Annotated in this window: 164 protein-coding genes, 2 tRNA genes, 1 pseudogene and 1 riboswitch (1 of these 168 cut by a window edge); of the genes and pseudogenes, 72 read left to right on the forward strand and 95 right to left on the reverse strand. The window is 66.4% G+C overall.

What is annotated here, in order from left to right:
* The 10 genes from IEW24_RS07710 to IEW24_RS07755 all read left to right on the forward strand — a co-directional run.
* A protein-coding gene (locus tag IEW24_RS07710; RefSeq protein ID WP_188576892.1) for a glycine-rich domain-containing protein crosses the window boundary here: on the forward strand, positions 1-109 show its 3' end. Its footprint begins 995 nt before the window's first position; the window shows 109 of its 1,104 coding nt (coding positions 996-1,104); the start codon falls outside the window, past its left edge; it ends in the stop codon at positions 107-109.
* A 10-nt stretch (positions 110-119) separates the two neighbouring features.
* Complete coding sequence (locus tag IEW24_RS07715; protein WP_188576894.1) at positions 120-692, forward strand: DUF4376 domain-containing protein; 573 nt, start codon at positions 120-122, stop codon at positions 690-692.
* Positions 693-695: 3 nt separating this feature from the next.
* Entirely contained in the window at positions 696-1,607 is a 912-nt protein-coding gene (locus IEW24_RS07720) for a hypothetical protein (protein WP_188576896.1), read from the forward strand.
* A 2-nt stretch (positions 1,608-1,609) separates the two neighbouring features.
* Positions 1,610-1,837, forward strand: coding sequence for a hypothetical protein (locus IEW24_RS07725; RefSeq protein ID WP_188576898.1), 228 nt, complete (start codon positions 1,610-1,612; stop codon positions 1,835-1,837).
* Positions 1,838-1,944: 107 nt separating this feature from the next.
* A complete protein-coding gene (locus IEW24_RS07730; protein ID WP_188576900.1) occupies positions 1,945-2,658 on the forward strand; it encodes a hypothetical protein in 714 nt (237 codons plus the stop codon).
* A 3-nt stretch (positions 2,659-2,661) separates the two neighbouring features.
* Positions 2,662-2,865: a Pam3-gp28 family putative phage holin gene (locus tag IEW24_RS07735; RefSeq protein ID WP_188576902.1), complete on the forward strand. Its 204-nt coding sequence runs from the start codon at positions 2,662-2,664 to the stop codon at positions 2,863-2,865.
* A gap of 13 nt (positions 2,866-2,878) precedes the next feature.
* Positions 2,879-3,286, forward strand: a complete 408-nt coding sequence (locus IEW24_RS07740; RefSeq protein ID WP_188576903.1) for a hypothetical protein — start codon at positions 2,879-2,881, stop codon at positions 3,284-3,286.
* 9 nt (positions 3,287-3,295) lie between these two features.
* Positions 3,296-3,571: a hypothetical protein gene (locus IEW24_RS07745; protein ID WP_188576905.1), complete on the forward strand. Its 276-nt coding sequence runs from the start codon at positions 3,296-3,298 to the stop codon at positions 3,569-3,571.
* Positions 3,568-3,813, forward strand: coding sequence for a hypothetical protein (locus IEW24_RS07750; RefSeq protein ID WP_188576907.1), 246 nt, complete (start codon positions 3,568-3,570; stop codon positions 3,811-3,813). Before IEW24_RS07745 ends, IEW24_RS07750 begins: the two co-directional genes overlap by 4 nt.
* Positions 3,797-4,303 (forward strand): hypothetical protein, encoded by a 507-nt coding sequence (locus tag IEW24_RS07755; protein WP_188576908.1) that lies wholly within the window; start codon positions 3,797-3,799, stop codon positions 4,301-4,303. Before IEW24_RS07750 ends, IEW24_RS07755 begins: the two co-directional genes overlap by 17 nt.
* Positions 4,304-4,667: 364 nt before the next feature.
* On the opposite strand, the gene IEW24_RS07760 is transcribed toward IEW24_RS07755, so the two are convergent.
* Positions 4,668-5,426, reverse strand: coding sequence for an SOS response-associated peptidase (locus IEW24_RS07760; protein ID WP_188576910.1), 759 nt, complete (start codon positions 5,424-5,426; stop codon positions 4,668-4,670).
* Between the two features lie 340 nt (positions 5,427-5,766).
* Here IEW24_RS07760 and IEW24_RS07765 point away from each other — a divergent pair, with 340 nt between their 5' ends.
* The 3 genes from IEW24_RS07765 to IEW24_RS07775 are packed head-to-tail and all read left to right on the forward strand — an operon-like array spanning position 5,767 to position 6,636.
* Positions 5,767-5,976 carry a hypothetical protein gene (locus tag IEW24_RS07765; protein WP_188576912.1) on the forward strand — a complete coding sequence of 70 codons (210 nt, stop codon included), beginning with the start codon at positions 5,767-5,769 and terminating at the stop codon, positions 5,974-5,976.
* Positions 5,977-5,979: 3 nt separating this feature from the next.
* Positions 5,980-6,297, forward strand: coding sequence for a hypothetical protein (locus IEW24_RS07770; RefSeq protein WP_188576913.1), 318 nt, complete (start codon positions 5,980-5,982; stop codon positions 6,295-6,297).
* Positions 6,298-6,300: 3 nt separating this feature from the next.
* A complete protein-coding gene (locus IEW24_RS07775) occupies positions 6,301-6,636 on the forward strand; it encodes a hypothetical protein (protein ID WP_188576915.1) in 336 nt (111 codons plus the stop codon).
* Positions 6,637-6,661: 25 nt separating this feature from the next.
* Here the strand turns inward: IEW24_RS07775 and IEW24_RS07780 are convergent, their stop codons facing one another.
* The 5 genes from IEW24_RS07780 to IEW24_RS07800 all read right to left on the reverse strand — a co-directional run bounded on the left by IEW24_RS07780 (position 6,662) and on the right by IEW24_RS07800 (position 9,780).
* A complete protein-coding gene (locus tag IEW24_RS07780) occupies positions 6,662-7,273 on the reverse strand; it encodes a hypothetical protein (RefSeq protein WP_188576917.1) in 612 nt (203 codons plus the stop codon).
* Positions 7,255-8,322 carry a hypothetical protein gene (locus tag IEW24_RS07785; RefSeq protein WP_188576919.1) on the reverse strand — a complete coding sequence of 356 codons (1,068 nt, stop codon included), beginning with the start codon at positions 8,320-8,322 and terminating at the stop codon, positions 7,255-7,257. The genes IEW24_RS07780 and IEW24_RS07785 overlap by 19 nt, the downstream gene beginning before the upstream one ends.
* Positions 8,323-8,700: 378 nt before the next feature.
* Entirely contained in the window at positions 8,701-9,078 is a 378-nt protein-coding gene (locus IEW24_RS07790) for a hypothetical protein (RefSeq protein WP_188576921.1), read from the reverse strand.
* A 123-nt stretch (positions 9,079-9,201) separates the two neighbouring features.
* On the reverse strand, positions 9,202-9,423 hold the full coding sequence (locus tag IEW24_RS07795; protein ID WP_188576923.1) for a hypothetical protein: 222 nt from the start codon (positions 9,421-9,423) through the stop codon (positions 9,202-9,204).
* A 117-nt stretch (positions 9,424-9,540) separates the two neighbouring features.
* Entirely contained in the window at positions 9,541-9,780 is a 240-nt protein-coding gene (locus IEW24_RS07800) for a hypothetical protein (RefSeq protein WP_188576925.1), read from the reverse strand.
* A 219-nt stretch (positions 9,781-9,999) separates the two neighbouring features.
* On the opposite strand from IEW24_RS07800, the gene IEW24_RS07805 reads away from it, so the two are divergent.
* A complete protein-coding gene (locus IEW24_RS07805) occupies positions 10,000-10,791 on the forward strand; it encodes a hypothetical protein (protein WP_188576926.1) in 792 nt (263 codons plus the stop codon).
* Between the two features lie 31 nt (positions 10,792-10,822).
* On the opposite strand, the gene IEW24_RS28980 is transcribed toward IEW24_RS07805, so the two are convergent.
* Complete coding sequence (locus tag IEW24_RS28980) at positions 10,823-10,954, reverse strand: hypothetical protein (RefSeq protein ID WP_280514964.1); 132 nt, start codon at positions 10,952-10,954, stop codon at positions 10,823-10,825.
* Between the two features lie 484 nt (positions 10,955-11,438).
* Positions 11,439-12,371, reverse strand: coding sequence for a LysR family transcriptional regulator (locus IEW24_RS07810; protein ID WP_188576929.1), 933 nt, complete (start codon positions 12,369-12,371; stop codon positions 11,439-11,441).
* A 212-nt stretch (positions 12,372-12,583) separates the two neighbouring features.
* Between IEW24_RS07810 and IEW24_RS07815 the strand changes: the two genes are divergently transcribed.
* From IEW24_RS07815 to IEW24_RS07830, 4 genes are all read left to right on the forward strand, one after another.
* Positions 12,584-13,471, forward strand: a complete 888-nt coding sequence (locus IEW24_RS07815) for an NAD(P)-dependent oxidoreductase (protein WP_188576931.1) — start codon at positions 12,584-12,586, stop codon at positions 13,469-13,471.
* A 4-nt stretch (positions 13,472-13,475) separates the two neighbouring features.
* Positions 13,476-15,005 (forward strand): aldehyde dehydrogenase family protein, encoded by a 1,530-nt coding sequence (locus IEW24_RS07820; RefSeq protein ID WP_188576933.1) that lies wholly within the window; start codon positions 13,476-13,478, stop codon positions 15,003-15,005.
* A gap of 91 nt (positions 15,006-15,096) precedes the next feature.
* A complete protein-coding gene (locus IEW24_RS07825; protein WP_188576935.1) occupies positions 15,097-16,446 on the forward strand; it encodes a DUF3100 domain-containing protein in 1,350 nt (449 codons plus the stop codon).
* A gap of 109 nt (positions 16,447-16,555) precedes the next feature.
* Positions 16,556-17,392 (forward strand): aldo/keto reductase, encoded by an 837-nt coding sequence (locus IEW24_RS07830; protein ID WP_188576937.1) that lies wholly within the window; start codon positions 16,556-16,558, stop codon positions 17,390-17,392.
* Positions 17,393-17,401: 9 nt separating this feature from the next.
* Here IEW24_RS07830 and IEW24_RS07835 read toward each other — a convergent pair whose 3' ends face one another.
* The 4 genes from IEW24_RS07835 to cobS are packed head-to-tail and all read right to left on the reverse strand — an operon-like array spanning position 17,402 to position 20,122.
* Positions 17,402-18,361 (reverse strand): cation diffusion facilitator family transporter, encoded by a 960-nt coding sequence (locus tag IEW24_RS07835; RefSeq protein ID WP_188576939.1) that lies wholly within the window; start codon positions 18,359-18,361, stop codon positions 17,402-17,404.
* Complete coding sequence (locus IEW24_RS07840) at positions 18,358-19,083, reverse strand: TIGR02281 family clan AA aspartic protease (RefSeq protein ID WP_188576941.1); 726 nt, start codon at positions 19,081-19,083, stop codon at positions 18,358-18,360. The genes IEW24_RS07835 and IEW24_RS07840 overlap by 4 nt, the downstream gene beginning before the upstream one ends.
* A gap of 4 nt (positions 19,084-19,087) precedes the next feature.
* Positions 19,088-19,300 carry a DUF1289 domain-containing protein gene (locus IEW24_RS07845; protein ID WP_373870016.1) on the reverse strand — a complete coding sequence of 71 codons (213 nt, stop codon included), beginning with the start codon at positions 19,298-19,300 and terminating at the stop codon, positions 19,088-19,090.
* Positions 19,301-19,324: 24 nt separating this feature from the next.
* Positions 19,325-20,122 carry an adenosylcobinamide-GDP ribazoletransferase gene (gene cobS / locus IEW24_RS07850; RefSeq protein WP_244644211.1) on the reverse strand — a complete coding sequence of 266 codons (798 nt, stop codon included), beginning with the start codon at positions 20,120-20,122 and terminating at the stop codon, positions 19,325-19,327.
* Between the two features lie 216 nt (positions 20,123-20,338).
* On the opposite strand from cobS, the gene yajC reads away from it, so the two are divergent.
* From yajC to IEW24_RS07880, 6 genes are all read left to right on the forward strand, one after another.
* A complete protein-coding gene (yajC, locus tag IEW24_RS07855; RefSeq protein WP_188576945.1) occupies positions 20,339-20,683 on the forward strand; it encodes a preprotein translocase subunit YajC in 345 nt (114 codons plus the stop codon).
* A 29-nt stretch (positions 20,684-20,712) separates the two neighbouring features.
* Entirely contained in the window at positions 20,713-22,320 is a 1,608-nt protein-coding gene (gene secD / locus IEW24_RS07860; RefSeq protein WP_188576947.1) for a protein translocase subunit SecD, read from the forward strand.
* Between the two features lie 9 nt (positions 22,321-22,329).
* Positions 22,330-23,310 carry a protein translocase subunit SecF gene (secF, locus tag IEW24_RS07865; RefSeq protein WP_188576949.1) on the forward strand — a complete coding sequence of 327 codons (981 nt, stop codon included), beginning with the start codon at positions 22,330-22,332 and terminating at the stop codon, positions 23,308-23,310.
* Positions 23,311-23,322: 12 nt separating this feature from the next.
* Entirely contained in the window at positions 23,323-23,703 is a 381-nt protein-coding gene (locus IEW24_RS07870; protein ID WP_244644212.1) for an Mth938-like domain-containing protein, read from the forward strand.
* Positions 23,704-23,787: 84 nt separating this feature from the next.
* A complete protein-coding gene (locus tag IEW24_RS07875) occupies positions 23,788-24,696 on the forward strand; it encodes a phytoene/squalene synthase family protein (RefSeq protein WP_188576951.1) in 909 nt (302 codons plus the stop codon).
* 148 nt (positions 24,697-24,844) lie between these two features.
* Positions 24,845-26,194 (forward strand): globin-coupled sensor protein, encoded by a 1,350-nt coding sequence (locus IEW24_RS07880; RefSeq protein WP_188576952.1) that lies wholly within the window; start codon positions 24,845-24,847, stop codon positions 26,192-26,194.
* 12 nt (positions 26,195-26,206) lie between these two features.
* Here the strand turns inward: IEW24_RS07880 and IEW24_RS07885 are convergent, their stop codons facing one another.
* The 4 genes from IEW24_RS07885 to uvrA form a co-directional block, all read right to left on the reverse strand.
* Positions 26,207-27,310, reverse strand: coding sequence for a serine/threonine protein kinase (locus tag IEW24_RS07885; protein ID WP_188576954.1), 1,104 nt, complete (start codon positions 27,308-27,310; stop codon positions 26,207-26,209).
* An 8-nt stretch (positions 27,311-27,318) separates the two neighbouring features.
* On the reverse strand, positions 27,319-28,761 hold the full coding sequence (gene trmFO / locus IEW24_RS07890) for a methylenetetrahydrofolate--tRNA-(uracil(54)-C(5))-methyltransferase (FADH(2)-oxidizing) TrmFO (protein ID WP_188576956.1): 1,443 nt from the start codon (positions 28,759-28,761) through the stop codon (positions 27,319-27,321).
* Between the two features lie 212 nt (positions 28,762-28,973).
* Positions 28,974-29,138: a DUF1127 domain-containing protein gene (locus IEW24_RS07895; protein ID WP_188576959.1), complete on the reverse strand. Its 165-nt coding sequence runs from the start codon at positions 29,136-29,138 to the stop codon at positions 28,974-28,976.
* 788 nt (positions 29,139-29,926) lie between these two features.
* Positions 29,927-32,875, reverse strand: a complete 2,949-nt coding sequence (gene uvrA, locus IEW24_RS07900) for an excinuclease ABC subunit UvrA (RefSeq protein WP_188576961.1) — start codon at positions 32,873-32,875, stop codon at positions 29,927-29,929.
* Between the two features lie 629 nt (positions 32,876-33,504).
* Between uvrA and ssb the strand changes: the two genes are divergently transcribed.
* Positions 33,505-34,119, forward strand: a complete 615-nt coding sequence (ssb, locus tag IEW24_RS07905; RefSeq protein WP_188576963.1) for a single-stranded DNA-binding protein — start codon at positions 33,505-33,507, stop codon at positions 34,117-34,119.
* Between the two features lie 570 nt (positions 34,120-34,689).
* Positions 34,690-35,661 carry a Bug family tripartite tricarboxylate transporter substrate binding protein gene (locus IEW24_RS07910; protein WP_188576965.1) on the forward strand — a complete coding sequence of 324 codons (972 nt, stop codon included), beginning with the start codon at positions 34,690-34,692 and terminating at the stop codon, positions 35,659-35,661.
* 118 nt (positions 35,662-35,779) lie between these two features.
* On the opposite strand, the gene IEW24_RS07915 is transcribed toward IEW24_RS07910, so the two are convergent.
* The 7 genes from IEW24_RS07915 to IEW24_RS07945 all read right to left on the reverse strand — a co-directional run bounded on the left by IEW24_RS07915 (position 35,780) and on the right by IEW24_RS07945 (position 42,474).
* Positions 35,780-37,807 carry a methyl-accepting chemotaxis protein gene (locus IEW24_RS07915; RefSeq protein WP_188576966.1) on the reverse strand — a complete coding sequence of 676 codons (2,028 nt, stop codon included), beginning with the start codon at positions 37,805-37,807 and terminating at the stop codon, positions 35,780-35,782.
* A 165-nt stretch (positions 37,808-37,972) separates the two neighbouring features.
* Positions 37,973-38,875 carry an amidohydrolase family protein gene (locus IEW24_RS07920; protein ID WP_188576968.1) on the reverse strand — a complete coding sequence of 301 codons (903 nt, stop codon included), beginning with the start codon at positions 38,873-38,875 and terminating at the stop codon, positions 37,973-37,975.
* A gap of 1 nt (position 38,876) precedes the next feature.
* Complete coding sequence (locus IEW24_RS07925; protein ID WP_188576969.1) at positions 38,877-39,677, reverse strand: SDR family NAD(P)-dependent oxidoreductase; 801 nt, start codon at positions 39,675-39,677, stop codon at positions 38,877-38,879.
* 16 nt (positions 39,678-39,693) lie between these two features.
* Complete coding sequence (locus IEW24_RS07930; protein ID WP_188576970.1) at positions 39,694-40,236, reverse strand: carboxymuconolactone decarboxylase family protein; 543 nt, start codon at positions 40,234-40,236, stop codon at positions 39,694-39,696.
* Complete coding sequence (locus IEW24_RS07935) at positions 40,233-41,045, reverse strand: alpha/beta fold hydrolase (RefSeq protein ID WP_188576971.1); 813 nt, start codon at positions 41,043-41,045, stop codon at positions 40,233-40,235. Before IEW24_RS07935 ends, IEW24_RS07930 begins: the two co-directional genes overlap by 4 nt.
* Before the next feature lies 1 nt (position 41,046).
* A complete protein-coding gene (locus IEW24_RS07940; protein ID WP_188576972.1) occupies positions 41,047-41,652 on the reverse strand; it encodes a DUF4286 family protein in 606 nt (201 codons plus the stop codon).
* Positions 41,653-41,664: 12 nt separating this feature from the next.
* Complete coding sequence (locus IEW24_RS07945; RefSeq protein ID WP_188576973.1) at positions 41,665-42,474, reverse strand: alpha/beta fold hydrolase; 810 nt, start codon at positions 42,472-42,474, stop codon at positions 41,665-41,667.
* 110 nt (positions 42,475-42,584) lie between these two features.
* On the opposite strand from IEW24_RS07945, the gene IEW24_RS07950 reads away from it, so the two are divergent.
* Positions 42,585-43,520: a LysR family transcriptional regulator gene (locus tag IEW24_RS07950; protein ID WP_280514968.1), complete on the forward strand. Its 936-nt coding sequence runs from the start codon at positions 42,585-42,587 to the stop codon at positions 43,518-43,520.
* A 326-nt stretch (positions 43,521-43,846) separates the two neighbouring features.
* Here the strand turns inward: IEW24_RS07950 and IEW24_RS07955 are convergent, their stop codons facing one another.
* Positions 43,847-44,602, reverse strand: a complete 756-nt coding sequence (locus tag IEW24_RS07955; RefSeq protein WP_188576974.1) for an IclR family transcriptional regulator — start codon at positions 44,600-44,602, stop codon at positions 43,847-43,849.
* A 136-nt stretch (positions 44,603-44,738) separates the two neighbouring features.
* Here IEW24_RS07955 and IEW24_RS07960 point away from each other — a divergent pair, with 136 nt between their 5' ends.
* From IEW24_RS07960 to pcaF, 3 genes are read left to right on the forward strand one after another with little or no spacing between them, the layout of a single operon-like run.
* Entirely contained in the window at positions 44,739-45,446 is a 708-nt protein-coding gene (locus tag IEW24_RS07960) for a 3-oxoacid CoA-transferase subunit A (RefSeq protein ID WP_188576975.1), read from the forward strand.
* Entirely contained in the window at positions 45,443-46,138 is a 696-nt protein-coding gene (locus tag IEW24_RS07965; protein WP_188576976.1) for a 3-oxoacid CoA-transferase subunit B, read from the forward strand. The genes IEW24_RS07960 and IEW24_RS07965 overlap by 4 nt, the downstream gene beginning before the upstream one ends.
* An 11-nt stretch (positions 46,139-46,149) precedes the next feature.
* Positions 46,150-47,355, forward strand: coding sequence for a 3-oxoadipyl-CoA thiolase (gene pcaF, locus IEW24_RS07970; RefSeq protein ID WP_188576977.1), 1,206 nt, complete (start codon positions 46,150-46,152; stop codon positions 47,353-47,355).
* A gap of 62 nt (positions 47,356-47,417) precedes the next feature.
* Here pcaF and IEW24_RS07975 read toward each other — a convergent pair whose 3' ends face one another.
* The 3 genes from IEW24_RS07975 to IEW24_RS07985 are packed head-to-tail and all read right to left on the reverse strand — an operon-like array spanning position 47,418 to position 51,124.
* Positions 47,418-49,136 carry a GMC family oxidoreductase gene (locus IEW24_RS07975; RefSeq protein WP_373870018.1) on the reverse strand — a complete coding sequence of 573 codons (1,719 nt, stop codon included), beginning with the start codon at positions 49,134-49,136 and terminating at the stop codon, positions 47,418-47,420.
* Positions 49,087-49,608 carry a sugar dehydrogenase complex small subunit gene (locus tag IEW24_RS07980; protein WP_188576979.1) on the reverse strand — a complete coding sequence of 174 codons (522 nt, stop codon included), beginning with the start codon at positions 49,606-49,608 and terminating at the stop codon, positions 49,087-49,089. The genes IEW24_RS07975 and IEW24_RS07980 overlap by 50 nt, the downstream gene beginning before the upstream one ends.
* Before the next feature lie 22 nt (positions 49,609-49,630).
* Positions 49,631-51,124 (reverse strand): c-type cytochrome, encoded by a 1,494-nt coding sequence (locus IEW24_RS07985; RefSeq protein ID WP_244644214.1) that lies wholly within the window; start codon positions 51,122-51,124, stop codon positions 49,631-49,633.
* 324 nt (positions 51,125-51,448) lie between these two features.
* Here IEW24_RS07985 and IEW24_RS07990 point away from each other — a divergent pair, with 324 nt between their 5' ends.
* Entirely contained in the window at positions 51,449-52,372 is a 924-nt protein-coding gene (locus tag IEW24_RS07990; protein WP_188576980.1) for a LysR family transcriptional regulator, read from the forward strand.
* Positions 52,365-52,802: a YqaA family protein gene (locus IEW24_RS07995; protein WP_188576981.1), complete on the forward strand. Its 438-nt coding sequence runs from the start codon at positions 52,365-52,367 to the stop codon at positions 52,800-52,802. The genes IEW24_RS07990 and IEW24_RS07995 overlap by 8 nt, the downstream gene beginning before the upstream one ends.
* Before the next feature lie 6 nt (positions 52,803-52,808).
* Here the strand turns inward: IEW24_RS07995 and IEW24_RS08000 are convergent, their stop codons facing one another.
* The 9 genes and pseudogenes from IEW24_RS08000 to IEW24_RS08035 form a co-directional block, all read right to left on the reverse strand.
* Entirely contained in the window at positions 52,809-53,792 is a 984-nt protein-coding gene (locus tag IEW24_RS08000) for an MBL fold metallo-hydrolase (RefSeq protein ID WP_188576983.1), read from the reverse strand.
* A 61-nt stretch (positions 53,793-53,853) separates the two neighbouring features.
* Positions 53,854-57,168, reverse strand: coding sequence for a molybdopterin-dependent oxidoreductase (locus IEW24_RS08005; RefSeq protein ID WP_188576985.1), 3,315 nt, complete (start codon positions 57,166-57,168; stop codon positions 53,854-53,856).
* 30 nt (positions 57,169-57,198) lie between these two features.
* Positions 57,199-58,158 (reverse strand): bifunctional Delta(1)-pyrroline-2-carboxylate/Delta(1)-piperideine-2-carboxylate reductase, encoded by a 960-nt coding sequence (lhpI, locus tag IEW24_RS08010; protein WP_308468508.1) that lies wholly within the window; start codon positions 58,156-58,158, stop codon positions 57,199-57,201.
* A 29-nt stretch (positions 58,159-58,187) separates the two neighbouring features.
* Entirely contained in the window at positions 58,188-59,003 is an 816-nt protein-coding gene (locus tag IEW24_RS08015) for a helix-turn-helix domain-containing protein (protein WP_188576987.1), read from the reverse strand.
* 50 nt (positions 59,004-59,053) lie between these two features.
* Positions 59,054-60,283: an ABC transporter substrate-binding protein gene (locus IEW24_RS08020; protein WP_188576989.1), complete on the reverse strand. Its 1,230-nt coding sequence runs from the start codon at positions 60,281-60,283 to the stop codon at positions 59,054-59,056.
* Positions 60,284-60,382: 99 nt separating this feature from the next.
* Positions 60,383-61,321 carry a branched-chain amino acid ABC transporter permease gene (locus tag IEW24_RS29065; protein WP_308468546.1) on the reverse strand — a complete coding sequence of 313 codons (939 nt, stop codon included), beginning with the start codon at positions 61,319-61,321 and terminating at the stop codon, positions 60,383-60,385.
* Positions 61,322-61,408: 87 nt separating this feature from the next.
* Positions 61,409-62,284 (reverse strand): annotated as a pseudogene (locus IEW24_RS29070) (branched-chain amino acid ABC transporter permease); the annotation flags it as partial.
* A gap of 13 nt (positions 62,285-62,297) precedes the next feature.
* Positions 62,298-62,999, reverse strand: coding sequence for an ABC transporter ATP-binding protein (locus IEW24_RS08030; protein WP_188576992.1), 702 nt, complete (start codon positions 62,997-62,999; stop codon positions 62,298-62,300).
* Complete coding sequence (locus IEW24_RS08035; protein WP_188576994.1) at positions 62,992-63,744, reverse strand: ABC transporter ATP-binding protein; 753 nt, start codon at positions 63,742-63,744, stop codon at positions 62,992-62,994. The genes IEW24_RS08030 and IEW24_RS08035 overlap by 8 nt, the downstream gene beginning before the upstream one ends.
* A gap of 349 nt (positions 63,745-64,093) precedes the next feature.
* On the opposite strand from IEW24_RS08035, the gene IEW24_RS08040 reads away from it, so the two are divergent.
* The 3 genes from IEW24_RS08040 to IEW24_RS08050 all read left to right on the forward strand — a co-directional run bounded on the left by IEW24_RS08040 (position 64,094) and on the right by IEW24_RS08050 (position 68,091).
* Positions 64,094-64,609 carry a MarR family winged helix-turn-helix transcriptional regulator gene (locus tag IEW24_RS08040; RefSeq protein WP_188577483.1) on the forward strand — a complete coding sequence of 172 codons (516 nt, stop codon included), beginning with the start codon at positions 64,094-64,096 and terminating at the stop codon, positions 64,607-64,609.
* Positions 64,606-66,714 (forward strand): FUSC family protein, encoded by a 2,109-nt coding sequence (locus IEW24_RS08045; protein WP_188576996.1) that lies wholly within the window; start codon positions 64,606-64,608, stop codon positions 66,712-66,714. The genes IEW24_RS08040 and IEW24_RS08045 overlap by 4 nt, the downstream gene beginning before the upstream one ends.
* Positions 66,715-66,876: 162 nt before the next feature.
* Entirely contained in the window at positions 66,877-68,091 is a 1,215-nt protein-coding gene (locus IEW24_RS08050) for an MFS transporter (RefSeq protein ID WP_188576998.1), read from the forward strand.
* 24 nt (positions 68,092-68,115) lie between these two features.
* On the opposite strand, the gene IEW24_RS08055 is transcribed toward IEW24_RS08050, so the two are convergent.
* The 4 genes from IEW24_RS08055 to IEW24_RS08070 all read right to left on the reverse strand — a co-directional run bounded on the left by IEW24_RS08055 (position 68,116) and on the right by IEW24_RS08070 (position 76,114).
* On the reverse strand, positions 68,116-70,437 hold the full coding sequence (locus IEW24_RS08055) for an MHYT domain-containing protein (protein WP_188577001.1): 2,322 nt from the start codon (positions 70,435-70,437) through the stop codon (positions 68,116-68,118).
* Between the two features lie 209 nt (positions 70,438-70,646).
* The gene (locus IEW24_RS08060; RefSeq protein ID WP_188577003.1) at positions 70,647-73,874 is read right to left on the reverse strand and encodes an efflux RND transporter permease subunit; all 3,228 of its coding nucleotides are present in this window, start codon (positions 73,872-73,874) and stop codon (positions 70,647-70,649) included.
* Between the two features lie 30 nt (positions 73,875-73,904).
* A complete protein-coding gene (locus IEW24_RS08065) occupies positions 73,905-75,122 on the reverse strand; it encodes an efflux RND transporter periplasmic adaptor subunit (RefSeq protein WP_188577005.1) in 1,218 nt (405 codons plus the stop codon).
* A 149-nt stretch (positions 75,123-75,271) separates the two neighbouring features.
* The gene (locus IEW24_RS08070; protein WP_188577007.1) at positions 75,272-76,114 is read right to left on the reverse strand and encodes an alpha/beta hydrolase; all 843 of its coding nucleotides are present in this window, start codon (positions 76,112-76,114) and stop codon (positions 75,272-75,274) included.
* Between the two features lie 180 nt (positions 76,115-76,294).
* Here IEW24_RS08070 and IEW24_RS08075 point away from each other — a divergent pair, with 180 nt between their 5' ends.
* Complete coding sequence (locus IEW24_RS08075) at positions 76,295-77,212, forward strand: LysR family transcriptional regulator (RefSeq protein WP_188577009.1); 918 nt, start codon at positions 76,295-76,297, stop codon at positions 77,210-77,212.
* 261 nt (positions 77,213-77,473) lie between these two features.
* Here IEW24_RS08075 and IEW24_RS08080 read toward each other — a convergent pair whose 3' ends face one another.
* Positions 77,474-78,397: a LysR substrate-binding domain-containing protein gene (locus IEW24_RS08080; RefSeq protein WP_188577011.1), complete on the reverse strand. Its 924-nt coding sequence runs from the start codon at positions 78,395-78,397 to the stop codon at positions 77,474-77,476.
* 192 nt (positions 78,398-78,589) lie between these two features.
* Between IEW24_RS08080 and IEW24_RS08085 the strand changes: the two genes are divergently transcribed.
* The 10 genes from IEW24_RS08085 (at position 78,590) to IEW24_RS08130 (ending at position 87,917) form a co-directional block, all read left to right on the forward strand.
* The gene (locus tag IEW24_RS08085; protein WP_373870034.1) at positions 78,590-79,621 is read left to right on the forward strand and encodes an ABC transporter substrate-binding protein; all 1,032 of its coding nucleotides are present in this window, start codon (positions 78,590-78,592) and stop codon (positions 79,619-79,621) included.
* Complete coding sequence (locus IEW24_RS08090) at positions 79,621-80,718, forward strand: ABC transporter ATP-binding protein (protein WP_244644254.1); 1,098 nt, start codon at positions 79,621-79,623, stop codon at positions 80,716-80,718. The genes IEW24_RS08085 and IEW24_RS08090 overlap by 1 nt, the downstream gene beginning before the upstream one ends.
* Positions 80,715-81,611, forward strand: coding sequence for an ABC transporter permease (locus tag IEW24_RS08095; RefSeq protein WP_373870019.1), 897 nt, complete (start codon positions 80,715-80,717; stop codon positions 81,609-81,611). Before IEW24_RS08090 ends, IEW24_RS08095 begins: the two co-directional genes overlap by 4 nt.
* Complete coding sequence (locus IEW24_RS08100; protein WP_188577017.1) at positions 81,608-82,414, forward strand: ABC transporter permease; 807 nt, start codon at positions 81,608-81,610, stop codon at positions 82,412-82,414. The genes IEW24_RS08095 and IEW24_RS08100 overlap by 4 nt, the downstream gene beginning before the upstream one ends.
* Positions 82,411-83,541, forward strand: a complete 1,131-nt coding sequence (locus IEW24_RS08105) for an NAD(P)/FAD-dependent oxidoreductase (RefSeq protein WP_188577019.1) — start codon at positions 82,411-82,413, stop codon at positions 83,539-83,541. Before IEW24_RS08100 ends, IEW24_RS08105 begins: the two co-directional genes overlap by 4 nt.
* On the forward strand, positions 83,522-83,818 hold the full coding sequence (locus IEW24_RS08110) for a (2Fe-2S)-binding protein (RefSeq protein WP_188577021.1): 297 nt from the start codon (positions 83,522-83,524) through the stop codon (positions 83,816-83,818). The genes IEW24_RS08105 and IEW24_RS08110 overlap by 20 nt, the downstream gene beginning before the upstream one ends.
* The gene (locus IEW24_RS08115) at positions 83,815-85,257 is read left to right on the forward strand and encodes an NAD(P)/FAD-dependent oxidoreductase (RefSeq protein WP_244644218.1); all 1,443 of its coding nucleotides are present in this window, start codon (positions 83,815-83,817) and stop codon (positions 85,255-85,257) included. The genes IEW24_RS08110 and IEW24_RS08115 overlap by 4 nt, the downstream gene beginning before the upstream one ends.
* A gap of 108 nt (positions 85,258-85,365) precedes the next feature.
* Positions 85,366-86,508, forward strand: a complete 1,143-nt coding sequence (locus IEW24_RS08120) for an NAD(P)/FAD-dependent oxidoreductase (protein WP_188577488.1) — start codon at positions 85,366-85,368, stop codon at positions 86,506-86,508.
* 89 nt (positions 86,509-86,597) lie between these two features.
* Positions 86,598-87,584, forward strand: coding sequence for a serine hydrolase (locus tag IEW24_RS08125; RefSeq protein ID WP_188577022.1), 987 nt, complete (start codon positions 86,598-86,600; stop codon positions 87,582-87,584).
* A 93-nt stretch (positions 87,585-87,677) separates the two neighbouring features.
* On the forward strand, positions 87,678-87,917 hold the full coding sequence (locus IEW24_RS08130) for an FAD-dependent oxidoreductase (RefSeq protein ID WP_188577025.1): 240 nt from the start codon (positions 87,678-87,680) through the stop codon (positions 87,915-87,917).
* A 296-nt stretch (positions 87,918-88,213) separates the two neighbouring features.
* On the opposite strand, the gene IEW24_RS08135 is transcribed toward IEW24_RS08130, so the two are convergent.
* Complete coding sequence (locus IEW24_RS08135; protein ID WP_188577027.1) at positions 88,214-88,882, reverse strand: hypothetical protein; 669 nt, start codon at positions 88,880-88,882, stop codon at positions 88,214-88,216.
* 386 nt (positions 88,883-89,268) lie between these two features.
* Here IEW24_RS08135 and IEW24_RS08140 point away from each other — a divergent pair, with 386 nt between their 5' ends.
* Positions 89,269-90,414 carry a DSD1 family PLP-dependent enzyme gene (locus tag IEW24_RS08140; protein ID WP_188577029.1) on the forward strand — a complete coding sequence of 382 codons (1,146 nt, stop codon included), beginning with the start codon at positions 89,269-89,271 and terminating at the stop codon, positions 90,412-90,414.
* Between the two features lie 369 nt (positions 90,415-90,783).
* Here the strand turns inward: IEW24_RS08140 and IEW24_RS08145 are convergent, their stop codons facing one another.
* Both IEW24_RS08145 and IEW24_RS08150 read right to left on the reverse strand, forming a co-directional pair.
* The gene (locus tag IEW24_RS08145) at positions 90,784-91,569 is read right to left on the reverse strand and encodes a PhzF family phenazine biosynthesis protein (protein WP_188577031.1); all 786 of its coding nucleotides are present in this window, start codon (positions 91,567-91,569) and stop codon (positions 90,784-90,786) included.
* Positions 91,570-91,689: 120 nt separating this feature from the next.
* Positions 91,690-92,340, reverse strand: coding sequence for a glutathione S-transferase family protein (locus tag IEW24_RS08150; protein ID WP_188577033.1), 651 nt, complete (start codon positions 92,338-92,340; stop codon positions 91,690-91,692).
* Positions 92,341-92,659: 319 nt separating this feature from the next.
* On the opposite strand from IEW24_RS08150, the gene IEW24_RS08155 reads away from it, so the two are divergent.
* From IEW24_RS08155 to IEW24_RS08175, 5 genes are all read left to right on the forward strand, one after another.
* Positions 92,660-93,565 carry a LysR family transcriptional regulator gene (locus IEW24_RS08155; RefSeq protein ID WP_188577034.1) on the forward strand — a complete coding sequence of 302 codons (906 nt, stop codon included), beginning with the start codon at positions 92,660-92,662 and terminating at the stop codon, positions 93,563-93,565.
* 104 nt (positions 93,566-93,669) lie between these two features.
* On the forward strand, positions 93,670-94,680 hold the full coding sequence (locus tag IEW24_RS08160) for a threonine ammonia-lyase (RefSeq protein WP_373870035.1): 1,011 nt from the start codon (positions 93,670-93,672) through the stop codon (positions 94,678-94,680).
* A 21-nt stretch (positions 94,681-94,701) separates the two neighbouring features.
* Positions 94,702-95,769 (forward strand): glutamate cyclase domain-containing protein, encoded by a 1,068-nt coding sequence (locus IEW24_RS08165; protein WP_188577038.1) that lies wholly within the window; start codon positions 94,702-94,704, stop codon positions 95,767-95,769.
* Between the two features lie 30 nt (positions 95,770-95,799).
* The gene (locus IEW24_RS08170; RefSeq protein WP_188577039.1) at positions 95,800-96,273 is read left to right on the forward strand and encodes a RidA family protein; all 474 of its coding nucleotides are present in this window, start codon (positions 95,800-95,802) and stop codon (positions 96,271-96,273) included.
* A 159-nt stretch (positions 96,274-96,432) separates the two neighbouring features.
* Positions 96,433-97,686, forward strand: coding sequence for an ABC transporter substrate-binding protein (locus tag IEW24_RS08175; protein WP_188577042.1), 1,254 nt, complete (start codon positions 96,433-96,435; stop codon positions 97,684-97,686).
* Positions 97,687-98,170: 484 nt separating this feature from the next.
* Here the strand turns inward: IEW24_RS08175 and IEW24_RS08180 are convergent, their stop codons facing one another.
* From IEW24_RS08180 to IEW24_RS08220, 9 genes are all read right to left on the reverse strand, one after another.
* On the reverse strand, positions 98,171-99,184 hold the full coding sequence (locus IEW24_RS08180) for an ABC transporter ATP-binding protein (protein ID WP_188577044.1): 1,014 nt from the start codon (positions 99,182-99,184) through the stop codon (positions 98,171-98,173).
* Complete coding sequence (locus tag IEW24_RS08185) at positions 99,181-100,170, reverse strand: ABC transporter ATP-binding protein (RefSeq protein ID WP_188577045.1); 990 nt, start codon at positions 100,168-100,170, stop codon at positions 99,181-99,183. Before IEW24_RS08185 ends, IEW24_RS08180 begins: the two co-directional genes overlap by 4 nt.
* A gap of 2 nt (positions 100,171-100,172) precedes the next feature.
* Complete coding sequence (locus tag IEW24_RS08190; protein WP_210324137.1) at positions 100,173-101,093, reverse strand: ABC transporter permease; 921 nt, start codon at positions 101,091-101,093, stop codon at positions 100,173-100,175.
* Entirely contained in the window at positions 101,090-102,031 is a 942-nt protein-coding gene (locus IEW24_RS08195) for an ABC transporter permease (RefSeq protein ID WP_188577048.1), read from the reverse strand. Before IEW24_RS08195 ends, IEW24_RS08190 begins: the two co-directional genes overlap by 4 nt.
* Before the next feature lie 115 nt (positions 102,032-102,146).
* On the reverse strand, positions 102,147-103,751 hold the full coding sequence (locus IEW24_RS08200; protein ID WP_188577050.1) for an ABC transporter substrate-binding protein: 1,605 nt from the start codon (positions 103,749-103,751) through the stop codon (positions 102,147-102,149).
* Positions 103,752-104,012: 261 nt separating this feature from the next.
* Positions 104,013-105,182 carry an amidohydrolase/deacetylase family metallohydrolase gene (locus IEW24_RS08205; RefSeq protein ID WP_188577052.1) on the reverse strand — a complete coding sequence of 390 codons (1,170 nt, stop codon included), beginning with the start codon at positions 105,180-105,182 and terminating at the stop codon, positions 104,013-104,015.
* A 101-nt stretch (positions 105,183-105,283) separates the two neighbouring features.
* Positions 105,284-106,219 (reverse strand): N-carbamoyl-D-amino-acid hydrolase, encoded by a 936-nt coding sequence (locus IEW24_RS08210; protein WP_188577054.1) that lies wholly within the window; start codon positions 106,217-106,219, stop codon positions 105,284-105,286.
* A 294-nt stretch (positions 106,220-106,513) separates the two neighbouring features.
* Complete coding sequence (locus tag IEW24_RS08215) at positions 106,514-107,251, reverse strand: type 1 glutamine amidotransferase (RefSeq protein ID WP_188577056.1); 738 nt, start codon at positions 107,249-107,251, stop codon at positions 106,514-106,516.
* A gap of 78 nt (positions 107,252-107,329) precedes the next feature.
* The gene (locus IEW24_RS08220) at positions 107,330-107,758 is read right to left on the reverse strand and encodes a VOC family protein (protein WP_188577058.1); all 429 of its coding nucleotides are present in this window, start codon (positions 107,756-107,758) and stop codon (positions 107,330-107,332) included.
* 231 nt (positions 107,759-107,989) lie between these two features.
* Between IEW24_RS08220 and IEW24_RS08225 the strand changes: the two genes are divergently transcribed.
* The 4 genes from IEW24_RS08225 to IEW24_RS08240 all read left to right on the forward strand — a co-directional run bounded on the left by IEW24_RS08225 (position 107,990) and on the right by IEW24_RS08240 (position 114,780).
* Entirely contained in the window at positions 107,990-109,255 is a 1,266-nt protein-coding gene (locus IEW24_RS08225; RefSeq protein ID WP_188577060.1) for an NHLP bacteriocin system secretion protein, read from the forward strand.
* A complete protein-coding gene (locus tag IEW24_RS08230; protein ID WP_210324138.1) occupies positions 109,252-111,465 on the forward strand; it encodes an NHLP family bacteriocin export ABC transporter peptidase/permease/ATPase subunit in 2,214 nt (737 codons plus the stop codon). Before IEW24_RS08225 ends, IEW24_RS08230 begins: the two co-directional genes overlap by 4 nt.
* Complete coding sequence (locus IEW24_RS08235) at positions 111,462-114,350, forward strand: NHLP bacteriocin export ABC transporter permease/ATPase subunit (RefSeq protein ID WP_188577061.1); 2,889 nt, start codon at positions 111,462-111,464, stop codon at positions 114,348-114,350. Before IEW24_RS08230 ends, IEW24_RS08235 begins: the two co-directional genes overlap by 4 nt.
* 121 nt (positions 114,351-114,471) lie before the next feature.
* The gene (locus IEW24_RS08240) at positions 114,472-114,780 is read left to right on the forward strand and encodes a cupin domain-containing protein (protein WP_188577063.1); all 309 of its coding nucleotides are present in this window, start codon (positions 114,472-114,474) and stop codon (positions 114,778-114,780) included.
* Positions 114,781-114,796: 16 nt separating this feature from the next.
* On the opposite strand, the gene gst is transcribed toward IEW24_RS08240, so the two are convergent.
* Positions 114,797-115,498 (reverse strand): glutathione transferase, Atu5508 family, encoded by a 702-nt coding sequence (gene gst / locus IEW24_RS08245; RefSeq protein WP_188577065.1) that lies wholly within the window; start codon positions 115,496-115,498, stop codon positions 114,797-114,799.
* A gap of 92 nt (positions 115,499-115,590) precedes the next feature.
* On the reverse strand, positions 115,591-115,803 hold the full coding sequence (locus IEW24_RS08250) for a hypothetical protein (RefSeq protein ID WP_188577067.1): 213 nt from the start codon (positions 115,801-115,803) through the stop codon (positions 115,591-115,593).
* Between the two features lie 151 nt (positions 115,804-115,954).
* Between IEW24_RS08250 and IEW24_RS08255 the strand changes: the two genes are divergently transcribed.
* Positions 115,955-116,125, forward strand: a complete 171-nt coding sequence (locus IEW24_RS08255) for a DUF3309 domain-containing protein (protein WP_188577069.1) — start codon at positions 115,955-115,957, stop codon at positions 116,123-116,125.
* 74 nt (positions 116,126-116,199) lie between these two features.
* Here IEW24_RS08255 and IEW24_RS08260 read toward each other — a convergent pair whose 3' ends face one another.
* From IEW24_RS08260 to tssH, 25 genes are all read right to left on the reverse strand, one after another.
* Positions 116,200-116,412 carry a hypothetical protein gene (locus tag IEW24_RS08260; protein WP_188577071.1) on the reverse strand — a complete coding sequence of 71 codons (213 nt, stop codon included), beginning with the start codon at positions 116,410-116,412 and terminating at the stop codon, positions 116,200-116,202.
* A 104-nt stretch (positions 116,413-116,516) separates the two neighbouring features.
* Complete coding sequence (locus tag IEW24_RS08265) at positions 116,517-117,560, reverse strand: 3'-5' exonuclease (protein WP_188577073.1); 1,044 nt, start codon at positions 117,558-117,560, stop codon at positions 116,517-116,519.
* Between the two features lie 160 nt (positions 117,561-117,720).
* Positions 117,721-117,797 (reverse strand) — tRNA-His (locus tag IEW24_RS08270).
* A 184-nt stretch (positions 117,798-117,981) separates the two neighbouring features.
* Positions 117,982-119,823 (reverse strand): phosphomethylpyrimidine synthase ThiC, encoded by a 1,842-nt coding sequence (thiC, locus tag IEW24_RS08275; protein ID WP_188577075.1) that lies wholly within the window; start codon positions 119,821-119,823, stop codon positions 117,982-117,984.
* 99 nt (positions 119,824-119,922) lie between these two features.
* A riboswitch (TPP riboswitch) is annotated at positions 119,923-120,058 on the reverse strand.
* A 326-nt stretch (positions 120,059-120,384) separates the two neighbouring features.
* On the reverse strand, positions 120,385-121,941 hold the full coding sequence (locus IEW24_RS08280) for a class I SAM-dependent methyltransferase (protein WP_188577076.1): 1,557 nt from the start codon (positions 121,939-121,941) through the stop codon (positions 120,385-120,387).
* 42 nt (positions 121,942-121,983) lie between these two features.
* Positions 121,984-123,108, reverse strand: a complete 1,125-nt coding sequence (gene tssG / locus IEW24_RS08285; RefSeq protein WP_188577078.1) for a type VI secretion system baseplate subunit TssG — start codon at positions 123,106-123,108, stop codon at positions 121,984-121,986.
* Positions 123,072-124,895 (reverse strand): type VI secretion system baseplate subunit TssF, encoded by a 1,824-nt coding sequence (tssF, locus tag IEW24_RS08290; RefSeq protein ID WP_188577079.1) that lies wholly within the window; start codon positions 124,893-124,895, stop codon positions 123,072-123,074. Before tssF ends, tssG begins: the two co-directional genes overlap by 37 nt.
* Complete coding sequence (gene tssE, locus IEW24_RS08295; protein WP_188577081.1) at positions 124,892-125,344, reverse strand: type VI secretion system baseplate subunit TssE; 453 nt, start codon at positions 125,342-125,344, stop codon at positions 124,892-124,894. Before tssE ends, tssF begins: the two co-directional genes overlap by 4 nt.
* On the reverse strand, positions 125,341-126,144 hold the full coding sequence (locus tag IEW24_RS08300; RefSeq protein ID WP_188577083.1) for a type VI secretion system accessory protein TagJ: 804 nt from the start codon (positions 126,142-126,144) through the stop codon (positions 125,341-125,343). The genes tssE and IEW24_RS08300 overlap by 4 nt, the downstream gene beginning before the upstream one ends.
* 20 nt (positions 126,145-126,164) lie before the next feature.
* Positions 126,165-127,739 carry a type VI secretion system contractile sheath large subunit gene (gene tssC / locus IEW24_RS08305; RefSeq protein WP_188577085.1) on the reverse strand — a complete coding sequence of 525 codons (1,575 nt, stop codon included), beginning with the start codon at positions 127,737-127,739 and terminating at the stop codon, positions 126,165-126,167.
* Between the two features lie 121 nt (positions 127,740-127,860).
* On the reverse strand, positions 127,861-129,348 hold the full coding sequence (tssC, locus tag IEW24_RS08310; protein WP_188577088.1) for a type VI secretion system contractile sheath large subunit: 1,488 nt from the start codon (positions 129,346-129,348) through the stop codon (positions 127,861-127,863).
* A gap of 3 nt (positions 129,349-129,351) precedes the next feature.
* Positions 129,352-129,864 carry a type VI secretion system contractile sheath small subunit gene (gene tssB, locus IEW24_RS08315; protein ID WP_188577090.1) on the reverse strand — a complete coding sequence of 171 codons (513 nt, stop codon included), beginning with the start codon at positions 129,862-129,864 and terminating at the stop codon, positions 129,352-129,354.
* Between the two features lie 75 nt (positions 129,865-129,939).
* The gene (gene tssA, locus IEW24_RS08320) at positions 129,940-131,091 is read right to left on the reverse strand and encodes a type VI secretion system protein TssA (protein ID WP_188577093.1); all 1,152 of its coding nucleotides are present in this window, start codon (positions 131,089-131,091) and stop codon (positions 129,940-129,942) included.
* 165 nt (positions 131,092-131,256) lie between these two features.
* Positions 131,257-134,805: a type VI secretion system membrane subunit TssM gene (gene tssM / locus IEW24_RS08325; protein ID WP_188577095.1), complete on the reverse strand. Its 3,549-nt coding sequence runs from the start codon at positions 134,803-134,805 to the stop codon at positions 131,257-131,259.
* Positions 134,806-134,829: 24 nt separating this feature from the next.
* A complete protein-coding gene (gene icmH / locus IEW24_RS08330) occupies positions 134,830-136,314 on the reverse strand; it encodes a type IVB secretion system protein IcmH/DotU (protein ID WP_188577098.1) in 1,485 nt (494 codons plus the stop codon).
* 261 nt (positions 136,315-136,575) lie between these two features.
* On the reverse strand, positions 136,576-137,910 hold the full coding sequence (tssK, locus tag IEW24_RS08335) for a type VI secretion system baseplate subunit TssK (RefSeq protein ID WP_188577099.1): 1,335 nt from the start codon (positions 137,908-137,910) through the stop codon (positions 136,576-136,578).
* Positions 137,907-139,166: an FHA domain-containing protein gene (locus IEW24_RS08340; RefSeq protein ID WP_188577101.1), complete on the reverse strand. Its 1,260-nt coding sequence runs from the start codon at positions 139,164-139,166 to the stop codon at positions 137,907-137,909. Before IEW24_RS08340 ends, tssK begins: the two co-directional genes overlap by 4 nt.
* Positions 139,163-139,765, reverse strand: a complete 603-nt coding sequence (locus tag IEW24_RS08345; RefSeq protein WP_188577103.1) for a DUF6931 family protein — start codon at positions 139,763-139,765, stop codon at positions 139,163-139,165. The genes IEW24_RS08340 and IEW24_RS08345 overlap by 4 nt, the downstream gene beginning before the upstream one ends.
* An 11-nt stretch (positions 139,766-139,776) precedes the next feature.
* Positions 139,777-141,846, reverse strand: a complete 2,070-nt coding sequence (locus IEW24_RS08350) for a type VI secretion system Vgr family protein (RefSeq protein ID WP_188577105.1) — start codon at positions 141,844-141,846, stop codon at positions 139,777-139,779.
* A 242-nt stretch (positions 141,847-142,088) separates the two neighbouring features.
* Positions 142,089-142,565, reverse strand: coding sequence for an Hcp family type VI secretion system effector (locus IEW24_RS08355; RefSeq protein ID WP_188577107.1), 477 nt, complete (start codon positions 142,563-142,565; stop codon positions 142,089-142,091).
* A gap of 59 nt (positions 142,566-142,624) precedes the next feature.
* Positions 142,625-144,613 (reverse strand): hypothetical protein, encoded by a 1,989-nt coding sequence (locus tag IEW24_RS08360; RefSeq protein WP_188577109.1) that lies wholly within the window; start codon positions 144,611-144,613, stop codon positions 142,625-142,627.
* 74 nt (positions 144,614-144,687) lie between these two features.
* On the reverse strand, positions 144,688-145,164 hold the full coding sequence (locus IEW24_RS08365) for an Hcp family type VI secretion system effector (RefSeq protein WP_188577111.1): 477 nt from the start codon (positions 145,162-145,164) through the stop codon (positions 144,688-144,690).
* A gap of 102 nt (positions 145,165-145,266) precedes the next feature.
* Complete coding sequence (locus IEW24_RS08370; protein ID WP_188577113.1) at positions 145,267-146,310, reverse strand: methyltransferase domain-containing protein; 1,044 nt, start codon at positions 146,308-146,310, stop codon at positions 145,267-145,269.
* 3 nt (positions 146,311-146,313) lie between these two features.
* Positions 146,314-146,634, reverse strand: a complete 321-nt coding sequence (locus tag IEW24_RS08375) for a PAAR domain-containing protein (protein ID WP_244644256.1) — start codon at positions 146,632-146,634, stop codon at positions 146,314-146,316.
* Between the two features lie 77 nt (positions 146,635-146,711).
* Complete coding sequence (tssH, locus tag IEW24_RS08380) at positions 146,712-149,339, reverse strand: type VI secretion system ATPase TssH (RefSeq protein ID WP_188577116.1); 2,628 nt, start codon at positions 149,337-149,339, stop codon at positions 146,712-146,714.
* 243 nt (positions 149,340-149,582) lie between these two features.
* Here tssH and tssJ point away from each other — a divergent pair, with 243 nt between their 5' ends.
* Positions 149,583-150,152 (forward strand): type VI secretion system lipoprotein TssJ, encoded by a 570-nt coding sequence (gene tssJ / locus IEW24_RS08385; protein ID WP_188577118.1) that lies wholly within the window; start codon positions 149,583-149,585, stop codon positions 150,150-150,152.
* A 12-nt stretch (positions 150,153-150,164) separates the two neighbouring features.
* Here tssJ and IEW24_RS08390 read toward each other — a convergent pair whose 3' ends face one another.
* The 4 genes from IEW24_RS08390 to IEW24_RS08405 are packed head-to-tail and all read right to left on the reverse strand — an operon-like array spanning position 150,165 to position 153,543.
* The gene (locus IEW24_RS08390) at positions 150,165-150,947 is read right to left on the reverse strand and encodes a MinD/ParA family ATP-binding protein (protein WP_188577120.1); all 783 of its coding nucleotides are present in this window, start codon (positions 150,945-150,947) and stop codon (positions 150,165-150,167) included.
* Positions 150,944-151,501 carry a hypothetical protein gene (locus IEW24_RS08395; protein WP_188577122.1) on the reverse strand — a complete coding sequence of 186 codons (558 nt, stop codon included), beginning with the start codon at positions 151,499-151,501 and terminating at the stop codon, positions 150,944-150,946. The genes IEW24_RS08390 and IEW24_RS08395 overlap by 4 nt, the downstream gene beginning before the upstream one ends.
* Positions 151,498-152,184 (reverse strand): PP2C family protein-serine/threonine phosphatase, encoded by a 687-nt coding sequence (locus IEW24_RS08400; RefSeq protein WP_188577125.1) that lies wholly within the window; start codon positions 152,182-152,184, stop codon positions 151,498-151,500. The genes IEW24_RS08395 and IEW24_RS08400 overlap by 4 nt, the downstream gene beginning before the upstream one ends.
* 27 nt (positions 152,185-152,211) lie before the next feature.
* The gene (locus tag IEW24_RS08405) at positions 152,212-153,543 is read right to left on the reverse strand and encodes a serine/threonine-protein kinase (protein ID WP_188577126.1); all 1,332 of its coding nucleotides are present in this window, start codon (positions 153,541-153,543) and stop codon (positions 152,212-152,214) included.
* Between the two features lie 225 nt (positions 153,544-153,768).
* Here IEW24_RS08405 and IEW24_RS08410 point away from each other — a divergent pair, with 225 nt between their 5' ends.
* Positions 153,769-154,563 carry a thymidylate synthase gene (locus IEW24_RS08410; RefSeq protein WP_188577128.1) on the forward strand — a complete coding sequence of 265 codons (795 nt, stop codon included), beginning with the start codon at positions 153,769-153,771 and terminating at the stop codon, positions 154,561-154,563.
* Between the two features lie 97 nt (positions 154,564-154,660).
* Positions 154,661-155,551, forward strand: coding sequence for a protein-methionine-sulfoxide reductase heme-binding subunit MsrQ (locus IEW24_RS08415; protein ID WP_188577130.1), 891 nt, complete (start codon positions 154,661-154,663; stop codon positions 155,549-155,551).
* A gap of 3 nt (positions 155,552-155,554) precedes the next feature.
* Here the strand turns inward: IEW24_RS08415 and miaA are convergent, their stop codons facing one another.
* Complete coding sequence (gene miaA, locus IEW24_RS08420; RefSeq protein WP_188577132.1) at positions 155,555-156,493, reverse strand: tRNA (adenosine(37)-N6)-dimethylallyltransferase MiaA; 939 nt, start codon at positions 156,491-156,493, stop codon at positions 155,555-155,557.
* Between miaA and serB the strand changes: the two genes are divergently transcribed.
* Positions 156,492-157,391, forward strand: a complete 900-nt coding sequence (gene serB / locus IEW24_RS08425) for a phosphoserine phosphatase SerB (protein ID WP_188577133.1) — start codon at positions 156,492-156,494, stop codon at positions 157,389-157,391. The genes miaA and serB overlap by 2 nt on opposite strands.
* Positions 157,392-157,468: 77 nt before the next feature.
* Here the strand turns inward: serB and IEW24_RS08430 are convergent, their stop codons facing one another.
* From IEW24_RS08430 to IEW24_RS08455, 6 genes are all read right to left on the reverse strand, one after another.
* Positions 157,469-158,950, reverse strand: a complete 1,482-nt coding sequence (locus IEW24_RS08430; protein ID WP_188577136.1) for a DegQ family serine endoprotease — start codon at positions 158,948-158,950, stop codon at positions 157,469-157,471.
* Positions 158,951-159,264: 314 nt separating this feature from the next.
* On the reverse strand, positions 159,265-159,450 hold the full coding sequence (locus IEW24_RS08435) for a DUF2065 domain-containing protein (RefSeq protein WP_188577138.1): 186 nt from the start codon (positions 159,448-159,450) through the stop codon (positions 159,265-159,267).
* An 11-nt stretch (positions 159,451-159,461) separates the two neighbouring features.
* Positions 159,462-160,385: a protease modulator HflC gene (hflC, locus tag IEW24_RS08440; protein WP_188577140.1), complete on the reverse strand. Its 924-nt coding sequence runs from the start codon at positions 160,383-160,385 to the stop codon at positions 159,462-159,464.
* Complete coding sequence (hflK, locus tag IEW24_RS08445) at positions 160,382-161,512, reverse strand: FtsH protease activity modulator HflK (protein WP_188577142.1); 1,131 nt, start codon at positions 161,510-161,512, stop codon at positions 160,382-160,384. Before hflK ends, hflC begins: the two co-directional genes overlap by 4 nt.
* A gap of 194 nt (positions 161,513-161,706) precedes the next feature.
* Entirely contained in the window at positions 161,707-161,985 is a 279-nt protein-coding gene (locus IEW24_RS08450) for a ribbon-helix-helix domain-containing protein (RefSeq protein ID WP_188577144.1), read from the reverse strand.
* Positions 161,985-162,170, reverse strand: coding sequence for a DUF4169 family protein (locus IEW24_RS08455; RefSeq protein ID WP_188577146.1), 186 nt, complete (start codon positions 162,168-162,170; stop codon positions 161,985-161,987). The genes IEW24_RS08450 and IEW24_RS08455 overlap by 1 nt, the downstream gene beginning before the upstream one ends.
* A 273-nt stretch (positions 162,171-162,443) precedes the next feature.
* Between IEW24_RS08455 and fumC the strand changes: the two genes are divergently transcribed.
* Positions 162,444-163,835 carry a class II fumarate hydratase gene (gene fumC / locus IEW24_RS08460; protein ID WP_188577170.1) on the forward strand — a complete coding sequence of 464 codons (1,392 nt, stop codon included), beginning with the start codon at positions 162,444-162,446 and terminating at the stop codon, positions 163,833-163,835.
* A gap of 147 nt (positions 163,836-163,982) precedes the next feature.
* Entirely contained in the window at positions 163,983-164,609 is a 627-nt protein-coding gene (locus IEW24_RS08465) for a ParB-like protein (RefSeq protein ID WP_188577172.1), read from the forward strand.
* A 10-nt stretch (positions 164,610-164,619) separates the two neighbouring features.
* Here the strand turns inward: IEW24_RS08465 and IEW24_RS08470 are convergent, their stop codons facing one another.
* The 4 genes from IEW24_RS08470 to IEW24_RS08485 form a co-directional block, all read right to left on the reverse strand.
* A complete protein-coding gene (locus tag IEW24_RS08470; RefSeq protein ID WP_188577174.1) occupies positions 164,620-164,949 on the reverse strand; it encodes a GlpM family protein in 330 nt (109 codons plus the stop codon).
* A 114-nt stretch (positions 164,950-165,063) separates the two neighbouring features.
* Entirely contained in the window at positions 165,064-165,315 is a 252-nt protein-coding gene (locus IEW24_RS08475) for a hypothetical protein (protein WP_188577176.1), read from the reverse strand.
* A 94-nt stretch (positions 165,316-165,409) separates the two neighbouring features.
* A tRNA-Glu gene (locus IEW24_RS08480) sits at positions 165,410-165,482 on the reverse strand.
* Between the two features lie 34 nt (positions 165,483-165,516).
* The gene (locus tag IEW24_RS08485) at positions 165,517-166,914 is read right to left on the reverse strand and encodes a hypothetical protein (RefSeq protein WP_188577178.1); all 1,398 of its coding nucleotides are present in this window, start codon (positions 166,912-166,914) and stop codon (positions 165,517-165,519) included.
* A 202-nt stretch (positions 166,915-167,116) separates the two neighbouring features.
* Here IEW24_RS08485 and IEW24_RS08490 point away from each other — a divergent pair, with 202 nt between their 5' ends.
* The 9 genes from IEW24_RS08490 to IEW24_RS08530 form a co-directional block, all read left to right on the forward strand.
* Positions 167,117-167,722 (forward strand): cupin, encoded by a 606-nt coding sequence (locus IEW24_RS08490; RefSeq protein WP_188577180.1) that lies wholly within the window; start codon positions 167,117-167,119, stop codon positions 167,720-167,722.
* Positions 167,723-167,879: 157 nt separating this feature from the next.
* Positions 167,880-168,665 carry a tellurite resistance TerB family protein gene (locus tag IEW24_RS08495; protein ID WP_188577182.1) on the forward strand — a complete coding sequence of 262 codons (786 nt, stop codon included), beginning with the start codon at positions 167,880-167,882 and terminating at the stop codon, positions 168,663-168,665.
* 156 nt (positions 168,666-168,821) lie between these two features.
* Positions 168,822-169,427, forward strand: a complete 606-nt coding sequence (locus tag IEW24_RS08500; RefSeq protein WP_373870036.1) for a LemA family protein — start codon at positions 168,822-168,824, stop codon at positions 169,425-169,427.
* 14 nt (positions 169,428-169,441) lie between these two features.
* Entirely contained in the window at positions 169,442-170,287 is an 846-nt protein-coding gene (locus tag IEW24_RS08505; protein ID WP_188577184.1) for a TPM domain-containing protein, read from the forward strand.
* Entirely contained in the window at positions 170,287-170,913 is a 627-nt protein-coding gene (locus IEW24_RS08510; RefSeq protein WP_188577186.1) for a hypothetical protein, read from the forward strand. Before IEW24_RS08505 ends, IEW24_RS08510 begins: the two co-directional genes overlap by 1 nt.
* 458 nt (positions 170,914-171,371) lie before the next feature.
* Positions 171,372-171,743, forward strand: coding sequence for a 30S ribosomal protein S12 (gene rpsL, locus IEW24_RS08515; RefSeq protein WP_012171083.1), 372 nt, complete (start codon positions 171,372-171,374; stop codon positions 171,741-171,743).
* A gap of 18 nt (positions 171,744-171,761) precedes the next feature.
* Positions 171,762-172,232: a 30S ribosomal protein S7 gene (gene rpsG / locus IEW24_RS08520; RefSeq protein ID WP_188577188.1), complete on the forward strand. Its 471-nt coding sequence runs from the start codon at positions 171,762-171,764 to the stop codon at positions 172,230-172,232.
* Between the two features lie 18 nt (positions 172,233-172,250).
* On the forward strand, positions 172,251-174,326 hold the full coding sequence (gene fusA, locus IEW24_RS08525) for an elongation factor G (protein WP_188577191.1): 2,076 nt from the start codon (positions 172,251-172,253) through the stop codon (positions 174,324-174,326).
* A 64-nt stretch (positions 174,327-174,390) separates the two neighbouring features.
* The coding region (locus IEW24_RS08530; RefSeq protein ID WP_244644220.1) for a GTP-binding protein at positions 174,391-174,686 on the forward strand (296 nt) is incomplete at its 3' end.

Consider the following 174,686-nt stretch of genomic DNA (forward strand, 5'->3'; position numbering starts at 1 on the left):
CGGCGCGGCTGGAAACAACGCGGTGTCGCTCGGCCAAGGCGGCAGCGGAGCTGTGGGAAATGCGGCCGGTGGCCAAGGTGCGGCCGGCTATGTCGATGTGACCTGGTGAGGCAGCTTCCATGACGAACTATGCAGCCCGAATCTCCGGGGGACTTGTGGTCGAAGTTGTGGCGCTTCCCGCCGGTGTGGCGCTGGCTGACGCCTTTCATGCCGATGCCGGCTTCGTGCCCGCCACGGCCGATGTTGCGGCTGGGCAGTCCTACGAGGACGGGGCGTTCGGACCACCGCCGGCAATTCCTCTTTCGGTTGCCAAGGCCCAGCGTCTCGCCGCTCTGTCGGCAGAATGCGCCGCGGCTATCGTCAGTGGCTACTCCAGCGCGGCGCTCGGTACGGAACATCGCTATCCGTCCCAGGAGATTGATCAGCAGAACATGTTGGGGAGCGTGTCCGGCGCCATGGCCGCCATGATGCTCATCGGCGGGGATGAACTGGCCGCCTGGACAACGCCGTTCTGGTGCGCAGACGAAGCCGGCGCGTGGGACATGCGCCCGCATTCGGCAGCGCAGATCATCAAGGCTGGGCAAGACGGGATGGGGTGGATCGTCGCCTGCCAGATGCGCAACGCCGAGTGCGCAAAAGCAGTGATGGCTGCCCCCGATGCCGAGACCCTAGCCGCCATCGTGCGGGAGTGAGGCATGCCGGAAAGTCGTGAAATCCTCGACGCGGATCTGGTTGCCTTCGACCCGGCGGGCGATCAGCTCATGGTACTGCGCAATGGTGATCAGCTGTACCGGGTGAACGGCTGGGACATCATCGCCACGGCGGCCACCGCCGCCATGGCGCTCTCCGATCTGATCGGACGCATGACGGTGGCGCCGTCGAGCGACGTGAAGGCGATGATGTCGCGCCTCATCGCCGAACTGATGGCGGCCGGCATCTGGGCGCGCCTTGATGCTCTCTGGATCCTGGCGTCGCATGATGCGCAGGCGGCGCGGCTCAACTGGAAGAGCAGCGCCTACAATCTGACCGCCATCAACTCGCCGCCCTTCACGGTGAACAAGGGCTACAAGAATGCCCCCGGCACCAACGTGAGTTACCTGACCACGGGGTTCACAGGCGGCACGGCTGGAGATAACTGGCAGCTCAACAGTGCCACGGCCGGCGTCTACTCGCCGGTCAATGGCATCAACGACGAGGGGGTGCTGTTGGGTGCATCGGATATGTACGTGGAGTCGGGGCTCACTGATCCAGGCGTCCGCCTGATTCCTCGATATCATGGAAGTGGAGGCGGCGGCGTCAACACCACCAGCAATTCGTCGGTCATGTCCCTGTCGCCCTGGACCGCGCCCGGCAGCTACATTGCCACTCGAAACCGGGCAGAAGACACGCTGCTCTATGAGAACGGTACGCTGCGGAACACTTTCCCGACGCCATCTCGCGCCAATAGCTTGCCTGTCTATCTCTTGGCTGAGAACTTCGGCGGCGGGTCCAGCTTCCACTCGGACGACATGCTGAATGTCGCCTTCGTCGGCGGCGGCCTGACGCAGCCGCAGATCGCGACGCTGCATGCTGCGCTCTCGCGCTATCTCACGAGCATTGGAGCCTGACCATGTTTCTCATTCTGGACCAGGACCAGGCTGATGCTTTGCGGGGCGAAAGCTCGCCCGGCGCGGCCCTCGATCCGATCGCCCTCGCTGACGGCGTGCGGTGGGTGCTGCCTCTCGCGGTGCTCGACGATCCCGGCCATGCGTCCCGGCTGGACGCGCTGCTGACCTTGCCGGCGGAGCCGGTGGGGCCGGGCGAATTCGTCCGCGTGGAATTGCCCATCGAGGGCTGACGCTCCCGATATCGCTCCTTCAACGCGCCGCCTCCGGGCGGCTTTTTCATGCCCGGTCGCCGGGCGTGCGTCCCTTACCTGCAATCCCCCACATTGGAGACTGGCCCATGGCCGCCCCCACCTTCGCCTCCCTGCGGAGTGAATACGCACGTCTGCTCGCCACCATGACCATCACCAGCGGCAAGCTGGCGACGGTCGACGCCACGGCGAAGAAGGTGCTTGCGAACAAGGCCCGCTACATGACGGTGCAGAACGCCACCGGCGTGCCGTGGCTGCTGGTTGGCCTCATCCACTCGATGGAGGCCTCCCTCAGCTTCACCAAGCATCTGCATAACGGCGACCCGCTGACGGCGCGCACAGTGCAGGTGCCGAAGGCGCGCCCCGTCGCCGGAAAGCCGCCCTTCACCTGGGAGGAGAGCGCCATCGACGCCGTCCGCTACGACGGGCTCGACAAGGTCACGGACTGGTGCGACGAGCGCATCGCCTATCAGCTCGAGGGCTACAACGGTTGGGGCTACCGGCTCTATCACTCGGACGTGCTCTCGCCCTACCTCTGGTCCTTCACCAGTCACTATCGGGCGGGCAAGTACGCGGCCGATGGCAAGTGGAGCCAGACGCTGGTGTCGCAGCAGGTGGGCGCCATGGCGCTCCTGCAGCGCGTCCGGGCGCTGGACGCCGGCGCGTCTCCCACGCCTTCCGTCTCGAAGGGCACGCAGGTGGTGGTGGCCGTCGGCGCCACCGCGGCCACCACCGCGGCCGTGACCTGGTGGGACCAGATCACCGCCTTCTTCGCGCCTGTTCTCACTTTCTTTGGAGCCTGAGCCATGAGCGGCGCAATTCTCCGCGTTCTGCTGCGCTATCTGGCCGGCATCCTTGTCGCACGCGGGCTGGTCAGCGCAGCCGATGCCGACACGCTCACCACCGATCCCGACGTCATGATCATCGTCGAGACCGGCGCCGGCATCCTGATCGGCGGCGCCACCGAGGCCTGGTATTATCTCGCCAAGCGCTTCGGCTGGCCGACCTGAGGGGCCCGGCGCGATGATCGGGCTGCTCACCACCATCCTGTCCTGGCTTTCGGGCGGACTGGTCGACAGGGTGCTCGACACGCTGAACAAGCGGGTCGACGCCCAGACGGAGCAGGAGAAGCTCCGGACGCAGATCACCGTCGAGGCGATCAAGGCCGAAGTTGCTTCCCGGCAGTCGGACCGTGACGTTCTCGTCGCCGAGCAGGGCCGCTGGTACACGGCCATGGTCCGCCCGCTGCTCGCGGCCCCTGTGATCATCTTCCTCTGGAAGGTGATCGTCTGGGACAAGGTGCTCGGTCTCGGCACCACCGACGCGCTCAACGGTACCGTCGCGGACTGGGCAGGGGCGATCGTCACCACCTATGTGGGCGGGCGATCGGTCGAGAAGGTCGCCGCCCTGCTCACCCGCAAGAGCAGGTGAGGGCGGCCGGTGGAAATCCTGCTCCAGCGGCTCATCGAATGGGGGCCGCCCGGCCTCGTTGCGGCGCTGTTCGGCTATCTCTTCCTGCGCGAGGCGCAGAAGCGTGACGACATCCAGCAGCGCTTCAACGATCTGCAGGACCGGCGCGTCCAGGAGGCGCGCGACGACATCGCCAAGATGACCACGGCCATCTCTGCGTCCACCGATGCGGTGGACACCAACACCTCTTCCATCACGGCGCTGACCCGTGTGGTGGAGGCCACCACGCGCGGAGGTGGGCGATGACCTCGCTGCTCAAATCCATCCGCAAACTGCTCGGGCTCGCGCCGCATCGCCCGGTGCCGGCCCCTCAGGCCCAGAACGATGAGGAGGTGGAGGCCATCCGGTCTCGCATCACGGACGCGGTGCAGCAGCTCGACGTGGCTGTGGAAGCATCGCGCACGGCGGGGAGTGAAGCGCGCGAGGCGGCCCTGGCGGCGCTTCGCTTCTTTGAGCAGAAGGGGGGCGAGCGTGGCCGCCGTCACTGAATTTCTGAAAGCGAATGGATTGCTGGCGGGCGCCCTGTTCTACATGGCGAGCGTCACCGCTGGGCTCGCGATCCTGCCGGCTGACATCACCTTCCCGATCCTCCACGCTATGCGCCTGGTGGTCTCGGTGGTGCTGATCATCACCTTCGCGCGGGCACTGCCGCTGATCGTCCGCGAGCCCCGGGACCAGGGCTCGCAGTTGATCATCGGCATCCTCTTCGCCTGGTCGGCCGAGGTGATGATCAGCGCCTGGGGGCTGGCGTGGCGGATCTCCGACCAGTCGTGGATGCTGGACAGTCCCGTGCTCGGCGCCCTGCTGGCGTTGAAGATCATGGGCGGGACCTTCCACGTCACCTCGCCACGCGCCCTCGATGGGCGCGTGCCGCGCCGCAGCTGGCTGCTTCTGGTGGCCGGCGCGCTCATCGCCGCTCTGATGGCGGGCATCGTGATCGGTGCCCGCTGGAGCACGTTCTTCGTCGAAGTGATGTAGGGGGCTGCGGGTGGTGATGTGCGACCCGTGGCCGGATTAGGGTTCGAAATGGTGGAGCCGCGATGAAGGTCTATCTGTCAGTGGTGGATGGCCCAGACGGCGCCTTCCTTTCACTCGGACGCCCAGACCAGCCGGCGGAACTCATCCCGCTGGATGCGATGGATTTGGCTGCTCTATCGGCGGGCGCTTCGGCGGCGTTGAGATGTCGCCTTCAGGAGCAGAAGTGGCCGCGATCCCACCAGTCTGGCATTGCCGCTCCGAATAACCCTCCTCGTCGGCGTTTCTGGTGGTGGCGACCTCGATCCGCCGCCTTTTGAACCTCCCACCTCGCCCCGCCTCCTCCGGGAGGCGGGGCTTCTTTCGTTCAGCCGGTCCCGATCTCGCGGGCGCCCATGGTCTCGGCTGGCCCGTCCTTCCTGTCCCCTCGCGCAACGATGGTGAGCGCGTTCGCCGGTAGGGCTCGCTGCAGCGCCTTCGCATCCTCCCATAGCCCATTCATCCAGATCTCCAGTTCCTCGGGCTCAGTGAGGATCACCGGCATAGCCTTTGGGTGGACGCTGGCCACGGGCTCGCTCGGTTGGGTGGTGAGGAACCCGAACAAGTCCGTGGTGACCTCCCCTTCCCTCACTTTCCGCACACTGGTCCAGTCCCTGACGAAGATGCCTGCGAAAAAGCCAAGCGGCCGTTCCTCGCCAAAGGCGAACCACACATCTCCGCCGGCCGCTTTGTTGAATTCGCTGAAGCTGGTGAAGGGCACCAAGCAACGGTTCGCCGGCCCGAGCCACCGCTGCCAGTGCTTCGAGCTGGTGTTGCGGACGTTCGTGGTGCCGCCGTCCGGCTCCATGCGTACGAGGGCCTTGAAATCCTCCACCGGCTTGCCCTTGGCTGCCCGCTTCTCGGCCCGCTTCGTGGCAGCGTCCAGCAGCGCCTTCTGGGAAGATGGCATTCCCCAGCGCGCAAGCGCCAGTTCGCGCACGCCGTCCGCCCCGGTGCGCACGATAGGTGCCTCGTAGTCGGGGAAGATGCCCGGCATCGGCGGCAGGTTGCCCGTCGTGTCACGGAGCGCCTTCGCGATCTCGCGGATGGCCTGCTGACCTTTTGTCATAGAATATAGGTTGCACATAGGCGTCACCCCCGCCTGAGAGTGAGCCCGACTTGGTCAGGCCCTCGGCGCACTTCAATCATGCTCATTTGTGTCAAACCGAAGTTTGCGCTTTTGACTTTGAATTCCGGGCTCGTCTGACGTTCTTGCGGCAAGCCATAGCGCCGCCCCTGCGCAACTGCCAGAAAGGATTGTCAGAGCGATGAAGAGATACTCCTCCATTGCGGTGCTCCTCTATCAACGCGCGCAATTTAGGGACAGGCTCTCGGAACTCAAGACCCATCGTGTGAGGTGTTTGAATAGGGTTGTTCTCATTTTGTTCTCGTGGAATCCATATGGCCAACCAGCCATGGAGATGACCATGCCGAGCGATCCCCTGCGCGTGGACGAACCCCTTTTTTCCGCTTCCGAGACTGATGTCGATGAAGTTCTGGCCGCCCATGACGGCGACGCCCGAGCGGCGGTTAGGGGCTGTCTGGACCACATCGCCAAGTTGGAGATGCAGGTTTCCCGCGGCTTCATCCGCCTGCCGTTCACCACCATGGCGGCGCTGAACGGTGACGAGGGCTGATCAGTGGGCGAGTGGTGGGAGCTTCCTGATGGGCCGGAGCCGCCCTATCTGGAGCGGCGGCTGAGCGAGCTTGGCCAGTCGGGTGACTGGGTGCTGGAACTCGGCTGCCTCTGCCACGAGCAGATCCTTCCAATCGACAATCTGGCTCGACGGATTTGCGGCGACCCGACGCTGGGTGATGTGCTGGGCCGTCTGATCTGCCCGCGCTGCCTTCAGCGGCCGACCTTCGCCGTACTGGTGGACATGCCTGGGCTTTGGGCCCGCAGCATGAGCGGTGGCGGGCTTCGTTCCATCCATCTGCTACCCAAACGCGGCGGGTGAGGTATGCCCAAGCGCTATGTCCGCCGCCTGCTGGACTATCCATTCGTGGTGGTGCGGATCGAATGCCGGTTCTGCTCGCGCTACCGGCGCAGCTACAGGCTCGTGCGGCTCGCCCATCGCTGCGGCCCGGATCTCCCCATGGAGAGTCTGCTCGACCTGCTGGCCTGTCCTTATGGGCGGCCGGCGCGGCTCCGAAAGCATCAGGCCTTCTGCGGGGTGAAGTTCGCCGATCTGCAGGTCGAGCCGATCTATCTGCTCACCTCGAGGGAGGTGGTGGGGCACGTCTATTTTGTAGGCAACGACAACCCTTGCGCGGTGCCGCCCCGCCTGTCTCGGTAGGTGGGCTCTAGTCAATGTGAATAAGCTACGGAATATCCGGCGGCTCTCGATTGACAATATCGGTTAAGAAATAAAGTGCCCATAATATGGTCGTCAAAAAAGCTGACATTACCATGAAAAAAGCGGCCGGGCCGAGGAGTAGTGCGGAAAGTCGCAGTGTTTGATGTTCGGCTAACACGGATGAGAGCCAAGGTCTTCCGATCTCTGCGCCGATATTCATGACGAGTGCAAAAATTCCAACAAACGAAAGATATCCTAATAGATAGCAGACGAATTGGCGAAGAGTGAGGACTTTACCGTCTAGATATAGCTCTGCGCCCCTCGCGCGCTTGTCCAGGCTACCCATTGACGAAGCCATCGCGACCGTTGCGAGCGCGCCCACGAGGAACGGCACGGCCATCACGAGGATGTCGCGCGAGAATTTGAGGAGACCGCTCTCGCCAAAGAAGGCGATCTTGGGGGAGGCCACCACATAGAAAGCCCACAGCGTCGCCGCCAAAACGATTGGCGCGACGACGTCATATTTCCACTTCTCCGGGTGATAGATCACCAGGTAGCGAAGGGGGGCCAGAATGCGTTTGCGCGAAGCTGGCTTCCCCTGGTGAACGTCGGTCAGCCCTACGCGTTGGGTTCCCATAGTTCATCCCGATCGAGAAGCTTCCGCAGGGCATCCATCATATTCTGGTCGCCTGCGGAGTGCCATGGTTTTGGGTCACCTTCGATAACGATGTGTTCCCTTGGGCATAGGAGGAAATCAGCGGCTGCAGCCTCATCATGCCGGACCTTGCCGGCAAGGCCCTTGGCACCTGCCGGAGCTCGGTAAAAGAGCTTCGATGAGTAGCCCCTTGTCTGATACCAGTCGCGAACCTTCTCGATCCACCGGCCTCGTTCCTCCGGATCGTCCGGGGCCTGCTTGGCAGATATGCGGATTTCGACGTCCGCAAGCAGGTCGTCGTGCGTGATATCGGTAGCCGCCGCCGCCTGCTGCTTTTCATTCCGCTTGGTGAAGACCATTTGTGAAAGCTTAAGGCCCTGTGAGCGTGCGGAAATGGATGTCGAAATGTCAGCCATAAGCTCCAGGCGAGGCCAGTATTTATAGTTCTTGGGCTTGGGACGACGGCCCAGCTTTGATGTTTCTACAGTATATTCAAAATGGCCGCATGACCTTCGCAGTTGCTTGCAAAGAAAGCGCTCTATCACCGCCCGTGAGAAGCGGGGGGAAACTTCCAAACAGCAGCGATACGCGCCGTCGTCGTAAGCCCCCTCGTTCGGCAGCCGTATTGCCAAATGAACAGACCCAACGCCTCGTTCGCTCTCGTTACCTTTCAGCTCACGCCCGCTATGAGTACTCACATCAAATACAGGAAATTCACGCGCGGATGCATCAATGTACTCAAGAAGCATAAATACGTATCGCGCTGGGCCGTCGTTCAGATGTTGGATGTCTGTAAGTCGCAAACAGTCATGCGTGGCCATATGAAGGAGGCGTTTGTCCTCGTCGTTCTCATCGATGGCGTCAATGAACTCGACAGCTCTGCCGTCAATGCGCCGGGCATTAAGTATAGCAATTAGCTCTTCGGCAGAGTGAGTTGGCACCTTGATCTCTGCACGCGCTCTGCACACAGATCGCGAGACAAGTCGGTTCAGCAAAATCGCCCGTTCGTACGTGGGACGCGTAACGTCCATTTTTCCCCCCACCGCAACCGATTCTTCTCGATTATGGCGATTGCTAGCGGGCTTGCAAAATCAACGTCAGAGACGGCGGTACAGCAATTCGTACAGCATCCGCAAGTGAGGATTTTTCAAGCTTTTGATATATAGACAGAAATTGTCTCGATCCGTCCATTCCATCATGGGCGCGATGGAGAAGCGGAAGTCGTCCGGCTTGTGGTGCGTGATGTCTTGGGTCGTGTTCGGAGCCATCTGGAACGGGTCGGGTCTGTTGGTGTCAGGGCGCGCGCCGGATTGGCGCCGTCGCCGGATTATTGGCGTGTTTCATAGCACGGGTGTTCGGTGCTGGCTTCCCGCGCGACACGCATGGGTTGGCATGGCGTGCCGCTTGGCTCACTCGGAGGCTGCGCTCATATCGATAGACGTTGCCAGGGTTTCGAAGCGGCCGTCGTGGAATTCGGTTTCCTCACGCGCCCATGCCTGCCCGTCCACGCCCTCATAGATCACCAGCCGGGCGCCTTCGGTGATTGCGCCGGCGGATGACTGCAACGTCACATCCTCATGCAGCACGCGATAGCTTGAGCCGCGCTTCATATGGCGGTGGGTCGGTTCCCAGGCCGCTCCGGTGTTGGCCGGCAGGGGCGTTTCCTGGGCCTGAAGACGCGCCCGCAACATCGTGATCTCGGCGGCTGCATCGGCGCGCTCCGCGAGCAGGGCCTCGTGCGAGAGCCACATGGCAGGTTTTGCCAGTCGTTCCAGAATATCGGTCATACGCGCCACCTTTCCGGGATCGCGTACCCGGTTGGCGGATGCTTTGCACGTCCCGGCACGCAAAAGCCCCGCCCGGAAGGGGGGCGGGGCCGTATAAATGTGCTGCCAGAAGGCAGCCTGGCGTCAGCGCTGGTTCTGATCCTTGTCACGCCGCTGCTGATCTTTCGCCTTGGAATGCTGGCCACCCTGCTGGGCGCCCGGCTGTCCTTTGGCGCTTCCCTGCTGCCCCATGATGCCGCCGCTCTGGGACTGCTGTGTGTGGCGGGCCTGATCGCCCTTGGGATCGGCCTGGCGATTTTGTGGGTTCTGCCCGCCTTGCTGATTGCGATCGTTGGGATTGGCCATTTGCTTGGTCCTTAATCCTCGTTGATCCAGCCCATGACCACAAAGCTTCACCACATCTGCGCGTTCCAGCTCGGCCGCAGATTTAATGTTCGTGCCGCAGGGGCATCCGGGTGCCAATCATCCATAGGCGCGAATGGGTTCCGTCAGCTGGTGAGCCGTCAGAAAGGCCCGCAACTGTAACGTGGCCACAGAGATGTCGGAGAGGCTGCCGCTGGCAGCCGCCATCGACAGGCGCTCCAGTGTATAGGCCTGCGCCCCCGTGGCGTGATGGCGGCCGAACTGAGACAGCAGAAAGTCCGCACCATCGCGCAGGGTGATGAGCGATGCGCTGGCGCTGATGGGGATCGGCCGGGACAAAGGCCTCTGCCAATTCAATTCCATGGTCCAGCAACATCGCTCAGCATGTTTTTGTTTCTTTCCGGCGGAGCGTGAATCGCGCTCCTCACGGATTGGTGATGCACTTCAGACCAAACGGCCCAATCTGGCCAGCATTCCGGCGTGTCCTGCTACGCCTCAGGCTGCATTTGCCGAGTCGGGCACTAAAGTAATGCCAGACCGATCAAGGAGAGGGATGCCATGAGCCGCTACGGAGCGCCGGTCGGCCAACCCGACAATTTCTCGCTCGCATTCAAGCAGGGTGTGAATCTCGATCAGGCGGGCATCACACAGGGAGCGGGCGAGGCGGTTCGCATCTGCAAGCAGATCGTAACCCGTGCCAAGAGCCGCCTGTCCGGCGATACGGTGCCCAATGACGTGATCGGCTTCGCGCAGACCTATTTCCAGATGGATCGGGATGCTTTCCTGATCAAGAAGGACTGGTTCGTCCGCAAGATCGGTATTCTGGAAACCGGCATCAACACCGCATTCCTGCTGAAGATCACCGATGTGGTGGATACCAACGGAGAGCCCAATCCGGCTGCCAACGGCAAGGTGCCGCTTCGCTTCAAGCCGCCGCAGAATCCGAACAAGCCGTTTCCGCGCCAGCCCGTCACCTATTGGGGCACGACGGACTATGGAGAGAAGGGCATGGTCAGCCGCAGGACGTTTCCCCATGCCGGAAACATGCATTTGAAGGCCGCTCTCTTCAACGAGCCGCCGACGGCAGCCTTCGTGATGCTTCACGAATTCTGCCACAAGTTCCTGGGCTTTCACGACGGTCGTGGCGAGGACGGCTGGTATTTTGATCGCGAGGGTAACGGTGTGATCGATGTCGGCCCCTACAGCCGCTACGATTCGTCTCGCGAATTGCGTCACACGGCAGATGCCATGGCCTGGTTCATCACCAAGGTGGCGGGGAAAATGGATGCCATGGATGGCATTGCCAACAATCCGGGCGCGCAGAAAAATAAGGGCTGCGTGTTGTTGTAGGTCGCGCCCGATCACGGGCGCGCGGGGTAGGTCAGGAACGCGGAAGGGTGCCCAGCACGAACAGCCCGATCAGGGCCATGCCGAACAGCAGATACAGCAGGCCTTCCATGCCGCCGCCGAGCTGATGCTGTTCACCGATGTCTTGCCGGGTACGCTGAGGCATTGCTTTCTCCCACCTTATTGAGCGCGCACGGGGGCGTTTGGCGAAAGGCATGGCCACGGCCAGTCCTTGCCCCCGACGGCACTATTCGTTGTCAGCAATCTTTGCCCGTAGGCGTTCTATGCCCTTGGCAAAGTCCGGTGCCTTGGGCTCCGTGATCCACGGGATCAGGGGAGCGAGGCGGGCTCCGGAAGAATCGCCGCTTGCCCGGCGAGACGGTTGTACATGACCTGTTTCACCCTCCTGCGTAAACGCGAGTTGTTTCCAGATTGGTGAAGCTTGTCGCGAAAGCGTGATCGATAACCTTCCGTCGCAGAGGGGTTACGGCAGATCAAATAACAACATTGCGAGATATATTGTTCCATACGTTCTAAAAGCGCTGAAAATATAAGCGTTTAGTTGTCGCCTCAGGGTGCGAAATGTCGGGCTTATTGTAAGGTAAGCATTGAGAATAACGCTCCAAAGACGGAGCAGCCATGCGGCGGCATCACGCCTCGGCGGGGGCGCCGGCATGGAAGGCCTTCATCTGGGCGATAAGCACGCGCAGCAGCTGTGCGGCGGCGCTCGGCAACTGGCGGCCAAGCCGGGTGATGACCTTGGCCTCCACCTTGGTCAGAAGAGGACTGTCGAGCGGCATGGTCACGAGCGTGCCCGCGGCCACATCGGCTGCGGCTGCGAAGGCGGGCAGGAAGGTGATGCCGCGGCCGGTCTTGGCAAACTCACGCACCACCTGGATGGAGCCGGTGGTGAGGGCGGCGGGCAGGCTCACCCGATCGGCCATTTCGGCCATGGCCACGATCTGCCGCACTCCATAGCGCGCATGCAGATGCGCCACCGGATGGGCGGCGGCCTCCCGCAGCGGCACCGGGCCGCCCCGCAAGGCGAGGGGATGATCTGGCGCGGCCACGAGGCAGATGGGCTGGCGGCTCGCAGCAGCGGTGCGCAGGCGCGGGTCCGGCGGGGCGTTGTAGACGAGGCCCACATGATAGCGGTCCTCGGCGACGCCACGGATCACATCATTGGTGCCCGCAACCTCCACCGACAGGGTCAGGCTGGGATGTCGCTCCCAGAAGCGGGCGAGGGGACCGGACATGAGGTCGCTGATGAAGCCCTCGCCGGTGACGATGTCCACATGACCACGCTTGAGTCCCTGGATCTCCTGCAGCTTCGCCAGCGTGTCGGCCCGGTCGGCAGACCATTGGCGGAAGCGCTGGGCCAACAGCTCGCCTGCCTCCGTTGCGCGCACGCCCCGGCCCAGCCGCTCGATCAGCAGCACGCCAAGATCTTTCTCCAATTGGGCGATCTGGCGCGAGACCACGGAGGCGTTGACCGACAGATGGTCTGCCGCCGCCCGCACGGAGCCGAGACGGACCGCCTCGTAGAGATACCCCAGCCGATGATCATCCAGCGGTGATGCCACGATAGCATTTCTCCGTTGCCCTGGAGTCAACGATACGCCACCGCCCCCGTGCTGTCTGCCCGTGAATTGAGCCCGTAGGTTTCGTGGGCAAGGGTCGTGGTGTTACGCGTCCGGGTTGTATTTTGTCCCGGCGCGCCCCCACTGCCTGCTTCCAGAGACAGCGCACTACGTTCCGGTCCGGCCTGCCGGTGATCGGAGCAATCAAAAAGGAGATGCGCGTGGCGACCGTCGGTGTGATCGGACTGGGCAACATGGGGCGCGGCATGGCGCTCTCTCTCAAGCGGGCGGGTGTAGCCGTGCTCGGCTACGACGCAATGCCGGAAACGCGCGGTGCGCTGGCGGCGGAAGGCGTGGATATCGCCGCCGATCTCGCCACCCTCTGCGCTTCGGCTGAACTGGTGGTGCTCTCCCTGCCCACCGCCGCCATCGTGGAAGAGGTTGTGGCCGGCCCCGACGGCCTGCTCGAACACGCCAAGCCCGGCCTGCTGGTGGTGGACACCTCCACCTCCCATCCCGACACCACGCGCAAGCTCGCCAAGGCGCTTGAAGCCAAGGGCATGGCCATGATCGACGCGCCGGTGAGCGGCGGCCCGAAGGGCGCCATCACCGCCACCATGACCATGGTGATCGGCGGCTCGGATGCGGACGTCGCCCGCGCCATGCCGACGCTGGAGGCCATGAGCGCCACCCGTGTGCATGTGGGCCCGGTGGGTGCCGGCCACGTCACCAAGATCATCAACAACCTGCTCTGTGCTGCGCATCTGCTCACCACTGCCGAGGCGCTCCGCCTCGCGCAGGAGAGCGGCGTCGAGCCGGCGCGCATGCTGGAAGGCATCAATGCCGGTTCCGGCCGCTCGGGCGTGTCTCAGGTCAACGCTCCCACCTGGATCCTCAACGGCGCGTTCAACTCCGGCTTCACCATGAAGCTGATGCGCAAGGACGTGAAGCTGGGCACCGACCTGCTCTCGGGTCTCGGCCTTGAGATGCCCATGTTCGCCGCCGCCGCCGACATCTGGGCCGACAGCGCCGCCAGCATTGCCGATGGCGAGGACTTCAACCGCATCGTCGAGACCCAGTTCTCTCCGGCCAAGAAGGGCTGATCGCATGACCTCCTTTATTGATCCCCGCCTTCAGCAGGCGCTCGCTCCCTTCTGGCCCGGCCTGAAGACCATCGGCTCGTGGGTCGGCGGCGAAATGCTGGTGGGCGACGGTGCCCCGGTGGAAGTGCTCGATCCCGCCACCGCCAAGCCGCTGTTCGCCTATCCCGACGCTGGCGCCGGCATCGCTGCCAAGGCGGCGGTTGCGGCCACCGAAGGCCAGCTGGTGTGGAACAAGCTCACCGCCGCCGGCCGTGGTCGCGTCATGCAGGCCATCGCCCGTGAGCTGGCGGCCAATGTGGAGCAACTCGCCCAGGTGGAAAGCCTGATGGCCGGCAAGCCCATCCGCGACGCCCGTGCCGAAGTCGGCAAGGTGGTCGAGATGTTCGAGTACTATGCGGGCTGGGCCGACAAGTTCCACGGCGAGGTGATCCCGGTCCCGACCACTCATCTCAACTACACCCGCCGTGAGGCCATGGGCGTGGTGCTCCAGATCACCCCCTGGAACGCCCCCATCTTCACTGGCGGCTGGCAGGTGGCCCCGGCCATCTCCATGGGTAATGCCGTTCTGCTGAAGCCCTCCGAGCTGACCCCGCTCACCTCCATCGCCATGGCCATGCTGGCCGAGAAGGCGGGCCTCCCCAAGGGCGTGGTGAACGTGCTGGCTGGTTTCGGCCACACCACCGGTCAGGCCGCGATGGCGCAGCCGGCGATCAAGAAGGTGGTGTTCGTGGGCTCCGTGCCCACCGGCAAGCTCATCGCGGAAGCCGCCGCTCGCCTGCTGCTGCCCTGCGTGCTGGAACTGGGCGGCAAGTCAGCGAACATCGTGTTCGCGGATGCCGATCTGGAGCGTGCGGCCATCGGCGCGCAGGCGGCTATCTTCTCGGGCGCCGGCCAGAGCTGCGTGTCGGGCTCGCGCCTGCTGGTGCAGCGCTCGGTCTATGACAAGTTCGTCGATCTGGTCGCCAAGGGGGCCGCCAAGATCAAGGTGGGCGATCCTGCGTCCACTGACAGCGAGATCGGCCCCATCAACAACGCCAAGCAGTACAAGCACGTCCTCTCCCTGATCCGCGAAGGCGCGGGCGAGGGCGCGGAGATCGTCACCGGCGAGACCGGCGAGGCGAAGGAGGGTGGCTATTACGTGGCCCCCACCGTGCTGAAGAACGTCACCAACGCCATGGGTATCGCCCGCAAGGAAGTGTTCGGCCCGGTGGTCGTCGCCATCCCGTTCGAGGACGAGGCGGAAGCGGTCGCCATCGCCAATGACAGCGACTTCGGCCTTGCCGGCGCTGTGTGGACCAAGGATGTGGCCCGCGCCCACCGGGTGGCGGCGCAGGTGAAGGCCGGCACCTTCTGGATCAATTCGTACAAGACCATCAACGTGGCCTCGCCCTTTGGTGGCTTCAATCACTCCGGCCACGGCCGCTCCAGCGGTGTCGAGGCCCTGTACGAATACACGCAGGTGAAGAGTGTGTGGGTGGAGACGGCAGCCGATCCGGCGGTCCCCTTCGGCTACGCCGCCGGCATCCGCGACTGAGTTTTTAGCGTACAGCGCCGGTCCACCCTCGTGGGCCGGCGTGCTGCCATCAAGAACAGCGCATCAAGAAGAACGGAAAGAGGGGCCTACCATGTCAACTGCGCACGCCGCAGCCACTCCCGTCGCTGCTGCCCCCGAGGCCGGCGCCGGCAAGCTCATCAAGGTGTTCATCATCGCCACCGCCTGCGTGCTGCTGGCGGAGCTGATCGGCATCGTCAACGTGCCCATGGGCGCGCACTACAAGGTCGTCCTGCTGCCGCTGCTGTGGGCGCTGCTCATCGGCGCGGCCTGGGGCCTCGCCTCGCCGAAGCTGCCGGGCGCCATCGGCGTATCGCACGAGCTTCAGGCCATTTCCGCCGCCGTGCTCCAGCCGGCGCTGCTGCTGTTCGTCGCCAAGCTCGGCGTGCTCGTGGGCGGCAACCTGCCCAAGATCATGGAGGCCGGTTGGGCACTGGTGTTCCAGGAGTTCGGCCACTTTTTCGGCACCATGGTGTTTGGCCTGCCGGTGGCGCTGCTGCTGGGCATCAAGCGCGAGGCCATCGGCGCCACCTTCTCGGTCGGCCGCGAGCCGAGCCTTGCCATCATCGGCGAGAAGTACGGCATGGCGAGCCCCGAGGGGCGCGGCGTGCTGGCCGAGTACATGACCGGCACCATCTTCGGCGCGGTCTTCATCGCCATCTTCGCCGGCCTCATCGCGGGCCTTGGCATCTTCAATCCCCATGCGCTGGCCATGGGCGCGGGCGTCGGTTCCGGCAGCATGATGGCGGCCGCCTCCGGCGCCATCGCCGCCCAGTTCCCGCCGGAGATGGCCAAGGACATCGCGGCCTTCGCGGCGGCCTCCAACCTCATCACCACCACCATCGGCACCTACTTCACGCTGTTCCTGTCGTTGCCCTTCACCGTTTGGGCCTATGGCAAGCTGGAGCCCATTCTCGGCCGTGGCCGCTCGGTCAAGCAGGTGGAAGTGAAGGGCGAGGTGTCGCACGATCCGGGCGTGAAACTCGCCTTCCCGACGCTGCTGGTGGTGTGGGTGGTCTCGGCCGCCATGTCGCTGATCGGCAACTGGATCGTCTACAAGACGGCGCCTGATGCGCAGGTCATCGCCGGCCTCGGCATCATGATCGGCGCGGTGATCGTGGGCTACGGCATCTACAAGCTGACGCGCGGCATCGTACCGGCAGTGGTGTGGGTGTCGGCCATCGCCATGCTGCTCACCTATCCCGCCATGCCGTTCGCGGCTGAGGTGGCGGCGCTCACCGGCAAGATCAACTTCCTGGCCATGACCGCCCCCATGCTGGCCTTCGCCGGCCTGTCCATCGCCAAGGACGTGCCGGTGTTCCGGAGCCTCGGCTGGCGCATCGTGGTGGTGTCGCTGATGGCCAATGCCGGCACCTTCCTGGGCGCGACCATCATCGCCCAGTTCTTCATGCATCCCGTCTGATCCTCCCCCCAGGACGGGACCATGCGGCCGGAGCGTCTTCGTGATGCTCCGGCCGTTTTCATTTGTGGCAGAAGCGAATTACCTTCCCCCCAACATGGGAGGGAGACGAATGACGAAAAGCGTGACGCTGCCCGGTGGTGAGCAGGTTCCCGCATTGGGGCAGGGCACCTGGTTCATGGGTGAGCAGGCAGGCAAGAGGGCGGACGAGATCGCGGCCCTGCGCGCCGGGATCGAGCTTGGCCTTACTCTGGTGGACACGGCGGAGATGTATGGCGACGGGGCCACCGAGAAACAGGTGGGCGCGGCGCTGAAGGATGGCTGGCGCGAAAAGGCCTTTCTCGTCAGCAAGGTCTATCCGCACAACGCCTCCCGGCGCGGGGTGGTGGATGCCTGTACCCGCAGTCTGATCCGGCTCGGCACCGACCGGCTCGACCTTTATCTGCTGCACTGGCGCGGCAGCTATCCGCTGGAAGAGACCATCGCCGGCTTCGAGGATCTGCAGAAGGCAGGCAAGATCCGCCATTGGGGCGTGAGCAATCTCGACACCGACGACATGGAGGAACTGCTGGAGGCCGGTGGTGAGGCCTGCGCGGTCAACCAGATCCTCTACAATCCCTCCCGGCGCGGGCCGGAGTTCGATCTCTTGCCGTTTCAGGCCCGTCACAAGATTCCGGTGATGGCCTACAGCCCCATTGAGCAGGCCCGTCTGCCGCGCGGCGGCGCGCTGGGCGCGGTGGCGAAGAAGCACGGGGTCGATCCGTTTCAGGTGGCGCTGGCCTGGGTGATGCGCGATCCCGGCGTCATTGCCATTCCGAAAGCCGGCCGCGTCGCCCATGTGGAGGCCAATGCGGCGGCGCGCGATTTGAAGCTCGATGCGGACGACCTCGCCGCCATCGACGCGGATTTCCCGCCGCCGAAGCGCAAGCGCAGCCTTGAGATGCTGTGAGGCGCCAGATCAGCTGTGGGCGCGGGCGATCAGTACCGCGTCCACGTCGGGGATCTCGGCCCTCAGATGCGCTTCCATGCGGGCCAGCACGTCGGATACGTCCGCCATGCTGCGCTCGGGCTCGAAGCCGACGGTGATCTCCACATAGGCCGTGTTGCCGGAGCGCCGGGTGCGCATGCCGAGCAGCGCATCATATTCGTGGAAGAATGTCGCCAGCGTGCGGTTCACCTTCATCTGCACAGGCTCGCTCAGCGCCTTGTCCAGCAGGTCCGGCAGAGCGCTGCGGATCATGCCGGCGCCGATCAGGGTCATCACGGCGGCGCCCACGGTGCCGCCGATGCTGTCCGCCATGCGGGCGATGTCCGGATTGCTGGAGAGGGCATCGATGACCACGCACACCACCACCGGGAAGGACGCGATGGCCTTGGCGATGTGGGCGCGCAACTGGGCCTGCACGATCACCGATCCGCCGGCCCGCGTGGCCTTCCAGAGCGGAATGATGGGACCGACATTGACGAAGAAGTTGTAGACCACCATGACGATGGCGGCCCAGGCCCAGAACTCGCTCTTTGGCTCGCCGCCGCCCCGTGTCAGCGCGTGAAAGGCGATGAAGCCGGCGGCCATGATCAGCAGCGCGCCGATCAGCAGGCCGAGCCCGCGCTCCAGCTTGCCGATGCCGTATTCGTAGGCGGCCACCCGCCCGCGATGCAGGTTGCGCAAGGTCTGCAGCGAAACCAGTGCGACGATCAGCAGCAACGTTCCGCGCAGCACTTCCGACAGCATGGACAGCGAGCCGATGGCAATGGCCGCCGCCGAATAGGGAAGGGCTAGACTGAGATCCAGCAGCACCGCGATCAGCAGTGCCCGTTCCTCGCTTCGTTCCTGAGCCGTGGGTTGGCGCAGGCCGGACACCGTTTCCGCCGGCGTTCGGACTTTCTCTGGCGTCTCAACGGCGGCGGAAGTGGTCATTGTGCGTCGCGTCCCGGCCCTCTCATCAGCAGACGATCACCCCGAACCTCGAAACTGTCCAGCCGGGACAGGAAGCTCATGCCCAGAAGCGGCGTGCGCAGCATGCCGGCGGGGGCCACGAGGGCCGGAATGCGCCGTTCGACGATGCCGCCCACGGTCATCTTGTCGATCACCACGGCTGCGGCGCGGGTGCGTCCGTTGGCAGTGTCCACCGGCACGTCATACTTCAGGAACTCCACCGGCAGCCCCGCCTGCCGCGCCACCTCGAGCGTCAGCACGACGGAGGAGGCACCGGTATCCAGCAGCATGGGCACGGTGGCGTCATTGATGCCGACCCGAACGGCGAAGTCGCCGTCGGCGCCCCGCACGACCTCCACGGTCTGGCTGCTCCCCGGCAGGCTGATGACATAGCCGGGCAGGACTTGTCCGATCACGCGCTCGGCCACCTGCAGCAGCGGACCGCGATAGGTGTAGCCAATGGCCAGAACGGCTGCGAGCAGGAGCCAGAACAGCGCCGCCACCAGCGCCTCTCCGAGCCGGCCGCGCACCATGGACCAGGCGGCGGCGCCGACCACGATCAGAACCGGCACCATATAGACGAGGCTGCCGAACTGATTGAGGTCGATGCCCGCCACAACGCCCTGCTCGTGATGGACGGCAAGGATGATCGCGCCGGCCAGAAGGCCGATCAGCAGCATCCAGAGAAAGCGGTCGCTGCGCATGGTGTCAGTCCGGAAAGGCGTCGGGGCGCGTGGCGCGCAGGCGGGAGAGGCGGTCGGGCAGGGTGGCCATGATGGCGGCACGGCGCTCCGGCGACATACCCATCCAGCCGCCGATCTCCTGCATGGTGCGGCCACAGCCGATGCACAGGCTGCTGAGCGGATCGACCACGCAGACCTTGATACAGGGAGAGACGATGGGAACGGTTTGCTCAGGCAAGGGACACTCAGGCATGGCCGCCGGTCAATGAACCCGAGCGAAGATAAGGACCGCCAGCAGGAACGCAATCTCCGCCACCTGCTGCACCGCCCCGGCTACGTCGCCGGTCTGGCCGCCGATCATCCGGCGGGAGAGGCGCGTCATCACGAACAGGGCGAGCAGCACGGCCAGGATGGCGGCGAATGCGGCGCTCACGCCAGCCACAGGCACCAGCAGGACGGCGGCGACGAGGGCTCCGACGATGCCGGCGCGCCCCGCCGCCTTCGGGCCCGGCTGGCCGGCGGCGGCGGATGCGCCGTCCATCCGTGCTGCGGGCAGGAATTCGATCAGCAGAATGCCAGCCGAGCGGGACAGCCCTTCGGCGGCGATCAGGGCGACAGCCGCCATGGCGGGTCCGATGGCAAGAAGGCCTTCCAGCAGCGCCACACGCAGCAGCAGCGAGAGTACGAGCGCGCATGCGCCATAAGAGCCGACGCGGCTGTCGCGCATGATCTCCAGCTTGCGTTGGCGGGTCGCGCCGCCACCGAATCCATCCGCTGTATCCGCCAGCCCATCCTCATGGAAGGCGCCGGTCACAAGTACGAGGGTGGTGACGGCGAGAGCGGCGCAGACCAGCGGGGGCAGGCCGAGAAGATGCGTCGCCACCAGAATCACCGCGCCGATGGCGCCGATCAGGCTGCCGGCCAGCGGAATGGCATAGCCGATGCGGGCGAGAGGCGGCGGGCCGAAGGCGTCGGGCTCGTTGGCGGGCGGAGGCAGGGGGATCCGGGAATAGAAGCGCAAGGCGGCGTTCAGGTCCTCAAGGATCCGTTGCTGCATCATGGGTCCGAGCACCTTCCGTCTTTCAGGAAGGGCGCGCGACCCTGTCCTCAATCCGCTTCTTTGGGAACCTTATTCGGTCGTCCGGTCAAGTGCGCGCGACCCTTCCCACAGGCGCGTTTGCATTCGTGGGCTCCGCCGGTATAGTCCCGCCGCTTCGGCACGGGGTGTCCTTGCGGACAGAGCCCATTCCTTCCTTTCAAAGAAAACGAGGACAAAATGTTCATATCGCCCGCTTTCGCTCAAGGCGCACCGGCTGCCGGTGGCGGGACCGACATGCTCATTCAGCTCGCGCCGTTCGTACTCATCTTTGTGGTGATGTATTTCCTGATCCTGCGCCCGCAGCAGAAGAAGGCGAAGGCGCATCAAGAAATGGTGAATGGGGTGCGCCGTGGCGACGTGATCGTCACCAATGGCGGTCTCGTGGGCAAGGTGGTCAAGGTCATTGACGACGCCGAGCTGGAAATGCAGATCGCCGACAATGTGAAGGTGCGGCAGCTCCGTTCGCAGATCGCCATCGTCCGCACCAAGGGCGAGCCCGCCAAGGATGAGACGGCCGCCTGAGGCCGCTCACAACGTAAGAACGCAAGACGATGCTGCACTTCTCCAGGCTGAAGACGGCGGTGATCCTCGTGATCACGGCAGTGGGTATCCTGTTCGCCGTCCCCAACCTGCTGCCGGCATCGGTGCTTCAGCATCTGCCGTCCTGGTATGCGTCGAGCCGTGTCACGCTCGGCCTCGACCTGCAGGGCGGCAGCCACATCCTGCTGGAAGTGGATGGCGCCGCGCTGCGCAAGGAGCGAGCCGAGCAGGTGCGCGACGACGTACGCCGCATCCTGCGCGAGCAGAAGATTGGCTACACGGGCCTTTCCGTCCGCGACACCACGGTGCAATTGCGCCTGCGTGATCCCAATGACGCGCAGAACGCGCTGACCCAACTGCGCACGATGGTCACGCCGATCACCAACACGGTGCTGGGCGGGGCCACTGGCGAGAACGACCTGAATGTCTCCAGCGGCTCTGATGGCCAGATCTCGGTCACGCTGACCGAGGCCGGCCTCAATGCCCGCATTCGTTCGGCCGTTGACCAGTCCATCGAAATCATCCGCCGTCGTATCGACCAGCTCGGCACGGTGGAACCGACCATCCAGCGCCAGGGTGCCGACCGCATTCTCGTGCAGGTTCCCGGCCTTCAGGATCCCGCGCGCCTCAAGGCGTTGCTGGGGCAGACCGCCAAGCTCTCCTTCCGCATGGTGGACCAGTCCATGTCGCCCCAGCAGGCGATGGACGGCCGCGCGCCTGCGGACTCCGAGGTACTGCAGGGCGCGGACGGCGTACCGTATCTGGTGGAGAAGCAGATACGTGTTTCCGGTGAGGATCTCGTGGATGCCCAGCCGGGCTTCGACCAGACGACCCGCCAGCCTCTCGTGAGCTTCCGCTTCAATTCCAACGGCGCGCGTCGTTTTGCCACCACCACGCAGGATGCGGTGGGCCGGCCCTTCGCCATTGTCCTCGACAATCAGGTTATCTCCGCCCCGGTGATCCGCGAGCCCATCCTCGGTGGACAGGGGCAGATTTCCGGCAGCTTCACCGTCCAGCAGGCCAACGACCTCGCCATCCTGCTGCGCGCCGGCGCTCTGCCGGCACCCCTGAAGGTGGTGGAGGAGCGCACCGTCGGCCCGAGCCTCGGCCAGGATTCCATCGAGGCTGGCAAGACGGCCGCCTATGTGGCGGCGGGCCTCGTCGCTGTGTTCATGATCGCCGTCTATGGTCTGTTCGGCACTTTCGCGCTGATCGCTCTGGCGGTGCACATCTCGCTGATGGTTGCCCTGCAGTCCATGCTTGGGGCGACGCTGACCCTGCCGGGCATCGCGGGCTTCGTGTTGACCATCGGCATGGCCGTGGACTCCAACGTCGTGATCTTCGAGCGCATACGTGACGAAGCGCGAGAAGGCCGATCGGCCATCGCCGCCATCGACAAGGGCTTCTCCTTCGCGCTCGGGACCATTCTCGACGCCAACCTGACCTCTCTGGCGACAGCCGTCATCCTGTTCCTGCTCGGCGGTTCCGGCCCCGTGCGCGGCTTCGCTGTCATCTATATCCTTGGCCTTCTGACGACCGTGTTCACGGCCTACACCCTGACCCGCCTGATGATTGCGTGGTGGGTGCGGTGGGCTCGTCCGGCCAAGCTGCCCATCTGAGAGCGCGCCATGCCTTTAATCGACTATATCCCGGCGCAGACCAAGATCGGCTTCATGCGGCTGCGGCAGGTGTCGTTCTGCCTGTCGGCCGCTCTGACGATCATCGCCGTCGTGCTGTTCGGCACCGTTGGCTTCAACCTGGGCATCGACTTCCAGGGCGGAACGCTGATCGAGGCCCAGTCCACCAGCCGTGAAGCGGACCTCAGTGCGCTACGCGAGCAGCTCACGGACAGCGATCTGGGGGACGTGCAGATCCAGGAGTTCGGTTCGGCCCGCGACGTGCTGATCCGTCTCGGCCGCACCGGCGCGGACGATGCCGCGCAGCAGGCCATCGTCCAGAAGGTCGGCGCCTCGCTCGGCTCGGACTTCACCATCCGCCGCGTGGAGACGGTCGGCCCCAGCGTTTCGGGCGAGCTGGTGCGCCAGTCCGTTCTGGCCCTCGTGCTGGGCGCGGTGGTGGTGCTGATCTATCTGTGGTTCCGCTTCGAGTGGCAGTTCGCTGTCGGCGCACTTGTCACCACGGCGCACGACATCTTCGTCACCTTGATGATCTATTCGGTGCTGGGGCTGGACTTCGATCTGACCTCGATCGCCGCCATCCTGACCATCATGGGCTATTCGCTCAACGATACGGTGGTGGTGTACGACCGCATCCGCGAGATGCTGCGCCGCTACAAGAGGATGCCGCTGCCGGAACTGCTCGATACGGCGGTGAACGCGACCTTCTCGCGGACGATCATCGTTTCGCTGACCACCTTCCTCGCCACCATGGCGCTGTATCTGTTCGGCGGCGAAGTGCTGCGTGGCTTCTCGCTGGCCATGGCGGTGGGCGTGCTGATCGGCACCTATTCCACCATCTTCGTGGCGGCCCCCATCCTCATCCATCTCGGCCTGCGTGCGTCTACCGTTGTGGGCAAGGAAGAGGCCGAGGGTGAGGACATGGCCAAGAGCGGCGCGACAAAGGGCGATCAGCGCCCCGCCAAGGCCTGAGGCAAGAAGGCCGTGACCGGTTCCTCGGACACGCCTTTCCTGCCCCGTCAGGTACCCATCGACGGGTACGCCGACCATTTCTTCCATTTCCAGGGGATGTCGCACGCCGGCTCTATCCTGGCCCTGCCCAGCGGGGTCAGGGCCTGGGATGTGGAGCGGGTTGCCGACATCGATGCCAGGGCGCTCGCCCCCATCCTCGCTGAGGCGTCCGCCTTTGAGCTTCTGTTCCTCGGCACCGGCCGCGACCCGGCCCATCTGGCCGAGCCGATGAAGGATCTTCTGCGCGCGGCCGGGCTCAGGTTCGAGCTGATGCCCACTGCTGCGGCGGCGGCCACCTACAATGTGCTGTTGTCCGAAGGCCGGCTCGTGGGAGCCGCTCTGATCGCGACCTGACAGCCATGACCGCCGCGCCGCGTCACGCTGTGGAAGCTCGCGCCCGGCCTTGCGCCTGCGCGTGGGATCGGGCCTGATCGCGCCATGTCCAGCCTCCCGCCCGATTTCGGCAAGCCACCGGATCTGTCGCCGCCTCCCGCGCTCGCCACCGATTATGCCCATTGCGGCGAGCTGGTGCGGGCGCAGGATCGCGACCGCTTTCTGTCCGCGCTGTTCGCCCCTCCCGAGAAGCGGCAGGAGCTGTTCGCGCTCTATGCCTACAATGTGGAAATCGCGCGGGTCCGCGACGTGGTCCGCGAGGCGCTGCCGGGAGAAGTGCGCCTGCAATGGTGGCGGGAACTGATCGAGGGGCACGGGCGCGGCGATGTGGGCAGCCACCCTGTGGCCAGTGCCTTGCTGGACACGGTGGTCCGGCTTGGCCTGCCGCGCGGGGCGTTGCTCAATCTCATCGAGGCGCGGGTTTTCGATCTTTATGACGACCCCATGCCAAGCCTGAACGATCTGGAGGGCTATGCCGGCGAGACGGCCTCCGCGCTGTTGCAGCTCTCGGCCCACATTCTGGCCGGTGGCGCCCGTCCGGATCTGGCAGAGGCCTGTGGGCATGGCGGGGTTGCCATGGCGCTCACCGGGCTCCTGCGGGCGTTGCCGTTCCATGCCGCGCGCGGACAATGCTTCATCCCGCTCGACGTACTTGCGCGTCACGGGTCGAGCCGGGACGAGGTGATCGCCCGCAAACCGACGCCCGGCCTGATGGCGGCGCTGGCAGAGCTACGGAACCATGCCGCGCGTCACCTGGCGGCGGCCGAGCAGGCGCTCGTCGATTTGCCTGCCGGCCTGGGGCCGGCATTCCTGCCGCTGTCGCTCGTGCCCGGCGACCTGAAATCGCTGGCGCGAGTGCGCGACCCGTTTCGAACTGTGGGTGGCCTCTCCCCTCTGCGGCGTCAGTGGCTACTCTGGCGTGCAGCCCGCCGATTCCGCAGCCGCACGCGCTGACCTGTCGCATCGCGTCCAACGGCATATCCCATGCATAGGGGTATCCTGGGACCCTGGCGGAGGTTTGCTTCCGCTCTACCATTTTCCGTCCATGGCCCCGCTTTCCATAGACCGGGCGCGACCGCGCCCTTGCAGCCATGGGGATATGATGACGCGCAACTTGGATGTGGCGCAGGCCCTCTCTTTTCATCGCATCGACGCCGCCACGAGCCGCGTCCTGCGCCGGCACCGGGCCTATATCCTCGAGATCCTGCCGCCGGCTCTGGACGCCTTCTACGCCCATGTGGCGCGCTTTGCCGACGCCATGCGCTTCTTCAGCGGCGCCGACCGTGTGCAACACGCGCGGGACATGCAGCTCACCCATTGGGGACGGCTGGCGGAGGGGCGTTTCGATGCCTCCTACGTAGCGTCCGTAACGCGCATTGGTGAGGTCCACCATGCCATTGGTCTCGAACCACATTTCTATATCGGCGGTTACAATTTCCTGCTGGTGACGCTCAACGCCCGGGTGGTGCGGGATCTCGGCAGCGGCCTGTTCCACCGCAAGGGACTGGCGGAGGCCGTTGCGCTGCAGGAAGCTCTGACCCGCGCCACCATGCTCGACATGGATCTTGCCATCTCCGTCTATCTCGACCGCGGTCAGGCAGAGCGGCGTCGGACGCTGGATGGGCTGGCCGAGATGCTGGACGGCTCGGTGGGGGCGGTGGTGCAGTCCCTCAGCCATTCCGCAGGCGACATGAAAAGCGCGGCCGAAGCCATGCATGCTTTGGCGGGGCAGACGCTCACCCGCGCGGAAGCAGTCGGCAGCGCATCGGCCGGCGCGGCGGATAGCGTGCGTTCCGTCGCGACTGCGACAGAGGAAATGTCGAATTCCGTACAGGAGGTGGGGCAACGGGTCTCGGCCTCGGCCACCATCGCCGCCCGCGCCGTGGAGGTGGCGGGCGAGACGGCCGCGACCGTGGAACGTCTGTCGGCTGCCGCCGACCGCATTGGCGCCATCGTGGATCTCATCAGCAACATCGCCAGCCAGACCAATCTGCTTGCCCTCAATGCGACCATCGAATCGGCGCGGGCCGGTGATGCGGGGAGGGGCTTCGCCGTGGTGGCGCAGGAAGTGAAGGCACTGGCCGGCCAGACCGGCGGCGCTACGGCCGAGATCGAGGCCCAGATCGCTGCCATGCAGGCTGCCGCCGGCGAGACGGCACGGGCCATCGGGTCCATTACCGAGATCGTGCGCGAGATGAGCACGATATCGACGGATGTGGCGGCCGGGGTGGAGGTGCAGAAGCGGGCGGCGGGCAACATTGCCGATCACGTCCGCAGCGCTTCGCGCGGGGCGGATGACGTGAGCGCCAACGTGTCCGGCTTTAACCAGTCGGCATCCGAGGCCGATGTCTCGGCCACGCAGGTGCTGTCCACGGCCGCCGACCTGTCCAGCCAGGCCGTGCAACTTCGTCAGGAGATGGATCGGGTTCTGGCGAGAATGACAGCAGCCTGAAAAGGCTGCTGCTCAGGCCGCCGGGCGGGTGATGCGATCGGTGAGGTTGAGGCGGGCGCGGGCGATGTCGGCGATGAGCGCGCGGGTGTCGTCATCGCCGGCCAGCGCGTCCAGCATCTCGATCTGGTTGCGGGCCACCAGCAGCAGCAGGTCATCGCGCACGCTACCGTCGGCCGCGCGCGGCAGGCGGGAGACGATCTGCAGATGGTCGAGATGCGGGCGATCCGGCAGCGCTTCGGCCAGATGTAGCCGCAGGACCTCCACGCTCACCGGAGCGTCGGTCTCCACGAAGGCATAGAGCCCCACCTTGCCGCCGAGTGTCTGGAAATCGGCCATGTGGACATGGTGCACGGCGGGGTGGGCGGTGAGTGCCTCGGCGATGCGCGGGGCGACCTGCGTCACACGTGGACCGCGTCCCTCGGTGTCCGAATAGGACAGGAGGCGACGGGTGACGAAGCGATAAACCTTCTTGCCGGTGTTCATCCACACACGGGTAAGCAGGCTCTTGGTGGCGAGCATTTTCCGCTCGCGGGGCGTGAGCGCCTCAGGGCAATAGGTGCGCTTGTGCTTGAGCAGGTGGCGCAGATCCTCATAGGCCAATACCCGGCCGAGCTTCCAGCGGCGGCTGATGGGCAGCGCCAGCTGGAAATCCATGAGCCAGCTCTCGCCATCCGCCCCCCGCAGCCAGTTCTGCTGCTTGGCGAGGTCGTTATGGGCGTAACCGGCGCGATGCAGGATATGCAGCGCATCGCGGGCGGACTGGAAGAAATGGAGGTCGCCGGTGGGGCGGGCGATCTGCAGCGGAACGCCCTCGATCCAGCCGCGCACCAGGAACTTCCGGCCTACCGCCAGCAGCGGCGTGGTGACGCCCGTGGACTGCACCTTCTCCAGCGCGTTGACCTCATGGGCGGCAAGGCGGGCGGCGAGCAGAGCCAGCCACGGCGAGACCTTGTCCCAGCGCCGACGAACGGCGGGATGGCTGACGCCGTCGCGATCGGTCCAGGTGCCGCGCTCCACGGTGGAGAACACGTCGCGCTTGAGCACGGTGTCCACGATGAAGCGGGAAGGGTCCGCCCGGTGCTCGACCGTCGGTATGGCGCGTTTCTGCCTCGGCATAGGGCCTCTTAAGCCGCCGCGACGGGGCTGTCGAGCCAGCCGGCCATGTCGGCCAGCGCGCGAGCGGAGAGAGCGCGCTTCTTGGCCAGCGTCTTTTCCGTGCCGCGCAGCCGCTTGCCGTCTTCGCCCTTCGGCGTGAAGTCCAGCGGCGGGAAGAGGCCGAAATTGACATTCATGGGCTGGAAGGAGCGAGGACCGGGCTGGGGGGCGCCTTCGCTTCCGTCCTCCTGCGCCGCGTCGATGTGCCCACCCGTGATATGGGCGAGCAGCGCGCCATGGGCGGTGGTGACGGGGGGCGGTGGCAGTGTCTCGCCCTTGCGCTCGGCGGCTGCGAAGCGTCCGGCCATGAGGCCTACGGACGCGCTCTCCACATAGCCCTCGCAGCCGGTGATCTGGCCGGCGAAGCGCAGGCGCGGGTCGGCCTTCAGGCGCAGGCTGCCGTCCAGCAGTTTGGGGGAATTCAGATAGGTGTTGCGATGGAGGCCGCCGAGGCGGGCGAATTCAGCATTCTCCAGCCCCGGAATGGTGCGGAACACCCGCACCTGCTCGCCGTGGCGCATCTTGGTCTGGAAGCCCACGAGGTTGTAGAGCGTGCCGAGCTTATTGTCCTGCCGGAGCTGGATGATGGCGTAGGCCTTCACCTCGGGATTGTGCGGATTGGTGAGGCCGACGGGCTTCAGCGGCCCGAAGCGCAGGGTCTCGCGACCACGCTCGGCCATCACTTCAATGGGCAGGCAGCCGTCGAAATAGGGTGTCTTGGCCTCGAAATCGCGCAGCGCCACCTTCTCGGCAGCCAGCAGGGCATCCACGAAGGCTTCGTACTGCTCCTTGTCCAGCGGGCAGTTGATATAGTCCGCACCGGTACCGCCGGGGCCGACCTTGTCGTAGCGCGACTGGAACCACGCCTTGCTGAGGTCGATGCTGTCCAGATGGATGATGGGGGCGATGGCGTCGAAGAAGGCGAGGGCCGTTTCGCCGGTCAGGTCCAGCACCGCTTGAGCCAGCGCGGGCGAGGTGAGGGGGCCGGTGGCCACCACGACATTGTCCCACTCGGCGGGCGGCAAGGTGTCGATCTCCTCGCGCCGAATCTCCACCAGTGGATGCGCTTCGAGCGCGGCGGTTACTGCCTGCGAGAAACCGTCGCGATCCACTGCCAACGCGCCGCCGGCAGGCACCTGATTGGCATCGGCGCAGCGCAGGATGAGCGAGCCGGCCTTGCGCATCTCGGCATGCAGCACACCCACCGCATTGGTGGCGCTGTCATCGGAGCGGAAGGAGTTGGAGCAGACCAGTTCCGCGAGGCCCTCGGTGTGGTGGGCCTCGGTGCCACGCACAGGGCGCATTTCGTGCAGGATCACCGGCACGCCGGCCTCCGCGATCTGAAAGGCCGCTTCCGAGCCGGCAAGGCCGCCGCCGATGACATGGACCGGCTGGTGGGAGGTCTGGCTCATTCTTCCTCGCTGGAGCAGGCGCGTGGCGGGCGGGCCATGGGGCCGGGCGCACCGCCGTCGCATTGATTGCGCCGTTCTGTGCCCGATCCGGGCACGGGCTTCAAGATGAGCCACCTTACAAACGAAAATGGCCCCCGAAGGGGCCACGTTCGGCAGATCCGTTCCACGCCTCCGGCTTCATTGCTGCGCCGGGAGGGGATCAGGATGCCAGATCAGGCAACCTGAACGGCAGCGCTGCGAGCAATGCTGCGGATTTCGCTGCGGGTGACATTGATGTCGCCGAGCGTGCGGTCGTCGAGCTGCGAGAGTTCGGCAACGGTGCGGTTGTAGGCATTCCAGCGACGCACTTGGCGAGCGATATAACCCCAGATGATCATCTTCAGTCTCCTTGCCGGGATCCTTCTGATCTCCGGCGCTTATGTTCTGAAGACGTAGATAGCCCCGCACGGGGTTGCGCCCAAGACGGAGTTGCGCATCGCAGCATTGCGTGCCTTGCATATAAGCAAATTTGGATGGTTTCTGATCAATGAATGAGCAGTCAGCTTTCCGGGGGGAGGTGCGGAGTGGAGCGGTCGAACGCTGAAGTTGCAGGCGTGCCCAAACGGTAGGCGGTGTGCGCTTCGTTGTACTAAATATATGATTTCGAATGAGAAATCGAAATTTCCGGGTGCTGTCTCACGTGCGAATCCCGGGTAGGAGACTTGTGACAAACATAAGGCAGCCGGTTTGGCGTGTTTCCAGGCAGTGACGTTTTGCAGGTGCGAAGAAGGTGTTTGCGCCGCCCTGCGACGTAAAACAGCGCCAGATCGGAGAGGCTTTTTCGCTTTCTGACGCCAACTCGCGTCGGGTGCGAAAGTTGTTTGCGTGCCTATGATGTGGCCGGAGGTGTTGTGGTGTGGTTGCTCGGTGAGCCATGGGGCGCACCAGGCTCTGCCCGTTGGTGAGTCTGCCGCGGCATAGCTGGCACCGCTGATCCCTCCGTGGGCGCAGAGGGGATGCCGCCACGCACTCATCTACGCGACGGCCGGGCGGTGACGTCCAGAACAGCTGTGAGCCATGCCGCCGACATCCCGCGCGCCATGGTTGGCGCGGGGGCACCCAGAGGGGAGGAGGCGCATCTCGCGCCCCCTTCCGCCCCGCTCAAACCTCCTGCGTGGACCTGCCTCTACTCGGCGGCCTGCGCCTTGCGCTTCTTCATGGGCCGTCGCGCCAGCACCTCGGCCAGATAGTGGCCGGTGTGGGAGCGCTTCTCCTTGGCGATGGTCTCCGGTGGGCCGGCAACGAGAACCTCGCCGCCCCCATCGCCACCCTCAGGGCCCAGGTCGATGACCCAGTCCGAGGTCTTTATGACCTCCAGATTGTGCTCGATCACCGCGACCGTATTGCCCTGATCCACCAACTCATGCAGCACCTCCAGCAGCTTGGCCACATCGTGGAAGTGCAGGCCGGTGGTGGGTTCGTCTAGGATATAGAGCGTACGGCCGGTGGCCCGCTTCGACAGCTCCTTGGCGAGCTTCACGCGCTGCGCCTCGCCCCCCGAGAGCGTGGTCGCCTGCTGGCCCACCTTGATATAGCCGAGGCCGACACGGGCCAGCGTCTCCAGCTTGTCGCGCACGCTGGGCACCGCCTTGAAGAAGGCAGCACCCTCGTCCACCGTCATGTCCAGCACGTCGGCGATGGATTTCTCGCGGAACATGACCTCCAGCGTCTCGCGATTGTAGCGCTTGCCCTTGCAGACGTCGCAGGTGACGTAGACATCGGGGAGGAAGTGCATCTCGATCTTGATGACGCCGTCGCCCTGGCACGCCTCGCACCGCCCACCCTTCACGTTGAAGGAGAAGCGCCCGGCGCCATAGCCGCGGGCTTTTGCCTCCGGCAGGCCGGAGAACCACTCGCGGATGGGCGTGAACGCCCCCGTATAGGTCGCCGGGTTCGAACGCGGTGTGCGGCCGATGGGCGACTGGTCGATGTCGATCACCTTGTCCAGATGCTCAAGCCCCTCTAGCCGGTCGAAGGGGGCGGGGGCGTCATGGGCATTGTTCAGCCGCCGCGCCACCGCCTTGTAGAGGGTGTCGATGAGCAGCGTGGACTTGCCGCCGCCCGAGACGCCCGTCACCGAGGTGAACAGGCCGAGCGGGATCTCCGCCGTCACATCCTTCAGATTGTTGCCGCGCGCGCCCACCAGTTTAAGAGTCTTGCGTATGTTGGGCTTGCGGCGGGGCGGGGAAGCCACCGACAGTTCGCCGGTCAGATACTTGCCGGTGAGCGAATTGGGATCGGCGAGAATCTCCGGCGGGGTGCCCTGTGCCACGATGCGTCCACCATGGATGCCGGCGCCCGGACCCACATCCACCACATAGTCGGCCGCGAGGATGGCATCCTCGTCATGCTCCACCACGATCACCGTATTGCCGAGGTCGCGCAAGCGCTTCAGCGTCTCGAGCAAGCGTGTGTTGTCGCGCTGGTGGAGGCCGATGGAGGGCTCGTCCAGCACGTAGAGCACGCCGGACAAGCCCGAGCCGATCTGCGAGGCAAGGCGGATGCGCTGGCTCTCGCCGCCGGACAAGGTGCCGGAGGAGCGGCCGAGGGTCAGATATTCCAGCCCCACATCCATGAGGAAGCGCAGGCGATCGCGGATTTCCTTCAGGATGCGGACGGCGATCTCGTTCTGCTTCTGGTTGAGGGCGTCCGGCAGGCTTTCGAACCACTGGCTCGCCCCGCGCACGGACAGTTCGCCCACCTGCCCGATGTGCTTGTCGGCCACCCGCACGGCGAGGGCCTCGGGCTTCAGGCGATAGCCGGCGCAGGTGGCGCAGGGCACGGTGGAGAAGTATTTCGAGATTTCCTCGCGCGCCCAGTCGCTCTCCGTCTCCCGCCAGCGGCGGTCAAGATTGCGCACGATGCCTTCGAAGGTCTTCTTCGTCTCATAGGCGCGCAGGCCGTCGTCATAGGAGAAGGCGATCTCCTCTTCGCCGGAGCCAAACAGGATCACGTCCTGCGCTTTCTTCGGCAGGTCGGCGAAGGGCACGGTGAGCTTGAACTTGTAGTGCTTGGCGAGAGCTTCGAGCGTCTGGCCGTAATAAGGCGAGGTGCTCTTGGCCCAGGGCGCGATGGCACCCTGCTTGAGCGTGCGGGACTTGTCCGGAACCACGAGGTCCGGGTCGATGGTCTGCTCCACGCCAAGGCCGTCACAGGCCGGGCAGGCGCCGAAGGGATTGTTGAAGGAGAACAGGCGCGGCTCGATCTCCGGAATGGTGAAGCCGGAGACGGGGCAGGCGAACTTTTCCGAGAAGATGATGCGCTTCGGAGAGCCGTCCGCCTCCTTCTGGTCGGCGAATTCCAGCAGTGCGATGCCGTCTGCAAGGCCCAGCGCGGTCTCGAAACTGTCGGCGAGGCGGGCGGTGATATCGGCGCGCACCACCACGCGGTCCACCACCACGTCGATGTCGTGCTTCAGCTTCTTGTCCAGCGCCGGGGCTTCCGCGATCTCATGGAAGGCCCCGTCCACCTTCACGCGCTGGAACCCCTTCTTGAGGAATTCCGCCATCTCCTTGCGGTACTCGCCTTTGCGGCCGCGCACCACGGGGGCGAGGATATAGAGGCGCGAGCCTTCCGGCAGGGCCAGCGTGCGATCCACCATCTGCGAGACGGTCTGGCTCTCGATGGGCAGGCCGGTGGCGGGCGAATAGGGAATGCCCGCGCGCGCCCACAGGAGGCGCATGTAATCGTGGATCTCGGTGACGGTTCCGACCGTCGAGCGCGGATTCTTCGAGGTGGTCTTCTGCTCGATGGAGATGGCGGGGGACAGGCCGTCGATCTGGTCCACGTCCGGCTTCTGCATCATCTCCAGGAACTGGCGCGCGTAAGCCGAGAGGCTTTCCACATAGCGCCGCTGGCCTTCCGCATAGATGGTATCGAAGGCGAGCGAGGATTTTCCCGAGCCGGACAAGCCGGTGAATACCACCAGGCTGTCGCGCGGGATGTCGAGATCCACATTCTTCAGATTGTGCTCGCGCGCGCCGCGTACGGACAGGGTGCGGGCATCGCGCCGCACTGCTACTGCGGCGGTGGCGCGAGAAGAGGCGGCACGGGAAGACGTCTTGCGGTCGCTCATGTGTCTCGAGCTTGGGCTGGCGGTCGGGGCCGCGGGAACGGGAACCGCTTCGGCCGGATCGACGCAGGAACGCGCGGTGCGGCGGAGCGGGCGGGAACAGATGTAACGGAATGCGAGGCTTGCGCGAAAGTTGAGCGGATGCCGGACATAGCGCCTGACCTGCCGCGCAGCCGGGCCTGCCGGGGATGGATCCGCCGACGGACAGGCGTGCAGCCCCGGCGTGCGGGGCCATGCGAGCATCCTTGGTCAGCAATGTAGGGCAGCAGGTGCATTGCAACAGGGAACGTAACAAGAACGGGTGGGCTGGGCCAGTAAAAAAGCTTGATCCTCCATCTTGTGCAACGGTGCACGTCTGGTCTAGAACAAATTAGGAACATTTTGAAGCACGTGAATTTGGCAGCCGCGCGGGATACCGCGCGACGTTTCGGGGCACGCCATTTTCGTGGACAACCCCGGCGTGCCCTCGCTTCCGGTGGCGGGGGCGCTAGGGTGCGCGGACGGGTGAGCGCTCGCCGGGTGGCCGAAGGCTGCCGCAGGGTGAGACCGCCGTTGGAGTATCGCCTGGGCGGGTCCTGTTCATGGACGTCGGGCGTTTGGACCTGAATTTACGGAATGAAGCGGAGATTTGAATGGCCGGCAGCGTCAACAAGGTGATCCTGGTCGGCAATCTCGGCCGGGATCCGGAAGTGCGTGCGTTCCAGAATGGCGGGCGGGTGTGCAATCTGCGCATCGCCACATCGGAGACCTGGCGCGACAAAGCGTCGGGCGAGCGCCGTGAGCGTACGGAATGGCACTCGGTCGCCATCTTCAATGAGAATCTGGTGGGTGTGGCCGAGCGTTTCCTGAAGAAGGGCTCCAAGGTCTACATCGAAGGCCAGTTGGAGACCCGCAAGGCGACCGACCAGAATGGTGGCGAACGCTATTTCACCGAAGTGGTGTTGCGCCCCTATCGTGGCGAACTGACCCTGCTCGATGGCCGTGGCGAAGGCGGCGGCGGTGGTGGTGGCGGCGACGACTTCGGTGGCGGCGGCGGTGGTTCTGACTTCGGCTCGTCCGGCCCCATGGGCGGCGGCGGTGGCGGCTACGGTGGTGGCGGCGGCGGTGGTTATGGCGGCGGCGGCGGTCGTTCCGGCGGCGGCGGCTACGGCGGTGGCGGTGGCGGAGGCCGTTCCGGCGGTGGTGGCGGCGGTGGCAGCGGCGGTGGTCGCCCGGCCGACGACATGGATGATGAGATCCCGTTCTGAGATCTGGCGAGCCGCATTTGCGCTTGTGATAGGGCCGGTTTGATCCGCGCCTCGGGAATACGAACTCCGCCTCGGCCATATCCGGCTGGGGCGGAGTTTCTTTTTGGGGCCGCCGCGGTGGCTGGAACTCGTGAGGAGATGCCTCTCTCCACGCCGGGCAGAGGCGGTGCTCTCATCAGGGGGGACGGGCCGTCATCTATGGTGGGAACGGCAGGGGGAGGGGCAAAGAGCACGCCAGTGCCGCGCTGGGGGCGCGGCGTTTGTCATGCGCGTCAGGCATCGGCTGGGCGGGCAGGTCTCCTCTCCGTCCGTGAAGGGGCATGTGCCCGAGATCCGTTAGGCGAGCGGATATGCCCGGCCGCGAACTCGCGCGGGGGCTTTGGTGATGATGTCGGAAGCCTGCGATGGCGCGCTCATGCAGATATATGCGCCGCAATACCTAGATGTGCGACCATGCCGCTTCGGCATATCTCTCCATTGATTTTCGGTCTTTGTCATCGACAGTAGGCGCTGACAGAATTCCTCGACGGCAAGTCGCTCGCCAAGGGCGCGCGACAGGGGAGGAGTTCGATGAAAATATTGATCAGAAGCGCAATAACTGCTGCCGCCGTGCTGCTTCCACTCAGCGCCTTTGCCGACAGCTCCTACCCGAACCGCGCCGTCAAGATGGTTGTACCCTTCGCGCCGGGCGGCCCGGCCGATGCGATCGCGCGCACTGTCGGCGAGAAGATGACGACCCTGATGGGGCAGCCCGTTGTTATCGACAATCGCCCCGGCGCCGGCGGCGTAACCGGCATGAAGGCGGTGGCGAAGTCGCCCGCCGATGGCTACACCTTCGGCATCGGCTCCGCAGGCGCACTGGCCATCAGTGTCAGCCTCCAGCCGGATCCGACCTATGATCCACGTAAGGACCTCAAGGCCCTGTCGCTCGCGGCCAATGTGCCGGAGCTGTTCGTGGTCAATCCCAACGTACCGGCGAAGACGCTGGCGGAATTCATCGCGCTCGCCAAGGCAAAACCCGGTTCGCTCACCGTTGCCTCTTCCGGCGCGGGCAGCATGCCGCATCTGGCGGCGGAACTGTTGCAGCAATATGCGGGCATCAAGCTCGTGCACGTGCCGTATCGTGGCGCCGCTCCGGCAGTGACGGATCTGCTGGGCGGCCAGGTGGATGCCATGTTCATGGACATCGCCGTTCTGCTTCCTCATGTGCAGAGCGGCAAGATCCGCGCGCTGGCCATCGGGAGCACCAAGCGCTCCGAAATGCTGCCCGATCTGCCCACCACGGTGGAACTCGGCTATCCGCAGGTGCTGGCGGATAACTGGTATGGGGTTATCGCTCCCAATGATCTGCCGCAGCCGGTGCAGGATAAGCTGCATGCGGCGCTGATCGAGACCCTGAACATGCCGGACGTAAAAGCCAAGCTGGGTCTTCAGGGCGCGGTTGCCGAAGGCACCAGCCCCGCTGCCTTTGCGGACTTTCTGGCCAAGGACATCGACAAATGGGCCGCCGTTGTGAAAGGCGCGAACATCAAGCCGGAGTGAGATCGGCCATTCGTCGCTGACAGTCGGCGTAATCCGCTCAAAAGACATCCCGGCCACCGTGAGGGGCCGGGATTATTTGTGGCCCATCGCCCCCCACCCAAGGCGAGGGGCGCCGTGATCAGGCGGCGCGGATGGTGCCCAGGAAACGCTGCATCTGCGTCTCCAACTGCCGGGCCTGTTCCGACAGGGTGGAGGACGCATCTAGGACGCGGCCGGCAGCCGTGCCGGTTTCGTCGGCGGTGCGGGCCACGTCGGCGATATGCCCCGTCACCGTATTGGTGCCGGTGGCAGCCTGCTCCACGTTGCGCACGATCTCCCGCGTGGCGACGCCTTGCTGCTCTACGGCGGCCGAAATGCCGGTAGCCACGTCACTCATCTGCTGGATCTGCCCGCTGACGCCCTCGATAACCTGCACCGCCTGACTTGTGGTGCGCTGGATCGCGCTGATCTGCGCCTCGATTTCCTCGGTCGCCTTGCCGGTCTGGCTGGCAAGCTCCTTCACTTCGGAGGCCACCACGGCGAAGCCCTTGCCGGCATCTCCGGCGCGCGCCGCTTCGATGGTGGCGTTGAGCGCCAGAAGATTGGTCTGGGCAGCGATGTTCGAGATAAGCACGATGAAATCGCCGATGCGGGTGGCCGCCTGGGCGAGCTCGCGGATGACTGCGCCTGTCTTGGCCGCCTCCGACACCGCGTTGGCGGACAGCATCGCCGACTGCTCCACCTGACGGGCGATCTCGTCCACGGAAGTTCCCAGTTCCTCCGCGGAAGAGGCGACCATCACCACATTGGTGGAGGCCTGCTCCGCAGCCGCGGCTACGGCGGTGGAGCGGGAAGAGGTTTCCCGTGCCGCCGTGCTCATGGTTTGCGCGGTCTGGTGCAGAGTGCCGGAGGAGGTCGATACGCTGCGGATGATGCCGCCAACGGCCTGCTCGAAATCGTCGGCGAGCGCCTGCATGGCGCGCTGACGTTCCGCCTCGGCGCGCTGGCGCGTGTCCTCATTCTCCAGCTCCAGCTGGGCATTGCGCGCCATTTGCTCTCGGAACACGAGAACTGCCTGCGTCATGGCACCGACTTCATCGCTGCGGCCGGTGTCCGGGATGGCGACGGAGAGGTCGCCTGCGGCCAGCCGCTTCATGCCGTCAGTAAGCCGCACGAGGGGGCGGGATACACGGCGCGCCACCACGAGGATCATGGCAATGCCGATCGCTGCGGCCAGAACCAGCAGGGCGATCTGGATGAGCATTGCCTGATAGGCGGTGTCCTGCCGCGCAATGGCGTGCTGCTCGGCGGCGTCGAGCGCCGTTTGCGCAACGGCCTGGAAGTAGGCGAGCTTGGACACTGCGAGCGGGATCCACTGCTCGGCGGTGATGCCTGGCGGTGTGCCGGCGATCAGCGCCTTCAAGGTGTTGAGCCGCAGGTCCAGAAAGGTGGGATTGAAGAACTCCCGCTTGGCGGCATCGATCCGCGTCGTCAGTTCGGAGGGCAGGTCGAAGCTGGCGGCGAAGTCAGTGAGAACCGCCCAGGTGGTTTCGATCTGGCTGGTCAGCGCGGTGTAGCGGATCATCGGCTCCTTGACGAGCGGACGGCCGGCCAAAGGATTGGACACCAGAAGGGCAGTGTCGCCGGCCGCGTTGCGGGTCGACCAGGCCAGTTGCTTGATCTGCAGCAGTTGATCGACATAGGCGTCCTGCAGCTTCACGGATTTCAGCAATTCCGCAGAGATACGATCCAGCAGATCCAGAAGCGCCTGCGTGTCCTTGCCATATTCAGTCACCAGATCCGCACGGCGCTCGGCCTTCGGTCGGGCGAGGGCGGCCGTCGTCTCCTTATGCAGCGCCTCGAGCCGATCCACTGAACGCTGGAGGTCCGTGGTGAGTGCCGCCTGCCCCGGAAGGTCAAGCGAGCGGAGCCCGGCAATGCTCGCATGGAGCGCCGGCAGCTCGGCTTTCCGTGATGTCTCCAGTTGCGGCGTGAGGGTAGTGAATATGCGATCAGCGGGGAGGTCACGCAGTGCCGCTGCGCGATCGAGGCGCAGATTGTGCAGCGAAGTGAAGACATCCTGCGAGACGCGGGTGACATCCGCGATGCGGGCGGCAATTTGATAGGTGCGCGCGGACTCCCAGGCACCCGTCGCCAAAACGGTCACGAGGCCGGTTGCGAGCAGGGCTATGACGGACGTGAGAAGGGCTCTTACGGAGATACGTTTGAACATAACCGAGTTCCGATCACGAATGGCGGGGGAGGGCGGCCTTCGCGTGTCGCCGCCCTCAATCAAAGGCAGATTTTGAGAGATTGCTCAGCTTACCAATTTTCAGTCTCGCGATGCTTCATTGCTTGAAGCTGGATATCTGAAGACTTCGGCTGGATTCTTGACCATCAGGAGGTACTTGATAGCTGTGGTGGTTGCCACAGTATCGATCCAGTCTACCAAAGTACCGTCGTTAGGCATTGCGGCGGACAGATTCACGTGCGGCCAGTCGCTGCCCCACAGCATGCGTTCGGGCGCGTGGTTCAATAGCGCACGCGCATAGCCGGACACGTCCGCATAAGGCGAGCCGGCTTTCGACAGGCGATCGGCACCGGAAAGCTTCACCCACACCCGCCCGGTATCAATGAGACGGAAGAGCGCTTCGCGGATCGGAGCAAGATCGGCGGCGATGTCGGGGCGTGCCATGTGATCGATGATCACCGGCGTAGGCAGCGTCGCGATGAAGTCGGCATAGGTCGCGATGTCCGTTCCCGCCACATGGATGGCGGTGTGCCAGCCCAGCGGAGCCACGCGCTTTGCCGTTGCGGCAACGGCCTCCAGATCCGGCGTGCCGCCGAGATGCGAGAGAAAGCTGAAACGCGTGCCACATATGCCGGCCGCATCGAAGCTCCGGATGTCGGCATCGGTCGTCGCAGGCCGCACCAGCGCCACGCCGCGATAGCGATCGGGCGCGTGTGCCAGAGCATCCAGCAGCGGGCGATGATCGAGGCCATGGCCCTGGCTCTGCACGATCACAGCACGGGAGAAGCCCATACGGTCGTGCAGCGCGCGGAGCGCGGTCTCCGGTGCCTCGGAGGGCGTGAAGCTGCGATCGTCCGGCGGCGGAAAGCGCTCAAAGGGACCGAAGATGTGGCAATGGCTGTCGCAGGCGCCGGCCGGTGGACGCTGTGCGGGCGGATGCGGATCTGCAAGCGGCGGCGGGCAGGGGATGATGCTGACGGCCATGTCAATCGCACCTCACGCTCATGCCGCCGTCGACGACGATCTCGGTTCCGGTGATGAAGCGGGCTTCGTCCGAGGCAAGGAAAAGGGCGGCAGCGGCGGTGTCGCGGCCGTCCCCCATGAAACCGAGGGGAATGCGGGCGAGGCGGGTCTTGAGCAGGGCATCAACGTCACCGCCCGAGCGCTGCCCGGCAAGGCGCGCCTCCACCATGGGCGTGTGCATCTGGCCCGGCACGACGGTATTCACGCGGATGTTGCGCTTGGCATACTGCACCGCGACCACGCGCGAGAACTGGATTACGCCGGCCTTCGAGGAGGCGTATCCCACCTGTGCGGCGCCGGTCCAGCGGATGCCGGACGTGGAAGCGGTGTTGACGACGGCACCACCACCCTGTGCCTCCATCACCGGCAGCACATGCTTGCAGGTAAGGTAGACGCTCTTGAGATTGTAGTCGATCTGCCGGTCCCACTGATCCTCGGCAAGTTCCACCGGGCCGCCGGCGGCGGAACCACCCACGTTGTTGATCAGGATGTCGGCTCGCCCGAAGGTGGAGACGCAGGCAGCCACCATGTCGGCCACCGCCGCGCTGTCTGTGACGTCGCAGGAGAAGGGCTCTACGGTTCCGCCCTCGGCGCGCACGCGGTCAAGCGTTTCGTCCATGCTGTCGCGGTTCTTGTCCACCGCGAACACTTTTGCGCCCTCGCGGGCGAACATCACGGCCGCTGCGCGCCCGTTGCCCCAGCCGGGACCGACACAGCCGGCTCCGGTGATGATGGCGACCTTGTTGTCCAGTCGTCCGGCCATGGCGTTGCCTCACACGTCAAAGAGGAGACGTTTCGCCATCGGGCAGGCCAATGTCGAACACGTTCAGGGTGAAGGCCACCATCGTGTAGTAGCCAAGGACGCCCACCAGATCGACGACGCCTCTCTCTCCGAGGGCGCGCGTGGCGCGGGCATAGAGCGCATCGGTGGCGCGGCCGCTTTCCATAACTGAGCGGCTGAAGTCATAGACCGCACGCGCGGCCTCGCTTTCGAGGGGCGGTGTCTCGCGACTGGCGATGGCGGCGAGCACCTGCGGGGATAGTCCCGCTTTCAGGCCCTCGCGGGCGTGGGCGTACCATTCGAAATGGGCGGTCCAGTGCCGGGCCACCACGAGGATGGCGAGCTCCGACAGGTCCGGCGACAGGCTGGTGTCATAGCGCACGAAGGCTCCCAGATGCTGGGCGCGCCGGCCCAGTTCCGGGCTGTGCAACCACGCTCTCAAGGGCGCGGGCACATGGCCGCGTTTGCCGGAAACGGCTTCTTCCGCCACCGCGCGCTGGTCTGGTGACATTTCCTCCAGGGACAGGTCCTTGATCCTCATGCGTCGTCTCGTTCCAGAAAGGCGGCCAGCGCCGCATTGAAGGCGGCGGGCTGCTCGATGTTGGGAAGGTGGCCGGCATCGGGAATCTCCACGAAGCGGCCGTTGGGCACTGTGCCTGCCAGTTCGGTGAGCGTCTTCGGAAGCGCTCCATCCGCTGCACCGGCCAACATCAGTGCCGGACAGGCGAGGGCGGGTAGCCCGGCTCGGAGATCGAACGCCTGCAGGGCGCGCACGGCGCGGAGGAAGCCTTCCAGTGGTGTTCCGGTGATCATCGCGTGGACATGGGCTATCCCCGGGCCATTCGCTTCCAGATGCGCCGGCAGGAACCAACGCGACAGGGTCGGTCCCGCCAGACCTGCCATGCCCTCGGTACGGGCGATGGCGATGCGGTCGTCCCAGGCCTGCGCGCCACCGGGGGGCGTTGCCGCCTGGCCGTCGGCCATGACGAGGCCGGCAACGCGCCCGGGATAGGCCAATGCAGCCCCGAGGCAGGTGGCCGCGCCCATGGAAATGCCGATCAGCTGGGCGTGGCCGATGTCGAAGGCATCCATAAGACGGATCAGGTCTTCGGCCAGTTGCTCCATGGTGCAATCGGAGGCGGGGATGCCGGTGCGCCCGTGGCCGCGCTGGTCATAGCGCAGGATGCGGAAGCGGCCAGCGAAGGCCGCGACCTGATCGTTCCACATGGAGAGATCGGTCATCAGTGAATTGCTGAACACCAGCCATGGCGCGCCTTTTGCGCCATCCACGCGGCAATGGAAGGACAGGCCATCGATGTCGACGAAGCGGGTTTCGGAAACAGACATCATGTCATCCCCGGAAATAGGGGGCGTAGAGATTGAACATCATGGCACCGGTACCGGTCACGCTGGCGAGCGCACTCCGCAGCGGCTCGATGGTCTGCGGCGCCGCGAATTCCGCCAGCAGCCAGATGCTGGTGCCTGTTGCCTCGGTCTGCTGGAACAGCCGGGCCTGCAGCAGATGCGGCAGGGGGCGGCAGGTCTCCTCCAGTGCGGACAGGAACGCGGGCTGGTGCAGCGCCGGCCGATAGCACGCTGCCAGCAGGCTCACTGCCTCCCCGGATGGGCGGGCGAGTACTCCGCCGGGATGCACCTGCTCGGCAACGACGCGCTGGCGGCCCATGGTGCGTGGCAGGATGCGCTTGCTCCACGGCGTGGAATTTCCCGCGGACACGGCGCGGTATGCATCCGTCTCCAGCGCGGCCGTGGAGGCGAGATCATATAGGGCGAGCCAGCGCGGCCAGCCGACGAGGCACACCCAGCGCGCGGCGCTCTCGAAGCCGGGCAGGGCGCGGCGCTGGGGGAAGTGCTCGGTGTCGTACCAATCGTTGAACTCTTCCTCCAGATTGGCCGGAGGCTCCATGGAGACGAGGAGAAGGCCCTTGTTGCCGGTCATCGCACGCACTCCTCAGGCCCGAACCAAGGGGCTGTGTGTTGCCTTGGTGAAGAAGCCGTACAGGCGGGCGGCCATCTCTTCCGGTGCCTGCACCGGCATGATGTGGCCGCTGTCGATTTCGGCATAGGTCGCGTGCGGGATGAGCGCCGCCAGCTGACGTACCGCCTCTGGAGGGCGCAGGAGATCGTGGGTACCCGACAGCACGAGGCAAGGCTGGATCAGCTGCCCGAGGCGCTCCTCCAGCCGCACATCGGCCAGCGCCATATTGGCATGGGCGTAGCCCACGGGGTCGTTGGCGAGAAAGCGGGCCCTGTAGGCGAGATAGGCAGCGGGATCGCGCCGCATCACTGGTGGGAAAGAGCGATCAAGGCTGGTATCGGTGATCGCGGCCATACCCTTGCTGATCGCGCGTTCAGAGCGTTCGGCAAGATAGCGTACGCGCTCACTTGCCACCGTCAGCGCGGGTGCGCAGAGCGCCAGGGCAGAAACCGCGTGCGGCGTTTCCAGCGCATGGGACACTGCGATGGCGGCACCAGCCGCAACACCCGCGATCATCACCGGTTCGGTGAGGCGGAACATTGCGAGCAACTGCCTCAGGTCGCTGATGTGATCGGCCAGGAAGAAGGGCGCGCGCGGCTTCTCGGACCAGCCAGCGCCGCGCTGGTCGTAGCGGAGCACACGGAACCGCTGTTCGAGTGCGGGCATCAGGCCATCGAAGCTCTCGAGTGTCCCACCGAGCTCGTGCAGAAGCACCAGCGTGTGCTCACCGCGACCGGAGAGCGTGTAGCGCAGGGTGACATGGTCGAGACCGATCCAGTTCATCACGAGGCAAGTCCTAGGGAGGGTTTGACGGGGCGCGAGGCGGCTGCCAAAACAGCTGCCATCGCGTCCGCCGTTGCGGCCGCAGCCGCCGATGGAGGCGTCCCATCGACATCCGGGGACTTCGCTATTTCGTGCAGGTGGCCCGCGCCGGCAGCGTCAGCCGCGCCTCGACCATCCTGAATGTGGCCCAGCCGGCCCTGAGCCGCCAGTTGATGAAGCTGGAGGAGGAACTGGGCGTGAGCCTCCTGGTGCGCCATGGGCGCGGTGTGCGCCTGACCCGCGCCGGCAGCTCGCTGCTGGAGCATGCCAATGCCGTGCTGCGGCAGGTGGACCAGATCGCCGAGCTGGTGCGCGCGCCGGAGACGAGCTTCGCCGGTCACGTTGTGCTTGGGGTGCCGCCGGCGGCGGGGCTGCTGATCGCGCCGGTGGTGGTGGAAATCCTGCGCGAGCGCTGGCCGCATGCCTCCATCACCGTGCGCGAGGGCATCAGCACCTCGCTGGAGGAATGGCTGCTGGACCGTCGCCTCGATCTTGCGATCCTCTACAACGCTCCACCATTGGACGGAATCGTTCTGACTCCCATCCTGCATGAGCGGATGGTGGTGGCCGGGCCGGCATCCGAGGTGGAAATGAGCGGCCGCTCGATCCGCTGGCGTGATCTTTCGTCCCTGCCGCTCATCCTGCCCTCGCTGCCGCACAGCAACCGGCGCCTGATCGAACAGGCGGCGATCCAGCGCAGCGCCCATCTCGATGTCGTGTTCGAGGTAGACAGCGTCACCATGACCAAGGCCATGGTGAAGCGGGGCCTGGGCTGGACGATCCTCGCCCACGCCGCGGTGGCGGCGGAAGCGGAGCGCGGCGAAATGACGGTGCGGGTCATCGACCGGCCGCCGCTCATTTCCACGGTCTCTATCGGCATGCCGATGGAGACCCAGTCGCGCAGCCAGTCGCAGGAGCTGTTTCAGGTTGTCCGCGGCGTGATGATCGAGCGCGTCGCCGCGGGCGTCTGGTATGGCGCGAAGGTGGTGGACGACTACGTCCGCTGACATCGGGCGCGGCTCACTCGGCCTTGGCCGATGCCGGTTCGCCGGTGGCGGTGTCCGGTCGGGAGGCTGCGGATGGCATGGAGAGCTCAGCCATACCAAGCAACGGGCAGAGGCCGTCGCGTGGTAGAGCGCGCATCGTGTGCGCATCAAGCTGGCGTAAGCGGGCCATGGTGGACTTCACTCTCTTGATAATGCAGATGGCTTGGTGCCGATTTCTCGTCGCCTGCATTACAAGCCCGGCGTGTCGGCCATGTCCAAGTCAATTGGAGGATACATTTCCATGCCGTAATGGCATGGCTCCTCCGGCCTCCTGCAGCAATGGAGCCTCAAGGGAGGAGAGGACGCAGCTCTGCCTGCACGTGCCGCATGAGCGGAAGGTAACGCTCTGGCATGTCACGGGCGTCGATCGCAGCCGCGGGCGCGCCGATGTTCAGGGCAGCGATCACGCGTCCGCGTGCGTCCATGAGCGGAATGGCGATGGAGCACAGGCCCAGTTCCAGCTCCTGGTCGATGACCGCATAGCCCTGCTCCCGCACCCGGGCGAGCTCGGCCAGGAGATCGGGCCGGGCAACCTTGGTGTGAGGCGTCAGCGGCCGAAGCTCGGAACGGTCGAGCACCGCCAGCATCTGCTCCTGCGGCAATGCGGCGAGCAGTACCCGTCCCATGGAGGCGCACCATGCCGGAAGCCGCGAGCCGGGCACAAGATTGATGGACATGACTCGCTTCTGCGAGGCGCGGGCGATGTAGACGACTTCCGACCCTTCCAGAACGCTGGCCGAAGCGCTTTGCCCCACCTCCTTCGATAGCGCCTCCAGATGGGGCTGGAGCAACTGCGGCAGCGGCGTCACCGACAGATAGGCATGGCCGAGCCGCAGCACCTTGGGGGTCAGCTCGAAATGCTTGCCGTCATAGTGGGCGTAGCCGAGTTCCGCGAGGGTCAGCAGGCAACGGCGCGCTGTCGCGCGGTCGAGGCCGGTCGCCTCGGACATTTGCGCGATGGTCATGCCCGGCTGGCCGGAGCCGAACGCTTCCATCACCCGCAGGCCCTTGGCGAGACCACCCACGAAATCCGTCTGCTTCATCGATCATTGTCCTGAGTTGTGCGATATTTGAACAAATATCGCATATCGCACAATATCCTTGCTGTCGATGGGAGCACGGATTTATCCGTGGTGCAGGCCAGCACGCCGAAATGGCGTGGACGCCGGGAGGACGTGCATGGACAAGACGGTCAGGGATCTGGCCGCGGCGGTTTCCGGGATCGGAAACGGCGCCACGGTGATGATTGGCGGTTTCGGCGGCGCCGGTGCGCCGATCGAGCTGATCCACGCGCTCATCGACAAGGGGCCGAAGGGCCTTACGGTGATCAACAACAACGCCGGCAACGGCAGGATCGGCATCGCGGCAATGATCGATGCCGGCATGGTGCGCAAGATGGTGTGCTCGTTCCCGCGCTCATCCGACCCACGCGCTTTCACGGATCGCTATCTGGCGGGCGAGATCGAGCTGGAGCTGGTGCCGCAGGGCACGCTGGCCGAGCGCATCCGGGCGGGCGGCGCCGGCATTCCCGCTTTCTACACCCCCACCAGCTACGGCACGGAACTGGCCGACGGCAAGCCGGTGGCCGAGTTCGACGGCCGGTCCTATGTGCAGGAGCGTTGGCTGAAGGCGGACTTCGCGCTCATCAAGGCGCATCTGGCCGACCCCCACGGCAACCTCACCTACAATATGGCCGCCCGCAACTTCAGCCCGTTGATGTGCATGGCTGCTGCCCAGACCATCGTGCAGGCCGCACGCATCGTGCCGGCCGGCGAGATCAATCCTGAGCACGTGGTCACGCCCGGCATTTTCGTGGACCGGGTGGTGGAGGTCGCGGACGCGCGACAGGAAGAGGAACTGATCCGGGCGGGAGCGGCCTACGCATGACACAAGACATCGATACACGCAGCGACGGCAAGCTCTCCAACGCCCAGATCGCCTGGCGTGCGGCGCAGGACATTGCCGATGGCGCCTATGTGAACCTCGGCATCGGCTTTCCCGAGATGGTGGCCAACTATCAGGTGCCCGGCCGCGAGGTGATTTTCCACACCGAGAACGGCATCCTGAACTTCGGCGCCCCTCCGGCGCAGGGGCAGGAAGACTGGGATCTCATCAATGCCGGCAAGCGGGCGGTGACGCTTAATCCGGGAGCTGCCTTCTTCCACCACGCGGACAGCTTCGCCATGGTGCGCGGCGGCCATCTGGATGTGGCGATCCTCGGTGCCTATCAGGTGTCCCAGCAGGGCGACCTCGCCAACTGGCGCGTGGGCAGCAAGGGCGTGCCCGCAGTGGGGGGCGCCATGGATCTGGTGCATGGAGCCAAGCAGGTCTTCGTCATCACCGAGCACCAGACAAAGTCCGGCGAACCCAAGCTGGTGGAGTCCTGCGCCTTTCCGCTGACCGGAGTTGCCTGCGTTACCCGCGTCTATACCAGCCATGCGGTGGTGGACATCCGGGACGGGCATTTCGTGCTGCGCGAGAAGCTGCCGGCGCTCTCCATGGAGGCCCTTCAGGGCATGACCGGCGCGAAGCTCCATCTCGACGGCCCCGTGGCCGATCTCGTCGCGCCCGAGCTGTGAGCGGGGATGCCATGACTGAAGCTTATATCTGCGACTATATCCGCACGCCTATCGGCCGCTTCGGCGGCGGGCTCTCCAGCGTGCGTGCCGACGATCTAGGCGCCATCCCGCTCAAGGCGCTGATGGGGCGCCATGCCGGCCTCGACTGGGAACGGGTGGACGATGTCATCTTCGGCTGCGCCAATCAGGCCGGCGAGGACAATCGCAACGTTGCCCGCATGTCGTTGTTGCTGGCTGGCCTGCCTCTGTCCGTGGGCGGCACCACAATCAACCGCCTGTGCGGCTCGGGCATGGACGCGCTGGCCACCGCTGCACGCGCCATCAAGGCAGGCGAGGCCGATCTGGTGATCGCCGGCGGTGTCGAGAGCATGAGCCGCGCACCATTCGTGATGCCGAAGGCGGACGTGGCTTTCTCGCGTCGGGCGGAGATCCACGACACCACCATCGGGTGGCGCTTCGTCAATCCGCAGATGAAGGAGATGTATGGCGTCGATTCCATGCCTGAGACCGGCGACAACGTGGCGATCGACTACAAGGTCTCCCGCGAGGATCAGGACGCCTTCGCCCATCGCAGCCAGGAGAAGGCAGCGGCCGCGCAGGCCAATGGCCGGCTTGCCCGCGAGATCACGCCCATCAGCCTGCCACAGAAGAAAGGCGATCCGCTGGTGGTAGAGCGGGACGAGCACCCGCGCCTCTCCAGCCTGGATAGTCTGGCGAAGCTGAAGCCGGTGAACCGCATGGCGGGCGCCACCGTGACGGCGGGCAACGCCTCGGGCGTGAATGACGGCGCGGCGGCCCTCATGGTCGCTTCGGAGGCGGCCGTAAAGGCACATGGCCTCACGCCTATTGCTCGTGTGCTTGGTGGGGCGGTGGCCGGTGTGCCGCCGCGGGTCATGGGGATCGGCCCGGCACCGGCGAGCCAGAAGCTCATGGCACGGCTCGGCCTCACGCAGGAGCAGTTCGACGTGATCGAACTGAACGAGGCCTTTGCCTCGCAGGGGCTGGCAACGTTGCGCCTGCTGGGCATCGCGGATGCTGATCCGCGCGTCAATCGCAATGGTGGCGCCATTGCGCTGGGCCATCCGCTCGGCATGTCCGGCGCGCGTATCTCCGGAACGGCGGCGCTGGAACTGTCGCTGGGCGGGGGACGCCTCGCACTCGCCACCATGTGTATCGGCGTCGGTCAGGGTATCGCGATGGCGTTGGAGCGCGCCTGAGGCCGTCGGAAAACTTGGCGCAACCTCCGGCCCGATGGGGCCGGAGGTTTTCGTATGGCCTGTCAGGCCAGGTCGCGGCGCAGCTGATCGCCGATGCGCACGCTAAGCGCGGCCCCGGTGAGCGTCGGGTTCACGCAGGACGAGGACGACATGACGCTCGTGCCCGCGATGAACAGATTGGGATGGTCGTGGGTGCGGCAGTCGCGATCCACCACCGAGGTCTTCGGGTCGTCGCCCATGATGGTGGTGCCCATGATGTGCTGACGGTTCTGCCACTTCACGTCCGTGGACACGATGTCGGCGTCCAGCAGTCGCGCGATATCCGCAAAATCCTTCAGCGCGCGGTCGCGGCCGGCGTTCCAATAGTCCGTCACGCTGTAATAGATGGACGGCACGGGGATGCCGAGGGCGTCCTTCTTGCTCTCGCTCGGCAGCACCCGGTTCTCCGGCAGCGGCAGGGTTTCGAAATCCACCGCCCAGTTGAGCGAGCGGGCGGACTGGCGACGGATCTCGGCGTCGAGCTTGGAGCCCAGCACGCCCTTCTTGATCAGCCCTTCCGTCATCTGTGCCGTGGGCACGGTGTTGCGGACCTTGATCTTGTAGCTGGGATAGTCCTTGCGGAATTCGCCGTCGCGCTGGTTCAGATAGACGAGAAGCTGGGTGGGGCCTTCGCCCGGCCAGTAATCCTCCTTCGTCATCACATTCATGCTGATGCCGGTGTGGTCCATCAGGTTGCGGCCGACCTGATCGGACGAATTGGCGATCCCGTTCGGATAGCGCGCGGACTTCGATAGAAGCAGCAGCTTGGGCGACTCGATGCCGTAGGCGGCCAGCACGTAAGAGCGGGCCGTGAGTTTGTGCTCGCTATTGTCCGGGCGCTTGTACCAGATGGCGGTGATCTTGCCGTCGTCGGCGGCCTCGATCTTGTAGACGACAGAGTTGGTCAGCACCTGCGCGCCGTGCTTCTCGGCTTCGTCGATATGCATGGAGCCGTCATACTTGGCGGCGATGGGGCATACCGGATTGCAATTGTTGTTGCCGGCGCAGGCCGGGCGCAGGCCGTAGGGGCTGGTGGCGCGTCCGTTCGGCTCCAGGATGGGATTGAAGCCGCCCTCGGCAAGCTTGCCGGTGAGCTGGTTGAAGAAGTAGCTCGGCTTCAGGCCTCGCATGGGATAGGGGATGGAGCGCGGCGGGAAGGCTGCGCCGCCATGTCCGCTCTCGTCCTGCCCGTCCACGCCGCTGACGCCCAGCTCCTGTTCCGCGCGGGCATAATAAGGCTCCAGCTCATCATAGCTGATCGGCCAGTCACGACCGCGCCCATAAAGCGATTTCAGGCGGAAGTCGTTGGGCAGCATGCGCCACAGCGAGGAGCCGAAGTGCCAGGTGGTGCCGCCCACCACGCGCAGGTAGGAGGTGTTGTAGCGCACCGGTCCCACCTGCTGGAGATAGTCGCCATAGGTGGAAGGCGAATGCGGCAGGCTGGGGAAGGGCGAGCCCGCGCCCTGCAGCTTGGCATTTGCCAGCGAAAGCTTCACCGGCGCGTTGCGGAAGCGCTCCACGATGTCGCGACGATCCACCCGCGGGCCGGATTCCAGCACGATCACCTTCTTGCCGGCCTTCGCGAGATTGGCGGCAACGATGCCGCCCATCACGCCCGAGCCGATGACGATCAGATCCGCATCGAATGCGTCACTTGCCATTGTCTTGTTCCTGTCAGCAGTTCGTGCGGCGTCAGCTCTTGGCGTCGGGCTTGGGGCCCCAGGCATCGGGGCCGGGGCCATAGGTCGGGATGGCGAGGATGCCCTGCGTTGGCCGGTACATCAGAGCGTCCGCATAAGCGATCAGCTCGGCGTCCTCCGGCTCGCCCACCACGCCGAGATACCAGGCGGAGATGATCTTGGTGCCTGTGGCCATCAGCGTCTTGTCGGTGCCGGGCAGTGCGAGGAAAGCGTCCATGTCCGCGGCCCCGGCCGTGGTGATGATCTGCCGGATCGCCGCCACGTGGGACATCAGGTCAGGATTGCGCTTCTCCAGCGCGGCGAGGTAGCGCGCACCCAGCACTGGGTCGAGCTTGTGGCCGGTGAGGAATTCCGACAGCGACAGGAAGTTCTGTGCCTTGGCGTCCTGCGCGGCGAGCGCGGGCAGGGGGGCGGCGGCCGTGCCGGCAAGCGCGGCAACGCCCACAGCGGCGGTGGTGCGCAGCAGGTCACGGCGGCTGAGGCCTGCGCCTGTGGAGGTCAGATCGAATGGCATCTCGGCTCTCCTTCCGGAGCAATCAATGCGAGGAGGGGGAGGCCGCGCCGGGCGCGGCGGGGCGGGCACCGCGGGACAGGCGCAGCAGGCCGATGAACAGCAGCAGCACGATCACCACCGCGACCGCGCCGGGCAGAGCGTAGGGTGCGAGCTTGGCGAGCAGCGGCTTCTCGCCGCCCTCGCGGGCCTTGGCCACGTCGGCAGCTGTCACTTTCAGGGCGGGATTGCCATAGTGAGCAAGAACATAATTGCTTACGTCGGCGATATCCTGGTCCGAAAGCCGGTCGGTATAGAAGGCACCGGGGCCGAAGCCGGGCATGAAGGCAGTCTTGTCGCCCACTGTACGGCGCACGCCGAACAGGACGGTCGCGATGAGATTGTCTGCATTGCCCGCGCCGGTGGCGGTGTTGTTGAACAGGGACGGATAGGCGGAATTGCCTTGGCCATTGAGCTGGTGACAGGCGGCGCAAGTGCCGCTGAACACGCGGAATCCGTTCTCGTTCGGCGCTTCGCCGGGCAGGCCGCGCAGGGTCAATTCGGCCACGGAAGCCTTGCCGAAGTCGTAACGGGGCTTCGTCTCGCCGGCGATGGGCCGGGTGCCGCGCAGATAGACCACCAGAGCCTTAAGGTCGGCATCGTTCAGATGCTGGAGGCTGTTCTCCACCGCCTCGGCCATGGGGCCGGCAGCCTGCGCCTTGCCGGCCACGTGTCCGGTGCGCAGATAGGCGATCAGTTCGTCATCGGACCAGCCGCCGATGCCGGCGGTGCGGTCGGAGGTGATGTTGGGCGCATACCAGGCGCCGAGCGAACCGCCGCCCAGCGATTGGCCATGGTCTTCCGCCATGAACAGGTTGCGCGGTGTGTGGCAGGTGCTGCAATGGGCTAGGGCCTCGGCCAGATACGCGCCGCGATTCCAGTCGGCGGGCTTCGAGGGATCGGGCTTGAAAGGCGTGGTGTCGAGGAACAGCAGGTTCCACACCGCCATGGAAGCGCGGATGCTGAAGGGGAAAGGCAACGCGGTTTTGGGCGGGGTGCTCTCGGCCGGCTTCACCTCATGCATGAGGTAGGCATAGATGGCCTTGAGATCGGCGTCCGACATCTTGGCATAGGCCGTATAGGGCATGGCCGGATAGAGATGCGTGCCGTCCTTGGCCACGCCATCTCGCACGGCGCGGGCGAAGTCCGCCTCGGAGTAGCTGCCGATGCCGTTTGCCTTCGAGGGCGTGATGTTGGTGGAGACGATCTTGCCGAGCGGAGAATCAATACCGTATCCACCGGCGAAGGGAACGCCGCCATGGGGGGCGGTGTGGCAAGCTGCGCAGTCGGCAGCGGTCGCCAGATAGCGGCCCTTGGCGATCAGATCCGCATCCGCGGCCGGAGCGCTCTGGGCCAACGCCGTGCCTGCGCTCCCAAGCAGGAGGCCCGCCATCAGCAAGGCCGCTTTGCCGGAACTCCGCCAGTTGGGGAAAAGGGAGGCGATGGGCGTGCGAGCGGGCTCGCCGTTGCGCAAGGGCATGCGGCTGACTTTCATCGATCGTGAACGGTGTCGTCGGGCCGCATACCGACGCCACGCATGATCTGTGCAAAAGCCGTGCGCCCTCGGACAGGGCGGATACAAGCCGATGCCGGCTCTCATCTCTTGTCGGAAAACACGGAATTCGAGTGTTTTGAACGACAGGCGGGGAGCTGCCTACAAAGCGTCAGTATGCCGCATCAGCGACATTGCGCCTCATAGCTGTTCCAATGTGGCTTTGAAAATCAGTTCATTCTAGAAGCAGCTTTCACATAATGTGAAGGCTTGCGCCGTGCATCCGATTTCGTTCTCCGAAGCCCGCCTCCCATGAGATTTGACCTCACCGACCTGCGCATCTTCCTTTCCGCCCTCGACAGCGGCAGCCTCACCGCGTCGGCGGCGGAGAACAATGTGGTTGTCGCGGCGGTGAGCGCCCGCATCAAGCGGCTCGAGGCGGCGTTCGGGCTGGAGCTATTCGAGCGCACGGGGCGTGGCATCCGGCCCACCATGGCGGGGGATATGTTCGCCCGCCGCGCCCGGGTCATCGTGGATGATGCCCGCCGTGCCGAAGCCGAATTGCAGGAATTCGCGGATGGGCGCAGCGGCCATGTACGGCTTCTGTCCAACACCAACATGCTGGCCGAGCATATGCCGCAGGCGCTGGGGGCATTTCTGGCGGCGCATCCCGACATCCGGGTGAGCGTGCAGGATCGGCCGAGCCTGGAGGTGGTGAGCCTGCTGAAGACGGGGGAGGCGGACATGGGGATCGTGGCCGTGCCCGTGGACATGACGGGTCTGGAGCGCGTGCCTTTCGTATCGGATAGACTCGTGCTCGCTGTGCCGCACGGCTTTGCTCATGATGATGGTGAGATCGCATTTTCCCGTATTCTGGATCTCAACTTCATCGGCCTTCAGGACACGGCGGCCCTCACCCAGTTTCTGCGGCGCATCGCCAAGGAGATTGGGCGGCCCCTCACCTTCCGCATGCAAATGAACAGTTTTGAAGAGGTTTGCCGCATGGTGGAGGCGGGGGCGGGCGTGGCGGTCATTCCCGAAAGCGCCGCGCGTCGCTACCCCGCCTTCATGGCTATCCGCGCGCTCGCCATCAGCGATGCCTGGGCAGAGCGCGAGCTTTATCTGTGCGCACGCAACGTGCAGCAGCTTCCCGGCTTTGCGCAGGTCCTGTTCCACCATCTGGTGGCCTATGTGGCGCAGCGCGCACGGGATGCGGAGGTTTTCGGCGGTGCTTGATCTTGCCGTTTATGGGGGGCTCTTCGCCACGGCGCTGGTTGCGGCAACCATATTGCCGATGCAGTCGGAAGCCGTGCTTGTGGGCCTCATTCTCAGCGGGGCCTATCCAGTCTGGCTGCTGGTGCTGGTTGCGAGCCTCGGTAACATCCTTGGTTCGGTGCTCAACTGGCTTCTGGGGCGGGGGATCGAGCGCTTTCGGGACCGCAAATGGTTTCCCGCGAGCCCGGCGGCGCTGGAACGGGCACAGCGTTGGTATCGGCTCTACGGCCGCTGGTCTCTGCTTTTGAGCTGGGCACCGGTGATCGGCGATCCCATCACCGTCGTCGCCGGCATCCTGCGCGAGCCGTTTCCCGTCTTCCTGCTGCTGGTCACGCTCGCGAAGGTGGGCCGCTATCTGGTGCTGGCCGCGGTGACGCTCAACCTCCTCTGATGCGCTTCAGCCGGGTCGTTGATCGAGCACATGCCCCGGCGCAAGCGCGACGAAGTTGTCGTCCGGGATGGTAGCAGCACGCAGGGCCTGCGCCAGCGCTTCCACGGGGGCTTCACGAGACTCATCCGTGAGCTGGAATGTGCCCCAATGGATGCCGCCCGCAAGCTTGGCGCCCACATCCAGAAAGATCTGCACCGCCTCGGCGGGATTGATATGCTGGGGCTGCATGAACCAGCGCGGCTCATAGGCTCCGATGGGAATGAGCGCGAGGTCCGGTGCGCCATGCGCGGCGCGGATGTCCCTGAAGATGCTGCCGTCACCATAGCCGGTATCGCCCGCAAACCAGACAAGACCCAGGGCTGTCCTGATCACATAACCGCACCAAAGTGCCATGCGTCGGTCCTTGAGCGAGCGGGCGGACCAGTGGTTGGCGGGCACGAGCGTGGCGGTCGCCGTGGAGCTGAGCGACACTTCAGTGCCCCAGTCGCCGATGGAGATGCGGGCGTCCGGCGCGACCTTCCGGATCAACCCGTCGTTCCCGAGCGGCACCACGAACAGCGGACGATGCGCTTTGTGCAGGCGGGAGACGGTGACAAGGTCGAGATGGTCGTAGTGATTGTGCGAGATCAGGACCACATGGATGGGCGGCAGGGCATCGAAGGCGATGCCGGGCGCCGCGACCCGCTTCGGGCCGATCCAGCGGAAGGGGCTGACACGCTGCGACCAGACGGGATCGGTGAGTATGTTCAGGCCCGCCGCCTGTATGAGCACACTGGCATGGCCGACCATGGTGGCGCGGATGCCGGCCACACCCGCCTCAGGTATGGCGGGCTGGACATCCACCTTGCGCGGCCAGACCTTGCGGTCGCGGTTGCGACGCCACTGCCAGAGATCCCGCAGGGTCTTGTCGGTGATCTCGTGACCGGGATTGTAAAAGCGCGTGCCGTCGAAATGGCCGTTCGCCGGGCCGGAATAGTAGGGATTGCTCATCGCCGCGACCCTGCCTGCGGCCGCGTGGCCGGGCAATCCATTTCTGCGTGAAGCGAGGCGCTCAGGCGTCCAGCACGAGATCGGACGTGGGCACCGCCTGACAGGTGAGGCAGGTGTCCTCCTCGCCTTCCTGCACCGCGCCGAAATGATGGACGCTGCCCGAGATGACGCTCACCGCGCAGCTCTCGCACTGGCCCACACGGCAGCCGCTGGGCACGGAAATGCCCTCCTTCTCGGCGCAGGCGAGCAGCGGGCCGGCCTCAGGCGTCCAGAGGATGGTCCGCCCGGAGCGGGCGAAGCGCACCTCATGGGTGGCGGCTCCGTCCATGCGCGGCATCACGGGCGAGGCGAAGCGCTCGGAGAAGATCTCGAACGCCGGCACGCCGCGCGCCTTGAGGGCGGCGGTGAGGCTGCGCATCATCTCGTCGCCCGCGCACATGTAGAAGCGGGCACGGGCGGCGAGCAGCGCGGCGGGGATGAGGTCCGCGGTGAAGCGGCCGGTGTGGTCGCAGGCATCCTGCGCACGCGGGCGGCTGAGATGGGTGACGAGGGTGACGTTCGGCAGGCGTGCCGCGAGGGCCGCCACGCGGGCGGCGAAGGGGTGGCTGTCGCCGTCGCGGCAGGCGTAATGCAGGATCACCTGCGGCTCGCCCTTTTCGCCCGATAGCGTCTCCAGATAGGACAGGAAGGGCGTGATGCCGATGCCGGCGGCGATCAGCACCACCGGGAATTCGTTGCGCACCGGCATCAGGAAGCTGCCGGAAGGCGCCGTCACCTCCACCGTGTCGCCCACCTTCAGGCGGCGGGTGACGAGGGGCGAGAGCGCGCCCCCCGCGATGTGCCGCACGGCGATGCTGTAGGCATCCGGCCGCTCGCGGGCGGCACCGGTGAGCGAATAGGAGCGCGTCACGCCCTCGATGCGCACGCCGATGCTCTGGCCGGCGCGGAAGCCGGGCAGCGGCAGGCCGTCCTCGGGCACGAGGGTGAGCGCCACCACCTCCGCCGTTTCCTCGGAGCGCGCGGTGATGGTGAAGCGGCGATGGCCGGCCCACGGCCCGGCTTCCGCCAGCTCCACGTCGCAGGCAAAGGAGCGCAGCGGCAGGGAGCCGCTGACCGGATCGCGCTGGCGCTCGTCCACCAGCGCGTTGAAATTCGAGCCCGCCGCATTGCCGGAATTGGGCACGTAATCGGGCAGGCCGAGGTCCGGCGCGCCCTGCCACCAGCCATAATCAGCCACCACCAGATCGGGATCGAGGGCGGCATTCAGGCTCGCCTTCAGCCGCACGCTGCCGAGGCGTGTGCGCAAGGCGATGGTGTCGCCGGCGCGGATGTTGCGGGCGTGGGCGAGGTCGGGATGGAATTCCGCCATAGGCTCCGGCCGCTTGCGTCGCAAAGCGGTGATGCCCCGGTGCTGGCTGTGGCAGAAATAGCCGCTGTTGGCGGTGGTGACGGTGAGCGGGAAGGCCTCGCTGGGCTGCTCGGCCGGCGGCACATAGAAGGGCACCGGCGGCTGGCCCACGCGCAGCAGCTTTTCCGAATAAAGCTCCACCTTGCCGGTTTCGGTGGCAAAGCCGGTGTCGCGATATTTGCGATAGCGCTGCACCAAAGGCAGGCGGATGCCGCCCGGCGCGTCCCGGAGCGCGGCCATGTCGATGCCGAGCGGGGCCAGCATGTGGTTCATGCCCGCATCCACGTCGCCGCCGAAGAACAGGTCGTCCATGCCGAGCCGGGTGGCGAGCGCGAACACCACCTCGATGTCCGAGCGGCTGTCGCCCTGACGGGGCACGATGACCGGGCGCAGCTGCACCAGTTCCTGCGCTTCGGGCGTCACTTCGAAGCCGACCCGCAGGCCCTCGCGCTCCCATGCGCTGTCCACCGGCAGCACGATGTCGGCATAAGCGGCGGTGGGGTTGAGGAACAGGTCACAATGGACCTGAAATTCGAGCTTCTCAAGCGCCTTGCGCCCGCGCTCGGGGGCGGGGTGGGAGACCAGCAGGTTGGAGCCGAAGCCCACCAGCGCGCGGATGGGATAGGGGCGGCGCTCCAGCACCGCGTCATAAAAATCCGACGAGATGATCCAGCCGTCAGCAGGCGGGCCGACGGGGCGCTCGGTGAGGCCGATGGCCCTGGCCCGCTGGGCCTCCGGCATCAGCGCCATGGAGTGCAGGACGTTCACTGGCTGGGCGGCCATGCGCACATTGCCGCCGGGGATGTCGAACGAGCCGGTGAGGGCGTAGAGGGTGGCGATGGCGCGGTCGGTCTGGGTGGCGTTGGTATGCTGCCCGAGGCCGGTCCAGCCGTGATAGCAGACCGATTTCGCGTTGCCGATCAGCTCCGCCAGGGTCTCGATCTGTTCCGCCGAAATGCCGGTGATCCGGCTCGCGGTCTCCGGATCATAGGGCGCCGCCGCCGCACGGAAATGCGCGAAGGCGGGGCGGCAGGCGAGAGGGCCCCTTGCGGTCTCCACCTGCCACTTGCCGTCGAGCGCGGCATCCACGTCGGCCGAAGCGGCAGCAGGGCGGCCCGCCGCCTGATCCCAGATGAGATAAGCGTCGGCCGGCAGATCGCCGCCGATATCGGCGCCGCGCAGGAACAGGCCGTTGTCCTCGCGCACCAGCAAGGGGGCGTTGGTCCAGTGGCGCACGAAGTCGGCGTCATGGGTGTCGCCTTCCAGCAGCAGGCGCGAGACCGCCAGCGCCAGCACGCCGTCCGTGCCCGGCCGGATGCGCAGCCAATGGTCGGCGGCCTGCCCGGAGCCGGCGTTGCGCGGGTCGATGACCACGAGCTTCGCCCCGCGCGCCTGCGCCGCGCCGATGGCTTCCGCCTGCGCCAGCCAGGAATTGGCGGGATTGTGCCCCCACAGCAGGATCAGATCGGCATTGCGGTAATCCGCCGTGGGGATGCCGCAGCCGAAGGTGAAGGCGTGGGCCACATCCTTGTGCCAGTTGCAGATCTCGGTGGAATAGCAGGTGTTGGGGCTCCCGAAGCCGCGGATGAAGCGCTGGATCCAGTCCACGCAGTCGGACATGGGCGAGGATGAGCCGGACGTCACCGCGAAGGCCACGCTCTCCGGCCCGCTCTCGCGGGCGAAGGTGGAGAGCCGGCCGGCGATCTCGTCCAGCGCCTCGTCCCACGAGATGGGCACGAAGCCGGGATCGGCGGCGCCTTTGGGCGCGGTGCGGCGCAGAGGCGTCTTCAGGCGGCGGGCGCTGTGGGCGATCTCGGGCGCGGCCCGGCCCTTGGGGCAGAGGGCCTTGCCGGTGGGATGGGACGGATCGGGCCTGACCGCCACCAGCCGGCCGTTCTCCACCACATTGAGCGTGCCGCAGCGCGAGCGGCACAGGGTGCAGTAGCCTTGCTTCTCAACGACAGCCATGGTCCTGCCTCCCTGTGTGCGCTGTGGCTCTCAGGACGCGCGTGCGAGCGGCGCGTCGGCGGCTGCGAGCTCGGCGGCCACCAGATCCTCCATGGCCGCGCCCACGGACTTGAACAGCGTGATCGCCTCCGCATCCGTACGGCCCGTGACCTTGCCGGAGCACAGATCATAGAGGTCGCCGCGCAGCTTCGCCTTGTCCCACGCGCCGGACTTGATCGCCTGCAGCAGGTCGCCGGCCTCCGCTAGACAGCCGGCGCTTGTGTCCACATACACCTGCGCCTTCGCCACCAGATCGTCGTCGCTCTCGCGCATGGCGGGCGTGAAGGCGCCCACCAGATCCACATGGGTACCGGGGCGCACATCGCAACCCTTCACCAGCGCCACCGTGGACGTGGTGGCGGCGGTGATGATGTCGGCGTCCGGCGTTGCGGCCGCAAGATCCGTCACCGGCTCGGCGGGCAAGCCCTGCGCCTTCAGCTTGGCGGCGGACTTTGCCGCCTTCTCCGCCGAACGGCCCCAGACCAGCACCCGCGCGATGTCGCGCACGGTACAATGGGCGGCGGCGAGATGCGCGGACAGGTGACCGGTGCCCACCACCAGCAGGGTGCGGCTGTCGGGGCGGGAGAGATATTGCGAGGCCAGCGCGGACGCGGCGGCGGTGCGGCGGTTGGTCAGCGCATCGCTGTCCATGATGGCCAGCGGCACGCCGGTGGAGCCGTCGAACAGAGCGAACAGGCCGTTCACGGCGCCGAGGCCCTGCGCGGCATTGCCGGGGAAGACGTTGACGATCTTCACGCCCATGACGCTGCCGCGCCGCCACGAGGGCATGGTGAGCAGATGCGCGGGCGCGCCGGGCAGGCCCACCTCATAGGCTTGTCGCACGGGCGATTCCGCACCGCCCTCCGCGAACGCCTGTTTCAGCGCCTCCGCCAGTTCGCGGTAATCGAGCCGCGCATGGATTTCCTCGGCACTGAACATACGCAACATCATCGGCTCCTCATGATCCCGCTCAGGGATCCTCAATCCATCTTCACCGCGCCGGTGCAGATCCACAGCACCTCGGCCTCTTCCTCGCTCACCGAGACGAGGGCATGGCCCATGGCGCTGTCGAAATAGATGCTGTCGCCCGGCTCCAGCACCACGGGGGCATAGAACTCCGTGAACACTTCCACCCGCCCGGACATGACGCAGACGAACTCCTCGCCCTCATGGCGCACCCAGCCGGCGAAATCGTCCAGCGCGCGGGCGCGGACCTTGGCCTTGAAGGGAAGCATCTGCTTGTAGGAGAGGTCGGTGGCGAGCACTTCGTACTCGTAGGTTTTTGTGGGGTGCAGCTTGCCCTCGCCGGCGCGGATGACGCTGCGGCGGCCGAAGGGCGCCTGCTGGCGGCGGGTGTCGAACAGTTCCACCAGATCGAGCTGCATGCCGCGCGTGATGCGCTGGAGCACGTCATAGGTGGGCGACATCTGCCCGTTCTCGATCTTGGACAGCGTGGACCGGGCAACGCCGGTGAGGCGGCTGACCTCCTCCAGCGTCCAGCCCTTGTCGGTGCGCATGCGCTTGAGCTTGAGGCCGAGGTCCACCCGGTCGTCGCCCGCGGGGGGGGCGGCGGAGAAGCGGGCGGGAATGGTGCTCGGAACCGACAGCACGCGGGGCGTCCCGTTGGGCGCTGCTGCCGGGGCATCCACGGCGGGCGCTGCAGTAGCCTTGCGCTTGCGCGTCACCACCGGCGCCGCTGCGGCCTCGCCGGCGGCCGGCGTCTCGCGCGCAGGCCGCTGGGCACGCGCGGGCTTGGCGCTCCGGGGAGACAGTTTCGGTTCGGCAACGCGCGACATGCATCCTCCTGGAATCGTGCCGGCCGAAGGGCCGGCACGATCAAGACGTCTCACTTCTTGACGAGGGAGCACTCGCTCTTGGAGAGCGGCAGGAACGCCTCGTCGCCCGGAATCGTGGCGAGGACCTTATAATAATCCCAGGGACGCTTGGATTCCGACGGCTTCTTCACTTCCACCAGCAGCATGTCATGAACCATGCGGCCATCCTCGCGCACCTTGCCGTTCTTGGCGAAGAAGTCGTTCACCGGCAGCTCGCGCATCTTAGCCGAGACCGCCTTGGCCTCGTCCGTGCCGGCGGCCTGGATCGCCTTCAGATAGTGGGTGATGGAGGAATAGACGCCGGCCTGAAGGGCGGTCGGCATGGCCTTGCGGCGCTCGAAGAAGCGCTGGGCGAAGGCGCGGGTCTCGTCATTCTGATCCCAGTAGAAGCCCTCGACGAAGGAGGTGCCCTGCGCGGTCTGCAGGCCCAGCGCATGCACGTCGGAAATGAACATCACCGGGGCCACCAGCGCCTGGCCGCCGGCCACGATGCCGAACTCGTTGGCCTGCTTGATGGCGGTGGTCAGATCCTTGCCCGCATTGGCGAGGAAGATGGCTTGCGCCTTGGAGGCCTGCGCCGGCAGGAGGTAGGGCGACATGTCGGCGGAGTTGAACGGATTGCGGGTGGAGCCGGCGACGGTGCCGCCATCGGCCTTCACCTGATCCATGCCGATCTTTTCCAGCGAGGTGCCGAAGGCGAAGTCGGCGGTCACGAAGTACCAGCTCTTCTTGCCCTGCTTCACCAGCGCGTTCACCGGGGCGACGGTGTTGGAATAATTGTCATAGACCCACTGGAAGCCGGTGGGCGAGCACTGCTTGCCGGTGAGGTCCGTGGTGCCCGGGGAGGAGAAGAGGGCGACGCGGTTGGCATCCTTGGTGAGCTGCTGCACGGCAAGGGCGATGGCGCTGTTGGTGACATCCGAAATGGCGTCCACCTGCTCGTTCTCGAGCCAGCGGCGGGCGATGCCCACGCCCACGTCGGCCTTCTGCTGGTGATCGGCGCCGACGATGACGATGGGCTTGCCCAGTACCTTGCCGCCGAAATCTTCCGCCGCCATCTGCGCGGCCACCAGCGAACCGGGGCCGTTCATGTCCGACCACTGGCCGGACATGTCGGTGAGCACGCCGATCTTCACCTGATCATCGCTCACCTGTGCGCTGGCGGGCGCGGCAGCGAACAAAGCGGTGAGCGCGAGCGCCGTGCCGGCGCCGAGCCATTTCCTGAAAGCGTTGCTGGTCATTGGTGTCCCCTTCTGGGTTCTCTGGATGGGTTCTCTGGTCCGCGTTCGGCGCGGATGGTTTTTCTTGGGTAGAACGTGTTTCGGATCGGAAAATTCCGGTCAGCCGGCCTCCGGTGCCGCCTGCGGCGTCTTTGCGGGCGTCGCCGGCTTGCGGGAGCGGCCGAGGAAGGCGATCAGCTCGCCCACGAGGCCGCGCCGGAAGGCCAGCACGCACACCACGAAGATGGCGCCGTGGATTACCGTCACCCACTGGCCCAGCGAGGCCAGATAGTTCTGCATGGCGATGACGATGAAGGCGCCCGCCACCGGCCCGTAGAGCGTGCCGACGCCGCCGAGGAAGGTCATCAGCAGCACCTCGCCGGACATGCCCCAGTGCACGTCCGTGAGCGAGGCAAGCTGGAGCACCACCGCCTTGGTGGCCCCCGCAAGGCCCGCCAGCGTGGCGGAGAGGGTGAAGGCGGCGAGCTTGTAATGGTCGGTGGAATAGCCCAGCGACTGGGCGCGGGGCTCGTGCTCGCGGATGGCTTTGAGCACCTGCCCGAAGGGCGAGCGCACCACCTGCGCAATCAGCAGGAAGCCGCCGAGGAACACCACCAGCACGAAGCCATAGAGCAAAGTGTGGTCGTTGAGATCGAACAGCCCGAACAGTTTTCCGCGCGGGATGTTCTGCAGGCCGTCCTCGCCGCCGGTGAAGGGCGCCTGAAGGGCGACGAAATAGATCATCTGGGCCAGCGCCAGCGTGACCATGGCGAAATAGATGCCCCGGCTGCGGATGGCGAGCCATCCGGTGACGACGCCGAGCACGGTTGCGCTCAATGTGCCGGTGAGGATGGCGAGTTCCGGCGTCAGCCCCCACACCTTGGCCGCGTGGCCACACACATAGCCTGCCGTGCCGAGGAACATGGCATGGCCGAAGGATACGAGGCGGCCGTAGCCGGCGATCAGATTGAAGGCGCAGGCGAAGAGCGCGAACAGCATCGCCTTCATCAGGAAGCCGGAATAGACGAAGGCCGGCCCGATGATGAGCAGCGCCGCCATGCCGAGGAACAGCAGGATCTCCGTGCGGAACGCCGGGGCAGGGGCGTCCAGCGAGACATGGACGCCGCCCGCCGCTTCCGGCTTGGAGCCGAACAGGCCGGCGGGGCGCAGCAGCAGCACGATGGCCATCATCACGAAGACCACCGTGGAGGAGCCCTGCGGATAGAAGGCGCGGGTGAGACCCTCCACGAGGCCGACGAGGAAGCCGGTGACGATGGCGCCCATGATGGAGCCCATGCCGCCGATCACCACCACCGCGAACACCACGATGATGACGTCCGCGCCCATGAGCGGGTTCACCTGATAGATGGGCGCGGCGAGCACGCCGGCCAGCGCCGCCAGCGCCACGCCGGCGCCGAAGGTGAGCATCACCATGCGCGGCACGTCGATGCCGAAGGCCTGCACCAAAGGCGCATTCTCGGTGGCGGCGCGCAGGTATGAGCCGAGCTTGGTGCGCTCGATCACGAACCATGTGCCAAGGCAGACCACCAGCGAGGCGACGATGACCCAGGCCCGGTAGGTGGGCAGGAACATGAAGCCGAGATTGGTGCCGCCGGAGAGCGCCGCCGGGATGGCATAGGGCTGGCCGGAGGAGCCAAACCAGTCGCGGAACACGCCCTGGATGATGAGCGACAGGCCGAAGGTGAGCAGCATGCCGTAGAGGTGGTCGAGCTTGTAGAGCGGGCGCAGCATGGTGCGCTCGATCACGATGCCGAAGATGCCGACGCCGAGCGGGGCGAGGACGAGCGCCCACCAATAGCCGATGCCGAAATATTCGAGCAGGATCCACGCCCCCAGCGCGCCCATCATGTAGAGCGCGCCATGGGCGAAATTGACGATGTTCATCATGCCGAAGATGACCGCGAGGCCGAGGCTCAGCATGGCGTAGAAGGCGCCGTTGATGAGGCCGAGCAGGAGCTGGCCGAACAGCACGACGGACGGAACGCCGAAAATGGTGATCATGTCGCCGTTCCTCTCACACGCCCAGATAGGTCTTCAGCGAATCTATGCGATCCGCGAAGGCGGGGCCGGGGATCTCGTCCACCACGCGGCCCAGTTCCATCACATAGTGCCGGTCGGCGAGGCCGGCGGCGAAAGTGACGTTCTGCTCAACGAGCAGGATGGTGAAGCCCAGCGTCTTCAGCGTCTTCACGGTCGCGGCGATCTGCTCGATGATCACCGGCGCGAGACCTTCGGTCGGCTCGTCCAGCATGAGGAGGCGCGCGCCGGTGCGCAGGATGCGGCCGATGGCCAGCATCTGCTGCTCGCCGCCGGAAAGTTTTGTCCCTTGGCTGGTCAGCCGCTCCTTCAGGTTCGGGAACAGCTCGAAGATCTGGTCCACCGTCATGCCGCCGGGGCGGATGGCGGGGGGCAGCAGCAGATTCTCGCGCACATTGAGGCTGGAGAAGATGCCACGCTCCTCCGGGCAGAGCGCGATGCCGGCACGGGCGATGCGGTGCGAGGGCGCGCCCACCAGTTCCTTCTCGTCATAGCGGATGGAGCCGGCGCGCTTGGCCACCAGCCCCATGATGGAGCGCAGCGTGGTGCTCTTGCCGGCGCCGTTGCGGCCTAGCAAAGTGACCACCTCGCCGCTGTTCACCTCGAAGCTGGTGCCGTGCAGGGCCTGCGACTCGCCGTACCAGGCCTTGAGGCCGTTCACCTTCAGCATTTCAGCCATGGTGCTGGCCTCCGGTATAGGCGGCGATCACGTCGGGGCGGGAAGAGACTTCGGCATAGCTGCCCTCGGCCAGCACCTCGCCGCGCACCATCACGGTGATCTGGTCGGCAAGGTCGGAGACCACGCGCATGTTGTGTTCCACCAGCAGGATGGTGCGGCCCTTGCCGCTCTCGCGCACCAGATCGGTGATGCGGCCGATGTCCTCGTGGCCGAGGCCGGCCATGGGCTCATCCAGCAGCAGCACGTCCGGATCGAGGGCGAGCGTGGTGGCCAGCTCCAGCACGCGCTTGCGGCCATAGGAGAGGTTGCCGGCCTGCGTGTCCGCATGCTCGTCCAGTGAAAAGCGGCTGATCATCTCGTCCACGCGGCGGCGGATGGCGGGGCGGCGGGCGATGGAGCTAAAGAAGCTCCAGCCGATGCCGTTGGTGCGCAACAGCGCCATCTCGATATTCTCGCGCACGGTCAGTCCCGCGAAGACGGCGGAGATCTGGAACGAGCGCACCACGCCGCGCCGGGCCATGGCGGGCGGGCGCAGCGCCGTGACATCCTCGCCCTTGTGCAGGATGCGGCCTTCGCTGGGCGACAGGAACTTGGTGAGCAGGTTGAACAGCGTGGATTTGCCGGCGCCGTTGGGGCCGATGACGGCGTGGATCGTGCCTTCCTTCAGCGCGAAATCCACGTTGGAGACGGCACGAAAGCCGCCGAACTCGCGGCTCAGGCCGCGGGCCTCAAGCACGTTTGCCACAGTGCCTCGCAGGCGCAGGTCCGCGCTCCCCGGACAGGGGCGGAACCTCGCATTTGGGGGCGCGTGCCGCGGCGTCTGCGACCGTCCACCCCATTTCCCTCTGGGACGCCATTTTGTCTCCAAGCTATCTAAAAGTTTCCGATAAGCAACAGTGGAAATTCGTCGGCTGCGGATGTGCGGTGGATGTCATGGTCCTGCCCACGTTTGCTCCAGGCATCCAGCCGCAACCTCCGGTGCGCCCTGCAGTGGCGCGGGATTGCGTTGGGAAGGGGGAGGGGGGCGGAAAATAGCACTGTGTGCAATGTAAATAGATTGCATCAGAACTATATGAGGGGCATATAGCGTGCCCATGAAGCATCGGCGCGATCCCCGTTTCCATCTCACCTCGAACCTGCTCCAGACCGGCCGCCAGTGGCGCCGGCTGGCGCAGCAGGTGCTGGTGGAGCACGACATCTCGGAAGCCCCCGCCGCCGCGCTGCTGTGGGTGCGCCGGCTGGGCGGCGGCGTGCGGCAGGTGACGCTCGCCTCCTATGTGGGCATCGAGGGCACCTCGGTGGTGCGTCTGCTCGACCAGCTCTCCGCGCTCGGCCTGCTGGAGCGCCGCGACGATCCCGAGGACCGGCGGGCCAATCTCATCTGGCTGACCCGGAGCGGCGAGCAGATGGCCGACCGGATCGAGCGCTCGCTGACGCGGCTGCGCAACGCCGTATTGCAGGATGTCAGCGAGGCCGACGTGGAGGCGGCACTGCGGGTGATGGAGGCCATCGACCGGGCCGCATCCGAAGCGCGCGCGCGCCCCGGCGCGCAGACGCAGGAGGCCTCGCGTCCCGCCGCCATCGCGCAAACCACAGAGCCTGCCGCATGAAATGGCCGTCGTGGCAGGACTGGCTGTTCTCGGCGAAGGCCTATACGGCGGCGCTTCTCGCCCTCTATATCGGCCTCGCCTTCAGCCTGCCGCGCCCTTATTGGGCGCTCACCACCGTCTATGTGGTGTCCAACCCGTTGTCCGGCGTCACCGGCGCCAAGGCCATCGACCGCATGCTCGGCACGATCATGGGCTGCGCCGGGGCGGTGGTGATCGTCACCCTGTTCGTCAATGCGCCGGAGCTGATGATGCTGGCGGTGGCCTGCTGGGCGGGCCTACTGCTGTTCATCGCGCTGCGCGACCGCACGCCGCGCAACTACGCCTTCATGCTCGGCGCCTACACGCTGCCGCTGGTGGCGCTGCCCAACGTCTCCACGCCCGAGGCCATCTTCGATTATGCGGTCTCCCGCAGTGAGGAGATCATCGTCGCGATCGTCTGCGCCAGCGTGGTGGGCGCGCTGCTGTTTCCCACCAGCGTGGCGCCTGTGCTGAACGCCCGCGTGGGCGGCTGGCTGAAGGATGCGGCGAGCTGGATCGACGACATCCTACGCGCCGGGGGGCAGGAGGATGCCTCTCCGGCGACGCCCGCCGCGCGGCAGAAGCTCGCTGCTGATGTGGCGCCGCTGACCGCGCTGATCAGCCAGCTCGGGCACGATGCGGGCACCCGCGACGTGAAGCGCCATGCGGAGGAATTGCGCGGCCGGCTGCTGTTCCTGCTGCCGATCCTGTCCTCCATCTCCGACCGCCTGCACGCGCTGCGGCTGGAAAGCGGCGCCCTGCCGCCACCGCTGGAGCAGCTTCTGGCTGATATCGCCGGCTGGATCCGCGCGCCGGCCGACGCGCTGGGCGATGACGCGGTGCCGGACCGCCTGCGCGCGGCGGCCGATGCGCTGGAGATGCCGGCTGAGAGCGAGCGGGTGTGGGACGATCTGGTGCGGGCCAGCCTGCTGGCGCGCCTCAGGGAACTGATCGACCTGTGGCAGGACTGCCTCGCCTTGCAGCGGCAGATCGCGAGCGGCGGGCAGGGGCGCTGGCGGCCGGCACTGCGCCATCGCCCGCTGATCGGGAGGCAGCTGCATTACGATCTGGGGCTGATCCTGTTCGCCGTGGGCTCCACGGTTGCCGCCACCTTCATCGCGGGGCTGGTCTGGATCTGGAGCGGCTGGTCGGGCGGCGCCTTCGGCGTGGCCTTCGTCGCCATCGCCTGCTGCTTCTTCGGCGCGTTCGACCGGCCGGCACCGCTCATGAAGGCCATGCTCGTCTGGAGCACCACCGCCTATGTGATCACCGGCCTCTATCTCACGCTCATCATGCCGAACATCGCGGATTTCGAGATTCTGGCGCTGGTGCTGGCGCCGCCTTTCCTGCTGATCGGCGCTTTCATCCCCCGTCCTGATCTTACGCTCATCACTCTGTTGCTGGCGGCCAGCTTCGCGGGCGATCTCGGCCTGCAGGGACGCTATGGTTTCGATTTCGCCTCCTATGTGGAGGGCGGCATCGCCATCACGCTCGGGATCGCTTTCGCCATAGTCTGGACCCTCATCACGAAGCCGTTCGGTGTCGAGGTGACGGCGCGCAGGCTGGTGGTGGCGGGCTGGTTGGATCTGGCGGAGCTTGCGGCGGGCAAGCGCGCTATCGATCATGCGGCTCTGATCGCGCGGATGCTCGACCGTCTGGCGCAGCTCATGCCCCGGGTGGCGATGGCGGGCGATCCCTCGCTGGCCAGCCTCGACGGTCTCGCCGAACTGCGCACCAGCTACAATATCGCGACCCTGCAGCGGGATCGTCGCGCGCAACCTGCGCAAGTGCGGGGCCTGATCGACGACACGCTGGAAGGGGTCGCAGCCTATTTCCGGCAGTGTGTGGCGACGGGGCGTCGGGAGCCGCCATCGGACAGCCTCCTGGCGCGCACGGACGCGGCCCTGCTGGCCGCCTTCCACGCCGCGCCGGGGCAGGTGCGGCGGAGTACGCTGGATGCGCTGGTGGGTGTGCGGCGCTCCCTGTTTCCCATGGCACCGGGACCGCTGCTGCCCGGCCCCGGCAATGCCGCCATCGCTGGCACCGGTGCGGCGGATGGAGTGGCAAGCCCGTGCGTGGCGGCATGAGCCCACCCAGCGTGGGCGGCTTCTACCCTTGGGTAAGTCGAACAATGTCCAGTTCCCAACGGCTTGCGGGGCAGCGCATTCAAATCTAGGGTCCTTCGCCAACAACAGGCCCGGCGGCACGGAGGGTTTCCGTCAAGTCCGCCGGAAGGGAAGGGTGCCCCGGTGAGTCAGTCCGTCCTCGATCGCCCGCAGGCGAGCGCGACCGTATTCCCGGTCCTTGGCGCGGTCAGTTTCTGCCACATGCTCAACGACATGATGCAGTCGCTGCTGCTGGCCATCTATCCCGTGCTCAAGGGCGGATTCCATCTGGATTTCGGGCAGATCGGCCTGCTCACCTTCACCTATCAGGCCATGGCCTCGCTGCTGCAGCCGCTGGTGGGCCTCTATACGGACCGCCGTCCGCAGCCCTTCTCGCTGCCGGTGGCCATGAGCTTTTCCGCCAGCGGCCTGCTGACGTTGGCCTTCGCCACCAGCTTTCCGCAGCTCATCATCGGCGCGGCGCTGCTCGGCACCGGCTCGTCCATCTTCCATCCCGAGGCGGCGCGGCTGGCCCATCTGGCGTCCGGCGGTGCCCATGGCACGGCGCAGTCGATCTTTCAGGTGGGCGGCAATCTCGGCACGGCGCTGGGGCCGCTGATCGCGGCGCTGCTGATCCTGCCGAAGGGGCTGGCTTATCTGGCCTGGTGCGGGGTGCCTGCGCTGGCCGGCATCGCGGTCATGGCCTGGCTCGGCCACTGGTATCGCAGCAATGGCCATGCCCGCCGGCCTGCCCGTAAGGCAAGCGTGATCCACGCTGACCTAACAAAAGGGCAGGTGGGCAAGGCGCTGGCGGTGCTGATCGCGCTGATTTTCTCCAAGTATTTCTACCTGTCGAGCATCAATTCCTTCTACCTCTTCTACCTCACGCGCCGCTTCGACGTGAGCCCGGAGGCAGCCCAGCTCTGCCTGTTCGCCTTCCTGGTGTCGGCGGCGGTGGGCATCGCCATCGGCGGCCCGTTGGGCGACCGCATCGGCCGGCGCAAGGTGATCTGGGGCTCCATCCTCGGCGTGCTGCCCTTCACGCTGGCGCTGCCTTATGTGGGCCTCACCGCCACCATCGTGCTGAGCGTGCTCATCGGCATGATCCTGTCGTCCGCCTTCTCGGCCATCGTGGTCTATGCGCAGCAACTGCTACCGGGGCGGGTGGGCATGGTGTCCGGCCTGTTCTTCGGCCTCGCCTTCGGCATGGCGGGCCTCGGCGCGGCGGTGCTGGGCGAACTGGCGGACTGGACCAGCATCGACGTGGTCTACCGCGTCTGCTCCTTCCTGCCGCTGCTGGGGCTGCTGGCGATCTTCCTGCCCGACATCGAGGGCATGGCGCGCAAGCGGAGCACCTGATCACCGCACGGGATCGGGCGTGCTTCAGGCGCCCTTGGGCCGAAAGGCCAGCACCGCGCCGCCGCTCTCCAAGTCCTTGGTCGCCGTGTCCACGGCTAGGCTCAGCGTTTCCTGATCGAACGGCTTGGTGAGGCGCGGCAGATCGGGGTAGGCCCCGGCGGGCCAGTCGGCATAGCCGGTGGCAAGGATCAGGGGCTGGCCGGGCTGGTCCGCCCAGATCTTCTCCGCCAGTTGCAAGCCGGTCATGCCGGGCATCACCTGATCGGTGATGACGAGATCGCAACCGCGCCCTTCCTGCAGGATCTTCAGCGCTTCTGGACCGGAGCGGGCGGCGAGCACCGTATGGCCGAGATCCTCCAGCATGGCGCTGGTGTTCTCCAGCACCAGCACGTCGTCGTCCACCACCAGAATGCGCCGCGCTGCCGCCGTTTCCGGCCGCGTGGGCCGTTGGGCTTCGGGGATAAGCGCGACGGACCCCGTGGCAGCAGCTTCCGTCACCGGCAGCCAGATCTCCGCCGTGGTGCCCTGACCCAGCTGGCTGATGAGCACGAGGCGGCCACGGGACTGGGCGGCGAGGCCGTGGACCATGGAGAGGCCGAGCCCCGTGCCCTTGCCTACGCCCTTGGTGGTGAAGAAGGGCTCCTGCGCCCGCGCCAGCGTCGCCGCGTCCATGCCTTGCCCCGTATCGGCGACGGACAGGCAGACGTAGCGCCCCTCCGGCAGGCGGGTGTCGCCGCCGCCGCTCTCCTCCCGCGCGGCGATGGTGATGTGGCCGCCCTGGGGCATGGCATCGCGGGCATTCACCGCCAGATTGAGCAAGGCGAGTTCAAGTTGGTTGCTGTCGGCCAGCACCCGAGGCACGCCGAGCGGGAAGCGGGTCTCGATGTGGATGCGCGGGCCGATGGAGCGTTTCAGCAGGTCGGCCATGCCACGCACCAGATCTGGCAGGTCGATGGGTTCGGGCTTGAGATCCTGCCGGCGGGCGAAGGCGAGCATGCGCTGGGTGAGGGCCGCGCCCCGCTCGGCGCCCTGGATGGCGTTGTCGATCAGCTTGAGGATCTTGGGATCCTCGGGCACGCGGCGGCGCAGGAGTTCCAAACTGCCCAGCACGGCCATCAGCAGGTTGTTGAAATCGTGTGCCACGCCGCCGGTGAGCTGACCCACGGCCTCCATCTTCTGGGCCTGCGCCAGCGCCTCGCGGGTCTTTTCCAGTGCGGCCTGGGTCTGCTTGCGCTCGGTGATGTCGCGCGTGACCTTGGCGAAGCCCAAAAGCTCGCCCTGTTCGTCGCGGATGGGGTCGATGACGACGCTGGCCCAGAAGCGGCTGCCGTCGCTCTTCACCCGCCAGCCCTCGTGCTCGAACTTGCCGTCGCGGGCGGCGGTTTCCAGTGCGCGGGATGGCACGCCGGCGGCAATGTCCTCGGGCGTGTAGAAGCGCGAGAAGTGGCTGCCCACCACCTCGTCGGTGGAATAGCCCTTGATGCGCTCCGCCCCGGCATTCCAGTTGGCGATGAAGCCGTCGCGGTCGAGCATGAAGATGGCGTAGTCGGTGACGCTCTGCACCAGCAGGCGGAAGCGCTCCTCGCTCTCCTTCAGCGCTCGCGCTTCCCGCGCGGCGCGGTGCGCCAGATGGCGGTCATAGCTGGCCGCCAGCAGGGCAAGAATGAGGATGAGGGCCGAGGTGGCCGTGACCCACAGCGCCAGCGGCGTCTGGCTGACACTGCCGTGGCTGGCGGCATGGGGCATGGGCGAGTCGAAGGTGAACACCGCCCCCTGCATGGCCGCATAATGCATGCCGGAGACGGCGAGCCCCATCACTACCGCCGCCAGCAGGCGCTGGTGCAGGCTGGTGCGCCGGAAGGCGAGCCACAGTGCTGCCGTGGCCGCCGCGATGGCGATGAGGATGGACACCACCACCCAGAAGAACTGGTGGTGCATGGTCGCGTCGAGCCGTATGGCGGCCATGCCCGTATAGTGCATGGCGGCGATGCCCAGCCCCATGGCGAGGCCGCTCAGCAGCAGGGTGGGCATGTCGAGCCCGTGCCGGCTGGCGACGAAGAAGCCGAAGGCGGTGACGAGGATGGGCAGGATCAGCGACAGCAAGGTGAGCGAGAGATCGTAGCTCACCTCGATGCCGTGCACGCTGAAGGCCAGCATGCCGACGAAATGCATGGCCCATATGCCGCCCCCCATGGCGACCGCTGCTGCCGCCAGCCAAACATGGCGGACCCAGGCCGTGGAGGCGCGGATGCGGGTGGCGAGGTCCAGCGCGGTGAAGGAGGCCAGCGCCGCGATCACCACCGACAGCAGGACCAGCATAGGATCGTGGGCGCCGGCATGCGTCATGGGACGTTCCGTTGGCGGACGCATCGTCTGTCCGCAGGATCAGGGATGATCATACCTGAAATGGCGGTAGACGGAACCGGCCGGCGCGCCTTTGCGCAAGCTTGCGTGTCGCGGTGGTAAATGCGCAGATCCAATGCAAGCAAAGAAAAAAGGCCGGCAAAGAAAAAGGCCGGGCAGTTGCCCGGCCTTTCTTCAGTTTGTTTGTGTCTTCACTCCGCCGGGGCGGGGGCGCCGTGGCTGCCGTGCGTCCCATGCGGCCCGTGGGGGCCGGGCTCCATGGGCTCGGTGTGCCCGTGGTGGACGAGCGGCCGGTTGCCGGCTAGGCGGCGCAGCAGCACGTAGAACACCGGCGTCAGGAAGATGCCGAAGATGGTGACGCCGATCATTCCAGCGAACACCGCCACGCCCATGGCATGGCGCATCTCCGCACCGGCACCGGTCGAAGTGACCAGCGGCACCACGCCCATGATGAAGGCCAGTGAGGTCATGAGGATCGGCCGCAGGCGCAGGCGGCTGGCCTCGATGGCCGCTTCCACCGGCTTCATGCCGCCGAACTCCAGTTCGCGGGCGAACTCCACGATCAGGATCGCGTTCTTCGCCGATAGGCCCACCAGCACGATGAGGCCGATCTGGGTGAAGACGTTGTTTTCACCGCCCGTGTACCAGACGCCGAACATCGCCGCGAGCAGGCCCATGGGCACGATCATGATGATCGCCAGCGGCAGGGTGAGGCTCTCATACTGCGCCGCCAGCACGAGGAAGACGAGCAGGATGGAGAGCGGGAACACCAGGATGGCGGAGTTGCCGGCGATGATGTCCTGATAGGTCAGCTCGGTCCATTCGAAGCCGACGCCCTTGGGCAGGGTCTCGGCCGCGACGCGCTCCACCGCCGCCTGCGCCTCGCCCGACGAATAGCCGGGCGCCGCGCCGCCGTTGATGTCGGCGGACAGGAAGCCGTTGTAGCGCATGGCCCGCTCCGGCCCGGCTGCCTGCCGTACCTTCAGCAGCGCCGCCAGCGGGATCATCTCGCCGCTGGAGGAGCGCACCTTCAGCTGGCCGATGTCGTCGGCCCGGGCGCGGTACTTCGCGTCCGCCTGCACCCGCACCGTGTAGGTACGGCCGAAGGCGTTGAAGTCGTTCACATAGGACGAGCCGAGATAGATCTGGAGCGTGTTGAACACGTCCGTCACCGCGACGCCGAGCTGGCGCGCCTTCACCCGGTCGATGTCGGCGAAGAGCTGCGGCACGTTCACCTGATAGGAGGAGAACAGGCCGGCCAGTTCCGGCGCCTGCATGGCCTTGGCCATGAACGCCTTGGTGGCCTGATCGAGGGCTTCGTAGCCGAGACCGGCGCGATCCTCGATCTGCAGCTTGAAGCCGCCGATGGTGCCGAGGCCCTGCACGGGCGGCGGCGGGAACATGGCGATGATGGCGTCCTTCAGGCCCGCATACTGCATGTTCAGCTGCATGGCGATGGCCCCGCCCGCCAGCTCCGGCGTCTTGCGGTCCTCGAAGGGCTTCAGGCCCACGAAGACGATGCCGGAATTGGACGAGTTGGTGAAGCCGTTGATGGACAGGCCGGGGAAGGCGATGGCCGATTCCACGCCCGGCTGCTTCAGGGCGATGTCGCTCATCTGGCGGATCACCTCTTCCGTGCGGTCGAGGGTGGCGCCATCAGGCAACTGCGCGAAGCCCACCAGATACTGCTTGTCCTGCCCCGGCACGAAGCCGCCCGGCACCTGCTTGAACACGCCGACGGTGAGTGCCACCAGCACGATGTAGAGCCCGAACACCACCGCCTTGCGGGAGATCACCCGGCGCACGCCGTTGCCATAGGCGTCCGACGCGCGGCCGAAGAAGGAGTTGAAGCGACGGAAGAACCAGCCGAGCCCACTATCCATGAGACGGGTCAGACGATCCTTGGGCGCGTCATGTCCCTTCAGCAGCAGAGCGGCGAGGGCGGGCGAGAGCGTCAGCGAGTTGAAGGCCGAGATCACCGTCGAGATGGCGATGGTGAGCGCGAACTGCTTGTAGAACTGGCCTGTCAGGCCGGTGATGAAGGCCAGCGGCACGAACACCGCCACCAGCACGAGGGCGATGGCGATGATGGGGCCGGAGACCTCGCGCATGGCCTTGTAGGTGGCCTCGCGGGCGTTAAGCCCGGCCTCGATGTTGCGCTCCACATTCTCCACCACGACGATGGCGTCATCGACCACGATGCCGATGGCCAGCACCAGGCCGAACAATGTCAGCGCGTTGATGGAGAAGCCGAACACGTACATGACCGCGAACGTGCCGACGATGGACACCGGCACCGCCAGCAGCGGGATGATGGAGGCCCGCCACGTCTGCAGGAACAGGATGACCACCAGCACCACCAGCACGATGGCTTCGAGCAGGGTGTGGATCACCGCGTCGATGGAGGCGCGCACGAACTGGGTGGTGTCATAGACGATCGAGTAGTCCACGCCCTCGGGCATGTTCTCCTTGATCTCGGCCATCGTCTTGCGAATGTTGTCCGCGATCTCGATGGCGTTGGAGCCCGGCGCCTGGAACACCGGCACCGCTACCGCCTGCTTGTTGTTCAGCAGCGAACGCAGCGAATAGTCGGCGGCGCCCATCTCGATGCGGGCCACGTCGCGCAGGCGGGTGATCTCGCCATTGGCGCCGGTCTTCACCACGATGTCGCCGAACTGCTCTTCGCTCTGGAGGCGGCCCTGCGCATTGACGGTGAGCTGGAGGTCCACGCCCGGCACGCCCGGCGAGGAGCCCACCACGCCGGCGGCGGCCTGTACGTTCTGAGCGTTGATCTCGGTGACGATGTCGCTGGCCGAGAGGCCGCGCTCGGCCACCTTCTGCGGATCCAGCCACACGCGCATGGAATAGTCGCCGGAGCCGAACAGCTGCACGTCGCCCACGCCCCTGATGCGGGCGAGACGGTCCTTCACGTTCAGCACCGCGTAATTGCGCAGATAGGCCATGTCGTAACGGCCGTTCGGCGACAGCAGATGCACCACGAGCATCAGGTCCGGCGAGGACTTGATCGTGGTGATGCCGAGACGGCGCACGTCCTCCGGCAGGCGGGGTTCGGCCTGCGAGACGCGGTTCTGCACCAGTTGCTGCGCCTTGTCCGGATCGGTGCCGAGGCGGAAGGTGACGGTGAGCGTCATCAGGCCATCGGTGGTGGCCTGGCTGGACATGTAGAGCATGCCCTCCACGCCATTGATCTGTTCTTCAATGGGCGTGGCGACGGTTTCGGCGATCACCTTGGGGCTGGCGCCGGGATAGTTGGCGCGAACCACGATCTGGGGCGGCACCACCTCGGGATATTCCGAGATGGGCATCACCCGCAGGGCGATGAGGCCGGCGAGGAAGATGACGACGGAGATGACGGCCGCGAAGATCGGCCGGTCGATGAAGAATTTGGATAGGTTCATGGCAGCCTCCGCCCGAGGGCCGGATTCAGATCAGCGTTGCGCCACATCCGTCGAGCCCTTGGCAGGGCTGGCGGAGGCAACGTTCATGGGGACGATTTCGGGATTGACCAGCGCGCCGGGGCGCACCTTCTGCAAGCCGTTGACGATGATGCGATCACCGTCCGCGAGGCCGGCGGTCACGATGCGCATGCCATCCAGCGAGGGACCGAGCGCCACTTCGCGATACGTGGCCTTGTTGTCCGCACCGACCACATAGACGAACTTCTTGTTCTGGTCGGTGCCGACCGCACGCTCGCTGACCAGCAGCGTGGGGGCGGTCTTCGGCTGGCCCATGCGCAGGCGCACGAACTGGCCGGGGATCAGATCGCCGGTAGGATTGTCGAACACGGCGCGCACGCGGATGGTGCCGCTGCGGGCGTCGATCTGGTTGTCGATCAACTGCATGTGGCCGCGCACAGGCGCTGCGTCATCTTCGGCGGTGATCATGTCCACCGGGATGCGGCGGATCTCAGCCTGCGTGCGCGGCACATGGCCGAGGCCCCGCAGCGCACGGAGCACCGACTGCTCGTCGGCGGAGAAGCCGGCGTAGATGGGATTGAGCGAGACCAGCGTGGTGAGGAGCGCGCTGGAGCCGCCGCCGGTCACGAGATTGCCGGCGGTGATCTCGATTTTGCCCACGCGGCCGGATACCGGGGCGCGGACCTCGGTGTAGTCGAGATTGAGCTGGGCGGCGCGCAGGGCAGCCTGCGCGGCCTTCAGGTTGGCTTCAGCCGAACGGCTGGCATTCAGGCGTTCGTCCAGATCGCGCTGGGCCACGGTGCGGTTGTCGAACAGGCGCTGGCCGCGTTCGAGATCGCTCTTTGTGAGAGCGACCTGCGCCTCGGCGGCCACCACCTGCGCCTGCAGGCGGTCCACCTCGGCGGCGTAAGGGGCGGGGTCGATGGTGACGAGCGAGTCGCCGGCCTTGACCAGTTCGCCTTCCTTGAAATGCACGTTCAGAATGGCGCCGGCCACGCGTGCGCGGACTTCCACCCGCTCGATGGCCTCCAGCCGGCCGGAGAACTCGTCATAGGGCGTGACATCGCGCGGCTGCACCACGGCGATGGACACCGGCACCGCCTGGGGAGCGGCGGCGGTCTGCGCCACCGCCGGACGGGTGAGCACCGGCGCAACAAGGGCGGCGCCGCCGGCAACGACAGACAAAGCGGTAGCGGCGCCCAAAAGGACGCGCAGGGACGTGCGGGGCATGGGGAGGGCCTCCTCGGCCTACTTAACGGAACGCGACAGAGCAAACGGGGCCGTCGCCGCGCGCATGTGTTGCGTGCGGCTGGGCCGGTCTTTTCGCCACTAGAAGAGGGCCTTCGCCGGTCGGATCAGCGATCCGACCGGCTCCGGCTCTAACCGGCCAGGGCGGAGGCCGGTGAAAACGTTGCGGGCGCGGCCATGAAGGCGGCGAACAGCTGCCTTATGGTCTCGATCCACCGGGCATCCCGTGGCCGCGACTCCGGCTCCGCGCCGGAAAGGGCTTCGGGCCATCCGGTGGGGCCGGGCTCCACATGCACGTGGGCGCCGGTTCCCGCTTCCTTCAGGCGCGCGACATAGGCCAGAGCCTCGTCGCGCATGGGGTCATCCTCGCTGGTGATCACCAGCGCCGGTGCGATCCCGCTGAGCCGGGATGCACCGAGCGGCGCCGCATAGGGATGGGACGCCTTGTCGGCCGAGCCGAGATAGGTGCGCCACCCCTCGGCCCATTTGCACCCCGCGGCGCCGGCCTCAGCGGCGCGCAGGGACTGCGTGCCGAGGCAGGCATCCAGCATGGGCGACAGCAATATCTGCCCCGAGAGGGGCGGATGCTGCTGGTCCCGCGAGACCAGAGCCAGAGCGGCGGCCAGATTGCCACCCGCTTCCGCCCCGGCCACGAACACGCGGGACTTTTTCGCGCCCCAGCGGGTCCGGTTCTCGAAAACCCATTCCAGCGCCCCATAGATGGCCTTCAGCCCATGGGGAAACGGTTGCTCGCAAGCCAGCGGATACTCGACCGACACCACCGTCGCGCCGGCCTGTGCCAGCATGCAGGCGATGGTGAGGCCGCAATCCAGAGACCCGTCGACGAAGGTGCCCCCGTGCAGATGGAACGCGATGGGCGCTCCCTTGCGGGCGTCTGCGGACGGGTAGATCCGCAACCGCATGCCGGCGGCCGTGCCATCCGGAATGCTCACTTCGGTACGCACGGGTTTCATGACGCTTACCTTTCGCAATCTGCCCCGGCCCGTAGCATCGGCGGGCCGAACGGCTGTTGCGATGCGAGGAACTTAATTTGCTCGAACGGGGGAATAAATATGCTAGATGTGATTACATTGTTTCTGTGAGGGAACAATCTGCGCTTTTTCGACGCCCTCTGGTTTGGGGTGAGGTGGGATATGGATCAGTTTGCTGCAATGCGGTCTTTCATCGGCGTGGTGGAGACGGGCACCTTCAGCCGCGCCTCCACGGTGCTGCGGGTGCCCAAACCCACGCTGACCAAGCAGATCCAGACCCTGGAGGCGCACCTGCGCACCAAGCTGCTGAATCGCACCACACGGCGCGTGACGGTGACGCCGGACGGGGCAGCTTATTATGAGCGCGCCGTGCGACTGATGGCCGATCTGGAGGAACTGGACAGCTCCATGGCAGTCTCGCAGGCCAAGCCGCAGGGGCGGCTGCGGGTGGATGTAAGCTCGACGCTCGCCACCCAGATCATCATTCCCGCCTTGCCGGATTTCCACGCCCGCTATCCTGACATCCTGATCGACCTCGGCGTATCCGATCAGGAGGTGGATCTCATGGCGGAGAATGTGGACTGCGTGGTGCGCGCCGGTCCTTTGTCGGATCTGTCGCTGGTGGCGCGGCGCATTGGCGAAATGCAGTTCGGAATTTATGCGACGCCGACCTACATCGCCCGGCACGGGGTGCCGACCCAGCCGCTGGATCTCACGCAAACCCATCATATCGTGGGCTATTTCAACCCGCGTCAGGGCCGGGCGATGGAGTTCCACTTCACCTCCGCCGGAGGCGAGCTCTGCCACGTGACGGGGCGCTACATTCTGGCGGTGAGCGACGGCAACGCCTACATCACCGCCGGCCTGAACCATCTGGGCGTGCTGCCCATGCCGCGCTTCATGGCGAAACCCTATCTGGAGAGCGGCGTGCTGGTGGAGGTGCTGGCCGACTGGACCATGGCGCCGAAGCCGCTGCACGTGGTCTTCCCGCCCTCCCGCCACCTCAGTAACCGGCTGCGGGTGTTCGTGGACTGGATCTCCGAACTGATGGCCACACCCGAATTCGGCTTTCGGGGGTGAGCTGCGGTCAATAGTCAGCTCGGATCATCGATTCCGCAAAGCATCGTCATCCCCGGACTTGATCCGGGGATCCACGTGGTGCGGCCAGGCAGACAACGGATGTTTTCGCGAGCGGCAGGGGCCGAACCCGGACTTGGTACCGGCCACACTCGGCCCGACGTGGATGTCCGGGTCAAGCCCGGGCATGACGATCTACTGCTTCAGTGCCGTTAGCGTTGAATGCCGATCGTCCCTAAGAACAAACGCCTCCTGAGCCTCCGCTCACTCCTCTGAAAGCAGGCAGTCGCGCTCGGCGAGGAAGCGGGTGGTGTGGGCGCGGAATGCGTCCAGCAGGGACTTCGCGATGGCCGGAAAACTGCGCTGGGCGGAGCGCACGGCGGAGAATTCGAACGCCATGGCCGGCTCGAATGGGCGCGCCACCACGCCCCGGTTCTCGAACTCCCGCAGCGTATAGGGATCGCACACGCTGATCCCGAGGCCGGAGGCGACGATCCCGCACACGATGCCTGACAGCGTGGTCTCCGCGCGCAGCACCGGGCGCACACCCTGCACGTCCAGCAGGCGATCCATGCGCATGCGCGAACGCCCGCCGTCCAGTGCCACGTAATCCTGGCCATGGAGGTCGGAGACGTGGATCACCGCTTTCTCCAGTAGCGGATGGCCTTCCGGCAGCGCCGCCTGCATGCGCGCGGCGGGCATGGGCAGCGCGATCACCCCGGCATGGTCCAGCGGCCCCATGGCGAAGCCCAGCTCGCTCTGTCCGGAGAGGATCTGCTCCAGCACCAGAGGCGATGAGGCGCCGTGCAGCGAGAGGTCCATCTTCGGCCGCTCGCGCAGAAAGCTGCCCACGAAGCGAGGCAGGAAGCCGTTCATCAGCGCCGGCATGGAAGAGACGCGGACCACGCCGGCCCTGCGTTCCTTCACCTCCCGCGCCACCTGCGCGATGCGCTCCAGCCCCACGAAGGAGCGGGCCACTTCCGCATAAAGGGTGAGGCCCTCATTGGTGGGCACCAGCTTCATGCCGTGGCGCTCGAACAGCCGCAGTCCCAGCTCGGACTGGAGGTCGCGCAGCATGCGGCTCACCGCCGGCTGGGTGACGCCCATGAGGGCGGCCGCATCCGTGACAGTGCCCGCTACCATCATGGCCCGAAATGCCTCGATTTGTCGCGGGTTTAGCCAAGCCATAAGGGTGCCTCCGGGCGCGCATTCTCATAACATTCTTTTATAAAGAAAAGTTCTAAATGCATTTGACGTCGGGTGCCTGCCGTATGAGCATTCCCATAGCGCGCCCACAAACAGGGCAAATAAACGCGCCCTTCCTGGCCTCCCGCCGATCCCGATGATTGCAACGAGGGGAATGAGAGAATGCGCCTGTCCCTGAAGCCTTTTGCGGCCTCTCTGGCCCTGCTTGCCGGCGCCGCCGGCCTCGCAGCCCCGGCCATGGCCCAGCAGACCTTCTATGTCGCCGGCTATGGCGGCACCTTCGAGCAGATCATGCGCAAGGAGATCATCCCGGCCTTCGAGAAGGCCAATGGGGTGAAGGTCGAGTATGTGGCCGGCAATTCCACCGACACGCTCGCCAAGCTTCAGGCCCAGAAGGGCAACCAGCAGATCGACGTGGCCATTCTCGACGACGGCCCCATGTACCGGGCCATCAATCTGGGCTTCTGCGCGCCCATCACCGGCCTGCCCACGGCCGAGCTGTTCGACACCGCCCGCTTCAAGGATGACAAGGCGGTGGGCATCGGGCTCGTCGCCACGGGCATCATGTACAACACCAAGGTTTTCAAGGAGAAGGGCTGGGCGCCGCCCACCTCGTGGAACGACCTGAAGGACGCCAAATACAAGGGCGCTCTCGTCATTCCGCCGATCAACAACACCTACGGCCTCTACACGCTGGTGGAGTTCGCCCGCATGAATGGCGGCGGCGAAAAGGCCATCGAGCCGGGTTTCAAGGTCATGAAGAATGACGTGAATCCCAATGTGCTCGCCTATGAGCCCTCGCCCGGCAAGATGACTGAACTGTTCCAGAGCGGGCAGGCGACGATCGCCGTGTGGGGGTCGGGCCGGGCGGCCTCCTTCGCCGCCACGGGCTTCCCGGTGGATTTCGTCTATCCGAAGGAAGGCGCGGTGGCGCTTCTGGCCTCGGTCTGCCCGGTGGCCAAGGGGGGAGACGGCAAGCTCGCCAACGCTTTCGTGCAGGCCATGGTGGCCCCCGAGTTCCAGGCCATCCTCTCGAAGGAATATGGCTACGGCCCGGTGAACAAGACCGCCAAGGTGGACATGGAAGCCCTGCGCATGGCCCCCGTGGGCGAGCGGGCGGCCAAGCTGCTGGTGTTCGACTGGGACACGATCAACCCCAAGATCGACGAATGGACCAAGCGCTGGAACCGCGAGGTGGAGCGCTGATGCTGGCGCGGCCCGGCACCGCAGGCAGCGCCCCCATGACGGCGGACGCCTTTCTGGCCCTCGACGGGCTCACCAAGCGCTATGCCGACCATGTGGCGGTGGATGCGCTGAGCCTCGATGTCGCGCAGGGGGAGTTCATCTCCCTGCTCGGCCCCTCCGGCTGCGGCAAGACCACCACCTTGCAGATGATCGCCGGTTTCGTGGATCCGAGCGGCGGCGCCATCAATCTGGAGGGACGAGACCTCGTGCGGGTGAAGCCGGCCCAGCGCGGGCTCGGCATCGTGTTCCAGAGCTATGCGCTCTTCCCGCACATGACGGCGGCGGAGAATGTAGCTTTCGGCCTCGAAATGCAGAAGGTGCCGAAGGCCGAACGGCAGGCGCGGGTAAGTGAAGCCCTTGCGTTGGTTGGGCTTTCTGCGCTGTCCGATCGCTATCCCCGGCGCATGTCCGGTGGCCAGCAGCAGCGCGTGGCGCTGGCCCGCGCCCTGGTCATCAAGCCGCGCATCCTGCTGCTGGACGAGCCGCTCTCCAACCTCGACGCCAAGCTGCGTGAGGAGATGCAGATCGAGCTGCGGCAGCTCCAGCGCTCGCTGGGCACCACCACCATTCTCGTCACCCACGACCAGCACGAGGCCATGGCGCTCTCCGACCGCATCGTGGTGATGAACGCCGGCAAGGTGGAGCAGATCGGTCGTCCGCAGGATGTCTATGAGCGTCCCGCGACGCCCTTCGTCGCCAATTTCCTTGGCAAGACCAATGTGTTCGAGGCGAACATCACGCGCGAGGGCGACGATGTGAAGGCCGACGTGGGCGGCGTGCGCTGCCCGTGCCCGCGCCATGTGGCCGACAGTGCCGGGCCGGTGATGCTCACTGTGCGTCCGGAAAAGATTTCCTTCGCAGATCAAGGGCTTGCCTGCCGCATCTCTTCGCGCGTGTTCCAGGGCACGCACTGGCTCTTCATCGGCGAGACGCCCTCCGGCACGGCCACCATCGTGTGCCAGAACGACGGGGTGGCAAAACCCGAGGAGGGGGACGCCGTGCACCTCGCGTGGCGGCCCGAAGACGTGGCGCTGCGCGCATCCGGTGGCGGGCGATGAGCGCGGTGGTGCATATGGCCCCGCGCCGGGAGGGGGCGCCGTCGTGGCTGGCGCCGTTCCTCATGCTGCTGCCGGCCATGCTGTTGATATTGGGCGTGGTTCTGGTGCCGCTCGCCATGACGGCGCTGCTGTCGTTCCACAGCTTCTCCAGCTCCAGCGGCATCTCCACCGACATGTCGCTGGCCAACTGGGCCGAGATCGTCGCCGATCCCTATTACATGGAGATGTTTCTGCGCACCTTCCGCATCTCGGGCGTGGTGACTTTGGCCTGCTGCCTCATCGGCGCGCCGGAGGCTTACATCATCCATCGCATGCAGGCACCGTGGAAGGGCATCTTCCTCGTCATCACCCTTGGCCCGCTGCTGATCTCGGTGGTGGCGCGCACGCTGGGCTGGGCGCTGTTGTTTGGCGGGCGCAATGGCGTGGTCAACAAGGCTCTGATGGACCTCGGCATTTTGTCCGAGCCCATCCCCTTCATGTTCACCGAGGGCGGGGTGATGGTGGCCCTCACCCATGTGATGATGCCCTTCATGGTGCTCTCCGTATGGGCTGTGCTGCAACGGCTCGATCCGCGCTCGGAGAATGCCGCGGCCTCCCTTGGCGCCTCGCAATTCACCATCCTCAGCCGCATCGTGCTGCCGCAGGTTCTGCCGGGCATATTGTCGGGTGCGATCATCGTTTTTGCCTTGTCCGCCAGTTCCTTCGCCACCCCGGCCATCGTCGGCGGGCGGCGGCTGAAGGTGGCGGCGACGCTGGCCTATGACGAGTTCCTCAACACGCTCAACTGGCCGCTGGGGGCGGCCGTCGCGGTGCTGCTGCTGATCGCGATCGCGGCCATCGTCATCGGCTGCAACGCATTGGTGGAAAAGCGCTATTCGAGGATGTTCCAATGAGCCGGAACGGACCTCTCGCCCTCATCTTCCATGTGCTGGTCATGGTGTTCATGCTGGCACCCATTCTTATCGTGTGCGTGGTGGCGTTCACGCCCGAGGGCTATTTGTCCTTGCCCACCAACGGTTTGTCGCTGCGCTGGTTCAGGGCCATCGCCAATTACCCCGAGTTCATCTCCGCCTTCGGGGACTCGCTCTGGCTGGCGGCCTTGTCCTCGGTGATCGCGGTGGGCATTTCGGTGCCGGCGGCGCTGGTGGTGGCGCGGCATCATTTCCCCGGGCGCAACATCTTGTGCGCGCTCATTCTTTCACCCCTGATGATCCCGCATGTGGTGCTGGGCGTGGCCTTCCTGCGCTTCTTCACCCAGATCGGGGTGAGCGGCACCAAGATCAGCCTGATCCTCGCCCATGTGGTGATCGTGCTGCCCTTCGCCTTTCGGCTGACGCTCTCCACCACCACCGGGCTCGACCGCTCGCTGGAGCAGGCGGCCATCTCGCTAGGGGCTTCAGGCGCAACACTTTTCCGGCGGGTGACACTGCCGCTGATCCTGCCCGGCGTGGTGTCCGGGCTGGTGCTGGCCTTCATCAACAGTTTCGACGAGGTGACGATGACAGTGTTCATCGCCGCTCCCGGCGCGACCACGCTGCCGGTGCGTATGTTCCTCTACATTCAGGACAATATAGACCCGCTTGTGACCTCCATCTCGGCCGCGCTGATCGCACTCACCGTCATTGTCATGGCGGTGATCGAGAAGCTGTTCGGCCTGGAGCGTCTGCTGGCGGGTGAAGGGGGCGGACGCTCATGAGTACGGACAGGAAATCCTACGATGTCGCTGTCATCGGCGGCGGGCTGGTGGGCGCCTCCATCGCCTATGGCCTTGCGAAGTCAGGGCAAAAGGTGGCCGTTCTGGATGAGGGCGACATTGCGCTCAGGGCTTCGCGGGGCAACTTCGCGCTGGTCTGGGTACAGTCCAAGGGCATGGGCATGCCGGAATATGCCGGCTGGACCGTGCGGGGCGCCGGCTTGTGGCCGGGTTTTGCCGCGCAGCTCAAGGAGGAGACCGGGCTCGACGTCACGCTTCAGCAGTCCGGCGGCTTCCATCTGGCGCTCAGCGAGGGCGAGCTGGAGAAGCGGGCGGCGCTGCTCCAGCGGCTGCACAACCAGCCTCATATGCTGCGCTATGATTATGAAATCATGGATAGATCCCGCATCGAAGCCATGCTGCCGGAGATCGGCCCCGAGGTGGTCGGCGGCAGCTATTGTCCGCTGGATGGGCATGTGAATTCGCTCAAGGTTTTCAGGGCCTTGCATATGGCCATGGAGCGGGCGGGGGTGCGCTATCTGGCGCAGCATGGGGTGGATAGCCTCAGCTATAGGGCTGGTGAGTTTTCGATCATTACGCCCAAAGGCGAGGTGCGGGCTGGCAAGGTGGTGCTGGCTGCGGGCAATGGCAATGCCCGGCTCGGGCCCATGGTGGGGCTGGAGGTTCCGGTGCGGCCGCAGCGGGGGCAGATCGTCGTCACCGAACGTACCCAGCCGTTCCTGCGCTATCCCGTCGTGACCGTGCGCCAGACCGACGAAGGCACTGTGATGCTTGGCGATTCCGTCGAGGAGGCTGGGCCGGATCCGACCGTGGGCCTGCCCATTCTCTCCAGCATCGCCAGCCGGGCGGTGCGCATGTTTCCGCGTCTTGGCAGCCTGAATGTGGTGCGGACATGGGCGGCGCTGCGGGTCATGACCAAGGACGGTTTTCCCATTTACGACCAGTCGCTTAGCTGCCCCGGCGCATTCGTGGCCACCTGCCACAGCGGGGTGACGCTGGCGGCCAGCCACGCGCTGCTGGTGGCCCCTGCCATCGCGGCCGGCGGCCTGCCGCAGGAGGAGTTCGGCGTGTTCAGTTCTCGGAGGTTCCATGTTCCGGCGTCTGCCTGAGGCGAAAGGGGACACGGTCCTCATCACGGTGGACGGAAAGCCGGTGACGGCTCGCGCCCAAGATACTGTGGCGGCAGCGCTTTTGGCCGCCGGCATCGACCATTGCCGGACCACGCCGGTGACGGGAGCGCCCCGTGCGCCCTATTGCCTGATGGGGGTCTGCTTCGACTGCCTGGTGGTGGTGGATGGCAGGGGCAACCGGCAGGGCTGCATGGTGCAGGTGGCGGATGGCATGCGGGTGGAGACCCAGCAGGGCAAGAGGGACATTGCACGATGACCACGCATGCCCCCACTTTGGACACGGACATGCCCACCGTTCCGCAGAGCTGCGACCTCGCCGTGGTGGGTGCCGGCCCGGCGGGCCTCGCGGCTGCCGCCACCGCCGCGCGCGCAGGCCTCAAGACCTTGCTGCTGGACGAAAATCCCGGCCCCGGCGGGCAGATCTACCGCGCTATCACCCGCTCGCCGCTGCCCGAAGGGGCGGTACTGGGGCCCGATTACTGGTCCGGCTCCCCGCTCGCCCGCAACGTGACGACGTCGCAAGTTACATACTTGGCCCAAACCACGGTCTGGTCGCTTGCCCGCGACCTTGAGCTGGGCATTTCACGGGCCGGATCAGCCTACCTCATCCGGCCGCGCCGGGTGATCCTCGCCACCGGCGCGCTGGAGCGGCCCATGCCGATCCCCGGCTGGACCCTGCCGGGGGTGATGACGGCAGGCGGGGCGCAGACGCTGCTGAAGTCCTCCGGCCTCGTGCCCGAGGGGCGCCTCGTGCTGGCGGGCTGCGGGCCGCTGCTGTTCCTGCTGGCCGCCCAGTTTCTGGAAGCGGGGGTGAAGATCGCCGCCATCCTCGACACCACGGCCGCAGGGGCCTGGCGGGCTGCGCTGCCGGAGGCGTTCGACTTCCTCACCTCGCCCTATTTCCGCAAGGGCATAAGCCTGCTGCGCAAGGTGCGCGCGAAGGTGAAGATCATCTCCGGCGTCACCGCCCTTCAGGCGGAAGGGGAGGGCGTGCTGCGGGCGGTCAGCTATGAGACCGCGTCGGGCAAGGGCCGCATCGAGGTTGATACGCTGCTGTTGCATCAGGGCGTGGTGCCGAACCTCAATCTCGGCAATGCCGCCGGCATCCCCACGGTCTGGGACGAGGCGCAATGCTGCTTCCGTCCGGACGTGGACGGCGAGGGCACCAGCGCCATCCCCGGCCTTGCGGTGGCGGGCGATGGCGCGGGCATCGGCGGCGCGCTGGGCGCGGCGGAGCGCGGAAAGCTCGCGGCGCTGGTGGCCATCGAGGCGCTGAAGCCCGATGCGCCGGTGCTCAGCGAGAAGCCTCAGGTTGAGGCTGCGCTCAGCAAGGTGCTGCGCGGCCGCGCTTTCCTCGACCGGCTCTATCGGTCGGCAGAGGCGTTCCGCCGGCCGAGCGGCGACACCATCGCCTGCCGATGCGAAGAAGTGAGCGCGGCCACCGTACGTGAGACGGTGAAGCTGGGCTGCGCGGGGCCGAACCAGCTGAAATCCTTCCTGCGCACCGGCATGGGGCCGTGCCAGGGCCGCATGTGCGGGCTCACCATCACCGAGCTGATGGCGCAGGCGCAGGGCGTCTCGCAGGCGGAGATCGGCTACTACCGGCTGCGGCCGCCGGTGAAGCCCATCACGCTGGCGGAACTCGCCTCACTGCCGAAGGACGAGAGTGCCATGAAATCGGTGGAGCGCGGCTGACCGCCGCTCCCCACCCAGAACGCGCCAACCCATTGCTCTGGCGCAATTTCCCGTGCGGCAGCCGCGATACCATCGGGCTGTGAAAACGTGAAGGGGAGCGGCATCTTGATGGAGCGTGCAGGGCGGCCGGACGTTCTGATCATCGGTGGCGGCCTGCACGGCTGCTCAACAGCCCTGCATCTCGCCCGCCGGGGCGTGAAGGCGCTGGTGATCGAGAAGGACCATGCCGGCCGCCACGCCTCGGGCGTCAATGCGGGCGGCGTCCGCCGGCTCGGCCGGGCCTTTGCGGAGGTGCCGCTGTCGGTGGCCTCCATGGAGCTGTGGCATAACATCCGCGACCTCGTGGATGACGATTGCGGCTTCGAGAGCCACGGGCAGGTGAAGGTGGCCGAGAGCGAGGACGACCTTGCCATTCTCGCCGCCCGCGTGGCCAAGCTTAACGGGATGGGCTTCTTCCATGAGGAACTGATCGGGCAGGACGAACTGCGCGCGCTGCTGCCGGCGGTGGCCCCGAATTGCGTGGGCGGCATCGTCTCGCGAGCCGATGGGGCGGCGCTGCCCTATCGCACGGTATTGTCCTTCCGCAATGCGGCGGAGCGGGCGGGCGCGCGCTTCATCGAGGGCACGCCCGCGGCCATGCCCATGCGCGTGGATGGGCTCTGGATGGTGCGGGTGGGGCACGATGTGTACGAGGCCCCGGTGCTGGTGAATACGGCGGGCGCCTGGGCGGATCGCATCGCGGCGGCGCTGGGCGAGCCGGTGCCGCTGGAGGTGATCGCGCCCATGCTGATGATCACCGCCCGCATGCCGCCCTTCGTGACGCCGGTGGTGGGGGCGACGCGCCGACCGCTGTCCTTCAAGCAGTTCGCCAATGGCACGGTGCTGATCGGCGGCGGCCATCGCGGCATCGCGGACCGGGACACCAACCGCACCACGCTCGATTTCGAGAAACTGGCGTTCAACGCCCGCACGGCGGCGGAGATCTTTCCCATCATGGGGGAGGCCGAGATCATGCGCGCCTGGGCAGGCATCGAGGCCCGCATGCCGGACGACATCCCGGTGATCGGCCCGAGTTTGCAAGCGGAAGCCGCCTATCACGCCTTCGGCTTTTCCGCCCATGGGTTTCAGCTCGGCCCCATCGTCGGCTCCATCCTCGCCGAACTGATCACCACGGGGGCGAGCAACCTGCCCATCGAGGCGTTCTCCATCGGACGGTTCCGGGAGGCGGGCGCCGTAGCGAAGGCGGGATAACACCCGTTACGGGAGTGTGGAGTGACTTTTCCATGGCAAAGGTCATGTTTGTCCCGTCGCCGTCAGGGGCGGCGAGGGGGGGACATGTGATGCTCAACCGCAGGAAGCTCATTGCCGCAACTCTGGCCGCGCCCGCAGCCGTGGCGGCCGGCAGTGAGGCCTTTGCCCAAGGTGCGCCGTTTGGCGTGCAGGCGGCCGTGGACGCATTCAAGGCGCTGCCGGGCACAGTCGGCTGCTATCTGATAGGCACCGGGCCGAAGGGCAATTGGGAGGCCGGCGCCAGCGCCACGACGCCCCTGTTCATCGCCAGCAGCTGCAAGACCTTCATCCTCGCCGCCGTATTGCGCGCGGTGGAAGAGGGTCGGATCAGCGAGAATGACCAGTGGGCCGTGGATGACAGCGTGCGCACCCTCGGCAGCCAGATCTTCGAGCATCTCACCGGCACCACCACGGCCCGCGCGGTGCTGGAGGCGATGATCGCCCATAGTGACAACACCGCCACCGATATCGCCCTCTCGAAGGTGGGGCCGAAGGCGGTGCGGGCGATCATCGACGAGGCTAAGCTGCCCGACGTGAAGATCCCCGATTCCACGCGCCGCATGCTCTCCTATTTCGCCGGCGCGCCGGACGGCACGGACATCGGCTGGAAGGGCGTGCAGGAGCTGGAGACGGGCAAGACGTTCGGCACACCCCGGCCGCCGATGAACGATAAGCAGACCATGCAGGGCACGGCGCGCGAGATGGTTCTGTGGTATCAGAAGGCCCTTGCCGGAGCCTTCTTCGCGAAGCCGCAGACGCTGACCGAGTTCAAGCGCATCCAGGCCATGGCGGATGCGCTCGCCGTCACGGTGCCGGACGGCATCGCCGCTTACGGCAAGGGCGGCAGCATCAATTGGCAGACGTTCAACAGCTTTGCCCTGTCGGGCCAGATGGTGCTGGGCGCGGGCGGGCTCGTCACCTTCTCCGTCACCATCAACTGGGACGGCCCGGCCGATGGCATTCCGGACGTGTTCGCCAAATACAGTGCAGGCGTGACCGAACTGTTGAAGCAGGCGTCCTTGCCCTATCGCGGATGAGCGGGTCCGTGCGCGCCGGGTGCCGCCGCCTTGAGGGGGGCTCCATGCCCGCACGGCGGCGGAGATCTTCCCCATCATGGGGAAGCTCAGATCATGCGCGCCTGGGCTGGCATTGAGGCCCGCATGCCGGATGACATCCCGGTAATCGGCCCGAGCCTTGAGGTGGAAGCGGCCTATCACGCCTTCGGCTTTTCCGCCCACGGCTTCCAGCTCGGGCCCATCGTAGGCTCCAGTCTCGCCGCGCTGATCACCACGGGGGCGAGCAATCTGCCGATTGAGGCCTTCCCCATCGGGCGGTTCCGGGGGGCGGGCGCTGTGGCGAAGGCGGGGTAGGGCGCCTCATGACGATTTGCCGTCGATGCGAGCTGTTATCCGGAGAGGCTTCGACGCCCGAGCAGGGAAGGAAATGGGCCGTGAGACGGGAGCTCTCCGAGACGAGCGTGCTGCGAGACAGGCGTGCTATGGGACAAGCGCGTTGCGAGACGCGTGAACCTCGCGTGCCTGTCTTGGTGTCGAATGCTCCTCGGCGTGCGCATGACGTCATGCGATGGTCGTTATCTCTTGTCAGTCCGCGCCCGCTCCAGCGGCGGTCGTATCGCGCCATCTGGAATGATGCTCGGCCACATTCTCTATTTCATTGAATCTATAATGTATGTGAAGAATTCACGTGTCTCCTGAATCTTTGCCGCGCCATGCTTGTCTATCCGAACGAGCATTCGTCTCGCCCAGAGGTTCTGGTAATCGCCGACTTGCGATTTTTTCATGAGATCAAATGGATCTAGTTTGAATACAGATGATAGCTCAACAATTATTTTTTCCTCTGAATTCACTCCTTGATGTACCGGATTTACGGCGTGTCTGATGCCAATCGCCCTCCAGATAAAATTGGCGTAGTTGCCCTGGACGAAAGGCATCAGTTTGTCTGAAAATTTATCGCACGCAGGTTGTCTGTGTCCCGCGAGATAGCCGACAAGTCTTTCCTGCTCGTCCCTCGCCTCGAGGAGGAATGCCGTGCAGATGTAGAGGTCGCCTACCACGATCACTCGCGTGCCTTGATTCACTGGGACGAATGTTACGGTGTCGACCGGAACGGAAACCGTTCTTGATGCCGTTCCCGCGCGTGCGCCGGCCGTGGCGAAGGTGCGCGGGCCGGTGTGAGGTGTCGCCGCCGCCGCCCGTGCCGCAGTGGTCGCCGCCTGCGCCGCTGCTTCCGCACCGGCCCCAGCCGCCTGAGCGGCGGGAGCCTGCGCCGGCGGGAGCGCGCGGTCTATGGCCAGGGCGCGGGTGCGGCTGTTCAATTCGAGCCGCCGACACACGCACGCGTTTATGACGCGCCCCGGCATGGCACGTCCCATGATCCTATAGGGCAATCTCAGGTGGGCGCGCCTTGCGAGGGACATCATCACCATTTCATTATTCCTATATTCAAGTAATTTGTTTTCGAGCTATGCTCTATGTTGGGGTGTGTTGTAGTAATCGGCGTCGATATGCGGTTGGGTGTCAATAATGATCGGGTGTCTTCGGTCAGCGGCTGCGCGGAATGGGAAAGCAACCACGCTGCGCCCTTGGCGGGCTGCATCGTGGCACCTCCCTCGCGCCCTTTGCGCTTCCGCGTCCCCGGTTCTAAAAGACGGCCGTGATGCCGCCCGCGCGCCGGGTGCGACCCGCTTCAAGGACCGCTGCCATGACCATCGCCGCCGCGCTCGCCGAACTCCCCACCCCCTGCCTCGTCCTCGATGAGGCGCGCATGCGGGCCAATATCGCCCGGCTGAATGCCCATCTCGCGCCCCTGAACGTGACGCTGCGGCCGCATCTGAAGACGCTGAAGTCGGTCGAGGCCGCCCGGCAGGTGCTCAAGGGTGGGAACGGCCCGGCCACCGTCTCCACGCTGAAGGAGGCGGAAGTGTTCGCGCAGGCGGGCGTGAAGGACATCATCTATGCGGTGGGCATCGCCCCGCAGAAGCTGCCGCGCGTGCAGGTGCTGCGCGGCGCGGGCTGCGATCTCGCCGTGGTGCTGGATACGCGGGCGCAGGCGGAAGCGGTGGCGGAAGCCTCCCGCGCCTCGGGCGAGGCCATTCCGGCGCTGATCGAGATCGATTGCGACGCCCATCGCGCGGGCCTCAAGCCCGATGATGCAGAGATCGTCGCCATCGGCCGCATTCTGGTGGATGGTGGGGCGGAGCTGCGCGGCGTGCTCACCCATTCCGGCGGCAGCTATGGTGCGGTGGGCGCCGAAGCGCTGGCCGATTTCGCCGAGCAGGAACGCGCCGCCATCGTCGCGGCGGCGCAGACGCTGCGGGATGCCGGCCTGCCGTGCCCGGTGGTGAGCGTGGGCTCAACCCCCACCGCCCATTTCGCGCGGGATCTGACCGGCGTCACCGAGGTGCGCGCGGGCGTCTATGTGGCGCAGGATCTGGTGATGGCGGGCATCGGCGTCTGCAAGCCGGAGGATATCGCCCTTTCCGTGCTCGGCACGGTGATCGGCCACCAGCACGAGCGCGGCTGGATCCTCGTGGATGCGGGCTGGATGGCCATGTCGCGGGATCGCGGCACGGCGAGCCAGAGCGTGGATCAGGGCTATGGCATGGTGTGTGACGTGGAGGGGAATGTGATCCCCGATCTGATCATGGTGGCGGCCAATCAGGAGCACGGCATCATCGGTCTGCGTCCGGGCAGCACGGCGACCCTGCCGGAGCTGGCGGTGGGCGAGAAGCTGCGCATCCTGCCCAACCACGCCTGCGCCACCGCCACCGAGCATGACGGCTATGAGGTGATCCCCGCCAACGGCAGCACTCGCCTCGCCCACTGGCCGCGTTTCCGGGGCTGGTGAGGGGCGCGCGAAGCTCTTCCAGTGTGCGGGGCCTTGCCGCAAGCGCAACGCAAAACCCCCTCTGGTTCGCGTGGCCTTGCCGCAAGCGCAACGTAAAGCCCTCTCCCGCTTGCGGGGGAGGGTTGGGAGGGGGCAGGGCGGCCCCCTCGGGCGAGCGCGACAGGCGGGATTGGCGTAATGGCAGGAGTGCCGGAAATCATCACCGCGGCGACAGGCGGTGAGGGCGCTCAGCCCCCTCCCTAACCCTCCCCCGCAAGCGGGAGAGGGGACCTGTTGTGCGGGCGGGGAGGCTGCGCCGGTGGCGTCATGTGGGCGCGCCTGCGCGCATTGCGGACAGTCAGTAGCGCCTCGCGCAGCCGGCCAAAAACCTCAGATCTCAGCCTGCCCCTCGATGACGAACACGCAGGCGCCTTCCAGCAGCACGCGATCACCGGTCAGGGTGCAGGTCATTTCGCCGCCGCGCGCGGAGGCCTGATGGGCGAAGAGCGTCGTCTTGCCGAGGCGGTCGCCCCAATAGGGGGCGAGCGTGGTGTGGGCGGCGCCCGTCACCGGGTCTTCCGGAATGCCCTTGGCCGGGGCGAAATACCGGCTCACCACATCGAAAGGCCCATCGCCCGGCGCGCTGACGATGACGCCCGGCCGGTCGAGAGCGGCAATGGCGGCAAGATCGGGCGTCAGCGCCCGCACAAGCGCCGCATCCGCGACCAGCGCGAGATAGGTGAAGGCGTTGATCCGGACGTCCTCCGGCATCACGCCGAGGGCCTCCGCAAGGCCCGCCGGCACAGGCACGCTTTCGCTGGCGCGGGCGGGAAAGTCCAGCACATAGCCGCTGTCGGTGCGCGTCACGGGCAGGGCGCCGGAGGCGGTGTGGAACGTCACCTGCCGCCGGCTCGGTTCAAGGCGCTCCATCACCACGGCGGCGCTGGCGAGCGTGGCGTGGCCGCACAGGGGCACTTCCACCTTGGGCGTGAACCAGCGCAGGCGATAGTCGGCACCCTCGCGCACCAGGAAGGCCGTCTCGGACAGGTTGTTCTCGGCGGCGATGGCGGTGAGTACGTCGTCGCCCGGATAGGCGTCGAGCAGCATCACGGCGGCGGGGTTACCGGAGAAGCGGGTGCGGGTGAAGGCATCCACCTGGAAGAAGGGCACGGGCATGGCAGGCAACCTCGAAACGGTCAGAGCGCTTCCGCGTTTCTCCGAATCGCGAAAACGCTCCAGGCTATCGGTTTGTCGCAATTCCTTTCGCAGAACCGCACACACGTCTGCGGGAATTGCTCAGTCGGTATCGCCGCCCATATAGGCCCTCGCGGCGGGCCGCTCCATGAGGCGGGCGAAATAGGCGCGGGAGAGCGGCATGTCCGGCCGGGCCATGGGCGTCTGGAACCAGCGGTTGACGGACAGGCCGATGACGATGTCCGCCAGCGTGAAGGCGCCCCCGCAGACATGGCGCCGGCCATCCGCAAGGCGGCCCTCCAGCAGGCGCAGCATGCGCGACCATTCGTTGAGCGAGGCGCGGACCTGCTCGTCCGTGCCGGCGTGCGGGCTGCCGCGCACGATGGAGAGGAAGGCCGGGCGCCATGCGGCGTTGAACTCGGTGGCCTGCCAGTCCATGACCTCCTCCACCCGCGCCCTCCCGATGGGGTCGGCGGGCAGCAGATCGTCGCGGCCGTGCTTGGCCGCCAGATAGCGCATGATGGTGTTGGACTCGGTCAGCACCAGCGGGCCGTCCACCAGCACCGGCACCAGACCCTTGGGGCTGAGCACGCGGAAGGCGGCGTCCGCCGTGGAGCGCGTGTTGCCGCCCCAGTCTTCCTGCACATAGTCGAGCCCGATCTCGTCGCAGGTCCAGCGGACCTTGCGGACATTGATGGAGCGCGGATGGCCGAGCAGGCGGACGTGGGGGAGATGGGACGGACGGGGGTGCATGGAGGGACGGATGGGCAGACCTTGCGAAAAATGTGCCTTGCGAAAGGTAATCCCCGCTCCGGATACGCAATTGGATCGGGAGCGGATGACTCACATCCCGCATCCCCCCGGGGCAGGTGGTGGCACCGTGCGCCCACTTTGTTAGCCATGCAACAGGAAGATTGACCTCGGAGCAAAGAGGGTTTTGGGGAGGTATTGAGGTATATTCCTGGGACGTTCCGACTTTAGGGCAGGCGATGGTTTTCCCGTTGTGCCTTCGCCCATGCCGCCTATAAGCGGCGCCTGAGCCGTATCCCCGCCAGACCGGAGCCCGACGCGCATGGATTTCCGCAGCCTCGAGATCTTCTACTGGGCCTCGCAGCTGGAGAGCTTCTCGAAGGCGGCGGAGCGCATGAACACCACCCAGCCGGCGGTCTCCCAGCGCATCGCGGCGCTGGAGGCGGAGCTGCACTGCCGGCTGTTCGAGCGCTCCTCGCGCTCCATCAGCCTCACCGAGAAGGGGCGGGTGCTGGTGGATTATGCGGAACGCTTCCTGCGCCTGCGCTCCTCCATGCTGGATGCCATGGCCTCGCCCTCGGCGGTGAGCGGACTGGTGCGGCTCGGCGTGTCGGAGACCATCGTGCAGACCTGGCTCGCCCGCTTCATGGAGCGGGTGCATGCCACCTATCCCAACATCATCATCGACATCACCGTGGACATCACGCCGGTGATGCGGGCTGCGCTGCTGAAGGGGGAGCTGGACCTTGCCTTCCTGCTCGGCCCCATGCCGGAGGCGGACCTCGCCAATGTGAAGCTCTGCGACTATCCGCTGCGCTTCGTGGCGGCGCCGGCGCTGGATGTGGGCACGGAGCCGCTGAGCAACCGCGACCTGCTGAAGCACCCCATCATCACCTATCCCAAATCCACCTATCCCTACACCTATCTGCGCGAGGTGCTGAGCATCCCGGATCTCGGCGCGCCGCGCATCTTCTCCAACTCCTCGGTCTCCACCATCGTGCGCATGACGCTGGACCGTATCGGCATGAGCGTAATCCCGCCCGCGGTGGTGGCGGAGGAACTGGCGGCGGGCAAGCTGAAGGTGGTTGAGACCGAGCTGGACCTGCCGCCGCTCTCCTTCTCCGCCAGCTATCCCATGGCGCTCGGCGGTGGACTCGCGGCCCTGCTGGCGACCCTCGCGCTGGAGGTGGCGCGGGAGGGCATGGCACCGGGCATTCAGGAGCCGTAACAGCAGGCTCGCATAAGCCTGTTCTATGCAAATTTATATGTATTCATAATTTGATATGATGAAATTCACATGATGTCATGACGCCTCAAACCCCTGAGGCCATGATGTCCCAAGCCGCTTCCGCACTCGCTTCCGCTGCCGTTCCCACCGTCACCATCGCCGACGTGGAGGCGGCCAATGCCCGCATCGACGGGCAGATCGTGCGCACTCCTCTGCTGGAGAGCGCGGTGGTCAACGAGGCCTGCGGCGCGCGCATCCTGATCAAGCCGGAGATGCTCCAGCACACCGGCTCCTTCAAATATCGCGGCGCCTGTCACCGGGTGAGCCAGATGACCGATGCCGAGCGCAGGGGCGGCATCGTGGCCTGGTCGTCGGGCAACCATGCGCTGGCCATCTCGGCGGTGGCGGCGCGCAACGGCATCAAGGCCACCATCCTCATGCCCTCGGATGCCCCGCGCACCAAGGTGGAGGGCGCCCGCCGCCTCGGCGGCACCGTGCGGCTCTATGACCGCGCCACCGAAGTGCGCGAGGAGATCGGCGCCGAGATCGCCCGCGAGACCGGCGCCATCATCGTGCCGCCCTATGACGACCCCTATGTGATCGCCGGACAGGGCACCGTGGGCCTGGAGCTGGCCGAAGGCGCCAAGGCGCTGGGCGTGACGCTGGACGCGGCGCTGCTGGCGTGCAGCGGCGGCGGGCTTGTCTCGGGTGCGGCCATCGCGCTCAGCAGCCGCTCACCAGCCACCAAGGTCTATGCGGTGGAGCCGGCCGGCTTCGACGATCTGGCCCGCTCGCTCGCCTCCGGCAAGCCGGAGCGCAATGCGGCCGGCGCCAAGTCGCTCTGCGACGCCCTGCAGGTGCCCACCCCCGGCGAGATCACCTTCCCGCTCTGCCAGGCGCTGCTGGCCGGCAGCCTTGTGGTGAGCGATGACGAGGTGAAGCGCGCCATGCGCCTCGTCTATGACGCGCTGAAGCTGGTGGTGGAGCCGGGCGGCGTGGTGACGCTGGCCGCAGTCCTCGCCGGCAAGCTCGACGTGGCCGGCAAGACCATTGGCGTGGTGCTCTCCGGCGGCAATGTGGATGCCGACAAGTTCGCCACCATCATCGCCGCCTGATCTCTTTTCGGACCCATCCCCATGCTTGAGACCACCAGCCCCATCTACGCCCGCGTGGCGGCCACCATCGATGCCTTCATGATGCTCGACATCACCGGCGTCGGCCTCATCGGCAACATCTACGCCGCCGCCCAGCGCCGCCAGCCCGGCTATGTCTGCATGGGCGCGGCCGAGATCATCACGAAGACGCTGAAGGAGAAGGGCGGCCCGGTGCTCATCGCCACCGGCTTCCCGGAAGGCGGCGGCGTGCCGGAGACGGACGGCCCGGTGGGCGCGGCGCTGCTCGCCCGCGCGCTCTTCCTCGGCTTCAACGTGGAGAGCGTCATCGTCGTGGACGCGGACTGGGAAGAAATGATGGTCGCCACCTGCCGTGGCGCCGGCCTCTCGCCCATGCCGTTCCCGGCGGATGGCGTGATCAAGCCCATCCCCTTCCTGCGCCCGGTCTATATCCGCACCGTGCCCAAGGACACCGAGGGCTGCGTACGGGTGACGGACGCGCTGTTCGCGCAGACCAAGCCCTCGCTGCTGATCGCCATCGAGCGGCCCGGCGCCAATGTGAACGGCCTCTATCACGGCCTCGGCGGCCGCCCGCTGGACGGCATGGTGGCCGATCTCGACCAGCTCTTCCGCAAGGGGCTGGATATGGGCCTGCCCTTCATCGGCATCGGTGACGGCGGCAACGAGCTGGGCATGGGCGTGATCGCGGAAGACCTGCCCGCCTTCTCGCCCAAGGCGGTGGACTGCGGCATTCCCGGCCGGGGCGGCGTGGGGGCTGCGACCGCCGCCTCGCATCTGGTGGTCTCCAATGTCTCCAACTGGGGCGCCACCGGCATCATCGCCGCGCTCTCGGCGCTGCTGGAAAACCCCATCGTCTTCCACGATGCGGAGCTGGAGACCCGCTGCATCGAGCTGTGCGTGGCCGGCGGCGGCGTGGACGGCATGTTCATGGCCCCGGAGCCTGCGGTGGACGGCATTTCCACCAAAGAGTGGGAAGGCCTCATCCGCACGCTGAAGGCGACCGTGGAGCGCACCATGGGCAACAGCGTAAACTGGAAGGGTGATCGCGGCGACTGGCGCCAGATCAAGTGATCTCTTGAACAGTTGAAGGAATATGCGGCCATGAGCGGACGGGTTGAGAAGCGGCTGGCGGAACTCGGGATCGTCATTCCCGAAGCGGGATCGCCGCGCGCCAATTACGTGCCCTTCGTCAATTACAACGGCCTCGTCTTCATCTCGGGGCAGGGCCCGCGCCGCGACGGCGCGCTGGTCTATGCCGGCAAGGTGGGCGCCGAGCGCACGCCGGAAGAAGCCTATGAGGCGGCCAGGATTTGCGCCATCAACCTCATCGCCCATCTCAAGGTCGCCTGCGATGGCGATCTCGACCGGGTGCAGCAGGTGGTGCGCCTCGCCGGCATCGTCAATTGCGTGCCGGAGTTCGACGCCCATCCGCAGGTGATCAACGGCGCTTCCGATCTCATCTGCGCGGTGTTCGGCGATGCCGGCCGGCACGCCCGCATCGCCACCGGCACCTCCTCGCTGCCGAGCCAGATGACGGTGGAGATCGAGGGCTGTTTCGGCATCGCGCCGGCCTGACCTGATCCACGCCGCGCGGGGCCCCCGCGCGGCGTTTCCTTTTCGATCTGCTTCCTGCGCGGGCTCCGTGCGCCGCGCAAACGGTTCCGCATGCGCCTATCCCGAAGGGGTGGCGAACCTCAATCAACAAAAACCGACTTCCAGACCAGAGGGATACACATGAACCGCAGGGAACTTCTTCTCGCCGCAGCCGCCATGCCGATCGCCGTCGCGGCCGGCAGCCGGGCCACCTTCGCGCAGGACGCGCAGGAGGTCGCCATCGGCGTGCTCTATTCCATGTCCGGTCCCAGCGCGCAGGTGGGCGTGGACGCGGTGCGCGCCATCGAGACGGCGGCCGAAATCGTCAACGGAACCTTTGATTTCGACCTGCCCACCGCCAGGAATGCCGGCCTGAAGGGCCTCGGCAACGCCAAGGTGCGCCTCGTGACCGCCGACCATCAGGCCGACCCGCAGAAGGGCCGTGCCGAGGCCGAGCGCCTGATCACGCAGGAGAAGGTGGTCGCCATCATCGGCTGCTACCAGTCGGCGGTGTCCGCCACGGTGAGCGGCGTGTGCGAGCGCTACGGCATTCCCTTCCTGTGCGCGGACAGTTCCTCGCCCAGCCTCCAGCATCGCAAGATGAAGTTCTTCTTCCGCCCGGCGGCGCAGGACGAGATGTTCTCGGCCGCCATGTTCGACTTCTTCGATGCGGAGAAGAAGAAGGGCAAGAAGGTCGACACGCTGGCGCTGTTCTTCGAGGACACCATCTTCGGCGTGGACTCGTCCACCGTGCAGCGCCGCCTTGCCAATGAGCGCGGCTACAAGCTGGTGGCGGACATCAAGTACCGTTCCAACACGCCTTCGCTCTCGGCCGAGGTGCAGCAGATCCGCGCCGCCAATCCGGACGTGGTGATGCCCTCCACCTACACCACGGATGCCATCAACCTCGTCAAGACCATGGGCGAGCTGGGCTACAAGCCGAAGAACATCGTGGCGCAGGCCTCCGGCTTCTCCGAGCAGGTGACGTATGACGCGGTGGGCGACAGACTGGTGGGCGCCATCTCCCGCGCCAGCTTCTCGCTGGATCTGGCCGCCAAGCGTCCGTTCATCAAGACCGTGAACGACATGTACAAGGCTCGCTCCACCCGCGACCTCAACGACAATTCCTCGCGCGAGCTGATGGGCTTCCTGGTGCTGGCTGATGCCATCGACCGGGCCGGCTCGAAGGAGGGCGAGAAGATCCGCGCGGCGCTGGCCGCCACCGACATTCCGGGCGAGCGCACCATCATGCCGTGGGCGCGGGTGCGCTTCAACGAGGAGGGCCAGAACCCCGACGCCAGCCCGGTGCTGCTGCAATATGTGGGCGGCAAGTTCGTGACCATCTTCCCGGAGAATGTCGCCATCGCCGAGCCGATCTGGCCGATGAATCCGTGATCAGGGATTAAAAGTGGGCATTGCCCCCTGCGCGACGCATCCCCTCTCCCGCTTGCGGGGGAGGGCCAGGGAGGGGGCAGGGCGCGACATCAGAGACAAGCCGAAGGTGTGAGGGAGGCGTTTGGATGGACGGCATCCGCCCGCCATGCCCCCGCACCCGGCTTCACTTCTGCGCAGGCGACCGCCGGTTCCCTCTTGGTCGGATTGCTGATCGCAGCGGCGCGGGTTGATCCCGCGCCGTTCTTTTTGGGGGGATGGTCCGTGAATCAACAAGCCATGTATGCAGCAAAGCATCGTCATGGCCGGACTTGATCCGGCCATCCACGTCGGGCCGACAGTGGCGACCTCCGAAGGCTGATCCGAGCGGTGCCACGTGGATCCCCGGATCAAGTCCGGGGATGACGAATAGAGGGCGAACGCAAGCCCCCGGAGCGGCCGCCAAATCTACCCCCTCGCTTCGGAAGAGGGGCTAGGCCGCAAGCGTTTAGCTCGCCAGCGGCGTCACCATGGGGTTCTCAGCCAGCGGCAGGTCGTTGAGGTGGCAGGCGGACCAGTGATCGCCGGGGGCGATCTTCAGCTCCGGCTCCTCTACCCGGCAGCGCTCAAAAGCGTGCGGGCAGCGGGTGTGGAAGCGGCAGCCCTTGGGCGGGTTCACCGGGCTCGGCACGTCGCCCTTCAGGATAATGCGCTCGCGCTGGGCGCCGGGCTCCGGCAGCGGCACCGCTGAGAGCAAAGCGCGCGTATAGGGATGGCGCGGGGCGGCGAACAGTTCGCGCTTGGGGGCCACCTCCACCAGTTTGCCCAGATACATCACCGCCACGCGGTGCGTCATGTGCTCCACGATGGCAAGGTCGTGGCTGATGAACAGCAGCGCCAACCCCAGCTCGCGCTGGAGATCCTGCAGCAGGTTGACGATCTGCGCCTTCACCGACACGTCGAGCGCGGAGACCGCCTCGTCGCAGACGATGAGTTCCGGCTCGGCGGCAAGCGCGCGGGCGATGCAGATGCGCTGGCGCTGGCCGCCGGAGAACTGGTGCGGCAGGCGTTTGACCGCCTCACGCGGCAGGCCCACCAGATCCATCAGCTTGTTCACCCGCTCATCCACCTCGGCGGAGGATCTGGCGAGGCCGAAATTGCGGATGGGCTCGGCGAGGATGTCGCGCACCTTCATGCGCGGGTTCAGGCTGGAGAAGGGGTCCTGAAACACCACCTGCACCCGGCGGCGGAAGGTTTGCAACGTGTCCTTGGAGGCATCGTCCATGCGCTGGCCGTCCAGCACCACCTGTCCGGAGGTGATGTCGAACAGGCGCAGCACGGCGCGACCCACCGTGGACTTGCCGCAGCCGCTCTCGCCCACGAGGGAGAGGGTCTCGCCGCGGGCCACTTCGAACGACACGCCGTCCACCGCATAGACATAGGACGGCTTGCCGCCGAACAGGCCGCCGGCGATGCGATAGTGCTTCTTCAGATCGTTGACTTCGAGCAGGGGGCGCGTCATGCGGCAACCGCCTCCTTCAGTGCGTAATGGCAGGCGGCGACATGGCGCGGCGCCTTCATTTCCAGCGCCGGAGCCCAGGTCCGGCACACGTCGGTGGCGATGGCGCAGCGGCCGGCGAACACGCAGCCCTGAATGGGCTTCGTCAGGCTCGGCACCTGTCCGGGGATCTCCGCAAGGCGGGTGCTTTCGCCCGAGAGCGAGGAGCCGAGCTTGGGCACCGCGCCCAGCAGGCCCTGCGTGTAGGGATGGCGCGGGTTGGAGAAGAGTTCGCGCACCGGCGCCTCCTCCACCTTGCGGCCGGCGTACATGACCATGACGCGCTCGGCCACTTCCGCCACCACGCCCAGATCATGGGTGATGAGCACGATGGCCGCGCCCACCCGGTGCTTGAGATCCCGCATCAGGTCGAGGATCTGCGCCTGGATGGTCACGTCGAGCGCCGTGGTGGGCTCGTCCGCGATCAGGAGCTTGGGATTGCAGGCGAGCGCGATGGCGATCATCACGCGCTGGCGCATGCCGCCGGAGAGCTGGTGCGGATATTCCTTCACCCGCCGCTCGGGGGCGGGGATGCCCACGAGGGTGAGCATCTCCACAGCCTTGGCTTCGGCGGCGGCCGCGTCCAGCCCCTGATGCAGCCGCAGGGTCTCGCCGATCTGGCGGCCCACGGTGAGCACCGGGTTGAGGCTGGTCATGGGCTCCTGGAAGATCATGGAGATGTCGTTGCCACGGATGGCCCGCATCTCCTTGTCCGAGAGCTTGAGGAGGTCGCGGCCGGCAAAGCGCACCTGTCCTGCAATCTTGCCCGGCGGCTCTGGGATGAGCCGCAGCATGGACATGGAGGTGACGGATTTTCCGCAGCCGCTTTCGCCCACGATGGCCAGCGTCTCGCCTTCTTCCACATGGAAGGAGACCCCGTCCACCGCGCGGTTGACGCCCACGGGGGTGCGGAAATGCACCTGCAGATTTTCGACTTCGAGCAGGGCCATGATCAGTGTCCCTTCGAGGCGCGCGGGTCCAGCATGTCGCGCAGGCCGTCGCCGAGCAGGTTCACGGCAAGGACGGTCACGGACAGGAAGGCGGCGGGGAAAAAGACGATGAAGGGCTTCACCTGCCAGAGCGCGCGGCCCTCGGCCATGATGTTGCCCCAGGACGGGATGTTGGGCGGCGTGCCGGCGCCGATGAAGGACAGGATGGCCTCCACGATCATCGCGCTGCCGCAGATGTAGGTGGCCTGCACGGTCATGGGGGCGAGCGTGTTGGGCAGGATGTGGCGCAGGATGATCATGGGCGTGCGCGTGCCCGCCGCGATCGCCCCGTCCACGTATGGCTGTTCACGAAGAGACAGCACCACGCCGCGCACGAGGCGGGCCACGCGCGGGATCTCCGCCACGGTGATGGCGAGGATGACGTTGCCCACGCTGCCGCGCGTGATCGCCATCAGCGCCACCGCCAGCAGGATGGGCGGGATGGACATGAGGCTGTCCATGGCCCGCATCACGAGGCCATCCAGCCAGCGGACGTAGCCGGCGATGAGGCCGATGGCCAGCCCGCCGATGGAGGCGAAGATGGCCACGCAGAAGCCAACCGTGAGCGAGACGCGGGTGCCGTAGAGCACGCGCGAATAGAGGTCACGGCCGAGCATGTCGGTGCCGAACCAGTAGAGTTCGGAGGGCACGCGGTTGCGGCGGGAGGGCGAGATGGCGGTGGGGTCCACGGTGCCGAGATAGCCCGCGAACACCGCGACGAAGATCAGCACCAGCAGCAGGAAGCCGCCGATGGCGATGGTGGGATAGCGGCGCAGGAAGCCGACGAACCCGGTGCGCGGCTTCACCTTTTTCAGGATGTCCGGCAAGGGCGTGGCAATGGCCAGCCCCGGGGGCGGGGTGCGATGGTCTGAGGCGAGGGTCAATAGCGGATCCTCGGATCAAGGAAGGTGTAGAGGATGTCGATGAGAAGGTTCACCAGCACGTAGATGAAGCTGAACAGCAGCACGACGCCCTGGATCACCGGATAGTCGCGGCGCAGGATGGCATCCACCGTGAGGCGGCCGAGGCCGGGAATGGCGAACACGCTTTCCGTCACCACGGCGCCGCCGATCAGCAGCGCGATGCCGATGCCGATGACGGTGACGATGGGCACGGCGGCGTTCTTCAGCGCGTGCAGGAACAGCACGGAGCGCTGGCCGAGGCCCTTGGCCTTGGCGGTGCGCACATAGTCCTGCGCCAGCACTTCCAGCATGGAGGCGCGGGTGATGCGGGCAATCAGCGCGATATAGACGCAGCCCAGCGACAGCGCCGGCAGCACGAGGTTGGAGATCCACGGCCCGAGGCCGTCGGTGATGGGCGTGTAGCCCTGCACCGGGAACCAGTCGAGCCGGAGCGCGAACACATAGGCCAGCATGTAGCCGATGACGAACACCGGCACCGAGAAGCCGAAGACGGCGAAGGTCATGATCGAGCGATCAACCCAGGTGCCCACCTTCCACGCCGCCACCACGCCCATGGGCACGGAGACGACGATGGCGAACACCAGCGTCAGCGCCATCAGGGAGAGGGTGGGCTCCACGCGCTGGCCGATCATCTGGGTGACGGGCAGACTGGTGAAGATGGAGGTGCCGAGATCGGCATGCAGCGTGCGCCACGCCCACTCGCCGAACTGGACGAGGAAGGGCCGGTTCAGCCCGAGGCTTTCGCGGATGCGCTCGATGTCCGCAGGGGATGCCTGATCGCCGGCAATGAGCGCCGCCGGATCGCCGGGGGCGACGAACAGCAGGCTGAACACGAAAAGTCCGACCATCGCCATGACCGGGATGGTGGAGAGTATGCGTCGCAGAATATATCCGAGCATGCAGTCCCTTAGAGCGTCGCACCGATGTCCGTTGGCCGGCGCGATCAGGCGAGCCTGATCGCGCCGATCTCTGTCACGCGAACCGGGTCATGCGGACCCGGTCACGCCGACGTGGTCACGCCGATTTGGCGACGCCCCAGAAGGTGGGGATCGGGCCCTGGGTCACGCCCGTGACCTTCTTGTTCCAGGCCGTGTAGGAGAGGAAGAAGCCGGTGGGCGCGTAGGTGACGTTCTCGATCGCCGCCTTGTTGAGGCGACCGATGGCGGCCTTCTCTTCTTCCAGATTGGCGGCCTCGAACCAGGACACCACTTCCTTCTCCACTTCCGGGCTCTCCGGCCAGCCGAACCACGCCTTGTCGCCATTGGCGCGGATGGCGGGATAGGCGGCGGGATTGGTGCAGTCCGAGCCCGCGTGCCAGGTGTGGAACATGCTCCAGCCGCCCTGCGTCGGCGGGGTCTTCAGGGCGCGGCGGGAGCCCACCGAGCCCCAGTCGGTCGCCACGAAATCCACGTTCATGCCGAGCTTCTTGAGCAGGTCAACGGTCACATCGCCCTGCGCCTTGGTGATGGGCTGGTCCTGCGCCACCACGCACACCACGGGCTCGCCCTTGTAGCCGCTTTCGGCCAGCAGCTTCTTGGCGGCGTCGAGCTTGCGCGGGCCCTTCAGCACCTCGCCGCCCACTTCGGTGTAGAGCGGGGTGCCGGGCGTGAAGAAGCCGGGCAGGGGCTTCCACAGGCTCTCGTCGTCGCCCACCAGAGCGCGCATGTAGTCCTCCTGGGAGAGGGCCATGAGCACCGCCTGGCGCACCTTCGGATTGTTGAAGGGCGGCTGGATGTGGTTCATGCGGAAGGAGCCGACGTTGCCGAGCGGATCGCCGATGTCCACGTTGAGGTTCTTGTTCTGCTTGAGCAGCGGAACAAGATCGGAGAGCGGCTGTTCCCACCAGTCCACTTCGCCGTTCTGGAGCGCGGCGGCGGCGGTGGCCGGATCGGGCATCACCACCCATTCGATGCGGTCCACCAGCATCTTCTTGCCGCCGGCGAGCCAGGAGGCGGCTTCCGAACGGGGCTGATAGTCGGCGAAGCGCTCGAACACCGCCTTGGCGCCGGGCACCCACTGGTCCTTCAGGAACTTGGTGGGGCCGGAGCCCACATATTCGGTGATCTGCTTGAACGGATCGGTCTGGGCGATGCGCTCGGGCATGATGAAGGCGATGGGGGCGTTGGTCTTGCCCAGCGCCAGCTTCATCTTCGGGAAGGGCTTGGCGAGCACCCACTTGAAGGTGCTGTCGTCAACCGCGGTCAGCTCCTTCTGGATGCCCTTGATCATGATGCCCATGGGATCGCGGGCGGACCAGCGGGTGAGGCTGGCCACCACGTCCTTGGCCAGCACCTTCTCGCCGTCATGGAATTTCAGGCCGGGCCGCAGCTTGAAGGTCCAGGTCAGGCCGTCGGCGGAGACCTCCTCGCTTTCCACCATCTGGCGCTGTGGGGTGCCGGCGGCGTCGAGGCCGTAGAGCGTGTCCCACACCAGAACGGAGGCGTTGCGCACCACATATTGGGTGCCCCAGATGGGATCGAAATTGGCGAGGTTCGCCTGCGGGACGAAGCGCAGCGTCTTGGCCGCGCCCTGCGCAAGGGCGGGCATGGCAAGGCTACCGCTCATGGCGGCCATGGAGCCGGCACCCGCAACGCCCTTCAGAAATGTCCTGCGGTCCATACTATTCCCCTCGTTTGCCTGATCTTTGATCAGTTACGGCCTCATCGCCCTGTTCTTTGGCGTATTGCCCGCCCATGCATGCCGGACGGGATGGAAGGTTTTTAAAAAGCGCCTGTAACCGGACAGGGCAACGCAAATGCCATGCCATTCAATCGGGTGATGGAGCGCGGCTGCCCGCCGCGCCCGTCACGGTATGGTGAAGGCTCGGAGCCTGATCCGATCAGGTTGAATCAACCTGATCGGTGAATCAGCCTCCAGCGCTCAGACCGCCTGCTTCTTGAAACGGCTGGAGCGCTTGGGGTGCCACCACTTGCCGGCGATCACCACGCCCTCGGAGAAGATCTTGCGATCGCCGATCAGGTGCTCGCCTGTCGTATCCACATAGTCGAACTTGCCCTGGCGCACGGAGAGCAGGGTGGCGTCGCCCACGCTGCCGGGCTTCAGCGAGCCCAGTTCCGGCCGCTTCAGCGCCATGGCCGCGTTCACGGTCGAGCGCTCGATCACTTCGGCCAGCGGCATGCCCAGCATGAGGAATTTCGACATGGTCGTGACCTGATCGAAGGCCGGGCCCTCGATGCAGATGGAGTGCACGTCGGAGGAGATGGTGTCCGGCGGGAAGCCGTTGGCCAGCATGGCGCGCGCGGTCTTGAAGGCGAACGAGCCCTTGCCGTGGCCGATGTCGAAGATGACGCCGCGCTTGCGGGCATCCCACACCGCCGGCTTCACCGTGCCCTGCACGGTGGCGGGCGAGTTGGGGAAGGGGCGGAAGCAGTGGGTGAGCACGTCGCCGGGGCGCAGCATGTCCAGCACCTCCTCATAGCTCGGCGGCGGATGGTCGATATGCGCCATCAGCGGCATGCCGGTCTCTTCCGCCACCTGCAGGGCGATGTTGAGCGGCGCGATGCCGGAGGTGCCCGAGGCATGGGCGCCCACGCGCACCTTGATGCCCACGATGACGTCGCGGTTGGCCTCGGCCACCTTCACCGCGTCGATGGGGTTCATGAGGCGCATTTCCTCAGACTCGCCCACCATGATGCGGTTGGAGAACGCATAGATGCCGGCGTGGGAGACGTGCAGATAGGCGAGGATGCGCACCTGGCTCGGCTCGATGACATGCTTGCGGAAGCCGGCGAAATTGCCCGGCCCGGCGCTGCCCGTATCCACCGCCGTGGTGACGCCGGACATCTTGCAGAACTCCTCGGCGTCGATGCCGATGGAGGTGCCGCCCCAATAGACATGGGTGTGCAGGTCGATGAGGCCGGGCGAGACGATATAGCCGGAGACATCGCGCACATCGGTGGTGGGGCTGGCCTTCAGGTTCTTGCCAACCTTGGCCACCTTGCCGTCGCTGAAGGCGACATCGCAGACGCCGTCGAGTTTCTGCGAGGGGTCAATCACATGACCGCCGCGCAGGATGAGATCAAAAGCCATTTTTGCGCATCTCCGAACGAGACCTTGAAGGTTCTGAAAATGAATGAGAGGGCCGGGCCTATGCCCGGCGCCTCACGCAAGCGCGCTCATTCCGGCGCGGCTCACTCAGGTGCGATCGCACCGGTACGCTCCACGATCAGCCGATACTGATCCGGCTGGCGGTGCTTGGCGAAGTTGAAGATGCCGTCCTTGTAGGCGCGGCCCATGTCGAGGTCGCAGCGCGCCACCACCAGTTCGTCATCCTGGGTGATGGCCTGCGCCACGATCTGCCCCGAGGGGGCGACGATGGAGGAGGCGCCGATCATCTCGCAGCCTTCTTCCACGCCGCATTTGGCGGTGCCGATGACCCACGTGCCGTTCTGATAGGCGCCGGCCTGCATGGAGAGCTGGTTGTGGAACTCGGACAGCCGGTCGTGCTCGGGGGCGGGCGGGTTGTGGCGCGGCGTGTTGTAGCCGAGCAGCACCATCTCCACGCCTTGCAGGCCCATCACGCGATAGGTCTCGGGCCAGCGGCGATCGTTGCAGATGGCCATGCCCATCACCCCGCCCATGGTGCGCACCACGGGCCAGTTGAGGTTGCCGATCTCGAAATAGCGCTTCTCCAGATGCTGGAAGGCGCGCCACGGCTCGTCCTCGGCATGGCCGGGCAGATGGATCTTGCGGTATTTCAGGACGATCTTGCCGTCCTTGTCTACGAGGATGGACGTATTGAAGCGGCGCAGGCGGCCGTCTTCCTCCACCAGTTCCGCATAGCCGAAGCAGAAACCGATCTTCAGCGCGCGGGCGAGATCGAACAGCGGCTGGGTGTCGGCCGAGGGCATCTGCGCCTCGAAGAAGGCGTCCACCTGCGCCTGATCTTCCATGTACCAGCGCGGGAAGAAGGTGGTGAGCGCCAGCTCAGGAAACACGACGAGGTCGCATCCCTGCTCGCCGGCCTGCGTGAGGAGGGCGCACATGCGCTTGATGACCGCCGGGCGGCCGTCCACGCGCTGGATGGGGCCGAGCTGGGCCGCCGCAACCGTCAGGATGCGTGACACGGGCTTGTCCCAGAGAGTGATGCCAACCGCATACGCCGTACCTCCGTCAAGGAGGCTCCCGACTGGAGCCGGGATGGAGGTCAGCAAGTCCCGTGCCAAAATTCCGTTTGTGTGCCGATGGTATTCCAGATGAGCAGCAAGCTATTTATCGACGGTACCGGACCGCCGTTGCGCGCGATTTTGATGCATTCCAGACGGGCAGATGACCATAAACGGGGCGGTTGCCGGGTTTAGGTGGGGGCCGTGCCGATTGGGCAAGGCGCCTGCGGCATCACGGATTGGCGGACTGCGCGCTCACGCACTCCGCTTGAGCGATGCCTGCGCCACGAGGGCTTCCAGATTGGCGGCCAGCAGCTCCGCGCTGTCGCGGAAGGCGGGGAGCTTCGGGGCCACCTCGGCGGCAAGGCCCGCCGCGCGCTCCGCGCCCAGCGCCGTTTCCAGGCTTGCCCTGTATTCGGGGATGAGGCCCCAGTCGGCGACCGTCGAGGGCGTGATCTCCATGTGATACTGGAAGCCCCACGCCTGCCGTCCGATCCGCATGGCCTGTATGGGGCAGGCGGCATTGGCCGCGAGCACCACACCGCCCTCCGGCAGGCGGCTGACTTCCGCGCCGTGCCATTGCAGCGTCTCCACCATGGCCGGGAAGCCGGCCAGCAGGGGATCGGCGTGGCCCGCGTCGGTCAGTTCGATGGTGGCGAGGCCCACTTCCGGCCGCTGCATCAGCTCCACCGTGCCGCCGAGCGCATCCGCCAGCAGCTGGTGGCCGAGGCAGATGCCGAGGTAGGGGCGGTTCAGCTCGCGCACCCAGCGCCGGATGGCGGCCTTCTCGGGGATCAGCCAGGGGTGCTGTTCCTCCTGCCACACGTCCATGGGGCCGCCCATGACGGCCAGCAGGTCGAAGCCTTCCAGCGGCGGGATCGGTTCGCCGGCATCCAGTTCCACGGGCAGCCACTGGTGGCCGCTGGCATCCCAGAGATCACGGAAGACGCCGGGATGTTCGACGTCGAGATGCTGGAAGACCAGAATGCGCATGATGCCCTCGGCTCGTGAATCGGCAGGCGGCCGAAGTCTCGCCGAAAGTCTCGCCGATGGGAATTGCCGACGGCGGATTCAGAACGTGATCTTCACCGAAGCTGCGCTGCGCTTTGCCTCACCATGGAACACGGCTTCGATATTGTTGCCGTCCGGATCCACCAGGAAGGCGGCGTAATAGCCGGGGTGGTAGGGCCGTTCGCCGGGCGCGCCATTGTCCCGGCCGCCGGCAGCAAGGCCCGCCGCGTGGAAGGCCTCCACCATCGCCCGATCCGCCGCCTGAAAGGCGAGGTGGTGGCGGCCGGTGAGCTGGCCCTGCGCCGCCTCGCTGTCGGCTGAGGAGATGAACAGCTCGTCCGCCCAGAAATAGGTGTCGCCGCTGCCGCCGATGGGGATGCCCAGCACGCCGAACACTGCCTCGTAGAAGCGGCGGCTGGCGGGCAGGTCGGCCACCACCAGCTGGAGATGGTCGATGAGGCGTCCGCGATGAAGTTCGCTGGCTTCCATGTCTGTCTCCTTGGGGCCTGCCGGCCGCAGCGGCGGGGCAGGGGATTCGGTGCAGGGATATGGGGTCGAAGGGCCCCCTGTCTCAACCCGATACCCATGGCGCGCGTTCCGTGCGGGCTACCGCGTGAAGGCGTGCCGAATGGCAGGGTTTTACCCCCTGCCAAGCTTGCTTTTTCGCATGCGCTCGCGCACGAATGGTCAGCAACATTTCAGCGCCGGCGCCGATCGTACATGAGTCAAAACGCCCCGACGTTCCGCCACACCGATCCCGATCAGCTCGACCTCATGGTGCGGGTCGCCTCTCCCATGGGGTGGCTGGTGCTGGCCGTGTTCCTGTGCGCGGTGTTCAGCGGCCTTGCGTGGTCGGTGCTGGCCTCGGCGCCGCTCAAGGTGGCGGGCAATGGCGTGCTGCAGGGCAGCGGCGGCGTCATCGTGGTGTCGGCCCCCGCCACCGCGCCGGTGGCCGGCGTGGCGGTGAAGGTGGGCGACACCGTGCAGGCGGGCGCCGTGGTCGCCACCCTCATAGATCCGGTGCTGGATGCGCGGGCCGATACGCTGCGTGCGCGCCTCGCCCAGTTGCAGGCCGATCAGGCCAAGCTCGTCGCCTTCCAGGCCCGGGAGCGCGAGGTGCGCACCCGCGCCGACGCGCAGCGCCGCGAAGGACTGGAGCGCACCGCCCAGCAGGCCCGCGAGCGCGAGGCCAATCTCGGGCAGGTGCTGCTGAACCAGCGCGATCTTCTGGGACGGGGCCTTGCCACCCGCGACCGGGTGCTGCTCACCGAGAACGACCGAGAACTGGCCCGTCGCGACGTGGCCGATGCGCTCAATGCGATCAACGCCCTCGCCGTGGAAGCCGATGAGCGGGCGATCAAGGCCGAGCGCGAGGCGCTGGAGGCCGAGGCGAAGGTCAACCAGTCCCGGCAGGAGCTGGCCGAGGTGGAAGCCGAGCGCGATGCCCGCATGCTGGTGCGCGCGCCAGCCGCCGGCCGGGTGATCGAACTGGCGGTCTCGCCCGGCGACCGGGTGAGCGCGGGCGGCGGCCTGATGCGCCTCGTGCCCGATGGCCGCACGGCGCAGGACGATCTGGTGGGCATCCTCTATGTCTCGCCCGCCGACGGCAAGCGCGTGCGGCCCGGCATGGCGGTGCAGGTGGTGCCCTCCACCGCGCGGGTGGAGCGGGACGGCTTCATCTATGCCACCGTCATGCAGGTGTCCGAGACCCCGGCCACACGCGAGGCGGTGTTGCAGACCATCCGCAACGATGCCTTCGTCACCAGCTTGATGAACAACGGTGCGCCTTTCGAGGTGCGCCTTGCGCTGAAGCGCGATCCGGCCTCGGTGAGCGGCTATGACTGGTCCTCGGCGCTGGGCGACACGCGGCCGGTGGAAGCGGGCACGGTGATCAAGGGCAGCGTGGTGGTGGAGCGGGTGCGCATCCTCGCCCTCGTGCTGCCCGCCTTCGACAATCTGATGCACAGCCTCGGGCTGGATCCGTGAACCAGCAGACGTCCATCGAGGCCAAGGGAAGCACGCGCAAGGGCGGCCTGAAGCACACCCCAACCGTGTTCCAGATGGAGGCGGTGGAGTGCGGCGCCGCCGCGCTGGCCATGGTGCTGGCCCATCACGGTTTGTGGGTGCCGCTGCCGGAACTGCGCGAGGTCTGCGGCGTGTCGCGTGACGGCAGCCGCGCTTCCAATCTGGTGCGCGCCGCCCGGCGCTACGGCTTCACCGCGCAGGGCTTCCGCTGCGAGCCGAAGCATCTGGAAGACACGGTGCTGCCGGCCATCGTCTTCATCAACATGAACCACTACGCCGTGCTCGAAGGCGTGCGCGGCAGGAAGGTCTATCTCAACGATCCCGCCGCCGGCCGCCGGGTGCTGACTGCGGAGGAGTTCGACGCCATCTTCTCCGGCATCGTGCTGACCTTCGAGCCCGGCCCGGAGTTCCGGCCCGGCGGCATCAAGCCGGATACGTGGCGCGACCTCACCCGCCTCATGGAGGGCGCGCGCGGTGCCTTCGCGCTGGCGATGTTCGCCGGCCTCGCGCTTATCCTGCCGGGGCTGGTGGTGCCGGCGGCAACGCAGGTCTTCGTCGATTATTATCTGGTGGAAGGGCAGACCGACTGGGCCTGGCCGCTGATCGGCGTGATGCTCGCGACCGCGGTGATCCAGTGGGGCCTCACCGCGCTCCAGACCACCGTTCTGGTGCGGCTTGAGACGCGCATCGCCATTCTGGCGGCCGGGCGCATGGTGTGGCGCATGCTGCGCCTGCCGGTGCGCTTCTTCAGTCAGCGCCACGCCGGCACCATGGCGAGCCGGGTGACGCTGGCGCGGCAGCTGGGCATGCATGCGGGCACGCAATCGCTGGGGGCGGTGCTGGCAGCGGGAAGCTGCGTCTTCTTCGCTGCCATCATGTGCCTCTACAGCGTGCTGCTGGCGGCCATCACCATCGGCGCCGCAGCGCTTATGCTGGGGCTGTTCGCCCTCGTGCAGGGGCGGCTTGAGGAGCGGGCGCGCAAGGTGGGCATCACCGCCGTGAAGACCCACGGCCGTGCCATCCAGGGCATCAACATGGTGGAGACGCTGAAGGCCAGCGGCGCCGACGATGCCTTCTTCGCCCAATGGTCCGGCTATCTCGCGCTGCTGGTGCGCGAGCGGCAGGCGGCCGGGCGCATCGAGGCGCTGCTCGGCGCGCTGCCCGACAGCCTCATGCTGGCCAATCGCGGCGTCGTGCTGGCTGTGTCCGCCTGGCTGGTGATGCAGGGCCGCATGTCGGTGGGCGAACTGGCCGCCTTCCAGACGCTGATCGGCGTCTTCTCGGGCCAGCTTTCGGCCTTCGTATTGCAGGTCACGGCGCTGAAGCAGGTGCGCGGCGCGCTCGACCAGATGACCGACGTGGCCACCACCGACATGGCCTGGGAATTCGAGACCGCTCCCTCCGGCGCCACCGTGGCCGCCACCCCGGCCAGCGCCACGGGCCGGGTGCGCAAGCTCTCGGGGCGTGCGGGCACGGACAAACTGGACTTCGGCTACAACCCGCAGAGCGAGCCGGTGGTCAAAGCCTTCGATCTCGACCTGATGCCGGGCGCGCGCATCGCGCTGGTTGGGGCCTCGGGTTCTGGAAAATCCACCATCGGCCGCCTCGTGGCGGGCCTGTTCGATCCCATCGGCGGGCAGGTGCTGCTGGACGGCCAGCCGATCCGCGATGTGCCGCGCGAGGTGATGCGCAATTCCCTCGCCGTGGTGGATCAGGACATCCTGCTGTTCGACGGCACGGTGCGTGACAACATCACGCTCTGGGACGAGTCCATGCCGGAGAGCCGCATCGTGCGGGCCTGCAAGGACGCCATGATCCATGACGACATCGTTGCCCGCGTGGGCGGCTATGCCGGGCGGGTGGAGGAGGGCGGGCGCAACTGGTCCGGCGGTCAGCGCCAGCGCCTCGAAATCGCCCGTGCGCTGGTGGCGGAGCCGAGCCTGCTTGTGCTGGACGAGGCCACCAGCGCGCTCGACCCCGCCGTCGAGAAGGCGCTGATGGACAACATCCGCCGGCGCGGCTGCACCTGCCTCATCATCGCCCACCGCCTCTCCACCATCCGGGACTGCGACGAGATCATCGTCATGGAGGCGGGAAAGGTGATCGAGCGCGGGCGACATGAGGAACTGATGGCGCTCGCCGGTACCTATCGCGGGCTGGTGGAATCATGAGCGCTCCCGTCTCCGCATCGGATGCGCCGCTGCTTGTCACCGGCTCCCACCCGCTGAAGCTGGATGATCCGGCGCTCTGCTATCGCGTGCTCTCGGGCGATGTGCAGGTCTTCCTCGTGGAAGTGCTGGACGACGGCCGCGCGGGTACCCGCCAGCATCTGTTTGAGGCCGGCCCGGGCGATCTGCTGTTCGGGCTCGACACGCAGACGAGCTTTCCGCCGGTGATGTTCCTCGCGGCGGGCACCCCGGACACGCAGGTGGTGGCGGTGCCGCGCCCGGACTTCTCCTCCTCGGGCGATGTGGAAGGCGTGCCGGCTCTGGAGGCGGTGGACCGCTGGCTCGTCGCCATGTCCCGCGCCATCGCGCGGCAGATCGTGCCCCGTCCGCGCCTCGATCTGCCGCTGGCGAGCGGCGAGAGCGTGACGTTGGCCCACGAAGCCAAGGTGACGGCGGCCCATGGGGTGGCATGGTGTGCCACCTCGGCGGACGGCCTGTTCGTGGATCTGGAGCATGCGGGCGCGGATGGCCTGCCGGTGCCCCTGACGCCGGACAGCTGGCTGTCGCTTCCCGCCGACGTGACGGCGGACGCGAGCGCCACCGCCGACCTTGCGGCTTCGGGTATGCTCTCCGCCGCCCTCGACCGCTTCCACGCCATCGCCATCGACGTTCTGCCCATGGCTTTGCGCCTGACGGCGGTGGACGAGCTGAACCGCCTGCGTGAGCGCGGCGCGCGCAACCGCCGGGCCAGCGATCTCGCCTTCGGCAGTCTTGGCGCCGTGCTCGGCAGCAGCGCGCCGCGCGGAACGCCGCCCACCTCCGACCAGCCGCTGGTGCTGGCGCTGGCCCATCTCGGGCTGGATATCGGCTTCGAGGTGCGCCTGCCCACCCGGCGGGCGGACCATGAGCGCCCCTTCGATCTCGACACGCTGACCCGTCTCAGCCGCGTGCGCACCCGCCGCGTGCGGCTGGAGCCGGGCTGGTGGAAGACCGATTCCGGCCCCTTCCTGCTGCTCCGCGCCGCCCCGCTGACCCCGCTCGCCCTCATCTATCGGGGGCGGCAGGGCTATGCGGTGTTCGACCCGGCCGAGCGCGTGGAGCGCCGCCTTGCGCCCGAGGAGGCCGCAGGGCTGGCGGGCGATGCGGTGGCCCTCTATGCGGCTTTGCCCGACCGCGCGCTGACGCTGAAGGACATCGGCCTGCGCGTGCTCAAGGCCCGCGCCCGCGACATCGCCGCCATGGGCGGCGGCACGCTGCTGGCCGGCGTGCTCGCCATGGGCGTGCCGGTGGCCATGAGCTATCTGCTCGAATCCGTCATTCCCGACAACAATCTGCTGAAGGTGGCGCAGGTGGCGCTGGCGCTGGTGGTGCTGGCGGCCATGACGCTGCTGCTGCGCCTCTCGCTCCAGCTCACCATGCTGCGCATCGAGGGGCTGGAGGGCAGCCGCCTGCAGGCGGCGGTGATGGACCGCATGCTACGCCTGCCCACCAGTTTCTTCCGGGGCTTCACCACCGGTGATCTCGGCACGCGCGTGATGGCCGTGGCGCGGCTGGAGCAGGCGCTCACCGCCTCCATGGTCAGCAGCATCACAACGGGCGCCATCGCTCTGGTGTCCTATGCCGTCATGCTCGCCTACAGCTGGCGGCTGGGGCTGGTGGCCATTGCGCTCACCATTCTGCTGGCGGGGCTGACGCTGGCGCTGGGCCTGCTCAGCGTGCGCCATGAGCGCACCGCCATCGGGGCCGAGGCGCGCATGTCCGGCCTGACGCTGGAACTGGCGGCGGGCATCACCAAGCTGCGCCTCGCCGCTGCCGAGGACCGGGCCTTCTTCCGCTGGGCACGGCTCTATGCCACCACCAGCCGGGCGCAATATGAGGCCGACCGTGCGCAAGGGCTGCTCACCACGCTGAGCACCGGCTTTCCGCTGTTCGCGCTCACCGTCCTGTTCGCCGTCTGCGTCTATGGCGATCTGGCCGATGGCATCGGGCTCGGCCTGCTGGTGGCCTTCGTCACCGCCTTCTCGTCGGCGCTGGAGGGCCTGCGGACTCTGGCGGCGACGGCGGTGCAGATGGCCACCCTCGGCCCCATCGTGGAGCATGCCCGGCCCATTCTGGAGACTCTGCCGGAAGCGGATGCGGAAAAGTCCGATCCCGGCGAGCTGTCGGGGGCAATCGAGCTGTCGCGCGTCACCTTCCAGTATCAGCCGGACGCGCCGCGCATCTTCTCCGATCTCACCATTTCCATCCGGCCGGGCGAGTTCGTGGCCTTCGTCGGCCCCTCGGGCACGGGCAAGTCCACGCTGTTCCGCCTGCTGCTGGGTTTCGAGAAGCCGGCCTCGGGCGTGGTGCTCTATGACGGCGTGGACCTTGCCGGGCTCGACGTGCAGGCGGTGCGCCGCCAGTGCGGCGTGGTGCTCCAGAACGGCAAGCTGATGCCGGGCTCGCTGATGGAGAACATCCTCGGCAGCGCCCCGCAACTGGGCGAGGCGGCGGCCTGGGAGGCCGCCGGGCAGGTGGCGCTGGAGGAGGATATCCGCCGCATGCCCATGGGCATGCACACGGTGGTGACGGACGGCGGCTCGAACCTCTCCGGCGGGCAGGTGCAGCGGCTGCTGCTGGCCCGCGCACTGGTGGGCAAGCCGCGCATCATGATGCTGGACGAGGCCACCAGCGCCCTCGACAACCGCACGCAGGCGGCGGTGACTTCGAGCCTCAACCGCATCGCCGGCACCCGGCTCGTGATCGCCCACCGCCTGAGCACGGTGGAGCGGGCGGATCGCATCATCGTGCTCAACAACGGGCAGGTGGCGGAAGAGGGCAGCTATGACGCGCTGATGGCACGCAACGGCTTCTTCACCGCCTTCGCCCGCCGCCAGTTGGCCGAGTGAACTGCGCCGGCGCTCATCTGCGGGTGAGCCGGACGGCGGGTGCAAGCAGGCGGACGTTGCGGGGACGGGCCGGGGCGGTGTCTACTCAGGCGGCCCGGCGAGACGGGCAGGAGAGCTGTCCATGGCGTTCGAGTGCACCGTTCCCGCCGTTCCGACCGTACTGCATGATGACGATGCGTCCCGCATCACCCGCTGGGATTTCGCGCCCGGCGCCGTGACCGGCTGGCACAGCCATGGCTGGCCCTATTTCGTGGTGATGATCACCGACGGCATCATGCGCGTGCACAACGGCACCAGCGTGAGCGACACGGTGCGCAAGGCGGGCGACAGCTACCGGCGCCCCGAGGGCGTGGAGCATGACGTGATGAACGCCTCCGACGCGCCCATGGCCTTCGTGGAAATCGAGATCAAGAAGCCGGATGCGCTCTGACTTCGCCTGAGGGCTGTCAGGTCTTCAGCACCTTGCGCAGCGAAGCCTCGATCTGGCCGCCGCAATAGGTTTCGCCGAAGCGCGCCTTGCTGTCCGCGAACTGCGCCGCCAGCGCGGGCAGTGCGCTCACCCGCCGGGCGAGGGCGGCGGTGTGCGGCGCGGCCTCTTCCAGAAGAGGTGCGATGGGCGGCAGGCGGTCGGTCATGGTGGACCACAGCGTGGCAGTCACGATGTCCGCGATCCCCGGCTTGCGGCCGCCCAGCAGGAAGCCCTTGTTCGCCTTGAGCCCATGGCGGCGGCCGGTGTCTTCCCACAAGCCCATCCAGTGCTGCAGGCGGGGAATGAAATCCTGCCAGGATTTTTCCGTCCACATCTGCCGTCCGCCATCCAGCGTGAGCTCGTCGATCACGTCGTTGGCGTCGTTGACCACTTTCAGGCTCATGGCGCGCAGGGCGGACGAGCGGGGCAACAGGCGCAGTGTCTCGCCGAGATAGAGGACGATGGCCGGCATCTGGGCGAGGGCGACGTCACGGCTCCTGTCCACCAGCACCGGCGGGCCGGTGAAGGGCACGGGCTGGCGCGCCGTGGCCCCGCTCATGAGATCGGAAATCGCGTCGGCATCGGGCTCGTCCCAGGTCTTGCCGGCAAAGGCCAGCAGCGCGCGCACGAACTCGCCGCGAAAGGGGACCGGCCAGTAATAGAGCGTGTAGTCCGCCATGCGCCTCTCCTGCGAAAGCCGCTCCCGCTCCCCCGCTCGGGCCGGGCCGGGCCGAGCCGAGCCGGGGAGAGGGCGCCGTGGGGCCGTCGGGCTCAGTGCTTGTCGGTTTCTTCCGCCTCCCGGGCCTCGCGCAGCGCGCGCAGGCGCGCGGTTTTTGCCGCGACGGCATCGGTTTCCTGCCGATAGCGCACCATGGCCGCGTCAACGGCTTCCTCGATGGTGCGGCGCTTCTGGGCGGCGGGCGACAGGGGCGCCATCTTCGTCATTGGCTTCCTTTCCGGGCGCAGCGCGAACGGCGCACCCATTTGGTCAACAGAAGCTTAACGTTGGAGGGCGGGTTCTGTTCCGTAAAAGAATCTGCGCCGTGGCGGCGCGCTTGTCGGTTGCGGGCAGGAACAAGGGAGAAAGAGCCAGCGTTAAAGCCAAGATTACAGGCCACAACTGGGAGATAAGACCATGGGCCTTCTCGTTCTCCTGATCGTCCTCATTCTGCTCTTTGGCGGCGGCGGCATGTTCTATGGCGGCGGACGCTACCGGAACCACGGGTTCGGGCTGGGCGGAATCCTGGTGATCCTGCTCATCGTCCTGCTGCTCACGGGCGGCATCGGCCACGGCCCGGTGCTTTAAAGCCATATGGCAGCGCTATTCCCGGCGCGTCCTCCCAATGGGGGATGCGTCGGGCCGGACTGCCAGGACGAGGCTCAGACCTCGACGCGCCGCTTGCGGGATTTCTCGCGGGCGGTTTCGGCGCGTTCGGCCTCAGCCTTCTCGCGGGCTTCGCGCAGGGCTTTCAGGCGCTCGATCTTGGCATGGGCGGCCTCGGCGTCGCGCTCCAGCGTGGAGACGGCGGGGGCAGCCGGAGCGCCGCCGAACACGGCTTCGGCGCGGGCCTTCAGGTCCTTCGGGTCGGCCAAGGGAGAAGCTCCGTAACGGGAAGATTATGCAATGCCCTGCGGTTAGCAGAGTCGCTGGTGTCTGGAAACCGGAGGTTGCCGGCGCGCGGGACCTGCGGGGTAACTTAAGGTTCCGCGACCTCCGGGGAGGCCGCACGGATGGTGGAAAAGATGTGCCGGATGGTCTGGTTTTCCGCCGCGCTGAGTGCGCCGTCGCTTTTCACCATATCCATCAGCAGCGGCAGGATGACGGCCAGTTCCCTGCCATCCTCCGCCAGCCGCTTCGACGCGGTGGTGGCCCCGTTCTGGCTGCCCTTCAGGGTCATAGCGGCATTGCGCAGGGCATCCAGCAGCACCTCATCCCGCGTCAGACCGAACGCGGCCAGCAGAGAGTGCGCATGGGCATCGAGGGCCTGCCGCTGGACGTCCTCCGGCACCTGCGCCCGCACGCCCACGAAGCGGATCAGCATATGGGCGTCCCGCGCCGCCGCGACCAACTCCCCGAGCGAGCGGGGCACGAAAGACGGGGCGATCGGTATGGACGAGCCTGTGCCCGGCCGAGCGGGCTTCTTCACCGTCCGGCGCGGATAGGGGCGCGGTGGGGCCGGCGGGGCAGACTTGAGATTGGTCGGGCGCGGCCAGGTCTCCGGCCAGTCCGGGATCGTGACCTTGTGCATGCGGAAATAGAGCTGCGCCGTCAGATAGGCGTCCTGGAAGGCGTCATGTTGCGCATCCTGCGTCCCCAGCTTGAAGCGGGTGAGGCAGGCGGACAGTTTGGCGGACGATCCCGGCCAGCGCGAGCGGGCTTCGGTCATGGTGCAGAAAGACGGCTTGTCGAGCGGCGTGCGCTCGGCCTTGCGCAATTCCCGCTCCACATAGCGCAGATCGAAGGCGGCATTGTGCATGACGAGACAGTCGGCCCACTGTAGCCATGCCTTCACTTCGTCGGCCTCGTCGGCGAACAGAGGCTGGAAGCGCAGCAGCCAGTCATCCAGCCCATGGACCTGAAACGCGCCGGGATCGCTGTCCTTGCGCGGGTCATAGATGCGGTAGATGTGGCCCGCATACGTGCCGTGATCGAACCGGATCGCGGCCAGAGCCACCATCTTGTCATAGGGCTGGATGCCGGTGGTCTCGGTGTCGAGCACGATGATGCGCCGGTTCGGCATGTCCGTTCCCCCTCAGGACGGAGCAAGGATGTGGCGGCAGGCCGCAGACTGTCCAGTCGCGGGAGGCGGCTCTTAAGGTCGCAGGGTAGGCGACGGAAGAGCCAGAGCCCGGACTTGCGTTCCGGGCATGCGTCGATCCAGCGATGTGGCGGAAAGGAAATGGTACAGCTGAGTGGGTTCGAACCACCGACCTCCGGTGCCACAAACCGGCGCTCTAACCAACTGAGCTACAGCTGCAAAGGCCTTCCGGCGCGACGCACCGGAGACAGTGCGGAACCTACTTGCAGGCTTTTCGTATTGCAAGAGGGCCGGTGCCTGTTTCTGCGTGGCAGAGGGGGTGTCGTCCACAGGAAGGGATGAAGTCCCTGAAGAACAAGGCAAATCCCGCACCCGGACGAGATCCGGGTGCGGGGGAATGGCATCAGGCCGGCGGCGGTTCGGCCACTTCCGGGGCGGGCTGGTAGATCTGCCCGCCGCTGGCGCGGAACTTTTCCGCCATCTGGGTCATGCCGGCTTCCGCAATATCGCCGGCCTCGATCTTCAGCTCCTGGCTGATCTTCATGGAGCAGAATTTCGGGCCGCACATGGAGCAGAAGTGCGCCACCTTGGCGCCTTCCGCCGGCAGGGTCTCGTCATGGAAGGCTTCCGCCGTCTCCGGATCCAGCGAGAGCGCGAACTGGTCGCGCCAGCGGAAGGAGAATCGGGCGCGGGAGAGCGCATCGTCGCGGATGCGCGCCGCCGGATGCCCCTTGGCGAGATCGGCCGCGTGGGCGGCGATCTTGTAGGAGATCACGCCGGTCTTCACGTCGTCCCGGTTGGGCAGACCCAGATGCTCCTTCGGCGTCACGTAGCAGAGCATGGCGGTGCCGAACCAGCCGATCATCGCCGCGCCGATGGCGGAGGAGATGTGATCGTAGCCGGGCGAGATGTCCGTCACCAGCGGGCCGAGCGTGTAGAAGGGCGCCTCGTGGCAGACCTTGAGCTGCTTCTCCACATTCTCGCGGATGAGGTGCAGCGGCACGTGGCCGGGGCCCTCGATCATCACCTGCACGTCGTGCTTCCAGGCGATCTCGGTGAGTTCGCCCAAAGTCTCCAGCTCGGCGAACTGGGCGGCGTCATTGGCATCCGCGATGGAGCCGGGGCGCAGGCCGTCGCCCAGCGAGAAGGCCACGTCATACTTGGCGAGGATCTCGCAAAGCTCCTCGAAATGCTCGTAGAGGAAGCTCTCCTTGTGGTGGGCGAGGCACCACTTGGCCATGATGGAGCCACCGCGCGAGACGATGCCGGTGACGCGATTGGCGGTGAGCGGGATGTAGGGCAGGCGCACGCCCGCGTGCACGGTGATGTAGTCCACGCCCTGCTCGGCCTGCTCGATCACCGTGTCGCGGAAGATCTCCCAGTTGAGGTCTTCCACCACGCCGTTGACCTTCTCCAGCGCCTGATAGATCGGCACCGTGCCGATGGGCACCGGCGAATTGCGGATGATCCATTCGCGGATGGTGTGGATGTTCTTGCCGGTGGACAGGTCCATCACCGTGTCGCCGCCCCAGCGGATCGACCACACCAGCTTGTCCACTTCCTCGGCCACGCCCGAGGTCACGGCCGAATTGCCGATATTGGCGTTGATCTTGACCAGGAAATTGCGACCGATGGCCATGGGCTCGGTCTCGGGATGGTTGATGTTGGACGGGATGATGGCCCGCCCGCGCGCCACTTCCTCGCGCACGAATTCCGCCGTGATGTCGGTGGGAATCGCCGCGCCGAGGCCCATGGCCTTGTGGTTGGGATGCGCGCCGCCATTGGCGCGGGCGAGATTCTCGCGCGCGGCCACATATTCCATTTCCGGCGTGATGATGCCGGCGCGGGCGTAGGCCATCTGGGTCGGGCGCTGGCCGGCCTTGGCGCGCAGCGGCTTGCGGCCGGTGCGGTCGAAGGTCGGCAGGTGCGTGACCTGACCGGGCTTGAGGCCATCATCCTCGGGCTTCTGCGCCCGGCCCTCGATCTCCTCCACGTCGCCGCGCGCGCGGATCCAGTCCCGGCGCAGTTCGGCAAGGCCCTTGGTGAGGTCGATGACCGCATTGGGGTCGGTATAGGGGCCGGAGGTGTCATAGACGCGCACCGGCTTCTCTGACGGATCGGACAGGCCGATCTCGCGCATGGCCACCATCACGTCCGATCGCTCGGCGGGGATGAACACCTTCTTGGAATGGGGCAGGGGGCCTGTCGTCACCTTCAGGGCGGAGGTGGAGGCTTCGTCGAGCATACGGATCTCCTTCAAGCTCGCGCTTCAAATGAGATCCGGGATGAGCTTCAGGAGCAGGTTTGCCGGACGGACGCGTCCCGGAATGCGGGATACGAGGGGGCGCCAGGCTGATTCCGATCCCTTCGCCGGCATGACCCGGATCAGGTTCGAAGGGTCATCGTGGCGCCGGGTGCCGTAACGGCCGGACCGGAAGACGATATCTCAGCCCCCTCGCGGGGCCCCCCTTGGAATGACGCCAGACTGTGGGTTCATTGCGAGGGTGTCAATCTTGCGCTGCAACATGGTGACGGACGGGGCCGTGGGAGAACGAAGCGGACGTGTCTCGCAGGCGCGCGAACGCCCTCTCCCGCTTGCGGGGGAGGGTTGGGGAGGGGGCGCGCCGCAGGCGCGGACGCGGGCTGGCCGGGCGGGTCGTCTTTAGGTTGGGTGGGCGCGTGAGGTGGCCTTGTTGACCGGCGATTCACCCGGCCGTGCCCCCTCCCTAGCCCTCTCCCGTTTGCAGGAGAGGGGACATGTTGTGCGGAGGGAGAGGGGCTGCGTGCCCGGCGGAGCGCCCCGCCTTCACAGCGCCCCGAGCGCCCGCCAGAGCGGGATGCGGATGCGCAGGCACCAGTCCACGCTCTCGGCCACGATCTCGCGCTGGCCCTCCACGCTGCTGATCACCTGCCCATCCCGCGCCAGCGGCGTGCCGCTGGCAAGCAGGCGCTTCAGGATGTGGTCGGTCAGAGCCTCCCGCTCGGCCTCGACGCCGATGGAGACAGCATGGAACACCGCGCCCTCCATGGTGGTGAGGTTGAGGCCGGAGCCCGCGAAGGGGGCGGCGATGGAGGCGGTGGCGGCACGCTGCTCGGCCACATCCTGCGTCAGCACGCGGTTGAGGCGGGCGGCGGCCGGGCTTTCGGCCTTCGCGGCCGGCGGTACGGGCAAAGCCTGCCCCGAGCCCACCAGCACGCCGGCGATCTCCACCATGGAGGGCGCGCCGGCCTTGCCCGCCAGCTCGGGCAGACGCACCAGCTCGCCCAGAGTGTGCGGGCCGGTGGCGAGGGCGGCGATGACCGGGCGGTAGAAGTGCTCCGGCAGCTGGGCCTTGCCGGCGGGCACATCGAGTTCTGTGCGGGCCTCGTGCGGCGGGATGGTCAGCGCGAGGCCGAACTCGGCGAGGCGGGCGTCGCGCAGGCTGTCCGCCATGCGGCGTGGACCGCGCACATAGAGGTCGCGGCGGAACGGGCGGCTGACCAGATAGTCCTTCAGCGTCTCGCGCAGACTGCCGGGCGGCACTTCCTCCAGCAGCTTGCGCTGCTCGGGCTTCAGCGAGAGATCGGGGAAATTATCGATCAGCGAGGCCGAGCCCACATAGCCCAGCTTGGCGTCCGCCAGCTCCGCTGCCGTATCCATGTGATACTGCGGGTGCCAGTTGGCGTTGAGATATTCATGGGCGAGATAGATGGAGCGGTCCTGCGTGCCGCCGGTCTTGTCGGCGCCCTTGCGCAACTGCTCGATCAGCCCGGCATTGCCGAGCACGCCGGAACCGGCCGCCTGAAACCGCTCGATGAAATCGAGGCCCTTCAGGATCTTGATGTCGCTGCGCTCATGGCCGAGGCGGGAATGCTCCAGCAGCAGACGCTGCATGGGCAGCAGCGCCGTCCAGCCGGGCATGGCGTTGTAGGTGACGGACACCGCGCCGCCGGGCTTCGTCTTCGCGCCGAGGAATTGCGTGATGCGGGCCCGATCCGCCGGGCTGATCCACGACCAGACGCCGTGCAGCGACACCATGTCGAAGTCCGGCAGATCGGTGCGGGTCAGCATGTCCTCGAAGCTGAGTTCGAGGAAGCGGATGTTCTTCACCCCCGCCTCATCAGCCATGGCCTGCGCGCGGGCGATGTGGGCGGGGTTGAAATCGGTGGCGACGATCTCGGCCTGCGGATTGGCGGCGGCGATCACCAGCGCGGTCACGCCCTGTCCGCAACCCAGCTCGCAATAGGTGAAGGCGCCGGTGCCGCGCGGCGGTTCGAAGCCGTTGATGAGGCAGCCGAGCATGAGATGCGTCGGCGCCTGCTCCACATAGAGGCCGGGCAGATATTCGATGTCGGCCACATAGCCGGAAGCCCAGTCGGTCATGGTGTCCCCGTTGAAAAAGCGAAAAGGAAGCGGGTTGGCGCCTCAGTCGAGGCTGCCGATGGAGAAGGTGGCGTCGTTGCGGTCCACCGGGCTCGGGGCGCTGAGCACCCAGGCGAGCTGGCCGAGCCGCGCGCCGCCGACATCATGCTCGCCCGTGGAGAGACGGGCGGCGGGTACGCTGGCGGCCTTGACCAGAACGTTGATATCGAAGGTGAATTCCAGCCCGCAGAAGAGCTGCACCAGATCGCGGATCAGCTCCGCGCGCGGCGCGCCGGGCAACAGGTCCAGCAGGTCCGCGCGATCCGCAGGCCCCACATGGATGCGGAAATGATGCTGCGCCACCCACGCCCGGCCGCCCAGCATGGCACTGGAATTCAGATGCGCGTGCTGGCCTTCCAGATGGTCGGCGCCGCCGAGGCGGGTCTGCTCGGCGGGCGGCACGTCCACCCACCCGCCGGTGAAAGGTTCCACCCGCACCGCCTGTCCCAGCTCGTTGCTGAGCAGGGTCTCAAGGGCCGCCAGAGAGCGGGTCTGGCTGGCGAACAGGCCGGCATTGTGCAGCACCAGATCGTCAGGGATCGCCAGCCGATTCTCCAGCTTCGGCGAACCGAGGCCGGTGAGGCTTTTGAGGCCGACGGTGAAGAAATCCGGATAATCGTGCCGGCTGCCCTCATGGGCGAGGGCGATGCGGTATTTCGCGCTGGCGCGGCAGAAGAGCGAGACAGCGCGATGGTTGAAGATGTCGATGAAGGCGCGCATGCCCTCGTCGCGCTGGCGCACACCCTCATTGGCGTGGGTCGTGTAGGCGTAGGGCAGTACGCCCAAGGGCCCGATGAGGCCGAAGGTGGAGACGGTCAACTCCACGGGCTCGCCCGGTGAGCGCTGGCGGGCGTGGGTGATGGCCGCGCCCGGATAACGCAGGTTCGTATCACTGACGAAACGCGCGCTGCCCGCTGCCCAGAAGCCGAAGTCCTCGCCCGCATCCCGCTCCGGCAGCTCGCTGGCGAGTTCGGCTTCTTCGGCGGACAGGTCCGGCCGGCCGCCGCGCCGGTTCAGGCGCGCGACGCTTTCCACCACGCGCACCGCCTGCGCGAGGTCGAAGCTGTGAGGCGCCCGCAGCAGGGCGTCGATCACAGGAGAGGGCGATATCCCGCGCGCGCCGGCCATGTCCTCAGAGATCCCGGTTGGCCCTTCACGGTCGCGGTGAGGCGGGTGAAGGAGTTGATGGATGCGTGCAGGCCGAAGAACTGGTCCAGCACCATGGCGAACAGAAACAGGCTGCTGCCGCTGAAATTGGCCGGGTTGAACTCGGCCACGAGGTCGATGCCCTGGCAGATGGCATCCCCCCACGCCACGTCGCCGGGGCGCTTGGGGGCGCGCGCCGTGCCGCGCCGGGCGGAGAGCGCCGTGATGCCCTCGATCATCAGCCGCGTCTCGGGCGAGCCGCGGAAGTCATAGAGCATCAGCGTTTCCTGCAACGCCTCAAGGCCGCCTTCGCCCACCAGCGAGAGGTGGTTCAGCATGAGGTGGGAGATGAGCCGCCAGTTGCGGGCATCTCCATCGGGAATGCGGATGGTGTGGGTGAGGGGCGAGATGCAGCTCACCTCGCCGATGGCCGCCGCCACCTGCACCGGGGTCAGCACCGGATGGCCACCGCCATAGGGCAGCTTGGCGGGCAGGTCGCGGTTGAGGCACAGCGTCTCGGCCGCCACCACGATGTCGGTGGAGGCGAAGGCGGGGTCGATCTCCGAGAAGGAGAGGAAGACTTCCGTGCCTGACAGCCGCCCTTCGGAGCGGCGCCGGGCGGTGGCCCAATAGCCCGCATGGTCCTGCGCCTGGCTGGGGCGGCGGGCATAGAAGGGCGAGATGGACTTGCGCTTGCCCTCGGCATCGGTGGCGATGACGGAGGTGAGCGAATGCACCTCCAGCGCCTCGGGCCGGCGGGCGTCGGGAATGACGCGATATTCCAGCCGGTTCTGGCCCACCAGCACCGGCTCGCTGCGCTGGCGGAACAGGTTCACGATGGGCGTGCAGCCGAGCGCGAAGAAATCCTTGGTGATGGCCCGCTCCAGCGCCGGGTCGGAGCGGTTGAAATAGAAGAAGACGGAGAGTTCCGTGCCGGCGGCGCCCAGCACCTTGGTGGACAGGTCCACGTCGAAATAGAGGAATTTGTCCGGGAAGATGAAGAATTCGGTGAGCGTGCGATAGGCCGGCTGCGACTGCGGCGCGTAAGGAAGGATCACCTCTTCCGGCCCGAAGCCCACAGGGCTGACCGCCTCCGGCTTCACGAACACCGGGTTGGGGTCGGCGGCATTGTCCGCGATGGCGATCGCCATGGTGTTGTTGAACAGCAGCTCATGCAGCGCATAGACGTGCGAGGGCTGGCCGCGCAGGAAGAAGCGCAGGCTCTCCGGTTGCAGGCTGGAGAAGGTGGTGTCCGGCGCGGTGCAGCGCAGGGTCAGCTTCAGGCAGGAGAAGGCGCCCGCCGTGCGCGCATTGGAGGGCGCCACGAGGGGGCGGCCCTTCAGCGAGGCATCGGCCACCGTGATGGGCCACAGCGTCACCGGATAGCGGGTGCGGAAGCGGCAGGTCTCGCCCTCCACCGGCTCGGAATCCAGCTCCGTATTGACCGGGATGGTCTGCGGCGTCGTCACCTCGGCCTTGGGCTTGAACTGCACCGTGGCCATGGAGGGAATGGGCGCCAGATAGTGCGGATAGAGGATGTCGAGCAGGGTGTTGACCAGCTCGGGGAATTCGTCGTCCAGCTTGTGGTTGATGCGGGCGTTCAGGAAGGCCACGCCCTCCGCGAGGCGGGCCACGTGCGGGTCGTCGATCCCGTCGCCGCTCATGCGCAGGTTGCCGGCGATCTTGGGATGCCGGGCCGCGAACTCCTTGGCCATCTGGCGCAGATAGAGCAGTTCGCGGTTGTAATAGGGGAGAAGGTGGTCGCTCACGTCGCCGCGCTCGCCAGCGAGATGGAATTGAGCACGGGATCTATCACGGTGTTGAAGATGATCGGCTCGGCCTCGTTCTCGATATAGATGTGCGCCTCGATGCGGATGCGCAGCGTGCGGTCCGACGGATCGGCATTGGGCACGGCGTAGATGCGCATGTCGGACAGGCGCGGCTCATAGGTCCGGATGGTCTTGCCGATATCCTCCACCACGGCGGACCGCTGCCCCTCGGTGGAGAGGTTGGCGGTGCACAGGTCCACGATGCCGTAGTTGAAGATGGAGGTGTCCAGCTCGCTCAGGCCCTGCGCCCAGCCGCGCACGCGATGGGGCGTGTTCAGCAGGTCCTGCAGGTCGGCGCGGATGCCGTCGCGGATGCGCGACACCCGCGTGCCGTCATGCTCGCGCAGGCGGTCCAGCAGAGAGAGGCTGACACCGGCGGGAGGGCTCATTTCGTGTCGAACTCCAGGCGGCGCAGCTGCAGCAGGGTCAGGCTCTCGTCGCCCACCAGGAAGGTGCGCAGGCCCTCGCCCAGCACGCATTCGGAGGCGACTTCGTCCCAATTGGTCTCGCGGCCCAGCAGCACGGCGTCGGCGACGGGGGCCTCGACGCGCTGCGGATAGATGGCGGGGATCGCCACCTCGCCCTGCGGGCCGCCGCGCACGCTGATCTGCGCCATGCGCCACGCCGTGTCGAGCATGCGCTTGGGGGCGTCGAACTCCAGCGCCTCCACCTGCTCCATGGGCACCCAGTAATATTTGCCCGTGGTGGTCATCACTTCGAGGATGCCGGCCAACAGATCGTCCAGATCGCGGAAATCGGAGAAGGCCACGTCGTCATGCTTGCCGGAGATCTGCGGGCGCAGATCCTCGGCGCGGGCGAGGCTGGCGCTGGCTTCCGCGCTCTGTCCGGCGCGCAGCTGGACGAGGGCTTCGAGCCGCAGGGTGACATGCTCCGGCGGGGTGGCGAGGAGTTCCGGCGCGCGGCCTTCGCGGAACACCTGCTTGCGGGCCATGCTGGCGCGCAGCAGCTGGCGCAGGCTGCCCACCTGAAGGGCGGTCTTGGGATCCTGCTGGGCGATGGCCTCGAACATGCGCTCGGCCCGCTCCAGATCGCCGGAGACGCACAGAAGCTCGGCCAGCTGGCTGCGCACGGCGATGTCCGTGGGCTTTTCCTTGACCTGCTGGTTCATGGCCGCGATGGCCCCGGCGAGGTTGCCTTCCTGGAACAGATGAAGCGGCGTGGCCGACATGGACTTGGTCCCCCGAATGATCAGATGGCAGGTCGCTGGTTCTGGAGCGCGATGTCCGTCACCAGTTTGAAGGTCGTGAAGATCTGGTCGAGCTGGAAATGCGGGCGCAGATGCATGACGCAGGCGAAATTGCCCGGCCGGCCGGGCACTTCCTTCACCTCCACGCTTGCCTCGCGCAAGGGGTAGCGGGCTTTCATCTCCATGCTCGCATCGTCATTGCCCAGACAATAGCCCAGCAGCCAGGTTTGCAGGTCGCGCTCACAGGCTTCCGCCGTGACATAGCTGCCGATGCGATCGCGCACCCGCACTTTCACATAATGGGCGAAGCGCGAAACGCAGAGGATGTAGCGCAGCATGGCCGAGATGCGCGCATTGGCGGCGGCCGAGGATGTGCGCTGGTCCGGCACGTTCTGGATCGAGGAGGAGGTGTAGAAGACGAGCCGCGACGTGCTCTTGCACACGTTGAGGCTGATGAGACCGAGCTGCCAGAGATCCTGCTCGATCTGGGTCGGGATCACCAGTTCCGAGGCGAAGCGCTCCACCGTTCCGGGGCTGTCGGTCTCGACGCTGGGCGCGGTGAGGCCGTCCACCACGCCATGGTCCAGCACGTCCCGCCGCCCGCCGCAGATGTCGGCGAACCAGCCGTGCAGGTCGAAGGCGCGGATCACCACCTCGCCGAAGGCATAGACCGCGCTGCCCCAGCACAGTTCGTGATGGGCAAGGCCGTGCAGATCCTCGCGATAGCGGAACTTCAGGCCCGGCACGCCATCCTGCCCATAGGGCGCGCGCATGAGCACGCGCGGCACCACGAGGCCGAGGAAGCGGGAATCCTCAAGATCCCGCAGGCGGTTGAAGCGGGTGTATTCCGGGTTGCGATAGAGGCCCGACAAAGTGGAGAGCCGGTCGAGCGAGAGGAAATGCTCCAGCCCGAGCAGACGCGGCGAAGCGGACAGGATGGCGGGCGCGAAGGCTGCAGCGGCGACGCTGGCAAGGCCGGAGAGGGCGGCCACGTCGTCCACGGGGGCGTCGGAGGAGGGGCGGTGGCGCACCTCGTAGTCGCACAGCAGGATGCCATAGGGCGTACCGCCGGGCATGCCGAATTCCTGGCTGTAGACCTTGGCGAACAGATGGCTCTGGTCGAAGTCCGGCGCGCGCTCGAAATCGGAGGCGATTTCGGCCCAGGATATGTTGAGCGCGCGCACGATCACGTGCTCGCTGCCGGCCGCGCAGTGGACCAGATGATTGAGGCCGCGCCAGCCGGATTCCAGCTTCTGGAAGCGGCGGGCGTGCAGGATGGCGTTGAGCTGGCGCGACAGCATGTCGTCGAGGAGCGCGATGTCGCGCTCCAGCGCGCCGATGAGCGACTGCGGATCGGTGAAATGGTCGATGTCGGAGCCGAACCAGTCCTTCAGCGCCGCCGCGAGCCCGAGGCCGGGGCGAAGGAAGGCGTCCAGACGCTCGGCGGGCAGGCGCTTGCAGGCCATGGCGGCCGCAAGCCGCCGCAGCGGACGCGGCGCGTCGTCCTCCGGCATGTTGAGCAGCGCCGGGTTCGCCGGGGGCGACGCTGACGTGGAGGCGTCGGGCGCTACGGACAAGGGACCATCCCGCTGGGCCGAAGCCCTTTTCGATCAATACATTGGAGGGCGCCCGGCGGAACCGGGCGCCCTGTCTTGGAACCTGTCCCGAGGGGCGGAAGCGCAGGCTTCCGCCGGATCGTCAGGACTGGGCCGGAATACGGGCCACCATGCGCAGCGAGGTGGTCAGCTCTTCCATCTGCAGCCACGGACGCAGCCAGGCCACCGCATTGTACGAGCCCGGCTTGCCGGGGATCTCGCGAACCTCAACCTTCGCCTCGGCGAGCGGATACTTGGCCTTCATGTCCTGGCCGGCATCCGGATTGCCGTTGACGTAGTTGATGATCCAGCGGTTCAGCCATGCCTCGCAGTCGCTGGCCTCCATGAAGGAGCCCACCTTGTCGCGGCCCATGATCTTCAGATAGTGGGCGAAGCGCGAGGTGGCCATGATGTACGGCAGGCGCGCGGAGATGGCGGCATTGGCCGTCGCCTCGGGGCGGTCGTACTTCTTGGGCTTCTGCGTCGTCTGGGCGCCGAAGAACACCGCATAGTCCGTGCCCTTGTAGTGGCACAGCGGCAGGAAGCCGAGCTTGGACAGCTCCGCCTCGCGACGGTCGGTGATGCCGATCTCGGTGGGGCACTGCTGGTCGCTGTCGCCGTCGTCCGAGATGAAGGTGTGGCTCGGCAGGTTCTCCACCTTGCCGCCGCCTTCCGCGCCGCGGATGGCGGTGCACCAGCCGTGCTGGGCGAAGGCGTCCGTCAGGCGTGCGCCGAGCACGTAGGACGAATTCATCCAGCAATAGTCCTGGTGCTTCATGGCACGCGGCACGCCGTCGACGATGGGGCTTTCCTCATAGTCGAACTCTTCCACCACCTTGGTGTTCTCGCCATAGGGCAGGCGCGCCAGGGTGCGGGGCATGGTGAGCGTGACGAAGCGGGAATCCTCGGACTCCCGGAACGAGCGCCACTTGGCGTATTCGACCGTCTCGAAGATCTTCTCGAGGTCACGCGGCTTGGACAGCTCGGTGTACTCGTCGAAGCCGAACATCTTCGGGCTCGCCGCCGTCACGAACGGGGCGAAGGCCGCCGCCGCCACGCTGGACATCTGCGTGAGCAGTTCGATGTCTTCCGGATGGCTGGTGAACTCGTAGTCACCAATGAGCGCGCCATAGGGCTCGCCGCCGGGGCTGCCGAATTCGCTCTCGTAGATCTTCTTGAAGATCGTGGACTGGTCGAACTCCGACGCCTTGGTGAGCGACTTGTACAGCTCACGCTTGGTGCAGTTGATGACGCGGATCTTCAGGCTGCTGCCCGTCTCCGAATTCATCACCAGATAGTTGAGGCCCCGCCACGTGCCTTCCAGCTTCTGGAAGTCGGGATGGTGCATCACGGCGTTGAGCTGGGTCGAGATCTTCGCATCGATCGCCGTGATGGCATTATTGATCGTCTGCGCGAGGTTCTTCGAATAGGTGACGGTGCCGGCGAGGGCTTCCTGCGTCAGCGTGCGCAGGAGTTCCGTCGTGCGGTCCGGATCGGTCTGCTTGGTGGCGGCAATGGCCTGGTCGAGGAAGGAGACTTCGGTCGTCGTGCCTTCGGCGCCGGCTGCGGCCTGTTCCTGGGTCTCGGCCATGGATCAGCCCTCCTTCTTTTCGGTTTCGACGCCGAGCTGGGCGCCCAGGGACTTCAGCTGTTCCTCGTTGGAGAGGATCTGCTCCAGGAGGCTCTCAAGGTTTTCCGAACGGTCGGCCTTGGAGAGCAGGTCGCGCAGCTGGCTGCGCACTTCCATCAGCTTGCGCAGGGGCTCCACGCGCTCCACCACGGCGGCGGGGGTGAAGTCTTCCAGCGACTTGAAGTTCAGCTCCACGGCCATCTGGCTGCCGTCGTCGGCCAGCGTGTTGTCCACCTTCAGCTTCAGGCCGGGCGTCATGCGCGCCAGCACCTGATCGAAGTTGTCGCGGTCGATCTGGATGAACTTGCGGTCGTTCAGCGGCTTCAGGGGCTCGCTCGGATCGCCCGAGAAATCGCCCATCACGCCGACCACGAAGGGCAGTTCCTTCTCGACCACCGCGCCTTCGGTCTCGACATCATAGGTGATGTGGACGCGCGGCTTGCGCACCCGGTTCAGCTTGTCATGTACGCTGGGCATTGGGTATCCCCCGTTGGATTAGGACAATTGTATCTGGGTAATTGGGTAAGCTATTCGAGCGACGGTTCCGTGTCGCTATTCCTGTGCCTCCTCGGGCGGAGCGGGTGGGCGAAGGCCGGCGGCGATGTAGAAATAACGCCGCGCATCCGCATCCACGATCAGCTCCTCCAGCAGCGCGCCCAGAGGCATGCGCGCGCGGCGGACGATCTCCTCGAGCGTGTAGGAGATAGGCGAGTGCGGCTCGTTGGTGCGGAAGAAGGCCGCCACATCGAGCAGGGTACGCAGGGCCTGCTCGCGGCTGGAAATGCCCGCGCGCGTCACGGCGCCCGCCGGTGCCGGCGTGCCGTCGGCCGCCACCTCGCCGCTCTCGCCCCCCTCGGTGCCGGTGATGTCCGCCGCCTCGGCGAGGGCCTGCGAGGCGCTGGCCTGCTCAAGCTTGCTCGCGGCGAAGCTGTGCACTTCCTCCAGCACCGTGTTGAGCACGTTGCGGATGGCGCCGGCAGGCGGCGCGTCCATGCCCACATGCGCGGAGAAGGCGTCGGACAAGGCGTTGGCGGCGGCGAGGCAGGCTTCGATCTGCTCCACGAGGCCGGCAAAGAAGCTGGGCGGGGTGGAGCGCACGGCCTCGTCGAAGGCATCCATGCTGATGCCGCCGGAGGACAGGCGGGCCTCGCGGCGGGTCTCGTCGGAGATGGCGGCGATCTCTTTCGCCTGCTCATACTGCCAGAGCGAGAGATGGTCGCTGCCGGAGGTGAGCGGCACCTTGCGCAGCGGCTGGATCAGCAGCCCGTCGGACTCGCCGCCGTTCAGCGCGATGAAGGGCGCGAGCCGGCCCTCGTTGCCATCCTCGTCGGGCAGCGGATAGACGCCGTCCCAATAGGTGCGCACCAGCCCCTCGGCCATGGTGAGGCCGGTGTAGAGGCCCTTGAAGCCGTCGAGCCGCACCAGCGCCTCGATCATCCAGGCGGCCACCTCCAGATCCTTGCCGACGCCGGCCAGGATCTGGAATCCGAATTCGCCCACCTGTCCCCATTCCTCGTCGGCGGGCGGGGCATCGGGATCCACGTCCAGCGCGCGTTCCTTGCGGCGGGCGCCCGCGCGGGCATCCTTCATCTGCAGGAACAGCGAGGACACCGCCATGTCGGCGCGCGGATCCTCGCCATAGCCCGGCTCATCGCCGATGGGGGCGAGGGTTTCAGCAGTGTCAAAGGTCGGTTCGACGGTCATGCTTTGCTCTGGCGAACTGTTCTCGAGAAAACAGTTCCATGGGAGTAGAACCGCGCGCACAGGCTAATGTGAGCATGCACGCCAGCACAAGCCAATCCTCTCCGCGTCCGCGCAGCCGCTTGGCGGGGGAAGACTGTATAGTGAGCCCCGTTTTTCATCCGGGCCTCACTGCACCAGCGAAGTCGGGCAGCGGAAGTTCTGCACGACCTGACGCTGGAACGGATTGTTCACGCTCGCCGCATTGACGGTGAAGCTGGCCGAGCGCGGGCCGAGCACCACGTTGAGGCCATACTGGGTCGCGGTCTGGCGGGTGATGCCGGACGCATTCAGCAGGCGGAAGAAGGCGAAGGGGCCGGCGAACTGTACGGTGGGCGGGCCGCTGCCGCCGCCACCATTGCCGAACTCCACGCGTGCGGCACCGACCGTGCCCGGCCATTTCATGGCGGTGGGCATGGTGGGGCCGTACTGGTAGGTGAGGCTCTGGCCGTCCACCTCCAGCTTCACCCGCATGGCGCCGGGATCGAGGTCCACGGGGGTGAGGGTGAAGTCCACCTCCGGTGCCGAGCCGCCATTGGCGAAGAAGGCGGCGCGGATCTTGGCCGCCTGCTCGAAGGTGGCAAGGCCGGCGGCCGAGATGTCCGGATGGGCGGCGGCGGTGGTGATGGGCTTCCACGGGCTCGCCAGCGTATCCACGAACGACTTCAGCTGCTTGTCGAAGAACTGGTCCATCAGCCCGTTGGGCGCGAACATGCGCGAGAAGTCGGCCAGCGTGGCGTCGGTGGTGGTGTTGGCGAAGGGGAACTTGCCGTTGATGGCGGCCTGGCAGAAGGGGAGCACCTGCGTCTTCCAGGCGCTGTCGAGATCCGCCTTCACGCCGGCATTGGCGATGCTGGAGGTCTGCCGCACCAGCGAGACGATGCTGTCGGTGAGGGCCGGCGGGGCCATCAGCGTGTTGAGCTTCAGCTGGCCGAGGATCTGCGCGAAGGGCGCCCCCGAGGTCAGCTCCGTCACCTGCGCCGGATCGGAGATGCCCATGCTGGCGGCCGGGCCGAGCAGCGAACGCAGCTGGCCCATGGAGGTGAGGACCTGATCCAGCGGGCTCGGGCTGCCATTGACGAAATTATGCACGTCGGTGAAGCGCGCCGTCACCGACTGGCCGAGCGCCTTCAGCCGCGCCGTGCCGGGCGCCAGCGCGCCGGCGACGGCGCTCGCGGCGGAGGTCACGGCAGCGCCGGTCGCGCCCGCGGCACCGGCGATCTGCGCGGCTGCCGCGGGCGGGGCGGGCACTTCCACGGTGGTCTGCGCCTTCACCGATTGCAGATAGCTGGCGAGCGGGGAGGGCGGGCCCATGGCCGCCTGCAGCACCGCCAGTTCGGATTGCAGATTCTCGAAGCCGGCCAGCGTCACGTCGCTGACCATGTTCTGCCAGACGGTGATGTAGTCGTTGATATAGAGGTCCGTCATGTCCTTGTTCAGCTGCGCGACGCGGCTGGCCTGCGGCGAGGACGGTGTGGACGGGAAGCGGACCCAGTCGTCGGAGATGATGCTGTTGGCCACCTCGGCGATGGCCGGGATCACCGTCGTGTAGAAGGCCGAGGACGTATACATGCCCTCGATGGGCTCGGAGAGCGGTCGGCCGGAGCGGCGGGTCAGCGCATACGGCGCCAGCGGGCCGGCCACGTCCGTCAGCCGCCACGGCTGGAGGGCTTTTACGTCGGCGCGTTGCTGGAGCAGCGACATGCCGTGGCTGGAGGTGGGATAGGCGTTCAGCACGTTGCGTGCCTGCGTCACCAGATTCTGGTCCAGCTCGATGGGCGGGATGCCGCTGTCCAGCAGGTTCTGCACATGCTCCAGCACCGCATTGCGCAGGGGCGCCTGCGCCGGGCCGTTATAGGTGGCGGCGAGCAGGTTGCGCATCCAGTTGAGCACCGTGTCGGTGTCCATCGGCCCGGCATGGCCGAGCATCAGATAGACCTTCAGCGCGCCATAGAGCCCGTCCGGGCTGCGCAGGCTGGCCACGATCTCCTTCTGCACGGCGGCGACGATACGCGGCAGCAGCAGGCTGTCGAGGGCGTCCACATATTCCTGCTGGGTGGCTTCGCCGAGATAGGCGCGCTGGGACAGGCCGCCGCTGAGGCGCAGGGGCGCCTCCTCATCCTTCTCGCGCCAGCCGGTGGGCAGGGACTGCAGGCTGTTGAGCACGGGCAGGATGGCGGCGAAATCGGTCTCGGCGCTGGGCTGCACCACCGGATTGGCCTCCAGCGCGGCGACCGCGCCCTTGGCCTTCTGGGTGGCGCGCTCGAGGTCGCTCATCAGGTAGCGGTTGCCGATGAAGCTCACCGTCCACCAGCTCAGCACGGCGAGGCTCAGCACGATGCCGGCGGTGGCCAGCCCCCAGCGCAGCATGCGCTCGCGCCGCCGCACCGTGGGATCGTGCTCGACGAGGCCGGCTTCCTTGATGATCACCTTGTCCAGCAGATCATGAATGAACAGGCCGGCCTTGCGGGCGGGCGTCAGGTCCGATCCGCCCGTAGGCGGCAAAGCGGCCAGCTCTCCGCGTCCGGCGGCGGCCTGCGTGCTGGTGAAATAGAAGCCGCGCAGCAGCAGCGGGCGATCGTAGGTGGTGGGCTTGAACACGTCCTCGATCAGATCGGCGATCAGCGGCTTCACGGTGGCCAGATGCGGCAGCATCATGAAGCAGTCGAAGCGCGAACCGACGCCGAAACCCTGGCTGACCTGGCTGACCATGCGCGGCATCTGCCAGCGCAGGAAATTGTCGAACTCGGCCGAGAACGTGGCGGGCAGGGGCTTGCCCTTGGTGGTGATGCCCTTCTCGTCATAGAGCGGCAGCGTGACGCCGAACACCGCCTGCCGCTCGGCGGTGGAGAGGTCGGCGCAGAATTCGTCGAAGCCGGGAATGGCGTCGGTCTTGGTGAAGATCACATAGATCGGCACCCGCGCCTTCACGATGCCTTGGAAGCGCTCCAGCTGGTCGCGCAGATCCGCATGCAGGGAGAAGCGCTCGGCATCGCTCGCCCGCATCAGATCGGGCAGCGACAGCACCAGCAGCAGGCCGTTGATGGGCTGGCGCGCGCGGTGGCGCTTCAGCAGCGAGGCGAACAGCGTCCAGGTATTCTCCTCGGAGGGCGGCACCAGCGGGCCGCGCGTCTCCACCAGCACGGCTTCATCACTGAAGGCGAGGCTGATGGTGCCGGCATTGATCTGGCCGTTGCGGGCTTCGTTCAGCGGGAAGCGCAGGCCCGAGGCGCGGATCAGCGCCGTCTTGCCGGACTGCTCGGCGCCGATGACGCCATACCAGGGCAGCTCGTATTTATAGCGGCTGTTCAGGAAGCCCGGATTGCGGATGCGGCGCAGCACGCCCATGGCCAGCTGGAAGCCGCGCTCCATGGCCTCTTTCTGCGCTCGCGAGGCGGGCGGCGCCTCCACGAGGGCGGAGGCCACCTTCTGCTTCTGCCGCTCCTTGTCCATGGGCGGGGCGCTGCGGTGGGCGAGCAGCCAGTAGAGCCCCACCAGCCCCGCCAGCAGCAGGATGATGACCGTGGTGAGCACGCGCGGCGCCACGGTCTTGAACGGCTCGGCGCCATTGATCTGAAGGGCGGGGCCGAACAGCCAGATCGGCAGCGCGAATGCGAGCACGATGGCGCTGAGCAGCACCCAGCGCCAGAAGGTCCATGAAGTCAGCGTCTGTCGCATCTGAATGATCCCCCGCCGCTGGCTTTATTGGGGCGTGAGGATGATTTCGACGCGGCGGTTCTTCTGCCGGCCGTCGGGCGTCGCATTGCTGGCGACGGGATCCGCGTCGCCCTTGCCTTCCGTGGTGATGCGCGTGTTGCCGCCGAGGCCGGAGGCCAGAGCCTGCCCCACCGCCCGCGCCCGCGCCGTGGAGAGCGCGAGATTGTCCGGGAAGGTGGCACTGCGGATCGGGATGTCGTCGGTATAGCCCAGCACCTGAACGGGTCCCTTGAACTTGGCGAGCGCCGCCGCAATCTTGCTGACCACCTCCGGATAGGGCGGCCTGAGCGCCGTGGAGGCGCTGGCGAACAGCTCCTGCTGGGTCTGGATCACCACCGTATTGCCGCGCGCGAACACCTTGATGAGCCCGGCCTTCTGCTCCGGCTCAAGGAAGCCGCCGATCACCTGCAACGGTGTCTGCGCGGGGGCCGGCGGCGTCACGGGGGCGGGGGCCGGGGCCGGAGGCGGCGGCACCACGGGCACCGGCACGGGCTTGGCGATGACCGGATCGGTCATCAGCGCCTGCACCTCCTGCGAGGCGAGGGTCGCCTGCCGGCGCAGCACGATGGAATAGCCGAGGAACAGGATGATCAGGAACGCCAGCACGCCGATGCCGTAGAACAGCAGCGGCAGGAAGTCGCCCGGCCCCTTGCTCTCGGCGGCGATGCCGCGCCAGCTGGGGGACAGCTCAGGCTTCACGCCGCCGCGCACGCTGCGCAGGAACTGGAAGACGTCTTCCTTCAGGCGCGTCAGCTCGCCCGCGCCATTTGCGGCGAGGCGGTATTTGCCCTCGAAGCCGAATTGCAGGCAGAAATAATAGAACTCGATCTCGCGCACCACGGAGTGGGGCGCGGCCATCATCTGGTTGAGCAGGCCGAAGAAGCGCTCGCCGCCCCAGGTCTCCTGGAACAGTGCCGAGACCAGCGTCTTGGCCGCCCAGTCGCTCTCATTGCCCCATGCGGTGTGCAGCACGCAGTCGTCCGCCGTGGCGGCGATGGCATAGAGGATGAGGCGGGTGTGCTGGTGCGAGAGGCCGCGCGCGATGGCGTGGGTCTCGAAATTCTGGAGTTCGTCCAGCAGGAGGTCGTGCAGCGCGTCCGCGTCGCCGGTGGGCTGGAGCTGCGCGCGCACCAGGATTTCCAGCACCGGTACCGCCAGAGCGAGGCCGGGATTGTCCTGATAGACATCGAGCACGGCGCGAAGGGCGGCCTCGTTCGGCCCGTGTGTCGGCAGCAGCGGGACGGGCGGGGCGACAGCAGCCGGCGCACGGCGGCCCTGATCGCGCTCCACCGCCCTGAGCCGCGGTTCAGCGGCGGCAGCGCGCGGGAAGGGGAAGGGGCTCGGCTGCGGCGCGCGGGTGGCGGTGGCCATCTGCGGCATGGGCTGTTCGCTGGCCGGAGCACGCCACCGCGCGGCCGGCGCGACGATGGTCGCGTCCGCATCCGTCTGTGGGTCGGTGTCTCTGGCCATGACTCCCTTCCGGTTGTTGATGTGAGCCTGCCCCGGCAGGGTTGCGCGGGCATGACTGAACTTGGCGGTACCTAAACGGCTGCCTCCGGCCCTGCGCGGGCCGGCGGCTGTCTGGTCTTCCTACCGGCGCGCGATGCGCTGCGCCGGGGTCGGAGAGGCGCCCTTGCGCCCTTATTGCGTCGTCCCTGCCGCCGGTCTCGACCGATCCATGGCTGGGCACTTTTTCGCCGGCCTCCGGAGCCTGCGGAAAACGGGAGCAGCTTACCTGCGGATGGCCCACAATTCCATTGTCGCGTCAGGGAATTCGCCGGCCAGATGGACGGCGATACCCCCTGAGGAGGCCATCTGGCCCCACATGGGATTGTCGGCTTCAAGCTGGAAATAGACCGCGCCGGAGCGGTACGGAATCTGGCGCGGCGCTACGGCGAGAGGTTGTATGCGGATGCCCGGCAACTGCACGTTAACCAGTTCGCGAATTTGTTCGACGGGACCGATCTTGATCAGGGCCGGAAGCGTCCGGCGCACCGCCTCATCGGGCATGCTGGCCTTGAAGATGAGCACGAACACCGCGCCGCCCAGAAGGGTGCGGTCGGCGATGACGCCGACGCGGATGCCATACTTGCGATCCTGAAGCGGAATCTGCACCGCCGCCTGTTCCAGAACGGCGCTGAGCGCGGCGCGCAATTCCATCATCAGCGGCGTGAAGCTGGCTTCCAGATCGTCATGCCGATAGGCGGGCAGCTCGCGCGGGCGCTTGTCGGAACTGGTGAAGGTGGACAGTTCGCCGGCCAGCTCGAGGAAGGTCGAATAGAGCCGCTCGGGATGCAGCTGGGGCAGGTTGATATAATGGCCCAGCAGCGGCTCCACGCGGTTGGTGAGCTGCAGCATCAGGAAGTCGGCCACCTCCGCCACGCCATGCGCCGTCGAGCCGGTGAGGCGCGGGGCCAGCGCCGCGCCGCGATGGTGCAGCATGGCTGCCACCTCGCTCAGGAAGCCGGTGAGCACGGGGGACGCGGTGCAGGACAGGCAGGCCGGGATGAAGCCGTTGTCCAGCACCACCTTGCGATCGGCCACCACCTCCTGCACGCGGGCGACGCCGAGGCAGTAGAAGCCGGAACGGTCCTCATGCTCCAGCATCAGCGAAAGCCGCAGCTTCGCGGTGCGCAGACGCGACACGCCCTGCGCGCCGCTGATGGCATCCACCACGTCGCTCTCCTCGGCGACGAAACGGGCGGTGGAGTTGAACTGGTCGGAGACGTCGATCTCCGGCGCACCACGCAGCGTGATGGGCAGGCACAGATAGATGGTGCTGTCCGAAAGGCCCACCGGCAGATCGAGCGTCAGCGGATGGGCATCGTCCTCCGGCACGGAGAAGGGCGTGCCATCCGCGAACACGCCGTCCGCCGCGGCGAGGGCGAACTTGCCGAGGCCGAGCAGGCCCCGGTCGATCTCCAGCGACCGGAAGCCCCAGGGATAGGGCGTGACGCCTTCCACCCGCTGGCGCACGAGGCGCTCGGTGTAGCGGTCCTGCTGCTGGAAATGCTGGGCCCGGAGGAACATGCCCTCCGACCAGACGACTTTGCTGTTCGAGCTCATGTGGAGCTGTCTCCGGGGTCACGCACCGGCCGGTTCACGCGCTCGGGCAGGGAAAGGGAAAGCGGGGCGGGGGCGACGGGCGCCGCAGCCGGCCGGGTACCGGGAGCCTGGGTACCGGGAGCCTGGGCGAGGCGGGCGGAGACTTCCGCCGACAGGCTCACCAGCGTCAGGCCGACCCAGTCGGGATCTTCCCGCGACAGGCGCGTCAGCACCTCCTCCGGCGCCCCCGAGAGAGTGCGCGGGCGATCGGCGGGCATCACGGTGCTCTCGATGACGCCCAGCGCCTCGATGAGCGCGAGCAGCAGCCGGCGGTCGCCCTGCGCGTCGGGCGCGGGGGCCGGAGCCGCGGGCACGGCGGGGGTGGGCGCGGGCGCGGCAGGTGCGAAATCCGGGCCGAGATCCAGATCGAAATCCGGCGGCAGCTCGGGCGAGGCCGGGCGCGGCGCGGTTTTCCGGAGCGGGGTGGCCATGGGCGGCACCGGGCCGGGGGGAATGGCGCTCGGGCGCGGCAGCGGAATGTCCGGCGTGCGCGGGGGCAGGTCGAGATCCCAGTCATCCGGGATCTGCGGCGAGGCGGCGCGGATGGGCGGCAGCGCCTCTTCCACCACCGGCAGATGATCGGGCGGCGTGCCGTGCGGCAGTTCGGTGGGCGAGGGCAGGTCGCCGAACGGCGTGCGGGTTCCGCCCCAGCTCGGGTCATAGGTGGGCGTGCGGTCCACCGTGGGAGTGGGCGCGCGCATGAGATCGAAGCCCAGCGTGCCGCGCCGTTGCGGGGCGGACAGCGGGGAGACGGACGGCTGCGGCGAAACCAGCGGCGGCGGGGCGGCGAAGGGCGGCTCGCGGGTAGGGACCTCGGCGCCGCCGATGCCCAGATCCGCCGGCGCGCCCAGCGGCGGCAGCATGGCGCGGAAGGCGTCGCTGTCGTCGGTGTGGGAGGCAACCGACACCTGAATGCTGATCTCGCCCAGATGCAGCAGGTCGCCCTCGCTCAGGATGGCGGAGTTGCCGCGCCCGAGTGCCCGCTCGCTGTCGTTGATGAAGACGCCGTTGCCGGAGGTGTCGATGATGGTGAACAGGCCCGAGCGGGCGGTCAGCGTGCAGTGATGGCGCGAGATGAGCTTGGCGTCATCCTCCAGCACCCAGTCATTGTCCTCGTCGCGGCCGATGCGCAGCGTGCCCTCGGTCAGGCTCCGGGCGCGCTGGTCCGGCGGCACCTTTCCGGGCATCAGCAGCTTGAGATGCAGAACCACGCTCATGCCGACGCGGCCTTCTGGTCGGCAAGGCCGGTGCCGCCATTGGCGATGTCGATGCCGATGGTCAGCGCCTTTTTCTGGCGCTCGCCGATGGACTTGGCGGCGCCGGGCACGCAAGTGAGAATGACGGACGCGGCCGTCGCCGTGCCCGTGAGCCCGTCGCCGGGCGGCACGATGAGCGAGACTTCCGGCGGCGCGAGGCTGCCGCCGGACCAGTAGGCGCCGAGCGCCGCATAGGCGCCGGCGGTCTCGAACTTCAATGCCTGTGCAGGCCCATAGCAGGCGCGGCGGAACGGCTCGGTGGGATCGTAGACCCAGTCCTCCGCCGCCTTCCACGCCGCCAGATCGCCTTCCGGCAGCTCAGGCGGCAGCAGGGCGCGGCGGCAGGCGCAGGCCCACCACACCGCCTCGCGGCGGGGCAGGGCCACCGCCATATAGCGGATGGCATCCACCACGAGGCCGCCCTCAACCAGCGCGCCGAGGAAATCGCTGGCGCTCATGCCGGGGCTGAGGATGGCCTTGGCCTCTTCGCCTGGTTCCAGCACGGCACACAGATGGGCCGCCTGGGCGAAGCGCAGTTTGGGCAGGAAGCCGAGTTCCATGAGCAGGCTCCCTAGTTGATCGTGACCATGCCGCCCTTGACCTGGACGGTGCCGCTGCCACTGACGTTCACCATGGCGCCGGAGACTTCCACCTTGGCGCTGCCGGAAATGCTGATCTGGGTCGCGTTCAGGGTCATGCCGCTCTGGCTGATGGTGAGAGAATTGCCGCCGACCTTCAATGTGATGGTCTGCGCTGCCTGCAGGGTGATGCTGCCGCCATCGCATTGCAATGTCGCATTTCCCGAACCGAGGCTCACGGTGTGGTTTCCGCTGCTCACCGTGGTGCTCACATTGCCCTGTGACACGGTGGTGCTGAGGTTGCCCTGCGAGACGGTCAGGCTCTCATTGCCCTGCGAGATGGTGGCCGCGCGGTTGCCCTGCGACACCGTGGTGGTGTCGTTGCCTTCCGAGACGGTGAGCGTGCGGTTGCCCTTGGAGATGGTGACGCTCTCATTGCCTTCCTGCACCGTCTCGGTGCGGTCGTTCTTGATGGTCAGCGTCTGGTCGTGCTTGACGGTGAGCTTGTCATCATTCTCGACTTCGCGCGTAAAATCCTTCTGCGCGTGCATGTAGACCAGCTCGCTGTCCTTCTTGTCCTCGAAGCGCAGCTCGTTGAACGTGGTGGCGCTGCCGCCGGTACTGGAACGGGTCTTGATGCCGGACTGGGTCTTGTTGTCGGGCATGGTGTAGGGCGGCATGTTCTGGCCATTATAGACCGTGCCCACCACCAGCGGCCGGTCCGGATCGCCCTCCAGGAAGGCCACCACCACTTCCATGCCCACGCGCGGGATGAACTGCGCGCCCCAGGTGGCGCCCGCCAGCGACTGCGACACCCGCACCCAGCAGGAGCTGTTCTCGTCATTCTTGCCCAGCCGGTCCCAGTGGAACTGGAGCCGGATGCGGCCGTACTTGTCGCAATAGATCTCCTCGCCCGAAGGCCCCACCACGGTGGCCGTCTGCGGTCCGGGGATGAGGGGGCGGCGCGTCACCGGCTGCGGACGCCAGGCCACCGTCGCCGGAATGGCCGTGAAGCGGTTGGAATAGGTGACGTCCTTGGTCTGGTTGCCGAGGTGGGAATAGTCCTTCGCCACGTGGTCGACGACGGCGAGGGTGTATTGCTTGCCCTGCTCGGACGAGACCTCGTGCTTGGTCATGGTGAACTTGGTGCCGGGCATGAAGCCGGCATAGGTGGAGGCGCCGGGCGAGACCGCATAATTCGCCTCATCCGCCTCCATGCGGACGCGCGAGAGCGAGGTGCCGTCGCTCTTCTGCGTGTAGTCGCCGGGATAATCGTAGATCTCCCAGCTCTTGAAGGCCGAATTGCTCAGCACCGTGGTGGTGCTGGCGGTCAGATCCGTGGTCGGCTGCTCGAAATTATAGTCCGACAGCGTGGTCTTGCCGGACTGGAAGGCGAAGCCCGACGACCATTCCTGCACGCCGATGGTCTGGCCGGTGGCGGCGGGGGCGTGGTTCACCGATTTGTCGGCGCAGTCCGCATAGCCGGACGTGCTGTCGCTCAGCACCAGCGTGTGGCCGCTGTCGGTGTGCTGGAAATAGAAATAGATGCCCTCTTCCGCGAAGATGCGCTGGAGGAAGGCGAAGTCCGTCTCGCGATACTGCACGCAATAGTCGCGCGTGGGATGGGTGCCGGAGAGACCCTGCTTCTTGTAGTCCGTGACGCCGCCGTCCGAGAGCAGCGTGTCGGCGATCTGGGTCACGCTCTGGTTCTGGAAGATGCGGCAGTCGGCGGTGCGGGTGAGCAGCCAGAGCTTCGGCGAGAGCACCGCCTGATAGCGGCGCAGGCCGTCCACGCTCTGGTCGCCGGCGAGGAAGCGCGTGACGATGCCGTTGATACAGCGCGGATCGCTGTCGGGGCGCGCGATCTTCACGGTGACAGCCTTGCCCAGCATCTGGTCCGGGGTGATGGCGGCGTTGCTGGAAACCATGGACACGGTGAAGGAAAAGAGCTGCGAGAGCCCTTCCGTGCCGGAGAGATCGGTCGCGATCAGCACGTCGCCACCCAGCGGGGTGGTGAGCTGCAGCAGGCGGTTGGTCTGCACCGGCGTGATCGCGGCACTCATGCGGTCATCCCTCGCTGAGGGCGCGAGGGAGCGAAGCGGAACGAGCCCCGCTGTCGGGACCGCGACCGCCTGAGCCGCTCAAATGGAATTGCGCCCAAGATTTCATCCTGCCCCGCCATGGTGCTCCGCGATGACGCGGGAGTCACGCCTGGCGGAAATGCGGGCGCCGCCGCGGGATATCCCGTTGCGGCAGCGCCCACGTGTTGTGCTCTCCTCCGGAGAGACGCCTGTCCCGTGGGGGATCAGGAGCTCTTGGTGGTGGCGAGGTCGTAGGAAACAGTGACCGGGGTGCCGGCCTTGTTCTTGTCGTCGTAGGGCGTGAACTTGAACTCGAGCTTGGTGAAGCTGATGGACACGGACTCCGTGGGGCGGTCGCCGCCCGTGGATACGGAGTAGGACGAGATCAGCGCGTTGGTCAGCGTGTAGGTGCAGTAGGTGGCACCCGGGCTGCCGGTGGTGACGAGGTCGATCTTCACCGTCTTGCCGGCATTGCCGGTGCAGCTCTCGGTGAACAGCTTCGGCGACGACGCGTCGAACATCTTCACCAGCGACACTTCGCTGATCGACGGCTCAGAGGCCTCGCGGTTGTTGGTGGAGCCGGAGGTGGTGGAGATGCCGCGACCGACGCCCCAGGAGAGCGACAGCACGTCGATCCACTTCTTGTGGTCCTGGTGCGTGGCTTCACCGTCGATGCCGTCGTACTTCACGTAAATGGCCATGATACCCTTCCTTCTGCGCCTAGTGGTTATAGTTAGACAGTTGATCCGAAAAGGAGATCCTAATTCGGACGCATGTCCTTCGTGTCAACGGAATGAGATGCGATGTTGATCTCAGCAATAATAGAGTGAAGAAGTTCCTTTACCTTGGTCCAGTCGACCACGCCCATGAAAACATGGAACAGGTTGACGTCGTTCGTCACTGCCCGGGCAAAAAGATAGAGCATCATCTTTTCGCGGTCGCTGGCCCCCTTCACCCAACCGTCATAATAACGCAATGTCGCTGATTTGCGATTGGTTGGGCTGTATTCGAGTTTTTTGGTCTGATTGTTGACCGTGGCGCCGCCAATGGTTTCGAGCTTCTTTTCATTGCTGACGGAGCCGACGGTGGTCGAGTAGGTCTTTATGAACCCCGCGTCCTTCAGGGCGGCGACCGCCTTTTTAGGAACTTCAAACTTCTCGGAAAACCATTTGTCGATGCTGCCCTGCGTGGCCGCCGCCTTCCAGACGGAATTCACGATCATGTTGCTGGCCGCGAATATGCTGAGTATTTCCTTGAAATATCCGCTGTTGTTGTGGGCGAACAGGACTTTGTTGATCGTGTCGATCATGGAGCTTTTCACGAGGGTAATATACGTATTGCCCTCTTTCACGGCCCGGTTGATGGCCTCGACAGGATCTGTCGTGTCCTTGAAGTTCCCGCGAATATCCGTCCGCTGATCCGCGAGCTTGGTCATCGCGGTGCTGCGGGGATTGCCGGTGGCCACCTTGGGGGTGCCTCGCTGGATGTCGCCGTTGATCAGGTCGAGGACGCCGATATCGTCGAACAGGGGCAGGATGCCCGCGCCTGCGCCCTTGTTGGCGCGGATGGATTCCTTGATGCCGGGATTGAGATAATAGGCCGTGATGATCAGCGCGAGTACCGTGGATTTGGAGCGTTCGGTCGTCGTATCCGCTTCAAACAGGTGCAGCCCCACATGCGTTGACTTCGCGGTGATGAGGCGCTGATCGTAAACCTGGAACAGATCATTGAACGAACCAATGATGCTGGCGTTCACCACGGTTGCGATCAGTTCGGCCGACTTGCTGACCGTCTCGCCGAATTTGTCGATATAGGTCTCAACCGTATCGCTTTCTTTCGAAAGACAATCCACGACGTCCTGCTTCGCCGTAATGATGGCGCTTGAATTGGCCAGGTTGAGGCGGAGCGTGTCGAAAATATCGTTGTTGAGAATCTGGTTCTGGGTCATCGGATTGATGACCTTGCTGAAGCTCGTCACAAAGGCTTGCGGGTTTGTGAGCGTCTTCTTGGCCTTGTTCTCATCCCGCTTCGCCAGATAGGCGACGAGGGCCGAACCCGCGGTCGTCTTGCTCGTGAACTGGCCGCTCACCGACGTGAGCAGGGTTCCCGGCATCTGCTTCAGTCCGTCGCCGACGCTCGTGGTCGCCTTCAGATCGGAATTGTAGGACGACAGGCTGCTGACCCCGAGGTCCTTGTTCACATAGGTCACGCCGATGCCGATGCCGCCGCTGATCAGCTTGCCCAGGCCGCCGGTCGCGCCCGCCGCGAGCGTCGGCCCGACGAACGGCACCATGCTGAGGCCGGTGGCCAGCGCAATGTCGAGCGCGGTGGCCCAAAGCGGCGTCGTGGGCTCGGGCGTAAGCGCCTTCGTCACGGAGCCGATGCTCGCCGTGATCTTGCTGTGGTTGCAGCGATCAAAAAGCTGGCTGACAGACTGCGAGTATTTCGACGTGATCCGTTCGTCGGAGTTGCGCAGCTCCTTGGCAAGATCACGGATGGCAATCCGGATGCGGCCGGTGTCAATATCCCGCGTCAGATAGCGCCGATTTTCGCCAAGCACATAGTTGAGTGCGATGGCCGTATCTATCGTGCGATCTTTCTCGAGCTTGGATGTCAGCGGTCCAAGATCCGAAAGAATATTCGGATTGGCCAGCGAAATCGGCCCAAGGGTTATTTCCTGCCTCTGGCCGGTCACTGCCTTGACGGCATTTTCCAAGTCTTTGATCGTGGTCATTTCCGCCTCGGCCAAGCTTTAAGCGCTCCCGCATCAGCGAGAGCGCAATACGCGACAGTCGATATATCCGCAGCAGGGCTGCGGCTGGCTCACGAACTCTTGGTGGTCGCCATGTCGTAGGACACGGTGACGGGCGTGCCGGCCTTGTTCTTGTCGTCGTAGGGCGTGAACTTGAACTCGAGCTTGGTGAAGCTGATGGACACGGACTCCGTGGGGCGGTCGCCGCCCGAGGAGACGGAGTAGGACGAGATCAGCGCGTTGGTCAGCGTGTAGGTGCAGTAGGTGGCACCCGGGCTGCCGGTGGTGACGAGATCGATCTTCACCGTCTTGCCGGCATTGCCGGTGCAGGCTTCCGTGAACAGCTTCGGCGAGGCGGCGTCGAACATCTTCACCAGCGACACTTCGCTGACCGACGGCTCAGAAGCCTCGCGGTTGTTGGTCGAGCCGGAGGTGGTGGAGATGCCGCGACCGACGCCCCAGGAGAGCGACAGCACGTCGATCCACTTCTTGTGGTCCTGGTGCGTGGCTTCACCGTCGATGCCGTCGTACTTTACGTAAATGGCCATGGAAGCCCCCGCTTCTGTCCCACCATCGTGGTGGCTGTGAATGGATGTAACAGCCTATTTTAACAAGGATGATACCGGATCAAGACACCGTTGTGGAGGTATCTAGAGTTTGGAAACCACATAGAAAGTCGCCCGATACTGCACGCTCGCGTTATCGTGCAGCCGCACAGTCCAGGGCAACTCTCCGTGTTGCAAAGCAGCATGTCCGGGCTCGGCGGTGCCGGGCTCGATGAAGACCTGAGACAGCAGCCGGCTCAACGCTTCCGGCCCTTCGATCCAGTGTGCCGGCGAAGTGGCGTGGCTCGCCCAGTCGAACGGTGTCGAGAGTGCGAAGCCCGCGCCCGTCTCCAGCACGCGATGCGTTTCGCGCACGAGGCGGGCGGGCTCCGCCACGCAGTCGAGCACGTTAAAGGCCGTGGCATGCCCGAAGCTGCCGTCCGCGAAGGGCAGGGCCAGCGCGTCGGCGATCCAGAAATCCACCAGCTCCGCCCCCGGCAGCTTCACCGCGCAGCTCCTGCGCTCGAACGTGTTGCCGCTGCGGCGCAGCGGATAGGTGATCCGGCCCTCATCAATCAGCCCGCGCCCGAGGCTCATGAGCTGCCAGTTCAGGTCGATGCCCAATACGAGGCGGCCGGTGGCGGCGGCGAGGTCGAAACTGGTGCGGCCCGCGGCGCAGCCCATATCCAGCGTCGCGCCCGCGCGCGGCGGCAGGCGCTCCAGAGCGGTGTCGAGCGCCGTCCGCACGCTGCCGGTGGTGCCGTCCGCACCCTCGGCCTCATCCGCGAACAGGTCGCCATAATGGTCGTGGCCGTAGGTGGACTGCTGCTGCCGCACGAGGTTGAAGGCAGCGTCCGGCCCCACGGCCGTGCCCACAAGTTCCTCCAGCGGCCCGGTCTCGACGCCGCGCTGCAGCACGAGATGCAGGTTGGCGGCGAGCCATGTCGCTACGTCCGGCACCAGAATGGGGGTACCGGCAATGATGGGGTAGGCTTTCCAGCAGCCGGGATCCGAACAGCGCAGGATGCCGGCGGAAATGTCCTCGCCACTGGCAAGGAAGCCGTGTTCGAGCGCCAGCGCGTGGTCCTGGCCCGCCTGCCGGCAGGCCGGACACACCGGCTTCAGCGTCTCGAAATGGCGGCGGCGCATGCGTCAGCCGCCGATGATCACGGTGGTGCAGCCGGGCGCCATGATGGTGCCCGAGGGGCTGGGAATGGGGGCCACGCAGCTGGAATGCAGCGTGGCATCACCGACGCGCGCGGCGGGCATGCCGCCGATCATCACGGTGGCCGAGCCGGCCAGGATCATGCCCGGCCCGCCCGGCACGCATCCGCCCAGCATGCAGGGCGTGGTGGTGTCGGTGACGCGGGCGGCGGGCATGTTTCCGATCAGCACGGTAGGGCACCCCTTCATGATCGGCAGCTGCATGGGCGGGTGTGGCACAGGCGTTGGAACCGGTGCCGCCGGATGCATGGGCGCGTGACAGTGTGGTGCGGATTGCATCACCTTGTCGCCGAGCCGGGCTGCGGGAGGCATAAGGGCTTCTCCGCTCAGGAAATGGAATAGGAGAACTGGCCGTCCTCGGTGAGGCCGACCGAAATCTCGGTGATTGGCGTCTCCGCCGCCATGGCTTCCAGCAGGTGGCTGGAGAGTTCCGGCAGCAGGGTGCGCGAGAGGATGTTCTCGATGTTGCGCGCGCCCGACGCGCTCTCCGTGCAGCGCGCCGCAATGGCCTCGATGAGCGCCGGATCATAGCTGAAGCTGGCGCCGTAGGTGCCGACAACGCGCTTCTTGATGCGCTCCATCTGCAGCACCACGATCTGGCGGATGATCTCGTCGGTCAGCGGCAGGTAGGGCACCAGCGTGACGCGGCCGAGGAAGGCGGCCTTGTAGTATTTCTCCAGCTCCGGCCGGATGGCCTCGGCCAGCACATGCGGTTCCGGCATGGTGTCGGGATCGGCGCACAGCTTCACGATCAGGTCGGAAGCGGCGTTGGAGGTCATGATCACGACGGTGTTCTTGAAGTCGATCTCGCGGCCTTCGCCGTCCTTCATGGAGCCCTTGTCGAACACCTGGAAGAACACGTCCTGCACGCCGGGATGGGCCTTCTCCATCTCGTCCAGCAGGATCACCGAATAGGGCCGGCGGCGCACCGCCTCGGTGAGCACGCCGCCCTCGCCATAGCCCACATAGCCGGGAGGGCTGCCCATGAGCAGGCTGACCTTATGCTCTTCCTTGTATTCGGACATGTTGATGGTGGTGAGGTTCTGCTCACCGCCATAGAGCTGGTCCGCCAGCGTCAGCGCGGTCTCGGTCTTGCCGACGCCCGAGGGGCCGACCATCAGGAACACGCCCAGCGGCTTGCGCGGATCGGTCATGCCGGCGCGCGAGGTGCGGATGGCCTGCGCCACGGCGGCAATGGCGTGGGACTGACCCACGACGCGATGCTCCATGGTCTCCTGCAAGGCCAGCACGGTGCGGATCTCGTCCGAGCGCATGCGGCCGGCGGGGATGCCGGTCCAGTTCTCGACCACCTCGGCGACCGCCTGGCCATCCACCAGCGGGAACACCAGCGGGGTTTCGCCCTGAAGGGTCTTCAGCTTGCTGCTGGTGTCGGCGAATTCCTGGCGCTGGGCGGCATGGGTGGCCTCGTCGGCCTCCGCCTCAAGCGCGGTGCGCAGGTTGCCAAGCGTCTCAACGAGCGCCTTCTCCTCGTCCCAGCGGGTGGTGAGCGTGGCGCGCTCCTCGTCCAGCGTGGCGCGCTCGGTGTTCAGGCCCTCGATGCGGGCGGAATGGTCGGTGCCGGCCGCCGTCTCGCGGGCGATGAGCGCCAGTTCGGCGTCGATCAGCTCGATGCGCCGCGTGCGGTCGTCGATGGCGGCGGGGATGGTGGTCTGGCTCACCGCCACGCGCGAGCAGGCGGTGTCGAGCAGCGACACGCCCTTGTCCGGCAACTGGCGGGAGGGGATGAAGCGGGCCGAGAGGCGCACCGCCTCGCTCACCGCCTCATCGAGGATTCGGACCTTGTGGTAGCCCTCCAGCACCGGCACGAGGCCGCGCAGCATGGCGATGGCCACCGGCTCGGAGGGCTCCTCCACCTTCACCACCTGGAAGCGGCGGGTGAGGGCGGCGTCCTTCTCGAAATACTTCTTGTATTCCGCCCAGGTCGTCGCCGCGATGGTGCGCAGCTCGCCGCGTGCCAGCGCGGGCTTCAGCAGGTTGGCGGCATCGCCCTGTCCGGCCGCGCCGCCGGCGCCGATCAGCGTGTGCGCCTCGTCGATGAACAGGATGGTCGGCACGGGCGAGGCCTTCACCCCGTCGATGACGCCGCGCAGGCGGTTCTCGAACTCGCCCTTCATGCTGGCGCCGGCCTGCAGCAGGCCGAGGTCGAGGGTGCGCAGCACCACGTTGCGCAGTGCCGGGGGCACGTCGCCGGCAGCGATGCGCAGGGCAAAGCCTTCCACCACGGCGGTTTTGCCCACGCCGGCCTCGCCGGTGAGGATCGGATTGTTCTGGCGGCGGCGGATCAGGATGTCCACGATCTGCCGGATCTCGGCATCGCGGCCGAGGATGGGATCGATGCGGCCCGCCTTGGCCTCGGCGGTGAGGTCCACCGTGTATTGCGCCAGCGCATCGCCGGTCTTGCCGCCGCTGCCGGGGGCAGCGAAGCCCGCGCCGGGTTCGGCCAGCGCCGCCTTCTGCTCGCTGGAGGCGGCGGTGACGGCGGCGAATTCCTTTTGCAGCGCGTCCGCGGAGAGCGCCTTGAACTCGGGCGAGATGTCGTTGAGCTTCAGCGACAGCGAGCCATCGGTGAGCAGCGCCCACAGGATGTGGCCGGAGCGCGCCTGCGTGAGGCCGCCGTCGATGGAGGCGATCAGCCAGGCCTGCTTGGCGGCTTCCACGATATCCGGCGAGAGGCCCGGCGCGCGGCTGTTGCCGTTGCGCAGGCGATCAAGGCTGTGGCCGAGGTCACGTTCCACCTTGCCCTGGTCGATGCCGTAATGGGCCAGGATGAGCGGAATGTCAGTGTTGGCTTCGGCCAGCAGGCGGGAGAGCCAGTGCTCAATCTCCACATTGTAGTGGGTGCGCATCAGCGCAAAGCCGGCTGCCCCCTCGAGCGTTGAACGGCTCACCGGGTTCATGCGTCCGATGAGTGCCTTCAGGTCGATAGCCGGCATACTGCTTCCCCCGCCTCAAGATGTAAGAGAGGTACTTATACCCTCGCTTGCGCTCAGCCTAGCTCTGATCAAACAGAGTTGCGTGAAGCCTGCATGGCGCTACGGGCCGCTTTCGGCTCCTTGATTGGAAAGTTAACGATTTCAAAATGTTTGACCAGCCCTTCCGCGCTTTTGGGTTGCGCCTGCGCGCAGGCGCGGGCCATAGAAGGTGAGCAGAGTGGGGTAAAAGCTTAAGGAGTCGACGTGTCGGGATCGACAACGCCTGAAGCGCGGAAAGCGATGGGGGACGGTGCGGGCCTCAAGGTCCGGCTGGCGCGCCGGTCGTTCGTGCTCGGCGGGCTGGCCGGCCTGACGGGCTGCGCCGCCATTCCGGTGCCGCCGCCCAAGCCGACCATCATCGGCGTGCGCTTCCTGGCGGACAACACCATCAATCCGAGCCCCACCGGCGTGCCGTCGCCCGTCACCGTGCGCCTGTACGTGCTCAAGGACGACACCAATTTCATGCAGAGCGACTTCACCACGCTCTACACGCAGGATGCCGCGGTGCTGGGCGCCAGCATGCTATCCAAGAAAGAGATCGTGGTGCCGGTGAACGGCAACATTCCGGTGCAGGACACCGTGCCGCCGGAAGCGACCCTTCTGGGCGTGATCGCCGCCTTCCGCACCATCGACACTGCCCAGTGGCGCGCCACCATCGGCCTGCAGGCGGGACTGGTGAACGACGTGCAGCTGAACCTCACCGGCACCACCGCCACCTTCGAGCATGTGGTGGTGGGCCAGAAGGGGCTGCCGCCCCTGCCGCCCTTCTTCTGAGCGGAAGGCGTCCTATCCCGCCTTGCCGCTGCGGTGGGTCTCCAGATAGGCGACCACGTCCTTCAGCTTGTTCACATAGAGCGAGGACGGTTCCACCGCCGCCAGCACGGCGGCGCTGCCGAGGCGCACCAGATCCTCGCTGAGTGGCAGAACACAGGCCACCGGCGTGCGATAGGCAGCCTCGATCTCGTCCTTCAGCCCCGAGCCGTCGATGGTGCCCAGCACCTTGTTGACCACCAGCAGCATCTGCGGGACTTCGAGGCGCTGCGCCAGTTCCAGCGTCACCGCCGTGCCCTGATAGTCCTGATGGTCGGGCCGCAGCACCAGCAGCAGGCAATCGGAAATGGCGATGGAGAGCAGTGTCTCCTCGTTCACGCCCGGATGGGTGTCGATGATCAGATAGTCGAGATCGATCCGGGTGCAGAGCTCCTGGATGCCCTCGTTGAGCACATCCACCGCATAGCCTTCCTTCAGGATGCGGGCGATCTCGCCGGTGCGCATGCTGCTCGGCACCAGCAGCACCTGTCCCTTGCCGCCGGAGGCGGGGAGGGCGGCCTGGGTCACGTCCACGATGGCCGCATCCACGCTGCACCGGCCCCACAGGAAGTCGTTGAGCGTGTGATCAATGTTCTGCGGATCCAGCCCGAACAGCACATGGATGCCGGGCGAATGGATGTCCACGTCCATGATGCCGACGCGATGGCCGCGCTGGGCGAGCAGCGAGGCCACATTGGCGGTGATGTTCGATTTGCCTGTGCCGCCCCGGTAGGAATGGACGGAAATGATGGTGGTCATTCGTCTTGTGCCCGGTCACGCGGAAGATGGCGCGCCCGCATCTCGCGGGCCCGTTGCTGAAGGTCCTGGAAATACTCGGTATCGACGATGGCGCCGACATTCTTGTTCAGCTCGTGCCGGTCGATCTCCACCGTCAGGCGTTTCAACTGGCCGGTGAGCTGGGCATTCTCTTTCTCCAGCCGCTGGTTGGCGATTTCCAGCTCGCCCTTCAGCTCCGTGAGGTCGTCGATGAGGTTGGTGAGGTGCATCTCGCGCGCCTCCACCTGCACAAGCATGAAGCCGAACGCCTCGGCGAGACTGTGCACCACCTCGGATGCATCGGCGGCGACGGTGAGGTCGAACAGGTCATCCGCATGGTCGTGGTCGCCACGCGCGATCTCACGGCAGAGCTGCTCCAGCCGCACGAGGGCCGAGGTGTCGTTGGCGGACACCTGCGGAGGCGTCCGGGATGCGCCTGCGTCCTTCGGCGCGCTACCGCTGACCGGCCGTTGATCGCTGTCGCCCACCGGCCGTTGATCGCTGTCGCTCATGGGGCGTTGATCGCTACCGCTCACGGGGCTGCCTCCCACTGGCTGATGACGACGGCGGTGGCATCGTCGCGGCCGCCCAGGCGGGCCACTTCACCCACGATGCGCCCCGCCATATCCGCCCCGCCTTGCGCCAGCATGGCCGCGAGCACGTCCGGCTTGAGCACGTCCGACACGCCGTCCGTGCACAGCAGCAGCTGGTCTCCGGCCTCCAGCGGCAGCATGAAGAAATCCAGTTCCAGATGCGGATCCGGGCCCACCACGCGGGTCACGAGCCGGCGGGTGCCGCGCAGTTCCACATGGTCGGTGGTCATCTGCCGCAGACGGCCCTGATGGTACAGATAGAGCCGGCTGTCGCCGACCCAGAACACGCCCGCGCGCCCCGGCTCCGCCACCACCGCCACCACGGTGGCCGCCATGGTGAAGGGCGGGCGGCCCAGCGCGCCGGTCTCATAGATGGCACGGTTGGCGCGGCCGAGGGCGGCTTCCAGCACGTTGAGCCGGTGGGAGAAAGCGCCCTCGGGGCCGATCTCCGCGCAGGAGCGGGCGATTTCCCCGCTCGCCACTTCGCCATGGGGCAGGCCGCCCACGCCGTCCGACACCAGATGGATGCCGGTTTCGGGATCGGAGAAGACGGCGTCCTCGTTATTCTCACGCGCCCGTCCCTGCCGGCTGGCGGCGGACGTGGCGAGCACGCAGGCGATGGTCATGGAAGGCTCCGCTTGCTGGCCATGGCGTCAGCCATTCTTCAGCGCCGACCACAGGCCGGCAATGCCGGCCCTGCCGTCCTGCCCGTTGAAGACGCGCAGGAAGGCGCCGGCATCGGCGGGCCGTGTGTCCGGGTCGAAGGAAAGCGCGGCTTCGATCGCCCGGCGCGCGGCGGCGGGCAGCATGGGCAGGTCCGGCGGCTCCATGTGCTGCGCCTTGGCGTCGGCCCCGCTCTTGCGATCGAAAGGGTGAAGGCCCGTCATCAGCAGATGGGCGAGGCAGCCGATGGCATAGACGTCGTCGCTGGCGGAAGGCGGGCCGCCCTCGACGCGCTCGGGGCTGGCATAGGCCGGGGTGAGGCCGGCGATGGGCGCTTCGTCGATCTGGTGCGGTCCCACCGCCGCCGAGATGCCGAAGTCCAGCACCTTGAAGCGGCCGTCGCTGCACAGGAACAGATTGCCGGGCTTCAGGTCCGCATGGATGGCGCCCCGGCTGTGGGTGAAGGCCAGCGTCTCCGCCAGTTCCTTCAGCACCCGCAGGGCCTGCTCGCTGCCGCAGAAGCCGGCCTGCTTGCGCAGCACCTTGTCGAGCGGCGTGCCTTCCAGCAGTTCCATGACGATGAAGGCGTGGTTTCCCTCGCGGTCGAAGTCATAGACGGTGGTGATGCGCGGATCGGCCAGATCCTGCGTGCGCCGGGCCTCGGCCTCCAGCGAGCGCAGCGCCTCCGGATGGGTGCCGAAGGTCAGGTTGAGCATCTTGATGGCGACGTAAGGCTGGCGTGCACCTGCCTCCAGCCGGCGCCGGTCCACCGCGCGGAACACGATGCCCATGCCACCGCGCCCGATCTCATCCTCAAGGATGAAACGATCGCGCAGCACCATGCCGGATCGCGCCTCGGCGGCGGGGTTCGCCTGCAAGGGCGCGCGCACCGTGCCCTGCGTGGTCTCGCGGGCATAGCGGCGCTGGCGCAGGCCGTCGTAGGCGGAAAGGCTGGCCTTCAGCGTGTCGGGCCGTTGCTCGTCCTTGGCGCCGGTGCGCACCTTCTTGTAGCGGCCGACGAAGTCGCCGAGCAGGGCGTCCTCCACATGGGCAGCGGGGTCGGCGCGTTCCGGAGCGGCAGGGGCGGGCGGGGGCGTGGCGGCGGCATCCAGCACCGCGCCAAGGATGGATTCGGCGAGCGGATGGCCGATGGCCTGGGTATCCACCCATTGCTGCAAGAGGTCCTGCAGGCGCTGCTGCCCGGACGCGGCCCGGCAGAGCGGCGCCATCTCGCGCACGAGGGCGGGAAACGGAAGCTTCCCGATGACGAAGCGGTTGAGCAGGGCGCCCATGCGCTGCGCGGCGTCGCGATCGTCGTCCATGCCCCTTATGCTCGCCTCGCTTGCAGCATCGATTCGATCTTAACCCGCATTTGGTGCCAATGGGATCGCCGAAATGCGTCCACGATGCCGGAAAGGGATGCCTCCACAGGGTTATGTGCAACCGTGGATGGCGTGACCGGCGGCGTGGCATGGGATCGGGTCGATGCCATATGATGAGGAAAGGGCCGCCGGTGGGAGCCGGGGCCGAAGGTTCAGGGACACGCCATGCGCGCCTATCACGATCTGCTCCTGCGCATCCTCGACGAGGGCGTGCGCAAGGATGACCGCACGGGCACCGGCACGCTCTCCGTGTTCGGCCACCAGATGCGCTTCGACCTGTCGGAGGGCTTTCCGCTCCTGACCACCAAGAAGCTGCACACGCGCTCCATCGTGCATGAGCTGCTGTGGTTCCTCGCCGGCGACACCAACATCCGCTACCTGAAGGAGAATGGCGTCTCCATCTGGGACGACTGGGCGGACGCGGATGGCGAGCTGGGGCCGGTCTATGGCCACCAGTGGCGCTCCTGGCCGACCCCCGAGGGCGGGGTGATCGACCAGATCGCGCAGGTGGTTTCCGACATCCGCCGCAATCCGGATTCCCGCCGCCTCATCGTCACCGCCTGGAACCCGGCCGACGTGCCGAAGATGGCGCTGCCGCCCTGCCACCTGCTGTTCCAGTTCTATGTGGCCGAGGGCAAGCTCTCCTGCCAGCTCTACCAGCGCTCGGCGGACGTGTTCCTGGGCGTGCCGTTCAACATCGCCTCCTATGCCCTGCTGACCCAGATGGTGGCGCAGGTGACGGGCCTTCAGGTGGGCGATTTCGTCCATACGCTGGGCGACACCCACCTTTATCTCAACCACCTCGATCAGGCGCGCGAGCAGCTCGCGCGCGCGCCGCGCGCCCTGCCGCGCCTTGCCCTGAACCCGGATGTGAAGGACATCTTTGCCTTCCGCTTCGAGGACATCACGGTGGAGGGCTACGAGCCGCACCCGCACATCAAGGCGCCGGTAGCGGTCTGACCGGCACGCCGGGCCTCACGCGCATTTGCATGGGCTTGCCGTAACGCTGCCTCGGGTTGCACCGTAGATAGGGCGTCCTTGATCTGCGGTGGGTCGCATGTCCCTGTTTCACGAGCGCAACGGCAATTTCAGCCCCGAGAAGACGGTGGCACTGGTGGGCAGTTGCCTGCCGGCGCTCTGGCTCGCCTCATGGGCACTCATGGGCGATCTCGGTGGCCGGCCGGTCTCGGCGGCCATCCATTTCACCGGCCTGTGGGCGATCCGGCTGCTGTTCATCAGCCTCGCGGTGACGCCGGCCCGCCGCATCTTCCACTGGCCGAAGCTGGTGCTGGCCCGCCGCATCCTTGGCGTCGCCGCCATGTCCTATGCGGCGCTGCATCTCACGCTGTTCGTTATGGATCAGGGCTGGAACGTGCAGGCGGCGGCGCGGGAAATCGTGCTGCGCTTCTATCTTGCCATCGGTGCGGTGGCGGTGGCGCTGCTGCTGGCGCTGGGCGCCACCTCCTTCGACCGCGTGATCAAGCGCATGGGGGCCAAGCGCTGGAACGCGCTGCATGCCAGCGTCTATGGCATCGCGCTGCTCGCCAGCGCGCATTTCTTCATCCAGTCGAAGCTGGATGTGACGCAGGCCGTGCTGATGAGCGGCTTCCTGATCTGGCTGTTCGCCTATCGTCTCTGGCACCGGGCCACGAACAACGTGGGCCTGTTCGCCTTGCTGGCGCTGGCGGTGCTGTCCGGTGTGCTCACGGGCCTGCTGGAGATGGCGTGGTACGGCCTCTTCACCGGCATTCCGGTGGCGCTGGTGGCCGAGGCGAACTTCCAGCCCGCCATGGGCGTGAGCCCGGCATTGTGGGTGCTTATGGCGGGTCTGGCCGTGTTCGTGGTTGCCGCCGTCTGGTTGAAGATCTCGCCGCCCAAGGCCAAGGGCAAGGCTGCCGGCTCGCAGAAGGCCCCCAAGGTTCGGCCGAGCGTCAGCCCGGCCGGCTGAGGCTCATTCGCCCAGCATCCGCTCCAACTGATCGAGGGCCGTTTCGGGTGTCGCCCGCTGCCAGTCCGGCATCTGGTGACGGAACCATGTGACCTGTCGCTTGGCATAGCGGCGGGTGTCGTTCTGTCCTTCCGTCACCGCCTCGGCGCGGCTCATCTCGCCCCTCAGGTGACGCATGAGCGCCGGGGCGCCGTGGGCCTTCAATATGGTGCGGTCGGCAGGCAGAGCGCGGGCGGCCAGCCGCTCGGCTTCTTCCAGAGCGCCTGCCGCCATCATGCCCTCGAAGCGCGCGTCGATGCGCGCTCGCAGCGTCTCGCGCTCCACCTCCAGAACGAGGCGCACGCAGGCGGCGGGGTCGAGCAGGGGGGTGTGGCTGTCCTTCTGCCAGTGGCTGAGGGGGCGGCCGGTGGCCTCCAGCACTTCCAGCGCCCGCAGGATGCGCTGGCGGTCGCGTGGCTCCAGCCGCATTGCCGTTTCCGGGTCGAGGGTGGCGAGGCGGGCGTGCAGCACCTGCGCGTCTTCCGCTTCCGCCATACCGCGCACGCGCTGGCGCACCTCCTCCGGCACGGCCGGAATGGGAGCAAGGCCCGAAGTGAGGGCGCGGAAATAAAGGCCGGTCCCGCCGATGAAGATCGGCAGCCGTCCTGCTGCCTGCACGGCAGCCAGCGTGCGCGCGGCATCCTCCGCCCAGCGGCCAACGGAATAATCCTCGGCGCCGTCCACATGCCCGTAGAGCAGGTGCGGCGCGCGTGATTCTTCTTCAACGCTCGGGCGGGCCGTAATCACCCGCAGATCGCCGTAAACCTGCATGGAATCGGCATTGATGACCGTTCCGCCGCATCGTTCCGCCAACGCGAGCGCGAGGGCCGACTTGCCGCTGGCCGTCGGACCTGCGATGAGCACCGCCAATGGTTTCAACGTTCTTCGAGCCTGACTTGCCATGGTCTATGTCGCGACACTTATCTCAAACTCCACCCAGCTGGCCATAACGCGCGACGTGGTGGCCGCCGCCCGCGCTGTCCTGCCGGAGGCGGGCGATCCGGTGGTGCTCGATCCGGAGATCGCCGTGGAGATCGCCTTCGCGCCGGCGGCCGACGTCACGCCCGGCGCCATGCGGGATGCGGTGTGCGCGGCGCTGGGCGATACGCCGGTGGATGTGGTGGTGCAGCTGACCGCCGGCCGGCGCAAGCGCCTGTTCCTCGCCGACATGGATTCCACCATGATCGGGCAGGAATGCATCGACGAACTGGCCGACGTGGTGGGGCTGAAGGCCCATGTGGCCGAGATCACCGAGCGGGCCATGCGCGGCGAGATCGCCTTCGAGCCGGCGCTGCGCGAGCGGGTGGCACTGCTGAAGGGGCTTGCGGAAGGCGTGGTGGCGGACGTGCTGCGCGACCGCATCCGGCTGACGCCGGGCGGCAAGGCGCTGGTGGGCACCATGAAGGCCAATGGCGCCTATGCGGCGCTGGTGTCGGGCGGCTTCACTTTGTTCACCGGACCGGTGGCCGAGATGGTGGGCTTCGACGAGCACCGCTCCAACATCCTCGAAATCGCGGACGGCAAGTTCGCGGGCACGGTGGTGGAACCGATCCTCGGCAAGGAAGCCAAGCTCGCCGCACTGGTGGAATTGCGCGACCGGCTGCACCTGGCGCCCTCCGAGACCATGGCGGTGGGCGATGGCGCCAACGATCTGGCCATGCTGGGCGAAGCGGGGCTGGGCGTCGCCTATCACGCCAAGCCGAAGGTGGCGGCCGAGGCTCACGCTCGTGTCGATCATGGCGACCTGACCGCGCTGCTCTACATGCAGGGCTATCACCGCGAGGACTTCCGCGAAGGCTGAACGCCTCCGCACACCTTGCCCTGAAAACAAAAATGCCCCGGCCTCAGCCGGGGCATTTGCGTTTCGGGGGAGGGCGCTCAGTTCAGCGGCACGGCGGCGAACTGCACCTGGCCTTCGCCATCGGAAATCAGCAGCAGGGCCGACTTCTTGCTGTCCTTCTTCAGGGCATCCACCCGCTTCTGCAGATCGGCGGGGGCGGACACCGGCTCCTGACCCACTTCCACGATCACCTGACCGGCCTTGAGGCCCTTGTCGGCGGCGGCAGAATTGCGGTCCACGGAGGTGATCACCACGCCCTTCACCGTGTCCTTGAGCTTGAACTTCTTGCGCAGGTCGTCGGTGATGGCGGCCACTTCCAGCCCCAGCACCTTGCTCGCCGCCACCGGCTTCTCATCCGGCTTGGCGGACTTGGCGGCAGCGGCCTTCTCTTCCTCGGGAGCGCGGGCGACGGTGATCTTCAGCGTCTCTTCCTTGCCCTTGCGGATGACGACGATGTCCACCTGCTTGCCCACCGGCGTGTCAGCGACGATGCGGGGCAGATCGCGCACATCCTTCACGTCCTTGCCGTCGAACTTCACGATCACGTCGCCGGCCTTGAGGCCGGCCACGGCGGCGGGGCTCTTGCTGTCGTTGAGGCCGCCCACCAGCGCGCCGCGCGCCTTGCCGAGATTCAGGCTCTCGGCGATCTCGTCGGAGACGGTCTGGATGCGCACGCCGATCCAGCCGCGCCGCACTTCCTTGAACTGCTGGAGCTGGGCGATGACCGCGTTCACGGTCGCCGAGGGCACCGCGAAGCCGATGCCGATGGAGCCGCCGGAGGGGGAGATGATGGCGGTGTTCACGCCGATCACGTCGCCTTCCATGTTGAACAGCGGGCCGCCGGAATTGCCGCGGTTGATGGCGGCGTCCGTCTGCAGGAAGTTGTCGTAGGGGCCGGAATTGATGTCGCGGTTGCGCGCGGAGATCACGCCCACGGTGAGCGTGCCGCCGAGACCGAACGGATTGCCGATGGCCATCACCCAGTCGCCGACGCGCATCCTGTCGCTGTCACCGAACTTCACCGCCACCAGCGGCTTCTCGGACGTGACCTTGAGCAGCGCGAGATCGGTCTTGGTGTCGCGGCCGATCAGCTCGGCCTTGAGCTTCGAGCCGTCGTTGAAATTGGCGTAGATCTCGTCCGCGTCGGCGATCACGTGATTGTTGGTGACGATGTAGCCCGTCGGGTCGATGACGAAGCCCGAGCCGAGCGAGGAGACACGGCGCGGCCGCTGGCCCTGCTGGCCCTCGCCGCCGTCTTCCTGCTGACGGCGCTTGAAGAACTCGTCGAAAAAGTCCTCGAACGGCGAGCCCGGCGGCAGCTGCGGGGCGGGTACGCTGCGGGAGGCGGCCACATTCTGCGAGGTGGAGATGTTCACCACCGCGTCCATCACCTTCTCGGCGACGTCGGCCACGGTGTCCGGGCCCTTGCTGGAGGCGGCGAAAGCGGGTGCCGCCAGCACCAGCGAGAGTGCCAGCGCAGGCGCCGCGAAGGCGTTGCGGAAACGGTTCAGGGTCGACATGGCCTCTCCTCGCGGGCGGCGGACAGATCAAACGCAACAGCTGCGGCGGGGATCCCGTCTCCCGTCACGGAAGATGAGACGCCGAAACCGCAGCAAATCGAAAGTCACGCTCCGGTGACTGGCCGAGGGCCGCCATCCGGACCCGTCCGCCGGGAGGCCCGCATGGCGGGCCGAGGCCCGTTCTGCCCAAAGCTGCGACAGCCGGCGCGGGCGCGCAAGCGGGGGCGGCGCAAACGGTACGCGCCATCAGGGATAAGTCACGAAAAACCCCGGCGATTGCATGACCGCCGGGGTTCAACTTCAGTCCGGGCTGTTCAGGAGCGGACCAGCCACACCAGAAGCACCCCCACGATGCCGGCGGCGAGACCGGCAATGCGCATGGGTGCTTCGGGCGATTTCAGCACGGCCTTCATCGCCCGTCGCCACGCGGCGGGAAACGCCGCGAGGCTGAGCCCTTCGATCACCAGCACCAGGCCCAGGGCGGCGATCAGGTCACGCATGGCCACGCGCGTCAGCGTGTGGCGGGCAGGGCGGCGCCGGCGGCAGCCGGGGCCTGCGGCGCGACCGTGCCGGCCGGGCTCTTGAAGAAGCGCAGGAAGTCCCAGTCCGGGCTGATCATCAGCCGGGTGTCGTTCTGCTTCATCGAGGCTTCATAGGCCAGCATGGAACGGTAGAAGGCGAAGAAGTCCGGATCCCGCCCATAGGCATCGGCGAAGATCTGGTTCCGCTCCGCGTCGCCCTGACCGCGCAGGGCTTCGCCCTTCGAATTGGCCTCGGCGACCAGGATGGTCACTTCGCGATCGGCACGCGACCGCGTGCGCTGGGCCGCTTCGCCGCCCTGCGCGCGGATTTCCGCCGCTTCCCGCTGACGGTCGGTCTGCATGCGCTGGAACACCGCCTGGCTGTTGGCATCCGGCAGATCGGCGCGGCGGATGCGCACATCCACCACCGTGATGCCGAAGTTGGCCGCCTCACGGTTGAGCTGCTCCTTGATGCGGCCCATCAGGCCCTCGCGCTCGTCACGCACCACCTGGGTGAAGGTGCTCTCACCCACGACACGGCGGAGCGCCGAGTTGAGGATGGTGGAGAGACGCGAGTTGGCGCCCTCGATGGTGCCCACCGCCTGGTAGAAGCGCAGCGGATCGGTGATCCGGTAGCGCGCGAAGGCGTCCACCATCAGGCGCTTCTGGTCGGAAGCGATCACTTCCTGCGAGGGGTTCTCGAGGTCGAGGATGCGCTTGTCGATGTAGATCACGGTGTCGATGAACGGCACCTTCCAGTGCAGGCCGGGCGTGGTGATGGGGGCCTGGGCGTTGCCGAGGCGCAGCACCAGTGCCTGCTGGTTCTGGGTGACGGTGAAGGCGGCCGAGTAGAGGCCGACGATCACCACGAGGACGATGACGAGGAGGCCGCCGCCGAAGAAGGGGCTTTTCATCGCGTGGCTCCCTGGGTCTGCGGACCGGTGGTGACGGGGGCGCGGCGCGGCTCATTGAGCGGCAGCACCGGCACGACGCCGTTTCCGCTGCGGGTCGCACCCTGGTCCACGATCACCTTGTCCACGCCGCCGAGCACGCGTTCCATGGTTTCCAGATACATGCGCTCGCGGGTCACGTCCTTCGCCTTCACGTATTCATCGTAGATCTTGAGGAAGCGGTCGGCCTGGCCGCGCGCTTCCACGACGGTGCGTTCGCGATAGGCCTGCGCCGCATTGTCGATGCGGGCAGATTCACCGCGCGCCTCGGGGATGACCCGGTTGGCGTAGGTCTGGGCTTCGTTCTGGGCGCGCTCGGCGTCCGCGCGGGCCGCCTGCACGTCGCGGAAGGCGTCGATGACCTGCGCGGGCGGGTCCACCTTCTGCATCTGCACCTGCGTGATGCGCACGCCGGCCCCGTAGCTGTCGAGGGTGCGCTGCATGAGGTCATGCACGCCCTGCTCGATCGTCTGGCGGGCACCGGTGAGAATCGGCTGGATGTTGTTGCGTCCCACCACCTCGCGCATGGCGCTTTCGGCCACCGCCTTGATGGTGCCCTCGGGGTTCTGGACGTTGAACAGATAGTGTTCGGCGTTGTTGATGACCCAGAACACCGCGAAGTCCACGTCGACGATGTTCTCGTCGCCGGTGAGCATGAGGCTCTCTTCCGGCACGTCGCGCAGCACGGCGGCGTTGCGGCGGGTGTCCTCGGCGAGGCGCATGCCGATGTCGATGCGGTTCACGCGCGTGACCTTGGGGGTCACGACGGTCTCGATCGGATAGGGCAGGTGGTAGTTCAGGCCCGGCTGGGTGAGCTGGACGAACTTGCCGAACCGCAGGACCACGCCCTGCTCGTCGGGTTCCACGCGATAGAAGCCGGACAGCAGCCAGCCGGCCACCACCAGCGCCACCACCAGGATCGCGCCCTTGGTGCCCATGGAGCCGGGCAGCATGTGCCGCAGGCGGTCCTGGCTGCGGCGGATCAGGTCTTCAATGTCCGGAGGATTTGGTCCTGAGGACTGCGGCCCCGTACCCCAGGGCCCTTTAGGCCCGTTTCCCCAGGGGCCACCGCCCTGATTCTTCCACGACATCATCCACTCCCGTGGGAGCGCCGCGAAAAGGCGGCGGTCCGGACCGTACCACTCTGCCCCTTCACACGGGAGGTCCGGGCGCGCCCATCGGACGCGTCAACGATCCCCCCGCTGGCGGCAGGTTATAGAAAAGCACGCGTCCCGATTCAACGCGACGCGCGCCTTCTTACTCTCAGATAAGGATCGGGTCGAAGTTACGCAACGGGAGGAGCTCCCGCCACGCCGAGCCGCTCCGACGCGCTATGGCTGCGCACGGTGGCCGTGCCACGATAGTAATCCAGCACAAACAGCCGGATCGCGGAGGAGAGATTGCCTTGATTACGGCCGGAGTCGATGGTCGCCACCAGATCGGACAAGGTCAGGCGTCGCTGGCCTGCGATCTCCTTCAATGCATCCCAGAAGGCATCTTCCAGGCTTACGCTGGTCTTGTGTCCGGCGATGACGATTGATCTTTTCACGACGGGGCTTTTCATCAGTCTTCCCTCTCGGTGCGCGCGTGACCATCGAGGCGCTGAGCCATCAGCCGCTCTTGCGCGGCCTGAGCCTCCCGCTCAGCCTTGGTGCGGCCGAACCTGATCCGGTTCTCCGCAGCCTCAGCCTGCGCCTCCTGCCGGGCCCGGGTTTTCCGTGCCCTTTTGAGGTTCACGACGTCGCCCACAGTGTCCTCGTTTCCAGCGCGATCCCCCAACCGAGCTGTGCTCAATCGAATCTGCAACCGGCTTACTCCCTGCCGGCCACTCATGTGATCACAGCATCAAATCATCAAAATTACCACCGTCATCGGCGCGGCCGAGCTATGTCCAAAGGCCACGGGGGATGACTGCAAATCGTACCTCCCAACACTAATTTTGATGGATTGCGACGCTCACGGACTTCTGAAGACGTGTGCTAGAAGCCTCCTCGCTGATTAGCCCAAGGAGAGTGCAGGGACATGAGCGCGACCCGCATCGAGACTGATACTTTCGGCCCCATCGAGGTGCCGTCCGACCGCTACTGGGGGGCGCAGGCGCAACGCTCCTACGGCAACTTCAAGATCGGCTGGGAGCGCCAGCCGCTGCCGATCGTGCGGGCTCTCGGCATCGTCAAGCGTGCCGCTGCGGAAGCCAACGAGCAGCTCGGCCGGCTCGACCCGAAGGTCGGCGCGGCGATCGTCGCCGCGGCCCAGGAAGTCATCGAGGGCAAGCTCGACGATCACTTTCCGCTGGTGGTCTGGCAGACCGGCTCCGGCACCCAGTCAAACATGAATGCCAATGAAGTGATCTCGAACCGGGCCATCGAAATGCTCGGCGGGGAGAAGGGCTCCAAGAAGCCCGTCCACCCGAACGATCACGTAAATATGAGCCAGTCGTCCAACGATACTTACCCGACGGCGATGCATGTCGCCTGCTCGGAGGAGATCGTCCACCGCCTGCTGCCGGCCCTGAAGACCCTTCACGGTGCCCTCGACGCCAAGGCGAAAGAGTGGACCTCGATCATCAAGATCGGGCGCACCCACACCCAGGACGCCACCCCGCTGACGCTCGGCCAGGAATTCTCCGGCTATGCCAAGCAGGTGGAGAACGGCATCGCCCGCATCGAGCAGACCCTGCCGGCGCTGATGCAGCTGGCGCAGGGCGGCACGGCGGTCGGCACCGGCCTCAACGCCCCGGTGGGCTTCGCCGAGGCGGTGGCCGAGAAGATCGCCGCCATCACCGGCCTGCCCTTCACCACCGCGCCGAACAAGTTCGAGGCGCTGGCGGCCCATGACGCCATGGTGTTCTCGCACGGCGCCATCAACACGGTGGCGGCCTCGCTGTTCAAGATCGCCAACGACATCCGCTTCCTGGGCTCCGGCCCGCGCTCGGGCCTCGGCGAGCTGTCGCTGCCGGAAAACGAGCCGGGCTCGTCCATCATGCCGGGCAAGGTGAACCCGACCCAGTGCGAGGCGCTGACCCAGGTGTGCGTGCAGGTGTTCGGCAACAATGCCGCGCTCACCTTCGCCGGCAGCCAGGGCCATTTCGAGCTGAACGTGTTCAACCCGGTGATGGCCTACAACTTCCTCCAGTCGGTGCGCCTGCTGGCGGATGCGGCGGTGAGCTTCACCGAGCATTGCGTTGTGGGCATCGAGCCGCGCGTGGACAACATCAAGGCCGGCCTTGAGCGCTCGCTGATGCTGGTGACGGCGCTGGCGCCGAAGATCGGCTATGACGCGGCCGCCAAGATCGCCAAGACCGCGCACAAGAACGGCACCACGCTCCGCGAGGAAGCGGTGGGCGGCGGCTACGTGACGAACGAGGAGTTCGACGCGGTGGTCCGTCCGGAGAACATGATCTCGCCCGGCTGAGCCACCTTCCGACCGAACTGGCCGGATGCGCGCGCCGCATCCGTGCCCGCTCGGTCCGCGTATGGGATAGAAATGCCGGGCGGCCCCACACGGTGCCGCCCGGTTTTTTTGTGCGCGGCTATGCCCGCTCTTCCGTCTGGAGGCCCCATGGCGAGTCTGCCCGCCCATCTGCGTCCGGTGGCCATCGACGATCTGCACCCCACCCAGCTCACCCTCGGTCTCGAGGAGGTGGCGCGGCGGGCGAAGAAGATGATGGCCATGGGCGAGGCCGAGGCGGACGCCCTGTTCCGGAGGAAGGCCATTCCCTGCGTGCGCGGGCCGGGTGGTCAGCTCTATCTCATCGACCACCACCATTTGTGCCGGGCGGCGCTCATCGCCGGTTACAAGACCGTCTATCTCGACACGGGCAAGCTGGTGGACCGCTCGAAGCTGAACCGCGCCGATTTCTGGGACGAGATGGAGCGGGAGGGCAATTGCTGGCCCATCGACGCCGACGGCAATCGCCGGCCCTATGCGCGCATTCCCTCCCATGTGCGGGAGCTGACCGACAATCCCTGGCGCACGCTCGCCCGCGCTGTACGCGGCCCGGCGTTCCGGGACGATGACGAGACGCCGTTCAAGGAATTCATGTGGGGCGAATATTTCCGCTCCTTCATGTCGAAGCGGCTGATCGAGACCGATCTGGACCTCGCCCGCGACCTCGCCATCAGGCTCGCCCATCTGGACGAGGCGCAGGATCTGCCCGGCTATCTGGGGCGCAAGCCGAAGGGGTGAGGCGCGTGCCTCACACCAGCCGCGCCAGACCGAACATCACACCCAGCATCACGCCCCATGCGGCCAGCCCGACGAGAAGGGCGAGGCGGTAATCCATCTGGCCGAGGGCGAAATAGCAGGCCAGCAGGAAAGCCAGATAGGCCGGAAGGGTCTTGGCGCTGGCGAGGCAGGTCTCCTGCAGCGCCGGCAGGTCGCCGCGCGCGCCCATGATCAGCAGGGCAATCAGGGAGAAGGTCGGGAACAGCGGCAGGATGCCGGGCAAGGTGGCGCCCTGTTTCGACAGATGGGCGATCAGCATGGTGACGGCTCCGCCCGCCATGCCCTTCCAGATAAGGTCCATTCCACGTGATCCCCGGTGCCCGCCGCGCGTCGGTATCCGGCGGGCCATGATGCCGGGGGCGTAGGACGCGCCGGGCGCGCAGGCAAGGGAAATGGATGCCTGCCGCTGCGTCGCTCAGAAGATCTTCATGATGAACTGATTGCGATCTCCATCCGCCCCGCCGGCAACGCCATCCAGCGCCGCATCATCGAGCGGCTGGGCCTGACGGGGCAGGTCGGCGGCATCGACTCCATAGCCGGCTGCCCGCAGCAGCGTCGCGGCCGTCTCGGCGTCGGGGCAGGCATCGAGTTGCGGCGCGAGCCGGTCCCGCAGGGCCGTGTCGGCGTTCAGGTCCGAGATGAGGCGCTCGATTTCCGCTTGTGCCAAAGATCCGCTCCCTGTTTGCGGGGCAGTCTAGCGCAGGCATGCCGTGAATCTGGTGGTATCGGGTGAGGCGAACCGATTTTCAGGGAATAGGGTGCCATCCGGGCTGGGCTTGAACCAGCGTCCAGTCGGTTAGAGAGCCGACCGCTCTGCCACTGAGCTACCGGATGACGGTTCAAGGGTGGCCCCGCCGGGGGCGTCGGGTCAACCCTCGCCGAGGCTGCGCAGCACCTCGGGCTTCATGGGGCGCCCGCTATAGGCGCCCATGCGCTTCAGCAGCGTCGCCATATAGGGATTGCCCACGCTGACCCCATGCACCAGTTCCGGCGTGGGATGGAAGGCGGCGACCGCCTTGCGGGGCCGGGGCGCGGACCAGCCGCTCTTCTCCGGATCGACACCATGGCGGGCGCAGGCGGCGGCGATGTCATGGCGTGTGCAGGTCTGCTCCATCTGCAGCACCTGCCACGGCTTTGGCAGATCCGCCCACACGCGCGTGTCGGGGTGCAGGCCGCCGCCCAGCCACGCATGGCCGGCGGCCACGTCGGCGGCCATCAGGCGCATCACCTTGCCGGGCATCATCTGGTCGAACAGGGCATCCATGCCCAGCGCATCCACCAGCGCGATCCAGTGATCGCGCGCCCGGTTCCACGCTCCGGCCAGCACGTTCCAGGTGGAGCTGTCGTCGCCCCGCTTCACCACCATGGTGGCGAGGTTGATGGAGGAGCGCCGCCAGACAGCCTCCAGCTCCTCCGCCGTGCCTGCGAGGATGGCGAACCAGCGGCCGAGCAGGTGGCCTTTCTCGGCCTCGCTGAGGTGCGCCAGCACATCGGCGCGCGGGAAGACATGGGCGATGGCGAACCAGCGCGTCTCCCGATCCGCGAGGCACAGCTCCAGCAAGGCGGCGGCGAGGTCGTCGAAGGGCTTCTGCTGGGCGCCGAAGGTGAATTCGCTGCGCAGCTTCAGGCGGGCCGCGTAATAGGCCACGAAGGCGAGCGAGGGCAGGTGGCCGCCGAACGTCTCCGGTGTCAGGTCCGGCGCCAGCGCCGCCTTGCTCACCAGCAGCAGGGGATAGCGCGCCTCGATGCGGCGGAAGGCGGCAAGGCGTGCCTCCAGCCGCCGGGCAACGCGGAACAGCTTGTCGTAGCGCCGCCGGGAGAGGTCGAGCCCGTGCAGTGTGCGGGCCTCCCGGTTCATGCGGTCGTCGCGGAAGCCGGCTCCGGCGGGCCGGTTGATCAGCATGTTGAAGGCCGAGAGCAGATCTTCGGCCTGATCCATGTCTGCGAGATCAGGCAAAGGCTTGCCGAGAAAGAGCAGCGCCAGTTCCTGCGCCTTGGCCACCTGCCGCTCCGGGGGCACCGGCGCGGGAAACAGCGTCGGCATGGACGACCAGCCGAAGCGGCTTTGCAGGGAAGCGGCCTTGCGGGCCTCGAACAAAGGCTGGAGGCGCCCGCGGAGGGGCTCTGGCAGCGCCTGCGCAATCAGATCCGCGACGGCTTCCGGCGTCTCGCGACGGGGCAGGGTGGCATGGAGGCGCGCGACGGCGTCGGGGGCATGCATGGCCGGCAGAGTAGCGGGCGAGGACAGGCGATCAACCCTCCCCATGCCGCAGGTCATGGACAGGCGGTAGCGGGCAGGCGTCACCCGCCGCTGGGGCAGTTCACAAGGGTGCGCGCAGGCGCATATGGGAGCGCTCTTTGCCCCGTTCTGGACTCAGTCTGGCGGTCCTGTCTCCCGGTTCGTGCGCCGCTGCACATTTCCGCTTTCCGCGCACGGGGGCGACTTCACCATCAGACAGGAGCCTGCCATGCCGCACACCGCACGCCGCGAGTTCAACCGGATGCTGGCGACACTGGGCCTTGCCGGGGCGGCCGCCTTGTCCGCCCGCCCTGTGCTGGCCGCCGACAGCCGCCCCGAGGTGCTTCAGCTGGGGCCGAACGGCTGGGTGCCGAACAATGCCCACCTGCCGGTGCTGCATTATCGTGGCGTGGTGGAGAGCGGCAGCACGCTGGACACCGCTTCCGGCATGGAGAGGCTGTTCCAGCACACTGGCTGGCCGGCGCAGTGGCGCAACGGTGTGTATGACTATCACCACTATCATTCGCAGGCCCACGAGGTGCTGGGCTTTGCCGGCGGCTGGGCGCGCCTGTTGCTGGGCGGGCCGGACGGCAGGGAAGTGGAAGTGTCGGCCGGCGATGTGGTGGTGCTGCCGGCCGGGACCGGACACTGCCGGCTGGAGGCGACGGGCGAATTCCTCGTGGTGGGTGCCTATCCGCCCGGCCAGCATTTCGACATCCGCCGCGAAGCGCCGACGCCTGTGCAACGGGAAACCATGCGCAGCCTCCCCTTTCCCGCTTCCGATCCCGTGGCGGGTGCCGGCGGGCCGCTGACGACGCTCTGGCGCACAGCCTGAAGGCCGACGAGACCTCTCTGCATTGAAGGCCCAAGGTCGCTCATGCCGGGATCGTGAGCAGGCGCCATCTTGGTCATCTGCCGTTGCGTCACCAAGTGTTGAGCGCGGCTGCCCGTGTGGCGGCCCGTTCCGTGATCAGTGACAGAGGTGTCCTTAAATGCTCGACGTTCAGAAGCTCCTTGGCCAGTTTCTCGGCAATGCCGGCGCGCAGGCCGGCGGCTTCGGCGCAGGGCAGGGACAGCAGGGCCACGGGCAGCCCCGGCCATCCTCCGGCGGTTCGCTCGGTGACACCATCGGTGGGCTGATCCGCACCCACGGTGCCTCGGCTCTTTCAGGCGGCATTGCCGGCGGGCTGGCCTCGCAGCTCTTCAAGGGCAAGAACCTGAAAAAATTCGGCGGCACCGCGCTGAAGGTGGGCGGCGCTGCGCTGGTGGCGGGTCTCGCCTACAAGGCCTACCAGACCTACCAGCGCAACAATGGCGCGCAGGCCCTGCCGGGCGCGGCCCCGCTGCCGCAGAACGTTCCCAGCGTGCCCCAGACCGCCTTGCCGGCCCCCGAGGGCACCGCCTTCCTGCCGCGCGGACAGGAGGAGGCGCGGGCACGCCTGATGCTCTCGGCCATGATCGCTGCCGCAAAGGCAGACGGCCATATCGACGCCGCCGAGCAGGAGGCGATCTTCGGCCGCATCGACGAGCTGGATCTCGATCCGTCCGCCAAGGGTTTCGTCATGGACGAAATGCGCCGTCCGCTCTCCATCGACACGCTGGTGGCCGGCGTTTCCTCACCGGAGGCGGCCATCGAGGTCTATACGGCCTCGGTGCTGGCCATCGACCCGGACCATCCGGCCGAGCGGGCCTATCTCGACATGCTCGCCGCCCGCCTCAACCTGCCGCCGGAGCTGACCGCTCAGATCCGCCGCACGGCGGAGGAAGAGGTTGCCTGAGGGCGCACGCGCGCCTCGGGGCCGTAGTGTCCCGGTCACGTAGCCGTTATAAGGAAACCCCGCCCACGGTGCGGATGGCGCATGCCGTCTTCGGTGCGACGTCTCGCGTCCAGCCGCCGTTCGCGCCCGTGGCCCCATGAGGAGTTTCCCATGCCGATGCCCGCTATGAGCCTTGCCTCCCGCTTCCGCTTTCCGTCTCTTCTGGTGGTGGTGGGACTGGTTCTGGCGGGATGCGGCATCAACGCCATTCCCACCAATGAGGAACTGGCCAAGGCGCGCTGGAGCGAGGTGCTGAACCAGTATCAGCGCCGCGCCGACCTGATCCCCAATCTGGTGGAGACGGTGAAGGGCTATGCGGCGCAGGAGAAGGACGTGCTCACCGCCGTGGTGGAAGCGCGCGCCAAGGCCACGCAGGTGAAGGTGGATGCCTCCACCATCACCGATCCGGCACAGTTCAAGCAGTTTCAGGATGCCCAGTCGCAGCTCTCCGGCGCGCTGGGGCGGCTGCTGGCCATCAGCGAGGCCTATCCCGAGCTGAAGTCGAACCAGAACTTCCTGGCACTCCAGTCGCAGATCGAGGGCACGGAGAACCGCATCGCGGTGGCCCGGCGCGATTATATCGAGGCGGTGCGGGTCTATAACACCGAGCTGAAGACCTTCCCTGGCTCCATCTGGGCGGCGACCCTCTATCGCGCCAACAAGCCCATGGAGACGTTCACCATCTCCGAGCAGCAGATGCAGGTGCCCAAGGTGAAGTTCTGAACGGGGAGGGCGTGATGCGAGTCATTCCCTTCGTTCCTGCCCGGCCGGGGCTCCGGCGTGGGCTGGCGAGCCTCTGCGGCGTGGTGCTGTGCGTTTGCCTGCTGGCGGGCGCGGCGCTGGCGCAACTGACCTTCCCGCCGCTCACCGGCCGCGTGGTGGACGCCGCCCATGTGCTGGATGCCTCGACCTTCGCCAGTCTGCAGGCCAAGCTGGCAGGGCAGGAAGGTAAGACCTCCGACCAGCTGGTGGTGGCCACCGTTCCGTCCCTGCAGGGCACCTCCATCGAGGATTATGCCAACCGCCTGTTCCGGGCATGGAAGCTCGGGCAGGCGAAGGAGAATAACGGCGTGCTGCTGCTGGTCGCCCCCAGCGAGCGCAAGGTGCGCATCGAGGTGGGCTACGGGCTGGAAGGCATCGTCACCGATGCGGTGGCGAGCACCATCATCCAGACCAGCATCATCCCTGCCTTCCGGGCCGGGAACATGCAGCGCGGCATCGTGGCCGGCACCGACGCACTGCTGGAGATCCTCAATCTCGATCCGGAAGAAGCCAAGGTGCGCGCCCGCGCCCTGGGGCAGAAGCCGGATTATGGCTGGGCGCCGTTCATCGTCTTCGCCGTCTTCATGATTCTGGTTTGCGGCCTGTTCATCCTCGTGGTGCGCTTCGCCATGCGCAACGGATGGGGCAACGGCGCAGGGCGCAGCGCCAGCTGGGAATGGACGAGCGCCACCGGTTGGCAGCGCTCTTCCTCTTCGTCCTCGTCTTCTTCCTCCTGGGGCTCATCCAGTTCCAGCAGCGGCGGCGGGTTCTCCGGTGGCGGGGGCTCGTCGGGCGGCGGCGGTTCGTCGGGGAGCTGGTGATGAGGCCAAGCGACATGGATCAGGACGCGCGGACGCGGATCGAGCAGGCGGTGATGGCGGCGGAGGCCCGCACCAGCGCCGAGATTCGCGTGGTGGTGCTCAACCGGCCGGCGGCCCCGGTGACGCTGCATGTGGTGGCGCTGGCCGCCTGCGTGGCGCTGGTGCTGCCCTGGCCGCTCGCCTTCCTCTTCCCGCATCGGGCCATGGACCTGTTCGCCGTGCAGGCGCTGCTGTTCGTGGTGCTCGGCGGCCTGCTGCTCGGGGTTCCGGCGCTCGCCCAGCTCGCGATTCCCCGTGCCGTGCGGCGCATGGCGGTGCGGGCGGCGGCGCTGGACCGATTCCTTGCGCTCGGCATCCATCTCACCGAATCCCGCACGGGACTCATGATTCTCGTCGCCGTGCCGGACCGCATGGTAGAGGTCGTGGCGGATGCGGAAGTGATGACGAAACTCGGTCAGGGCTTCTGTGATGAGGTCGTTCTTGCGGTATCCAGAGGTGGCGCAGGCGGGGATATCGCTGCGGGTCTGGTTGAAGGCGTTAACCATTGCGGTAAAAGGCTTTCGGAAACCTTTCCGGAGGTGCCCGGAGGCCGCAATGCGCTACCCGACCATGTGGTCCTCGCGTGATGCAGGTCCGGAGGGCCAAAAGTGCCGCGAAATGTGGCTTTGGAGGCCCTCCAGCCCTTGACGCGGGGCAGGTGGGAGGCTAGAAGCCCCTCACTTTCGCGGCAGGCGTCGACGTCTAAGCGATCGGAGCGGCTGTGCCGGCAGGCCTGAAAGGTCAGCCAGCAAGCCCCGATCAGACAGTCGAAACGCTGCCAGGTACAGCACTGATAATCTCAAGTGCACGATCGCGTTTCCTGCCTTTCGGGGCTGTGTGCCGTGATCCTCTGTCGCGAACGGGGTGCGCCCGCTGTGAAAACAGTGGTCCGCGCTTTTTCGTTCGTGGTCCCGCCGATGGGGTTTTCCCTGCCGGCGCGAAGTTTTCGTTGGCGACTTCGGTCGCCGCACCGTTGCGGTCCCTTCGGGCCGCGAAACATCAAGAATGCGGCGCGAGCCGCAGGTCAGGACGAGGCGAAGGCTACATGCCGACGATCAACCAGCTGATCCGGAAGCCGCGGGAAGCGCAGAAGGCGCGGGACAAGGCTCCTGCTCTTCAGTCGAGCCCGCAGAAGCGTGGCGTTTGCACCCGCGTGTACACCACGACCCCGAAGAAGCCGAACTCGGCGCTTCGTAAGGTCGCCAAGGTGCGGCTCACCAACAGCTACGAAGTGATCGGCTATATCCCCGGCGAAGGTCACAATCTTCAGGAGCACTCCGTGGTGATGATCCGCGGCGGCCGCGTGAAGGATCTTCCGGGCGTGCGCTATCACATCCTGCGCGGCGTTCTGGATACCCAGGGCGTCAAGAACCGCAAGCAGCGTCGTTCGAAGTACGGCGCGAAGCGGCCGAAGTGATCTGGGGAGCTTGAGCTAATGTCCCGTCGCCATAAAGCCGAGCGCCGCGAAGTCATTCCGGACGCCAAGTACGGCAACATCATCGTCTCGCGTTTCATGAATTCCATCATGAAGCACGGCAAGAAGTCGGTCGCCGAGAGCATCGTTTACGGCGCGCTCGACATCGTCGAGGCCAAGGCCAAGAGCAACCCGCTGGAGATGTTCGTCTCCGCGCTTGAGAATGTTGCTCCTGCCGTGGAAGTGCGGTCCCGCCGCGTCGGCGGCGCCACCTACCAGGTGCCCGTCGAAGTGCGCACCGAGCGTCGCCAGACGCTCGCGATCCGCTGGCTCATCGCCTCGGCCCGCGCTCGCAACGAGAAGACCATGGTGGAGCGCCTCTCCGCCGAGCTGCTGGACGCTGCCAACAACCGTGGCAACGCCGTCAAGAAGCGTGAAGATACGCACCGGATGGCGGAAGCCAACCGCGCCTTCTCGCACTACCGCTGGTGATCGGAAGGAAGTTCTGTCATGCCGCGTACGAACGCCATTGAGGACTACCGCAACTTCGGCATCATGGCTCACATTGATGCCGGCAAAACCACGACCACCGAGCGGATCCTCTATTACACCGGCAAGAGCCACAAGATCGGCGAAGTCCATGATGGCGCTGCCACCATGGATTGGATGACGCAGGAGCAGGAGCGTGGCATCACGATCACCTCTGCTGCGACGACCGCCTTCTGGGAAGGCAAGCGCCTGAACATCATCGACACCCCCGGCCACGTGGATTTCACCATCGAGGTCGAGCGGTCGCTGCGTGTGCTCGACGGTGCGGTGTGCGTGCTGGACGGCAATCAGGGCGTCGAGCCCCAGACCGAGACCGTCTGGCGCCAGGCTGACAAGTACAACGTGCCGCGCGTCGTGTTCGTCAACAAGATGGACAAGACCGGTGCGGACTTCTACCGCTGCGTCGAGATGATCGTCGACCGCGTGGCCGGCAACCCTGTGTGCTGCCAGCTGCCGATCGGTTCCGAGAACAACTTCAAGGGCATCATCGACCTCGTCCGCATGAAGGCGGTCGTGTGGGAAGACGAAGCTCTCGGTGCGAAGTTCCATGACGAGGAGATCCCTGCGGATCTCGCCGACAAGGCTGCCGAGTATCGCAACAAGCTGGTCGAGGCCGCCGTCGAACTCGACGACGACGCCATGGCTGCTTACCTGGACGGCCAGGAGCCGGACGTCGCGACCCTCAAGCGCCTGATCCGCCTCGCTGTGGTGACCCGGAAGTTCAACCCGGTGTTCTGCGGTTCGGCGTTCAAGAACAAGGGCGTGCAGCCGCTCCTCGACGCGGTGTGCGATTATCTGCCGAGCCCCCTCGATCGCGGCGCGATCAAGGGCATCGACTTCAAGACCGAAGAAGATACCGTCCGTCTCCCGAACGACGAAGAGCCGACCTCGGTTCTGGCGTTCAAGATCATGGACGACCCCTTCGTCGGCACCATCACCTTCTGCCGCATCTACTCGGGCAAGCTCGAGGCCGGCCAGGGCCTGCTGAACTCGACCCGCGACAAGCGCGAGCGCGTTGGCCGCATGCTGCTCATGCATGCGAACAACCGTGAAGACATCAAGGAAGCCTATGCGGGCGACATCGTCGCTCTCGCTGGCCTCAAGGACGTGCGTACGGGTGACACCCTGTGCTCGACCGAGAAGCCGGTGATCCTTGAGAAGATGGAATTCCCGGAGCCGGTGATCGAGATCGCCATCGAGCCCAAGTCCAAGGCGGACCAGGAAAAGCTCGGTATCGCTCTGTCCAAGCTCGCGGCCGAGGATCCGTCCTTCCGCGTGTCGACCGATCACGAGAGCGGCCAGACCATCCTCAAGGGGATGGGCGAACTGCACCTCGACATCAAGGTCGACATTCTGAAGCGCACCTACAAGGTGGATGCCAACATCGGCGCCCCCCAGGTGGCCTACCGCGAGACGATCACCAAGAAGGTGGACGTCGACTACACCCACAAGAAGCAGACCGGTGGTACCGGCCAGTTCGCGCGGGTGAAGTTCACGGTGGAGCCGAACGAAGTCGGCAAGGGCTTCTCGTTCGAAAGCGTGATCGTCGGCGGCGCGGTGCCGAAGGAGTACATCCCGGGCGTCCAGAAGGGCCTCGAGAGCGTGCTTGGCGCCGGTGTGGTTGCGGGCTTCCCGGTGGTGGACGTCAAGGTCCAGCTCACCGACGGTGCCTTCCACGAAGTGGACTCGTCCGCTCTGGCCTTCGAAATCGCGTCTCGCGCCGGTTTCCGTGAAGCCCTGCAGAAGGGTGGCGCGGTGCTGCTGGAGCCGATCATGAAGGTCGAGGTCGTGACCCCCGAGGATTACACGGGTTCGGTCATCGGCGATCTCAACTCCCGTCGCGGCCAGATCCAGGGCCAGGACATGCGCGGCAACGCGAATGTCGTGAACGCCATGGTCCCGCTGGCGAACATGTTCGGTTACGTGAACACCCTGCGCTCCTTCAGCCAGGGCCGCGCGACCTTCACCATGCAGTTCGACCACTACGAGCAGGTGCCGTCGAACGTCGCTCAGGAGGTTCAGGCGAAGTACGCCTGATCCTCACCTTCGACTTCACCGTTTCGCAAGAAATCATCGCCAGAGAGACCCAACGGAGAGTCCCATGGCCAAAGCTAAATTTGAACGTAACAAGCCGCACTGCAACATTGGCACGATCGGCCACGTTGACCACGGCAAGACCTCTCTGACGGCCGCGATCACGAAGGTGCTCGCCGAGACGTCCGGCGGCGCGACCTTCACCGCCTACGACCAGATCGACAAGGCGCCGGAAGAGAAGGCCCGCGGCATCACCATCTCGACGGCGCACGTCGAGTACGAGACCGCGAACCGCCACTATGCCCACGTGGACTGCCCCGGCCACGCCGATTATGTGAAGAACATGATCACCGGCGCGGCGCA

This window comes from Azorhizobium oxalatiphilum, from assembly GCF_014635325.1.
Taxonomy (GTDB): Bacteria; Pseudomonadota; Alphaproteobacteria; order Rhizobiales; family Xanthobacteraceae; genus Azorhizobium; species Azorhizobium oxalatiphilum.

Bases quoted from the DNA above. Each gene is read 5' to 3' on its own strand.
- IEW24_RS07715 (WP_188576894.1), top strand. From the start codon at position 120: ATGACGAACTATGCAGCCCGAATCTCCGGGGGACTTGTGGTCGAAGTT.
- IEW24_RS07720 (WP_188576896.1), top strand. From the start codon at position 696: ATGCCGGAAAGTCGTGAAATCCTCGACGCGGATCTGGTTGCCTTCGAC.
- IEW24_RS07725 (WP_188576898.1), top strand. From the start codon at position 1,610: ATGTTTCTCATTCTGGACCAGGACCAGGCTGATGCTTTGCGGGGCGAA.
- IEW24_RS07730 (WP_188576900.1), top strand. From the start codon at position 1,945: ATGGCCGCCCCCACCTTCGCCTCCCTGCGGAGTGAATACGCACGTCTG.
- IEW24_RS07735 (WP_188576902.1), top strand. From the start codon at position 2,662: ATGAGCGGCGCAATTCTCCGCGTTCTGCTGCGCTATCTGGCCGGCATC.
- IEW24_RS07740 (WP_188576903.1), top strand. From the start codon at position 2,879: ATGATCGGGCTGCTCACCACCATCCTGTCCTGGCTTTCGGGCGGACTG.
- IEW24_RS07750 (WP_188576907.1), top strand. From the start codon at position 3,568: ATGACCTCGCTGCTCAAATCCATCCGCAAACTGCTCGGGCTCGCGCCG.
- IEW24_RS07760 (WP_188576910.1), bottom strand. From the start codon at position 5,426: ATGTGCAACCTATATTCTATGACAAAAGGTCAGCAGGCCATCCGCGAG.
- IEW24_RS07765 (WP_188576912.1), top strand. From the start codon at position 5,767: ATGCCGAGCGATCCCCTGCGCGTGGACGAACCCCTTTTTTCCGCTTCC.
- IEW24_RS07775 (WP_188576915.1), top strand. From the start codon at position 6,301: ATGCCCAAGCGCTATGTCCGCCGCCTGCTGGACTATCCATTCGTGGTG.
- IEW24_RS07780 (WP_188576917.1), bottom strand. From the start codon at position 7,273: ATGGGAACCCAACGCGTAGGGCTGACCGACGTTCACCAGGGGAAGCCA.
- IEW24_RS07785 (WP_188576919.1), bottom strand. From the start codon at position 8,322: ATGGACGTTACGCGTCCCACGTACGAACGGGCGATTTTGCTGAACCGA.
- IEW24_RS07790 (WP_188576921.1), bottom strand. From the start codon at position 9,078: ATGACCGATATTCTGGAACGACTGGCAAAACCTGCCATGTGGCTCTCG.
- IEW24_RS07795 (WP_188576923.1), bottom strand. From the start codon at position 9,423: ATGGCCAATCCCAACGATCGCAATCAGCAAGGCGGGCAGAACCCACAA.
- IEW24_RS07805 (WP_188576926.1), top strand. From the start codon at position 10,000: ATGAGCCGCTACGGAGCGCCGGTCGGCCAACCCGACAATTTCTCGCTC.
- IEW24_RS28980 (WP_280514964.1), bottom strand. From the start codon at position 10,954: ATGCCTCAGCGTACCCGGCAAGACATCGGTGAACAGCATCAGCTCGGC.
- IEW24_RS07815 (WP_188576931.1), top strand. From the start codon at position 12,584: ATGCGCGTGGCGACCGTCGGTGTGATCGGACTGGGCAACATGGGGCGC.
- IEW24_RS07820 (WP_188576933.1), top strand. From the start codon at position 13,476: ATGACCTCCTTTATTGATCCCCGCCTTCAGCAGGCGCTCGCTCCCTTC.
- IEW24_RS07825 (WP_188576935.1), top strand. From the start codon at position 15,097: ATGTCAACTGCGCACGCCGCAGCCACTCCCGTCGCTGCTGCCCCCGAG.
- IEW24_RS07830 (WP_188576937.1), top strand. From the start codon at position 16,556: ATGACGAAAAGCGTGACGCTGCCCGGTGGTGAGCAGGTTCCCGCATTG.
- IEW24_RS07835 (WP_188576939.1), bottom strand. From the start codon at position 18,361: ATGACCACTTCCGCCGCCGTTGAGACGCCAGAGAAAGTCCGAACGCCG.
- IEW24_RS07840 (WP_188576941.1), bottom strand. From the start codon at position 19,083: ATGCGCAGCGACCGCTTTCTCTGGATGCTGCTGATCGGCCTTCTGGCC.
- cobS (WP_244644211.1), bottom strand. From the start codon at position 20,122: ATGATGCAGCAACGGATCCTTGAGGACCTGAACGCCGCCTTGCGCTTC.
- yajC (WP_188576945.1), top strand. From the start codon at position 20,339: ATGTTCATATCGCCCGCTTTCGCTCAAGGCGCACCGGCTGCCGGTGGC.
- secD (WP_188576947.1), top strand. From the start codon at position 20,713: ATGCTGCACTTCTCCAGGCTGAAGACGGCGGTGATCCTCGTGATCACG.
- secF (WP_188576949.1), top strand. From the start codon at position 22,330: ATGCCTTTAATCGACTATATCCCGGCGCAGACCAAGATCGGCTTCATG.
- IEW24_RS07875 (WP_188576951.1), top strand. From the start codon at position 23,788: ATGTCCAGCCTCCCGCCCGATTTCGGCAAGCCACCGGATCTGTCGCCG.
- IEW24_RS07880 (WP_188576952.1), top strand. From the start codon at position 24,845: ATGACGCGCAACTTGGATGTGGCGCAGGCCCTCTCTTTTCATCGCATC.
- IEW24_RS07885 (WP_188576954.1), bottom strand. From the start codon at position 27,310: ATGCCGAGGCAGAAACGCGCCATACCGACGGTCGAGCACCGGGCGGAC.
- trmFO (WP_188576956.1), bottom strand. From the start codon at position 28,761: ATGAGCCAGACCTCCCACCAGCCGGTCCATGTCATCGGCGGCGGCCTT.
- IEW24_RS07895 (WP_188576959.1), bottom strand. From the start codon at position 29,138: ATGATCATCTGGGGTTATATCGCTCGCCAAGTGCGTCGCTGGAATGCC.
- uvrA (WP_188576961.1), bottom strand. From the start codon at position 32,875: ATGAGCGACCGCAAGACGTCTTCCCGTGCCGCCTCTTCTCGCGCCACC.
- ssb (WP_188576963.1), top strand. From the start codon at position 33,505: ATGGCCGGCAGCGTCAACAAGGTGATCCTGGTCGGCAATCTCGGCCGG.
- IEW24_RS07910 (WP_188576965.1), top strand. From the start codon at position 34,690: ATGAAAATATTGATCAGAAGCGCAATAACTGCTGCCGCCGTGCTGCTT.
- IEW24_RS07920 (WP_188576968.1), bottom strand. From the start codon at position 38,875: ATGGCCGTCAGCATCATCCCCTGCCCGCCGCCGCTTGCAGATCCGCAT.
- IEW24_RS07925 (WP_188576969.1), bottom strand. From the start codon at position 39,677: ATGGCCGGACGACTGGACAACAAGGTCGCCATCATCACCGGAGCCGGC.
- IEW24_RS07930 (WP_188576970.1), bottom strand. From the start codon at position 40,236: ATGAGGATCAAGGACCTGTCCCTGGAGGAAATGTCACCAGACCAGCGC.
- IEW24_RS07935 (WP_188576971.1), bottom strand. From the start codon at position 41,045: ATGATGTCTGTTTCCGAAACCCGCTTCGTCGACATCGATGGCCTGTCC.
- IEW24_RS07940 (WP_188576972.1), bottom strand. From the start codon at position 41,652: ATGACCGGCAACAAGGGCCTTCTCCTCGTCTCCATGGAGCCTCCGGCC.
- IEW24_RS07945 (WP_188576973.1), bottom strand. From the start codon at position 42,474: ATGAACTGGATCGGTCTCGACCATGTCACCCTGCGCTACACGCTCTCC.
- IEW24_RS07955 (WP_188576974.1), bottom strand. From the start codon at position 44,602: ATGAAGCAGACGGATTTCGTGGGTGGTCTCGCCAAGGGCCTGCGGGTG.
- IEW24_RS07960 (WP_188576975.1), top strand. From the start codon at position 44,739: ATGGACAAGACGGTCAGGGATCTGGCCGCGGCGGTTTCCGGGATCGGA.
- IEW24_RS07965 (WP_188576976.1), top strand. From the start codon at position 45,443: ATGACACAAGACATCGATACACGCAGCGACGGCAAGCTCTCCAACGCC.
- pcaF (WP_188576977.1), top strand. From the start codon at position 46,150: ATGACTGAAGCTTATATCTGCGACTATATCCGCACGCCTATCGGCCGC.
- IEW24_RS07975 (WP_373870018.1), bottom strand. From the start codon at position 49,136: ATGGCCCCGGCCCCGATGCCTGGGGCCCCAAGCCCGACGCCAAGAGCT.
- IEW24_RS07980 (WP_188576979.1), bottom strand. From the start codon at position 49,608: ATGCCATTCGATCTGACCTCCACAGGCGCAGGCCTCAGCCGCCGTGAC.
- IEW24_RS07985 (WP_244644214.1), bottom strand. From the start codon at position 51,124: ATGCCCTTGCGCAACGGCGAGCCCGCTCGCACGCCCATCGCCTCCCTT.
- IEW24_RS07990 (WP_188576980.1), top strand. From the start codon at position 51,449: ATGAGATTTGACCTCACCGACCTGCGCATCTTCCTTTCCGCCCTCGAC.
- IEW24_RS08000 (WP_188576983.1), bottom strand. From the start codon at position 53,792: ATGAGCAATCCCTACTATTCCGGCCCGGCGAACGGCCATTTCGACGGC.
- IEW24_RS08005 (WP_188576985.1), bottom strand. From the start codon at position 57,168: ATGGCTGTCGTTGAGAAGCAAGGCTACTGCACCCTGTGCCGCTCGCGC.
- lhpI (WP_308468508.1), bottom strand. From the start codon at position 58,158: ATGATGTTGCGTATGTTCAGTGCCGAGGAAATCCATGCGCGGCTCGAT.
- IEW24_RS08015 (WP_188576987.1), bottom strand. From the start codon at position 59,003: ATGTCGCGCGTTGCCGAACCGAAACTGTCTCCCCGGAGCGCCAAGCCC.
- IEW24_RS08020 (WP_188576989.1), bottom strand. From the start codon at position 60,283: ATGACCAGCAACGCTTTCAGGAAATGGCTCGGCGCCGGCACGGCGCTC.
- IEW24_RS29065 (WP_308468546.1), bottom strand. From the start codon at position 61,321: ATGGCGGCGCTGCTCATCATCGGGCCGGCCTTCGTCTATTCCGGCTTC.
- IEW24_RS08030 (WP_188576992.1), bottom strand. From the start codon at position 62,999: ATGGCTGAAATGCTGAAGGTGAACGGCCTCAAGGCCTGGTACGGCGAG.
- IEW24_RS08040 (WP_188577483.1), top strand. From the start codon at position 64,094: ATGAAGCATCGGCGCGATCCCCGTTTCCATCTCACCTCGAACCTGCTC.
- IEW24_RS08045 (WP_188576996.1), top strand. From the start codon at position 64,606: ATGAAATGGCCGTCGTGGCAGGACTGGCTGTTCTCGGCGAAGGCCTAT.
- IEW24_RS08055 (WP_188577001.1), bottom strand. From the start codon at position 70,437: ATGACGCATGCCGGCGCCCACGATCCTATGCTGGTCCTGCTGTCGGTG.
- IEW24_RS08060 (WP_188577003.1), bottom strand. From the start codon at position 73,874: ATGAACCTATCCAAATTCTTCATCGACCGGCCGATCTTCGCGGCCGTC.
- IEW24_RS08065 (WP_188577005.1), bottom strand. From the start codon at position 75,122: ATGCCCCGCACGTCCCTGCGCGTCCTTTTGGGCGCCGCTACCGCTTTG.
- IEW24_RS08070 (WP_188577007.1), bottom strand. From the start codon at position 76,114: ATGAAACCCGTGCGTACCGAAGTGAGCATTCCGGATGGCACGGCCGCC.
- IEW24_RS08075 (WP_188577009.1), top strand. From the start codon at position 76,295: ATGGATCAGTTTGCTGCAATGCGGTCTTTCATCGGCGTGGTGGAGACG.
- IEW24_RS08080 (WP_188577011.1), bottom strand. From the start codon at position 78,397: ATGGCTTGGCTAAACCCGCGACAAATCGAGGCATTTCGGGCCATGATG.
- IEW24_RS08090 (WP_244644254.1), top strand. From the start codon at position 79,621: ATGCTGGCGCGGCCCGGCACCGCAGGCAGCGCCCCCATGACGGCGGAC.
- IEW24_RS08095 (WP_373870019.1), top strand. From the start codon at position 80,715: ATGAGCGCGGTGGTGCATATGGCCCCGCGCCGGGAGGGGGCGCCGTCG.
- IEW24_RS08100 (WP_188577017.1), top strand. From the start codon at position 81,608: ATGAGCCGGAACGGACCTCTCGCCCTCATCTTCCATGTGCTGGTCATG.
- IEW24_RS08105 (WP_188577019.1), top strand. From the start codon at position 82,411: ATGAGTACGGACAGGAAATCCTACGATGTCGCTGTCATCGGCGGCGGG.
- IEW24_RS08110 (WP_188577021.1), top strand. From the start codon at position 83,522: ATGTTCCGGCGTCTGCCTGAGGCGAAAGGGGACACGGTCCTCATCACG.
- IEW24_RS08115 (WP_244644218.1), top strand. From the start codon at position 83,815: ATGACCACGCATGCCCCCACTTTGGACACGGACATGCCCACCGTTCCG.
- IEW24_RS08120 (WP_188577488.1), top strand. From the start codon at position 85,366: ATGGAGCGTGCAGGGCGGCCGGACGTTCTGATCATCGGTGGCGGCCTG.
- IEW24_RS08125 (WP_188577022.1), top strand. From the start codon at position 86,598: ATGCTCAACCGCAGGAAGCTCATTGCCGCAACTCTGGCCGCGCCCGCA.
- IEW24_RS08130 (WP_188577025.1), top strand. From the start codon at position 87,678: ATGCGCGCCTGGGCTGGCATTGAGGCCCGCATGCCGGATGACATCCCG.
- IEW24_RS08140 (WP_188577029.1), top strand. From the start codon at position 89,269: ATGACCATCGCCGCCGCGCTCGCCGAACTCCCCACCCCCTGCCTCGTC.
- IEW24_RS08145 (WP_188577031.1), bottom strand. From the start codon at position 91,569: ATGCCCGTGCCCTTCTTCCAGGTGGATGCCTTCACCCGCACCCGCTTC.
- IEW24_RS08150 (WP_188577033.1), bottom strand. From the start codon at position 92,340: ATGCACCCCCGTCCGTCCCATCTCCCCCACGTCCGCCTGCTCGGCCAT.
- IEW24_RS08155 (WP_188577034.1), top strand. From the start codon at position 92,660: ATGGATTTCCGCAGCCTCGAGATCTTCTACTGGGCCTCGCAGCTGGAG.
- IEW24_RS08160 (WP_373870035.1), top strand. From the start codon at position 93,670: ATGTCCCAAGCCGCTTCCGCACTCGCTTCCGCTGCCGTTCCCACCGTC.
- IEW24_RS08165 (WP_188577038.1), top strand. From the start codon at position 94,702: ATGCTTGAGACCACCAGCCCCATCTACGCCCGCGTGGCGGCCACCATC.
- IEW24_RS08170 (WP_188577039.1), top strand. From the start codon at position 95,800: ATGAGCGGACGGGTTGAGAAGCGGCTGGCGGAACTCGGGATCGTCATT.
- IEW24_RS08175 (WP_188577042.1), top strand. From the start codon at position 96,433: ATGAACCGCAGGGAACTTCTTCTCGCCGCAGCCGCCATGCCGATCGCC.
- IEW24_RS08180 (WP_188577044.1), bottom strand. From the start codon at position 99,184: ATGACGCGCCCCCTGCTCGAAGTCAACGATCTGAAGAAGCACTATCGC.
- IEW24_RS08185 (WP_188577045.1), bottom strand. From the start codon at position 100,170: ATGGCCCTGCTCGAAGTCGAAAATCTGCAGGTGCATTTCCGCACCCCC.
- IEW24_RS08195 (WP_188577048.1), bottom strand. From the start codon at position 102,031: ATGCTCGGATATATTCTGCGACGCATACTCTCCACCATCCCGGTCATG.
- IEW24_RS08200 (WP_188577050.1), bottom strand. From the start codon at position 103,751: ATGGACCGCAGGACATTTCTGAAGGGCGTTGCGGGTGCCGGCTCCATG.
- IEW24_RS08205 (WP_188577052.1), bottom strand. From the start codon at position 105,182: ATGGCTTTTGATCTCATCCTGCGCGGCGGTCATGTGATTGACCCCTCG.
- IEW24_RS08215 (WP_188577056.1), bottom strand. From the start codon at position 107,251: ATGCGCATTCTGGTCTTCCAGCATCTCGACGTCGAACATCCCGGCGTC.
- IEW24_RS08220 (WP_188577058.1), bottom strand. From the start codon at position 107,758: ATGGAAGCCAGCGAACTTCATCGCGGACGCCTCATCGACCATCTCCAG.
- IEW24_RS08225 (WP_188577060.1), top strand. From the start codon at position 107,990: ATGAGTCAAAACGCCCCGACGTTCCGCCACACCGATCCCGATCAGCTC.
- IEW24_RS08235 (WP_188577061.1), top strand. From the start codon at position 111,462: ATGAGCGCTCCCGTCTCCGCATCGGATGCGCCGCTGCTTGTCACCGGC.
- IEW24_RS08240 (WP_188577063.1), top strand. From the start codon at position 114,472: ATGGCGTTCGAGTGCACCGTTCCCGCCGTTCCGACCGTACTGCATGAT.
- gst (WP_188577065.1), bottom strand. From the start codon at position 115,498: ATGGCGGACTACACGCTCTATTACTGGCCGGTCCCCTTTCGCGGCGAG.
- IEW24_RS08250 (WP_188577067.1), bottom strand. From the start codon at position 115,803: ATGGGTGCGCCGTTCGCGCTGCGCCCGGAAAGGAAGCCAATGACGAAG.
- IEW24_RS08255 (WP_188577069.1), top strand. From the start codon at position 115,955: ATGGGCCTTCTCGTTCTCCTGATCGTCCTCATTCTGCTCTTTGGCGGC.
- IEW24_RS08265 (WP_188577073.1), bottom strand. From the start codon at position 117,560: ATGCCGAACCGGCGCATCATCGTGCTCGACACCGAGACCACCGGCATC.
- thiC (WP_188577075.1), bottom strand. From the start codon at position 119,823: ATGCTCGACGAAGCCTCCACCTCCGCCCTGAAGGTGACGACAGGCCCC.
- IEW24_RS08280 (WP_188577076.1), bottom strand. From the start codon at position 121,941: ATGACCGACTGGGCTTCCGGCTATGTGGCCGACATCGAATATCTGCCC.
- tssG (WP_188577078.1), bottom strand. From the start codon at position 123,108: ATGGCCGGCGCGCGCGGGATATCGCCCTCTCCTGTGATCGACGCCCTG.
- tssE (WP_188577081.1), bottom strand. From the start codon at position 125,344: ATGAGCCCTCCCGCCGGTGTCAGCCTCTCTCTGCTGGACCGCCTGCGC.
- IEW24_RS08300 (WP_188577083.1), bottom strand. From the start codon at position 126,144: ATGTCGGCCACGCCGCTTCATCTGTTCCAGGAAGGCAACCTCGCCGGG.
- tssC (WP_188577088.1), bottom strand. From the start codon at position 129,348: ATGGCCGAGACCCAGGAACAGGCCGCAGCCGGCGCCGAAGGCACGACG.
- tssB (WP_188577090.1), bottom strand. From the start codon at position 129,864: ATGCCCAGCGTACATGACAAGCTGAACCGGGTGCGCAAGCCGCGCGTC.
- tssA (WP_188577093.1), bottom strand. From the start codon at position 131,091: ATGACCGTCGAACCGACCTTTGACACTGCTGAAACCCTCGCCCCCATC.
- tssM (WP_188577095.1), bottom strand. From the start codon at position 134,805: ATGCGACAGACGCTGACTTCATGGACCTTCTGGCGCTGGGTGCTGCTC.
- icmH (WP_188577098.1), bottom strand. From the start codon at position 136,314: ATGGCCAGAGACACCGACCCACAGACGGATGCGGACGCGACCATCGTC.
- tssK (WP_188577099.1), bottom strand. From the start codon at position 137,910: ATGAGCTCGAACAGCAAAGTCGTCTGGTCGGAGGGCATGTTCCTCCGG.
- IEW24_RS08340 (WP_188577101.1), bottom strand. From the start codon at position 139,166: ATGAGCGTGGTTCTGCATCTCAAGCTGCTGATGCCCGGAAAGGTGCCG.
- IEW24_RS08345 (WP_188577103.1), bottom strand. From the start codon at position 139,765: ATGGAACTCGGCTTCCTGCCCAAACTGCGCTTCGCCCAGGCGGCCCAT.
- IEW24_RS08350 (WP_188577105.1), bottom strand. From the start codon at position 141,846: ATGAGTGCCGCGATCACGCCGGTGCAGACCAACCGCCTGCTGCAGCTC.
- IEW24_RS08355 (WP_188577107.1), bottom strand. From the start codon at position 142,565: ATGGCCATTTACGTGAAGTACGACGGCATCGACGGTGAAGCCACGCAC.
- IEW24_RS08365 (WP_188577111.1), bottom strand. From the start codon at position 145,164: ATGGCCATTTACGTAAAGTACGACGGCATCGACGGTGAAGCCACGCAC.
- IEW24_RS08370 (WP_188577113.1), bottom strand. From the start codon at position 146,310: ATGCGCCGCCGCCATTTCGAGACGCTGAAGCCGGTGTGTCCGGCCTGC.
- IEW24_RS08375 (WP_244644256.1), bottom strand. From the start codon at position 146,634: ATGCATCCGGCGGCACCGGTTCCAACGCCTGTGCCACACCCGCCCATG.
- tssH (WP_188577116.1), bottom strand. From the start codon at position 149,339: ATGCCGGCTATCGACCTGAAGGCACTCATCGGACGCATGAACCCGGTG.
- IEW24_RS08390 (WP_188577120.1), bottom strand. From the start codon at position 150,947: ATGACCACCATCATTTCCGTCCATTCCTACCGGGGCGGCACAGGCAAA.
- IEW24_RS08400 (WP_188577125.1), bottom strand. From the start codon at position 152,184: ATGACCATCGCCTGCGTGCTCGCCACGTCCGCCGCCAGCCGGCAGGGA.
- IEW24_RS08405 (WP_188577126.1), bottom strand. From the start codon at position 153,543: ATGGACGACGATCGCGACGCCGCGCAGCGCATGGGCGCCCTGCTCAAC.
- IEW24_RS08410 (WP_188577128.1), top strand. From the start codon at position 153,769: ATGCGCGCCTATCACGATCTGCTCCTGCGCATCCTCGACGAGGGCGTG.
- IEW24_RS08415 (WP_188577130.1), top strand. From the start codon at position 154,661: ATGTCCCTGTTTCACGAGCGCAACGGCAATTTCAGCCCCGAGAAGACG.
- serB (WP_188577133.1), top strand. From the start codon at position 156,492: ATGGTCTATGTCGCGACACTTATCTCAAACTCCACCCAGCTGGCCATA.
- miaA (WP_188577132.1), bottom strand. From the start codon at position 156,493: ATGGCAAGTCAGGCTCGAAGAACGTTGAAACCATTGGCGGTGCTCATC.
- IEW24_RS08430 (WP_188577136.1), bottom strand. From the start codon at position 158,950: ATGTCGACCCTGAACCGTTTCCGCAACGCCTTCGCGGCGCCTGCGCTG.
- IEW24_RS08435 (WP_188577138.1), bottom strand. From the start codon at position 159,450: ATGCGTGACCTGATCGCCGCCCTGGGCCTGGTGCTGGTGATCGAAGGG.
- hflC (WP_188577140.1), bottom strand. From the start codon at position 160,385: ATGAAAAGCCCCTTCTTCGGCGGCGGCCTCCTCGTCATCGTCCTCGTG.
- hflK (WP_188577142.1), bottom strand. From the start codon at position 161,512: ATGTCGTGGAAGAATCAGGGCGGTGGCCCCTGGGGAAACGGGCCTAAA.
- IEW24_RS08450 (WP_188577144.1), bottom strand. From the start codon at position 161,985: ATGAAAAGCCCCGTCGTGAAAAGATCAATCGTCATCGCCGGACACAAG.
- fumC (WP_188577170.1), top strand. From the start codon at position 162,444: ATGAGCGCGACCCGCATCGAGACTGATACTTTCGGCCCCATCGAGGTG.
- IEW24_RS08465 (WP_188577172.1), top strand. From the start codon at position 163,983: ATGGCGAGTCTGCCCGCCCATCTGCGTCCGGTGGCCATCGACGATCTG.
- IEW24_RS08470 (WP_188577174.1), bottom strand. From the start codon at position 164,949: ATGGACCTTATCTGGAAGGGCATGGCGGGCGGAGCCGTCACCATGCTG.
- IEW24_RS08485 (WP_188577178.1), bottom strand. From the start codon at position 166,914: ATGGGGAGGGTTGATCGCCTGTCCTCGCCCGCTACTCTGCCGGCCATG.
- IEW24_RS08490 (WP_188577180.1), top strand. From the start codon at position 167,117: ATGCCGCACACCGCACGCCGCGAGTTCAACCGGATGCTGGCGACACTG.
- IEW24_RS08495 (WP_188577182.1), top strand. From the start codon at position 167,880: ATGCTCGACGTTCAGAAGCTCCTTGGCCAGTTTCTCGGCAATGCCGGC.
- IEW24_RS08500 (WP_373870036.1), top strand. From the start codon at position 168,822: ATGCCCGCTATGAGCCTTGCCTCCCGCTTCCGCTTTCCGTCTCTTCTG.
- IEW24_RS08505 (WP_188577184.1), top strand. From the start codon at position 169,442: ATGCGAGTCATTCCCTTCGTTCCTGCCCGGCCGGGGCTCCGGCGTGGG.
- IEW24_RS08510 (WP_188577186.1), top strand. From the start codon at position 170,287: ATGAGGCCAAGCGACATGGATCAGGACGCGCGGACGCGGATCGAGCAG.
- rpsL (WP_012171083.1), top strand. From the start codon at position 171,372: ATGCCGACGATCAACCAGCTGATCCGGAAGCCGCGGGAAGCGCAGAAG.
- rpsG (WP_188577188.1), top strand. From the start codon at position 171,762: ATGTCCCGTCGCCATAAAGCCGAGCGCCGCGAAGTCATTCCGGACGCC.
- fusA (WP_188577191.1), top strand. From the start codon at position 172,251: ATGCCGCGTACGAACGCCATTGAGGACTACCGCAACTTCGGCATCATG.